Annotated in this window: 202 protein-coding genes, 4 tRNA genes, 15 pseudogenes and 1 riboswitch (2 of these 222 only partly in view); of the genes and pseudogenes, 100 read left to right on the top strand and 121 right to left on the bottom strand. The window is 65.1% G+C overall.

The window, feature by feature from the left end:
• From RGU41_RS14255 to RGU41_RS14270, 4 genes and pseudogenes are all read left to right on the top strand, one after another.
• Positions 1-437, top strand: partial view of a hypothetical protein gene (locus tag RGU41_RS14255; protein WP_322136634.1) — the 3' portion only. It extends 166 nt beyond the left edge of the window; the window shows 437 of its 603 coding nt (coding positions 167-603); the start codon falls outside the window, past its left edge; the stop codon is at positions 435-437.
• Between the two features lie 28 nt (positions 438-465).
• Positions 466-675, top strand: a pseudogene (locus RGU41_RS14260) (M1 family aminopeptidase); the annotation flags it as partial.
• Between the two features lie 63 nt (positions 676-738).
• A pseudogene (locus RGU41_RS14265) lies at positions 739-1,518 on the top strand (transposase); the annotation flags it as partial.
• Between the two features lie 209 nt (positions 1,519-1,727).
• Positions 1,728-2,429, top strand: coding sequence for a GntR family transcriptional regulator (locus tag RGU41_RS14270; protein WP_322136635.1), 702 nt, complete (start codon positions 1,728-1,730; stop codon positions 2,427-2,429).
• Between the two features lie 210 nt (positions 2,430-2,639).
• On the opposite strand, the gene RGU41_RS14275 is transcribed toward RGU41_RS14270, so the two are convergent.
• The 3 genes from RGU41_RS14275 to RGU41_RS14285 all read right to left on the bottom strand — a co-directional run bounded on the left by RGU41_RS14275 (position 2,640) and on the right by RGU41_RS14285 (position 5,136).
• Entirely contained in the window at positions 2,640-3,002 is a 363-nt protein-coding gene (locus RGU41_RS14275) for a hypothetical protein (protein WP_322136636.1), read from the bottom strand.
• 131 nt (positions 3,003-3,133) lie between these two features.
• Positions 3,134-3,898, bottom strand: a complete 765-nt coding sequence (gene istB / locus RGU41_RS14280) for an IS21-like element helper ATPase IstB (RefSeq protein WP_322135186.1) — start codon at positions 3,896-3,898, stop codon at positions 3,134-3,136.
• On the bottom strand, positions 3,895-5,136 hold the full coding sequence (locus tag RGU41_RS14285; protein WP_322135187.1) for a Mu transposase domain-containing protein: 1,242 nt from the start codon (positions 5,134-5,136) through the stop codon (positions 3,895-3,897). Before RGU41_RS14285 ends, istB (RGU41_RS14280) begins: the two co-directional genes overlap by 4 nt.
• A 137-nt stretch (positions 5,137-5,273) precedes the next feature.
• On the opposite strand from RGU41_RS14285, the gene RGU41_RS14290 reads away from it, so the two are divergent.
• Positions 5,274-5,747 (top strand): hypothetical protein, encoded by a 474-nt coding sequence (locus tag RGU41_RS14290; protein ID WP_322136637.1) that lies wholly within the window; start codon positions 5,274-5,276, stop codon positions 5,745-5,747.
• A 556-nt stretch (positions 5,748-6,303) separates the two neighbouring features.
• Here the strand turns inward: RGU41_RS14290 and RGU41_RS14295 are convergent.
• Entirely contained in the window at positions 6,304-6,540 is a 237-nt protein-coding gene (locus tag RGU41_RS14295) for a DUF1003 domain-containing protein (RefSeq protein WP_322136638.1), read from the bottom strand.
• Between the two features lie 115 nt (positions 6,541-6,655).
• On the opposite strand from RGU41_RS14295, the pseudogene RGU41_RS20995 reads away from it, so the two are divergent.
• Positions 6,656-6,869, top strand: a pseudogene (locus tag RGU41_RS20995) (hypothetical protein); the annotation flags it as partial.
• A gap of 383 nt (positions 6,870-7,252) precedes the next feature.
• On the opposite strand, the gene RGU41_RS14300 reads toward RGU41_RS20995, so the two are convergent.
• Complete coding sequence (locus RGU41_RS14300) at positions 7,253-8,215, bottom strand: ferritin-like domain-containing protein (protein WP_322136639.1); 963 nt, start codon at positions 8,213-8,215, stop codon at positions 7,253-7,255.
• Positions 8,216-8,510: 295 nt separating this feature from the next.
• Here RGU41_RS14300 and RGU41_RS14305 point away from each other — a divergent pair, with 295 nt between their 5' ends.
• Together RGU41_RS14305 and tatC are read left to right on the top strand one after the other, a co-directional pair.
• Positions 8,511-8,768 (top strand): twin-arginine translocase TatA/TatE family subunit, encoded by a 258-nt coding sequence (locus RGU41_RS14305; RefSeq protein WP_322136640.1) that lies wholly within the window; start codon positions 8,511-8,513, stop codon positions 8,766-8,768.
• Between the two features lie 47 nt (positions 8,769-8,815).
• Positions 8,816-9,568, top strand: coding sequence for a twin-arginine translocase subunit TatC (gene tatC, locus RGU41_RS14310; protein WP_322136641.1), 753 nt, complete (start codon positions 8,816-8,818; stop codon positions 9,566-9,568).
• A gap of 640 nt (positions 9,569-10,208) precedes the next feature.
• Here the strand turns inward: tatC and RGU41_RS14320 are convergent.
• Both RGU41_RS14320 and RGU41_RS14325 read right to left on the bottom strand, forming a co-directional pair.
• A complete protein-coding gene (locus RGU41_RS14320; RefSeq protein ID WP_322136642.1) occupies positions 10,209-10,928 on the bottom strand; it encodes a CocE/NonD family hydrolase C-terminal non-catalytic domain-containing protein in 720 nt (239 codons plus the stop codon).
• The gene (locus RGU41_RS14325; RefSeq protein ID WP_322136643.1) at positions 10,903-11,946 is read right to left on the bottom strand and encodes a CocE/NonD family hydrolase; all 1,044 of its coding nucleotides are present in this window, start codon (positions 11,944-11,946) and stop codon (positions 10,903-10,905) included. The genes RGU41_RS14320 and RGU41_RS14325 overlap by 26 nt, the downstream gene beginning before the upstream one ends.
• Before the next feature lie 123 nt (positions 11,947-12,069).
• Here RGU41_RS14325 and RGU41_RS14330 point away from each other — a divergent pair, with 123 nt between their 5' ends.
• The 3 genes from RGU41_RS14330 (at position 12,070) to RGU41_RS14340 (ending at position 15,996) form a co-directional block, all read left to right on the top strand.
• On the top strand, positions 12,070-12,741 hold the full coding sequence (locus RGU41_RS14330; protein ID WP_322136644.1) for a TetR family transcriptional regulator: 672 nt from the start codon (positions 12,070-12,072) through the stop codon (positions 12,739-12,741).
• Between the two features lie 201 nt (positions 12,742-12,942).
• Positions 12,943-13,248 carry a hypothetical protein gene (locus RGU41_RS14335; RefSeq protein ID WP_322136645.1) on the top strand — a complete coding sequence of 102 codons (306 nt, stop codon included), beginning with the start codon at positions 12,943-12,945 and terminating at the stop codon, positions 13,246-13,248.
• Between the two features lie 1,446 nt (positions 13,249-14,694).
• Positions 14,695-15,996: an ISL3 family transposase gene (locus RGU41_RS14340; RefSeq protein ID WP_322136646.1), complete on the top strand. Its 1,302-nt coding sequence runs from the start codon at positions 14,695-14,697 to the stop codon at positions 15,994-15,996.
• Between the two features lie 316 nt (positions 15,997-16,312).
• Here the strand turns inward: RGU41_RS14340 and RGU41_RS14345 are convergent, their stop codons facing one another.
• From RGU41_RS14345 to RGU41_RS14380, 8 genes are all read right to left on the bottom strand, one after another.
• Complete coding sequence (locus RGU41_RS14345) at positions 16,313-16,978, bottom strand: TetR/AcrR family transcriptional regulator (RefSeq protein WP_322136647.1); 666 nt, start codon at positions 16,976-16,978, stop codon at positions 16,313-16,315.
• A 314-nt stretch (positions 16,979-17,292) separates the two neighbouring features.
• On the bottom strand, positions 17,293-18,231 hold the full coding sequence (gene arcC / locus RGU41_RS14350; RefSeq protein ID WP_322136648.1) for a carbamate kinase: 939 nt from the start codon (positions 18,229-18,231) through the stop codon (positions 17,293-17,295).
• A 9-nt stretch (positions 18,232-18,240) separates the two neighbouring features.
• Complete coding sequence (gene argF / locus RGU41_RS14355) at positions 18,241-19,113, bottom strand: ornithine carbamoyltransferase (protein ID WP_322136649.1); 873 nt, start codon at positions 19,111-19,113, stop codon at positions 18,241-18,243.
• Positions 19,110-19,250, bottom strand: coding sequence for a hypothetical protein (locus tag RGU41_RS14360; RefSeq protein WP_322136650.1), 141 nt, complete (start codon positions 19,248-19,250; stop codon positions 19,110-19,112). The genes argF and RGU41_RS14360 overlap by 4 nt, the downstream gene beginning before the upstream one ends.
• Before the next feature lie 158 nt (positions 19,251-19,408).
• Complete coding sequence (gene aguA / locus RGU41_RS14365) at positions 19,409-20,506, bottom strand: agmatine deiminase (protein WP_322136651.1); 1,098 nt, start codon at positions 20,504-20,506, stop codon at positions 19,409-19,411.
• A 13-nt stretch (positions 20,507-20,519) separates the two neighbouring features.
• A complete protein-coding gene (locus RGU41_RS14370; protein ID WP_322136652.1) occupies positions 20,520-21,959 on the bottom strand; it encodes an APC family permease in 1,440 nt (479 codons plus the stop codon).
• Between the two features lie 250 nt (positions 21,960-22,209).
• A complete protein-coding gene (locus tag RGU41_RS14375; RefSeq protein WP_322136653.1) occupies positions 22,210-22,464 on the bottom strand; it encodes a hypothetical protein in 255 nt (84 codons plus the stop codon).
• A 772-nt stretch (positions 22,465-23,236) separates the two neighbouring features.
• Positions 23,237-23,812, bottom strand: a complete 576-nt coding sequence (locus tag RGU41_RS14380; protein ID WP_322136654.1) for a TetR/AcrR family transcriptional regulator — start codon at positions 23,810-23,812, stop codon at positions 23,237-23,239.
• Between the two features lie 335 nt (positions 23,813-24,147).
• Here RGU41_RS14380 and RGU41_RS14385 point away from each other — a divergent pair, with 335 nt between their 5' ends.
• A complete protein-coding gene (locus RGU41_RS14385; RefSeq protein ID WP_322136655.1) occupies positions 24,148-24,576 on the top strand; it encodes an SDR family oxidoreductase in 429 nt (142 codons plus the stop codon).
• Positions 24,577-24,657: 81 nt separating this feature from the next.
• On the opposite strand, the gene RGU41_RS14390 is transcribed toward RGU41_RS14385, so the two are convergent.
• On the bottom strand, positions 24,658-25,665 hold the full coding sequence (locus RGU41_RS14390; protein ID WP_322136656.1) for a LacI family DNA-binding transcriptional regulator: 1,008 nt from the start codon (positions 25,663-25,665) through the stop codon (positions 24,658-24,660).
• Between the two features lie 175 nt (positions 25,666-25,840).
• Between RGU41_RS14390 and RGU41_RS14395 the strand changes: the two genes are divergently transcribed.
• From RGU41_RS14395 to RGU41_RS14415, 5 genes are all read left to right on the top strand, one after another.
• Positions 25,841-27,265, top strand: coding sequence for an ABC transporter substrate-binding protein (locus tag RGU41_RS14395; RefSeq protein ID WP_322136657.1), 1,425 nt, complete (start codon positions 25,841-25,843; stop codon positions 27,263-27,265).
• 31 nt (positions 27,266-27,296) lie between these two features.
• The gene (locus RGU41_RS14400) at positions 27,297-28,226 is read left to right on the top strand and encodes a sugar ABC transporter permease (RefSeq protein ID WP_322136658.1); all 930 of its coding nucleotides are present in this window, start codon (positions 27,297-27,299) and stop codon (positions 28,224-28,226) included.
• 64 nt (positions 28,227-28,290) lie between these two features.
• Positions 28,291-29,100, top strand: coding sequence for a carbohydrate ABC transporter permease (locus RGU41_RS14405; RefSeq protein ID WP_322136659.1), 810 nt, complete (start codon positions 28,291-28,293; stop codon positions 29,098-29,100).
• Positions 29,101-29,135: 35 nt separating this feature from the next.
• Positions 29,136-31,142: a glycoside hydrolase family 2 protein gene (locus RGU41_RS14410; protein WP_322136660.1), complete on the top strand. Its 2,007-nt coding sequence runs from the start codon at positions 29,136-29,138 to the stop codon at positions 31,140-31,142.
• 136 nt (positions 31,143-31,278) lie between these two features.
• Positions 31,279-32,904: a ricin-type beta-trefoil lectin domain protein gene (locus tag RGU41_RS14415; RefSeq protein ID WP_322136661.1), complete on the top strand. Its 1,626-nt coding sequence runs from the start codon at positions 31,279-31,281 to the stop codon at positions 32,902-32,904.
• Positions 32,905-33,721: 817 nt separating this feature from the next.
• Here the strand turns inward: RGU41_RS14415 and RGU41_RS14425 are convergent.
• The 3 genes from RGU41_RS14425 to RGU41_RS14435 form a co-directional block, all read right to left on the bottom strand.
• Complete coding sequence (locus RGU41_RS14425; protein WP_322136663.1) at positions 33,722-33,991, bottom strand: hypothetical protein; 270 nt, start codon at positions 33,989-33,991, stop codon at positions 33,722-33,724.
• 119 nt (positions 33,992-34,110) lie between these two features.
• Entirely contained in the window at positions 34,111-34,719 is a 609-nt protein-coding gene (locus tag RGU41_RS14430; protein ID WP_322136664.1) for a class I SAM-dependent methyltransferase, read from the bottom strand.
• A gap of 234 nt (positions 34,720-34,953) precedes the next feature.
• A complete protein-coding gene (locus RGU41_RS14435; RefSeq protein WP_322136665.1) occupies positions 34,954-35,349 on the bottom strand; it encodes a hypothetical protein in 396 nt (131 codons plus the stop codon).
• 138 nt (positions 35,350-35,487) lie between these two features.
• On the opposite strand from RGU41_RS14435, the gene RGU41_RS21000 reads away from it, so the two are divergent.
• From RGU41_RS21000 to RGU41_RS21010, 3 genes are read left to right on the top strand one after another with little or no spacing between them, the layout of a single operon-like run.
• Positions 35,488-35,802 carry a transposase gene (locus RGU41_RS21000; RefSeq protein WP_323504957.1) on the top strand — a complete coding sequence of 105 codons (315 nt, stop codon included), beginning with the start codon at positions 35,488-35,490 and terminating at the stop codon, positions 35,800-35,802.
• Positions 35,772-36,494, top strand: a complete 723-nt coding sequence (locus tag RGU41_RS21005; RefSeq protein WP_322189903.1) for an IS3 family transposase — start codon at positions 35,772-35,774, stop codon at positions 36,492-36,494. The genes RGU41_RS21000 and RGU41_RS21005 overlap by 31 nt, the downstream gene beginning before the upstream one ends.
• Positions 36,467-36,676: an IS3 family transposase gene (locus tag RGU41_RS21010; protein WP_416172926.1), complete on the top strand. Its 210-nt coding sequence runs from the start codon at positions 36,467-36,469 to the stop codon at positions 36,674-36,676. The genes RGU41_RS21005 and RGU41_RS21010 overlap by 28 nt, the downstream gene beginning before the upstream one ends.
• Before the next feature lie 92 nt (positions 36,677-36,768).
• Here the strand turns inward: RGU41_RS21010 and RGU41_RS14445 are convergent, their stop codons facing one another.
• The 4 genes from RGU41_RS14445 to RGU41_RS14460 form a co-directional block, all read right to left on the bottom strand.
• Positions 36,769-37,167, bottom strand: coding sequence for a MerR family transcriptional regulator (locus tag RGU41_RS14445; protein ID WP_322136666.1), 399 nt, complete (start codon positions 37,165-37,167; stop codon positions 36,769-36,771).
• Between the two features lie 9 nt (positions 37,168-37,176).
• Positions 37,177-37,593 carry a hypothetical protein gene (locus tag RGU41_RS14450; protein WP_322136667.1) on the bottom strand — a complete coding sequence of 139 codons (417 nt, stop codon included), beginning with the start codon at positions 37,591-37,593 and terminating at the stop codon, positions 37,177-37,179.
• A gap of 615 nt (positions 37,594-38,208) precedes the next feature.
• Positions 38,209-38,700 carry a GNAT family N-acetyltransferase gene (locus RGU41_RS14455; protein WP_322136668.1) on the bottom strand — a complete coding sequence of 164 codons (492 nt, stop codon included), beginning with the start codon at positions 38,698-38,700 and terminating at the stop codon, positions 38,209-38,211.
• 526 nt (positions 38,701-39,226) lie between these two features.
• A complete protein-coding gene (locus RGU41_RS14460) occupies positions 39,227-40,636 on the bottom strand; it encodes a PLP-dependent aminotransferase family protein (RefSeq protein ID WP_322136669.1) in 1,410 nt (469 codons plus the stop codon).
• Positions 40,637-40,664: 28 nt separating this feature from the next.
• On the opposite strand from RGU41_RS14460, the pseudogene RGU41_RS14465 reads away from it, so the two are divergent.
• Both RGU41_RS14465 and RGU41_RS14470 read left to right on the top strand, forming a co-directional pair.
• Positions 40,665-41,629 (top strand): annotated as a pseudogene (locus RGU41_RS14465) (DMT family transporter).
• Positions 41,630-41,820: 191 nt separating this feature from the next.
• Positions 41,821-43,085: pseudogene (locus RGU41_RS14470) on the top strand (IS256 family transposase).
• 50 nt (positions 43,086-43,135) lie between these two features.
• On the opposite strand, the gene RGU41_RS14475 reads toward RGU41_RS14470, so the two are convergent.
• Positions 43,136-43,555 carry a hypothetical protein gene (locus tag RGU41_RS14475; RefSeq protein ID WP_322136670.1) on the bottom strand — a complete coding sequence of 140 codons (420 nt, stop codon included), beginning with the start codon at positions 43,553-43,555 and terminating at the stop codon, positions 43,136-43,138.
• A gap of 208 nt (positions 43,556-43,763) precedes the next feature.
• On the opposite strand from RGU41_RS14475, the gene RGU41_RS14480 reads away from it, so the two are divergent.
• Positions 43,764-45,203: an IS1182 family transposase gene (locus tag RGU41_RS14480; RefSeq protein ID WP_322135178.1), complete on the top strand. Its 1,440-nt coding sequence runs from the start codon at positions 43,764-43,766 to the stop codon at positions 45,201-45,203.
• A 203-nt stretch (positions 45,204-45,406) separates the two neighbouring features.
• Here the strand turns inward: RGU41_RS14480 and RGU41_RS14485 are convergent, their stop codons facing one another.
• Positions 45,407-46,258: a hypothetical protein gene (locus tag RGU41_RS14485; protein WP_322136671.1), complete on the bottom strand. Its 852-nt coding sequence runs from the start codon at positions 46,256-46,258 to the stop codon at positions 45,407-45,409.
• 8 nt (positions 46,259-46,266) lie between these two features.
• Positions 46,267-46,587 carry a hypothetical protein gene (locus RGU41_RS14490; RefSeq protein WP_322136672.1) on the bottom strand — a complete coding sequence of 107 codons (321 nt, stop codon included), beginning with the start codon at positions 46,585-46,587 and terminating at the stop codon, positions 46,267-46,269.
• Between the two features lie 403 nt (positions 46,588-46,990).
• Between RGU41_RS14490 and RGU41_RS14495 the strand changes: the two genes are divergently transcribed.
• A complete protein-coding gene (locus tag RGU41_RS14495) occupies positions 46,991-47,632 on the top strand; it encodes an alpha/beta hydrolase (RefSeq protein ID WP_322136673.1) in 642 nt (213 codons plus the stop codon).
• 257 nt (positions 47,633-47,889) lie between these two features.
• On the opposite strand, the gene RGU41_RS14500 is transcribed toward RGU41_RS14495, so the two are convergent.
• The 7 genes from RGU41_RS14500 to RGU41_RS14530 all read right to left on the bottom strand — a co-directional run bounded on the left by RGU41_RS14500 (position 47,890) and on the right by RGU41_RS14530 (position 53,599).
• Positions 47,890-48,594, bottom strand: coding sequence for a TIGR04282 family arsenosugar biosynthesis glycosyltransferase (locus RGU41_RS14500; RefSeq protein ID WP_322136674.1), 705 nt, complete (start codon positions 48,592-48,594; stop codon positions 47,890-47,892).
• Between the two features lie 417 nt (positions 48,595-49,011).
• Positions 49,012-49,464: a hypothetical protein gene (locus tag RGU41_RS14505; protein WP_322136675.1), complete on the bottom strand. Its 453-nt coding sequence runs from the start codon at positions 49,462-49,464 to the stop codon at positions 49,012-49,014.
• A gap of 228 nt (positions 49,465-49,692) precedes the next feature.
• On the bottom strand, positions 49,693-50,085 hold the full coding sequence (locus RGU41_RS14510) for a hypothetical protein (protein WP_322136676.1): 393 nt from the start codon (positions 50,083-50,085) through the stop codon (positions 49,693-49,695).
• A complete protein-coding gene (locus RGU41_RS14515) occupies positions 50,082-50,627 on the bottom strand; it encodes a DoxX family protein (protein WP_322136677.1) in 546 nt (181 codons plus the stop codon). Before RGU41_RS14515 ends, RGU41_RS14510 begins: the two co-directional genes overlap by 4 nt.
• Before the next feature lie 197 nt (positions 50,628-50,824).
• On the bottom strand, positions 50,825-51,622 hold the full coding sequence (locus RGU41_RS14520) for a radical SAM protein (RefSeq protein ID WP_322136678.1): 798 nt from the start codon (positions 51,620-51,622) through the stop codon (positions 50,825-50,827).
• 11 nt (positions 51,623-51,633) lie between these two features.
• Entirely contained in the window at positions 51,634-52,458 is an 825-nt protein-coding gene (locus tag RGU41_RS14525; protein WP_322136679.1) for a phosphate/phosphite/phosphonate ABC transporter substrate-binding protein, read from the bottom strand.
• Between the two features lie 7 nt (positions 52,459-52,465).
• Entirely contained in the window at positions 52,466-53,599 is a 1,134-nt protein-coding gene (locus RGU41_RS14530) for an acyl-CoA dehydrogenase family protein (protein ID WP_322136680.1), read from the bottom strand.
• Positions 53,600-54,053: 454 nt separating this feature from the next.
• Here RGU41_RS14530 and RGU41_RS14535 point away from each other — a divergent pair, with 454 nt between their 5' ends.
• Positions 54,054-54,659 (top strand): hypothetical protein, encoded by a 606-nt coding sequence (locus tag RGU41_RS14535; RefSeq protein WP_322136681.1) that lies wholly within the window; start codon positions 54,054-54,056, stop codon positions 54,657-54,659.
• 566 nt (positions 54,660-55,225) lie between these two features.
• Here RGU41_RS14535 and RGU41_RS14540 read toward each other — a convergent pair.
• Both RGU41_RS14540 and RGU41_RS14545 read right to left on the bottom strand, forming a co-directional pair.
• Entirely contained in the window at positions 55,226-55,864 is a 639-nt protein-coding gene (locus tag RGU41_RS14540; protein ID WP_322136682.1) for a flavin reductase family protein, read from the bottom strand.
• Between the two features lie 331 nt (positions 55,865-56,195).
• A complete protein-coding gene (locus RGU41_RS14545; protein ID WP_322136683.1) occupies positions 56,196-57,596 on the bottom strand; it encodes a helix-turn-helix domain-containing protein in 1,401 nt (466 codons plus the stop codon).
• Positions 57,597-57,628: 32 nt separating this feature from the next.
• Here RGU41_RS14545 and RGU41_RS14550 point away from each other — a divergent pair, with 32 nt between their 5' ends.
• Positions 57,629-57,787, top strand: coding sequence for a hypothetical protein (locus RGU41_RS14550; RefSeq protein ID WP_322136684.1), 159 nt, complete (start codon positions 57,629-57,631; stop codon positions 57,785-57,787).
• Positions 57,788-58,002: 215 nt separating this feature from the next.
• Here the strand turns inward: RGU41_RS14550 and RGU41_RS14555 are convergent, their stop codons facing one another.
• The 6 genes from RGU41_RS14555 to RGU41_RS14580 form a co-directional block, all read right to left on the bottom strand.
• Positions 58,003-58,215, bottom strand: coding sequence for an NAD-dependent epimerase/dehydratase family protein (locus RGU41_RS14555; protein ID WP_322136685.1), 213 nt, complete (start codon positions 58,213-58,215; stop codon positions 58,003-58,005).
• A gap of 483 nt (positions 58,216-58,698) precedes the next feature.
• Positions 58,699-58,962 carry a divalent metal cation transporter gene (locus RGU41_RS14560; protein ID WP_322136686.1) on the bottom strand — a complete coding sequence of 88 codons (264 nt, stop codon included), beginning with the start codon at positions 58,960-58,962 and terminating at the stop codon, positions 58,699-58,701.
• Positions 58,959-60,050: an NRAMP family divalent metal transporter gene (locus tag RGU41_RS14565; RefSeq protein WP_322136687.1), complete on the bottom strand. Its 1,092-nt coding sequence runs from the start codon at positions 60,048-60,050 to the stop codon at positions 58,959-58,961. Before RGU41_RS14565 ends, RGU41_RS14560 begins: the two co-directional genes overlap by 4 nt.
• A gap of 285 nt (positions 60,051-60,335) precedes the next feature.
• Positions 60,336-61,637: an FtsW/RodA/SpoVE family cell cycle protein gene (locus tag RGU41_RS14570; RefSeq protein ID WP_322136688.1), complete on the bottom strand. Its 1,302-nt coding sequence runs from the start codon at positions 61,635-61,637 to the stop codon at positions 60,336-60,338.
• A gap of 86 nt (positions 61,638-61,723) precedes the next feature.
• On the bottom strand, positions 61,724-61,903 hold the full coding sequence (locus tag RGU41_RS14575; RefSeq protein ID WP_322136689.1) for a hypothetical protein: 180 nt from the start codon (positions 61,901-61,903) through the stop codon (positions 61,724-61,726).
• An 838-nt stretch (positions 61,904-62,741) separates the two neighbouring features.
• Positions 62,742-64,019 (bottom strand): hypothetical protein, encoded by a 1,278-nt coding sequence (locus tag RGU41_RS14580; protein WP_322136690.1) that lies wholly within the window; start codon positions 64,017-64,019, stop codon positions 62,742-62,744.
• A 123-nt stretch (positions 64,020-64,142) separates the two neighbouring features.
• Here RGU41_RS14580 and RGU41_RS14585 point away from each other — a divergent pair, with 123 nt between their 5' ends.
• Positions 64,143-65,444 (top strand): ISL3 family transposase, encoded by a 1,302-nt coding sequence (locus RGU41_RS14585; protein WP_322135197.1) that lies wholly within the window; start codon positions 64,143-64,145, stop codon positions 65,442-65,444.
• On the opposite strand, the gene RGU41_RS14590 is transcribed toward RGU41_RS14585, so the two are convergent.
• Positions 65,441-66,625 (bottom strand): hypothetical protein, encoded by a 1,185-nt coding sequence (locus tag RGU41_RS14590; protein WP_322136691.1) that lies wholly within the window; start codon positions 66,623-66,625, stop codon positions 65,441-65,443. The two genes, RGU41_RS14585 and RGU41_RS14590, sit on opposite strands and share 4 nt — an antisense overlap.
• A 280-nt stretch (positions 66,626-66,905) precedes the next feature.
• Between RGU41_RS14590 and RGU41_RS14595 the strand changes: the two genes are divergently transcribed.
• Positions 66,906-67,805 carry a DUF1003 domain-containing protein gene (locus tag RGU41_RS14595; protein ID WP_322136692.1) on the top strand — a complete coding sequence of 300 codons (900 nt, stop codon included), beginning with the start codon at positions 66,906-66,908 and terminating at the stop codon, positions 67,803-67,805.
• A gap of 21 nt (positions 67,806-67,826) precedes the next feature.
• Entirely contained in the window at positions 67,827-68,612 is a 786-nt protein-coding gene (locus RGU41_RS14600; RefSeq protein ID WP_322136693.1) for an MgtC/SapB family protein, read from the top strand.
• Positions 68,613-68,845: 233 nt separating this feature from the next.
• Here RGU41_RS14600 and RGU41_RS14605 read toward each other — a convergent pair whose 3' ends face one another.
• Together RGU41_RS14605 and RGU41_RS14610 are read right to left on the bottom strand one after the other, a co-directional pair.
• On the bottom strand, positions 68,846-69,016 hold the full coding sequence (locus RGU41_RS14605) for a hypothetical protein (protein WP_322136694.1): 171 nt from the start codon (positions 69,014-69,016) through the stop codon (positions 68,846-68,848).
• A 181-nt stretch (positions 69,017-69,197) separates the two neighbouring features.
• A complete protein-coding gene (locus tag RGU41_RS14610; RefSeq protein WP_322136695.1) occupies positions 69,198-69,635 on the bottom strand; it encodes a low affinity iron permease family protein in 438 nt (145 codons plus the stop codon).
• Positions 69,636-69,685: 50 nt separating this feature from the next.
• On the opposite strand from RGU41_RS14610, the gene RGU41_RS14615 reads away from it, so the two are divergent.
• The 4 genes from RGU41_RS14615 to RGU41_RS14625 all read left to right on the top strand — a co-directional run bounded on the left by RGU41_RS14615 (position 69,686) and on the right by RGU41_RS14625 (position 73,043).
• Positions 69,686-70,165, top strand: a complete 480-nt coding sequence (locus RGU41_RS14615) for a hypothetical protein (RefSeq protein WP_322136696.1) — start codon at positions 69,686-69,688, stop codon at positions 70,163-70,165.
• Positions 70,089-71,003 carry an MIP/aquaporin family protein gene (locus RGU41_RS21015; protein ID WP_369125156.1) on the top strand — a complete coding sequence of 305 codons (915 nt, stop codon included), beginning with the start codon at positions 70,089-70,091 and terminating at the stop codon, positions 71,001-71,003. The genes RGU41_RS14615 and RGU41_RS21015 overlap by 77 nt, the downstream gene beginning before the upstream one ends.
• A 76-nt stretch (positions 71,004-71,079) precedes the next feature.
• The gene (locus RGU41_RS14620; protein ID WP_322136697.1) at positions 71,080-71,454 is read left to right on the top strand and encodes a hypothetical protein; all 375 of its coding nucleotides are present in this window, start codon (positions 71,080-71,082) and stop codon (positions 71,452-71,454) included.
• 404 nt (positions 71,455-71,858) lie between these two features.
• Positions 71,859-73,043: an FtsW/RodA/SpoVE family cell cycle protein gene (locus RGU41_RS14625; protein WP_327014470.1), complete on the top strand. Its 1,185-nt coding sequence runs from the start codon at positions 71,859-71,861 to the stop codon at positions 73,041-73,043.
• A 426-nt stretch (positions 73,044-73,469) separates the two neighbouring features.
• On the opposite strand, the gene RGU41_RS14630 is transcribed toward RGU41_RS14625, so the two are convergent.
• Both RGU41_RS14630 and RGU41_RS14635 read right to left on the bottom strand, forming a co-directional pair.
• Positions 73,470-74,768 (bottom strand): magnesium transporter MgtE N-terminal domain-containing protein, encoded by a 1,299-nt coding sequence (locus RGU41_RS14630; RefSeq protein ID WP_322136699.1) that lies wholly within the window; start codon positions 74,766-74,768, stop codon positions 73,470-73,472.
• A gap of 61 nt (positions 74,769-74,829) precedes the next feature.
• Positions 74,830-76,413, bottom strand: a complete 1,584-nt coding sequence (locus RGU41_RS14635) for an Nramp family divalent metal transporter (RefSeq protein ID WP_322135568.1) — start codon at positions 76,411-76,413, stop codon at positions 74,830-74,832.
• Between the two features lie 354 nt (positions 76,414-76,767).
• Positions 76,768-76,937, bottom strand: a riboswitch (M-box (ykoK) riboswitch).
• A gap of 267 nt (positions 76,938-77,204) precedes the next feature.
• Between RGU41_RS14635 and RGU41_RS14640 the strand changes: the two genes are divergently transcribed.
• A complete protein-coding gene (locus RGU41_RS14640) occupies positions 77,205-77,894 on the top strand; it encodes a hypothetical protein (RefSeq protein ID WP_322135567.1) in 690 nt (229 codons plus the stop codon).
• 441 nt (positions 77,895-78,335) lie between these two features.
• On the opposite strand, the gene RGU41_RS14645 is transcribed toward RGU41_RS14640, so the two are convergent.
• Together RGU41_RS14645 and RGU41_RS14650 are read right to left on the bottom strand one after the other, a co-directional pair.
• Positions 78,336-79,808, bottom strand: coding sequence for an LCP family protein (locus tag RGU41_RS14645; RefSeq protein WP_322135566.1), 1,473 nt, complete (start codon positions 79,806-79,808; stop codon positions 78,336-78,338).
• 688 nt (positions 79,809-80,496) lie between these two features.
• On the bottom strand, positions 80,497-81,894 hold the full coding sequence (locus tag RGU41_RS14650) for a glutamate decarboxylase (RefSeq protein ID WP_322137292.1): 1,398 nt from the start codon (positions 81,892-81,894) through the stop codon (positions 80,497-80,499).
• Positions 81,895-82,443: 549 nt separating this feature from the next.
• Here RGU41_RS14650 and RGU41_RS14655 point away from each other — a divergent pair.
• On the top strand, positions 82,444-84,354 hold the full coding sequence (locus RGU41_RS14655) for a KUP/HAK/KT family potassium transporter (protein WP_322135565.1): 1,911 nt from the start codon (positions 82,444-82,446) through the stop codon (positions 84,352-84,354).
• 396 nt (positions 84,355-84,750) lie between these two features.
• On the opposite strand, the gene RGU41_RS14660 is transcribed toward RGU41_RS14655, so the two are convergent.
• Entirely contained in the window at positions 84,751-85,407 is a 657-nt protein-coding gene (locus RGU41_RS14660) for a DUF1345 domain-containing protein (protein WP_322135564.1), read from the bottom strand.
• Positions 85,408-85,670: 263 nt separating this feature from the next.
• Between RGU41_RS14660 and RGU41_RS14665 the strand changes: the two genes are divergently transcribed.
• Both RGU41_RS14665 and RGU41_RS14670 read left to right on the top strand, forming a co-directional pair.
• The gene (locus tag RGU41_RS14665; RefSeq protein ID WP_322136700.1) at positions 85,671-85,850 is read left to right on the top strand and encodes a hypothetical protein; all 180 of its coding nucleotides are present in this window, start codon (positions 85,671-85,673) and stop codon (positions 85,848-85,850) included.
• 181 nt (positions 85,851-86,031) lie between these two features.
• Positions 86,032-86,505 (top strand): hypothetical protein, encoded by a 474-nt coding sequence (locus RGU41_RS14670; protein WP_322136701.1) that lies wholly within the window; start codon positions 86,032-86,034, stop codon positions 86,503-86,505.
• A 136-nt stretch (positions 86,506-86,641) separates the two neighbouring features.
• Here RGU41_RS14670 and RGU41_RS14675 read toward each other — a convergent pair whose 3' ends face one another.
• A complete protein-coding gene (locus RGU41_RS14675) occupies positions 86,642-88,009 on the bottom strand; it encodes an Nramp family divalent metal transporter (RefSeq protein ID WP_322136702.1) in 1,368 nt (455 codons plus the stop codon).
• 285 nt (positions 88,010-88,294) lie between these two features.
• Here RGU41_RS14675 and RGU41_RS14680 point away from each other — a divergent pair, with 285 nt between their 5' ends.
• Entirely contained in the window at positions 88,295-89,035 is a 741-nt protein-coding gene (locus RGU41_RS14680; RefSeq protein ID WP_322136703.1) for a VIT family protein, read from the top strand.
• Positions 89,036-89,631: 596 nt separating this feature from the next.
• Here RGU41_RS14680 and RGU41_RS14685 read toward each other — a convergent pair.
• Positions 89,632-90,675: a sensor domain-containing diguanylate cyclase gene (locus tag RGU41_RS14685; protein ID WP_322136704.1), complete on the bottom strand. Its 1,044-nt coding sequence runs from the start codon at positions 90,673-90,675 to the stop codon at positions 89,632-89,634.
• Between the two features lie 217 nt (positions 90,676-90,892).
• Here RGU41_RS14685 and RGU41_RS14690 point away from each other — a divergent pair, with 217 nt between their 5' ends.
• Positions 90,893-92,377 (top strand): cytosine permease, encoded by a 1,485-nt coding sequence (locus RGU41_RS14690; protein WP_322136705.1) that lies wholly within the window; start codon positions 90,893-90,895, stop codon positions 92,375-92,377.
• 130 nt (positions 92,378-92,507) lie between these two features.
• Positions 92,508-93,328 (top strand): annotated as a pseudogene (locus tag RGU41_RS14695) (nitrilase-related carbon-nitrogen hydrolase).
• Between the two features lie 277 nt (positions 93,329-93,605).
• Here the strand turns inward: RGU41_RS14695 and lgt are convergent.
• Entirely contained in the window at positions 93,606-94,562 is a 957-nt protein-coding gene (gene lgt, locus RGU41_RS14700) for a prolipoprotein diacylglyceryl transferase (RefSeq protein WP_322136706.1), read from the bottom strand.
• A gap of 583 nt (positions 94,563-95,145) precedes the next feature.
• Between lgt and RGU41_RS21020 the strand changes: the two genes are divergently transcribed.
• The 6 genes from RGU41_RS21020 (at position 95,146) to RGU41_RS14730 (ending at position 98,108) form a co-directional block, all read left to right on the top strand.
• On the top strand, positions 95,146-95,454 hold the full coding sequence (locus tag RGU41_RS21020) for an HAD family hydrolase (RefSeq protein WP_369125154.1): 309 nt from the start codon (positions 95,146-95,148) through the stop codon (positions 95,452-95,454).
• Between the two features lie 181 nt (positions 95,455-95,635).
• On the top strand, positions 95,636-95,743 hold the full coding sequence (fliW, locus tag RGU41_RS14710; RefSeq protein WP_322136707.1) for a flagellar assembly protein FliW: 108 nt from the start codon (positions 95,636-95,638) through the stop codon (positions 95,741-95,743).
• A 198-nt stretch (positions 95,744-95,941) separates the two neighbouring features.
• On the top strand, positions 95,942-96,109 hold the full coding sequence (locus RGU41_RS14715; RefSeq protein ID WP_322136708.1) for a hypothetical protein: 168 nt from the start codon (positions 95,942-95,944) through the stop codon (positions 96,107-96,109).
• Positions 96,106-96,852, top strand: a complete 747-nt coding sequence (locus tag RGU41_RS14720; RefSeq protein ID WP_322136709.1) for a cytochrome b N-terminal domain-containing protein — start codon at positions 96,106-96,108, stop codon at positions 96,850-96,852. The genes RGU41_RS14715 and RGU41_RS14720 overlap by 4 nt, the downstream gene beginning before the upstream one ends.
• The gene (locus RGU41_RS14725; protein WP_322136710.1) at positions 96,849-97,814 is read left to right on the top strand and encodes a hypothetical protein; all 966 of its coding nucleotides are present in this window, start codon (positions 96,849-96,851) and stop codon (positions 97,812-97,814) included. The genes RGU41_RS14720 and RGU41_RS14725 overlap by 4 nt, the downstream gene beginning before the upstream one ends.
• A 174-nt stretch (positions 97,815-97,988) precedes the next feature.
• A complete protein-coding gene (locus RGU41_RS14730) occupies positions 97,989-98,108 on the top strand; it encodes an acetylxylan esterase (RefSeq protein ID WP_322137366.1) in 120 nt (39 codons plus the stop codon).
• Here the strand turns inward: RGU41_RS14730 and RGU41_RS14735 are convergent.
• A pseudogene (locus tag RGU41_RS14735) lies at positions 98,074-98,472 on the bottom strand (transposase); the annotation flags it as partial. The gene RGU41_RS14730 and the pseudogene RGU41_RS14735 overlap by 35 nt on opposite strands.
• A gap of 523 nt (positions 98,473-98,995) precedes the next feature.
• Between RGU41_RS14735 and RGU41_RS14740 the strand changes: the two are divergent.
• Positions 98,996-99,415, top strand: coding sequence for a YkvA family protein (locus RGU41_RS14740; protein ID WP_322136711.1), 420 nt, complete (start codon positions 98,996-98,998; stop codon positions 99,413-99,415).
• Between the two features lie 96 nt (positions 99,416-99,511).
• Here RGU41_RS14740 and istB (RGU41_RS14745) read toward each other — a convergent pair whose 3' ends face one another.
• Positions 99,512-100,330 (bottom strand): IS21-like element helper ATPase IstB, encoded by an 819-nt coding sequence (gene istB, locus RGU41_RS14745; RefSeq protein WP_322136712.1) that lies wholly within the window; start codon positions 100,328-100,330, stop codon positions 99,512-99,514.
• Complete coding sequence (istA, locus tag RGU41_RS14750; RefSeq protein WP_322136713.1) at positions 100,327-102,000, bottom strand: IS21 family transposase; 1,674 nt, start codon at positions 101,998-102,000, stop codon at positions 100,327-100,329. Before istA ends, istB (RGU41_RS14745) begins: the two co-directional genes overlap by 4 nt.
• A gap of 141 nt (positions 102,001-102,141) precedes the next feature.
• On the opposite strand from istA, the pseudogene RGU41_RS14755 reads away from it, so the two are divergent.
• Both RGU41_RS14755 and RGU41_RS14760 read left to right on the top strand, forming a co-directional pair.
• Positions 102,142-103,131: pseudogene (locus tag RGU41_RS14755) on the top strand (IS110 family transposase); the annotation flags it as partial.
• A gap of 452 nt (positions 103,132-103,583) precedes the next feature.
• Positions 103,584-104,144 carry a cysteine hydrolase family protein gene (locus tag RGU41_RS14760; RefSeq protein WP_322136714.1) on the top strand — a complete coding sequence of 187 codons (561 nt, stop codon included), beginning with the start codon at positions 103,584-103,586 and terminating at the stop codon, positions 104,142-104,144.
• A gap of 134 nt (positions 104,145-104,278) precedes the next feature.
• On the opposite strand, the gene RGU41_RS14765 is transcribed toward RGU41_RS14760, so the two are convergent.
• The 3 genes from RGU41_RS14765 to RGU41_RS14775 form a co-directional block, all read right to left on the bottom strand.
• A complete protein-coding gene (locus RGU41_RS14765; protein ID WP_322136715.1) occupies positions 104,279-105,172 on the bottom strand; it encodes a carbohydrate ABC transporter permease in 894 nt (297 codons plus the stop codon).
• Positions 105,169-105,981: a sugar ABC transporter permease gene (locus RGU41_RS14770; RefSeq protein WP_322136716.1), complete on the bottom strand. Its 813-nt coding sequence runs from the start codon at positions 105,979-105,981 to the stop codon at positions 105,169-105,171. Before RGU41_RS14770 ends, RGU41_RS14765 begins: the two co-directional genes overlap by 4 nt.
• Before the next feature lie 210 nt (positions 105,982-106,191).
• Positions 106,192-107,490, bottom strand: coding sequence for an ABC transporter substrate-binding protein (locus RGU41_RS14775; protein ID WP_322136717.1), 1,299 nt, complete (start codon positions 107,488-107,490; stop codon positions 106,192-106,194).
• A gap of 250 nt (positions 107,491-107,740) precedes the next feature.
• On the opposite strand from RGU41_RS14775, the gene RGU41_RS14780 reads away from it, so the two are divergent.
• From RGU41_RS14780 to RGU41_RS14805, 6 genes are all read left to right on the top strand, one after another.
• Positions 107,741-107,944: a hypothetical protein gene (locus RGU41_RS14780; RefSeq protein ID WP_322136718.1), complete on the top strand. Its 204-nt coding sequence runs from the start codon at positions 107,741-107,743 to the stop codon at positions 107,942-107,944.
• A 28-nt stretch (positions 107,945-107,972) separates the two neighbouring features.
• Positions 107,973-109,088 carry a LacI family DNA-binding transcriptional regulator gene (locus RGU41_RS14785; RefSeq protein WP_322136719.1) on the top strand — a complete coding sequence of 372 codons (1,116 nt, stop codon included), beginning with the start codon at positions 107,973-107,975 and terminating at the stop codon, positions 109,086-109,088.
• A 77-nt stretch (positions 109,089-109,165) separates the two neighbouring features.
• Positions 109,166-110,872, top strand: coding sequence for a glycoside hydrolase family 2 protein (locus RGU41_RS14790; protein WP_416173188.1), 1,707 nt, complete (start codon positions 109,166-109,168; stop codon positions 110,870-110,872).
• Entirely contained in the window at positions 110,761-111,621 is an 861-nt protein-coding gene (locus RGU41_RS14795; RefSeq protein ID WP_322136721.1) for a hypothetical protein, read from the top strand. The genes RGU41_RS14790 and RGU41_RS14795 overlap by 112 nt, the downstream gene beginning before the upstream one ends.
• Complete coding sequence (locus RGU41_RS14800; protein ID WP_322136722.1) at positions 111,618-114,056, top strand: TIM-barrel domain-containing protein; 2,439 nt, start codon at positions 111,618-111,620, stop codon at positions 114,054-114,056. Before RGU41_RS14795 ends, RGU41_RS14800 begins: the two co-directional genes overlap by 4 nt.
• 519 nt (positions 114,057-114,575) lie before the next feature.
• The gene (locus RGU41_RS14805; RefSeq protein ID WP_322136723.1) at positions 114,576-116,468 is read left to right on the top strand and encodes an ABC transporter ATP-binding protein; all 1,893 of its coding nucleotides are present in this window, start codon (positions 114,576-114,578) and stop codon (positions 116,466-116,468) included.
• Positions 116,469-116,510: 42 nt separating this feature from the next.
• Here RGU41_RS14805 and RGU41_RS14810 read toward each other — a convergent pair whose 3' ends face one another.
• Entirely contained in the window at positions 116,511-117,518 is a 1,008-nt protein-coding gene (locus RGU41_RS14810) for a LacI family DNA-binding transcriptional regulator (RefSeq protein ID WP_322136724.1), read from the bottom strand.
• A gap of 221 nt (positions 117,519-117,739) precedes the next feature.
• Here RGU41_RS14810 and RGU41_RS14815 point away from each other — a divergent pair, with 221 nt between their 5' ends.
• From RGU41_RS14815 to RGU41_RS14830, 4 genes are read left to right on the top strand one after another with little or no spacing between them, the layout of a single operon-like run.
• Positions 117,740-119,434: a glycoside hydrolase family 2 protein gene (locus RGU41_RS14815; protein WP_322136725.1), complete on the top strand. Its 1,695-nt coding sequence runs from the start codon at positions 117,740-117,742 to the stop codon at positions 119,432-119,434.
• A complete protein-coding gene (locus tag RGU41_RS14820) occupies positions 119,323-120,357 on the top strand; it encodes a hypothetical protein (protein ID WP_322136726.1) in 1,035 nt (344 codons plus the stop codon). The genes RGU41_RS14815 and RGU41_RS14820 overlap by 112 nt, the downstream gene beginning before the upstream one ends.
• A 17-nt stretch (positions 120,358-120,374) precedes the next feature.
• Complete coding sequence (locus RGU41_RS14825; protein WP_416173157.1) at positions 120,375-121,376, top strand: glycoside hydrolase family 113; 1,002 nt, start codon at positions 120,375-120,377, stop codon at positions 121,374-121,376.
• Positions 121,373-122,302, top strand: a complete 930-nt coding sequence (locus RGU41_RS14830; protein WP_322136727.1) for an N-acetylglucosamine kinase — start codon at positions 121,373-121,375, stop codon at positions 122,300-122,302. The genes RGU41_RS14825 and RGU41_RS14830 overlap by 4 nt, the downstream gene beginning before the upstream one ends.
• A gap of 196 nt (positions 122,303-122,498) precedes the next feature.
• Here the strand turns inward: RGU41_RS14830 and RGU41_RS14835 are convergent, their stop codons facing one another.
• Positions 122,499-123,059, bottom strand: coding sequence for a recombinase family protein (locus RGU41_RS14835; protein WP_322136728.1), 561 nt, complete (start codon positions 123,057-123,059; stop codon positions 122,499-122,501).
• 1,782 nt (positions 123,060-124,841) lie between these two features.
• On the opposite strand from RGU41_RS14835, the gene RGU41_RS14840 reads away from it, so the two are divergent.
• From RGU41_RS14840 to RGU41_RS14860, 5 genes are all read left to right on the top strand, one after another.
• A complete protein-coding gene (locus tag RGU41_RS14840; protein ID WP_322136729.1) occupies positions 124,842-125,237 on the top strand; it encodes a hypothetical protein in 396 nt (131 codons plus the stop codon).
• A 224-nt stretch (positions 125,238-125,461) separates the two neighbouring features.
• The gene (locus RGU41_RS14845) at positions 125,462-125,899 is read left to right on the top strand and encodes a hypothetical protein (protein WP_322136730.1); all 438 of its coding nucleotides are present in this window, start codon (positions 125,462-125,464) and stop codon (positions 125,897-125,899) included.
• A gap of 1,193 nt (positions 125,900-127,092) precedes the next feature.
• The gene (locus tag RGU41_RS14850) at positions 127,093-127,218 is read left to right on the top strand and encodes a hypothetical protein (protein ID WP_322136731.1); all 126 of its coding nucleotides are present in this window, start codon (positions 127,093-127,095) and stop codon (positions 127,216-127,218) included.
• Between the two features lie 640 nt (positions 127,219-127,858).
• Positions 127,859-128,791, top strand: coding sequence for a hypothetical protein (locus tag RGU41_RS14855; RefSeq protein WP_322136732.1), 933 nt, complete (start codon positions 127,859-127,861; stop codon positions 128,789-128,791).
• Between the two features lie 56 nt (positions 128,792-128,847).
• Entirely contained in the window at positions 128,848-129,177 is a 330-nt protein-coding gene (locus RGU41_RS14860; protein WP_322136733.1) for a hypothetical protein, read from the top strand.
• 518 nt (positions 129,178-129,695) lie between these two features.
• Here RGU41_RS14860 and RGU41_RS14865 read toward each other — a convergent pair.
• A complete protein-coding gene (locus RGU41_RS14865) occupies positions 129,696-130,364 on the bottom strand; it encodes a hypothetical protein (protein ID WP_134558631.1) in 669 nt (222 codons plus the stop codon).
• Positions 130,365-130,523: 159 nt separating this feature from the next.
• Between RGU41_RS14865 and RGU41_RS14870 the strand changes: the two genes are divergently transcribed.
• The 4 genes from RGU41_RS14870 (at position 130,524) to RGU41_RS14885 (ending at position 133,842) form a co-directional block, all read left to right on the top strand.
• Complete coding sequence (locus RGU41_RS14870; RefSeq protein ID WP_322136734.1) at positions 130,524-131,039, top strand: hypothetical protein; 516 nt, start codon at positions 130,524-130,526, stop codon at positions 131,037-131,039.
• A 14-nt stretch (positions 131,040-131,053) separates the two neighbouring features.
• Positions 131,054-131,434: a hypothetical protein gene (locus RGU41_RS14875; protein WP_322136735.1), complete on the top strand. Its 381-nt coding sequence runs from the start codon at positions 131,054-131,056 to the stop codon at positions 131,432-131,434.
• Positions 131,435-132,021: 587 nt separating this feature from the next.
• Complete coding sequence (locus RGU41_RS14880; protein ID WP_322136736.1) at positions 132,022-133,263, top strand: IS256 family transposase; 1,242 nt, start codon at positions 132,022-132,024, stop codon at positions 133,261-133,263.
• A 255-nt stretch (positions 133,264-133,518) separates the two neighbouring features.
• The gene (locus RGU41_RS14885; RefSeq protein WP_166790624.1) at positions 133,519-133,842 is read left to right on the top strand and encodes a helix-turn-helix domain-containing protein; all 324 of its coding nucleotides are present in this window, start codon (positions 133,519-133,521) and stop codon (positions 133,840-133,842) included.
• Positions 133,843-134,013: 171 nt separating this feature from the next.
• Here RGU41_RS14885 and RGU41_RS14890 read toward each other — a convergent pair whose 3' ends face one another.
• Both RGU41_RS14890 and RGU41_RS14895 read right to left on the bottom strand, forming a co-directional pair.
• Positions 134,014-135,288 carry a type II toxin-antitoxin system HipA family toxin gene (locus RGU41_RS14890; protein WP_322136737.1) on the bottom strand — a complete coding sequence of 425 codons (1,275 nt, stop codon included), beginning with the start codon at positions 135,286-135,288 and terminating at the stop codon, positions 134,014-134,016.
• The gene (locus tag RGU41_RS14895) at positions 135,245-135,517 is read right to left on the bottom strand and encodes a helix-turn-helix domain-containing protein (RefSeq protein WP_134558626.1); all 273 of its coding nucleotides are present in this window, start codon (positions 135,515-135,517) and stop codon (positions 135,245-135,247) included. The genes RGU41_RS14890 and RGU41_RS14895 overlap by 44 nt, the downstream gene beginning before the upstream one ends.
• Positions 135,518-137,284: 1,767 nt before the next feature.
• On the opposite strand from RGU41_RS14895, the gene RGU41_RS14900 reads away from it, so the two are divergent.
• Together RGU41_RS14900 and istB (RGU41_RS14905) are read left to right on the top strand one after the other, a co-directional pair.
• Positions 137,285-138,610 carry a Mu transposase domain-containing protein gene (locus tag RGU41_RS14900; protein WP_322136738.1) on the top strand — a complete coding sequence of 442 codons (1,326 nt, stop codon included), beginning with the start codon at positions 137,285-137,287 and terminating at the stop codon, positions 138,608-138,610.
• A complete protein-coding gene (gene istB, locus RGU41_RS14905) occupies positions 138,607-139,449 on the top strand; it encodes an IS21-like element helper ATPase IstB (RefSeq protein WP_322135512.1) in 843 nt (280 codons plus the stop codon). The genes RGU41_RS14900 and istB (RGU41_RS14905) overlap by 4 nt, the downstream gene beginning before the upstream one ends.
• Before the next feature lie 347 nt (positions 139,450-139,796).
• Here the strand turns inward: istB (RGU41_RS14905) and RGU41_RS14910 are convergent, their stop codons facing one another.
• The gene (locus tag RGU41_RS14910) at positions 139,797-139,949 is read right to left on the bottom strand and encodes a hypothetical protein (RefSeq protein ID WP_241975362.1); all 153 of its coding nucleotides are present in this window, start codon (positions 139,947-139,949) and stop codon (positions 139,797-139,799) included.
• Positions 139,950-140,080: 131 nt separating this feature from the next.
• Here RGU41_RS14910 and RGU41_RS14915 point away from each other — a divergent pair, with 131 nt between their 5' ends.
• Both RGU41_RS14915 and RGU41_RS14920 read left to right on the top strand, forming a co-directional pair.
• Entirely contained in the window at positions 140,081-140,716 is a 636-nt protein-coding gene (locus RGU41_RS14915) for a helix-turn-helix domain-containing protein (protein WP_134559191.1), read from the top strand.
• 2 nt (positions 140,717-140,718) lie between these two features.
• Complete coding sequence (locus RGU41_RS14920; RefSeq protein ID WP_134559193.1) at positions 140,719-141,837, top strand: tyrosine-type recombinase/integrase; 1,119 nt, start codon at positions 140,719-140,721, stop codon at positions 141,835-141,837.
• A 52-nt stretch (positions 141,838-141,889) separates the two neighbouring features.
• Here the strand turns inward: RGU41_RS14920 and RGU41_RS14925 are convergent.
• Positions 141,890-141,979 (bottom strand) — tRNA-Ser (locus tag RGU41_RS14925).
• 147 nt (positions 141,980-142,126) lie between these two features.
• Between RGU41_RS14925 and RGU41_RS14930 the strand changes: the two genes are divergently transcribed.
• Together RGU41_RS14930 and radA are read left to right on the top strand one after the other, a co-directional pair.
• Entirely contained in the window at positions 142,127-143,101 is a 975-nt protein-coding gene (locus RGU41_RS14930) for an SGNH/GDSL hydrolase family protein (protein WP_322136739.1), read from the top strand.
• Positions 143,047-144,414 carry a DNA repair protein RadA gene (gene radA / locus RGU41_RS14935; RefSeq protein ID WP_134446306.1) on the top strand — a complete coding sequence of 456 codons (1,368 nt, stop codon included), beginning with the start codon at positions 143,047-143,049 and terminating at the stop codon, positions 144,412-144,414. Before RGU41_RS14930 ends, radA begins: the two co-directional genes overlap by 55 nt.
• 18 nt (positions 144,415-144,432) lie before the next feature.
• Here radA and RGU41_RS14940 read toward each other — a convergent pair whose 3' ends face one another.
• From RGU41_RS14940 to RGU41_RS14960, 5 genes and pseudogenes are all read right to left on the bottom strand, one after another.
• The gene (locus tag RGU41_RS14940; protein ID WP_322136740.1) at positions 144,433-146,064 is read right to left on the bottom strand and encodes a diguanylate cyclase; all 1,632 of its coding nucleotides are present in this window, start codon (positions 146,062-146,064) and stop codon (positions 144,433-144,435) included.
• Between the two features lie 158 nt (positions 146,065-146,222).
• Positions 146,223-146,654, bottom strand: a complete 432-nt coding sequence (locus tag RGU41_RS14945; RefSeq protein WP_322136741.1) for a dehydrogenase — start codon at positions 146,652-146,654, stop codon at positions 146,223-146,225.
• A complete protein-coding gene (locus RGU41_RS14950; RefSeq protein WP_322136742.1) occupies positions 146,651-147,370 on the bottom strand; it encodes a hypothetical protein in 720 nt (239 codons plus the stop codon). Before RGU41_RS14950 ends, RGU41_RS14945 begins: the two co-directional genes overlap by 4 nt.
• Before the next feature lie 69 nt (positions 147,371-147,439).
• Positions 147,440-147,952: an amino-acid N-acetyltransferase gene (locus RGU41_RS14955; RefSeq protein ID WP_134446389.1), complete on the bottom strand. Its 513-nt coding sequence runs from the start codon at positions 147,950-147,952 to the stop codon at positions 147,440-147,442.
• Positions 147,953-148,069: 117 nt separating this feature from the next.
• Positions 148,070-150,593: pseudogene (locus RGU41_RS14960) on the bottom strand (ATP-dependent Clp protease ATP-binding subunit).
• 207 nt (positions 150,594-150,800) lie between these two features.
• On the opposite strand from RGU41_RS14960, the gene RGU41_RS14965 reads away from it, so the two are divergent.
• A complete protein-coding gene (locus tag RGU41_RS14965; RefSeq protein ID WP_322136743.1) occupies positions 150,801-152,021 on the top strand; it encodes an AI-2E family transporter in 1,221 nt (406 codons plus the stop codon).
• Positions 152,022-152,044: 23 nt separating this feature from the next.
• On the opposite strand, the gene RGU41_RS14970 is transcribed toward RGU41_RS14965, so the two are convergent.
• Positions 152,045-152,575 (bottom strand): hypothetical protein, encoded by a 531-nt coding sequence (locus RGU41_RS14970; protein ID WP_322136744.1) that lies wholly within the window; start codon positions 152,573-152,575, stop codon positions 152,045-152,047.
• The gene (locus tag RGU41_RS14975) at positions 152,572-153,300 is read right to left on the bottom strand and encodes a M20/M25/M40 family metallo-hydrolase (RefSeq protein WP_322136745.1); all 729 of its coding nucleotides are present in this window, start codon (positions 153,298-153,300) and stop codon (positions 152,572-152,574) included. The genes RGU41_RS14970 and RGU41_RS14975 overlap by 4 nt, the downstream gene beginning before the upstream one ends.
• A 124-nt stretch (positions 153,301-153,424) precedes the next feature.
• Here RGU41_RS14975 and RGU41_RS14980 point away from each other — a divergent pair, with 124 nt between their 5' ends.
• Positions 153,425-154,579: a pirin family protein gene (locus RGU41_RS14980; protein WP_416172968.1), complete on the top strand. Its 1,155-nt coding sequence runs from the start codon at positions 153,425-153,427 to the stop codon at positions 154,577-154,579.
• Between the two features lie 41 nt (positions 154,580-154,620).
• Here the strand turns inward: RGU41_RS14980 and cls are convergent, their stop codons facing one another.
• The 17 genes and pseudogenes from cls to tilS form a co-directional block, all read right to left on the bottom strand.
• The gene (gene cls, locus RGU41_RS14985; RefSeq protein WP_134446300.1) at positions 154,621-156,084 is read right to left on the bottom strand and encodes a cardiolipin synthase; all 1,464 of its coding nucleotides are present in this window, start codon (positions 156,082-156,084) and stop codon (positions 154,621-154,623) included.
• Between the two features lie 6 nt (positions 156,085-156,090).
• Positions 156,091-156,264, bottom strand: coding sequence for a hypothetical protein (locus tag RGU41_RS14990; RefSeq protein ID WP_166787248.1), 174 nt, complete (start codon positions 156,262-156,264; stop codon positions 156,091-156,093).
• A gap of 12 nt (positions 156,265-156,276) precedes the next feature.
• On the bottom strand, positions 156,277-156,489 hold the full coding sequence (locus RGU41_RS14995) for a hypothetical protein (RefSeq protein ID WP_134446299.1): 213 nt from the start codon (positions 156,487-156,489) through the stop codon (positions 156,277-156,279).
• A gap of 5 nt (positions 156,490-156,494) precedes the next feature.
• Positions 156,495-158,059 (bottom strand): annotated as a pseudogene (gene lysS / locus RGU41_RS15000) (lysine--tRNA ligase).
• A gap of 107 nt (positions 158,060-158,166) precedes the next feature.
• Positions 158,167-159,057, bottom strand: a complete 891-nt coding sequence (gene panC / locus RGU41_RS15005; RefSeq protein ID WP_241975451.1) for a pantoate--beta-alanine ligase — start codon at positions 159,055-159,057, stop codon at positions 158,167-158,169.
• Entirely contained in the window at positions 159,054-159,857 is an 804-nt protein-coding gene (locus RGU41_RS15010; RefSeq protein WP_134560058.1) for a Rossmann-like and DUF2520 domain-containing protein, read from the bottom strand. The genes panC and RGU41_RS15010 overlap by 4 nt, the downstream gene beginning before the upstream one ends.
• Positions 159,858-159,915: 58 nt before the next feature.
• The gene (locus tag RGU41_RS15015; RefSeq protein ID WP_322136746.1) at positions 159,916-160,773 is read right to left on the bottom strand and encodes a PH domain-containing protein; all 858 of its coding nucleotides are present in this window, start codon (positions 160,771-160,773) and stop codon (positions 159,916-159,918) included.
• Positions 160,774-160,781: 8 nt separating this feature from the next.
• Complete coding sequence (locus RGU41_RS15020) at positions 160,782-161,555, bottom strand: PH domain-containing protein (RefSeq protein ID WP_322136747.1); 774 nt, start codon at positions 161,553-161,555, stop codon at positions 160,782-160,784.
• Complete coding sequence (locus tag RGU41_RS15025) at positions 161,552-162,091, bottom strand: PH domain-containing protein (RefSeq protein ID WP_322137369.1); 540 nt, start codon at positions 162,089-162,091, stop codon at positions 161,552-161,554. Before RGU41_RS15025 ends, RGU41_RS15020 begins: the two co-directional genes overlap by 4 nt.
• A 47-nt stretch (positions 162,092-162,138) precedes the next feature.
• Positions 162,139-162,624, bottom strand: a complete 486-nt coding sequence (locus tag RGU41_RS15030) for a DUF3180 domain-containing protein (protein WP_134446295.1) — start codon at positions 162,622-162,624, stop codon at positions 162,139-162,141.
• A gap of 169 nt (positions 162,625-162,793) precedes the next feature.
• Positions 162,794-163,222, bottom strand: a pseudogene (gene folK, locus RGU41_RS15035) (2-amino-4-hydroxy-6-hydroxymethyldihydropteridine diphosphokinase); the annotation flags it as partial.
• The gene (folB, locus tag RGU41_RS15040; protein WP_134446294.1) at positions 163,219-163,584 is read right to left on the bottom strand and encodes a dihydroneopterin aldolase; all 366 of its coding nucleotides are present in this window, start codon (positions 163,582-163,584) and stop codon (positions 163,219-163,221) included. The gene folB and the pseudogene folK, both read right to left, overlap by 4 nt.
• Entirely contained in the window at positions 163,581-164,387 is an 807-nt protein-coding gene (gene folP, locus RGU41_RS15045; RefSeq protein ID WP_134446293.1) for a dihydropteroate synthase, read from the bottom strand. The genes folB and folP overlap by 4 nt, the downstream gene beginning before the upstream one ends.
• Positions 164,384-166,309, bottom strand: coding sequence for a GTP cyclohydrolase I FolE (gene folE, locus RGU41_RS21025; RefSeq protein ID WP_416173158.1), 1,926 nt, complete (start codon positions 166,307-166,309; stop codon positions 164,384-164,386). The genes folP and folE overlap by 4 nt, the downstream gene beginning before the upstream one ends.
• Before the next feature lie 415 nt (positions 166,310-166,724).
• Positions 166,725-166,976 (bottom strand): annotated as a pseudogene (locus tag RGU41_RS21030) (ATP-dependent metallopeptidase FtsH/Yme1/Tma family protein); the annotation flags it as partial.
• A gap of 87 nt (positions 166,977-167,063) precedes the next feature.
• Positions 167,064-167,615, bottom strand: a complete 552-nt coding sequence (gene hpt / locus RGU41_RS15060; protein ID WP_134446290.1) for a hypoxanthine phosphoribosyltransferase — start codon at positions 167,613-167,615, stop codon at positions 167,064-167,066.
• Complete coding sequence (gene tilS / locus RGU41_RS15065) at positions 167,596-168,834, bottom strand: tRNA lysidine(34) synthetase TilS (protein ID WP_322136749.1); 1,239 nt, start codon at positions 168,832-168,834, stop codon at positions 167,596-167,598. The genes hpt and tilS overlap by 20 nt, the downstream gene beginning before the upstream one ends.
• A gap of 45 nt (positions 168,835-168,879) precedes the next feature.
• Here tilS and RGU41_RS15070 point away from each other — a divergent pair, with 45 nt between their 5' ends.
• Complete coding sequence (locus RGU41_RS15070; protein WP_134446288.1) at positions 168,880-169,371, top strand: inorganic diphosphatase; 492 nt, start codon at positions 168,880-168,882, stop codon at positions 169,369-169,371.
• A gap of 211 nt (positions 169,372-169,582) precedes the next feature.
• Here the strand turns inward: RGU41_RS15070 and RGU41_RS15075 are convergent, their stop codons facing one another.
• The 3 genes from RGU41_RS15075 to RGU41_RS15085 are packed head-to-tail and all read right to left on the bottom strand — an operon-like array spanning position 169,583 to position 172,387.
• Positions 169,583-169,954: a C40 family peptidase gene (locus RGU41_RS15075; protein WP_322136750.1), complete on the bottom strand. Its 372-nt coding sequence runs from the start codon at positions 169,952-169,954 to the stop codon at positions 169,583-169,585.
• Positions 169,861-170,997 (bottom strand): NlpC/P60 family protein, encoded by a 1,137-nt coding sequence (locus RGU41_RS15080; protein ID WP_322136751.1) that lies wholly within the window; start codon positions 170,995-170,997, stop codon positions 169,861-169,863. Before RGU41_RS15080 ends, RGU41_RS15075 begins: the two co-directional genes overlap by 94 nt.
• Positions 170,990-172,387 (bottom strand): M23 family metallopeptidase, encoded by a 1,398-nt coding sequence (locus RGU41_RS15085; protein ID WP_134446286.1) that lies wholly within the window; start codon positions 172,385-172,387, stop codon positions 170,990-170,992. The genes RGU41_RS15080 and RGU41_RS15085 overlap by 8 nt, the downstream gene beginning before the upstream one ends.
• A gap of 251 nt (positions 172,388-172,638) precedes the next feature.
• Here RGU41_RS15085 and RGU41_RS15090 point away from each other — a divergent pair.
• The 3 genes from RGU41_RS15090 (at position 172,639) to RGU41_RS15100 (ending at position 173,024) form a co-directional block, all read left to right on the top strand.
• Positions 172,639-172,711, top strand: a tRNA-Glu gene (locus RGU41_RS15090).
• A gap of 97 nt (positions 172,712-172,808) precedes the next feature.
• A tRNA-Asp gene (locus RGU41_RS15095) sits at positions 172,809-172,883 on the top strand.
• A gap of 68 nt (positions 172,884-172,951) precedes the next feature.
• Positions 172,952-173,024: transfer RNA gene (locus RGU41_RS15100), tRNA-Phe, on the top strand.
• A 1,048-nt stretch (positions 173,025-174,072) separates the two neighbouring features.
• Here the strand turns inward: RGU41_RS15100 and RGU41_RS15105 are convergent.
• Positions 174,073-174,378, bottom strand: a complete 306-nt coding sequence (locus RGU41_RS15105) for a hypothetical protein (protein ID WP_134559232.1) — start codon at positions 174,376-174,378, stop codon at positions 174,073-174,075.
• Between the two features lie 770 nt (positions 174,379-175,148).
• Between RGU41_RS15105 and RGU41_RS21035 the strand changes: the two genes are divergently transcribed.
• The gene (locus tag RGU41_RS21035; RefSeq protein ID WP_416173159.1) at positions 175,149-175,679 is read left to right on the top strand and encodes a GNAT family N-acetyltransferase; all 531 of its coding nucleotides are present in this window, start codon (positions 175,149-175,151) and stop codon (positions 175,677-175,679) included.
• Between the two features lie 70 nt (positions 175,680-175,749).
• On the opposite strand, the pseudogene RGU41_RS15110 reads toward RGU41_RS21035, so the two are convergent.
• Positions 175,750-176,655, bottom strand: a pseudogene (locus tag RGU41_RS15110) (DMT family transporter); the annotation flags it as partial.
• Positions 176,656-176,667: 12 nt separating this feature from the next.
• Between RGU41_RS15110 and RGU41_RS15115 the strand changes: the two are divergent.
• The 3 genes from RGU41_RS15115 (at position 176,668) to RGU41_RS15125 (ending at position 178,820) form a co-directional block, all read left to right on the top strand.
• Positions 176,668-177,570, top strand: a complete 903-nt coding sequence (locus RGU41_RS15115; protein ID WP_134446279.1) for a LysR family transcriptional regulator — start codon at positions 176,668-176,670, stop codon at positions 177,568-177,570.
• A gap of 65 nt (positions 177,571-177,635) precedes the next feature.
• Positions 177,636-178,478 carry a sigma-70 family RNA polymerase sigma factor gene (locus RGU41_RS15120; RefSeq protein ID WP_241984974.1) on the top strand — a complete coding sequence of 281 codons (843 nt, stop codon included), beginning with the start codon at positions 177,636-177,638 and terminating at the stop codon, positions 178,476-178,478.
• A gap of 105 nt (positions 178,479-178,583) precedes the next feature.
• Positions 178,584-178,820 carry a hypothetical protein gene (locus tag RGU41_RS15125; protein WP_134559224.1) on the top strand — a complete coding sequence of 79 codons (237 nt, stop codon included), beginning with the start codon at positions 178,584-178,586 and terminating at the stop codon, positions 178,818-178,820.
• 139 nt (positions 178,821-178,959) lie between these two features.
• Here RGU41_RS15125 and RGU41_RS15130 read toward each other — a convergent pair whose 3' ends face one another.
• Positions 178,960-179,640, bottom strand: a complete 681-nt coding sequence (locus RGU41_RS15130; RefSeq protein WP_134446277.1) for an NUDIX domain-containing protein — start codon at positions 179,638-179,640, stop codon at positions 178,960-178,962.
• Between the two features lie 143 nt (positions 179,641-179,783).
• Here RGU41_RS15130 and RGU41_RS15135 point away from each other — a divergent pair, with 143 nt between their 5' ends.
• The gene (locus tag RGU41_RS15135) at positions 179,784-180,770 is read left to right on the top strand and encodes a DUF389 domain-containing protein (RefSeq protein ID WP_322136753.1); all 987 of its coding nucleotides are present in this window, start codon (positions 179,784-179,786) and stop codon (positions 180,768-180,770) included.
• A gap of 300 nt (positions 180,771-181,070) precedes the next feature.
• Positions 181,071-181,655, top strand: a complete 585-nt coding sequence (locus RGU41_RS15140) for an acyltransferase (RefSeq protein WP_134559218.1) — start codon at positions 181,071-181,073, stop codon at positions 181,653-181,655.
• 15 nt (positions 181,656-181,670) lie between these two features.
• Here RGU41_RS15140 and pip read toward each other — a convergent pair whose 3' ends face one another.
• The 11 genes from pip to RGU41_RS15195 form a co-directional block, all read right to left on the bottom strand.
• Positions 181,671-182,627: a prolyl aminopeptidase gene (gene pip / locus RGU41_RS15145; RefSeq protein WP_134559216.1), complete on the bottom strand. Its 957-nt coding sequence runs from the start codon at positions 182,625-182,627 to the stop codon at positions 181,671-181,673.
• Positions 182,628-182,645: 18 nt separating this feature from the next.
• Complete coding sequence (locus tag RGU41_RS15150; protein ID WP_134559214.1) at positions 182,646-183,374, bottom strand: response regulator; 729 nt, start codon at positions 183,372-183,374, stop codon at positions 182,646-182,648.
• Between the two features lie 25 nt (positions 183,375-183,399).
• Entirely contained in the window at positions 183,400-184,560 is a 1,161-nt protein-coding gene (locus tag RGU41_RS15155) for a sensor histidine kinase (RefSeq protein WP_322136754.1), read from the bottom strand.
• A gap of 255 nt (positions 184,561-184,815) precedes the next feature.
• Positions 184,816-185,694 (bottom strand): ABC transporter permease subunit, encoded by an 879-nt coding sequence (locus RGU41_RS15160; RefSeq protein ID WP_322136755.1) that lies wholly within the window; start codon positions 185,692-185,694, stop codon positions 184,816-184,818.
• Positions 185,691-186,710 (bottom strand): ABC transporter ATP-binding protein, encoded by a 1,020-nt coding sequence (locus tag RGU41_RS15165; RefSeq protein ID WP_134559208.1) that lies wholly within the window; start codon positions 186,708-186,710, stop codon positions 185,691-185,693. The genes RGU41_RS15160 and RGU41_RS15165 overlap by 4 nt, the downstream gene beginning before the upstream one ends.
• A gap of 173 nt (positions 186,711-186,883) precedes the next feature.
• The gene (locus tag RGU41_RS15170; RefSeq protein WP_134446381.1) at positions 186,884-188,974 is read right to left on the bottom strand and encodes an acyl-CoA dehydrogenase; all 2,091 of its coding nucleotides are present in this window, start codon (positions 188,972-188,974) and stop codon (positions 186,884-186,886) included.
• 225 nt (positions 188,975-189,199) lie between these two features.
• The gene (gene recQ / locus RGU41_RS15175) at positions 189,200-191,257 is read right to left on the bottom strand and encodes a DNA helicase RecQ (RefSeq protein ID WP_416172967.1); all 2,058 of its coding nucleotides are present in this window, start codon (positions 191,255-191,257) and stop codon (positions 189,200-189,202) included.
• Positions 191,258-191,393: 136 nt separating this feature from the next.
• Positions 191,394-192,023, bottom strand: a complete 630-nt coding sequence (locus tag RGU41_RS15180) for a copper resistance protein CopC (RefSeq protein ID WP_322136756.1) — start codon at positions 192,021-192,023, stop codon at positions 191,394-191,396.
• A 9-nt stretch (positions 192,024-192,032) separates the two neighbouring features.
• Positions 192,033-192,749, bottom strand: coding sequence for a YcnI family protein (locus tag RGU41_RS15185; RefSeq protein WP_322136757.1), 717 nt, complete (start codon positions 192,747-192,749; stop codon positions 192,033-192,035).
• 100 nt (positions 192,750-192,849) lie between these two features.
• Entirely contained in the window at positions 192,850-193,104 is a 255-nt protein-coding gene (locus RGU41_RS15190; RefSeq protein WP_322136758.1) for a hypothetical protein, read from the bottom strand.
• Positions 193,104-193,571: a hypothetical protein gene (locus tag RGU41_RS15195; protein ID WP_322136759.1), complete on the bottom strand. Its 468-nt coding sequence runs from the start codon at positions 193,569-193,571 to the stop codon at positions 193,104-193,106. The genes RGU41_RS15190 and RGU41_RS15195 overlap by 1 nt, the downstream gene beginning before the upstream one ends.
• Positions 193,572-193,733: 162 nt before the next feature.
• Here RGU41_RS15195 and RGU41_RS15200 point away from each other — a divergent pair, with 162 nt between their 5' ends.
• Positions 193,734-194,708 (top strand): EamA family transporter, encoded by a 975-nt coding sequence (locus tag RGU41_RS15200; RefSeq protein WP_241984972.1) that lies wholly within the window; start codon positions 193,734-193,736, stop codon positions 194,706-194,708.
• Between the two features lie 177 nt (positions 194,709-194,885).
• On the opposite strand, the pseudogene RGU41_RS15205 reads toward RGU41_RS15200, so the two are convergent.
• Positions 194,886-197,125: pseudogene (locus RGU41_RS15205) on the bottom strand (DEAD/DEAH box helicase).
• A gap of 318 nt (positions 197,126-197,443) precedes the next feature.
• Here RGU41_RS15205 and RGU41_RS15210 point away from each other — a divergent pair.
• The 4 genes from RGU41_RS15210 to RGU41_RS15225 all read left to right on the top strand — a co-directional run bounded on the left by RGU41_RS15210 (position 197,444) and on the right by RGU41_RS15225 (position 200,489).
• The gene (locus RGU41_RS15210; protein WP_322136760.1) at positions 197,444-198,352 is read left to right on the top strand and encodes an FUSC family protein; all 909 of its coding nucleotides are present in this window, start codon (positions 197,444-197,446) and stop codon (positions 198,350-198,352) included.
• Positions 198,346-198,567: a hypothetical protein gene (locus tag RGU41_RS15215; RefSeq protein ID WP_322136761.1), complete on the top strand. Its 222-nt coding sequence runs from the start codon at positions 198,346-198,348 to the stop codon at positions 198,565-198,567. Before RGU41_RS15210 ends, RGU41_RS15215 begins: the two co-directional genes overlap by 7 nt.
• Positions 198,568-198,724: 157 nt before the next feature.
• Entirely contained in the window at positions 198,725-199,936 is a 1,212-nt protein-coding gene (locus RGU41_RS15220; RefSeq protein WP_134446265.1) for a lytic transglycosylase domain-containing protein, read from the top strand.
• Positions 199,937-200,114: 178 nt separating this feature from the next.
• Positions 200,115-200,489: a hypothetical protein gene (locus RGU41_RS15225; protein ID WP_134446264.1), complete on the top strand. Its 375-nt coding sequence runs from the start codon at positions 200,115-200,117 to the stop codon at positions 200,487-200,489.
• Positions 200,490-200,497: 8 nt separating this feature from the next.
• Here the strand turns inward: RGU41_RS15225 and RGU41_RS15230 are convergent, their stop codons facing one another.
• Positions 200,498-201,280, bottom strand: coding sequence for an IclR family transcriptional regulator (locus tag RGU41_RS15230; protein ID WP_134560431.1), 783 nt, complete (start codon positions 201,278-201,280; stop codon positions 200,498-200,500).
• Between the two features lie 107 nt (positions 201,281-201,387).
• On the opposite strand from RGU41_RS15230, the pseudogene hutH reads away from it, so the two are divergent.
• The 4 genes and pseudogenes from hutH (at position 201,388) to RGU41_RS15250 (ending at position 205,157) form a co-directional block, all read left to right on the top strand.
• Positions 201,388-203,011 (top strand): annotated as a pseudogene (gene hutH / locus RGU41_RS15235) (histidine ammonia-lyase).
• 138 nt (positions 203,012-203,149) lie between these two features.
• On the top strand, positions 203,150-203,797 hold the full coding sequence (locus RGU41_RS15240; RefSeq protein ID WP_134560427.1) for a response regulator: 648 nt from the start codon (positions 203,150-203,152) through the stop codon (positions 203,795-203,797).
• A 14-nt stretch (positions 203,798-203,811) separates the two neighbouring features.
• Positions 203,812-204,300 carry a hypothetical protein gene (locus RGU41_RS15245; RefSeq protein WP_322136762.1) on the top strand — a complete coding sequence of 163 codons (489 nt, stop codon included), beginning with the start codon at positions 203,812-203,814 and terminating at the stop codon, positions 204,298-204,300.
• On the top strand, positions 204,228-205,157 hold the full coding sequence (locus RGU41_RS15250) for a sensor histidine kinase (protein ID WP_322136763.1): 930 nt from the start codon (positions 204,228-204,230) through the stop codon (positions 205,155-205,157). Before RGU41_RS15245 ends, RGU41_RS15250 begins: the two co-directional genes overlap by 73 nt.
• Positions 205,158-205,186: 29 nt before the next feature.
• Here the strand turns inward: RGU41_RS15250 and RGU41_RS15255 are convergent, their stop codons facing one another.
• From RGU41_RS15255 to RGU41_RS15275, 5 genes are read right to left on the bottom strand one after another with little or no spacing between them, the layout of a single operon-like run.
• Complete coding sequence (locus RGU41_RS15255; RefSeq protein WP_322136764.1) at positions 205,187-208,159, bottom strand: multicopper oxidase family protein; 2,973 nt, start codon at positions 208,157-208,159, stop codon at positions 205,187-205,189.
• Positions 208,160-208,196: 37 nt separating this feature from the next.
• Positions 208,197-209,543 carry a multicopper oxidase domain-containing protein gene (locus RGU41_RS15260; protein ID WP_322136765.1) on the bottom strand — a complete coding sequence of 449 codons (1,347 nt, stop codon included), beginning with the start codon at positions 209,541-209,543 and terminating at the stop codon, positions 208,197-208,199.
• 23 nt (positions 209,544-209,566) lie between these two features.
• On the bottom strand, positions 209,567-210,901 hold the full coding sequence (locus RGU41_RS15265; RefSeq protein ID WP_322136766.1) for a multicopper oxidase domain-containing protein: 1,335 nt from the start codon (positions 210,899-210,901) through the stop codon (positions 209,567-209,569).
• 55 nt (positions 210,902-210,956) lie between these two features.
• On the bottom strand, positions 210,957-213,881 hold the full coding sequence (locus RGU41_RS15270; protein WP_322136767.1) for a hypothetical protein: 2,925 nt from the start codon (positions 213,879-213,881) through the stop codon (positions 210,957-210,959).
• A 20-nt stretch (positions 213,882-213,901) separates the two neighbouring features.
• Positions 213,902-217,537, bottom strand: a complete 3,636-nt coding sequence (locus RGU41_RS15275) for an SdrD B-like domain-containing protein (protein ID WP_322136768.1) — start codon at positions 217,535-217,537, stop codon at positions 213,902-213,904.
• Here RGU41_RS15275 and RGU41_RS15280 point away from each other — a divergent pair.
• Positions 217,536-217,691, top strand: a complete 156-nt coding sequence (locus RGU41_RS15280) for a hypothetical protein (RefSeq protein ID WP_322136769.1) — start codon at positions 217,536-217,538, stop codon at positions 217,689-217,691. The genes RGU41_RS15275 and RGU41_RS15280 overlap by 2 nt on opposite strands.
• A gap of 295 nt (positions 217,692-217,986) precedes the next feature.
• Here RGU41_RS15280 and RGU41_RS15285 read toward each other — a convergent pair whose 3' ends face one another.
• Positions 217,987-218,424 carry a hypothetical protein gene (locus RGU41_RS15285; protein ID WP_322136770.1) on the bottom strand — a complete coding sequence of 146 codons (438 nt, stop codon included), beginning with the start codon at positions 218,422-218,424 and terminating at the stop codon, positions 217,987-217,989.
• A gap of 94 nt (positions 218,425-218,518) precedes the next feature.
• Between RGU41_RS15285 and RGU41_RS15290 the strand changes: the two genes are divergently transcribed.
• The 3 genes from RGU41_RS15290 to RGU41_RS15300 all read left to right on the top strand — a co-directional run bounded on the left by RGU41_RS15290 (position 218,519) and on the right by RGU41_RS15300 (position 220,882).
• Positions 218,519-219,451 carry a M23 family metallopeptidase gene (locus RGU41_RS15290; RefSeq protein ID WP_322136771.1) on the top strand — a complete coding sequence of 311 codons (933 nt, stop codon included), beginning with the start codon at positions 218,519-218,521 and terminating at the stop codon, positions 219,449-219,451.
• Positions 219,408-219,599, top strand: coding sequence for a M23 family metallopeptidase (locus RGU41_RS15295; protein ID WP_322136772.1), 192 nt, complete (start codon positions 219,408-219,410; stop codon positions 219,597-219,599). The genes RGU41_RS15290 and RGU41_RS15295 overlap by 44 nt, the downstream gene beginning before the upstream one ends.
• Positions 219,600-219,853: 254 nt before the next feature.
• Positions 219,854-220,882, top strand: a complete 1,029-nt coding sequence (locus tag RGU41_RS15300; RefSeq protein ID WP_134446253.1) for an ice-binding family protein — start codon at positions 219,854-219,856, stop codon at positions 220,880-220,882.
• A gap of 96 nt (positions 220,883-220,978) precedes the next feature.
• Here the strand turns inward: RGU41_RS15300 and RGU41_RS15305 are convergent, their stop codons facing one another.
• From RGU41_RS15305 to RGU41_RS15320, 4 genes are all read right to left on the bottom strand, one after another.
• Positions 220,979-221,917 carry a 5'-3' exonuclease gene (locus RGU41_RS15305; protein WP_322137371.1) on the bottom strand — a complete coding sequence of 313 codons (939 nt, stop codon included), beginning with the start codon at positions 221,915-221,917 and terminating at the stop codon, positions 220,979-220,981.
• A gap of 112 nt (positions 221,918-222,029) precedes the next feature.
• Positions 222,030-223,133: an acyl-CoA dehydrogenase family protein gene (locus RGU41_RS15310; RefSeq protein WP_322136773.1), complete on the bottom strand. Its 1,104-nt coding sequence runs from the start codon at positions 223,131-223,133 to the stop codon at positions 222,030-222,032.
• A gap of 168 nt (positions 223,134-223,301) precedes the next feature.
• Positions 223,302-223,916 carry a Dps family protein gene (locus RGU41_RS15315; RefSeq protein ID WP_416172983.1) on the bottom strand — a complete coding sequence of 205 codons (615 nt, stop codon included), beginning with the start codon at positions 223,914-223,916 and terminating at the stop codon, positions 223,302-223,304.
• Between the two features lie 40 nt (positions 223,917-223,956).
• On the bottom strand, positions 223,957-224,451 hold the full coding sequence (locus RGU41_RS15320; protein WP_322136775.1) for an NUDIX domain-containing protein: 495 nt from the start codon (positions 224,449-224,451) through the stop codon (positions 223,957-223,959).
• Between the two features lie 149 nt (positions 224,452-224,600).
• Here RGU41_RS15320 and RGU41_RS15325 point away from each other — a divergent pair, with 149 nt between their 5' ends.
• Positions 224,601-225,317 carry a DUF4232 domain-containing protein gene (locus RGU41_RS15325; RefSeq protein WP_322136776.1) on the top strand — a complete coding sequence of 239 codons (717 nt, stop codon included), beginning with the start codon at positions 224,601-224,603 and terminating at the stop codon, positions 225,315-225,317.
• A 47-nt stretch (positions 225,318-225,364) separates the two neighbouring features.
• On the opposite strand, the gene RGU41_RS15330 is transcribed toward RGU41_RS15325, so the two are convergent.
• The 3 genes from RGU41_RS15330 to RGU41_RS15340 form a co-directional block, all read right to left on the bottom strand.
• Complete coding sequence (locus RGU41_RS15330; protein WP_134561971.1) at positions 225,365-227,005, bottom strand: NAD-dependent malic enzyme; 1,641 nt, start codon at positions 227,003-227,005, stop codon at positions 225,365-225,367.
• A 96-nt stretch (positions 227,006-227,101) separates the two neighbouring features.
• Entirely contained in the window at positions 227,102-230,515 is a 3,414-nt protein-coding gene (locus RGU41_RS15335; protein WP_322136777.1) for an efflux RND transporter permease subunit, read from the bottom strand.
• A 77-nt stretch (positions 230,516-230,592) separates the two neighbouring features.
• On the bottom strand, positions 230,593-230,686 hold the 3' end of the coding sequence (locus RGU41_RS15340) for a PLP-dependent aminotransferase family protein (RefSeq protein ID WP_322136778.1). 1,445 nt of this gene lie beyond the right edge of the window; only the last 94 of its 1,539 coding nucleotides appear in the window; its start codon lies beyond the right edge, outside the window; it ends in the stop codon at positions 230,593-230,595.

Below are 230,686 nucleotides of genomic sequence, written 5' to 3' on the forward strand. Positions count from 1 at the left end.
GCAAGGCGGCGGCGCACGGGCTCACCGTCGGTCTGCTGCCGAAGCTCACGGAGGGACAGTCCACAACGATCATCGTCGAGTACGGGGGAAGCACCGGGCGGCCGCTCGACACGACCGGCGCCCTCTATGGATGGGTCACGACTGCGGATGGCGCGATCGTGGTCAACGAACCCGATGGCGCCTCGACCTGGTATCCCGTGAACGACGACCCGCACGATAAGGCCACGTATTCGTTCCACATCACGGTGCCGGCTGGAAAGGCGGCCGTTGCGAACGGTCTGGCGGCCGGCCCGCCACGGACCAAAGCCGGGTGGACCACCTGGTCATCGCAGGCGACGGACCCGATGTCCAGTTACCTGTCGACGGCGACGGTCGGTGACTTCACCCTGGCCACCCATACGGGCCCGCGCGGTCTCCCGATAGTCAGTGGTCCCTGAACTCGGGCACCAATGGTTCGGCGATTCGGTGACGCCATCTGACTGGAAGGACATCTGGCTGAACGAAGGCTGGGCCACCTACGTCGAATGGCTGCGGGCCGAGCATCAAGGCACTGCGACGATGCCTGCGCAGTTTGCCGACGCGGTGTCATACCTGGACGCGAACAACGGCTGGACGCTCAACATCGCAGACCCAGGTCGCGATGATCTCTTCGCGGCTCCGGTCTACCTGCGGGGAGCGGCCGACCTGCACGCGTTGCGCGCGAAGGTCGGCGACAAGGCGTTCTTCGCGGGCGCCGCTTATATGCCGCCGTCGAAGTCGGCTATTTTCCAGGCGCGTCGACGGCTCGGATTTGAATCGGTGCGGGATCTGTTTGCCCGAGTCGCGCGGCCCCTGGCCGGGCCGGACACGCCGGGTTCGTGGTTGGCTGGGCGGCGTTTGATGTCCATCGACGGAACGATTCTGGATCTGGCCGACAGCGTGGTGAATGCAGAGTTCTTTGGCCGGCCGCCAGTCAGCCGTGGCGAGCAATCTGCCTTCCCACAGGCGCGCCTGGTGGCGTTGGCCGAGTGCGGGACGCATACGATTCTGGATGCGGCGATAGGCCCATGCAGGACGTCGGAAATTGAACTCTCACGGGAGCTCGCCGGGCGCTTCGGGCCGGGCATGCTGGTCCTGGCCGACCGTGGCTTCCCGGGGCGGCAGTCGACAGCACCGTTGACCGTGCGGGTCGTGGACTACACGATCGACGACGGCCGCGACAATCCCGATGGCTACCGGTTGCTGACAACGATCCTTGATCCGGGTGAGGCATCTGCGGAAGAGCTCGCGACCGTGTACTCAGAACGGTGGGAGATCGAGTCTGTGTTCGATGAGTTGAAAGCGCATCAGCGCGCCCAGCGCATGGTGATGCGGTCCAAGGCCCCGGACCTGGTCAAGCAGGAAATCTGGGGCCACCTCTGCTGCCACTACGCGATCCGAACCCTGATGATCGAGGCCGCACAACACGCTCACCGCGACCCCGACCGGGTCTCCTTCGTCGCCGAACTCCGCATCGCCCGCTGCCCCGTAGCCCCGTAGCCCCGTAGCCCCGTAGCCCCGTAGCCCCGTAGCCCCGTAGCCCAGGGCGATTTTCCCCCCTCCGCGACCTGACCAAGGGAGGCACACCCGCTTTCGTTTTCTCGGCCGTCGTTGCCTCCGCGGGGCTAGTGGGCAATAATCGAGCTCACCTGAAAGTATCGTGCGTGTTCAGATTGTTGGCGCGCAGGTGAGTATGAAATGGATACGCCATGGTGTCAGTGCAGACAACCGGAGTCACACGCGGTGCGGAGCCAGTTACAGGCGGACAGGCCGCGTTCGTTTATCTTCGGCGCCGCATACTGTCGGGTGAGATTCCCGCCCGAGCGGTGCTCCGGGAGCAGTCCTTGGCCGAAGAATTGGGTCTGAGCCGGACCCCGGTTCGCGAGGCCTTGCGTCGCTTGGACGAAGCCGGTTTCGTTGACTTCACACCCAATCGTGGTGCGACGGTTGCCTCGTGGACTCAGGAACAGGTGCGGGAGACGTATTACCTGCGCGCAGGCCTGGAGAGTAGAGCTGCCGGTTTGGCTGCCACCCGGATCGGCGATGAAATTCTCGGACAACTAGCTGATCTCATCGTGTCGATGGACGAATTCGTACTCGCCACTGACGATGAAGGGGTTACCCGGCTTGGCGAGCTCAACGCCGAATTCCATCACATCAGCGTGGCGGCGTCGGGGAATCAGCAGCTGATCCATCTGACCGATTCTGTTGGCCGTATCCCGATGATGGCGCAGGTTTTTCGCCGCGATGGTGGGAGATTTCGGGCAGGCAGCAATCATCATCACCGCGACATACTCACGGCGCTTCGGACACACGACGCCGTCTGGGCCGAAGCAATGATGCGCGCTCACATTCTCGGCGCTCGGAACGCAATCCTGGATGGGGACAGCACGGATCTCGACACTGCGTAGTCACACGCGGGCAGGTGTCTGGGGGCGTAGGGCGGCCCGTTGCAGCGGAGATTCCTGCGTCAGTCCTGTCGTTGTTCAGACATGTAGAAGGATGCCGCTGGTCTCGCCGCGCCTGAGGGTTCAGGGCTGGTCTCGCTCAGTCAGGACCTCAGATGATGAGCTGCGGCAGTGTGATCGTCGGGCATGACTGGTAGATGATGTTGGCCGGGTTTAGTAGACGTCGTCCCAGTGGTCCTCGGTCGACCAGTCTTCGGACGCTGATGCCACTGCACGTGTGACGATGCTTTCAGTACTGGACACCGAAGCGAGAGAGTTGATGTCGTAGCGAAGGACGGACACGGCGTGGTGCGTCACCGGTTCGTCACCCACAGTATTCTCGGGAATGCTGATGAGTTCGCTGCCGGAGGCAAGGAGAAGGCGAATGAGTATTTCGCTACCGTCTGCTGTGTAGGACGGCACCTCTACTACTTCGGATTTGTGCCACTCGCTGAGCGTTGCGGCGAACTCCAGGAGCGCATCCGCAACGGTATTTGTGGTTAGGAACGTCGTTCCGCAGTAAGACATTCTCTTCACAGTTGCCCCGGTTTCTGCGCTGCAGCAGCTCGAAAACATTCGTAATCTTGCCGGGCCCCTTCCATCTGTTAACGCCAACCGAAAATAGGGCCACTTCTGCCAACTGAAAACAGGGCCACTCTCGTGTGGTTCTAGTGTGCCGTAGTCGCGGTGGGTTGGTGTTGCTTGAGCCGGTAGCTGTTGCCTTTGAGGCTGATCACGTCGGCGTGGTGAACGATGCGGTCGATCATCGCGGAGGCGATGGTGAGGTCGCCGAACACGTCGCCCCAGCGGGCGAAGGGCAGGTTGCTCGTCATGATCAGTGAGGCGTGTTCGTAGCGAGATGACACGAGTTGGAAGAACAGGTTCGCGGCGTCCTGGTCGAAGGGGATGTAGCCGACCTCATCGACGATCAGCAGGCTGTAACGGCGCAGCCTGATGAGTTCGGCGGCGAGTTTGCCTCGTGAGTGGGCTTCTTGGAGTCGAGTCACCCAGCCCGTCGCGGTGTCGAAGAGGACCCGGTGGCCGGCTTTGGCGGCCTTGATTCCAATGCCGACGGCGAGGTGTGTTTTCCCGGTTCCGGGAGGCCCGAGGAGGACGACGTTCTTCGCTTCGGTGAGGAACACGCTCGTGCCCAGGTGCGCGATCAGGTTCCGGTCTGCGGAGGGCTGGTGGTCGAAGTTGAAGTCCTCGAGGGTTTTGTGACCCGGGAACCGGGCGGCCTTGATGCGGAGCGCTGCCCCGGAGGCTTCGCGTTCGGAGACCTCTTTGGAGAGCACTGCGGCGAGGTATTCCTCGTGGGACCAGCCCGCGTCGCGGGCCTGGTCGCCCAGGCGCCGGAAGGCTTCGCTGATCCGTGGGGCCCGCAGCGCGCGGGCGTAGTACTCGATCTGCGAGGCCGCTTCCGACCCGGTCATGACGCGACCGCCAACACGGTCGGGGTGGTGTCTAGGTCAACGCTGAAGAGTTCGTCGTAGCGGGCCAGTGAGGCCATCTCGACGACGGCAGTGACCGCGGGCCGGCGGGCGCGTTGGGCTTGGAACTGCGCGCGCAGCTCGGCCGCGCGGAGGACGTGCGCCGGATCGGTCACGGTCAGTTGCCGAGCCCATTTCCGGCGGTGCGCGGCGATGAGGACCCCGTCGTGGTGGACGGTGACGCGTTCCAGGCCCGCTGTCACGTCCACGACCCGGCCGATCATGGTCGGGTCGACGGAGTAGTCGTTGCTGAAAGCGCGAACGTAGTAATCCCGTGGGAGCCGGACGCTATTTCGGAACATCACTTCCGGCGCCAGCGGCGGCAGCCCGCGCATCGCCGCCCGGTCGATGCTGATCAGGTCCTGCGGGCGGCCTCTGCGTGACCGGGAGAGACGGTTGTTCGCGATGGGCAGCCACCCGGCCAACTGCTCATTGAAGTCGTCGGGCGAGGTGAACGCCCGGCCCGACATGAAGCGGCTGCGGAAGAACCGATTCATCCGCTCGACCATGCCCTTGGACTCGGGGTCACGGGCCTTGAGTAGCTTGATCTGGGTGCCGAGCGTACCGGCGAACGCGGCGGCGGGCTCGGTGAGTTTCCCGCGCCCGATGCCGGTCTCGTTGTCCCAGGTCAGCCGGGCGGGAACGGCCTCGGCCTCCTGCAGCAACGACCACATCCCGCCGAGCAGATCCGGCGTCGTCCGAGACGGCAACATGCGGGCCTGGATGAATCCGGAGAACGTCGAAGTCATCACCAGCACCGGCGGCGCAGCAGCCTGGTCATGGCCCAGCGGCAGGTCTTCGTGCGGGAACCAGAGATCACACTGGACCTGGAACCCGGGCGGGTGCACCAGCCGGTCCGCGGGGTCCGGCACCGCGTACTCCGGGCGCAGCTCGGCGATTTTGGCCCGGAACAGCGACGGAGACCCCGACCAGCCCACCCGTTCGGCCGCGGTCGCGGCCGGCATCGTCGGCGTTGCCGCAAGCAACACCCGCACCTGCGACGCAAACGCGTCGAAACTCGACCCGGTCGGCTCGCGCTTATACGTAGGCGACCTATCCACAGCCAACGCCCGATCCACCGTTCCCCGGGACACCCCGGCCAGCCGGGCTATCTCCCGTTTCGAATGCTTGCCCGTCGAATGCAGGTGGCGAATCTCTGCCCAATCATCCAATTTGATCACCTTCCATAATGGTTGGTGGCCCTATTTTCAGTTGGCGTTTCTGGCCCTGTTTTCGGTCGGCGTTAACACCATCCCTGTATCCGGCCGACGTGAGTCAGAAGTACACGTTGCCTTGAAATGCGCGCGAATAGATGTGCATGGTGTTCGGCGAAGTTGCGGAGATCGAAGGAGGCGTTGTTGTGAGCCTGCTATCTCATCGATATGCACATCATGTCAACCTGGTTGCGCATGGACAGATACGAGTTCAGGGTGTACGCATGAGACGAATTACGTTCGGCGGTGCCTCGTTCCTGACGGCAGATCGAATCGCAGACTCCCTCGTCAGTCTCTTGGTGGTGCTCAACGCCAAACATAAGTCTGCAGTCGCGTTAATCCCAGTGGTGTTGATCGGGGGCGCAGTGGTGACGGCAACACTTCTCCTCGGGCCGACAAGCGCTTTCGTCGCTATCCCGGAAGAATCCTTCTGGCCTGAACCCGATGCCGCAGACGCCGTTATGCACCTTGAGTTTCTCGGCCAGGCGGCGTCCACTCCTGGAGAGACCGGGTATTCAGAGACGGTTGCTGTCCCTAGCTACGAATGGGGTGACCCGGACTTGCATGAATTCTGGTGAAGCTGGACGTCAGTAGGGAGAAGATTCACCCCCAAAATGGTCACTCCCAGGAGGCCGGGCGAAGTTCCGGGAGCCGCCGGAGTGATGAACCGCTCGACGAAGCGGAGGGGAGCCGGGCTCGGTACTGCCAAGGCAGGCGATGCGTCAACAAACGAGCACCACATGCGAGAATCACGGGCAGATTGAGATGAGGAAGCACAATGATCGCCGTCCGATTGCAGACGCGAACGGGAGAGGATATCGAAGTCCGCGCTTTGTCCGGTTGCGATGGAGGATCATTGACCGCCGCATTGCCACAGACATCGCTCTTTGCCTGGTTGGCTTCATCGCCAAGAACCACGGCAGTTTTGAAGTGATGGTATTCCTTGACCCGGTGGAGCGCGCCGTCTTCCCGACTCTCGCGGGAGCAATGTCGTATTTCGTGAATTCGTCGTCCAACATTCTTGACTGCAACATTTTGCGCTAGCGAACTACTTTGGACTTTGAGGCGTGGTGCGCCCAGAAGCCACAACCTGCAGCTCCCGCAATATCTGCAGTTGCTGAGTGTTGATCGCCATCAACAGCTCGATCTCTTTTTCGATTCCACATTCGTGTCGAGATCGTGTTGGGCCATCACTCCTGCAATAGCGTCCTGACGCTTAGCGGCTATGAGCAAGATTGCACCCTGCAGCCCGGCGAGCATCGACAAAAATAGATTCAGCAGGATATACGGGTACGGATCCCACGCCTTCTCCGACAAAGCTGCCCACAAAAGGCCAACTCCCCATTCCGTTCCGCACCACGTCCGCCGCACGCTGGCCTCTGGTCAGGGAATCCCGATGTTTCTCATGCCACGTCTGGGGTTTGTTGTTCATGACCCACAGCCTAACTTCAGTCGATATTGGGCTCCGCGTGGTTCCACTGACCGCGTGCGGCCAACGCCCTTTAAAGCAACTCACGAAGGACACCACACGAGGGCTCTTGGCCAGTCTGCCGTGCTCGCCCTGCTGGGAGACCTCAAATTCACCGATGTCACCGATCGCATCCGCGTAGCGACCGAAACCCTCCACCAAGAACTCATCGACGCGGAAGCGGTCGCTTCATCGACGCCGCCTGTTCGGGCGCATCGGCGACCGCAGCAGCTTCATTGTGTCCATTGCGAAACTATCGAGCACAAGGCCCACTTTGTCCCGGGGTCCGTTGTCACGGGCGCCCGGTGACGAAGTCTCGGTGTGCCACGCTCAGTCTGGCGCCCTGCGCGGGCACCGAAGGACGCCTTCAAGCGTCTTCCAAAGAATTCTCTCAGTCCGTCGCAGCGTGCGAGCGTTGCACGTATTGAGGCATTGCCAGGTCTTCTATCAGGAACCATGGACTCCGCCACCGTTCGATTTCGTCCCGATCGTGCGCACGCCGTTGGCGCTACGACAACCCGCATTCGTGCCGCTTGTCCGGCGCTGGCGGCACGGACGACGAGCGGAATGGCCCCTTCTGCCCGCTGTGGACTACCGGGCAAAAGGGGCCGGTTCTTAGTTGGCGCCGCTCGTGTTGATCTTGCCGTTGACGCCCGCCGGGTAGAAACCGCCCGAGCGTACCTTCTTCGGGTTGAGGTAGGCGATGTTGAGCACTTGTCCGGTGGTGCGGCTGAAGGCCAGCCCGTTGTTGTCCGTTGGAACGAGATTCGCCTTGTCGGCCGTGCCGATGCCCTGGTCGAGATCGGTGGACCCGTCGAGGCTGTCCCTCGCATCCGAGATCTTCTGCACGCTGGAGTAGATGGCCGGCGTGTTGACGCCGAGGGCATAAAGCGTTGTACGGATGATCCCGGCGTGATATGCCTCCACCGCCAGCAGGCCGGCCGCCGCGTCCAGGTAGGTTTTATTGCTGATCAGCGGTGCGGCGCCCTTGTAGGAGGTCACGCCGACGTCCTCAAAGATGAAGGCGCCAAACAAGAAGTTGACCTCGTTGGCGTACACGTCGAACTGCTCGGTGCTCCCGATCAGACCGGCGGCGCGGGCCGCTGCGGTGAAGCTGGAGTCGAGGCTCAGCTTCGGCCGGGACACGGCAGCATTCCCCAGTGCGCTGCGAAGGAAGGCCACGTGGGACTTCTCGTCGGCCGCGATCTCTTCGGCGTACTTGCGAATCAGCGGGGTGTCGAAGGAGACGGCACGCCCGCCGGAGACGCTGCCGCGATCGCCGCGACCAGTCGTCATATCGTCGGGCAATCCGGAGCCGGTAACCGCCCGCAGGTAGAACTCCGCCTCGAGGTACTCAAGGTTCAAGGCGAAGTTGAGGATGGACGAGTCGCTGGGCCCGTCTCCGTTGTCGCCGTCGTCGTGGCCGCTTTCGCCAGCGAAAGCTGGTTGACCGGCCAGGAGCACCGCCGAACCGACACCGAACCCGGCAACGCCGGCGGCCTGGAAGAAACGCCTCCGATCGAGGGGCGATTCTGCGCTCCTGCCGATCGCATGAGTGATGAATTTTTGGTCGAACATCGACTTCTCCTGCCATTGTGGGTCAATGGCGCGGCCGGGACCCCCAGTTCGCACCCGTGTCGCGTCGGTGCATCCGTCCTCGCATCACAGTCAGGTAACGGTGACTTCAAAAGGCTAACTGGCGCCCAACGCGTACGGAAGATGAGACAACCTCATGATTTCAGAAGATGAAAACTTCATGCTCTTGGGAATCGACTTTGCCTTTTGCTGCAATATAACGCTCCTTCCCCTGACCCGAACGCGCCTTGACGGTGTAGGTTGCTGAGACATTCTCAGAACTGAGAGGACACACCATATGTTGGGGAATTTGACTGGATGGCATTTCCTGATCATCCTCGCGATCATTTTGCTGCTTTTTGGCGCACCCAAACTTCCCGGGCTGGCGCGCAGTGTGGGGCAGTCGATGAAGATCCTCAAGGCTGAGATCAAAACGGAACCAGACGTCTACGACACGCCCGTCCCAGACACCTCCGTCCCGGCGCCCGCCCCGCCAGGGCGCAGCGCGCAGAGCGCGACACCGTCGGGCCCGGCCGGGCCGCCTCCGGCGCCGTAGGCATCATGTTCGTTGGCGCTCGCTCGCGTGCGGACCCGAACGGGCAGATGACCCTGGGCCAGCATCTTCTGGAACTGCGAAAGCGCCTGTTCTTCGCGGCGGCCGGGATCCTGATCGGCGCCCTGGCAGGCTGGTTTCTTTCTGGATTCGTGTGGGACGCGCTCCGAGAGCCGATCTACGCGATCGTGCATGCGCAGCATCGGAACGCCCAGATCAACTACCCCGATATCACGTCCGCGTTCGACCTGAAACTGAAAATCTCCCTCTACGTGGGCCTGGTCGTGTCGAGCCCGGTGTGGCTGTACCAGGTCTTCGCGTTCTTGATGCCGGGCTTGACACGCACCGAGAAGCGCTACACCTTCGGGTTTTTCTTCACCGCCGTTCCCCTTTTCCTGGCCGGCTGTGCTGCAGGCTGGTACGTCCTCCCCCACGTCGTGGAACTCATGACCGGATTTGCCCCCACCCAGGACGCCGCGTTCATCAACGCCCAAAACTACTTCGACTTCGTCCTGAAACTCGTCGTCGCGATCGGAGTCGCGTTCGTCCTTCCGGTCTTCCTCGTTTTGCTGAACTTCGCCGGCGTTATCAGCGCCCACTCCATCATCAAGTCCTGGCGAATCGCGTGCCTGATCATTATCCTGTTCACCGCTATCGCCACCCCCGCCGCGGACGTCGTCTCTATGTTCCTTCTGGCCATCCCGATGGTGCTGCTCTACTTCGCCGCCTACGGCATCGCCTCTCTCCACGACCGCCGACTCGCCAAACGCACCCGCGACGCGGAGGCAGGTATGACCGCGTAGCCTGATGAAGTTCGCAACATCAACGAGCGTCGTCAGACCCCGGCGGGACTGACTGGGGGGTCCGGACTCCGGCGGTGCCGCCGCTGGTACCGGCGAGATCGTGTCTGCCGCGCCGCTGGACGGGGAAAGCGGGTCGGCGCTCGGTCGCCGGGGTGGGCTCGGAACATGGGGCGCTACGTCGCCAGCATCCAGGAGGACATCCCTGATGATCCGGCGGGGGTCGTACTTGCGTGGGTCGTACTTCTTCCAGTCGACGTCGTCAAAGTCTGGGCCCATTTCATCTCGCAACCGATCCGACGCCCCCGACGCCAACATCCGCAACTGCCGCACCACACGACCCAACACTGCTGCGTAATGCGGGAGCCTGTCCGGGCCCAGCAAAAAGACCGCCACCACTCCGATCAACACCAGCTTCTCAAACGTCAAACCAAACATGCGCACACAATAGCCCGACTCCGTTCTCAGGGCTGCCGCACCATACCGTCGGCGGGGTCTGTCAAGTCTTTGGCGCTGACCCCGGGGAGTGAACATTCTCTCTTGTGAGGTGTCCACTCTCCGGGGTCAAGGCCTGTGTCAGGAGTTACACCGAAAATCGCATAGGGAACGCTCGGTGAGCGCTCCCTATCGGTACTCGGACCGGCTATCGCGATTGCAGGGGCAGCTGCAGGTATGAGGCGTGCTCGCCTCCGGTGTGAACAACGTGCTGGCCGCTGTTCGCGCCGACGTACTCGCGGATACCGGGCATCATCGTGCCGAGCAGGTTGCGGGAGCTGACTACGAAGCGCAGCTGCTCGCCCGGGTGGAACACCAGCCCGACCGGCAACAGGTCGATTTCTATCTCGACGATCTCGCCGGGTGCGAGCTTCTCGACCCGGTCGAAGGTGTGTGTGGGCACTTCATCCGTCGACAGCGTCTCGTCGAGGTGACGCAGCGAGACCCGCAGTCGACCGTCTGAGCCTTTGTATTTCAGAATCGTCGCACCACGGTCGGTGAGGTCGTGTGCGATTGCGCTCTGATTCGGAACCGTGAACGCTTCCAATGGTGTGCCGTAGGCGTCGAGCTTCTGCACGAGCACAAAAATGTCCATGTCGTCGCAGTCACGGGCTTCGACGAAGAGGCGCGCCTTCGGGTAGCCCGCCAGCACCGTTTCGTCGGCAAAGCGCGTGAGAAAAGACACGGCGTCCGGGTTAGCCGCCACGGTGTACGCCACCGGCACCTCGGCGCCGGGCGCCGTGATGGTCAGCGCGCGAGAGCGGCCGTCGAGGTAGAACTTCGTCGGCACGGAGTCGGCCGGTGGAAACTGGTCGGCGGGGATATCGATCCGGTCGCCACCCTCAAGGTCGAGCAGTGAATAGCGCACGGGGGGTCTGCTCCCAGCCATTGTCGTGGTCTTTGAGGAAGTGGTCGAAGAAGCGGCGCAGCTCGTCCTGGTGCTGTTCGTCGTAATAGTCGGGCCATTCCTGGGTGTTGTGGATGCGCAGCCATTTCTCCTCCGACGCCATCCGGCGCCACGCGCGGAAGGTTCCGGCGGTGTGGAGAGTGTTCGAATAGCTGGCCACCACGTATGCCGGCACCGTAATCTTGTCGAACGCGGGGATTTTGTTCTCCCACAGGTCGTTGACGAGCGGATACTTTTCGACCTCGCCGATGATGTCTTCTTTTTGGTTCTTGCCGAAGAAACTGCCTTCCTGGAGCTGGCGGGCGAAGCCGGTATCGGGCATGCCGCCGCGCATCACCAGGTCGCGGTAAACGTCGCTGACGCCCTCCCACGGGTTGATCGCCGCCAGGTGAGGCGGCTGCTCGGCGGCGGCGAACCACTGCGAAACCGCGAGGTAGGAGGTTCCGCTCATACCGACCTTGCCTGTGCACCACTCCTGCTCCGCCAGCCACTCGATGACGTCATAGCAGTCGCGGCCGTCTTGTCGGTCCCAGAGCACGCTGCTGCCCTCGCCGTCGACGATGCCTCGCATGTCCGGGTTGCAGATCGCATAGCCCTGGGCGACCCAATACGCCGGATCGGCGCCTTCGAATTTTTCCAGTCCGGAGACGATCGAGTTGTCCAGACCCACCAAGCCGAACACGCCCATTACGGCGAGTGAGGAGCCCTGGGCCTTACCGTAGGGGCTCCAGGCCATGATGACTGGGACTTTCTCGGATCTGGCGGGCCGGAAGACGTCGGCGTAGATGGTGACACCGTCGCGCATCTGCACGGGCACGTCCTTCTCGAACAGGATATCGACTGGCAGCGGCTTGAACTGCGGGGCGATCTGAAAGCCCGCCTGGAGGGTTCGGGTTCCGGGATCGAACGCGGTTAGCGCTCCGGTGCGCGCCGGGGGCAGCGGGGTGGAAGGGACGTACATTCTCTGTTCTTCGCTCATCGCGGAGCTCCTCTGGTTTCGTGATCCTGGGATCGACTCTCGGGCCGGTGCGAGCGTACGCCCAAAAACTCAGAAACTCAACAAGCGTTGAGAAAATAAGCGCGAAAGAGCTATATTGAGTTGATGACGATACAGAAGCAGCCAACACCGACCGTGCGGCGCGGGCGTCGACCTGGTGGCGTGAACACCCGGGCAGTGGTGCTCAAGGCCGCCCGGGCTCGTTTCGCCCGGGAAGGATTCGCCGCCACCACGATCCGGCTTGTTGCTCTGGACGCTGGGGTGGATGCATCCCAGGTGATGCAGTATTTCCGGTCGAAGGATGAATTGTTCGCTGGGGTGATGGCCATCACCCCAGCGGCGCTGGAGCGTTTCAGTACCGCATTTGAGGGGCCGGACAAGCACCTCGGTGAACGGGTCGTCCGCGCCTACCTGAGCGCGTGGGAAGGCGTGGCCGAGGAGTCGGAGCCGCTGATGGCGATGCTCCGCGGCGCGATCGTCAACGACACCGCGAGCGGGCAGCTGCGCGACTTCATCCAGTCCCGCCTGCTCGTCGGCACCCGCGACCGCCTCGACCCCGACGCCGTCCTCCGAGCTGGCCTCGCCTCCTCGATGCTCGTCGGCATCGTCACCGGACGTCGCATCATCGGAGTACCCACGCTCGTCGCAGCGGACACCGAAACGCTCGTCGCCGTCGTCGGACCAGCGATCCAACAGATCCTCGTTCCCACAGCAGCAGCCACGCACCTCAGCACAGGCCCACGCAGAAGCCAGGATTCGGAAGGGCGGCAGCTATGAATCCCTGGCGGAGCCGTCGGGCGATCGCGAGTTCGGCGGAACATGCCGGACGACGAAGCGCCGCACCGCCCACCCCCGGGACCGGCCGAGGCGTCGTTCCTGACCCGCTATGTGAACCGAGGACTGCCAACAGCGGCCCCGTCTGGCGCGACGGCCTCCGACGCACTGGAATTTGCTCGCACCTGTACGGACAGGATGCCCATGCGCTTATACCCCGCCCCGACGCTCGGGAACGTCGCCGAGCTCGCCGATGCATGGGATCTGTACCCCCTCCTCCAAGAGGACTTGCTCGCCGGCCACCAGCACCCCAAACTCGAACACTACAGCGACGTGCTCTCCCTCTTCATCCGCTCCGCACGCTATGACGACACACGGGAGGAAGTCGACTTCGCCGAATTCCACGTCCCGCTCCGCCCGCACGCGGTAGCACTGCGGTGCGAGAGCGGGAAATGGATAGACGGCAGCGCCCGTCGAGACTCGTCCTCTCTTTTTTGGGGCGAGACCTAATCGCCTGTTGGCTAATTTTGTCTCAATTTGTCCCGATCGAGTGCCAAATTATGGCCCCTGAATCGGCGTGAGCGGGGGCTTCTGTCCCGTCATACGGTCCAAGCGTGTCACACGGGGTATGCCTGTTCGATTCGTTTGCGGTGAGCATTCACGCTTGCCATTTGGGTGAAATCACAATGAAGCGGTCATTTTCCACGTGACCGGAAGGACGGAGAACGTGAACCTGCCCAAGTGCAGCACCGACAGCACCGCGGGTGGTAGCGGCGACCCTCGACTCCTACGACGACTTCTTCGACGACGACCTCGACCTCGTGGCCGACGCCCTCGACGACGCGCGCTCGCTCAGCATCGACTGATTACCCCTAACGCATCCTTAGATCGCCTCGTCTCCCATTGCGCCTTGGAACGCTAAGAGACTGAGTGCTGTAGATCCCGCTTCTCGTTCTCTCAACCTTTGGGACGGTCATAGTCCGGATTCGAGCGGAGTCGAAGGACGACTCCCGCAGCTATCGAGCCAAACAAAAACTCGAACACAAGTCCATGAGACAACGGGGTCGAGAAGCCGGCCGTACCAATGACCAGGAGCGTGAAGCCCAAGGTGAAACCGAAGGCGACGTTGGACAAGATGCGGAAGCGCTTATGGCGTTCAGTACGTGGCGGGCTCAACTTCAGCTCCTCCTGACCGTCCGGTCACGGTTCGACGGCCCCTGCTCTGTGACGGCCAGGTCACAGCCGCTCAGAAGCTGGCAGAATCAGGCCGCACTTCTGACGGTGGTTGCCAAAGTGTTGCCCTGCGGGGTTTTGCGGGAAAAGAAAACCCCCACATCCCAGTGTTTTCAAGGGATGCAGGGGGTGATTCGTGGCGGGTTGTTCCTATAACTCACAGGCTGGTGAATCACTGGGCAGATTTTCGGCACTTTCGCGCACATCCTCTACGCTCTGCCAAATAATCCTCTGGGCGCTCCCGTCGACGAACTTGAGAGCCTCGTGGCGGAGACTTTGGATGGCCTCCATCTCGTCCTGCTCGAAATCGTGAAATGCAGGCCCGACGCCACCCTGTGACTGGCCGGCGCGCTGGCACACCACGGTCTCATCGACGCGATTCCGCCGCGCGCGGAGATCGCAGTTCCACGAGGTCAATCGGTGCCAACGACGACGGCAGCGGTTCTATGGCACAGCTTCGACCGCGATACTTTCCCGATCGGACGCGAGGAGATCTATATCACAGGTACTGAAGAAATCATGGGCGTGTACTCACGCGGAGCGCTCCTTAGTCGATGTCTTCCGACTGTGAGGCTCCGGAGGGTATGAGGTAGGGATTGAGGCGTTTAAAGGGCTCTCCTGACGTTACCGTGGGTGGTTTCCGAGCGCCTTAACGAGTGCACGCCGCTCTCCGTCTAGGTTTCTAACTGACAAAGGCAAGAAACACAGGGACGAGAAAACGGCGTGCAAAACTCAACACTATGGCGGACTCTGCTCGGAGTCGACAAAACCATCGTCGAAGCGGTCGATCTCGACGCGGATACGGGCATGCTGGTCGCGTCGGTGCGCCCAACGGCATCGATGCGGAACCGGTGCGGGGCCTGCCGGAAGCGCTGCCCGCGCTACGACGCCGGTGACGGGCGGCGCCGCTGGCGATCCCTGGACGCCGGCTCGGTGCAAATCCACTTAGAAGCTGCGGCGCCGCGGGTGAGCTGCCGGGTGCATGGCGTGACGGTCGCCGCCGTGCCGTGGGCCCGGCATCAGAGCGGGCACACTTTGTTCTTCGATGACCAGGTCGCGTGGCTGGCCACGCAAACATCCAAGTCCGCCATCACCGTGCTGATGCGCATCGCGTGGCGCACCGTGGGCGCGATCATCACCCGGGTTTGGGCAGATACGGAGAAGCAGTTCGACCAGTTCGCGGGCCTCACCCGGATCGGGATTGACGAGATCAGTTACAAGCGCGGCCACAAGTACTTGACCTGCGTCGTGGACCACGATTCTGGCCGTCTCGTCTGGGCGGCACCAGGCCAGGACAAGGCCACCCTCGAGACGTTTTTTGATGCGTTGGGGCCGGAGCGTTCGGCACTGATCACGCATGTTTCCGCGGACGGTGCGGCCTGGATCGCCAGTGTTGTCGCGGAACGAGCGCCGAACGCTGTTCGCTGCGCTGATCCGTTCCACGTCGTGAAATGGGCCACCGAGGCCCTCGATGAAGTCCGCCGGGGCGCGTGGAACGAGGCCCGCAAAGCCGCCCGGCACAACGATGCCCGACGCACTCGCGGCCGGCCCCCAGCCGACGCCCCGGCACGCCCAGACAGCGCCCGGGCGACGGGCATCAAGAACTGCCGATACGCGCTTTGGAAGAACCCGGAAAACCTGACCGAGAAGCAACAAACGAAGCTCGCCTGGATCGTGCAGACCGACCCCCGGCTGGTTCGGGCGTACTACCTGAAGGAAGGCCTCCGTGTGATCTTCAAACTGCCTCTCGAGGAAGCGACCGAAGCTCTCGACAAATGGGTTGGTTGGGCTCGCCGCTGCCGCATCCCGTCCTTCGTGAAACTGCAGAAGAGCATCGTGAAACACCGCACCGCGATCCTGGCCTCCATCGAGCACAGCCTCTCCAACGGCCGCGTCGAATCCATGAACACCAAGATCCGCCTCATGACCCGCATCGCGTTCGGCTTCAAATCACCCGAGGCCCTCATCGCCCTCGCAATGCTCAGCCTCGGCGGGCACAAACCCGTGCTTCCCGGCCGGGACTAACCCACGGAAGAGTCAGGAGAGCCGTATTCACCGTTAGTTATGAGGCAGCCAAGAGGATGGTGATGAAGCTGATCGGTTACGCCCGCGTATCGACGCGCCATCAATTCACCGACCGGTAAGTGGTGGACCTTCTGGCCGCTGGTTTCCGGCGTGATGACCCTCACGTCGACAGCGACGTTTCCGGCGATGGAGCCTCGCAGCCGAACTGCGATCGCGCCCTCGACGCCCTCGACGCAAGCGACAGTGTCGTCATCACGGACCTGCTAAGGCCCCGTCTCTATGCGCTGGCGTAGCCCACAGCCGCGACGTCGAGCTACTAGTGCGACGTGCCCTTCAGAGGGCGCCCACGGTCAATAAGGTACGCCGGCGCTAGTGTTCCTGTGGGCAGGCCGAGCTCGTGTTCGGCGATCGTGCGCACGAGGTCGCGCTGGTCGCGCGCGTCGCCGTGGTGCATCACGGCGTGGGCGTCGAGGCCGTCGATGATCGCGAGCAGCTGCCAGGCCAGGGCACCGGGGTCGGCGACGGCGAACTCACCGCGCGCGCAGCCGCGGTTCAGCACGCTGACCAAGAACTCCTGCCAGGCGTCCATCTGCACCGCGACCTCGCGGGCTAGGGCCGCGTTTCGTCGCGCGACGCTCCACGCGTCCAACCAGAGACTCGTGACCGTGCTGCGCTCGGGTCCGAGGAGGTCTCGGATCAAGGCGCGCAGGGCCTCGACGGCGCTCGGCATTGCCGCCAGCTCCCGCTGGACCTCGGCGAGCTCGGCGGAAACGATCGAGCCGAATGTCGACGCAACAAGCCCCTCCATGCTGGGCTGATAGTGGCTGACCAGCGCGGACGTCACGCCGATGCGCAGCGCAATCGCCCGGAGCGTGATGGCGTCCAGGCCGTCGTAGCGGGCGATCTCCCGAGCCGTGCGCCCGATCTCGGCGGCGCGCTCGGCGCGGCTCTTTCGCTTGGCCCGACTCGGAAGAGTTGACATGACAGCCCAATGTCTAGTTTTACGTCGGGTTTATTGATCGCTTGGTCAATTGTATGGCTTTTGCGTGATCCTGATTTCGGATCCGGTTCTCCTCAGCTCAAACGGTGGTGGCCGCCGGGCTGGTCCACGATGAGAGAGATCGCCTGCTGGTGTCGCTGATCGCGGCCAGGACGCCGCCCCAACAGCGAGCACCATCTGATCCATGTCAACGCGAGCAGCCCCCTCGCTTGCGATCACGTAGCCGAACACGACTATCCGCGCCGGGCAAACGGTGGGCGGTTGCCGCCCCGGTTACGCGCACTGGCGAAATACTGCTACCTGTGGATCACCGTCCCGCTCTGACCCTTCATAGCGAGCGGGGCGTTCTTGAGCGAGCAGATCACCGCGGTCCGCCCGGGGCCGCTAGCCACGAAATTGATCGCGGCCTGGACCTTAGGAGCCATTGAGCCAGCGCCGAACTGTCCGTCGTCCAGGTAGCGCCGCGCTTCGGCAAGGTCGAGCTTTTCCAGGTCGCGCTGCTGGGGCGTGCCGAAGCCGATTGCGACCCGGTCCACGGCCGTGAGGATGAAGAAAACGTCCGCCCCGACTACTTCGGCGAGCTTCGCCGAGGCGAAGTCCTTGTCGATGACGGCCGGAACACCGTGCAGCTCGCCCGCCTTGTCCCGGGCCACGGGGATGCCACCCCCGCCGCACGCGACCACGATGAACTCGTGATCGAGCAGGTTGAGGATCGAATCACGCTCAACGATGTCTACCGGGCGCGGTGACGCGACGACGGTCCGCCACCCTCGCCCGGAATCCTCGGCCATGACAAGACCTGGCCGCCCGGCCATCAGTGCCCGTGCATCGGCCTCGTCATAGAAGCCGCCGATCGGTTTGGTCGGATGCGCGAATGCGGGGTCGTCGGCGGCCACCTCCACCTGTGTCACGACGGAGGCGACGTGCCAGGGCATGCCGACCCGCCGGAGCTCCTTCGCGATCCCCTGTTGCAGGTGATACCCGATGTACCCCTGGCTCATCGCGGTGCACTCGGCCAGGTCCATAGGGGTCACCCGGTCGGTGTGTTGCGATGCGATCTCGAATGCGAGGCTGATAGCCCCGACCTGCGGGCCGTTGCCGTGAGACACGATGATTTCGTGCCCCTGGGCGATTAGACCGACGAGCGAGGGAGTGGCCTCGTCGATGCAGGCGCGCTGCTCCGTTGCGGTGCTGCCCAGGGCGTTTCCGCCCAGGGCGATCACGATGCGTGACATGTCGGACCTCTACAGAATTTCGGCGAGCAGGGTCCCGAGCTCTGCCTTCGCAGCGTCGACCTTGATCGAGTTCGCAACCTCGGGACGTAGGAAGTACACGAGCAGCGCGCGCTGTGCCGTAAGTCGGTTGCCCGCCTCGTCGAAGGCCAGCGAGACTTCCGAGTCGAGGACCCCATCGGTGACCTCTTCACCGCGGGTGGCGGGCAGGCAGTGCATGAATTTCGCGTCCGGCTCGGCCAAGGCCATGAGCTCGGGGTTCACCTGGTACTTCGGCATGAAGGCGGCCAGGCGCGCCTCCTCGCCCAGCTCGGCCTCGTAGTCGCCGTACCAGACGTCGGTATAGACGAAGTCTGCGCCAGCCAAAGCCTTCGAAGCATCGTCGGTCACGACGATACTGCCACCCGACACGACGGCGTTCTGGCGACCGATCGCCTGCATCTCTTCGCGGAGCTGGAAGGCCTTCGGACCGAACTGAACGAACTGCATGCCCATCTTCGTGGTGATCATCATCAGGGAGGCGCAGACCTGGGTGGCGTCGCCGACGAAGACGACCTTGCAATCCTCGAGGCGCTTGCCCTTCGGCAAGTGCTCGACCATCGTAATGAGATCGCCGATCTCCTGCGTTGGGTGGTTGTAGTCGGACATGCCGTTGAGCACGGGGATCGTCGAGTACTTCGCGAGTTCCACGACCGTCGCGTGCCGCGCGACCCGCGCCATAACGACGTCCACCAATCGGGACAGCACGCGGGCGGTGTCCTCGATCGACTCGTGCCCACCGAGCTGGATCTGGCCAGGCGCTAGGTACTGGGCGTGTCCGCCAAGCTGTGACATCGCGGTCTGGAACGAGACCCGGGTCCGGGTAGAGGACTGCTCGAAGATCATCCCGAGAGTGCGGCCGTGCAACAGCGGGGGAAGTAGCCCACCGCGACACACCGCTTGAGGGCGAGGCCGAGATGGACGATATCGAGCACCTCGTCTTTGGTGAGGTCCTGGGTATCGATGAAGTTACGTGCGGTCATAATGGTCTCCTTTGAAAGGGTCGACGCGGGGCTTGTTGGGCGCGTTTGAGGGCATGGCGAGGCACGGGCGGTCGCCAGCGAATGGGCGAGTCGTACCAAAGATGCGGAAAAAGGGGGAAAGTGGCGGTGCCCCGGTAGGGTCGGCCGCCGTCGGCCGACTAGTCGCCGGAGGGCTGTTGCTGGGTGATGCAATGAACGTTGCCGCCGCCGAGCAGGATCTCCCGGCCTGGTACCGTGACGACCCGGCGCGGCGCGAACAGCTCGGTGTAGGCCGCGACCGCCGCGTCATCATGGGGATCATCAAAGATCGGCAGCACGACGACGTCGTTGCCAATATATGAGTTCACGTAGGAGCCGGCCAGCCGATCACCGGCTCCGCGCGGCAGAGTGCCGGCGATCGAGTCGACTCCGCCGGACTCCTCGGCGGTGATGAAGATCGGACCGGGCTGGTGGAGTTTGACGACCTCGAGCGTGCGACCGCGGGCGTCCACGGCGTTTTCGAGGACCTCCAGCGCGGCCGCCGAACGGGCGTACTGCGGGTCTGTCCGGTCGTCTGTCCACGTCAGCATGACCTTGCCTGGCGCGACGAACCGGCAGAAGTTGTCCACGTGTCCGTTCGTCTCGTCGAGGTAGACCCCAAAAGGCAACCAGATGATGACGTCGACACCGAGATAACTATGCAGCAGCCTCTCGAGGTCTTCCTGGGTCAGGTCGGGGTTGCGCCCGGGCGACAGCAGGCACTCCTCCGTCACCAGGAGCGTTCCCTCGCCGTCGACATCGATCGATCCTCCTTCGAGCACGAACGAGGCCTTGTACCGGACCACACCCTCGATCTCCAGCACCTTGCCCGCGACGGCGTCGTCGGCCGCCCAAGGAAAGTAGAGCCCATCCACGAGGCCGCCCCAAGCGTTGAAGTCCCAGTCAACGCCGCGCACGTCTCCAACATCATTCACGACGAAGGTCGGCCCGCAATCCCGGATCCAGGAGTCATCGTTGGACATTTCGACGATCCGGATATGCTCACCGAGCTCGCTGCGGGCGTTGTCGTACTGCCGGGCGGAGACAGCGACAGTCACGGCCTCCGTACCGGAGATCGCCGTCGCTACCCGGGCGAACGCGGCCTGCGCCGGCTTGCCGCCGAGGCGCCAATTGTCCGGGCGCTCGGGCCAGATCAACCAGCAACCGCTGTGGTGAGCCCACTCCGCCGGCATCCGGTAGCCGTCTGAGCCGGGGGTGGAATCGAGAGTAAGAGTCATAAGAAGCAGCCTTTCAAGATTGAATGAGGTCAGAGTTGGGCGCCTGGGAAGGAGCTGGAAGTGTCGGGTCCTCGCCGCGCTCGATGGCCCGCTGGCGTGTCCACTCGGGCGACTTGGCGCAGAAGTACTCCTGGAAGGCGACCGTCACGACGAGGCCGATCAGGATCGACCCGGTCACCGTGAGCGAATAATCGTAGGGGTTCCAGACGAAGAACACCGCGGCTGCCCCAAGCAGGACCACCGGGATCCACGTCATCAGCCACGTCATAATTGGACCGCCCGGGACTCGGTAGGGCCGCGGCCGGCCCGCGTCGATACGCCGGAGCTTGGCGAACGCCAGCATCATCACGATGTAGGGCAGCAGGAAGATGACTGAAGAGAAGGCGAACAGGTTCCAGAAGAGAGCGTCGATCGCGCCGTCGGTCACGGAGAACAACGCCGCGTACCCGACAGTGAAAACCGTCCCGACGATGGAGCAGAGCATCGCTGCGCCGACCGGAGTGCCACGGGTTGGGTGTGTCCGGGCGAACGCCTTGGGCAGGTCGCCCTGCTGGGCAGCCTCGGCGGCGGCGAGGTTCGCGCCGATAGTCCATGGCACCAGACTGGCAAAGAAGCAGAATAGTGCACCAATGCCGAGGATCGTCACGACCGCGTTGGCAATGGGTGAGTCGCCGAATCCGTGACGGAGGGCGTCGATTAGGCCGGTGGTTTTAGATATTTCATCGGCTGGGAGGATGAGCTGCATGCCAACGGTCGCGAGGAGGTAAAACCCTCCGATGAGGACGCCGGCGATGAAGATCGTCTTGGGTACGTCGCGCTGCGGGTTGGCCATCTGTGTCGAGGCGGACGACATCAGCTCGAAGCCGAGGAAGTTGTAGATCACAATCGGTAGCGCTGCGATAAACGCGGGCAGTGCATCCGTAGGAATAAGCGTGTCCAGTGTCCAGGAGGTTGCCGAGCCGTTCGCCGAAGCGTAGATCCCGCCGGCAATGACGAGCGCTACTATGACGACGATCGTGATGCCGGCTCCGAGGTTTGATACCCAGGTGCCGATCTTCAGGCTATGGGCGTTGACCCAGTAGTTGATCCAGATCAGAGTGACGGTAATTGCTACCTGGATCCAAAAGTTCAGGTGCCCACCGAAGAACATCGACGAGATCGCACCCGAGAACATCAAGTAAACGCTCGGTACCCACAAGCCCACGTTGAGCCAGTACCACCAGGAAACCCGGCTCCCCCAACGGTTGCCGAACGCTCGCACGACCCAGGCGTAGATGCCGCCGGCATCCGGGTAAGCCGAGCCGAGCTCACTCGTGACCAGGCCGTAGGGGACAAAGAACAAGATAATGATCGCGACGGTCCAGAAAATCGCCGTCGGCCCGACGGCGGCCGTTACGGTCAGCTGCGAGAGCAACAGCATCGCGGCCACGGAGAACAGGACCATGTCGAACATTCGGAAGGTCGGACGTCCCTTCGCTGGGTCGGCGGCGCCTGTCGGAGGACTATCTGACTGCATTGTCATTGCTGTTGATCCTTTACTTGACATACCGCTGAACGAAATTGTTCGAAGGCCGAACGCTGCCAAAGACGGGATTTGTCCAACGTGTACAAACGTACAACCTTTGTTCTTTAACGTAACACATCTGTGCGCTGGTGCACCTAGCGATCCTTGGGGTCAGATCTTTGGCGTTTGTCTTGAGTTTTCAGGCGGCGTTCCCCAGTCGCTCCCGGGCGATGTAAGAGTTCACGCGGGTGTCGATGACACGAAGAGCGGTGCGTAGTTCGAGCGGGGCCGGTGGCTGTCTGGACGCGTTGATGACTTCGGGCCGAGCGGCTAATCCGGGCAGCTCCCATGGCCGTTGCCTGGCGGGGTGGGAGGTGGCGAGTCCGAGTTCGAGGAGCCGTTTGAGGCTGATTTCAGCGGCCCGGTTCACCCACCAGGCGTTGTTTTTCGTCACGCCCGGTAGGGGGCACGGCGCGCGGCGAGTCATCCAAGCAAGCGCACCTTTGACCATGGGTCGATGTTGCCGATACGCGGCTTGAAAGGTGGGACGCTGCGCCCGTGTTGACGCCGACCCAAACCAGTCCGGATCTGGGTCGAGACCGGCAACTACAACATGCGCGAGCATGCAGCACTCGTGACCGTCTATTCACGCGACCGAGCGCGTCAGCGGTGCCAAACCACGCAACTGCTGGCGGACTCTCGCACAATCCCCGGCGCTGAACCACCCGATTGTGTGGCGCTCAGGGCTTTAAGATACTCAGCGGATCGTTCGTGAGCTTGAACTTGTCTCAGTGGGCTTCAGCTCAAGTGCCTTCCAGATCCGCCCGATCGACAATCTCGACAATCCACTACGGTCGGCATTCTCCGACGTTGACTCCAATTGCCACAACGGCTGCCTCGACCTGCTCGGCCGCGATCGTTGCCGGGCGTCTCGGGCGCGGCTCATCGACCAACGCATCCAGTCGAGAGTCCAGGAAGCGGGCACGCCACTTACTGACTGCGTTCGGCGAACAGCGCCCGCCCTGCACCCTGTTGCTTATTCAGGCCCTCACGCGACCGAGCACGATCCGTGACCGCAACGCCAAACCCTGCGAGGACTTCGCCGCCTCACCCAGCGCAATAACCGCTGCCGCGCTTCGCCCCTAGGAATCAGCTCGGTCTTCGGACGTCCAGTTCGAAACGCGTTCCGTTCTGCAACACAACCAGAAAATTTCAGGTGCAGGACTCTAGAGCCGTAGGCACAACCGCTCAACAACAATCTGAAGCCGCTCGGCGAGGTCGGCAACGCTCAGCTGTCCGTTGGACACGGCCTCAAGCATCAAGCCGTCAATTAAGCACGCGACGATCTGCACGACGGTCGCACGAGGCACTGTCGGTTCGCTGGCGGGCAGGACGCGGTCGACCAAAGCGCCAATCATGGTCGACCAGCCGCGCGCTTCGTTTCGCACTGTGATGTTCCGGGTCGCTTCCATGAACATCTCGAACAGCGCAAGGTCGTAGAGCGGGTCTGCGACCGTCTTATCGAAGAACATCTCAGTTAACACCTCGACTGAGCGCTCGACGGTCAGCTCCCCATGCAGCGCCTCGACGATCGCGGCGAGCCGGGCCGCCTCGGTCCTCCGGGCGTGGGCCATCGTCTGCAGTAACAAGTCGTTGCGGTCGGTGAAGTAGTAGGTCGTCGAGCCAAGCGGCACACGAGCGACCCTCGCGACCGCACGATGAGTCACAGCGGCTGCGCCACCGGTACCAAAGACCTGTACAGAAGCGTCGAGGATCTGCTCCCGCTTGCGCTCTCCGGTCAACGACCTTGCCTGCCGCCCGCTCGTCGTCGTAGACGCGTGCGTCTCGCCCATAGTTGCTCGCTCTCGTTATCGACGCCTTTTGGTACCCCGGCTCATGCCAGCCACCGGAACCATGCGCCCCTTGCCCACCGGGAAATGCCGGGAAGTGATGTCAGGTTACCGCCGCAGCCGGCCGGGACCCTAGTCTGATACTCCAGCATCCCTCCCCGCCTGCCGTGAAAGCCCTTCCGCGGCACCCTGCGAGCGTGGGCCCTCGGCGTGTGTTCCAACCCAGGAGAACGAGACTCCGCGGACTCGACCCCTCCCCCAGATATAAGCATGGCCACCTCAGCGGAATGTGGGGCATTCAGGCAGCCACGAAGGCGTTCAAAGAGCTCGGCCACGGGGGAAAAATCATTAGTGCCGCCTCCCAGGCCGGCCACGTCGGGAACCCCGGCATTGCGTTGTACTCGGCCACGAAGTTCGCCATTCGTGGCTTGTCTCAGACAGCGGCCAGGGACCTTGCCCAGTTCGGCATCACGGTCAACACCTACGCCCCCGGCATCGTCAAGACCCCCCTCATGGAGGAACTGGCGAAAAAAGTAGCAACCGACGCGGGCAAGCCCGAAGAGTGGGGCTGGGACCAGTTCACCAACGGCATCACTCTCGCCCGCCTCTCCGAAGCCTCCGAGGTCGCCGGCCTCGTCTCCTTCCTGTCCGGTCCCGACTCCAACTACATCACCGGACAGTCGATCCTCGTCGACGGCGGAATGGTCTTCAACTAAGGACCAGCCGAGCCATTGGCCAGGCGTTGGTCAGGCAGCACATGTTCCCCCGTCATCGTGATGAGGATATGAGGTGCCCGGTTAGGCGCTACTTTCTCGAACTTTGAGGGAGTGGGGTGCTACGACTTCTTCAGCCGTTCTCTCGGGATCGTCGATACGAGCGGCCAGAGTGGCAACGGCGTGGTGGGCTATGAACTCGGTGTCCAGGGACACTGTTGAGAGGGTTGGGCGTGAATATTGACCTTCTTCGATGTCGTCGATACCGATGATCGCTATGTCTTTCGGGACGATAAGCCCCGCGTCGAAGACGGCTCGCATCGCTCCCATGGCGAGGATGTCGGAGTAGCAGAAGATTGCGTCGGGCCGATCTGGCAGTTTGAGCAACTGTTGCGTGGCCGCATAGCCGTCGGCCCGGCGGTAGTGCACGGCCGGCTTTATGAGGTCCGCATCTGAAGCGATGCCAGCAGAATCGAGCGCAGCGAGGTATCCCGCTGTGCGAAGGTGCGGGGTCGCGTAGCTCTCGAAGGGTTGCTCTCCGATTGCGGCTATGCGTGATCGTCCTATAGCGAGCAGGTGCATGGTGGCTTCTTGCGCTGCCTTGAAGTTATCGATGGCCACGTGATCGAACCGGCCGTCGAACTCGTGCTCGCCAAGCAGCACGAACGGCAGGGTCACGCGATCCTCCACGGCATCGAGCTGTGCTTTTGTCGCGAGTGGGCTGAAGAGGATGCCGTCGAAGAGCATGTTGCGGTCACCGCCAACGAGCAAGTCGCGTTCGCGTTCATGGTCGTGCCCTGTCTGATCGATCATCACCCGGTACCCGAACGAAGTCGCCGCCCGGATGACATCCCGGGCGAGCTCGCTGAAGTATGGAACGTCGATTTCGGGCACGACGAGCGCAAGCACGCCCGTGCGACCGGTGCGCAGGGTACGTGCTACGAGGTTGGGTCGATAGTCAAGGTCGGCGATCGCAGTCATGACGCGCTCACGCATCTTTTTGCTGACGTGTTCGTAACCGCTGACCACGTTTGACACAGTGCGCATGGAGACCTTCGCGTGATCAGCTACGTCTTTAAGCGTTGCGGGCATCGGACCTCCACTAGCTGAACAACTGTTGTGCCAGCTTATCTTTGCAACGTACGCAATTCCGCGCTATCCTTTTGCATACGTTGGCAAACGTCAGCAGCGTCGCACCGTATTTCACTCTCGGAGACCGTTGGGTGTTCGACTGCGGGAGCGAGGCACCGATCACAAAGGAGTGTTCATGCACAGCACACCCACGCAGCCCAGAAGGCCCGGCGCGAGCGCTTCGGCTCTGCGGCAGCACCGCGCCTTCTCTCGTTTCGGAGCGCTTGGCGTCGCTGTCGCCGTAGCCGTTGGCGTTAGCGCCTGCGGCCCGGCGATTGGAAATGACTCTTCGAGCGTGACCGGCACATCGAATCCGAACGTTCTTACGGCACCGACTGATAAGGACGCCACAGGGGAGATCACCATTTGGGACCGCTCTGGCGATCTCTTCAACGTCTTCGATGCGACGATCGCCAAATTCAACGAGAAGTACCCGAACGTCAAGGTCAATCACCAGGCCGTTGACATCGACGCAAAGCTGCAAAATACCCTCATCTCCTCAACTGACGTACCTGACGGCGTCTTCCTCGACGACGCGAAGGTCCCGGGCTTTGCCAATGACCTGTGGGATCTCAGCGACGTTCTCAAGCCATACGTTCAGGACATCGCGAAACAAAAGGTCGACGTCAACTCGCTCAATGGCGGAATCTACGGCATCCCGTTCGATCTGGACCCCGGTCTTCTCTTCTACAACGCGAGCGTGCTCGAAAAGGATGGAATCGATCCGGCAGGCATCAAGACCTACGACGACCTGCTCACCGCTGCCAAGAAAGTTAAAGCCGCCGATCCGTCGTCGGGTCCAATACACCTCGAACAGAGCGCCTTCCTGGGGCAATTGTGGCTTGAGATGTTCGCGAGCCAGCAAGGCACGAGCATGACCGACGCATCGGGAAAGTTGCGCCTTGATTCGCCCGAGTATAAGCAAATCCTCACGTGGCTCGATACCGTTCAGAAAGAGAAGCTCGGCACGCGTGCGGAGTACCTCGGGCCCACGGACGTGCAGACGCTCGATTCCGGCCAGCAGGTGTTCTACCCATGGTCGATTTGGTTCGACTTTGCCCCGCAGCAACTACTCCCAAAGACTTCGGGCAATTGGCGGGCCATGCCGCTACCGTCCTGGACGGCAGATGGAGCCCACTCGGGCGCGATGGGTGGCTCGTCGTTCGTCATCCCCAAGGCCGCGAAGAACCCGAAAGCTGCGGCCTTGTTCTACAACTTCCTGATGTACGACAAGAACGGATACACGGCTGTCTACGGGCCGAACTCCGTCTACCCGAAGGGTCTGAATACGTCGGTACCCAGCTACAAGGCGGCCGCTGATCCGAACACACCGCTGTTCGGCACCATCGACGCCATGGGCGGACAAGACCTCTGGAAGACCGCTATCGAGGCGGGCAACCAGATCCCAGGTGGCACCCCCACCCCCACCTGGTGGGCGAGCGCCGTCAACTATCTCGGTAACAACTTGCAGAAGATGCTCGACGGGCAGATGACACCCGACGAGGTGATCCAGCAATCGACCGATCAGATCCAAACGAACCTGGTCGACCGCAACAAGTAACACCTCTTCACCCACGCGAGAAAGCAGCTCCATGACCGTCACGACCGCCTTGAAGGCGTCAAGTACGGCTCCGCGATCGTCGCAGCGGGGACCGCGTTGGTCCCTGCTGCGACGGAAGTCGGCGCCCTACCTCTTCATTTTTCCGTTCGTCGCGATCTTTGCCGCGTTCTCGATCTACCCGCTGGTGTTCACGTTCCGGCTGAGCTTAACCAACTGGCGCGGGTCGGGTACCGCGGACTGGGTGGGCTGGGGCAATTACACCTACCTGCTTTCGAACCCGGACTTCTGGGCGTCGCTGGCCAACTCGGGTGTGCTCTGGCTCTTGATCATCCCGGCGCAACTGGGCGTGGGCGTGCTCGCAGCGGTCCTCCTCAACAGCACTCGCATCCGTGCTCGCGGTTTCTACCGCACGGCGTTCATCGTGCCCTTCGTCACACCCCTCGTTGCGATCGCCCAGATCTGGATCGTACTGTTCGACCAGCGCTACGGGGTCATCAACGGGCTGCTGAACCTAGTCGGGCTTCCAGACGTCGGTTGGTTAACAACGAGCGAGTGGTCGAAACCAACGCTCGCGCTCCTATTCCTCTGGAAGACGACCGGATTTGTGGTCATCATCGTGATATCCGGCCTGCAGTCCATCGACACGACGGTATACGAGGCCGCGGAGCTTGACGGGGCATCGCCGTTCCGGCAGCTCTGGAGCATCACTGTCCCCCTGATCCGACGGACGATCATGTTCATCGTCGTGTTGCAGACTCTCGCGGTATTCCAAATGTTTGCCGAACCGTACGTCGTTACCAAGGGTGGCCCGTATGGCTCAACCACGACGGCCGGCCTCTACCTGTACAACCACATCACCGTCGCAGATCTCGGCACGGGAGCGGCCAACTCGTTCCTGCTCGTGATCATCGTGATGGCGCTGTCGCTCGGGTTCGTGCGGCTGCTGAGAGCGAAGGACTGACATGAGGACGGCATCCGTTTTCCGGACACGGCGGTTCCAGCCGCAGATCGTATCCCAGGTCTTCTTGATCCTCCTTACCGCGGGCTTTCTGGCACCGGTGGCTTGGGCCCTCGTCTCGGCATTCAAACCGGCCAACGACATCATCGCCGACCCACTGGGATTCAACCCAGGCACGTTCACGCTCGACAACTACACGCAGATGTTCACCGACGTGCCGATCCTCTCCGGCTTTTTCAACACCGCCATAGTGCTCTTCTCCAAGGGCCTGATCACACTGTTCTTCGCACCACTGGCAGGGTATGCGTTCGCCAAATACGAGTTCCGGTTCAAGAACTTTTTCTTCGGGGCCGTACTGCTGACACTTATGCTCCCAACAATCGTGCTCATCATCCCGCTACTGCTCGAAATGAAAGAGCTCGGCTGGGTCAACACCTACCAGGCCCTCGTGCTGCCCGGCTCCGTGGACGCGTTCGCGATCTTCTGGATGCGGCAGGTGATCAGCGCCGTGCCCGACGAACTACTCGATGCGGCCCGCGTCGACGGGTGCGGGGAGTTCGGTATCTTCTGGCGCATCGTGCTTCCGGTGATCCGACCCGGGATCGCTGGCCTCGCCGTGCTGACTGTGATGAACATCTACAACGACTTCGTCTGGCCCGTCGTTATCACCACGGGCGACCGGATGCAGACGCTCCAGGTGGTCCTATCGACCCTCGCCCAAAACATCAGCGGCAACAAGATCGGCGCCGACTATGCGCACGTAACGGGCGAACTCCTCGCCGCGTCCTCCGTCGCACTCATCCCCCTACTCATCATCTTCGTGCTTCTGCAGAAGCACTTCATCAACGGCATCCTCGCCGGAAGCGTCAAAGGCTGACCATGACCATCATCACCCCGAAAGGCTCCATTCGCATGTCTTCAGAACTGCCGTCGGTACCCAAACCTGAGTACCCTCGACCCGACTTCGACCGGTCGAATCGCTGGGAATCACTCAACGGCCAGTGGGCGTTCTCAAGCCTCGACGGCGAGGAGAGCATCACCGTGCCGTTCGCCTGGGAGACCGAGGCGTCGGGCATCGCCCGCACCTGGCTCGAACAAGCCAGCTACTCACGCGAACTAACCATCCCCCACTCCTGGGCCGGCGCCCGGGTGTTCGTCTGCTTCGGCGCCGTGCACCACGAGACGCGGGTGTCCATCGATGGGGCAAAAGTCGGCGAGCACACAGGCGGGTACACCTCGTTCGAGTTCGATATCACGGATTACCTCGCCGCAGGTTCGAGCGCGACGCTGCTCGTGGACGTAACGGCGCCCTCCGATAAGCGCTCGATCCCGCACGGCAAGCAACGATCACTTCCCCGCGACGACTACGACGGCGTCTCGTTCATGGCAAGCTCCGGCATCTGGCAAAGCGTGTGGATCGAAGCACGCGGCCGCACCTACGCTGAATCTGTCTCACTGAGAGGCGACTCACTGACGGGGTTTGAGGTCACCGTGCAGGTCGCGGGCGACGAGGCCGCGCGTGCCCGCGTGAGCATCGGCGATCTCGAAGTGGTTACCGACGAGCACGGTCGCGCCTCCGGCTTTCTACCGATCGACTCACCCCGCTTGTGGTCGCCTATCGACCCGCACCTCTATGCGCTCGACGTGCGAGTCGGCGACGATCTTGTCGTCGTCACAGGCGGGTTGCGCTCGATCGAACGACTCGGCGAGGACCTTTACCTCAACGGCGAGCGATTCTACCTTCGCGGAGTGTTAGACCAGGGCTACTGGTCGACCTCCGGCATTACCGCGCCCGATGACGCTGCACTCGTGCACGACCTCGATCTCGCCCGGCAGGCTGGTTTCAATCTCGTGCGCAAACACCTCAAGTTCGAAGAGCCGCGCTGGCTGCACTGGGCGGACACGCTCGGCATGCTCATCTGGGCGGAACCGGCCAGCACGAGCCGATTCAGCGAGGAAGCCACGGTGAACTTCGAGGCGCAAATACCGGAGATGGTCAAGCGCGACGGCAACCACCCGAGCATCATTATCTGGGGCCTGTACAACGAGGAGTGGGGTCTGGACTGGGACATCCCCGGAGACCCCGCAAAAGCCGACGCGGCCCGCCGCGCATACGATCAGCTCGCAGCCCTCGACCACAGTCGACCCATCGTCGAGAACTCTGGCTGGGAGCACGTCAAGACCGACCTCATGGACTGGCACTACTACGACGAGAACCCGGCGTCGTGGGCGGCCAATGTCGCGGCGATCGCCTCGGGTGAGCGCGAGTCGTTCCCTGTGCCACTGGGACCGGCCCACATCGTTGACAAGTCGATCTATGGCGACAACGAGCAACCCCGTAGCGGCGTACCCCTCCTCAACAGCGAATTCGGGGGCGGATTCACCAGCCTCGAACGAGCCTGGCACGTGAGGTGGCAGACGCAGGAGATCCGACGACACGATAGGTTCGCGGGCTACGTCTATACCGAACTGGCCGATGTCGAGCACGAGTCTGCGGGCCTGTTCACCGCCGACCGTAAAAGCAAGGACCTCGGCGGCCTGGACCCGGCCGACGCAAACGCCGAAACTGTGATCGTGGTTGACCTCGTTCCCAGGGAGGCAGGAACCGACATCGCAACCCCAACAGTGCCACTCATCCTGGATGTGCGCGTGTCCCACCACGGCCGGAAGCCTCTTACTGGACAAGTGCGCGCGGCCTGGGTTCAAAGCGGGACGCCCTTCGGCCCAAATATCTCCCATTCCGTCACCGAAGCTCCCGTCTTCGCTCACCCGTTCCAAATCTCCGATGCAGTCAAGCTTTCGTTACCAGCGCCGGCTATGACCTCTGCGAGGCTCCACCTCTGGATCGTGGACGAGCAGGGTGCCATCAAGGCACGCACGTTCGTCGATGCCGGGCCGCTCGAACGAGACGCTCAGTAACTGCCGAATTCGCCGGCCTCCCCACGGGAGGGTCCATTCATCCCATCACTGCAACGACGCAAACGAGGAGTTCAAAATGAAAAATAGAGTACGGCAATGCCCCAAATGGCGCACAGACGCTCGGACGCTGGTCGCTGTGACCATCACGGCGCTTGCCCTCCTGGCAAGCGGCCTCGCTCTTGGGGGAGGCGCAGCATTCGCTGCCACCACCTCGAGCGGGACCCTCTACACACCCAATTCTTCAGCCAACCCGAGTGAAGACGCGAGCTATCCCCGCGTCATCCGTCTCGCCCACTCCGGCTCGTCGAACGGGACCATGATCGCGACATTCGCGCACTCGGGTGCCGGAACGACGAAAGCAAACTTTCCCCTCTACCGGTCGACCAACAACGGCGTGAGCTGGACGGCTTCGCCGATCGGTACCGTCACGGATACGCTGCACGGCTGGGATCTCGACGGTCCCACCCTCTACGAACTACCAAGCGCGAAAGGCGACCTTCCCGCTGGCACGCTTCTGGCAGCCGGAACCGCTTGGAACCACGGTGACTACACGCAGCAGTCCGTCGAGGTGTTCATCTCAAAAGACCAAGGCGTGACCTGGACCTACCGGAGCTCGTGCACGAGCGAAACCGGCACACCCAACACAATCATGCACGGCATCTGGGAACCGGAATTCAACGTCGCGAGCAACGGTAATCTCGTCTGCTACTTCTCGGACGAGCGACCCTCATCGAACAACTACAACCAGGTACTCGCGCACGTTTCATCCACAGATGGCGGTGCAACGTGGGGAAGCGAGGTCTACGACGTAGCAATCCAGGACGGCGTGCAACGTCCTGGCATGGCTACCGTCGTCAACCTACCAAACGGCAGCTACGCGATGAGCTACGAGGACTGCAAGAACGGTTTCGATCCGGACCAGGCGTGCGACGTCTACATTAAGACATCGACCGACGGTGTGACCTGGAATCCAGGAAGCCTCGGCACGCGCATTCAGACGAGTGATTCTCGCTTCCTGCTGCATACTCCGTACCTGACATGGTCGCCCGCAGGCGGAGCCAACGGCACACTCATCGTCTCAGGACAGCGAGTCGTCGCAGGAAATGACGGGGCCCTCACCGTGCTTCCGGAATCCGGCCACGTTTTGCTCATCAATAAAAACCTTGGGATTGGTACATGGAAGGAGATCACGACGGCAGTGACGGTGGCACCTACCGGCGGATACGACGCCGGAGAAACTGCCTGCGCAGGCTACAGCTCACCGCTCCTGGCCGCGACCACGGGGTCGAGCTTCATCATGCTGGCGGGCACCCATATTGCGAGCGGCAAATGCGAGACGCGGTTCGCCACCGCGAATCTTCCGAGCGCGACCGGACCAATCACCGGCCCAGGAAGTGTAGCTAAGTGCCTCGATGTGAACAACAACACGTCAGCTCAAGGCAACGCGGTTCAGCTCTACGACTGCGGCGTCGCAACTGGGCAACAATGGTCGCTCGAGTCCGACGGCACCATCCGAGCCTTCGATAAATGCCTCGACATCACCGGCAACGGTACCGCTAACTTCGCGAAGGTCGAGCTTTGGGGATGCAACAACGGCGTCGGGGGCCAACAGTGGGTGGCACGAGCCGACGGGTCGCTCTATAACCCGCAGTCTGGACGATGCCTCGACGACCCGGGCGCAGCTACGACCAATGGAACTCAACTGCAGATATACGACTGCAATGGGCTCTCCACACAAGCCTGGCACGTGCCGACAACCTGACGTCTCCGCAACGAGAGGCCCCGCCCGAAAGTCGCGGCGGGGCCTCTTCGCCGAAATGCTCGACGACCAGATTCCAACCTCCACCCGCTTTGACCAAACGAGCAACTACCGCTTCAATCCGTGTTCCTGAGGGACACCGCCCTCCGAACTACGATTGATCCGCAAGCCCTTGATGACCGCTGTTTCATGTTACTTGGGCCAAGAATTGAGAACTCCGGTACTTCGCGTTGGCGGACCCGGAGTTTTTCATTTGCCCCGCGGCTGCATCACCGGCGCCCTGCGCAGCGTTTCGGCTTGGCGTGTCCCGTACCAGGAGACGAGGCAAAGCGAACTCGCCCTCACTCCCCCAGCTGCAGACATGGTGCTTACCTCGGCGGAGAATTGACTATGGCAGTGTTATTCGGACCCACCAGGGCAATCTAAGCGGGACCCACCTCCACCGTTGTTGCAACGTGTTTTCGTTGCTCAAGGTGGAGGTTTCGGATGGAGTTTCGGGTGGAGTTGTTCGCGCGGATCAGACGTGATGCGCGCGTGGAGGGCCTCTCGATCAGGGAGCTGGCCCGAAGACACGGTATCGACCTTGCGGACGCAGTCGCGCCCTGGCAGGACATTGCGAAGGCTGGAGACGAACCCTCTTCGTGGCAGGTCCGCCGGCGGCTGGAGGCCCTTGGAGCGAATGGCCTCGTCGATCCTTCGCGCAAACGCCCCGGGCTGTGGCATCTGACCCTGTTCAGGTGGAATGGTCCGGATGCGCCACGTGTCGCTCTCCAATGACCTGACGAGGTTGCTCATCGCCGCCGAGCGGTAGCCGAACGGCCTATGCAACTCCCGTGGCCACAGCATTGAGCACGTGGGCAACCACGTAGCCCCCTATCACCACCATTATGCCGACAGCCGGCACCCACCAGATACGACTGCCACGGCGGACCAGAAGGACGACGGCGACACCCTCAATGAGCAGCGCGCCGACCGCGGCAAGCGGTGTGACAAAAACTGATCTTGTCAGGAGGCCAAAGTCGCAGTGGCGCGAGAACCCACAGGCGTCGACGTTGAACTGCTCCACGAGAGAAATGAGGGTGAGGATCACCGCGATCAAGACCTGAAGGACGGCCAACGAGACTGCGACGCTGACGTCAGTCCCTGACGTTCTTCGGGGCTGACGCGATGAAAAGGGAAAGCCGAACATTGGCTAGTACCTCCTATCCCTCAGCGGGCATCGCGACGTCGGGCGACGATAGCTGCCACCGGGCGCTGGCCGGCGGTCTTCCGGACGTGCGATTCGACCACGTCGAAACCGGTCGCGTTCAACTCGGCACCGAGGTCATCCACGGGCCAGCGGTAGGCCGGCGTGACGGCGTGGGCGAATTCCTCGACCGTCTGGCTTTCGAAGAATCCGACAAGCAGCGTGCCACCGGATTTGAGCGCGCGGCTGAACTCTTGGAGAGGAATCTGTATCGTCTCGGGCTCGTAGTGAATGAGGGAGTACCAGGAGAGGATCCCGCCAATGGAGCCCGTGTCGGCGTCGAGCGAGTCGAGACTGCCAAGCGTGTAGCTCACGCCAGGAAAGGTATTCGTGGCGTACGTGACGAACTCGGGCACCAAATCGACTCCGCGAGCAACATAGCCTTGCTCCGCGAGGAAGTTGGTCCAATGACCTGGACCACACCCAGCATCGACTATTTCCCCGTCGACATCGCTGGCCCACTGGGAAACGAGTTGGAGATCGGATGGGTGCACGGCAGCCATCGACCCCAAGAGTTCGGTGTACTCCCTTGCTCGGCGTGAGTACGCCGCGGTGCTGACCTTGTTGACCATGCGGTCGAGTCTAGGTAGGGTCGAGCCATGTGCCCGTAAGACGGGACCTCCAGCGCGACGAATTCGCGGCCTCTCCGCGCGATTGCCAAGAGTGCCGATGTTGTGTCACATCGGAACCCCTTGCGGGACGGTTCCACGGTGGTGTGATCCTTCTTTCTCAGAACGGCACAACGTCTTTCGCACCCCTGAGTTGAATCTGAAGGGGCATGGTCTTTCCCGACCGCGAATAACGAACTACCGCAACGATTCAAGGATAGTTTCGTACTTCGTTGCTTCACCCTCCGTCGTTGCTGCGACGAAATAGCCGAGCTGGAGCCCCGTCTTCTCCCATTGTCTCGCAGGCGCTGGTCGTCCCGACTCCGTTGTGCCGTAGGGCTCCTCATCGACCTGTTTCCAGCCGTTGGCCACCAGCTCGCGAGAGTAAAACGCGAGGACCTCGCGTGGTGAGTGCGTCGTTGTCCCGGATATACCAGTCGTGTCCACGTCGCCGCCGTCGAGCCCGAATTGAACCCGTCCTGGGACCTTGTTGGTCCGGACATCGATGCTGCCAGGGTAGGTCAATGCGGCTTCGGGTTGTTTGGCCAGACTGTCGATGGATTGTCCGGGCACGCAGCCCGCCAGCAGCAGCATGCAGATACTGGCGGCGGTCGCCGCGCTCAGGAGCCGAGATGTTCTGTTCACGTTTTTCCCTGTCACTTCGGATCATCGAGGTAAACACTGTGGCCCTGACCCCGGGGAGTGGACACCTCACAAGAGAGAATGTTCACTATGGCAAGATCACGTCGGGAGTTCACTCCTGAGTACAAAGACGAGGCCGTGAAGCTGATTTTGACTACCGGCAGAGCGGTCGCGACCGTCGCGCGAGAGCTCGGGATCAACGAGGCCACGCTGGGCCGCTGGGTGAGCGCGTTCAAGGCCCGCAACGAGACCGGACAAACCGAAGTGACGGAGTCTGAGCGGGCCGAGCTGCTGCGGCTACGGAAAGAGAACGCGGACCTCAAGATGGACAGGGCGTTCTTGAAAAAAGCGTCCATCTTCTTCGCCCAGGAAGCATCGGATACGAACGGCAAGCGTTCGAACTGATGCTGGCGGAGAGGACCAACTTCACCATCACCCGCATGGTCCGTCTCCTCGAGGTGTCCCGGTCGGACTACTACGCCTGGGCCGGCCGGGTGCCGTCGCCGGCGGCGATCCGGCGGGTGCACATCGAGCAGAAAGTCGCTTTCTTTCACGGCGATTCCGACGAGGTCTACGGCGCCCCCAGGATCCTGGCCGATCTCCGAGCGGACGGGGAGGTCATCTCCCGCAAAACCGTCGCCGCGACCATGCGGCGCCTGGGTTTGGTGGGCATTTGCCCGAAGAAGTGGAAGACGACCACCATCATCGATCACGCTGACGCCTACCCGGTCGATGCTGTGGAACGGCAGTGGGATACCGGGGCGCTGAACCAGGTCTGGGTCGGCGATATCACCTATCTGAGGACGTGGGAGGGGTGGGTGTATTTGGCGACCGTCATCGACGCTCACAGCCGCCGTGTGATCGGTTGGGCTATCGCGGACCACATACGCACCGACCTCATCCAGGACGCCCTCACGATGGCCATGGTGCTGCGCGGAGACCGCCCGGCGACGGTGATCTTCCACCGGTTGAATCTGCCCAATACGCGTCGGAACAGATCACTCTGTTCGCGGCCAAGAACGGCATCACCCGGTCGATGGGCTACACCGGGATCTGCTGGGACAACGCCATGGCCGAGAGCTTCTTCGCGACATTGAAAACCGAGTTCTCCTACCGCCGGGTTTGGCCCACCCGGGCCCGCGCGATCCAAGGCGTCGCGGACTGGATCGAGGACCGTTACAACCGCCGCCGGCGCCACTCCTCGATCGGGCAGGTCACCCCAGTGGAGTTCGAGATGCAATACTCGTCACAGGCCGCAGAAATCCAACTCGCCGCTTAACCCGTGTCCACTCTCCGGGGTCAAGACCACGCACGGGGATCGCTCAACGCGCACTGTCACTCTCACTCATGCGCGCTAGTGCGGGAGTCTCCCTATTGGCCGGCGAGGGCGCTGACAATTGGGCAAGGCACTGATGCATCAACGCACTGCACTTCAAGAAGTCCCTTGATGGCGAGGCTCGTGCGCTGGAGGTCAGCGATCTTTTCATCGATCTCGCGGAGCTTTTGCGCAGCAACCTCCGCGACGTCGCCAGCCGTCACGCTCCCGGCACGTACTGTCTGTGAGAAGCGGTCGAATTCGTGCAACTCGGCCAAAGTGAAACCAAGTTCCTGGCCGCGACGAAGAAAGCGCATTCGGCGGACATCGGAGTCGCGATAGTCGCGGTATCCACTGTTTGTCCGCTCTGGCTTCGCGAGGACACCTGTTCGCTCGTAGAACCTAACCGTAGATATTTTAACCCCGGCTCGCAGGGCTAGTTCTGCTATTAGCACAAGCCGACTCTAAGCCACTACTGGAAGGCGGGCGGAGGCCATGACAGCTCCCTGCACGATAGCCCACACCACCTCGAGGATGAGCATGCCAAGCACGAGCGGCGACGCGCCGTGAATCAGGGCTGCCGCCATCCCGAGCGAGAAAAGGAACCTTGCTGCAGTGTCCGCGGCGCCTGCTGCCCTCGATGGGCGCGCAAGCCTGAACACCGACCACACCACCACCAGCGATCCCATCAAGTTGGCGAACATCAGGGTAAACACATCGCCCGCATCGGGCACTGAACCAGGGAGCCCAAGGGCTACCTGAAGCGCTCCGAATCCTTCGAAGAGAGCTGGTGCTGTGAACGGCAATGCGAAGCCAGCAGTGACAATCAGATCGTAGAAAGCGGATATGCGGACAGTGTTTCGAACAGCCGAGGAAGTCATTCCCCCACTGTTGACCCTGCACCATAGTGCAGGGTCAAATCCGTGGACCGAAGGTCGCTCACACATAATCAGACACATCGTGATGTTGGCGTCCCTACAATGCCCGCAAGCCGGACGTTGAACGGGCGCCCAGGCGACTGGATCAGGCATCGGAGCGATGACCAGGTGAGATGCCCGCAAGCGGAACCCCTTACACGACAAGGGCGACAGACCTTCGGCCCAGCGATGCTTGGAATCGGATCAAGTACCCATCCGGGTCCTGCACGAGAAACTGAACTACGCCAGCCCCGGTCTGGCCTGTCCGGTACCACTTCGTCTCCGGCTCCAGAGCACCTACGATCGGGTCAATCGACGCTACGGAGATCTGGAAATTGACGCCGCGACCCAAAGGCAGATCCAACGCAGCTGGCACCCAGTTTCGCCCCCACGCCCCTTTGCTCGAGCATCATGTGTGCCGTGCCACTGGTGATGTAGGAAAACCCCTCCTCGGGGCGGTCATACAGCATCTCACATCCGCAGAGACGGCACCAGAAATCTAAACTCTCCTCAAGAGAGGTGACAAGAAGCTCCGGAACCGGTCCGGGGCCTGGCGTGCTGTCCGCGCCTGTCATGACTTCACAGCAGTTCTTTGCGGAACCAGTGGTTCGCGTAGGGGTCCGTATTGTGCGCTTCCCCCTCGATGAAGCCAAGCGACGCGTACAGGCGTCGCGCCTCGACGAGGTCGGTTCGCGTGTCCAACCGCAACGCATCCAGTCCCAGTTCGCGGGATTCGCGCTCCAGTTCCTCCATGAGCAGGCGTCCCACGCCCTTACCTCGTGCCGTCGGTTCCACGAAGACTCTCGTCACCTCGCCGATCTCGCCGGGGCGAACCCGCAATCCTGCGCAGCCGAGAACCGTGAGCCCTTGACGGGCGAGTAAAAGAATCCCCCGTGGTGCGACAAGGTCATCACTGGAGTACCCGGCCTGGGCATCCAAAATCTCCTGCCGTGATGCAGGTCGCCCATGGTAGCGACCCACAATGTCTTCGTAGTACCGAAACGACACATCCTTGGCTTCAGCGGACGTCGGCGATGTCGCAGAGATGAGGATCGGCAACGCAGGCATCATGCGTTCCAGAGTACTTCTCGAGCGCGGGGCGATCTGCCCAGAATCCAGATACCTCGTTGAAGTCCGCGCCCGTTAGCCGGACGTCGAATACGACGGCGCACTATTCGTCAATCGGAGGCTCGTCACCTTCCACCTCGGCGATCAAAGAATCCCGCTCGCGCGCTCTCGACCCTCCCCAGAAGCCTGAAGCTATGACGGCCGGAGCCAACGCTACGTACCGTGTCACTTGCACAATTCCCTGTGGCCAGGTGAGGAAGAGCTCGACGATTGAGAGGACAAGTATCAGGAGCGCCAGGCCCCACCCGAACTTGGCCATCCGCCAGAGCGCTTGGCTGCTGGCGTGCAATCGCGCAGACCGCTGCGAGGAGGTTTCCACGTCATGGACGATACTCGCCCCTGAGTGAAGCGCCACGGAAGAGGAAGACCAATTGGCCAACCCCCTACGGGGCAGGTGAGACAGTAGTCCCGCGGTCGCCAACTATGCGCGGTGCGTTCGAGCAGACGCGCTCGCGGGTCAGGGGCACCGTCAGTAATTGGACAAAAGTGCTTGGCCGATGATGCGGGCTCCGTCGGGGAATGCCCCGGGGTTGGGTCCGGAGTAGTTGAGCCTCATGAAGGGGCCGGTGGCCTCGGCCGGGAACCAACTCGAGCCGGCACCGATCAGGACCCCCGCGGCTTCGCAGTCTGCGACCAGCCGCTCGAGATTCGTCCCATCCGGCAGGCGCGCCCACAAATTCAGACCGCCCGCCGGAACGGTGGCGATGTGCACGTCGGGTGCGTGTTCGCGCAGACTCGTCAGTAACAGGTCTCGCCGGGCCCGCAGTTGCGGGCGAAGGTTGCGCAGGTGCGTCTGCCACCCCGGTTGGGTGACGACGTCGAGCACTGCGGCTTGAAGGATCCCGCTGACGTACATCGATTCTGCACTGCGGTCGGCGAGAATGCGTTCTTTGGCGGGACCCCGGGCAATGATCGCCGCCACGCGCAGCGACGGCGAGACGCTCTTGGTGAGGGATCGCACATAGACGACATGGCCGGCGTCATCGCGCGCGGCGACCGGTTGCGGGTCGGTATCGATGCCGAAGTCATGGGCCCAATCGTCCTCGACCAGGAAGGCGCCGTGCGCCCGAACGACGTCGAGGATCTGCGTCGTGGTGGACTCTGACCACTGTGCGCCCGTCGGGTTCGCATAGGTCGGCTGTGCATAGAAGACCCGCGAACCAGTTTCCTGGAACGCCCGAGCGAGGTCATCGGGATCGGGCCCCTCGGGTCCTGAGGGAACCGGGACCACGTCAACCCCGGCTTGAGCCGCAGCCTGGATCGCGCCCCAGTACGTGGGCGATTCCATCAGCAGCGGCGCTCCAGCGGTGGCCAGGGCACGAAAGATCGTGGCCAGACCACTTTGACTTCCCGGGAGTACGATGACATCGCTCGGCAGGGGCGGAGTCACGCCGACCGGTGTCGCAGAACCGAGCTCCCCGGCGAACCAGGACTGCAGCTCCGGAAGCCCCGCGACCGGTGAACGCGTCAGAGCCGCCTCGCTTCGGGCCGCGCGAGCCAGCGCCGACCGGAGCAATCGTTCCGGTAACAGCTCCCGGTCGGGATACCCGGAATGCAGAGCAATGCTCCCCTGTGGAGCGGCACGTAGCGCAGGATTCAACGCGCCGAGGTGGCTGTTTGGCGAACGCATCGCGGCGGTCTGCCAGCTAAAGTCGAGCGGCCGAGCGGTACGCACTGCGCGAACGAAGGTGCCGGCGCCGGGCCGGGTTTCGATCAAGCCCTGCCCCACAAGAGTCCGGATGGCTTTCTGCACCGTCACCGGGCTCGCCCCATACTCGACGACGAGCATCCGGCTGGTGGGCAGCCGGGCGCCCGGCGCCCGGCCCGCGATCCACTCATGCAGTGCGGCCACAATCCGAAAACTGCTATCGTTATCCATGTCAGATCATAATAGCGCTATCAATCGGATGTCCGCACCGCTATCACCCTCACGGGCCGGCCTCGCCTGGGGGTTTCTCGGTGTCGCCGCGTTTTCCTTCACCGTGCCCTTCACCCGCGTGGCCGTCGAGAGCATGGCTCCCCTGTTCATCGGATCCGGCCGCGCTGTCGTCGCTGCCGTGCTCGCCACGGCCGCCCTGATCATCACGCGGCAACGCCTTCCGCGCGGCCACCAGTGGTCTCGCCTCGCCGTCGTTGCGGGTGGTGTCGTCATCGGCTTCCCCTCCTGACATCCTTTGCCCTCACGGCGGCGTCAGCCAGTCACAGCGCCGTGGTCATCGCGCTCCTGCCGGCCGCGACGGCCGTCATGGCTGTCATCCGGGGAAAAGAGCGACCACCGCTCTCGTTCTGGATCATGGCCACCGTCGGAGCCATGGTGGCCGTAGCCTTCGCGTCCCTGCAGGGAGGCGAAGGCATCCGCTTGCAATGGTCAGACCTGCTCCTGTTCGGTGCTGTCATGGCCGCGGCCATCGGTTACGCCGAAGGAGGCCTGCTCGCGCGCGAGATCGGAGCGTGGCAAACCGTATCGTGGGCCCTCGTTCTAGCCGCTCCCCTCATGGTCACCCTGACGACAATTGCCATCGTTGACCAGCCACCTACCGGCACGCTCACCCAATGGGCGGCCTTCGCGTACCTCGGAGTGGTGAGCATGTTCCTGGGATTCTTCGCCTGGTATCGCGGACTGGCGATCGGGCCCATGGCCCAGGTCAGCCAGGTACAACTCACCCAACCCGTCCTCAGCATCCTCTGGGCCGCACTCATCCTCCACGAACAACTCACCCGGCAGACCATCATCGGCGGCACCGCCGTCATCCTCTGCGCTGGCATCGCCGTGCGAACACGCCTGAATCGCGTCAAGCCCACACGCTCCGCCGAGGACAGTGCAGATGGACCAGCACCGGTCGAGGCGATGCCCACCATCAACCGCCCGTAAGGGGAACGGCTAGCGCGACAGATCCGCGGCCAGATTTCGTCCATCCCGCCGCAGCGTTGCCTCTTCTCTACTCCGACGCGGAGATCAACGGGCATGGCTTTATAATTAGACCGCGAATCCAGGGACTATACGATTTTCGGTGTAACTCCTAACAATGGAGGTGCCTGATGACTGATGTGATTCTTGACGTGATGGAGGACGAAGCCGTGGCGACGGTGAAGCAGGAGGACGTGGTGGATGGCCGGCTCGTGGACCAGCTGGTCGGACGGGCCCGGGAACAGGGTCTCGCGCTGACGGGCGAGAAAGGGTTGCTGGGCCAGCTGACGAAGATGGTCCTGGAATCCGCACTCGAGGGCGAGATCACCGATCACCTCGGCTACGAGAAGCACGAGAGGTCCGGGTCGGCCTCGAACGCACGGAATGGGTCCCGGACGAAAACGGTCCTGACGGATATCGGCCCGGTCCCGATCGAGGTGCCGCGAGACCGGGACGGTTCGTTCCAGCCGCAGATCGTGCGTAAGCACCAGCGGCGCTTGACCGGGGTGGACGAGCTGGTGTTGTCGCTGTCGGCGCGCGGGCTGACCCACGGCGATATCAGCGCTCACCTGGCTGAGGTGTATGGGGCCGAGGTGTCTAAGACGACGATTTCCACGATCACCGACCGCGTGCTCGAGGGCATGACGGAGTGGCAGAACCGGCCTCTTGACCCGGTGTATCCGGTGATTTTCATCGACGCGATCCACGTCAAAGTCCGCGACGGGCAGGTCGCGAACCGGCCGATCTACGTAGCCCTGGCCGTGACGATCGAGGGCAACCGCGACATCCTCGGGCTCTGGGCCGGGGATGGTGGCGAGGAGCGAAGTACTGGCTGCAGGTGTTGACCGAGATCAAGAACCGGGGTGTCCGGGACGTGTGCATGGTCGTCTGCGACGGACTGAAAGGCCTCCCGGACTCGATCGGGGCCGTGTGGCCTGAAGCGATCACCCAGACCTGTGTCGTGCACTTGCTGCGGGCCAGTTTCCGTTACGCCGCCCGGCAGGACTGGGACAAGATAGCGAAGGCCCTGAAGCCGGTCTATACCGCCGCGACTGTCGACGCGGCCGAGGAACGCTTCCTTGAGTTCGGCGAGGCGTGGGGGAAGAAGTACCCGGCGATCGTGCGGATGTGGGAGTCGAGCTGGGCCGAGTTCGTGCCGTTCCTGCAGTTCGATGCCGAGATCCGCCGGATCGTCTGCACGACGAACGCGATCGAGTCCGTCAACGCGAGGATCCGCAAAGCCGTCCGCGCCCGCGGCCACTTCCCCAACGAGCTAGCCGCCCTGAAATGCGTCTACCTGGCCGTGATGAGTCTGGACCCCACCGGCCAAGGACGAGCCCGCTGGACCCAACGATGGAAGGCAGCCCTCAACGCCTTCGACATCACCTTCAACGGCCGACTCTCCATCCGCGACAACTAAAAATCAAACCCAGTTACACCGAAAACTTGACAGACCCCGAATCCAACGGATCACCGAAACGATCGCAGCTGTGTGTAGTACTTCGTGGTTGCACCCTCGGTCCAAGCCTCAACGAGATAGCCGAGATGAAGCTTCGTCCTGTCCCAACTGATCCAGTGAGATGGCAGTCCCGCTTCCGTATGGGCACCGGGAGTGTCCGTGGTTTGTGTCCAGCCGTTCGCTGCCAGCGCCCGCGAGTAGAAGGCGATGACCTCGCGTTGCTGGTGGGTTGTCGTCCCGGATATGCCGGTGACGGCCACGTCGCCGCCATCGAGGCCGAATTGAACCCGTCCCGGGTCATTGTTGATCCGGACATCGGTGCTGCCGGGGTAGGTCAATGCGGCTTCGGGTTGTTTGGCCAGGCTGTCGATGGATTGTCCCGGCACGCAGCCAGTCAGCAAGAGCAAACACATGCTGGCTGCGGTCACCACGCTCAGAAACCGAGTCGTTCTTCGCACCGTTCTCCCTGCCTGCCGCGTCGCGTTGGTCAATTGGGATACTAGGAGCGTGGGTCAGTAACGGCGAAGTTTAAAACGCCGACGGATTTCCTGGGCTGGGGTTGTTGGTCTGGGAAAATTGCTTATGAGCGATTTTGATGGTTTGTTTCCCGCGACAGAACTCGAACATGTTGACCTGGTCATGGACGACGGAGTCGAGGCTGGCGCCGGCGTGAACAAGCGGTTCCGGGCGTTCGAGCCGGCGGCCGTGATGTTGGTTCCACCGTCTTTGGATGAGTGGCTGCCGCAGAACCACCTCTCTCGTTTCATCGCCGACATCGTCGAAACTCAAATTGACCTGAAGAAGTTCTACGCGTCCTACGCGAAGTCGAAGGGCCAGCCGCCTTATGACCCTCGGCTGATGGTCCGCGTGCTGCTTTACGGGTATTGCGTCGGGGTTCGCTCGTCACGGGAGTTGGAGCGGGTCTGTGTGGACGTGGTCGCTTTTCGTTGGTTGGCCGCGCAGCAGGCACCGGATTTTCGCTCGATCGCCCGGTTCCGGAAACGGCACCTCGCGAGCCTGGGGAACGTGTTTTTGCAGGCGTTGGAACTGTGTCGTGCGGCTGGGATGGTGTCGCTGGGGCAGGTCGCGTTGGACGGCACCAAGGTCCGGGCGAACGCGTCCAGGCGCAAAGCGATGAGTTACGCCCGGTTGACGGAGAAGCAGAAAGTCCTCGCCGATGAAGTCTCCGCCCTCCTGGCGGACGCCGATGCGATCGATGAGGCCGAGGATGCCCGGTTCGGGAAAGACAAACGCGGTGATGAGTTGCCGCCGGAGCTCGCGAGGCGGGAATCACGCCTCGTGAAACTGGCCGAGGCGCGCGCCGCTTTGGAGGCGGACGCGGCCGCCCGGGCGCGGAAAGAGGCCGAGAAGAAAGCCCGGGATAAGGGCGATGACGACGATGCTGTCACGGCGAAGGGTGAGGATGCGGCCGAGAACGCGGTCGTGAATCCGAAGGCTCAACGCAACTTCACCGACCCGGACGCGCGGATCATGAAGACCGCTGACGGGTCCTTCCATTACGCCTACAACGCGCAGGCCATCGTGGATGCGGATCATCAGATCATCGTCGCGACGACGCTGACGAATATTGGCGTGGATGTTGAACAGGTCGTGCCCCTGGTCGAGAAACTCCACACCACGACGGGCGTTCTGCCCCGGCAGGTCCTCGCCGATGCCGGGTATTGTTCAGCCGCGAACCTGGACTACGCCAAGACCATTGAGACGGCCAGCGACGGCGGGACCGAGTTCTTCATCGCGACCGGCCGGGTCAAGCATGGCGAACGTGTTCCCGAGGTTCCTCGGGGCCGGATCCCCGCCGATGCGACGCTCCGGGAACGCATGGCCCGGAAGTTGAAGACGAAGAAAGGCCGCGCCGTTTACGCCAGGCGCAAAGCGATCGTGGAGCCCGTGTTCGGTCAAATCCACACGAGGCAAGGAAAATTCCTGCTGCTGCGCGGGTTGGAGCAAGCAGCCCACGAGTGGGACCTGATCGCCGCCTGCCACAACCTAATGAAACTCCACACCCTGCAAACCAAAGCCCGCCTCGCCACGCAAAGCACTCCCCACCCGGCAACCTAAAGACCAGGCAAGACCGCCCTGACGGGCGACAGCGATCCTGCCCTGCGTCGTCAACACGGCCGTGGCCCTATTTTCGATCGGCACGCGAACGGATACAGAGCCCCAGCCCACGACGATCGCGTCGGCAACGCCCCAACCCAACCCGACGACATCGGAGGCATTCATTGGCATCAAAGCCGAATAGGCGTTACTGACTCACGCTCCTAGGGCACGGTCGGGTCAGGCGTGTTGCTGTCCGAGTTCGAGGGCGCGTTGTCTGGTTGCATGGTCATGTAACGCCACTGGCCTCCGGTGTAGATGAGGCGGAGGTGGGCTGTGACTTCACCGGGAGCACCGTTCTTGACGTAGTCGAAGGTGATCGGGGTGAGCGCGAAGTCCGCCCCGGCACTGGTTGTGACGTACGTCGTGGCGCCTGTGGGAGCCAAACCTGTGACGCTGCCGCCGCCGGTAGCGCCGATGGTGGCGACGAACTGTTCCCGGGTGAGCCCGTTTCGCAGGCTCGGGTCTCCCAGATCGTAGAGCGCACCCAGGTCTGTTGCCTTGAGCGCTGTGATGACCGCGGTCAGGGTGGGGCCGGCGTTGTGCGGGGCGGGCGCAGCTTTCAGGGTGAAGTGCTTGCCGTTGATCCACACTTCCACGTTCGCGGCGCGCGCGGTCGGGTCGTCATGACCAATGATTTTGATAGTTGCGTTGCTGGATGCCCCGCTCGGGACGGGTTGGGCGATGTCGCTGGTCAGCACGGCCGAGGCATACTGGGTGCCGGCACCGTTGAAGCGGAACTGTTCGTCGTGGGCGCTGTGTGGGTCCAGGGTCGCCGGCTTCGCGGGGACGACGAGTCCCACGCCCGGTGCGCTGAAGTAGAACTGGCCCACTCCAGCAGCCGTGGAGTCCAGGTCGATGCGCAGGTATGCGCCGCTGGCTTGGTCACGGAAGCCGACGCTGGGATCGCTGAAATTCACGGCCACTTCCGCGTGACCGGGAAGGTTAGCGACGACCAGTGCTGCCAGGCCGATGGCGGCGAGGCCGGCCAAGCCGAAACGAGTGCGTTTTCTCATGATGGTCCTCACGGTTTGCAGTTGTAGGGGGTGCCGTTGGCACGGCCGTTGAGGAGAAGCACCAACTCGTCATCCGCACTGATCGAAGCATTGGTCTGGCAATCATTGACAAGGGTCTGGCCCAAGGCAAATCTGACGTCCAGGTGCTGCTCCGGGGCATCGAACACGGCCTGACCCAAGGCGATGGATTCACTGGGCGGAAACAAGGGATCCCAGAAGTAGCGGTGCAGTTGAACGAATTCCCAGTTCTGTGCGCCGCGAGGTCCACTCAGAAATTTCTGACCGCCCTCAGCTGACGTATCGGTTGGTTCGTCTGCGCCGCGGAGCACGACATCGTCGCCCAGTGAGGTGTTGTCGCCGTAATTGAGTCGAGTTCGAATTATTTGTCGAGAAGCGTTCCTGATAACTGCTGCGTAGCTGAGCCGATAGAAAGTGCCAGGAAAAATTCGGAGCGCAATGTTTGCGAGAGGACAGCACTGACCCGTAAGGGGAACCGCGAGCGTTTCAGCACCAGAGGCGAGCCAAAGTTCCTCGCCTCCCCAGCCGCGGCCTGGATCGACGCACCAACCTCAACCATCCAGGCAGAACAAGCCAAATGAACTCACGCTTGCCTCATCCAACTGGACGTTACGAGGTGGCGTTCGACTTGACTGTCGGTGGGTCGGGTGAGAATGGATTCATGAAGATCGTCCTGGTTCCGCCGCTGCTCTGCTCCCCCTCGCTTACGCGCCGGTGATCGACACTGTCTGGTCCCACGGTCAGGTCACCATTGCCGATACCCGCCATGACGACACGATCGCGGCAATGGCTGAACGGATTCTCCGCGAGAACGCCGGAGAATTCGCCATTCTTGGTACCAGCATGGGAGGGTACGTCGCCTTGGAAGTCGTCCGGCAAGCACCCGACCGAGTCACCGCCCTCGCCCTCGTGAGCACGTCCGCCCGAGCCGACACCACAGAGCAGGTCAAGGCGCGGTCCAGCCAATCCGCACTCGTCGAGGACGGGCATTTCGACGCCCTCGTCGACGCCGCCTTCCCCGGCGTCGTCGCAGCCAACAACGAGTCTGACCAGGCGCTGCTGGCCACATGGCGGGCCATGACAGCGCCAGTTGGCCCGGGCGCCTTCCTGCGCCAACAGCGTGCTGTCGTTCAGCGCTCTGACCTCCGCTCGATACTGCCGTCGATAACGTGTTCCACGGCGATCATCCACGGGGCTGCAGATCGCCTCATTCCCCTCGCCGCCGCCGAAGAAACAGCCGCCTCAATGCCTGCAGCCACATTCACCATCATCGAGGGCGCCGGCCACTTCCTGTTCCATGAACGGCCCGCCGCCGCACGAGACGCCGTAGACACATGGCTCGAGTCAGCTGAATAGCTGAACCGCAGCCATGTGATGCCGCCAGACAACGTTCAACCACCGGGCCCGCGTGTGTCCGGGACGCCTCGGCAAAACCTTCAAGCCCTCGAATCCGACATCCGCAAATGGGTCAAGGGTTGGAACGAGAACCCGAAGTCATTCATCTGGACCAAGCCCGCCGAACAGATCCTCGAATCCCTCAGCAGACTTCTACAACGAACTAACGGCGCAGGACGCTAGCGAGGTCGGATGCATCACTGGCCCGGCGACAGCTCCTACCCGCTCGGTGTCAGCCCCGCGTCGGGCCTGCCTGGCACCGCGGGCCGCATCGTGGCGAGGCTCGCCGCGAACCGGCCCCCGGGGGCGAGGGCCGCCACCCGGTCGGCATCGGCGACCGTGTCGACGTCGGTGAGGTGTGGGAGCCGCCGCACCCGGAGCCCGGCCTCGTGCAGGCGGGCGAGCTGCCGGGCGCCGGTGTCGTCCTGGGACATCGGGATGCCGCGGATCAGGTCGCCACGCGACAGCACGCCGCTCGACTGCACGTGACGCGACAGCAGGCCGCGCGGGTCGCCGAGCGCGAGCGCCCAGAAGCCGCCGTCGTTCGCTGGGCCGAACCAGGCATCCGTGGTGTCGTCCCAGTCGGTGAAGACCGGCTCGAGCAGCGCCGTGGTGACCTGGGGTGTGTCCATGCCGATGAGGAGGGTGGGTTCGTCGAGGGAGTCGAAGATGGCCGCGAGGCGTGCGTCGAGACGGCCGGACGTCTGGGGCAGGATCTCGAAGGCGTCGGCGGCGACCGGCGGCGTGACACCGTCGAAGGCGAGGATGCGACGCGTCGCCGGGAGAGCCCGAACGGCCGCGAGCGTGTCGTCGAGGCTTGCCGCCGCGAGCAGCGCCGCCTGCTCGAGGCTGAGCGGCGGGTGCAGCCTGGTCTTCACCCGACCGGGCAGGCACTCCTTGGCGATCACCACGACGGCCGTCATCGCCGAGCCCCATGCAGCAGGGCGGACATGTCGCCGATCAGGGTCACGGTGTTCATGTCGCTGCCACACGATGGGCAGGCCGACCGATCTCGGCCTCGATTGCCCGATCCTCTCGCGCGAGAGGGGGCCGGGCGGCGTTGACTACCTCGGGGTGAACGTTCGAGCCCGACGCCGAGGCCGCCACAATCATAAGCAGCACGTCGACCGCGTCGTCGACTCCGCTATTGGTGAGGAGTCCGCCCGCGCTAGCCAGAACCGAGGTCGCCTTGAACCCTGTCGATCTCATCGCCCCCTCGTCTCTAACCACGTACCACCTATTCTGGCCCGACGGTGACTGCCCGACACTGCCTGCCCGACAATGGGCTCTGGGCGCGCCAGCACCTCGTCGAGCGTCGGGTTCGCCGATGGGTCGAGACCCTACTCCTCGCGGCCGGGCACAGAGTCGATGCCGAGCCCCATCGGAGTGAATCGGTCGGTCGACCCGAGACAGCAGCGCCGAAACCACGAGTCGTGGACGAAGACCAGGTGGCGCAGCGTTTGCACAGCCGACCACTCGTCGTTCACGCGCTCGTGCTCGATGCCCGGCGACTGCCGCATGCGCGCCACGGTCGCCGCCCAGCCGGTGCGCAGCTGCCGCCACCCTCGGCGAACGTCGGCCAGGTCGTCCGATCTGATGAGTCGGCGGACCGGGTGAGGACGGTCGAGCTCAGCCTCGACGTTCTCCATGACTTCGACGCCGTTCACAACGAGGTTGGTCACCAGCCCGTCGATCACGGCGCCCTGCATAACCACGCCGATCAGACGGGTGTTCTTCAGGTTGCACTCGCGGAACTCCGCGCCCTTCAGGTCCTCGTCCACGTCCCGTTTCATGCTTGGCAGGCTACGCCCGGCCCCGACGCCTCCGAACGCTGTCGCTTGTGGCTTCTGATCGTGCTGATGCTGCATCGCGTGGCAACCCTGTAGAGGGTTGTTCGGGGCCTGCCCACTCACCGCAAAGGGCTTTCGAGGGGGATGCGTGGCTCGCACCGTTTCAGGTTCGGAGTGCGCTGGTGGTCGTGACGATGGGCCTGTTGGACCTGCCAATCAACCGTGGTGTCTTCAACCACGTTTTGGCATCGGCCGTGAGGTGATCCAAATGGCGGTGAGGGCGGTGCCGAGTCCGGTCATGAGGGCGGCGGCGTTGACAGAGCCGGAGATGATGCCGATAGTCGCAGCGTAGGTGGCGAGGCGCACCAGTCCGACGACGATGAGGATCGCGCCGGCTGTAAGCAGGAGCGCGGGCATTCGCAGTGCACAGCCGAGCGCGGCGAGGGCACCGAGTGCGACCAGGACGAGTGCTTGCACAAGGTTGACCGATGTGAACTGTAGCGGTGTGTAGTCAAGCAGCGAGAACAACGAGCTGAGCGCGGTGAAACCGGCGACGATCAGGCCGCGGGTGCGCCAGATTGCTGAGGTGGACGCTGTACTACCGGTGCGTGTGGTGGCGTTCATGAGAGGGCCATTGCAATCCGAGCCGGCCGGCCTGAGCCGAGCGACCACCGCGGTCTTAGCAGTCCGTCAACGCCGGCGATCCTTCCGGCGGCGGTTGCCAGGATGACGAATTGCGCTGCGAACATCAGGTAGTAGCTCCATTGCCACTCCCCGGGGGTGTTCAGCACCGAGAGAGTGATGGCGATGGTCTGGAGAATGCCGATGGCCGCCCAGAAGCGTGTCAGGAATCCCACGAGCAGGAACGCGCCGAGGCAGAATTCCGCGATCAGCACACCCCAGCCGAAGAGCGCGAAGTTGGGGAAGATGACATTCTGTACCAGCCAGCTGAAAGCTCCGAGCACCGGATGCTCCACGGCGTCAGCGGTGTACTGGTAGAGGCCGTCGTGCGCGGCTTGCCCGAAGTCGGGCGGGCGTTTCCAGTTCACATTCTGTAGCCACATCAACCCCACTGCGATCCGCACGGCCGCGAGCACCGCGCGAGTGAGACGCCCGGTCTCGATCTGGTTGATATGTGTCGGTGCGGTGGTTCGGGTGGTGGTCATGGAGTTCTCCTTCGTTTCAGGCGCAGGCGAACATCGATGTGGCGGACGTTGCCGATGACCACTGTTGGGTGAAGAGTTCGCTGACCCGGTCGAGCGCGGGAGCCAGGGGAGTATCTGGCGACTCACGAGCGCGTTTTCGTCACGGGCGGCGACGGGATGCCAGTAGATACCGTCCGCCGTCACGGTCACCTCGGGGATTAGCGATTCGCGCGTGAATGCGACCCCTCTTCGGCGACGCCTTGCAGCGCGATGGGGCGGATGACCTGGTCGGCTCGCGGGATCCCGAGCCCGTCGAAGAGCGCGTGCAGCTGATCGAGGGCCGGGTCATCGTGCGCCGAGATCGTCGCGGCGACCCGCACAGTGAAGCCCTCGTCGAGGGCTATTCGAATTCCGGCTAGGGCCCGTTTCCAGCTGCCGACACCGCGGTGGGAATCGTGCACCTCGGGGGTGGGTGAGTCCACACTGATTTGGAGCGCGAAGCCTTGGCGTGGCATCGCCTGTAGTTTGCGTAGCCCGTGGCCGCGGAACAGCATCCCGTTGGTCAGTAGTGTGGTCGGCAGCCGGTCGACGCAGGCTCTCACGATGACGTCGATGTCCGGCAGCAGGAACGGTTCGCCGCCGGTGAGGTAGAGCTCTTTCACGCCCCAGTCGGCGGCCTCGGTGACGAGTGCCTGAATGTTGTCGATGCCGAGCAGGCGCGGGTCGGTCTTCGGCGACGACGCGACGCAGCAATAGTCGCAGGCCAAGTTGCAGTGAAAGTTCGTGTAGAGCCAGAGCCTCGCCCCGGGCATCCGGTCGGCGGGGATCATGCTGCCGGGGTTGCGCGGCCGGCCCCGGCAAACGGTCACGTGGCCGGTGTCCTGCTCGACCATCAAAGTGCTGACAAGGGTGTTGCCTGTTTTCTGGCACCATCGGCGCACGAGTTCCAGTTCGCTCGCCGACGCGACCGCAAACTGTGCCGTGTCGCCTTCGGCCATTTGCTCCACGGTGCGCATCAGCTCCATGATTACCATCGGGCGTCGACGCCCTGTTCCTTGATCGCCGCAAACAATCCGTTGTAGCCCTCGAGGTGTGGTTCGACCCATCGGGTCAGACCCTCCAGTTCGAGGATGCGACGGTGCGCCGGCACCTCCCAGTCCATCGCGAGCAGCTTCGCCACCCACGGTGCGTAGACCGACTCGGGCAAGGTGTCGAGGGCGGTGAACATGCAGTGCGAGTAGGTTTCGGTCTGCCAGACCGGCTCCAGCATGCCCGGCATCAGGTCGCCGCGGCCGATGTTCTCCCACACCGTGATACCGATCGCAGCGACATCAGCGTCACCGGCAAGCACCGCATCGATCGCGTCCAGCTCACTGCGACCGGTGTCACCGTGCTTGCCGATGTCACTGTTGAAGCGCTGAATGTGCAGGTGATCGACATCCACTCCGGCTTCGCGCAGATAGTGCAAGGGCAGAATCGCGGCATGCGCTGAGTCTGCCGATCCGAGTGCCAGGCGCCGGGTCGCGATATCGCCGGGGCCGGACCAGCCGCTTCCCGAGGCCGCGACGAACACCGTCGAAAATGTGGCGTCCGTGTCGCGCATGGCCAGTGGCCGCACGTGCCCGTCGGTCTGAAGCACAGCCCGCGCATACGCAAGATTCGTGTTCCAGGCGATGTCGATCATCCCCGCTTGCAGCGCGTCGACCAAGCGGCCATAGTTCGAAAACAACAGGAAATCCATCGCCGTATCCGGTTCATCGAAATATTCGCGAATGCCTTCCCAGATGGGAACAACGTTGGGCGTGTAAGCGACCGCTCCAATGAGCAGGGGCGCTCCGACGAGTTTCGACATCAGGCGCTCAGAACAGCGGAAGGCCGGTGACAGCCTTCCCGTAGAAGTCGTAAAGCACGTCGGCGGTCGGGGCCATGACCGACCCCGCACGCGCATCCCGGAAGGCCCGCTCGATAGGTAGGTGTTTTGAGAACGCCGCTCCGCCACACACCCGCATCGCCGATTCGGTGATCATCAACGCGGCATCGTTCGCGGAGGCCTTCACCCCGAGCACGAACAACGGAGTATCCTCGGCGGGGCTCGCCACTTTCGCGGCCGCCTGTGCAAGGTAGGACTTCTGCGCCATCAACGCGATGCTCATCTTCGCAATTTGTGCCCGAATCGTAGGTAACGCGGACAGAGCCTGGTCCAGGTGCTCCAGCCGGGCACCGGTCACGTGTGCGACCGCGGCATCAACAGCTGCGGTGCAGAGCCCGAGCGACACTGCGGAGTTGCCCAGGTTGAACCAGGGAAGCACGGTGGCCATCATCGTGCCGAACCCGCTGCCCGGCTCACCGAGACGATAACTGGACGGAATAGTGATCGCTACCGTCATCGGGCTCGACGCATTGCCGCGCAGCCCCAGTCCGCTCCACGGACCGGCGATATCCAAACCCGGCGTTATAGCCGGGATCGCATACAGGTCGACGGTCTCCGGGTCGACCGCGCTTTTCGACGACATCACGTACACGTCGGCGTACCCGGCCGAGGTCACCCAGCTTTTATAGGCCGTGAAGCGAAGGCCGGCCCCGTCGACTACCGACTCGGACACGGGAGCCCAAAAGTGCGATCGCGACCCCTTCTCACTGAACGCGAGCGTGCCGAGCACCTCGCCCGAAGCCATCCGCGAGAGAAGTTCCGGCATCGCGGCAGGCGGGGCGGATGCCACCGTCACCGCGGCCGCGACATGCATCAGGTAGATCATCGCGGTAGAGCCGCACGCCACCGCAATTGCGCTCAGCACCTCCGTGAACTCGACCGGCCCGGCCCCCATGCCGCCAGCGTCCTCGCTGATCACCAGGCCGAGCAGCCCGCTCGACCTGAGTGCCGCGACTGAATCAACAGGGTAGCTGCCATCGGCATCAACCTGTTGGGCGTGAGCGGCGGCTACTGCCGTTACCCGCGCTACAGCTTCTTGGATGGTCGACTGCGTCATGGTCATCCGGTCTCCTGGCATCGTTGCTCAATTTTTTCGACACCGCTCAAGCGGGATCGACCAGCTCAGTATCCCCCACAGGAATGTCAGGGCTGCAAGAAAATAGTTACGAGTGTCTAACGGTGCGGGGGGCTCATTGCTGACTGCCATCGCATCGACCGGCGGTTGAACGCGGCAAGCAACCGTTCGGCAGGAGGAAGTGCTCGTTTCTCCGCGTCGGGAAAGCCGTCATAGGTATAGGTCGCGACGGCCATTGGGGATCCTGCACGGCCGAGCGCGTACCGGAGCGTCGAGTCGTTTCGGTGGCCGCAGATCAGGATCCCGACGGTCGGCGTATGAGTGCCGAGCCTCAGCCGGTCGTCGAACCCCGGGGTGGTGCGATCTTCATGCTTCTCCTTTGACCGCAAAGGTAGCCGAGACCATAGTCAAATGATGGAAAGCGCGTCGCTACGCTGTCCGAATGGACATCCTTACAACGGCCCTATCGAAAGCGCCCGCTGCCGGGTCGATCATCGGCGTGCCAGTCTCAGTGTGGCTCCCGCCGTTGGCCGTGCTGGTAGTGGCATTGTTCGGTTTCTGGAATACCAGTCGAGCTACAAAGCGCGCTGGGGAGAATTCGGACGCCTCTCTGAAGCGCACGATCACGGCAGATAGGCAGGCGCGGCTGCTGGAAAAGCAGATGCTCCTCTACGCCGATATTTTGACTTTCATCGCCCAACGGAGCCAGCACAGAAGCGCCGTACTAAACATGGGCAAGATCGAAGGTGTCGATATCCCTCAACAGTACGAATCAACCGATCGATTCGCTTTATCCGGGCGCGCAGAAGCCATCGCTCGACGATCCGTACTGAACGCTTGGAACGCCTGCAACAAAGCCGACGAGGACACGGTAAGAAAACAGATCCTCCAAGCAAAAATCCCCAAAGTGTGCGACGCGGGAATGAAGGCATACGCCGAAATCGACGCTGCGCGAGTCGAGGCTGAGAGGCAAGACGGATTGCTGCGAGATGCCATCCGGATCGCATTGCACAATCGAACGGACGATGACGGACTTGGTGATCTTTGAGCCACGGAAAATGTTCAGGGCTTCGGTGCGAGTCCTTCACCAAGCTCGACTCCAAGATCTCCAAACGCTCCGAGATGCCCGAGCCAAGCCATCGATGTCCACCACATCAAGACGGCGTCGCCGATTGCTCGAACCATCGCGGCTTCTAATCCGTCATCCGTTGCAGTCTCGCCGGAGACCGCCGATGCCGCTTTTCGACGATCATCGGCGCTGAGTCAATGGTTTTCATCGCCGGTGCAGGGAGGTGCCCGCTGACGGGATTCGCAAAGTCGCTGGGCGATGAACGCGGCTCAGCCACCGACGTACCTGCCAGTCTGGTTTGCCAGAAATCTTCCGGCACGCCACATTCCACTCTTCGCCATCACGATCTGGCTCCACGTGCGTAACCTGCACTCACAACAATAGAATGCCCGTCCAGTTCCACGAACGACACCGACGTTCGGCACTTCTCGATCGCGTTTTGCCGTGTTCAGACGGCCCGGTTAGGGCATTTCGTCGCATTCCTGATCACCGATTCGGCAAGGCGCCAGGGCTTCTCGTTGGCGAGATGAGCTGTCAGGGCGCCATTAGCGGTACCACTCCTCGTCCGTCTGAGCCAAACGCGAGGGATGCAACTCGTCGCCGAGTCCGTAAAAACGCTGAAAATTCATGATCAGAGGCCGCCACAAGTTCGGATCGATACGATTCTTCGACCCTTTCACGCGGATCGACTCGTGGACATGCACCCTCGTGATCCTGGCTTCGAAAATGAACGTGTCGCCATCGGCCGGGTCATCTTTCTCGAGGGGACGCGAATGAACGATGCGGGCTTCGAGATTAACCGGGCATTCGTCGATCCGTTCCGCTCGGACGGTGTCACCAGGTCGGGCATGCAAACCGGCACAGGCTATCTTGTCGGGCTCGTATCGATAGCCAACGCCAGCCTTGCCAGGAGGGACGGGCATGCGACCGGTCGTCAACGCTATCCTGTCTACCGCCTCGACTAGTTCGGCAGTGGGGAGGTTAATGACGCACTCGCGGGTGTCGAGAAGGTTCTGTGCAGTCAAGGACCGGGCGCCCATGCCAAGGAGGGCAGTCTGGCCAAGCCAGAAAACGGACGACATCGGGGACGTATTAGTGGCACCGTCGCGGTCGATCGTACTGAGAAGCGCAACGGGTGTTCCGAAGTAGAGGATGGCAGGATCAATCACGGTGTGCGTCGGCATGGGCTTCCTTCGGTGCGGGGGCGAGCGAGGGCTGGTAGGGCTCGTCGGTGCGAGCTTCACTTCGATTCTTTCCGACCCGATATCCCGGTGCTGGCGGATATCCGACGTCACAGAGTCACGCCATCGAGATCGCAAGCAATCGCGCTCCACGGGAGCAGTGAGGCCGATAGCACAGCCGAACACACCAGGCAATGTGAAAATTTGGATCCCGAACTGCGCACCATCGGCTTCCCCAAGGGCTTGTATCACTGCGGGCAGTAGTCGCTGAAGGTGTGCCTTCGATGCGCGCACGTTTGCCCTCGATGCCGGGCGAACGCGTCAGCCGGCGACATTACCGGGTGACGAATCCCTTCCTCACCATGCTCTCGGCGGCGGCCACGATGGCTTTGCGCGGGTCGCGCGGCGTCCAACCCAACACGCGGCGCGCCTTGTCGTTCGAAGTCTTCTTCGAGTAGCCGAGGTCGGGAACACCGGGCATGTCGGCGAGCGACCGGGTGGGCACGTGCCGCGCGTCAACACCGAGATGCGCCTTGATGACGGCTCCGATCTGCTGCATCGGGATGGCGGGACCGTTCGAGAGCAGGAGACGCTGCCCGGCGGCATCCGCCGCCGTCATCGCGAGGATGTGCGCTATCGCCACGTCGCGTACGTCAACGATGGGGATATAGAGATCGGGGAAGCCAGGCATCCGGCCCTCAAGCATAGTCTGGACTATGCGGTTCGCCCCCGAGACGTCGTCGCCCATTACCGGTCCCATCACCGCCACGGGGAGCGTGGCAAGTGTCATGGCACCTCCCTCGTCAGCCATGAATTGCCAGGCGGCGCGCTCGGCGAGTGTTTTGCTCTTACCGTATGCGTCGACGCCCGGGCCGTCAAGGATGGTCCAGTCGTCCTCGGTGAAGACGTGGCCATTGTGTGGGTGTCCCCAGCTCACCGCATGAAACGCGGAGGTGAGCACGACACGCTGCACGCCGGCGTCGCGGGTGTTGTCCGTCACGTTGAATGACGATGAGGCGTCATCCTGATTGACGATGAGAATTGGGGGTGTGGGCGGCACGGTGACGTGGTCGTCGTCAGCGATGACGGCGTCTATCGTGACGGTCGTCACGATGACGGCGGTTTTCGGGCATGCGGAAGCGCCTCGGCGCGGGATCTCAGGTGCGCAAGGGCGGGGGAGGAGCCGGCCGCGGGTGAACATTCCGATCAGCGTCCACACCGGCAGCGGGCAGTCCCAACGCTGCCGGCAGGCCAGCGCCGCGCCGGCGAGGAGGTTCAGCGCGTCCCCGAGCGGAGTCGGCCAGACCAGATCGCGGCTCAGGATGTCAGGATCGGCACGGTACGCGTGCTGCACACCCTGTTCATGCAACCAGTCGGCGTGTGCTTCCCGTGCCCGACGCAGCCAGCGGCGCACCGTGGAGACCGGGCGGCCCAACTGGGCCGCGACCCGGCGGTGCCCGTCGCCGCGGGCCTTCGCAGCCAGGGCAGTGCCGATCACCTCGGCCGTGTCCGCCCGGCGCAGCACCAGCGCTGCGGGCAGCAGCACGTGCGTAGCTGCGCACTCCGGGCAGCGGGCACAGCGGGGTCGCACCGTGACCGGTGCCTCGTCGAGGCTGCGCACCCTGCGGATGCGGCCATACCCGTGCGGGCGCAACGCCCCGGGACAGCCGGGACAGCCCAGCTGCCCCGCGTCGAGCAGGGCCTCGGCCTGCTCCGGCGAGGCGACCACGATCATCGCGTCCAGCTCCGTTCTGCTGCCACAAGGTCATGCCAGTAACTCTTGACTACCACACCTGGCCGGGGAAGGGGCCACCTCGTGTTGAGGGTGCGGCGGTCGCCGTCAACGTGCCGAGCAGCCCGGCCAAGATCATCGTGACGATCACGGCCCGGGCGTTCGTCCGCGACCATCGCCGCTCGTCACGATGATGCTGCCGACGTGGACAACCCCATCGTCAACCCACGTGACGCACAACCCCGGCCTCATCGTCACCCACGGAGACGTACAACACGCGGGCCGCACGCAGGACCCGCAGCGCGCCCTCCCGTGCCGGCACGATAAGGTCGGCCTCGTTCTTGAGATGCCCGGGTAGCACGGGGGATGCCACGTGCAGTACGTGGTCCACTCCGGCGACGGCCTCCGGTCATCCGGCGTTCTTGAGCAGGTCGGCGACGACGAAGCTGAGGTTTTCGCCGTGCACCAAGCCCGCGTCGGCGAGCACGGAACGCACGGATCCCTCCTTGGCGAGTGAGCGGACGGTGGTTCGCACCACATGGCCCTGCTCGAGAAGCTGCAAGATGATGTGGCCGGCGATGAAGCCGGACCCGCCGGTGACGAGTACGTGATGTGTGGTCATAGTGATAACTCTTCCGCGCCAGGCTGTGCCCAGCCAGTGCCCCTTCAATCATGGGAGCGGCAGGACCATGGAACATCCGTGACCGCGGGCCTACGGTAGAGAAATGACCAACGCGCCGAACCTGCTGGGCGAGTACCTGCGCGCGCGCCGCGAGCGTTGACCTTGATCGACGTGCCCCGAAGTTCCTTGGCGTACATGACCGTGTCATGGCGTGCCGAGGGCATCCCCCTGAATTTGGTTACTTAATGATTGGGGCGATGAAGGTGTAGGTGACCAGGATGGCCAGCAGTAAGACGAAAATCCTTAACGCCCACAAGGCTTTCCGAGTGCTGGGGCCCAGCACAGCCGGGGGGACCGGGCGTGATTTTGCTGTGGACAGTTGGCCCGGTTCAAGTACCGCCGCAGGGTCCTCCGTGTCATGGTTGCAGCTTTTCACCTGGGTTCCTTGTCGTTTGCGGAGCACTCGGATTCGTGTTCGTGTGACTAGTTCGGAATGAGGTGGATGGTCTGGAGGAAGGAGATGATTCCGTAGCCCGCCGCGCAGAGCGCGATGAAAGTGATCACTAGGGTTCCTAATATATTGGTCAGGCGTGTGTTGGCCCATTTGCCCATCAGTTCACGGTCGTTGGCTAACATCATCAGGAAGACCAGCGTGACTGGGAGAAGAACAGTGGCCAGCACATTCGCGTTCAGCGCAATGGCAAGCAACGGCGCACCAGGAATCAGGATCACTGCCGCCGAGATCAAGGCCGAGGTGACATTGACACCGTAGAAAAGGCCTGCGCCGCGGGGGAACTGTTGAAGCTGGCCGAGACCCCGATACATTCACCGGCGGCGTACGCGGTGCTGGCTGAGATAGTCAGGATCGCCACGGCCCCGGCTTCGATTAGGCCCAGGGCAAAGACCGCGCCCACCGGCATTCCCGCCACGGCGCTCAGTGCGGCAGGGAAACCAGCGCCCGCGAGACCCTGGATCGCTGAGCCGCCATGAGCGAACAGCGCCGCACCGACGATGAGGGCTGCGCAGCCAAACACCGCGGCCAAACCTGCACCGACCGCCGTGTCCAGACGGCCGTGCCTAATGTCCTGGTGGGTTATTCCCTTATCTGCCGAGGCGCTCTGCTGGAAGAACACCATCCATGGTGTGACGGTCGCACCGATGGTTGCAGTCAGCAGCAGCAGCAGCGGGGTGAGACCATCAAAGGGAAACGGTGACCACGTCGCGAACGCTCCGCCGATGGCACCCGGATCCGGGTGCACCATGATCGCGGCGACCAGGAACAGGCCGTTGAACATGGCCAGTCCCAAAACAATTCTTTCCCACCGCCGGTACCGTCCCCCGGCGAGGGTCAGGAAGACCAACACGATCCCCAGACTGGCAGCGACCGGCGCTCCCAGGCCGAAGAAGGCCAGACCGACCCGGATCGCGACGAACTCGGAGACCAGGGTGACGAGATTTGTGAGCACGAGGTCCACTGCCCCGAACCACCCCCAGAGACGACCGTAGCGTTGCAGGACCAGTTCGCCGTAGCCACGATGGGTCACGGCGCCTACCCGCATGGACATTTCCTGACAGAGGTAAGACATCGCGAAAAGAACAACGATGAAAGGCAGAAAGAACCCCGTGCCATAGTTGGCCCCGTCCGCGGCGTAGGAGACCATGCTTGGCCCGTCATTTTCGCCCAGCATGACCAGCAGTCCCGGGCCGGCCAGCAGCCACGCCAGGTGATACCCCTTACTGGACTGCCGTGCCCGGGAGACCCGGGCACGGTCAGAGGAACGCGCCACGTCCTCCCGCGTCAGAGGCAGCCCATTAGTATCCAAGAGGATCACCACCGGGCCCGGCGGACGAAATCGGACGCGCACAGGGCACACCCTCGCGCTGGGCGGACGCGAACCATTGGATGGGACCTGGCAAAGACGGAATGCCTCATAGAGGAATTCTGGCACGCCTAAAATAGTGGAAACGCACGAGGACTTTTGCGCGGGCCGCGGCCGGTCACGACGCCTTGCTGACCTACGAGAGTGGCAACGCCCCAAGACCGGGAAGTGCACCGCTCCGCGGGACGCAACCGAGGATCTGTCAAGACGTGAACCGGGCTTGGTCACTGGCATCTCGGATCATGAACTTTTAGGTCCCGCCCGCTGGCGTGATGGGCGGCGTTGATTGGAGATTCGTAGGAGGAGGGCCCCGATGACCCAGTTGGAGATGACGGAGGATCCGCCGGCAGAGAGCCAGGGGGTGGTGAGTCCGGTGAGTGGAATGATGCGGGTAAGTCCGCCGATGATGATGAACGTCTGCAGGGCGACGACAAAGGCAAGCCCGACGGCGAGGAGAGTGCTGAAGTCGTCGGCGCTGTCGTGCGCGATTCGCAGGCCGCGCGCGGTGAAGAGAAGGTAGAGGGAGAGAATGGCAAAGATCCCCGCGAGGCCGAGTTCTTCACCGAGGCTTGCGAAGATGTAGTCGCTTTGCGAGACCGGGGTGATCCAAGGCTGCCCTTGGCCAAGGCCAGTGCCAATCAGGCCACCGTGCGCGAAGCCAAATAGACCTTGGACGAGCTGGTAGCTTCCGCCGGTCGCGTTGTAGACCTGGGTGTCGAATGGGGTGAACCAGTTAGTGATCCGAAGGTTCACGTAGCTGAGGCTGGCATTGCCAGCAGCGGTGCCCGCCACGATGAGTAGACCACCGATGATGAGCCAGCTGAGCCGTGCTGTGGCAACGTAGATCAAGACGAGAAAGATCCCGAAGTAAAGCAGGCCAGGGCCGAGATTGTGTTGGGCGATCACCACAAGGATAGAGAGCAGCCAGACCAAAACGATCGGGCCCGTATGGCGAACGCGGGGAAATCGAAATCCGAGATGTTTGTTCCCCAAGAGCGACAGCGCGTCGCGGTGTCGCACAAGGTATCCTGCGAAGAAGACCGCCAAAGCGATCTTCGCGATCTCCCCGGGCTGGAAACTGAGCGAACCGATGCTGATCCAGGCCCGAGCGCCGGAGACGACTCTTCCGATTCCGGGTACCAGGGGAAGCGCGAGTAAGGCCACGGCAATGAGCCCGAAGGTGAACGTGTATCGGTGCAGGAGCTGAATGTTCCGTACAACCAATAGCGTCACCAGTGCACAAATGACCGCGATCGCACACCAGACGATTTGTCGAACGCTCGCACTTGCCCAGCCGGTAGAGCCGTAATGAAGATCGATCCGATAAATTTCCGCGATCCCAAGCCCACTGAGGACGGTCATAATCGGCAGAATGAACGGATCAGATAACGGTGCCGCGAACCGCATCACCACGTGCGTCAAGAGCGACAGGGCTGGAAGTGTCGCGCTCACACCGATGAACGCCGCATCAGTGTGTCCGGTAGCTCCCAGCTGCACGAGCAGCACACTGCCGAGCACAATGACACTGGCCAGCAGCAACAAGAACAGTTCAACATTCCGGGTCCGAACTCCGGGGACCGCGCCGCGCAATCGTGCCGCACGGTCAATGGGTAATGCTGTGACCGGGCCTATTCGACGCACGGGATCGACCCGGATTGCAGCGGAGTGGCCCGGTCGGTGTAGGCGTCCTTCGTCTCGCCGGTATTCTGCGGTACCCCCGGCGTTGCCGACGCGGTCGACATCGTGATCGTCGAACGGTGGATGAGGTTGGACAGATCGTTGTAACTGTAGATCGCGAAGGCCGCCATCCGCCCAACGATCACAACGACCGCGCCCGCGCCCGCGACACCAGGATCCTCCGACGTCGACGCACACGCTTACTCGCCTCGCCACGATGAGCGATCGGACGGGCATCGGGTGTTGAAGAGGTCATCGGAGAGTCCGTTCATCAGCCAGCAGCGAAAGGCCACCGTACGAAAGCGCGCAAGGCGGCGCTCGTCACAACTATGGTGGAGCGCCCTGCAAACTCACTGAGGCCAATTTCCGACACTAATGCTCCCATGCCCCCTGGATGGGGTTGTCCCGCAGGATATGCAATCGTCAGCCGGAGAGATGTCTCTAAGAACGCGAGCCGTTCGCGCGAGCGCGAAGCCGTGTGTAAGAACTTTCAAAATGAAAAGGGCCGTCCGCGGTGTGATCGAAAAAGGGCACGTGCAGTGATGTCTTCAACCCGGCTGTCGAGTCCCGCCGAAGTAGTAGCAGCTGCCGTGCCGACATCCGCACTATTGGGTTCGCAGCGTGCGTACCGTCACCTCCGTCCCGCCCGGCGTGCCCGTAGGTGAATCCAGGAACTCGCCGCGAGCGACAGAAACTGCCTCGATGCTGTGCGCGTTTTTGCCCGGCTTCGTCCGGCTTTCCCCGAGCGAGGTCACGACCACCAGGCCGTGGCGATGACGGTAAGGCCGGCCCCAGCGATACAAATGTCAGCCAAGCTCTCCTACGGACGGCATTTAGAATAACGCGAATGCCTGTTCCCTAGCTCCGTCCAATGACGAGTCCAGGGCGAGGCCACGCACGCGGCGCCCGTTCCCGGCCTCGACCCTGCTACCTGTAACGGTGACCAGGGTACGCCCCGCGTACGGCCGTTTAGACCGTGATCGTAAGGCACCCGACCAGGGTGTTGCCGCCCGCCCCAGTGTTGATCCCATACGCGCAGATCCGATGAGATCCGGGAGCGACCGCGATCTTCTCCGAATAACCATGCGCCCCACCGTAGACCGGGTAAACCGCCCCAACATCCGGACGGTCCTTGTCCGCCATGAACGCCGCACCCACCGCGTCCACGTAAATATGCACCCGGATGGACGCGGTCGTGTCCGGATCGATGGCCCAACCCGACACAGTCACGCCGTCGCTCGCGACAGTTGCCGCATCAAGCGCACCAATCGGCGCCCTGCCCAGATCAGGGATCGTCGCAACAGGCACAACGACGTCCTTGCAGTTCAACTGAGTATTGCCGCCCGCCCCAGTGTTGATCCCATACGCGCAGATCCGATGAGATCCGGGAGCGACCGCGATCTTCTCCGAATAACCATGCGCCCCACCGTAGACCGGGTAAACCGCCCCAACATCCGGACGGTCCTTGTCCGCCATGAACGCCGCACCCACCGCGTCCACGTAAATATGCACCCGGATGGACGCGGTCGTGTCCGGATCGATGGCCCAACCCGACACAGTCACGCCGTCGCTCGCGACAGTTGCCGCATCAAGCGCACCAATCGGCGCCCTGCCCAGATCAGGGATCGTCGCAACAGGCACAACGACGTCCTTGCAGTTCAACTGAGTATTGCCGCCCGCCCCAGTGTTGATCCCATACGCGCAGATCCGATGAGATCCGGGAGCGACCGCGATCTTCTCCGAATAACCATGCGCCCCACCGTAGACCGGGTAAACCGCCCCAACATCCGGACGGTCCTTGTCCGCCATGAACGCCGCACCCACCGCGTCCACGTAAATATGCACCCGGATGGACGCGGTCGTGTCCGGATCGATGGCCCAACCCGACACAGTCACGCCGTCGCTCGCGACAGTTGCCGCATCAAGTGCACCAATCGGCGCCCGGCCCAGATCCTGCACGCCCGACCCGCTATCGGGGACGACCACGTTCTGGCAGCCCAGCACGGTGGTCCCGCCGATACCGGTGTTGATCGCGTACGCACAGACGGAGTGCGGTCCCGGCGACGCCGCGAGGGTATCGCTGTAACCGTGATTCGCGCCGTATGCCGGGTATGCCGCCGCGATATCGGGGCGTGACATCCCCGCCGAGACGGCCTTACCGACCGAGTCAACGTAAAGGTGTACCGCGATCGGGTCCGTAGAATCCGGGTCCAGAGCCCACCCTGAGACGTTGACGCCGCCGGTCACGCCCTTAATCCGGCTCTCCTGACGTTACCGTGGGTGGTTTCCGAGCGCCTTAACGAGTGCACGCCGCTCTCCGTCTAGGTTTCTAACTGACAAAGGCAAGAAACACAGGGACGAGAAAACGGCGTGCAAAACTCAACACTATGGCGGACTCTGCTCGGAGTCGACAAAACCATCGTCGAAGCGGTCGATCTCGACGCGGATACGGGCATGCTGGTCGCGTCGGTGCGCCCAACGGCATCGATGCGGAACCGGTGCGGGGCCTGCCGGAAGCGCTGCCCGCGCTACGACGCCGGTGACGGGCGGCGCCGCTGGCGATCCCTGGACGCCGGCTCGGTGCAAATCCACTTAGAAGCTGCGGCGCCGCGGGTGAGCTGCCGGGTGCATGGCGTGACGGTCGCCGCCGTGCCGTGGGCCCGGCATCAGAGCGGGCACACTTTGTTCTTCGATGACCAGGTCGCGTGGCTGGCCACGCAAACATCCAAGTCCGCCATCACCGTGCTGATGCGCATCGCGTGGCGCACCGTGGGCGCGATCATCACCCGGGTTTGGGCAGATACGGAGAAGCAGTTCGACCAGTTCGCGGGCCTCACCCGGATCGGGATTGACGAGATCAGTTACAAGCGCGGCCACAAGTACTTGACCTGCGTCGTGGACCACGATTCTGGCCGTCTCGTCTGGGCGGCACCAGGCCAGGACAAGGCCACCCTCGAGACGTTTTTTGATGCGTTGGGGCCGGAGCGTTCGGCACTGATCACGCATGTTTCCGCGGACGGTGCGGCCTGGATCGCCAGTGTTGTCGCGGAACGAGCGCCGAACGCTGTTCGCTGCGCTGATCCGTTCCACGTCGTGAAATGGGCCACCGAGGCCCTCGATGAAGTCCGCCGGGGCGCGTGGAACGAGGCCCGCAAAGCCGCCCGGCACAACGATGCCCGACGCACTCGCGGCCGGCCCCCAGCCGACGCCCCGGCACGCCCAGACAGCGCCCGGGCGACGGGCATCAAGAACTGCCGATACGCGCTTTGGAAGAACCCGGAAAACCTGACCGAGAAGCAACAAACGAAGCTCGCCTGGATCGTGCAGACCGACCCCCGGCTGGCTCGGGCGTACTACCTGAAGGAAGGCCTCCGTGTGATCTTCAAACTGCCTCTCGAGGAAGCGACCGAAGCTCTCGACAAATGGGTTGGTTGGGCTCGCCGCTGCCGCATCCCGTCCTTCGTGAAACTGCAGAAGAGCATCGTGAAACACCGCACCGCGATCCTGGCCTCCATCGAGCACAGCCTCTCCAACGGCCGCGTCGAATCCATGAACACCAAGATCCGCCTCATGACCCGCATCGCGTTCGGCTTCAAATCACCCGAGGCCCTCATCGCCCTCGCAATGCTCAGCCTCGGCGGGCACAAACCCGTGCTTCCCGGCCGGGACTAACCCACGGAAGAGTCAGGAGAGCCCTTAATCCCGTCGATTGAGCCGATCGGTGAGCCGCTCATCGCAGTGATGGATCGGCAGCCGAGTTGCACGTTCGAGCCAGGACCGACATTGATCGCGTAGATGCAGACCGTGTTCGGTCCCTCGGACGTCACCGGCACGGTCACGTCGAAGCCGTGGTTGGATCCGAGGCCCGTGTAGACGGCCGCGACGTCGTTACGTACGAGGTCCGCGCTGAAGGCGGTCCCCACGCTCCCCACGTAAACGTGCACGGCCACCGGGGCAGAGGTGTCGGGATCAATGGCCCAGCCGCTGACCCTGAAGTTACCGGGTGAGGCGGTGATGGAGTCGACGACGCCAAAGGGACTGGCGGTCACGCCGGTGGGCGAACCGAACCAGTTCGAGTAGTAGACCCAAAAGTTACGGTTGCCGTAGGACGAGCAACCGTCACCGGTACCGCCGAGGTTGGCAAGTGCCGCACTGTTGGGCTGGTAGGGCGTGTAATTGTAGAGGTCAGCCGTTGCCTGGTTCCGGATGTCCACGTCTGTCGCCCCGCAGGCGGCATTCGGGTGGTATCCGACGGAAACATTGCCGATCTGATAGTGGCGATCCGGGTAGTTGGAGTACTGCCGGAACTGCCACGCAGCCTTGTAAACTTGGTTGTAGAAGCCGTAGAAAGCCGCGTCGCACGAGCTCGTGTCCGGGCATCCGTAGCCCATGGCCTTGCGGTACGTCGAGTCGGTCGGCGACGTGTCCGTGATCAGCCCGGTCTCCTTCTCCAGAAGCACCAGCAGCACCTGGGGGTTGATCCCACAGGCCTGCGCCGTCTTGAAGATGATGCTGGCGGCCGACTCGCTCCCGGAACCGGCGTAGGCGGAGCAGTGCCCTGGTTCGACGGCGGCCCGGTCATAGGTCGCCATCGTGTAGTCCTTCAGACAGACATAACCGCTCGAGCAGGACGAAACCTGCGCATTGAGGAAGTCCTGGACCTGCCCTACCGACATGGTGCTGGTGTCGAAGAAGTTCTGGTCGGAGATGATGTAGCCCGGATCAAACTCGGATCCGGTGAGCGCTTCGGCGGCCTGTGGGGCCGCGGCGAGCGGGATCGCGACCAATGCCCCACCGACGATGGCCAGCGCGGCCACCCAGGCACGGGTTCTCAACCCAGCAGAAATTGGCACTTCGGTCCCCCTCGCAGCCGACTACTACGGGAGACGGTCCGAGTACAGGCTACGGCGCACTCGGAGTGCGTGCCGATCATCTTCGCGGAACGCACCCCCAAACGAGGTTCGCGGTGGAGCCTTTCAGTTCGTCGGGGGTCAGGCGGTTATAAGTCCATGGGCTGTGACCCGGGCGAGGAGGCCGTGGGGAGCGACCGGCCACCAAGCGCCAGTCAAACCGCCGCCCCAACACTGGCAACCCAGGTCTGTGAGGATCTACACGTCGCTTATCATGAGCGTCATGGACCACACCCGCGAATTGAGACCTTCCAAGAGAACGGCGCCCACTGACGCTGCTGCGGCCAGTGAGAATGAACATCTTGGCCTAAATGCTCGACTTGGACTTTTCCTTACCAGCAAGGTCGGATCTATGTGGTCCGTCTATATCACTATCGTTTTCGTATTCGTCTGGATTGTCCTGGCCAGCGTCGGACCGTTACATAAGACTGACCCTTACCCGTTCCCTTTCCTACTGTTCCTGGGTAACTTGGTGCAGCTGGTACTCGTGTTCGTGATCCTCGTAGGCCAGGGTGTACTCGGCCGCAGTTCTGATCATCGTTCCGAACGCACCTTCAGAGACGCTGAAACGATTCTCAGCGAGGTCCTCACACTGCATTCCCACCTGGTGGAACAAGACCGCATCCTCAACAAGGGCGTCGATCTGGTCAAATCGAGTGCGCACCCGCGGGTGAAGGAAAGGGAGACGATAACACCGACTACGGTCGGGGAGCAATATGTGGGACTCAATGGTCGTATCGCTGCCGCAATTACAAGGGCCGTCAGCACAATGTGGGCTTTCTATTTTGCTGTGTTTTTCCAGTTCGGGTGGATCGGATTGGCCTTGACCGGAATCATCACTTTCGACCCCTACCCATTCGCGTTTCTCCTCTTTATTTCCAGCCTCCTCCAACTGGTGTTCATGTTCGTCATCATGGTCGGGCAAGATGTACTCGGCCGGGCCGGTACCCAACGCGCCGAGCAGACTTACCTTGACGCAGAAGCAGTCGTCCATGAATGCCGCAGACTTCAGCGCCACCTCACACAACAAGACAAAGCAATAGTCGCTATCTGCAACTACATCGAATCCGAAGCCCCCCAAGACCACCCCATCAGACAAACACTGCCCACCGTCACATTCTAAAAAACATACAAAGAAGAGTGAGTGGCTGTGAACCCAACGGATTTTGAATTCGCGCTTCGCCTGCTTCTAGCCACCGGGTGTGGCCTGATGATCGGTCTCGAACGTCAATTTCGCTCACGAACGGCTGGGCTGAGGACTCAGGCCCTCGTAGCGGCGGGTGCCGCAGTATTTGTGCTGTTCGGAGAGCAAGCCGGTGTTCCCCAGGCACCGCTGCAAATTGCGGCGTATGTCGTTTCGGGAGTGGGCTTTCTCGGCGGTGGGGTGATTTTGCGGCAGGGCTTTACCGTGCAGGGGCTGAACACCGCGGCAACTCTCTGGTGCTCGGCCGCCGTGGGATGTCAAGCCGCTGCCGGACATCTCATACCCGCCCTGACAACAACGGCGGTCGTGCTGGCGATACACCTGCTACTTCGTCCGCTTGGGCGGTTGGTTGATCGCGCCCCCGCTACGAAGGAAGAGTCAGTCGGCTCCTACACTCTCCTAATCCTTGTTCGCCGCAAACATGAACCGCACCTTCGAGCTCAACTCGTTCAGGCTTTGTCAGGACCGGCATTCGTCTTGCGAAGTGTTGCAAATCATTCCCCGGAAGAGTCCCTCACCGGCACCAGTCTTGTCCAACTCCAGGTTGAGCTCCTGATCGAGGGAAATGCACCTGAGTTACTGGACACACTGGTCACCCGGCTCTCTCTCGAGCAGGGTGTGAGTAGCCTCTCCTGGCACTCCAACAACCCAGAGACCGGCACGGACGACGATCGTGACGACCAACAGCCCCTGACCCGGCGCCGATTCACCCTTCGCGGCAATTAGTGGGCAGCACCATCCACATCGTCAACGAAATACACCGCACGAGGTCACCCCTCGTGAAAGCCTTTCTCGAAAGCGCGAGACGCAGTGGGCAGGACCGAAGCTAACCTCATCGCCGGCGAAACACATACGCAGGTGTCGCCCACCCCGGCCGACACCGATCTGATCTTTGTGGACTGTGCCGCTACCCGGGTGAAATAATTCGTCTTCCACGCCAATGCTGGGCTCTGTCGGATCTATTCTCCGGCGTCAACACGCCTCGCGATGAGGCGAAGCGCCTCCCACGTGCGCGTGCTCTCGGCCGCGACCATTTTCATGAACACGTCCAGAGGCAGACCGTAGTCAACGAGCAACCACTTGGCGCGCACGTCTTCTGCCAAAGCATCGATCTCTTCAGTGAGCGTCATGTCCATCTCCTCTTTCAGGGTTCAAGCGGATTGCCGCTTTACTGCGCCCAGTATAAAGACGCAGCTTGGCTGGCAGCGCGTGTCGAAGACGTGTTCATCTCGAACACCCACTGTTTTGCTCCTGAGATTCCCGGCACAGGCGGCGGGGCCCGGGACCATGCCATAGGCTCCTGGACGATTTTTAGGGCTGTGGCGTGGCATTGTGGACGGCTTGTTCGCGGTGGGTGAGGTTGCGGTCGGCGAGATCATCGAGTTCTTTGTCTGGTGCTGCTTCCACGGCTATGAGGCGATTGTCGGCTGTGGGTAGGGCGCGTAATAGCTCGTCTAGTTTTCGTTGTGTCGCGGCCTGTTGTCGAGCTTGAGTGTGCTGGATGACGAAAACCATGACGAGGGTGATAGTGGCGGTCACGGTCGTGAGGGCCGTCTCCCACCAGGCAGGAAAGCCTAGGAGAAGGCCCGAAAACAACCACAGCAGAGTGATGAACGCGGCAGTGAGACCGAAAGAAGCATGTGCAGTGATATCGCCAACTCGATGGATGAACCGGCTACTCCAGTGGCGTTCACGTCCGCCGGGCGCTTGTCGGGGCGAGTTGGATCGGGGAGGCTCTTGACCGGACATGCGATCCACACTAGCTTCGGAGCCAGCTCGCGTTGGCGTCCGGTCGCGCCGTGCAGCTTTACGACCAAGAAGATGACGTCCCGGCCGCGAGGAAGGGAAAAGAAATCATGATGAGCACGAGTGTGAAACAGGTCCCTGACAAAAAGGCGCCGAAAGCCGGGGTGCTCCGGTGGCGGGTCGATGTGGCGGGACACGATTATGCGGCGGCGAGATCGTATCTGTCGCTGAACGCGAAGCCCAAGGCGATTGACGCGCTTGTGAAACAGTTGAGGGGGACGCGGGTCGTCCATTTCAAGGCCAAGGACCTGTTGCGGGGTTGTGGGTTGCCGCTCTTGCCGCGCAGCAACCCGGATGTTGCCAAGGAATTGGACCGCATAGCCGCAGGCGTCCAGCTGTCGCCGTGTTTGATCATTCGAGGTCAGATCGGCAAGGGTCGCGTCGCGCAGATCGCCGATGGTTATCACCGGATCTGCGCGGCGAATTACGTGGACGAGGACGCCGAGGTCCCCGTGCAGATCATCAGCGCGTAGGCGTGCCGTGATCATTTCTGCGGGCCGTGACGTGGGGCATTTGGGGCTGTCGCCACGGGACCGCGGCTGGGTCCATGAATTCAATAACCGGAATCGAGAATGGACTCGACTTGGCGCTGAAATGTTCGGGACGTACTTTTTGGTTCTGGTCGCGGCTGGAGCAGGAACAGTCGATTCCCTCACCCACGGGGACGTCGGCCGCGGCGCCAGTGTCACGGCGCCAGGGTTAATGGTCGCGGCCATCATATTGTTCATGGGCGCCGTATCCGGTGCTCACCTCAACCCGCTGGTCAGTGTTGCCTTCGCCTTGCGAGGTGACTTTCCTTGGCGCCGAGTGCCGGGATATGTCCTCGCCCAGTTGGCCGGCGCGATCCTGGCATCACTAACCCTGATAGCCGTGTTTGGCCCACACGGAGGTAACGGCGAGACAGTCCCCGGTCCTGCCTTCACGGACTCGCAAGCGCTCGTCGTCGAGGCTTTGTTGACTATGGGGCTGGTGAGCACAATTCTGGGCTCCGCATCCGGGGCGCAGAACGTTGGATCCTTCTCGGCGATTGCGGTGGGCGGGTACATAATTCTGGCGGGGCTATGGGCGAGCCCAGTCAGCGGGGCTTCGATGAATCCCGCCCGGACTGTCGGCCCAGACCTCGTTCGCGGCGACTTCACCCACACCTGGGTATACCTCCTCGGACCCTCAATCGGAACGCTCCTAGCCGTGGGCTCAGCCTATTTTCTACGCGGCCCAGGTGGCGGACCCACGGGGACGAAAGCCGCCCAGGGAAGAACCGACCCCGAGCAACCCAGCCAACGACACCCCCACCCCGATAACCGATTGTGAACGCTCCGCCAAAAGACCAGCACGAAAACACACCAGATTGCGGTTGAGGAACCAGGCTAGCTGGTCATGGTGTCCCGTGTCGGTCTTCGTGACCCGGTGCAGGGCAGGTCTCGGCGCCATGGCTCAGGAAACGCGGACTGAGCATTACGATCGGCTGCTGCCTCCCGGCACCGGTACCGGTACCGGCAGGTGGAACACGATCAAACGCCGCCTCTTCGACCACATGTCAGTGGACTGGCGCGGCACTGGTCACCCACTTTCCATCGACTTCGTCGCGCCGACCACGATCCGAATCCGAAATCACCTGGCGACTTTGTCCGTCAGAGGCTGGCGCCTGGATGTGAAGATGAGGAAAAAAGAGAGGAGAGCACTCAACACCGGGCTCCCAATCACCCATATTTGGCTCGGCACTGACGTCGCTTCAGCGGAGGTCAGTGCCCATTTCCTCTGACGTTGTCTCGCTGAAACCGTGAGGCTGCCTCACCGGGTTGCTCGTGATGTGGCCCGGTTGCCCAGTCCGCATCCAGGTGTATCGGCGCGACGATGAAGGGATCGATGTCACCTGTCCCGGGCCTATGACAGCTGAAGCCAGCCCGTAGATGGCGTCGTGCGACACGCTTCCACCCTGCGATAATTCTTGTGCCGCTGAGGGAGGATAGTCCAACGGGCATGTCACAGGAGGACCGGCCACAATTTTTGATGGTTGGTTGGTTCTTTCCAACAAGTGCCATTTACTGATGGGGCACGCGGGAAATCTGAGACCACATGAAAAATTCACTGCGCACTCGCTCCACTTTGAGGTCCGTTCGCCCTGCCACGGCAGACACCGCGTCGGCGCCGATACCCCAAGTGCGAATGATTCGGGTGAGGCGAATTTTTCATGCTCTGCCAACGAATTACTTCCTGCTGTTGGGCACGACAGTGTTCTTGGTCGTGTTCGGAATGGCCATGGTCTTGTCTTCCTCGTCGGTGGATTCATACCTGAGCGGTGGCGGATTCTTTGGCGTGCTCCTCCACCAGGGCTTCGTGGCCCTGGTCGGCATCCCGTTGATGCTCCTCGTCAGCCGGGCTCCGCTCAAATTTTGGCGACGGATCGCGTGGCCGGCCTTGATCCTCACTTGCTTCGTGCAATGCCTGGTATTCACTCCGCTGGGCGTGACCGTCGCCGGAAACACCAATTGGCTATCAGTGGGCAGTTTCCAATTCCAGCCCTCCGAAGCCATCAAGGTGGCTTTGGCCATCTGGCTCGGCACGATCCTCGCTCACAAGCAAAACCAACTCGACGACTGGCGACACGTCCTCATCCCCGTCCTCGGAGTCGGCGGGACCGCGGTCATGCTTGTCATGATCCGAGGTGACCTCGGTACGACCGTCATAATGGCCGGGATGCTCTTTGGTTCGCTCTTCTTCGCTGGCGTACGGTTGCGCATGCTGGCGATTCCCCTAGGAATTGGCGCTGTGGGCGCTATCGCCGCTGCCGCGGGAAGCGCTAATCGGTTGACGCGTATCCTCAGCTTCTTTGGAACTGGATGCGACACCACGACCGGGACGATCTCGGCTTCATGCTGGCAACCCCTGCACGGCACATGGGCGCTGGCCAATGGCGGAGTCCTCGGCGTTGGCCTTGGCAACTCCAAGGCCAAATGGTCCTGGCTACCGGCCGCCGACAACGACTACATTTTCGCCATCATCGGCGAAGAACTTGGCCTCATCGGCGCCGTCGCCGTTCTCCTCCTGTTCGTACTCCTCGCAGTCGGGTTCATCCGAATCATGAGCGCCACAACACACCTGCAAGCCAAAGTGTCCACCGCAACAGTCATGGTCTGGATCATCGGCCAGGCCCTCGTTAACATTGGTGTGGTTCTGGGGTTCATCCCCGTGCTCGGAGTTCCCCTCCCCTTCATCTCGGCCGGAGGCACAGCCTTGCTCACGACCCTCGTGGCAATCGGCGTCGTGCTCTCCTTCGCCAGGAACGGTCAAAACACAAGAGTTAGCGACAAGCTCCACACGTCCCCCGCCATACGGCCCGCTGGCTCGTAGCCCCCGCGGAGCTCGTCGTTCCATCTCAATGTCAAGATCGCCGTCGGCCTCGCGGTGGAAACACCAGTCAGGGAGAGCCTCGGGGCCACCGCGCCCAGCGGTCACGACGCCCCCATGCCGTTTAGCGTATGGATTACCTCGCGGTAGAGCTTGTACTTGCCTCTGGCGAACATAGCGCCCGTGATGTGATTCTGCTGAGCTCTCGGTCACCCTTACGAATTCGGTGAGAAGAGAGACGGAGGGAAGAGAAGGAAACACTTCACAGCCGGTGTCGCCGAATCGCCTCTACGTAGCGCGGAACTGAGATCGTGTCAGCGGAGATCCGAGCCCATTTCCTCCGCCGCTATCTCAGTGAAATCGTAACGCTGCTCTGGATGAGACGATCCTTCACTGGGAGGAGCCACTGTTCGAAAAGACGGCACGATCTCACACGGCGCCCGGGGTGAGGGAGGCGTGAGTTTGGGGTTCGCGGCGTTGCCAGTCCTGGGGCAGGGCGGCTTCGAGGGCGTCGTCGACGGTGATGATGCCGAGGATGTGGCCGCTTTCGTCGAGGACCGGGAGGGTGAGGAGGTTGAAGTCAGCCATGCGGGTGGTGACGTCGATGATGTCATCTTGTGGTGCGGCGTGAACGGGATCAGGGTCAGCGACTTCGCGAAGGGGACGGTGCGGGTCTGTTTGGAGGGCGCGGATGATACTGATCGCACCACGGAGTGTTCCGTCGTCGGCGGTGCTGTAAATGGTGGTGAGGGCTTCCGGTTGTTGAGTTGTCGAGGTGCGAATGAGATCAAGGGCGTCCTGGATGGTCGCGTGCTCCGCCAGAGCGAGGTATTCCACACCCATGAGGCCCCCTGCCGTTGCGGTGTGGTAGCCCAGCAGGGCCAGAACTTTGGTGTGTTGGGGTTCAGGGAGCAGAGCGAGGACTTCCCGGCGTCGCGCCTGAGGAAGGTCAGTGATGGCGTCGGCCGCGTCATCTGCCCGCATCCGGGTCAGGACAGAAGCGACGTCAGCAGTACTTCGGGATTTGAGGAGATGGGTGAGGCTGTCTTCGTCGAGTTCTTCAAAGACGTCTGCTTCGAATTCCGGGTCGTTGTGGACTTGAGTGAGGAGTTCGCTTTGCTCTTTAGCGTCTGCCGTTTCGATGAGGTCTGCAATTTGGGCTGCTTTGAGACGGCGTAATTTCCCAAACGGGGCGCGAACGAGGACCGACGGTTCGTGGCCGATGAGGGCTTCAAAGGATTTCCAGTCCCGTGCCGGGTCGGTGGCGATGTTCTTCCGGGTGGACCACCAGTGGGTTTGGTGCACGTTCAATCCTGTGACAGCCCACGTGGCGGTGTCGGAGCTGAGATAAATGTCGTGAGCACGGACGAGGGAGGCCATGTGCACGTCGATGAGGCGGTGGCCCAGGACGTCAGCGTTGAGTAGGACCTCGCCCGGGCGGCGCTGGAATGCCCGCACGTTCAAGCGGGCTGTGGTGAGCTCGACTCGATTGGGTTCCAAGGCTCTGACGTCGGCGATCGGGACGTAGATGGTTTCGGAACCCACTTTGACCACGAGCGCGGTCACGAGGGGGTAGTCATCTCCCCTGAGGCGAACAATGACGTCAGCGAGTTTGGCAAGTTGTTTTCCTTGGCTGTCGACCACGGCATGGCGCAGGAGTTGGGAAAGACGGAGAGCGGATTTAGTTGTTGTTGGAACGGGAGAGTTAGACACAGTGGCTTCTTTCACGAACAAGGCTAGGTAGAGGTGGCACGTTGTCGGGGTGGTATTGAGAATATGGTGCTCGCGGCTAGTGGCCCAGTGCGAGCTGGATGACGCGGACCACGACGAGGACCATAGCGAGGATCAGGTAGGCGCGCAGCACGCCCAATCCGATGGTCCGACCGGTGGAGAGCTCCGGGCGGGCGAGGAGGGTGAGGGGTGGCATCCGCCAACGGAGACGTTGACTGTGTTCCATCGGGAGCACCGCATCACCGGCCGGGCGTCGCCGGCGAAGGACCAGGGCGGTCGCTCCGACAAGAATTCCCAAGACGCTGCCCCCGCCGAGGATGGACAAGATTGTCTCTCCCGTGATGTCTGGGAAGAGAACGCTGGCTGTGAGGATGATGGAAAGCATGACCAGCACGGCGACGACAACAGACGTGAACAGGTTCAACCATTTGCCGTTGACCCAGGGGCCCAGCACGTCTTTGTCGTTGCAGAGCAATAAGAGGAAGACCGTGGCTGAAGGTAGCAGCACCCCGGCGAGAGTCTGTACTCCCACGGTCAAGAGTCCCAGCGGCGCACCGGGAATCAGAACAATCGTGGCTGCCAGGGCGAGGAGGGCAGCGAATACGGCGTAGAAGCCCTTCGCTTCCCACGGTTTGCGGTGCAGGGAGTGCTTCAACCCCAACACGTCGCCCAACGCGTATGAAGTAGACAAACCTACTGCGGCCGCACCAATAATGGACGCGTCGATCAACGCGATCGCGAACATCACTCCCACGCCACGTCCGACAAACTTGCCGAGGCCTTCTGCGACCCCGAGTGCGTCAGTGAAATTGCCGAATTCGGGCCGGCCCGTGAAGGTGGCGGACGTGAAGCCGATGATCGCGGCCGCACCGACGATGACCATCAAGATCCCGATCCACAAGTCGACCTTTTCGTAATTCATGAACCGGGGCGTGATGCGCTTGTCAATGACATAGGACTGTTGGAAGAACAACTGCCACGGGGCGACGGTCGTGCCGACGATCCCGATGATGAGCAGCATCACCGTGGAAAGTTGGGACCCGGGTGGCATCCCGGGGAGCACAAAATTGGTCGCCATCTCACCCAGATTCGGACCCGACAGAAAGAAAATGGGGACCAACAAGAGGGACCCGGCAACAAGAACCATGCTGACGCGTTCGAACCGTTTAAAAGACCCGGTGCTGACGGCGCCGAGCACGAGCACGGCTGCAACAATTACGCCGGGAATCTGGGGGATGCCCAGATACTGCAAGCCCAAACTGATACCGATGAATTCGGTCACGATGGTGAGCGCGTTCAGGATGAACAGGTCAATGACGCTGAAGGCTCCCCAGAACTTTCCAAAACGTTCCAAGATGAGCCGGGCATGGCCCACCCCCGTGACCACCCCCAACCGCAACACCATTTCCTGGTTCACGTAGAGGACAGGTACCAGCAGCAGCAACGTCCACAGCAATGTGGTCCCATAATTTTGGCCAGCTTGCGTGTAGGTCCCAAACGCGCCAGCGTCGTTGTCGCCGACCATCACAATCAGTCCAGGACCCAGAATGGCCAAAAGGGTACGCAGTTTTGCCCGCACGCCCCGCCGCGGCGCATCATCGCCGAGTCGAATCGTGCCCATGGCCCCTTCAATATCGCCCACGTGCGCGGAATCCAGGACCGCTGACACGGGCCCGGTCGGAGGAACGAGGTTTGACGTTGTATCCATGGTGAACTTTCTGCAGGAAATGAAAAGACAGGATCCGGGAGCCGATCAAACGCGGCCCCACGAGGGCCGGCGATGTCGGGAACACCGCGGAAACCACAGGGCCGGGCGAGAAAATATGACCTGGCCGGGCTGCGATCACCGCGGGGCACGCCACCAGAAAGGCGTGTGCAGGCAGACTGCTACCTGGTGCGCGTGGTCGGCAGGAGGTAGGGTCTATGGCTCTCGCTCATTGACGTGCTCCCTCCGCTTTGCTCAGCGCACACGAAGAGTCCGACCAGACCGGCCGAGGTAACCTCTCCTCGTAAGACCTTTGGCACTTTGCGGCGTTAACCCGGAAACCGGGAGCCAATCGGGGCAATCCCTTGTTCCGGGAAAACCTGTCCTGACCCGGGGCGTCTCTGGACGTTGGGGGTCGCTGGCTTATATCCACAAAGGAGCCTCAGCTAACGAACGGCGCCCTGCAAAGATGACTGTACGCGGAGACCCCAACAGAAGCAATCGCGGCTGTCAATGTTCCACAAGCGTTCACCTTGCCGCGACGTTAAACGGCCGCCGTCTGGGCGGCGCGGCAACATGGATAGCTTTACCTTGCTAGCGCGCCGCGTTCTAAAGTGCTCAACTCGACTAGATCCCCCGGTCCAACCCTTCATCGGACCCGGAAAGACCAGAACGCCAAGGGCGAGGACCTAAGTCGAGACCAAGACTTGAGGAAGCAGAGGACAGGGATGCACTCATTCGGATCACTCATCCTGCTGCCACTGAACGCGAACCAGGTCGCAGCCGGTTCCCGGTCTGATCCCGGGCCTGACCTTCCTCTCGGCACGATGACGGACCCGACGTTCACCGCCCAGGCGCGTCTGGCCGCTCACCGACTAAATCTCTTCCGGATCGCACCAGACATGGTCCTCACGCCCTGCGAACCGGGCTGGATGCCGCTCACTCAAGGGGTACTGACGGAACTGCGTCACCTACCGCGCGTTGTCCGCTCCGACCGTCGACTGGACGTTGAAGAGGCCTGGGATCGTCACCAAAGCGCACGGCGCCAAGACCCCTCACTCCGGCCCGGCTGGTTGTCGCGGACCGAGTCGTCCCCCGAAGCTGGCGACACCGGTGACGCGACTTCGACCTCGTTCAGCCCGCCGAGCAGACTCGAACTATCAGCAAACATGGACACCAAGAACGTCGTATCCACTTCGAGGCGGTCGTTCGTCACAGATCTGCTCATGCCGCTGCTGTCCGACCGGCAAACCATACTTCTCATGGCAGATCCGCACGTTATTGCTCAACTACGGATCGTTCTCAACGACAGCAATGCTCGGCAGACCCGTGACGCTGAACTCCCGACCGGGCAACTCCTCCGATACGACTTCGACCGCAACCTGCACCCCCTCAACCCCTTGGGAAGCTCCCTCTAACCGGCGATCTCCAGTTCTCCACGCTGGTAGCCGCCACTCCAGCACGACGCTGCCAAGCGTGCCAGCGATGCCAACACCGAGCAAACTGGCAGCTGAGGCGCTGTCGACCGGCGTCTTCGCCGATATCCAAGTGGTGCTTTCCCACGAGTGGTGATGAATGCACAGAAGTCGCTGCTCTGGGTTGCATTCGAGGGCCCTAGAACCCGAGGACCCGAGGACCCGAGGATGAAAGCGTCGAGTTGCGGATATCGACGCCGGGACAAGGCCAACAGGGATGCGGGCGGTATCCGTGGTCCGGGGACTTTCTGCCCAAGAAGCAATCCCTCTCCCCTGCTCCAGCCAGAAAATAGGCTTTCGCGTTAGACAGGTACCGTATCCGCGTGTCTCAAAGCGCTATTTTCGTTGTGACCCAGCGTGGATTTCCGGGATGGGTCGAGCGCCCTAGTTTCCTTTGCTGCAGGTTTGTTGAGCTGCTGTTTGTCCCGTCACGGTCGCCGGGAGGACGGCGCCCCCGGGGCCGGGCGTGGCCGCCTGCACAGGGGTGGGTGTGGTGGCCGGTACAGTCTTGCCCGGCACAGGAGTCGAGAGGGAAGTGGGCGTGGGATTCGGGGCCGCGGGCGCAGATTTGTCCAGAACGGCTGCCCGACCGGGGGCACCGCTGAGCTGAATGGGCTGGTCAGCGGCGAGAGCTGCGTTCACGACAGCAGCACCCTCCTTCTGCGGGATGACACGGTTCACATCCTGAGGGTCGGCCACAGCGGGGTACTGAAGGAAGACCATGTTCGCCAACCCGGTATCTTTGAGCGCGAGCGCAATTTGGACCTGAGTCGTGGGATTGGTCAAGGTATCAGAGAGGACCATGTTGTCTGTCGCCGCCTTGGCCAGGGAGTACAGCATGACAGGGTTACCGAGGACGCCGCCCGTTTCGACTTTCCGGGCCAACGCAGCCATGAACACTTGCTGGTTGCTGATGCGGCCCAGGTCGCTGCCGTCACCGACACCGTGTCTGCTCCGCAGGAACGACAAGGCCATGTCACCGACGATGCTCTGCTGTCCGGCCGCCAAATGCAAGGGCGGATTCGTGTAGAGGTCATCGATCGGGGAGGCCACACACACGGTGACGCCGCCGATGGCGTTGGACATCGCTGAGACCCCGTCGAAACTGATCTGGGCGGCGAAGGGAATCTGAACGCCGGTAAGTTTTTCGATCGTGAGCACCACGCAGGAAAGCCCTCCGCGGGCGAGCGTCGCGTTCAACATCACCCGACTGGACGCCGACGCCGTCGACCCATCAGATTGCGGACACGCAGGAACAGGGATCATGAGATCCCTAGGGAAACTGATCACACTCACGTTCTGATGGTTTTTCGAAATGTGTAATAACAGGGTGACATCGTTATTGCCCGCACCGGAACTTCCCGCCAAACCTGCGCCCGTCGCAAAAGCCCCACCCTGCCCGGACCGGGTATCCGTTCCCGTCAGGAGTAGATCGACCCCGCCGGAAATGGCTGCGACGTCTGCCGCAGGCGCAGCAGTGCTCCCGGGTGTGTCCGCAAGGTGGGCGAGATGCACGCCCGGTTTCACGCTGCTGGCAACATCCCACGTGGCAACAGCTGCAATAGTCCCCCCACTGACCAGGAGAACGCTCACGGAGAACACGAGCGCGACCCTCACGGTTTGCCATGGGCCACGCCGCTGCAACCGTCCGTGCCGAATAGGGGCACCCAAGGAATGCGCTCGCGTCCGAAGCGGTTGCGGCGGCTTTTCCGTCACGTTGACCCCGGCTTTCTCCTGCGGTCCGAAAGCGGCTACCCCGTCAAAAACAACACGCTTGCTCCGCACCTTATACAACGCGAGTAGGCAACTGCTGGGAACCCACCGAGCGGTTCGTGGCTCTGTCAGCAGCCGGAGCATGGGGAATCGAGAGTGTAGCTGGGACCAGGCTGCGTTCTGGCGCGGTGCGGGAGTGTCCTTCGGGCCTTTCCCGGGTCGAGGGCCTTATATAGGGACGTGCTTCATTGTTGCCTCCTCGACTGCCTGCTGTCCTATCGGAAGCACCGTCATGTCCACCGACCGTCCCGCTGACCGTCCGGAGCGCCCCAACACTTCGCGGGCAACGCATGCATTGACTAACCTCTGTCCACGCCCGACCTCGCGAACTGCTGTGAGGAGGCACACCGAACTTCTACACTCGACAAGACCTATTACGCTGAGGGAAACCCGATGTCAACAATGTGGACGGCCGTGACTCTCCGGACGGACGATGTTTTGGGCCAAACTTTTGTTGTCGTGGTCAAACGTGACCAGCACGGCCACGTTCCAACGGTCCTCGTCAACCCAATCGACACCGCCGGCCGCAGGCTGCCGGGTGTTTGGCTGAGCGAGGCTTCTCACCACACTGTCTACCGGCGCCTGCCAGAGAATCCCTCACTCTAGGAGTGCGGTTCAGTTCTCGTTCAGTGCTTCCCCTCCGCGATCCCCCTCATGGTCGACGCCGCCACCACGCCTGTCGTGACCGGGTCTCCTTCATGGCTGCATTTGGCATCGCGGCGCCCAACCGAACATACGGGGAATCTGCTGTGCGGATGACCGCCGCGGGGTGTCAGTGCGTGAATCCGGGTTGCTGCCCTTCGACCGGCATCGGCCCCTCGAGCCTGTCGAGGTAGGCCGTCTCCTGCTCGATGACCGTGAGCAGGCGTGCGGCCAGGTCCATGCTGAGCCCGTTGCGCACAACGATGCGTTGCACCGTCATCTCGGACAGGTCGTCGGGCATCCGGTAGGCGGGAACGAGCCAACCATGGGAACGCAGCCGGTCCGAGAGGTGGAACAGGTTCCAATTCCGGGTGTGGCCGGGGGTGAGCCGCCACGCGAACACCGGGATATCGGAACCGTCATTCCACAGGGTGAAGGCGCCGATCTTCTCGATGCCGCGCGCAAGGAATCGTGCCACGTCCTGGGACACCTGCTGCACGGCACGGTATCCCTCGAACCCGAGCCGGAGGAAGAGGTAATACTGCAGGAGCACCTGCGCGCCGGGACGGGAGAAATTGAGGGCGAACGTGGGCATGCTCCCGCCGAGGTAGCTGACATGGAAGACCAGGTCCTCCGGCAGCAGGTCCTTCGAACGCCAGACGATCCAGCCCAGGCCGGGGTATACGAGACCGTACTTGTGCGCGGACGTGTTGATCGAATGCACCCGTTCCAACCGGAAGTCCCAGGCCAGTTCCGGCTGCAGGAAGGGCGCGATCATGCCCCCGGATGCCGCGTCGACATGGATCGGAATGTCCAGTCCGGTGCGTTCCTGGACCTCGTCGAGGGCTGCGGCGATCGCCGCGACCGGCTCGTAGACCCCGGTGTAAGTCACGCCCATGATCGCGACGACGCCGATCGTGTTCTCATCGACATAGCTTTCGAGGTTGTGGCCGTCGAGGCTCGGATGCTCCTCGCTGATGGGCACGAAGCGCGCCTCGACGTCCCAGTAGTTGCAGAACTTCTCCCAGCACACCTGCACCGCGGAACTCATCACGAGGTTCGGCTGCCCGGTCGGCTTCCCGGCCGCCCGCCTGGCCTGCTGCCAGCGTCGTTTCAGGGCCAGTCCGCCGAGCATGCACGCCTCCGAGGATCCGATCGTCGACGTGCCGATCGTGTCCATCGGCTCAGGCGCATGCCAGAGGCCCGCGATCATCCGCCAGCAATACTCCTCGATCGCCGCGGTCTGGGGGTATTCGTCCTTGTCGACGACGTTCTTGTCAAAGGCCTCCGTGTAGAGCCGGCCGGCGTGATCATCCATCCAGGTGCCCACGAAGGTCGCGAGGTTCAGCCGGGCATTGCCATCGAGCATGATCTCGTCGTGGATGATCTGGTACGCCGTCTCCGGCTCCATCGGGTCCGCGCAGAGGACATAGCGTGGGACAACGCTGTCCTCTCCCGGGCGGGCGAAGAGCGGGTTGATCTTTAAGAACTCCGGCTTGAACTCTGAGTTGGCCTGCATGGGGTCCATGCTGCCGTATCGGGCCGGGAATCGACCACGAACCGCCGTTGCCCGCAGCCCGGTCGGGGTGGCGTATGCAGTCGATCTGCTCTGCCGCAACGACGGGATGGTGTTGGAGATCATGTCGAAAAATGTACGTGTTGCTCGAGCTCGCGGGACGAAACACCGAAGACGAATCCGCGATGACCACCTACCGTGCCCTAACCCGCCACCGCGTCTCGACCCGCATCGCCGCCCTGCTCGTGGTGTTACCGCCTTCGATGACGACCAGGGCTTCACGCACCCCAGCCGCCGGGCCTTCCATCTATTTCCGGAGGTTCACAGAGAGGGGCGGTCCGTGGGAACTTTGGAGTGGGCGCCGGCCAGGTCGACTTGGTGCTCACCGATGGTTGCCGACACGTCGCACGATACCCGTTGCGGCACAGAACGCTCTCCACGCACCCTAGGATTCAGGAGTTAGTTGACGCGGCGCCTTCAAGACCGCTTCGCACGCTAACCGTTAACCGGATCGACAGCGGTCCCAGCTGCCGTGAGCCTGTCTTGGACGTAGAAAGATTCGTGAAGTTGGAAAAATTGAGCGCACGCGGTCCGGCTTTGGTTGTGGGTCCCATGATTGCGGCGATGGGTGTCGTCTTCGGCGATATTGGCACCAGCCCGCTTTACGCGGCGACGACGACGTTTGACGCCGGCAGCTTCGATGCCAGCGGACCGTCGGCCGAATATGTGTATGGGTCGACGGCGACCATCGTCTATGCGCTCACTTTGGTTGTCACGATCCTCTACGTGCGTTTCCTAATCCGGGCTGACAACCGAGGCGAAGGTGGGCTTCTCGCACTATTCGGGCTTCTCCGCCGGAGCGGTCTGAAAGCTCGAACCCTCACGACCTTCACTATTGTTGCCATGCTGGGTGCCGCAATGTTTCTAGGCGATAGCGTGATCACTCCCGCGATCTCGGTCCTGTCCGCAGTAGAAGGTCTAGAAGTGATCCAGCCGACCCTGTCCGCCCTTGTGGTGCCGATCGCAGTCGTGATCTTGCTGGGTGTTTTTGCGATACAAAGATTTGGCACCCGAACAATCGGACGGCTCTTCGGCCCGATAATGTTGCTCTGGTTTCTTGTCCTCGCAGTGACGGGTGGCGCATCGATCCTGGAGGACCCCGCGGTCCTTCAAGCGCTCTCGCCGCACTGGGTTGTACTTTTCTTCATCGACCAGCCCGGGACAGCATTCTTCGCCCTCGGAGCGATCGTTCTGGCCGTTACGGGAGCCGAAGCCCTCTACGCCGACCTCGGCCATTTCGGCCGACAAGCGATCACGCGCGCATGGATGTGGGTCGTCTTTCCCGCCCTGGTCCTCAACTATCTTGGGCAGGCGTCCTTGGCTCTGCGCCACCCGCAGGAGGCGACCGCATCTTTCTTCGGCCTCGTGCCCGCGTGGGGTCAACTCCCCATGGTCATCCTCGCCACGGCCGCCACGATCATCGCTTCCCAGTCTGTGATCTCAGGGACATACTCCGTCATCCATCAAGCGTGGCGTCTGGGGCTCTTCCCTCCACTTCGAGTAGTTCACACATCGGAAAAGAACGAGGGCCAGATCTACGTTCCAGCCATCAACGTCCTACTTGCACTTGCTGTGCTCGCCGTGACAATTGGCTTCCGAGGATCCGCCGCGTTGGCCTCCGCATACGGCATCGCCGTCACCACTACCATCTCCATCACCAGCATCGTCTACCTGGCCTGGAGTTGGGCACACTCCAGACGCCTCACGCCAAGAATTATCGCCGCAGGCGCAATCCTCCTGGTTACTATCGCGTTCCTCGTTGCGAACCTACCCAAAGCGACCTCGGGAGGGTGGCTCCCACTGGCAATTGGCGCAATCATATTCACAGTGATGGGCTCATGGTGGATAGGACAGCAACGCATCCGCGCCGCACGACGCATCGGCGAGCTCCCCATCAGCGACCTGGAGTCCTTTCTCACACGCGCCAAAGGGGACCTGTTCCGGGTTCCCGGAGACGCAGTGTTCATTACCCGGAATCCAAATATTGTGCCCGTTGCCCTGCGCACAATGGTCACTCAAAATCATGCCCTCCAAAAACGCTCCATCCTCTTGAGCTGGTCAACGATCGACGTCCCCTCCACCGTCGGGATGAAACAACGAATCAACGTCGAAACGTTCCCCTCCGGAATCGTTCGCGTCGTCGCGAAAATCGGATTCCTTGAGCAACCCCGGATGACAGAACTGCTGACCGAAGCTCACACCGTTGACAAGACAGCGCTAGTAAATTTCGCTTCCTCACGCGCAACATTCTTCATTTCCACCCCAGTACCCCGCTACAACCGGCGGAGCAAAATGTTTCGCTGGGCCCAAGTCCTCTTCCTAGCCCTCGACAGGCTCGCACCCGACCCCGTCGACGTCATCGAGCTTCCCCGAGACAGAACCATCGTCCTCGCCCGCGAAGCACTCCTCTAAACCTCGGACCAACTCAAAGAAACGGTTGACGATCCCACAACCCCAGGCCGCTAACACTTGCTGAAGTTCACGGCCACATCGTTGGGTCAGAGGACGGGAAAAGCGCGATCGCCAAGGAAGACCATCAACGGTGACCCTTTGGCCGAAGAAGAACGAAAAGGGTTGAGGGAGGCTCGCACGCATCTGGGCTCGGAAGGCCGCCAGGCAACGGCTGTCTAGTTCTGAGTTTTCGAGACGGAGCTCGCGCGCGAATCAAGCCCCGGGACGGGGCCCTGACCGGGATGGAGCAGAACACGAAACCGGGACCCGAGCGCCTTTCTGGCAACACTGGGGATGCTTCGTTCCTTCTCCAGACGTTTTGTCTCGAGCGAGTACGTGGTGCGCTGAAGCAGATGGTTAGTGGGCGAGTCCGGAAACGAGGTTGATCGTTGTCGCTAGGACAACGACTCCCAAGACGTAAGAAAGCAACGAATGGCGCAGCGCGGTGATGCGGATATCGTGATTTTGCAGATTGGTGTCCGAAACTTGGAACGTGGCCCCGATCGTCACGGCCAGGTAAGCGAAGTCGGAGTACCGGGGCGGCTCGCGTTGATTGAAGTCAATGCCCCCGGTTTCGTTGCTGTAGTACAGGTGCGCGTATCGCAAGGTGAACACGGTGGTGACCATCAGCCAAGAAGCCGCGATCGTTGACAACGCCAAGGCGACGAGTCCGGCTTTGGCCAGTCCTTCCACGGTGCCAGCCTCAATGAGGATAAGCGCAATGGCCCAGAAACTGGCGATACTTGCGCACAGAATGAGTACCTCGGCGGCGAACCGGGATGGATCTTCTCGAGTGGCATATCGTGCGGTCTCAGAATGATCCAGTCGACCTACCGCTATCCACGTCCACGACAGGAAGACGACCGCCGCCCCAACCCAACCGATAGCCGGCGCGAATGCCCATTTCACAATCAGACCAGAGGCGACGCCAACGAGCACGCCAACGATGAGAGCCACGCTCGCCCTCGTGCCAGCATGAAAAATTGTTGATCGAAAGTCCTGCACCTGCTCCATCCCCAGATCCTCGCACAAAGCGCACGATTTAGAACCAACCGCCGGTATGTTGTGGATGTCCCCTACTGGAATTCTGTCGCTAGCCTCGCCAATGCGTAGGTCACGGGTTCGCCCACGCCTCCCCAAAGACCAGGATGAAGAACTCTCGTAGAGCATTGGACATGCTGCCGCTCATATCCGCTGAAGCGGGGCGCGCAGAAATCATGAGGGAGCCAACGGTGGGATACTTCACACCTCCAACATGAAATGGGAGCACCGACATAATGAGCGCAGACTTCGACTACACCCAACACCCGAGAGCCGCCGAACGTGCCGCCCAAGGGCCGCCGACCGTGCGCTCAGTTCTCTCGAAGTTGCGCGCTGATTCCGGCCGGGTGAACGGCATCAATCAAAAAATCGGCTTGGGCATCACGAAGAGCGTCGGAACAATTAATACGCTCTAAGTACCCGCCCAGCCGCCGCGAAACGCGAGCTATCGTCATGGCTCCCCAACCAATCCGAGCGCGCGGGCCTCTGCATATTCCTCCGCCGCGAGACAATGACATCAGCGTCGTCCGATCTCACGTCCCCTGAACTGACTTCGGGGGTGGTGCCGGTCAATTCAGCCGAAGTACGGGCGCCGGCGTGATTCGCAAGCCGCTCGTCACGCCAGAGGACACTCAGCGCGTACTGTTCACCGTTCTCGCCCGGTGGAGCACTTCCGCCATCTCGGAAATCGGCGTGCAGCTGTCCTTCGCGGCAGAATCTGCGTTCTTCGCCGAGGCCCTTGCCTGCATACTCGTGGCTCTGCCACTGAATCGCCGTCTTCGCGAAAGCGTCAGCCGGGACCTCGGGCGATTGAGAAAGGTGGGCAAGGTAGTGCTGCGCGGCAAGCACCTAGAGCTCGATCACGACGAGCCGGTCGCTGCGGCCAAAGACGCGGTGCTGATTTCGATGGTCTTTCCCTTCCAACTCGCTTACATCACGCTGCTCTATGCCGGCCTAAGAATCCAGCAGGCACAGTCCCTCGTGTCGGGAACCCGATCGGAGTTTTCGATCGGGCGCGAAGAAACGGCGGCCAGACGAGGGTTTCGTTTCGGATGGGATCTGCGCCTGTGACCATTCCGGCGTGAGGTGCCACTGTTTTATGCCCGCGTGCGCATCAACGTATCCGCCCGCTCGTCGACGAGGATGTGCAGGCCGGTTTCTGCTACCAAAGCCATTGGGTCCAAACTTCAGCTGTCGCTTCGACTGGTTAGTTTCCGATGAGGGTGTACCAGATGCCGTATGCGCCGGCGACGCACATGATTGCGGTGGCGGTCCAGCCCATGGTTGCGGCGAGCTTACCGTTTCGGTATTTACCCATGATGGTTCTGTCGCGGGAGATGAGCATCATCACGATCAGGAACGGGCCGGCGGCGATGCCGTTCACGATCGCGGAGAGCACGAGAAGTCCGATCGGGTCGGTGGAGACGATAGCGAGGATGGTGCCGGCGATGATACCAACGCCGAGGAGGGCGTAGAACAGGGGTGCTCTCCGGGGGGACCGGTCAAGACCCCAGTTCTTGTTCAAAAGCCCTGCCATCCCCGCAGCGCCGGATGCGGCGAGCACGGGCACTGCGAGTACCCCAGAGCCGATGAAACCCAGAGCGAAGAGGATACCGGCGTAGTTGCCGGCAATTGGTTCGAGTGCTTGGGCTGCCTCGGCTGCGCTGGTGACGGGGGTGTTGTGTGCGCCGAGGGTGGCTGCGGAGGAGGCAATGATGGCGAACATGATCAGCACGCTAAAGGCCATCCCGGTGAACACGTCCACTCGTCCATTGCGTAGCCGTCGGGCCGCTTCCGGCCTTGGCCTCTCGTCCAGGGCCGGCGCGTGATCGCCGCCACGTTTTTCGGCGCGGAGTTCCTCGATGCGTTGCGCGGACTGCCAGAAGAACATGTACGGCGAGATGGTGGTACCTAAGACCCCGACGATCAAACCGAAGTACGCCGGGGAGAACTGGATCTGCCCGCCGGTGAGGCCGCGGGCAACGTCGGCCCAATCTACGTTGGAAACGAAGAGGACTCCGACGTAGACCAGAAGAACCATGCACAACCATTTGAAGATCCGGCCGATCATCGCGAAGGACCCCGCCGTCACGGCCACAACAATGGCAATACCGGCGATCGCGGCCCACAGAAACGCGGGTCCCGCGTGCAGCAGGTTCATGCCCTGACCGATCGCATTCAGGTCCGCGGCCAGGTTCAGACAATTCGCAATGATCAGCAAGGCCAAAAGAATCCCGATCGCAACCCGGAATCCGCGGCTGAAGCGTCGACGGATCAGCGCGCCGAGGCTCTGCCCGGTGGCTAGGGCCATCCGGTCACAGATCTCTTGCACAGCCATCATTAACGGAAGCGTTAAAGGGACCGTCCACAACATGCTGTTGCCGTACGTCGCGCCGGCCTGGGAATACGTCGCGATCCCTGATGGGTCGTCATCGGCGGCACCGGTAACTAAACCCGGACCAAGGAGACCGAAAAAACGCGAAACCGGGTTTCTCTTTCCGTTTCCCTGACCGGTCCGTTCCGAGGCAATGTCCGCGCCCGGCAGGACACTTTCAGGCAATTCCTCGACCGTCATAGCGTTCCTCACGTCAGCGATTAAATCCGGGCAGCGCCGAGGTGGCCAAGGCATACCATGGTTACAGTACCTTGTCGGTGAGTCCGGCCACCTTCGTCGGTGTGCATTTCGGAATGCAGGCGCGCTACGGAAAGTGTCGCTGTCCGGTCAGCGTGGGACCGCGGAGGAGATGCAATCGGCTGACGGCCCCGATGATTGCGGCCAAGACAACCGTGGCCAAAGCGATGGCCAAAGCGTGGAGCGCCACGGTGCGTTCGGCGGAGTGAGATGTGGTTTACTCGGCTTATGTCGGATCGGGGCAAACGGGAGCCTCTAGACTCGCACCCTGATGAGCCCCATCAGGGTGGGGGCCTGTCGACCCGGCTGAACTGGTTGCGCGCGGGAGTGCTGGGGGCCAATGACGGCATCGTGTCAGTGGCGGCGATTGTGGTCGGGGTAGCTGGTGCAACCCACGTGGTCGGACCTATTCTGACTGCTGGCGTTGCGGCGCTCATGGGCGGCGCTGTTTCAATGGCTTTAGGCGAATATGTGTCTGTGAGCAGCCAGCGTGACAGTGAACAGGCGTTGATTGCGACGGAGAAACGCGAACTCGCTGAAACGCCGGAGCAAGAACTGGAAGAACTCGCAGGCATGCACCAAGCGCGGGGCTTGTCCCCTGAAACTGCGCGACAAGTGGCGGGAGAGTTGACCGAACATGATGCCTTGGCGGCGCATCTCGCGATTGAGCTAAACATCGACGAAAACGATGTTGCAAGCCCGTGGAACGCTGCATTGGCGTCGGCTGTCGCGTTCATTTGTGGTGGGATCATTCCCCTAGCAGCGATCTTGCTCCCACCTGACGCATGGAGGGTGCCGGTCACATTCCTGGCCGTGCTCCTCGTTCTCGCCATTTCAGGGGCACTTGCAGGTCATCTGGGAGGCAGCTCACGAGGACGGGCCACGTTCAGGATGGTCCTAGGCGGCGCGCTGGCACTGTTGTCCACGTTCGCAATCGGCTTGCTCTTGGGCTCCTCGGGTACCACATAGCCGCCCACCCCTCAAACGTCGCCGCGCTCAGACGTGGCAAGGACCGGGCCGGACCGGACGCACTAAACACCCTCCTGCGGACGACGCGGAACTCTCGCCGCACGACCTCATCCGTGACCGCGGGGAGGACGGGACTCACGACATTTCCGTTGCACATCCCGGCCAGCAAAATTGCGTGGCTCAAAATCGGAGATGCTTTCCACTGTTTTCGGAACGAGCACGGGATACCGGGCTACGATTTTCGTCATGGACGCAAGAGCGGGACGGTTCACGAAGAAAGCCTGGTTCGGGCCCAAGAAATACGTTGGTTGGGGATGGCGGATACTCAGCTGGAAAGGAGCCGTCGCGTCTGCAGCCTTCGTGGCCCTGATTGTGGTCTCCGGGGTTGCTTTCAGAGGCTCTGTGGCAGGGGTGCTCATCGTCGTTGGGTTGATCGGCGCATTCTTGGTCGTCGCTTGGCTAACCGGCACTCCGCCAGGCGCCCCATCATCTGATCAGTCCTCGACGCCCGCGCCACCCACCAACGGCTAAGCCATAGCCCCCTGGTGGGACGGCTCAACGATGAGGCGTTTGCGGCTCTGTCCGCTGGCGGGTGCCTATACCCACATGGAGCCAGGAACCTTCTTCGCCATGTACATAGCGGTGTCGGCGTCATCGAGCAATGCCGCTGGCTCTGTTGTGGCAGAATCCGTCACGGCGAATCCAATGCTCACGTGCACAGGCATAAACCAGCCCTGGACGTCCCATGGCTCGGCGGTAGCGGCCACGACCCGAGCCGCCAACTGTTCGGCATCGCCGACGCCACCGAAGTTCTCGCAAAGGCTCACGAACTCATCCCCACCGAAGCGCGCGACCGTATCGGTGGGGCGCAATACGCTGGCCAGTCTCCTCCCCAGCTCGATAAGGATATCGTCGCCCCCACCGTGCCCGAGAGTGTCGTTGATGATCTTGAAGTCGTCGATGTCGAGGTACATCACGCAGACCATTCCGCCGTTGCGCTCAAGTCTGGCCAGCGCACCTGCGAGGCGGTCCCCGTAAAGGGCACGGTTGGGCAACCCGGTCAGCGCGTCCGTGCGGGCCGAACGGCGCAGTGCGAGGACAGACCCAGCCAGTTTCCCTTGGTGACGAAGAATGTCCAGGACGTCAGCGGAGAACACTCGCGCATGGTGGTCGAAGATGGCCACGCTGCCAAGAACCACGCCGTTATCGATAAGCGGGACGCCCGCGTATGAACCGATGACGCCGCTAAGTACCATCGGGTTCTGCCAGTAGATGGGATGCGCAGCGGCATCGGAGACCATCGTGGCCCGACCCGTGTCAACTACCTCCGCACAAAAGGACAGTGCGTCCGGTACTGAGGTGCATTCTGCCCCGACACCAACTTCCGCCGCGTAAGTTTGCCGGTCGGCACTGACGATGTTCACGACGACCATCGGCGCCGCGCAAGCCAGGCGCAAGGTGGCAACCACCGCGTCCAGATCAGGGTCAGCCAAAGACCCGTGCAGGTCTGCGTCGGCGACAGCCTTGAGCCGGCGAGGATCGCGCACCCCTGTGATCACACCATTGAATCGGTCCGAGTCATCAAGGGGCAATGCCGCTGATACTGTCACGGCGAAATCCTCCGGTTCACCGAGGCTCACCCGGACAGTCTTGGTCGATCTTCACGAACCCCAATTCTACGACTTTGGATGAAACCCGGTGAAATACGACGGATACTCCCGCGAGGCGGTCAATCGGCTGCCAAACTGGCACAAGGAATCTCCAATCTGCCGTTATGGCAACATCGTTTGGGTAAGGCAGCGTGTACTTTTTTCACCTATCAGCGCTGAGCGTCCCGAAATTTCAAAGGAGAGATTTGTGACCGAAGAAAGCCCAACCAAGAACCGTGGTCTGGAAGTCCGTTCCATCGACTACGTGCCCAAAAACGAGCGGCACGGCAAGGTCTGGCACATCGGGCCGCTCTGGTTCATGTGCAACGCACAGATCGCGACCCTCGCGATCGGAGTCGTAAGTTTCGCCGCTGGCGGAAACCTGGTCTGGTCGCTCATCGCGATCACCATCGGGCTGGTCATCGGCACCGTCTTCATGGCGGCACACTCATCGCAGGGCCCGAAGCTCGGTCTGCCGCAAATGATCCAGTCGCGACCGCAGTTCGGCTACGTTGGCGCCCTCCTCGTGTGGCTCTTCGCCTTCCTCCAGTACGCAGGTTTCAACGTGTTCAACACGGTCCTCGCAGGCAACGCGATCAGCGGAGCGCTCCATTCCGACCCGGTCGTCTCTCCATTCTGGTTCTGGGCGGTCACCATCGTCGGCGCCGTCGTCGCCCTCTTCGGCTACGACCTCATCCACAAGATGGAGCGCTACCTCACGTACGTGACGGTCGTCGTCCTGGCACTCCTGACCTTCTCGGCGCTCGTCAATCTGCACCTGCCCACCGGGGCCTTCGATCTCGGCGATTTCAATCCAGTCGCATTCTTCTCCCAGCTGGGCGTCGTCGCCGGGTACCAGATCTCCTGGGCAATCTACGTCTCCGACTACTCGCGCTACCTGCCCGCCGAAACGCCCAGTCGCAGTACCTTCCGCTGGACGTTCTGGGGCAGCGCCATCGGCGGCGCCTGGCTGATCTTCCTCGGCGCGTACCTCGCCGCGGCCGTCACGGACTTCGACGCCGGCGATCCGATCACCGCCATCCAGGGCGTGGCCGATAGCCTCTTTCCCGGCTTCGGCACGATCGCGCTGCTCGTGATCGCTCTTGGCCTGGTCGCGGTCATCGTGCTGAACATGTACGGCGGATCCCTCACCCTCATCTCCTCGATCGACAGCATCCGCAAGGTGAGACCGACCGTAACCGTTCGAATCGTCACCGTCGCGATCACCGCCGGCATCTCCGGCGTCCTTTCGCTCTATGCCTCGAGCAACTTTGCGGTCTTCTTCGCGGACTTCCTCCTGCTCGTCTTGTACTTCTTCATCCCGTGGACGGCGATCAACCTCACCGACTACTTCATCGTGCGGAAGGGCCACTACGCGATCACGGAGATCTTCAAACCCAATGGCATCTACGGCCGTTGGGGCTGGGCGGGCATCACCGCTTACCTGGTCGCGTTTGCGTGCATGACCCCGTTCTTTGACATCTCGGGCTTCTACGTCGGGTTCGTTTCGCAGGCGATGGGCGGCGTCGACGTCGCGCTCTTCGTCGGCCTGCCGATCGGTGCGCTGCTCTACTGGCTGTTCACCAGGAACCTGGACGTCGCGGCCGAACGGCAACTCGCCGACGAGCAGGCCGACGCTCTCGAGCTCGCCTCGCAGGAGCAGGAAGACCTCGCGGGCGCTCTCATCGACTAGGGCCTGACGGGGTGAAACGGCCGGGCCTGTGACCTCCCTGGTCACCGGCCCGGCCCTTTCACGAATGATCACCTCCGGCCGCGATACGGAGCAACACAACGCACGTCGGCCACGAGACAAGGAGTAAGACATGATCCGCATTGCGTGTCGACAGCTGGCACCGGTCATTCCCGACCTGGCCGGCAACGTCGAACGATCCGTGGCCGCCGTGCGCGAATCGGTGGCGGCAGGCGCCCGACTGGTCGTGCTGCCCGAACTGGTCACCACGGGCTACATGTTCTCCTCGCAGGAGGAGGCCCGGTCCGTCGCCGTGACGACGGACCATCCCGTGTTCGCGCAGTGGGCACTAGCGGTGGCCGGCGTCGACGGCGTCGTCGTCGGCGGCTTCGCCGAACTCGGTGCCGACGGCCTCGTCTACAACAGCCTCGCCGTCGTCGACGGCTCCGGCGTCCTGGGGAGCTACCGCAAGACTCACCTGTGGGATCGGGAGAAGCTCGTCTTCACGCCCGGCACGGCCGTCCCCCTGTCGTGGACACCGCGCTCGGCCGGCTTGGCGTCCTCATCTGTTACGACCTGGAGTTCCCCGAGATGACCCGCAGCTTGGCTCTGCGCGGGGCCGAGCTGATCGTCGTGCCCACCAATTGGCCGCGGGAAACCGTACCAGAGGGCGAGCGAGTCCCAGAGGTCACGGTCGCCATGGCTGCCGCATATACCAGCCATGTCGGCGTCGTCTGCTGCGACCGCAGCGGCACCGAGCGCGGCCAGGACTGGAACGAGGCGAGCTCCATCATCAACGAGCACGGCTGGGTCGTCGCCACCGCCGACGCGTCGGGGATCGCGATGGCCGACCTGGATCTGCTCCTGTCCCGGGACAAGACCATCACGCCGTTGTGCGATGCGTTCGGCGACCGGAGGCCGGAGCTGTATAGCGAGGTCGTCGCACCCCGGTAGACCACCGCCCGGTCGGCTCGGCGATGGTGAACGGCGTCGGTCAGCGGCGGTGGTACGCCGCGAGCAACGCCCAGAGCTCCGCCCGCCCGGAGAAGGCATCGAGATCCAATTCCAGGATGGCCGCCAGCCGCTGGACCCGGGGCCGCAGACCATCGGACTTCGCTTACCTCGCAACGACGGCTCGAGCCTTTCGTTTTCTCGCAACACCGTTCACTCGTCTACCCAGAACAGCATGAGGTTCGTCTGACTGGACGCCACTAATCTGCTCCCGACTGTGTCAGGCGTCCCGGCGGCTGTCGCTCACCTGGCCACCCGGCAGATCCACGGCTGTGCCTCCACCCGTGTGTGAACCGGACGGGGCCTCCATCACCGCCAGGTCATCGATCGGGGGTAACTGTGGGTTCCGGTAGATGGATGTTTCCGGGCCGGGGTGTCGTCGGGTCTGGACGATGATGAGCACGATCCCGGCGATGGCGGCGAGGAGCGCGACGTCCACGTTGATCTTGAGGCCGAAGAGGAAATACTCGGTCGGGTCCAGGCGGAGCGACTCGAGGAACGCCCGTCCGGCGCCGTACCAGAGCAGGTAGAAGCCGAGAGCCCTGCCCCAGCGGAGGTTGAAGCGGCGCTCGAGCACGAAGATGATCAGGACGACGCCGATCGTGTTCCAGATCATCTCGTAGAGGAACAACGGCTGGAAGAGGGTCCCGGCCGGCAACCCGGCGGGGAAGGCTGCGTTGGTCGATTCGATCTCGAGGCCCCAGGGGAGGGTCGTCGGGCCGCCGTAGAGCTCGTGGTTGAAGTAGTTCCCGAAGCGGCCGAATGCCTGCGCGAGGAGCAGCCCGGGTGCGAGAGCGTCGGCGAAGGAGAAGAACCGGATCCCGGCCCGGCGGCAGCCGATGTATGCCCCGATGCTGCCGAACAGAATCGAGCCGAAGATGGCGAGTCCGCCTTCCCAGACGAACAGCACCTTCCACAGGTCTGCGCCGGGGAAGAAGTAATCGGTCGGATGCGTGACGACGTGGTACAGGCGGCCTCCGACGATTCCGATCGGGACGGTCCACATGGCGATGTCTATCACCATGCCCGGTTTGCCGCCGCGGGCGGTCAACCGGGCCGAAGACATCCAGACGGCGATAATGATGCCGGTCAAGATGCACAGCGCGTAGAAGTGAACGCGGAGGGGCCCGAGATCGAAATAACTGATAGTCGGGCTCGGAATGCTGGTGTGAAGCACCGCGTTCACCTTTCGGTCGTGTGCACGTGCGCACGTGTGCACGTGCGCAGTTGCCGGACGAGAATCTCCCGGGACGCAAGGAGAAGTCCGATGTCCAGAACCGCCAAAAGTTTATGCGGGCCCGAGTGGTTCAGCGCACCAGTGCGGCCCCATACCGCTTAGCCTCAAGACCGTTCAGTATTAGGGTGTCCGTGTTGCGTTGTGGGCACGGCGCGTAACCGTGAACCTGGTGTGACAACGATCGAGCAGATCGCGAGAGAATTCGGCGCTCACGCGATGACGTTGCAGAAGTGGCTGCAGCGCCCCGCAGTGAGATGACGGAACCAAATCTGGCCAGATACGCACCGAGTCGGCCGGGCATGGGGAGGCGCAGAAGCGGATCCGGTTGCTGAAGGAAGTCGAAATCCTGCGGCGGGCGGCTGCGTATTTGTCGCAGGCGAACCCGCCGGGAAAAGGTTCTACCCTCTCGTGGCTGAGCTCGCCGTTGACGGGATTTCCATCACGGTGACGTGTCGGGTCCTTAAGCTCTCTAGTCAGCCCCACTACCGATGGCTAGCAGCTCCGGTTGTGTTTGTTGGGAGTTGTGGGTTTGGCTGATCCGCCCCGGCCTGACGCGGCCGCGCTGATAGCCCAGTTGACCCGACTCGGCGTGCGCATGCGCATAGCTACCGGCGATGTTGTGAAAACCGCGCGGGCCATCGGCGCGCAGGTCGGTCTTGGCACGCACGTGTGCCAGGCAGCGGCCCGTGGTTGCAAAAGACCCGGAGGGCTGCGACCTCGGCACGAGTTCACCGCCGATGCCGATAACCGGCTCTGGCTCACCGACATCACACCGCGTCCAGTGAGCGCCACTCTGACATTCGTCTCCCACCGCCCGGGCTCGACTCGCTGACCGAGTTCGACCTCACGGAGATCGCCGGCGCGGACGGCCTGTCCACGCTGCCGTCCGCGGACGACCGGCACATCCGGCGTTCGTGCTCGACGCCGTGATCTACCTGCCGGACTAATCCCCCGTCGTCACCGACGACCGCGCCCTCGATCTCGCCGGTCCCGACCAGGCACTCGTTCTCGTCGTGACCAACCCGCGCGAGGGCGGCACGACCGTGAACCTCATGGCGCCGATCGTCGTGAACGCTGCGACGGGGCGATGCGCGCAGATCATCCTCGAAGGCCAGGGCTGATCTCTTCGCGCCAAACTCGGCGCCCACCCGGAGTCCTGACCGCGCCTTCCGCAGCACTCCTTCCTGAACGTAGTCTCAGGTTCTTTCCCCACGGAACGATGAGCAGATTTTCCCGAACGGGAATAACGTGAGTTTCATCGGGACACAGTCGCTCGGATCCACCCGTGGCTGGCCGATATCCCGAGCAATGGAGCCGCAATGAATCCGCTCATCAGTTACTTTGCGACTCAGGACAGTCCAGGCATCTATGTCGGCTGGGGGGCATTCCAGATCCAACTCGGCAATCTCATCGTGATCATCGTGATCATCCTGCTGTTTCTGCTGGCCCTCGTTCTCCCGTTCCCGAGTGGGAAGAAACGCCCATGAGCATCCGCGAGGAGCAGAAGAGTGAACCCGCCGAGGAGTACTACACCTGGACAGGGAAAGCTCGCGGCTGGTTGCTCAAGCACCTGCCCGCCGACAAGCTGCTGCCACAGGACCAGCCCAGCTACGTCGCATCCTGGATCTACGTTTTCGGCATGGGCGCCATCGTCTCGCTCGTGTTCATCGTCGTCTCAGGGGTCGTGCTCAGCCTGAACGGCCCGGCCTGGTACCACATCTCCGACTTCGGCCACTTCGTGAACAGCGTGCACCTCTGGAGCGTCGAGGTCTTCTTCATCACCATGGTCGTGCACCTCTGGGGCAAGTACTGGATGGCCGCCTGGCGAGGCGGGCGAACGCTCACCTGGATCACCGGGATGGCCGCCTTCCTCGTCTCGATCGTCGCGGCATTCACCGGGTACCTGCTCCAGACCAACTTCGACTCGCAGTGGATCGCCTTCGAAGGCAAGGACGCACTCAACGCCTCCGGCATCGGAGCCTGGTTCAACGTGGCCAACCTCGGCCAGATCTTCGGCTTCCACATCGTGCTGCTGCCCCTCGCGGTCGGAGCCGTCGTCGCGCTGCACGTGATCCTGGTGCGGATGCACGGGGTCGTCCCCCCGATCGACGCGGCTGAGAGCGACGCCCAGCTGAGTGGCGAAGTGCTGCTCGGCGACGGTACAGCGCTCGGCCACAGTCCAGCGGCCCGACCGGACGCGAACCCGGAACAGGCGGAGGCGACGCAATGAGCACCGCAACGACGTCCCGCTCCAATCGCGACGCCCTCGCCCGACGCCCCTGGCGCGGAAGGGTGCGCGAATACGACCTCTTCAAGGAACTCACCGTTGCCCTCGTCGTCGTCGGACTCCTGATCGTGGGTCTCTCGGCGATCGTCGGCTCGCCGGACGAACCGAGCGTCACCCTCAAGTCCTGGGCGCAGGCAGAACCGGCGGACTTCGTCGCGACGGCGACCGCCGAGCTCGGCGGAACGAGTGATTCCGCAGGTTACGGGCCGCCCTACAACAACACTCCTGACGCGACCCAGACCATCGGGGCCTTCGACCTGCAGAGCTTCTCCGGAGTGCGACTGCCGATCGACACGGCGCAGGACCTCGTGATCACCCCGCTGACGACCCTCAACGTACCCCCGAGCGCCGCCCTCGACGCGTGGAACACCGCGATCGACACCCAGAAGACCGACTGGACCGCCGCATACACGGATGCCCTCACGAACGCCCCCGACGGCGACCCGGCCCAGGTCGCCACCGGCGACTACGGGCCCGTCCCGGTCCTGACCGGTGCCCTACTCAGGATGGCGAGCCAGGGCGCACTCGACGGCGTCCTGAACGCCCAGCAGTCGTTCTACAACTCCGACTACACCCGCACCATCCTGTTCCTGGGCGACGGCGCGTACTTCGGCGACCTCGCGACCGCCCAGCACCTCACCGGCGACCAGTGGGGCATGATGAACGAAACGGGGAACACACCCGGACAATCGTGGCTGTGGCTCTTCTCCTTCTGGTATCAGGTCGAGCCATTCGCCTCCGCCCCGAACGCCGACCTGCTCGTCGTTCTCCTGATGCTCCTGCTGAGCGTGCTACTGACGCTCGTTCCCTTCATCCCCGGCCTGCGGGACATCCCACGGTGGATCCCGGTCCACCGGCTGATCTGGCGGGACTACTACAAGAAGCGCGCGACGGGCCGGGGCTGACCAGGGATTCTTAGGCGTGTCGGTCCTGCCGTCAAGGTGCAAAGTCCGTCGGGGATTGCGCTCGCATAGGGTCCGTAGTACCGGCGGCATCCGCCCTACCGTTCACGAGCTCGAAGCTGGGCTCGTGCACTGCACGCCTGAAAGGTCCTTTCCCATGCCCGCTACAACCGCAGCCTGCCGGAACTCCGCGAGTACCGCTCGCTCGTTGCCGAACCAGACGACTTCGACGAGTTCTGGGAGGACACCCTCGCCGACGCCCGCCGGTATCCCGATGAGCCGCGCCGAGGGCCTTGACCAGGTCGTCGACTTTCCGGGTCGAGACGCCGTGGAGGCAAGCCTCCATAACGACGACGAACAGGACCTGGTCCACCCGGCGGCGGCGCTCGAGGAGCGCGGGGAAGAATGAACCCTGGCGCCGCTTGGGGATCTTCAGGTGCAGGTCTCGGGCCGTGGTCGTCAACAGACGCGGGCGGGTACCGTTGCGTTGGGTGGTGCGGTCCTCGGAACGTCGGAAACGGCCGGCACCGATGAGGGCGGTGGCCTCCGCATTGATGAGTTCTTGGTAAAGCGTTTCGGTCGCGACGCGGATTCGGTCGGTGACGTCGGTGAGTTTGAGTTCTCCCAACAGGTCGAGCAGGGCAGACTGGTCTAGAGCCATCTCTAATGGTTAGTAGCTGGCCTGGGGCTGGCTGGCAAGCTGGTATCGGCCTTTCCCAACGTGACTCAAGAGCCATCTGTCCCGCGCAAGCGGTGGCTTTCACACGACCTGTCCGCTGGGCTAGGTCGGTGCCGGCCTGACCCGTTTCGATGGCTTCATAGAAGGTCGTCCACCCACGCTCCGGCGGGGGTGTGACTCATTAGAGATCTGCCTCGCGACGATTCTCCCAGGCCCGGATAACGAACCATTTACCGGAAGAAGACACTTCGTGAGCACCGTAGCTGACACATACAAATACGTCATCGGCGTGGATACCCACGCCAAAACGCACACCTATGGCTATGTCAACCCAAGTCGAACCCACCAGGGCAATCTAAGCCGGACCCACTTCGGGCGAAGCGGGGTGTCACGGGCAACCTAACCGGGACCCACCTCCACCTGTTGCGGTCATCCTCTGGGAGAATAGTGTCATGAGGATTTCCACCAATCCGAACGCCGGCGCAGTCCCTGAGGATTCGTAGTCGTGTCGGAGTGGTGGCAGGTTGTTGTCGGCGTCGTCGTCGGGCTGGTCCTGTTCTGGCTGGTGCTTGTCCTTGTGCTGTGGTTCGAGCAACGCAAACACTCGGGTCGTGCGTCGCTGCTGGATCTTCTTCGTCTCGCCCCGGACGTCGTGCGCCTGCTGAAGCGTCTCGCTTCAGACAGGTCCGTGCCGATCGGGGTCCGGATCTGGTTGGGCGTGCTGTTGGTGTATCTGATCTCGCCTATCGACCTCATCCCGGATTTCATCCCGGTGTTGGGATATGCCGACGACGCGTTGGTCGTAGCGATCGCTCTTCGCTTCGCGACCAGGCGCGCGGGCAGCGATTCCATCACGAAGCACTGGCCGGGGACCCCGGCTGGTCTGGCTGCTGTTCTGCGTCTGGCCGGGTTGCCCTCGTCCTGACTTCAGGTGGAACACCGCCCGGTCGGGCTCGTTCTGGTCAGCCCTCTCCGGTGAGCAGCCGTCGAACACGACGACTGCTTCTGTTGGCCAACGCCTTCAGACGGGCATCTGCTCTTGCTGTCTTTGCATGTGGGCGAGGCGGTAGGAGTCGGTGCCAGTTTCGATGATCGTCCCGCCGAAGGTGAGGCGGTCCACGATCGCCGCGCAAAGGCGGGGGTCGGTGAAGGTCTTCGTCCAGCCGGAGAATGACTCGTTCGACGCGATCGCGATCGAGTTGTTCTCTTCCCTTTCGGTGAGGACTTGGAAGAGCAGCTCGGCGCCTCGCCGGTCGAGTTCCATGTAGCCGAGTTCGTCGATCATGAGGAGGTCGACGCGGCCATAGCGGGCGATGGTGCGGGCGAGGTTCTTCTCGTCTGCGGCCTCGACCAGTTCGTTCACGAGCCGGGTCGCGAGGGTGTATTTCACTCGGAACCCTTTCTCTGCCGCCGCGGTTCCGAGGCCGATCAGCAGGTGTGATTTTCCGGTCCCGGAGTCCCCGATTAGGCAAAGAGGTTGGCCTTTCCGCACCCATTCTCCGGTGGCGAGGGTGTTGATCGTCGCGGGGTTGATGTTCGGGTTGGCGTCGAAATCGAAGTCGCCCAACCACTTGTCTCTGGGGAACCCGGCGGCCTTCACGCGGCGGACAGAGGAGCGTCGGTCGCGGTCATCACATTCGGCCAGCAGCAGTTCCGCGAGGAACCCTTGATAGGAGAGCTGTTCTTTCTCGGCTGCGGTCGTGGCCTCGTCGACGACGGCGCGAATCGTCGGCAGTCGAAGCTTTCGGCAGGCGCCGTCGATGGCAGCGTTCGCGGCTTCTTCAGTCAACCCTCGGCGGCGTCGGAGGGTGGTAGTGATGCTGGTGGTAGCCGAGGTCATGAGCCTGTTCCTTTCTGTCCAGCCGGGACGGCTGTGGGTGGGGTCGTGCGATCGGGTAAGCGCAGCAACTGGTCGTAGGCGAAAACGCTCGGCAACGGCCTGGTGTCAGCGGGAAGGCCAGCGATCACCGCGGCCGGGTCCGCGAGGCGGCGCTGGGTCAGACTGACGACCCGCCGCTCAGGGCCTCGAACTTCCTCGACCGGAGGACGACCTGTTCCAGCCAAGGCTTCGTGGCGACGGGCCTCGACCGCGACAACGTCCGCAGTGACAGCCCCGACCGTGAGCGCGGCCATGATCCCGCCGACGACGTCGTTCGTTGCCATTGTCCGGTGCAGCAGGAGAACATCGATCAGGGCCTTGGTGCCTCCCGCGTCACCGTCTGTTTTCCGGGCGGCAGCCCAGAATGCTTCATGCGCCGAGGTGAATGCGCCCGACGCCCGGGCGTGAGCCAGCGCTGTCGACCCGGGAAGGGCGCCGGGCTTGCGCTGGAGAACTTCGAGATAGTGGTCAAGGTTCACGCTCTGACCATGCAGAGCCACCACCCGCGGGTGCCGTGCGATCTCCGTGCGGCCGTCGAAGACGATCACCTCCGATGCCCGCAGCGCGACACGGACGGGCCGTCCGATGAACCGGGCCGGCACCGAGTAACTCGCCATCCGCACCCGGATCAGGCTCGACCGGTTCACCCGCGGAGTCAACGACAAACCAGGCTCGAACCGATCCGCGGTCACCGGAGCGAGCAGCGGTCGTTCGAGAGCGAAGTCCTGAGCGACAGTGCGGATTCGGTCGCTGATGCGCCGGTTCTCGTCGTCGAGATCCCAGCCACGGATCCGCTCATTCAACTGTTCAAGACAATCCACGACCGGCATCGGGGACAGGTGTGTGCGCCGGAACCGGCCGACTTCACCTTCGACGCCTCCTTTCTCATGGGCGCCTTCGATTCCGGGGTGGCAATAGAACGCGTCGAAACCGTAGTGCGACCGAAACAGCACCCAGCGGTCGTTCTCGGTGCGCTGCCGGCCCGTGCCGTAAATGACTTTCACGACCGCGTCCGTCAAGTTGTCGTAACGAATGTGCCGGGTCGGGATCCCGCCGATGTCCTCGAACGCATCAATGTGCCCCTCGAGGAACGCCTCCTGCGCCTGCGTTGGATAGACCCGGTGAATCGCTTTCCCCGAGTGGGATAGGCGGAAGGTGAACATGTGGCACTTCGTCTTCACTCCGGCCAAGATCACCCAGACCTCCCCGAAATCAACCTCCGCCTCGGCCCCTGGCGCGTGCTCCTGCGGGACGAACACCTCCTGCAGCCGGCCCGCGGCCGCATCGATCTCAGGGCGGCGCCGGCGGACATAGTTCCGGACCGTCGAATACGACAGATCCGTCGCACCATGCTCGTCCGCGAGGCGGGCGAAGACACGCCGTGCCGTGTGCTTCTGCTTCCTCGGTGCCTCCGTGTCCAGGCGGAGCATCTCGTCGATCACTCTCTTGAACGCGTCCAGCCGCGGTGCGGACCGGACCCGCGGTTTCCGTGGCAGCGGCTCCGCCTGCAGCAGGGCTTGCCGCACCGTTGGCCGCCCGACGCCATAACGTCGGGCCAACTCCCGGATCGAGACGCCCTCCACCCGTGCGTCACGCCGGATCTGCGCGAAAATTTCCACCCGAGACTCCATCCGAACCTCCACCCTGAGCAACCAGAAAACACGTTGCAACAACGGTGGAGGTGGGTCCCGGTTAGGTTGCCCGCGACACCCCGCTTCGCCCGAAGTGGGTCCGGCTTAGATTGCCCTGGTGGGTCCCAGTAACGCTGCCATAGTCACACCTACGCAGTCGTTACTGCCGCTACTGGCGCAGTCATTGACACCGCTTCATTTCCCACCACCGACGCTGGCACCGCCCGCGCGATCGCATGGATTGAGCGACGCTCGGATGGGCAGCAGCTTGCCGCTGTCGAGGGCACCGGCTCCTACGGAGCCACCGTGACTCGCGCTCTCACCACCGCGGGGATCCGCGTCTGCGAGGTCAAACCACCCAAACGGCAGGCCCGGGATGGTCACGGCAAAACCGACCAAATCGATGCCGTGGCTGCCGCCCGCACCGCGCTTGGCACCGATGCGACCGCGCTGATTCTGCCGCGCGCCGACGGGCTTCGCAGCGCCCTTCGAGTTCTGCTCGTCGCGAGACACAGTATCGATTCCCAACGCACCAGCGACCGCAACGACCGCAACGCGCTCCTGCGGATAATCAACCTGGGCCTCGACGTCCGCGCACCCCTGACCAACACTCAAGTCGACATCATCGCCGCATGGCGCGATCGCTCCAGCGATGACACTGCCGCTGCCGTCGCCCGATCTGAAGCCCGCAGGCTCGCCTCCGCGATCCACCAGCGCACTCGCGAGTTGGAAACGAATCACGCGGCCCTGTCAAAGCACGTCGACGAACTCGCTCCAGGCATCCAGGACATCCCCGGTGTCGGACCGTTCACGGCCGCTATCATCCTGACCGCTTATTCCCACCAAGGCAGAGTGCGCTCGGAAGCCGCCTTCGCGGCGTTGGCGGGCGTTAGCCCAATTCCGGCATCATCGGGAAATACGACCCGGCATCGCCTCAACCGCCACGGCGACCGTCAACTGAACCGAGCGCTCCACATCATTGCCCGCTGCCGCATGATCACCGACCCCACGACGAAAAGCTACGTTGACAGAAGAACCGCCGAAGGCAAGACCCGGCGAGAGATCCACCGCTGCCTCAAACGATTCATCGCCCGCAGCATCTATCGCTCACTGGCGACCCTTACTGCTTGACTTCAACCATAGAAGGGTCGTGTGATGTGTCTTTCTGTGAGGAACTTTGAACGGTTCTCACTGACCATCGCGCGATGGTTTCCGACGTTGTTAATCCAACGCCCCAAGAACCGGGAACTACACCCCTCCACGGGACGCAACCGGTTGTGGTGGCCTAATCTGCCCAGATGACTTCCCAGTGGGTGACCTGGGCCGCGGAGCACAGCGATCCCGGCCTGATGGTCGGTTGTGCGCGCAGCGAGCACTGCGGGACTCTCGGGCGCGTGGGGTGTGGCGAACCCTCCCCCAGTCAAGATCCCTTCGCAGGTCCGGATCGAGCGTGTTCGTGCAGACGGGTGTACAAAACGACAGGCCGACGCCGGCGCGTCGACCTGGTTCTCGTCGATCAGTTCCTGCCCGTGACGATAAGAGTCATGTGGGAAGATGGCACAAAAAAACGAAGCGGAGCAAATGTGAGCACTGGAATTGTGGTCATTGACATTCAGAACGACTACTTCCCCGGGGGTGCATATCCCCTCACCGGGAGTGAGTCCGCCGCGGTCATCGCCCGGGGCGTCCTCGACACGGCCCGTGCCACCGGCACCCCCATCATCCACTTCCAGCACCTCGCCACCGAACCGGATGCGACGTTCTTCGTCCCCGGGACCGCAGGGGCCGAGATCTACCCACTCCTGGCGCCGGTGGCGACCGAACACCACTTGACCAAAGGCTCCCCGAACGCCTTCATCGGCACCGGACTCGAACAGCTGCTCCGGGACGAGGACATCGAACACCTCGTCATCATGGGCATGATGAGCAGCATGTGCATCGACGCGACCGCCCGGGCCGCCCTCGACCTCGGGTTAGTCGTTACGGTCGTGCACGACGCCTGCGCCGCACCCGACTTCGAGTTCGAAGGCACCGAGGTTCCGGGGGCATCCGTCCAGGCCGCCTTCATGGCCACCCTCCGCGACGCGGGTGCCGACGTGCTCGCCGCCGCCGACCTCCACCTCGCTCCGATCTCGGCTCACTAGCGGCATCCTGCCCGGCCGGGTCGACAACGCGACACTACTCCGAGGCCAGCCCACCGCACGCGAGGCGCAACCAGCAGGCGGATCTTGCGAGCGTATATCTTGAACGACCTGGGCTATCCGCCGCACCGATCGTTTTACTTGGTGGCGCCCTGCGTGAAGCCGTTGTAGATGAATCGTTGCAGCACCAGGAAGACGATGACCGTGGGGATGATGACGAGCATTGTGCCCGCGGAGATGACTTCCCATTGGGCGCCGAAGGGCCCTTTGAACCGGAAGAGTGAGGTTGAGATGACACCCAGTTGTTGCGAGGGCATGTAGAGGAACGGGATGTAGAACTCGTTGTAGATCGCGATGCCCTTAATGATGACGACAGTGGCGATCGCGGGCTTGAGGAGCGGAAGGATGATCCGCCAGTAGATTACGAAACGGTTTGCGCCGTCTAGCATCGCGGCTTCGTCGAGTTCGCGGGGAATGGATTGCATGAATTGAACAAAAATGTAGATGGAGATGATGTCGGTCCCGAGGAAGAGCGCGATCGCCGCCCAATAGGTATTGAAAAGTCCAAGGTTATTGACCACCTGGAACGTTGCCACCTGGGTTGTCACTGCGGGAACGAGCGTCGCTAGCAGGAACATCATCAGGACGACCTTCTTGAATCGGAAGTCGAACCTATCGATTGCATACGCGGTCATGGTGCCGATGACGAGGGTTCCCAGCACGGAGATCACCAGGATGAAACCCGTGTTCGCGAAGCCTTGGAGCATGTGCCCCTTGTCTAGCGCAGTGGCGAAGTTGGCGAAGTTGAACCAGTTTTGGGGCAGGTCGGCCGGCCCCGAGTTTAGGTACTCGTTCTTCGTTTTGAACGCGGTCATGAACACGACGCCTAGCGGCAGCAGGGTGACGATTGCAGCGACGACGAGGGTGAGGTACTTCAGTGTCGTCATGACTGCCGCCCGAAGGCGGTGGTTGGGGAGCACCGGAGTAGCGCCGTGCTTCTGCGCTACTGGCGTGGTTTTCAGTTCGGTCATGAGATGTTTACCTCATCGTCTGGTACCAGCTTGCGCTGGACGTAGGTGACTATCAGCACAATCAGGAGCAGGATGACTGCCATCGCCGACGCAAGCCCGACGTGCCGGAAGGTGAAGGCTTGCTGAATGGTCGTGATCACGAAGGTCGCGGTGCCGTTGGCACCGCCCGTCATGATGAACGGGATCTCGAAGACTGCGAGGCTTCCCGAAATGGCGAGGATGAATGACAGGCTGATGATGCGCTTGATCCCCGGCATGATGATGAATCGGAACTGCTGCCATTTGTTGGCGCCGTCGAGGTCAGCCGCCTCATACAGTTGCGCGGGAATCGACTGGATCGCTCCCAGGAAGAGAACGAAGTTCAGTCCCGTGTACCGCCAGACGGATGTCCCCGCGAGCGAGAAGTTCGCGACGTCGGGGTTGCCGAGCCACTGGGTGGTCAGCTGCGCCAATCCGAAGTTTTTCAGGATTAGGTCGAGCGTTCCGCCGGGCTGGAAGAAATACAAGAAGACGAGGCCGATTGCGACTCCGTTGATCAGGTAGGGAAAGAACAGCACTCCTTTGAAGAAGTTCCGGAATCGCGTCTTGAAGCTGAGGATTGTCGCGAAGTAGAGGGCAAGGCCCATCTGCAGGATAGAAGCGCCGACATAGAACAGGCTGACGTAGAAGACGTTGAAGATGGTCGGATCACTGAAGATTTGACCGTAGTTGTCGAGTCCGACCACCTGCTGGACCTTTGAGATGCCATTCCACGAGGTGAAGCTGTACCAGATCATGTTCACGACGGGGATGTAGGTGAACGTGATCAACAGCCCGAGTGGTGCGAGCAGGAAAAGCCACGGTGTGACCCATTTCGGTCGCTGGCGCCAAGGGGCATTCCTGCCGACGCCCGCGGCCGGGATGGTCGCCGTTAAGGGGGAACACCCCCGGTAGTGCCGGCTAAGCCGGTCAATTGAGACATTGTTGTCTGCTTTCCGGAGGTGTTGCCCCCTGCGGTGCGATCGTGCGATGAGGGAGTGTTACTTGCCGGCCTTGGCCTTGGCGGCCGCCCACCGCTGGTTGAGCTCGTCGAAGTACGAGTTCATGTCGCCCTTCGCTGCCCCGCGGGCAATGTCTACGAGCTTCTGGCGATAGACCTGACCGAAGAGGTCGATGTTCGCGCCGTTGTAGATGTCGGAATCGACCGTGGCTTGGTCCGTCGGTGCCGGCGTCAATTCGAGGTATTGCACATCAGCCTTCGTGAAGTCCGCCAGTGTTGACGGGTTCTCGCTGCCGACCTTCGGAGTGATTGCACCCTGGCTGGCGGCAAATCCGGAATCGTTGGTGAACCAGTCGATCCAGGCCCGCGCGGCGGCCTTGTGCGTGGAATTGATGTTGATGGCGTTCTTGAAGTCCCCCGCGATGACAGAGTGGAACTTACCGTCGACCTGGTGCGGGAACGGCATGTAGCCGATGTCCGCAGGATCGGCTCCGGCATCCTTTGCGGCCTTCTGGAACTGGACGATGGCCCAGGACCCGAGTGCCATCGTGCCAACCTTTCCGGTTGCCAGCAGACCTTTCGAGCCTTCCCAGCTTGTGGTTAGCGGGTCCGGTTCGGTGAGCTTGTTACTCACCGCATTGAAGAGCAGGGAATCAATGAGGTACTGGTCGCTCCCTGCGGACCAGGGTGCGTCCGACTTGTCCATCGTCTGTACGATTTCCTTATCGCCCGACGTGCCGCGGAACCCCTGCCACTGGCCGAGGGGCCAGCCGTCTTTATAGTTCGTGTAGAGCGGAATCGCTGCACCCTTGGCCTGGATAGCCTTGAGGTCGGTGATGAACTCTTCGGGAGTCTTGGGGTTGGTCGTGACTCCGGCATCCGCCCAGGTCTTCTTGTTGTACACGAAACCGTTGGCCCCACCGAAGGTGGGCAGACCGTACACAGTCCCGTCGAACGCCTGCTCGGCGATAAAGCGATAGTCCTTCGCCATGTCGGTGACCTTGCCGAGAGGTTCGAAGAAGTTCGCGAGCTGATCCTTGGTGACCGACGCCGGGATACCGAGGACGTCGCCATAGTCCTTCGTTCCAAGCCGGGTGGTCACTTCGCTCTCGTAGTCAGTGATGGCCTCGAAGGTCACTTTGACGTCGGGGTACTTCTTCTCGAATGTGGCCTTGTAGTCTGCGAACACGGTATCGACAAGGTCGGTACGATTCGTCAGGACCGTGATATCGCCGGTCGGATTGCCCGAGGAATCCGTTGCCGTGGTGCCGCCGGAACTACAACCGGCGAGCATCATCGCGGCTACGACTACGCCCGCAACGCCTGTGATGTGCTTCATTGCCATCTCTGGATCTCCAATGTTGGTGCGTCAATGGACGAGCGTGACCGGTGAACGCTGTCGTCAGCTTCATCCAACCAACCGCGCTCTCGGCGCGAACGGATTAGTCCCGGCCTGACGCGATCAGTGAGCACAGCATATCAGCGTTGACACAAGAGTCAATGTAATTTTCGGAGCCAGCGGCGGGACCGTTATAGCGTGTTTAAACCGCCGCTCGCATACCGCTCGATCCCGGTACCCTCCAATAGATTTGACAACCCAGGTCGGTTTAAATTTATCGCTTGATCAGCAATTTGCAGTGTTCAGTATTGAGCTAAATTTGCGCGCTTGGAGTGCACTGTCGGATTACGCAACCGCGCAAGTGCCTATTCGTCTGCCATTTTTCAATGAAAAACACCCCGCGGAATTAGTGCTCTATGGCCTGTCGCGGGAAAATTTGTCAGCGCTGACATGAAGTAGTGACGCCGTGCTACGGTTGCGTCATGATCGAGCCGGAGTCGTCATCAGTCGCGCGTGCACCGTCGGTACCCCTGAGGCACGATCCCGGCTCCGTGTTGCGGGATCTTGCCGCCCTCCCCCAGTCGCGAGCGACACTCGCCGATGTGGGTCGCCTCGCCGGCGTGAGCGCAAAGACCGTTTCACGCGTCGTGACGGACAGTGGCAGTGTCTCCGTCGCGACCAGGGACCGGGTCCTCTCCGCCGCGCAAACACTCCGATTCCGCCCCAACCATCTGGCCAGAAGCTTGCGTCACGGAAGCGTCACGGATACCGTCGCCTTCGTCATCGGCGATCTCGCGAACCCCTTTTATGTCAAGGTCGCTGCGGGTGTCGAGGAGGAGCTTGCACAGCACGAGCTCATGATGATCTTGGCGGCCACTCACGACGACCCCCAGAGCGAGCGGAAGGTTGTCGAGAATCTGCTCAAGCACCGAGTTCGCGGGCTTCTGATGGTGCCGATCGCCGATGATCAGGCCTACCTCGAAAACGAACGCCAGCTCGGCACGCCGGTTGTCTGTATCGACCGTCCCGCCCGCAACCTCATCGCCGATGCCGTGGTCCTAGACAACTTCCGGGGCACAGTGGATGCCACGCGAAGTCTGCTGCAGGCAGGTCACCGGCGGATCGGATTCGTGTGCAGTCCCGCCGAGCTCTACACCCACCAGGAACGCCTGCGCGGTTTTCGCTCGGCCATGAGAGAAGGCGGCGTCTCCGACTCCGTCCACTGGGAGCGCCTTGAACCCGTCACGGGACGAAGCGAAGAGGAATCGGTGCGGGAACTGCTCGCACTGCCAGACCCGCCAACGGCCATCATCGCGGGGAACAACCGGGCGAGCGCTGGCGTGATTCGGGAGCTAGGACGACGGTTCCAAGAGTTCGCGTTCATCGGCTTCGACGACTTCGATCTCGCTGATGCCTGGGGCATCAGCGTCGTGACCTACGACCCGGCCGAGCTTGGCCGCCAAGCCGTGAGGCTCATGATGCAGCGGCTCCAGGATCGACTCGGGCCCCCGGTGCGGGTCGATATCCCCACACACGTCGTCCAGCGCGGGTCGGGGGAGTATCCGCCGCGGGCCGCCGCGCACGTTCCGCACTTGTAAGAGAACTACCTGTACGAGCAATAGGGAGAGACACTGTGCACCGCACACCGCTAAACGACAATTGGACCCTGAACCTGATGGCTGGCCCTGTCCCCGAAGGTCTTCCGCGGGACATTCCGGCGACCGTTCCAGGGACCGTGCACACTGACCTGCTAGCGCGGGGCTTGATCCCGGACCCGTATCTCAACACCAACGAGAACGCGGTGAAGTGGATCGGAGAAACCGACGTACGCTACCAAACCTCGTTCGCCTTCACCGACGAGGGCCACGAACGCGTCGACCTCGTTGCCGAGGGCCTGGACACGGTTGCAACCGTAACGTTCAACGGCGCGCTCGTTGGAGAGACCAAGAACCAGCATCGGTCCTATCGCTTCGACGTGCGTTCATTGATCCGCGCGAGCAGCAACGAACTGACGGTCGATCTCGCTTCACCCCTCCGCTCTGCGCGCGAATCGGAGCTACGGATCGGTGCCAAACCGCTGGTCGCCGATGCGCTGCCCTATAACGCCCTGCGCAAGATGGCGTGCAACTTCGGCTGGGACTGGGGGCCCACACTCACGACCTCAGGGATCTGGCGGCCCCTCTACCTGCACCAATGGTCCGTCGCCCGACTGGCACAGGTCATTCCTCGAGTCAGCGTGGATTCCGACGGTGGCGGTCTCGTCGAAGTCCACGTCGAGCTCGAACGTACCGACCTCGAATCTGCTGCGCATACCGAGCTGCTCCTCGAGGCCATTCTCACGGCCCCCGACGGAACCGCGGTGCACACGAGCGGGACAGTTGAACGGTCCTCCTCCGTCCTCAGCCTCAAGATTGATAATGCGGAACTATGGTGGCCGAGGGGCTACGGCGACCAACCGCTCTACCACCTGGACGTGCGAGTGTCCCGGGACGCCGAGGAACTCGACACCTGGACGCACGATGTCGGGTTCCGCACGGTCGAGGTGCGGATGAATCCCGACGACTTCGGCACCGGTTTCGAATTCCACGTCAACGGGCAATTCGTCTACATCAAGGGCGCGAACTGGATCCCTGACGATTGTTTCCTGCCCCGCGTGACCCGGGACGACTATGAACGCGGGGTTCGCGACGCCGTCGAGGCCAATATGAACATGCTCCGCATCTGGGGTGGCGGTATCTACGAGAGCAACGACCTTTACGACATCTGCAACCGGGAGGGGATTCTGTTGTGGCAGGACTTCCTGTTTGCTTGCGCGATCTACTCGGAGGCCCCGGAGATGTGGGCCGAAGTCGAAGCGGAGGCTCGTGAGAATGTCGCCCGTCTTGCCCCAAACCCCTCCCTTGTCTTCTGGAACGGCAGCAACGAAAACATCGAGGGTTACTTCCACTGGGGTTTCAAGGAGCGGATGCAGGAGGGCGAGACCTGGGGACGCGGCTACTACGACGACCTACTCCCGAGTATTTTGGCCGAACTCGACCCCGGGCGTGGCTACCTCCCGTCGACTCCATTCTCCCCCGCCGATTACGCCGATCCTCGCGATCCAAACCACGGCCCTGTGCACAGCTGGAAGGTCTGGTTCAGCGAGGACTACCTGACCTACCGCAACTCGGTGCCGCGTTTCGTCGCCGAATTTGGTTTCCAAGGTCCCGCCGACTACTCAACCCTCACGAGCGCCATTGACGACGACCCTATGCTGCCGGATTCCCCGGCATGGCCGCCCACCAGAAGGCGGTCGACGGCAATGGCAAGCTCGACCGCGGCTATGCACTGCACCTGCCTGCACCCACGACCTTCGACGACTGGCACTTCGCGACCCAGCTGAACCAGGCCCGCGCAATCTCCTGCGGCGTCAAGCACTTCCGTTCGCATTCCCCGCGCACTTCCGGCTCGCTGGTCTGGCAACTCAACGATTGCTGGCCCGCTATCAGCTGGGCGGCCGTCGACAAGGCTGGCAGACGCAAGCCGCTGTGGTACGCACTGCGGGCACTCAACGCGCCCCGCCTGCTCCTAGTCCAGCCCCGAGGCGCCGGCCTCGCCCTCATCGTGAGCAACGACAGTCCCCATGCTTGGACGGGTACCGTCGCCGTCCGGCGCCTGAGCCTCACCGGAACAGAGCTCGCCGCCGAGCACCTTCGGTTCAACGTGGCTTCACGTACCAACCAGACCATCCTCCTCTCCGAGTCCCTGACGGTGCCTGCAGACGCACGGAACGAGCTCATTGTCGCCGAGGCGGATGCTTCCGCCCGTGCATTCTCCTACTTCGTCGAAGACGTCGAGTTGAGCCTGCCCCAGGCGGAGTTCAGCACCACGGTCGAGCGTGAGGACGTCGGATATTCCCTCACCGTCACCGCCAACAATTTCGTGAAGGACATCGTGCTAAATCCGGATCGCCTCGACCCGATGGCCACGGTGGACGAGATGCTCGTGACCCTGCTACCCGGCGAGAGTCACCGATTCCTCGTCCTCAGCGGCGAAGAACTGCCCGTCGATGATCTCACCACCCGACCGGTTCTCCAGAGCGCGAACAACCTCCGGCACCCCGCCGCCCTCACCCAGAAAGGGACCGTATGAAGATTCAGGCTCATCACAGTGAAGCGGATGGCGTGGTCATTGTCACATCAACCGGGCGGCTGAAAGTGCAGCGCCTCGGTGAGCAAGTAATGCGGGTCGTCTTCACGGGTCGACCGGTCTTCGGCTCCGATGAGAGCCTCATGGTGGTCGGCGGTAACGAGCGATCGGCTCCGGACGTCGCCGATTCCGCCGATCAGCTGGTGCTCTCCATTCCCCGGCTGCGGCTCGTCATCGACAAACAGTTCGGCGCGTTCACCTGGACCGACGAGACCGGGCGACTCCTGTTCCGTGAGCCGCACGATCGCGCGGACACGAAAGTGCTTGAGGAGATCGACGTCCTGCGTTCCGTCTTCTCCGAAGACACCGTGATCACCACCGCACTCGGCGCCGACGGCGAGAAGTCCGTCGTGGGCCAGACGAAGCAACTGGTCGACCGCCAGGCGTACTCGACGAAGCTCCGACTTGAGTTCAGCGACGGCGAGGCCCTCTACGGGCTCGGCCAGCATGACGAGGGCGTCTTCAACTATCGCGGTCACCACGAGGACCTGTACCAGCAGAACATGAAGATCGTGGCGCCCGTGCTCGTCTCGACGCGGGGCTACGCCATCATGTGGGACAGCCAGGCTCTCGCCTCTTTCCACGATGACCAGGCCGGGAGCTACTTCTGGACTGAAGTCGATGACGAGATGGACTTTTACGTCATTGCAGGCCCCGAACTGGATGACATCGTCCACCACATCCGCACCCTGACCGGAGGGGCTCCGATGCTTCCTCGCTGGTCCCTTGGCTACATCCAGTCCAAGGACCGGTACGAGAACGCCGACGAGCTCCTCGACATCGTCCGCGAGTACCGGCGGCGGGATATCCCCCTCGACTGCATCGTGCAGGACTGGAAGCACTGGCCGGAGGGACTCTGGGGACAGAAGTCGCTGGACCCTGACCGGTACCCCGACCCGACACGGCTGATCGAAGAGCTGCACGATCTCGGCGCGAAGCTGATGGTCTCCATCTGGCCGAACATGCAAAACGACGGACCCAACCAGGCCGAGTTCCGTGCCCACGGGGAGCTCCTCGGCGACGGCTCCACCTACGATGCGTTCGACGCGGATGCCAGGGCCCGGTATTGGAAGCAGGTGAACGAGGGCTACTTCAGCCACGGCGTCGACGCGTTCTGGGCAGACTGCACCGAACCGTTCGAGGGCGACTGGAAGGGGATCGTTAAACCGGAGCCCTGGCAGCGCCTGCTCATCAATGCCGGCGAGCTGAAGAAGTACCTCGACCCGGAGCACATCAACGCCTATTCACTCCTGCACTCCGAAGGACTCTACGAGGGCCAGCGAGCCGCCGGCAACGACAAACGTGTGTTCTTGCTCACACGCTCGGGCTTCGTCGGCCAGCAACGCTACAGCGCGGTCACCTGGTCCGGCGACACCTCGGCGACTTGGTTAGCCTTGCGACGGCAGATCTCCGCCGGGCTCAACCTGTGCGTCACAGGCACCCCATACTGGACATTCGATATCGGCGCTTACTTCGTCACCCCGGGCCCGCTGTGGTTCTGGGAGGGTGACTTCGCGGAGGGCAGCGCCGACCTAGGCTACCGGGAACTCTACGTCCGGTGGCTGCAGATGGGCACCTTCCTGCCCATCTTCCGCTCCCACGGCCGGGACACGCCCCGCGAACCGTGGCGGTTCGGTGACGTGGGAGACGCCAGCTACGACACCATCTGCGCCTTCATCCGCTTGCGCTATCGACTACTCCCCTACCTGTACTCGCTCAGCGGCTGGACAACCCAGCGCGACTACACCCCGATGCGTTCGCTCGTCTTCGACTTCCGCCACGACCCGCGGGTGTACGACGTCGACGATGAGTTCATGCTCGGCCCGTCGCTCCTGATCTGCCCCATCACTGAGCCGATGTATTTCGGCCCTGATTCGGAGCCCGTACAGGGACGCCCCACCACCCGGTCGGTCTATCTCCCGTCCGGCTGCAACTGGTACGACTTCTGGACCTCCGAGCGCTTCGAGGGCGGCCAGACCATCGAAGTCGCCGCGTCACTGGAGACGATCCCCGTCTTCGTGCGGGCCGGCAGCCTACTGCCCCTTGGACCCGCGGTCCAGCACACCGGCGAGAATGTCTTCGGCCCCCTGGAGGTGCGGATCTACCCCGGCGCCGACGTAACCTTCGATCTCTACGAGGATGCCGGTGATGGCTACGGCTACGAGAACGGCGAGTTCAGCACCATGACTCTGCGATGGTCGGAATTGGAGCGGACGCTCATCGTCGACGCCAGAACCGGCAGCTTCCCCGGCATGCCCGCCACCCGCGCGATCATCCCCATCTTCATCGGCGAACCGACCAACAACGCGCCAACATCGACGGACATCGCCCTCCAGATCGCCTATGTCGGCCAGGAGCTACGCACGATCCTGCGCTGAAAGACCGGCACGCGCGCCCCCGCGGGCGCGCGTGCCTTCAGTATGACAACAATGTAAGCCAAACCGCAATCAATGACTACGCTGTCATTTTGTAGAAAGCCCATGAAAGACCGTAAAAAACTCTCACAATGTTCTATGAGACAAAACAAGTGTCCACCTTGACATGTAGGATTCGGTGGCCTCAAATAGGAGGTAGCCGCAACGAGGCGGCTCCAAGGAGGTCCACCCCGGGCCGCGACGTGAGCCAAGTCACCTCGGTCCGCGACGTGGTCCTCTTTGTCAATGCCGGCACCACCGTGATGGATCGACTCGCCGTGATCTAACCGGGCGCGGGACTCCGTTCCAAACGCGGGCGCTAGGCTTAACCTGATCACCCGCCGAGGCCGGACGCCGTGGCCGGACGCCGGGGTGTGGCGGTACCCCGGCGAAGCCGGTTTTCTCCAAGAACCTCATCGACAGACGCTCGGATCACCGGGCGACTGTCCCGTAGGCCGCCCGCGCGGCCCTGAAAGCTGCGCCATGAGTGCCACCAATCCCCGCCCGACTGCGATCGAACTCGAGGTCGTGAAGTCCGAACCGCTGCGGTCGTTCCTGAGGCTACTGCGGCCCTACCGCATCCGGCTGTGGTTCGCCGCGCTTGCGTTTCTTATCAAGGACTCTCCGATGTGGGTGCTTCCGCCGCTCACTGCGGCGATCATCGATCTCGTCGTGCGCCGCGGATCGCTGGATTCCCTGTGGGTCTTCGCGGCATTCATCATTGCGTTACTGGCGCTCAACTATCCGTTCCACATGATCTTCGTGCGTGGTTCCAGCCTTGCCACCCGATCGATGGCCGCCGACCAGCGCAATGCACTTACCGAACAGATGCAGCGCCTCTCCATTGGCTTTCACAACCGCCACAGCGCCTCGATCGTGCAAAGCAAAGTCGTACGCGACGTCGAAAATCTTGAACTAATGATGCAACAAGCCTTACCAACCGTACTGTCGACCGTGTTCACCCTGGCCGGCGCCGTAATCGTCACAGCGATCTCAGTTCCCGCCTTCGTCGGGGTGTTCGCCGTGACCGTGCCCGTGGCGGCCATACTCGTACGCTGGATCCGCTCCCGAGCGGCCATCCGCAACGAGACCTTCCGCCACGAGGTCGAACGATTCTCGACCGGCATCGGCGAAATGGCCGCCCTCATCCCGATCACCCGGGGCCACGGGCTCGAGGCCGTCGCCGCCGAACGGGTCGCCGGGCAGGCCGAGAGCGTGAGCATCGCCGGGCAACAGCTCGACACCCTCAACGGCCGGTTTGGAGCCTTTTCTTGGGTCTCTTACCAGGTACTCGGGGTCGCGTGCCTGGTCGGAGCCGCCGCGGCGTCAATAACCCAGGTCATCTCCATCACGCCGGGACAGGTCGTACTGCTCAGCACGTACTTCACCATCCTGACCGGTGGAATCGTTGCCCTCCTCAATGTGGCTCCGGTGCTCACTCGCGGGCTCGAATCAATGCGTTCCATCGCCGAGGTCATGCAGGACCCTGACGTCGAAGTCAACGAGGGCCGTACCCGCGTCGACAAGGTTGAGGGCACGATCAAGCTCGACCACGTGAGCTTCAGCTATCCCGGTGGCCGGCCTGCGCTCACCGATATCTCCCTGTCTATCCGGGCCGGCGAGACAATCGCGCTCGTCGGACCCTCGGGCTCGGGAAAGTCGACGCTGCTTAATCTCATCCTCGGGTTCGTGCGGGCCGGAAGCGGACAGGTGCTGCTGGACGGCGTCGACATGAACAGCCTCGACATGCGCAGTGCACGCTCGTTCGTTTCAGTCGTGCCGCAGGAGTCGGTGTTGTTCGAGGGCAGCATCCGCGACAATGTCGCCTATGGGCTCACGGGCATCACCGACGACGGCATCCTCAAAGCCCTGCGCGGCGCGAATGCTCTCGATTTCCTGAACCTCGGCCCAACGGGAGCGAATGTTACGGACGCCGTGGGCGGGTCGTCGAACCAAGAATCCCCGCATCCGCCCACCGGAATTATCCATGGTCTCGGGCTTGTGACCGGGCGCATCACCGTCCCGATGCCCACCGGCCTCGATCGGATCATCGGCGACCGCGGCTCCGGACTCTCCGGCGGCCAGCGCCAACGGTTGGCGATCGCTCGCGCCCTCGTCCGCGATCCGCGCATCCTCATTCTGGACGAGCCGACGAGCGCCCTGGATGCCGATTCCGAAACAATGGTCAAGGACGCCCTCGCCACTCTCTTCCGCGACCGCACGACCATCATCGCTGCCCACCGACTGTCGACCATCCGCACGGCCGATCGGATTGCGTACCTCGAGAACGGTCGCATCGTCGAACTTGGAACCCACGACGAGCTCATGAACCTCGGCAACCGGTACGCCCACATCGTCTCGCGTCAGACGACCTGAGAACGTATCCCCGTCCGTTTGGGACGAGTGCGTGGCGGCGGGTCAGGTCGGCGGGCTGATCTCGCCTGAACCGCGGTGAATGAGGCGGGTCGGAATTTCGATCTGCCGGATGAAGCTGGTCGGGTCCTCGAGACGGTCGAGTGCGAGACGCGCGGCCGCTCTCCCGATCTCCCTGGTGTCGTAGGCGACGACGGTGATGTCCAGCGCATCGGCAAGGTCAAAATCGTCAAAACCAATGAACGCGACCCGCGGCTCTCGACCGCGGAGCACGCGAAGCGCTCCCGAGCTTGCCCGGTTATTCCCCGTCACAAGCGCAGTGGGCGGGTCGGCCTGATCAAACAAACTCGCGACGGCACTCTCTGCAGATACGGCCGGGTCGTCGTTGCACCTTTCGTATCGCGCGTTGTCGGCGATCCCGGCTTCGGCAAGGGCTTCACGATAGCCCGCGAGCCGCTCGCGCAAGGTGTAGATGGCGGAGGGGTTGCTCACGAATCCGATCTTTCGGTGACCGAGCTTAATGAGGGAACGCACGGCTTCCCGCATTCCCTCTCGGTTCTGGAGCACGACGGAGTCGGCCAGCAGATTGCTGGCAGGTCGGTCGACACTCACGATCGGGGTGCCCAATTGGCGTTCCCCATCGAGGTAGGACTGGTCAGCCGCGATCGGAATCAGCAGAAGCGCACGCACGCGCTGGGCGAGCAGGGAATCAACGACACCCTCCTCACTCTCGGCCGAGTCATCTGTCGAAGAGAGCACCATAGTTAACCCGTTGTCGGCCAGTTCGCGCTCAATCCCGGCCGCAACGTGGAAATAAAACGGGTTTGTGATGTCGCCGATCACGAAGGCTACCGTGTTGGACACCCCACCGTGGCGGAGACTGCGCGCGAGGACATTCGGCCGGAACCGCAATCGCTTCGCCGCGCTCAACACCCGCTCCCGGGTGACCGCACTCACGATGCCGTCTCCGGAGAAAACCCGCGACACTGTCTTCGAACTCACATCGGCCAACCGGGCAACATCGGCCAGGGTCGCTCTCGCTTGCGTCGTCATACTATCTCCCCAGTCGGCCACGAGTAGTCTAGCAAGTGCTCTATGTCAAGGTGAGACACAGGCCTCGGAACCTACGTGAACGCAAGCGGCTCTTAAGCCACATTTTACGAGAGATATCATGCCCGGATTTCCGCCAATGCTACACTCGAAAAACCAGAGACAGCGTTGACATTTCGAGGTTGGTTGCTGTCCCTCACCAACAAGTCTGGAGTCACCGCTCAATGTCCGCCACCGCACAGACCATCGCCGCTCCGATTCTCCGCCATCCGTTTCGCCGCCCCCTCGGCGTCGATTGGACCGTGACTGCCCAGGGCGGGCCGGTGCCCCCGAACATTGGCCTACGTGCGATCCCGGCGACCGTTCCGGGATCGGTGCACACCGACCTCCTTGCGGCCGGGCTCATCCCCGACCCCTACCTCGACGGCAACGAAAAACTGCTCGGCTGGATCGGCCTCACCGATTGGCGTTACACGACCACCTTCGTTTGGCAGCCGGGCTCCACGACCCAGTCCGAGATCGTCTTCGACGGCCTCGACACGATCGCGTCCATCTTTGTCAATGGAAACCGGGTCGGAACCACCCGCAACATGCACCGCAGCTACCGGTTCAACCTGCGCCCGTACGTCAGGGCAGGGCTCAACGAAATCGACGTGTTCTTCGCGTCGCCGATCCGGGCCGCCGACGCAGCGAGCCTCCAGCTCGGATACCGTCCGCACGTTAACCACCACCCCTACAATGCAATCCGCAAGATGGCGTGCAGCTTCGGCTGGGACTGGGGAATCGACACCTCGACCTCGGGGATCTGGCGCCCAGTCTCCCTCGAAGAATGGTCGACTGCCCGGATCGAGAGCATTCGGCCGATCGCGACCGTCGACACGGTCGATCCAGCGGATACCGTAGCCGGCACCGTCCGCGCAGCCGGCACAGTCGCCGTGAACGTCGAGGTTGCACGGGCGAGCGATGTCCGGCTCCTCATTACGGCATCCGTCGACGGCATGTCGGGCACCGCAATCCTCGAGGCCGGCGACACCACTGCCCTCGTGACCCTGCACGTCACGGACGTGGCTCTGTGGTGGCCGCGCGGCTACGGCGAACAACCGCTCTACGACGTCGACGTCACCCTCAACACCCATCACGGCGATGATGACGGATACGACGAGGTGATCGAGCTCGACGCTGCGACGAAGCGCGTGGGATTCCGCACGGTGGCGTTTGAGACGACCCCCGATACCACGGGCACCCCGTTCACGATCGTCGTCAACGGGCAGCCCATTTTCGTGCGCGGCGCGAACTGGATCCCCGACGACGCCTTTCCGCACCGCGTCGACCGGACCCGTTACCTCGCCAGGATCGAACAGGCCGAGTTCGCGAACCTGAACCTGCTGCGAGTCTGGGGCGGCGGAATCTTCGAGGCTGACGACTTCTACGAGCTGTGCGACGAGCGCGGCATGCTGACCTGGCAGGACTTCCTGCTCGCCTGCGCTGCCTATGCGGAAGAGGAGCCGTTCTTCAGCGAAATGGAGGCGGAGGCGCGCGACAACGTCGCGAGGCTCGCCGCGCATCCCTCGCTCGTCGTGTTCAACGGGAATAATGAGAACCTCTGGGGCCACGAAGAGTGGAACTGGAAGAAACGCCTCGACGGTAAAACCTGGGGCGAGACGTACTACTACGAGCTGTTCCCGGCGATCGTCGCCGAGCTAGCCCCCACGTGGGTTACACGCCAGGTAGCCCCTTTTCCCCCGGTGACGCCGACGGTCTCGGCCGCTCCGGTGCCCACTCCCCGAACGACCCCGATCTCGGCACCATGCATATCTGGGACCTCTGGAACCTGCGCGACTACCCCGACTACCGCGCGTACACCCCGCGGTTCGTCTCCGAGTTCGGCTGGCAGGGCCCGCCGACCTGGTCGACGATGACCGAGTCGATCAGCGACGCGCCGCTCACCCCCGAGTCCCCCGGCATGCTCGTGCACCAGAAGGCAATGGACGGCAACGTCAAGCTCACCGATGGCCTCCTCGCGCACTTTCCGCTGCCGGAGGACATCGACGATTGGCACTGGGCGATGTCGCTCAACCAGGCGCTTGCGGTCCAGACGGCGATCGAGTACTTCCGGTCGCTGCAGCCGCACTGTATGGGCTCCATCGTCTGGCAGCTCAATGACTGCTGGCCGGTGACAAGCTGGGCCGCCGTCGACGGGTACGGGCGGGCCAAACCGCTGCTCTATGCGCTCCGCCACGCCTACACCGACCGGCTCGTAACCGTGCAGCCGCAGCGCTCCAGCGCGGACGTCGACGGTCTTACGGACCGCAGCGTCGACGGGGGCATGGGCCTTTCGACCGTCCTCGTCAACGACTCGAGCGAGCCCTGGTCGGGCGAGCTCAGGGTGCGTCGACTCACGTACGCGGGGATCCTGCTGGCCGAACACACCGAACAGATCACCCTGCCCCCGCGGTCCACAGTGTCCGTGCCGCTACCAGCATCCATTTCCGCGGCGACGGATGCGGCGGCGGAGCTCATCCGCGCCGACCTCGGCGGAGTGCGCGGCCACTGGTTCTTCGCGGAGGCCCGCGACACCCGGCTCGACGCGCCTGCGCTCGGGACTGCCCTCGAGCAGGTCCCCGGCGGGTACCAGCTCACCGTCACCGCGGCAAGCCTCACCCGCGACCTCGCACTTCTCGTCGACAAGGTCGACCCGGCCGGAACGGTCGACGACATGCTCGTAACCCTCCTTCCAGGCGAGAGTGTCGTGTTCGCCGTCACGTCGACTCTCGATCTCGACATCGCAGGGCTCTCAGCTCCGGCCGTGCTCCGCAGCGCGAACCAGCTGGTTCTGCCGTGACTGGTAACGAGGGCGGAATGGGCGTTCCCGGGGCCGCGCCCGCAGCTGCCGGGCGCTCTCCGGCATCCGCTCTCACCGGACCCATCTGCGGAATGACCTGGGGCTGGACCGGCGTGCGCGGCACCTGGGCGACCCCTGAAGCGCGCTCGTCGATGCGGCTCATGAGCGAGCATGGCATCAACTGGACGGCGATCGCCTATGCGGCCATACAGCAGAATGCCCAATCGACGCACATCTCGTACGACGAAGAACCAACCGTGACCGAGCCGGAAATTCGCGAGGCGATCCGGGAGGCGAAGGCACTCAACCTCAAGGTGTGCCTCAAGCCCGTCGTCAACTGCGCCGACGGCACCTGGCGGGCGTTCATCGGCTTCTTCGACTGGGACGTTCCCGGTGAACCCACCTGGACCGAGTGGTTCGAGTCCTACACGGCGTTCATCCTGCACGCTGCTGTGATCGCCGAGGAGGAAGGCTGTGACCTCTTCTGCATCGGCTGCGAGATGGTGCGCGCCGACGGGCAGGTACGGCACTGGCGTGACCTCATCGCCCGGGTGCGCTCGGTATATTCGGGGCTCGTGACCTACAACTGCGACAAATACCAGGAAGACCGCGTCACGTGGTGGGATGCCGTGGACGTGATCGGGTCGAGTGGATACTACCCGATCGGAGCGTTCCCGGCCGAGCTCGACCGGATCGAGCGCGTCGTGGAAAAGTTCGACAAGCCATTCATCTTTCTCGAGGCGGGATGCCCAAGCCGCACCGGATCACCGGACAAGCCCAACGACTGGGCGCTGCCGGGCACGCCCTCCGGCGCCGAGCAGCTGCGCTACTACGAGCACATCTTCAACGCTACGGCCAGCCGCGACTGGATGATCGGTTTCATGTTCTGGGATTGGCCGGCCGTCCTGTACCCGGTCGCATCCGCGCCGGATAACGATGACTACTGTGTGTACGGCAAACCCGCCGGGACGTTCCTCACCCACCGATACAAAACTCTCCAAGGACACCGCACCACATGAATTACGCATCCCGTCACCTCGCCATCGATGCCGGACAGACCGGCATCCGTGCCGTGCTGCAGAGCGGTGAGACCCGCCAGGAGACGTTTGACTTCGACGGCATCCGCACCGACCGGGACCTGATCCCGCAACTGGCTGACGTCTTAGCCCAGGTAGCCGGTGCCGCCGACGTCACCATCGGCATCGTGAGCGCTGGCATTTCCGGCTTCACCCAATCAGACGCCGACGCCGCGGAACTGCGTCGGCTCGGCCGCGAAATCGGGGTGCGGGAGGTATTCCTCGCCCATGACTCGGTTACCTCCTACCTCGGGTCCCTCGGCAACACCCTCGGCGCTGTGATCGCAGTCGGCACCGGCGTCGTTACCCTCGCGGTCGGCGCCCACAACGTGGCCAGAATCGACGGCTGGGGCTACCTGATCGCGGACGCGGGCAGCGGCTACTGGATCGGCCGCGCCGCCCTCGACGCCGTCATGCGCAACTATGACGGACGAGGCCCGGCGACGGCACTCACCGCGGCCGTCCGCGCGGAATTCCCAAACCTGGAGACCCTTTACCTAGAGCTGCAGGGCGACCCACTACGGGTCAGCCGTATCGCGTCCTGGTCGCGCGCGGTCACCGGACTTGCCCCAACGGATGCCGTCGCGGCGGAAATCTGCGACGCCACCGCCGCCGAGCTAGTGCACTCGGTGCGCACGGGACTCCAGCGCGTCGGACAGGCCGATGGTGCCGCACCGGTCGTCGGCGGACTCGGCGGGGTGCTGCGCGCGCCCGAGATCGCGAGTCGCTTCGAACGGGACCTGCGCGCGTTCTGGCCCGCAGTCGACCTGCGCTTCCCGACCGCGAACGGCCTCGACGGCGCCGCCCTGCTGCCCCACCTCGGCGCGGAGAGTGCGTTGCGCGGCCTTGTCGCGATCGCACGCGACTGATACGCGCGAGTTATCAAGAAAGAAATCTGAGTCGCCGGAAGCACGCAGCCCCATAACGAGATCGCGAAAGGCTTCGGGATCTCCAAACCCTGCCTGGCGAACTGGCTAAAGAAAGCCCACCTCGAAGAAGGCGTTAGCCCGGCGTGACCGATGAGGAATCGGCGGAGCTGTGTTCCGGCAGCAACCAGCCAGCTCTTCAGACCTCGGCTCGGAGGTAGGCGTACACGGTTTCGCGGCTGATCCCAAAGTCTCGAGCGAGAGCGGCCTTCGGCACGCCAGCAGCAGCCTTCTCGCGCAGCTCGGCGGCCCGGAGCGCGTCAAGTGACGGGGTGCGGCCACGGTACACGCCGCGCTTCTTCGCCAGGGCAATACCCTCTCGCTGACGTTCACGGATCAGAGACCGCTCGAACTCAGCAAAGGCCCCCATCACATTGAGGAGCAAGTTTGCCATCGCATTGTCCTCCCCGGTAAAGGAGAGCTGCTCTTTCACGAACTCGACCCGGACCTTCTTCGCCGTGAGCTGGCGCACGATCGAGCGGAGATCCTCCAAATTGCGGGCAAGGCGGTCCATCGAGTGAACGAGAACAGTATCGCCATCCCGGACGAACTTGATCAGCTCCTCCAACTCAGGCCGGTTTAGATCTTTCCCCGACGCCTTGTCCTCGAACACCCGGTCGACGTCAACGCCATCCAGTTGGCGGACGGTGTTCTGATCGAGGGTACTGACTCGCACGTATCCAACTCGTTGACCCGTCATGAAGCCTCCGGCCCTTTCTGTCAGGTTGAACTCTAAGACCCGACAGTGAGGGCTGTCAACTAACAGGAATTGGACCCTATTCGGACGAAACTGCGTACCTGCACCTGATGTCTAGTTGGGGTGTACCCCAAAAAGACACACAGCAGTCTGTACAGGTGGGATTTGAACCCTATTGTTATGCCCGCTAGGGCTCCCATCCATGCTAAAAACCGCGTAAATTCAACGTTTTCGATCACTCCGGCACCAGCAGAATCAGGCCGATTTCCGACAACTGTGGGCAAAAAGTGGGCACGGCCCAGCTTGCCGAAGGTCGCATTTGGCGACCGAATCGTCGAATCCCTCGTGAACGGTGATCTCATCCCGCCCGGCTCGACCAGTTGCCCCACCCCGCCGCCCAGGCAGAGCGTCGCCTCGGAGACGCGCCGAATCGCCATTCGGCGGAAGAGCCTCACGGAGTGATCGTGGGGTTACCGTGTCCCTCAGAGCCCAGGGGGACGCACATTCCTTGCGAGGAGAATCTTCCCTCTAAGTGGCTACACCGCAAGGGTCGAGTCAGGCTTCGCACGGCTCGACCTTCCTGCGGGATGGATCAAGTCGATCTCAGGTGCCCTGCAACCGGAGATGCCCACCGCTCGTGTCGTCACCAATAGCAGGGTAGCGGGCGAATGCCTGTCCTCCCACCTCCCACTTCCAACCGAACTTGCCGAGTATCTTCGGCAACACCGCTCCTCTCCCGAAAAAGGTAGATACGCAGGCAGGCAGGTAGCTAGCTAGCTAGCTAGCTAGCTAGCTAGCTAGCTAGCATCGATCTTGGCCTCGTGCCCCGTTAGAAACTACCAATATGAACTTTCGCATTCACACAGAGGTCGCTACCCGCCCGCGCAACCCGAACCTACGGAGATAGCTCGGCCTTACGATTTCAGTGAGATGACCAAATCTGAATTGCCCCTGAACCCAAGCTGTTCGGCCATGATCGAACGATTCCTATCTCACTGGAATCGTAAGGCCGAGATAGCTACCAACGGCCTGTGTCAGCGCTTCGCACTCCGGCTCGGCGCTAAGCCCCTCACCGATCCGCAGCTCACCTCGCGGCCGCTCCATGAAGCCCCCGGCGAACCCACGCGGACATCGCCGGGTTCTAATGTGCCGGTCCCCCTCATACCCCATCAACACGCGACCAGCCACACCCCCGAGCCTGACCGCCGCACACCCAGCCCCCAAACCCCCGCCTGTTTCAACGACGGCTGAGAACTAGGCCGTTGGCGTTACCTGTCCACCTATCAAAGAGCGCGGACACCGTCGATCCCCACCTTGTGCCGCCGCCCGGGCTCACGATCGCGTTGTCGATCCGCTGAAGGTTCGCGCTCGCCTGGGTGAAAACCTCGACCCACCTCTGTGAAGTCTCAAACGGATTTCCCAACAGTGAGAGATACCGCCAAATGACGGCGTGCCGGCACTCGGTCACCCCGAAGACGTATTGGAGCACGTTCGCTGAGGACATTCGCAATGCGTGACCGTGGGTTTCCGTGTCCCCTGTGGGGCACGCGTCTGGATGCTCATCCCTCCGAGCGAGGAGCCTTCGCCGTGCGCCACGGCCGACAGTGCCGAGTTCAGCTCGCGCGGACTCTCCAAGCGAGCGGCCGTCATCAGGTCGACGGCGAGCCCGGTATACCGAGGGGCCTGCGGGATCTCCTTGAGGTCCAACGAGCTTCGTTATCTCACTGGCGTGTGTCTCCTGCGCTGGGACGGATTGGCGACTGCCGTCCACGTTGACGTGAACGAATGTGGAACCGACTCCTTCGGGCCCACGCGATCCCCGAAAAGCGCAACGACATCCGGCGCCGGGCGAACTCCCCCGCAGTAGCCACGCCCATGAGGTACCAGGCCCGTCCCCACGCTTCGATGGAGCTCCGCGCGGTGCTCGCCAGTGGCGCGGCGACCGCCTCCTCGTTGCGGAGGAGAATCGCGCCCTTCCGCCTGCTGCACGCCGGTGCCGATCGCGAGCGTGATCGTGGCCCGCGTCGCCCGTGCCTGCTCCGCAAGCTCGGGAGTCAGGTCGTACTGGCGGACCGGACTGTCGTCCATGGGCGGATGCTGGTTCAGACGGTGGGTCACGAGGTACGCGCCGCGACAGAGGCCGAGGAGCGAGTTGGAGACGCCAAGGCGGGAAAGTTCTGAGAGGGGCTCGGTGGGCACGGGGTCACTCTAGCGACCGCGTGCAACGCCTCCGCGCAGGTCCCCCCGGCGAACACGAGTCGGCCCCACCGGGGAGTGAAGCGCGGCCACTGACCCTACGCACGGCGCTCGCGCCGGCCTCTCCCGCGAGCAACCCGCCGCCGGGCTGGTGCTACACGAGTAGCGAGAACCCGATATCTGATGTTTATCTGATATAGCTGACCAGCATGATTACCGCCACATTCACCGACCTGCTCCGTAAGCCCAAGGAAGTCCTGTCCCGCATTGACGAGGGTCAGGTGCGCATCACCCGCCGGGACGGTGACGACCTCGTGATCCTGCGCGGCCGCGACCTCGACGCCCTGGAGAACGGCGTCGCGCTGTCCAGCCGACTGATCCGCGCGATCGGCAGGAACCGCGGCGACGTGCAGGCAGCCCTCTCGGACCTGTTCGCCTGGACGGCAGAGTTCACCCCCGCAGAGCTGGCCACATACGCAACCGAGATCGAGCACCTGGTGTACGCCGCGAGCGAGCTGGGCGCGTTCGAGCGGTTGCTGCGAGCACAGCGGGAGTGGCAGGAGACAGCCACCGCGTATGCGATGGGCATGCGCCCCGTTGAGCCCATCGAGCTGCCCGCAGTTTCCGTTCGCGTCGACCGGCCGTAGAAGGAAAGCCGGAGAGTCAGGGATGGGAGGACGAGGGGAAAAGTTGAGCGACGGGACAGGGAGAAGGTGAATCAGAGTGCAGGGGGCGATCAGCCCCCTGCCACCTCAGGGCGTGGAGCCCTGCCACCCACCGTGGGAAGGTGTCAGCTCCAGCGCTCATCCGCTCAGGCTCCACCATTCCGGTGCACGGGTGACGGCGCGAGCGCCCACCTGAGAGTGGCCCCTCCCGCCCTCATCCTGCTGCCGTGCTGATCCTGCGCCCATCAGGTGTCCGGTGGCTGGCCTTGTCCCTTCCGCCGCCGGCACCGAGCAACTCGCCAGATCGCCGGGGGCCCCTGGTGTCCCGGTCGGAGCCATGCTCATTGCTCGCCGCACCCGAGATCCCACCTCACGTTGCTCACGCCTGCCGTCCACCACACGGCCGCCGCCGGATAATCCCACGACTCCTACTCTGTTCTGCCGGCTCACCATTGGCGGGACCATTCAACGGTGGTCACCTTCCTGGAATGGCGCCTCCCGAACTCGTTCTCGTGTGTCGCCGCTTGGGGTTCCCGCTGCTTGCCCAGCGTTCACTCGTTGTCTTGCGTCTTGACGGGAGGGCACTCGCGTGCGCTTCTCTGCTCTGGTGTTCCTGGTCTTCTGACTGTGCGTTTGCCCTCGCTTGGCCATGCACGTCTGGCTTTTTGACGACGTGTTCGCTTCGCGACCTTTCCGACTTGGATGGGGCCTCCCGAACTGTAGCGAGCACGTCTCCCATCCCAGACCCTCCGGGCCCGCGCACTCACGTTCCCATCTCCGGGCCGCTCCGCGACCCCCGCGCTCCGCGCTCCCACCACGCGTCCCGCCGCACCCGCAGCCACGTTCACCGACCAGGCCACAGTCCAGCACGGAGAACCAGGCGCCCCCGGACGACCATGCGCGCTCCGCGACGCACCCAACCAGGTGACCGCCTCCACAACCCCGCCAAAGTCCGCAAATCCGGCAGACCCGAAAACCGGCCTGAGCCCGGGAGGACCCTCACGCCCCACACCACGACGCCCACGAGCCAGCCACCCCATCAGGGCGAGAAGCTGCCACGTTCTACACACCGGCACCTGCCAGATCAGCTTGACCACCGCAACCGAAGACACATATCTGGCTCCCACGAAACCCACGACGTCGACACCGCCAGGGTCAGTCTTGAACCCAAGAAGGTGACCACCCTGTCCTTCAGCCTCGAGCAGATGCCCGCAGCGCTGCACCAGCTGAAGAAGACTTCGGAGACGAACTACGACAGCGTTGTACCCATGCCCTCCTCGAAAAGGACACCTACCTTCTAGACCCCCCAGCCATCTCGAGAACGCGCCCCGACCTCTCCTGCGCACCACCCTCCCGCTGCTCTACGAAGTAGCTCGCTACAAAGCTCGAGCCAGCGAATGAACCGTCACCTTCTAAGCCTTCAGGTACCCCGCCCGGAAACCGGATGCTGCCTCATCAGCGCGACCTACCGAGCAACCGGTCGAGCAACCGGCCGAGCGAAGCTCACGCCGAAAACGAGAGGACCGAGTCAATCCTCGACGCAAGGCCAGGCTGGTACTGGCCGACAGGCCAGAGCGCATGGGCGCTCCCAGAGCAGGCCTCAGCCAACCTGCGCGACGCTCACGAGACGAGCCGAGCGGATTCGCTTCAAATGAATGAGTGATGGAGCCCTCCCAGCCATCACTCTGGCCACGAAGGCTACGTAGTCTTCCCGCTCTACGACGCACCATTGCAGGCTCTGCCCTGAATTTGCCCTAACGAAACCCGACCGCCTATCGGACAAGTGAATGAACGCACTACCGGCTGTCGACGCTCGTTGAATAGTAGGTCGTTGGCGTAACTGGCCTACGTTTCAAAAAGCGCTGATATCGCCTCGCATTGGTCCACCTGTGCTCACCTCTTCCGCCCTAGCGTGAAGTAGAACCGAAGGAGCAAAAGAGAATGGGTAGATCACCCGCACCGACCCGCATGAGCCGCCCCACCCGAACCGGCGAACGACGCGAGGCTGGCATCGACATCACCGACGGCGACCTCGACCGCGTCCGGATGCTCGCCCGCTGGTACTGCATGACGAGCGTCCAGATCGCGGCGATGGAGAACCCCGTGCGCTCCTGGCATCCGGACGTGGCTCGCGGCAATGAGGATACGGCAGCCGGCTTGCAGGCGTTTCTCGAGGCGAAGGCTGGTAGAGTCTACCGACGCCTTCTCAAAGTTGCAGCGATCAAGAACGGCGTCAGCGATGGACCTTTGGTCGTCCAGACGCCCATTGAGTACCGTCAGAGGGTTTGGTCAGCCACCGCGTTCGGTGCGCGCATCGCGGACACCCCGTGGCGTTCCATCGGACCGGTCTCCTGGTTCAACGCCCACCATGCACTCCTGGCCGCCGACATAGCCATCCAGTTCTCCGGCATCGTCCCACTCCCGCTCCTCTCCCAGCGAGAACTGACCACCGGGCACTTCGCAAACGGTGACGACCTACCCCTCTACTTCAACTCCAAGTACGACGGGAAAGAAGGTCAGGTCTCCAAGGTGCCAGACCTCGCCATCCTCGCCAAAGACGGCCGCAGCTACATCGCAATCGAGATCGAGTGCGACCTGAACCGGGCCCTCGGCACCTACCGCTCCAAGCTCGAAGCCTACGGACGCGACGAGAAGGTCTCCGCCGTCTGGTACGTCTGCGAGAAACCACGTACCGCGAACCGAGTCCTCACCGCCGCAGCTGACTACCCCGGATCCAACGTCCGCGTGATGGGGGTACGCGACCTCGACCTCGGGCTCCGCGAAGCGGACATGCGCTACCTCAACGAAACCGACCGCGACCTTGCCAAAGCCAAAACCGCACTCCTCCGCACCGACGTTCAGAAAGCGATCTAACGAGCAGCACGCCCGAGTTCCTGTGGCAAAACGCCCAGCTTGCTGAAGCTCGCAGCATGTTCTTTGAGGACCTTCCTCCCTTCACGGACGACATCTTGCTGGCAGACATTGACTTGAAAGGGATCGTTCGTCTTGGCTTTGGCCGGAGCAAAATCGTCGACGTCGACTTTGACCGACGCCTCTTCCGCAATCAACAGACGGGACCGACCCTGTGGCCCTTTGATGGAGAGTGGCAAGCCTTCTTCGGCTCGGGAGCCGTGTCACGATTCCAGTTCTTCGAGAAGGAAAACCCTTTCAACAACGGACTCGCCTGGGCTCACTCAACGGAGCGACTCTCTGCCGAAGAAACCATTGAATGCCGCGCTACACAACCCGAAGAACGCTGACCCCCGGAGCAGCGTCGCCCAGGCGCCAATGAAATACCCCACCCCTCCAGCCCCGCAAAGACGACCAGTCGACCGTGGGTAATCGGTGACGCACCGTGGGTAATCGGTGACGCACCGCGGGTAATCGGTGACGCACCGTGGGTATCTAGTGACACTTAAAGCCTCACCTAAGACCTTCGCCAGCTCGACACTGCCAAAACGCCGCCCGGCGCCACCAAAACACCCCACTTTCCGCCCACGCTCGATCAGTGGCGCCAGCGAAATCCCCCACCCTCCAACCCCGCAAAGACGACTACTCGACCGTGGGTAATCGGTGACGCACCGTGGGTATCTAGTGACACTTAAAAGCCTCACCTGAGACCTTCGCCGGCTCGGCACTGCCAAAACACCGCCCAGGCGCCACCAAAACACCCCACTTTCCGCCCACGCTCGATCAGTGGCGCCAGTAAAATCCCCCACCCTCCAAACCCGCAAAGACGACTACTCGACATCTTCGCTTCAGCTAGGACGCAACCTTCTCACAACCATTCGGAAGCTTCGACGATGTCTCTCACGTCGTTGACGCTGCCTCCGTCACGGAGCCATTCAACCGGGGTTTGACGTCCCTCGGCGACGAGTTCTGATTGCGGCGTGGCCATAAATCCCGCGGCGCTCTGCCAGCTCCATCGCGGGGCAATGACTTCGATGATTTCGGTGAGCCCCGGAAGAAGCTTCACGGGGGATCCGACGTTAAATTGCCAGGTGGGAAAGCGGAGCCGACCGGATATCTCGAACGCATACAGGTGCCCGTCTATAACGGCCGCCCGGACTCTTCCCTCATCCCATCCCAGAAATCCTGTCACGCTCTCCAGCGACATGGTTGAGAAAAGGTCCAGCAGCCATCCCTCAGTTCTGCGGAGTTGCCAATCTCCTCTGTCCACGGATGCCGACGGTGCGGCCCACGCCTCAGCGGTGAATGCGCCCGATTCGATCAGAAAACGCACTTCGTTCTCAGTCGGCTCCTCCCGTGATATTGGCTCCATCGCCAGGAGCATGTCCGTGAGGGCCTGCAAGAAGTAGTCGGGATCGACCGCCAATCGAGCCACGGCTTCCGCTAGACGCCTGACAGTATCGCCGGAGACCCGAAGCGCCTCAGCCTCTGAGACGGGTCCGTCAGCGGCATCGTCGGGTACGTGATTGTCAGTCATGGTTCGTATGCTTCCATCACGTGTGAGCTGAGGCAAGGTTGCGATGTAGCGTCGAAGAACCCGCAAGAGAGGACCCCGAGATGCCTGAACCGATTGCGCCGCGACTGTACCTGGATGTGGACGGGTGTGTCTGCCCATTGCGCGGCGCCCAGACGCAGCTTGGCGTCTGCGGCCACGACTGCTTCAGTCTTCGTCGACTACGACGACAGGGCCGCGACTTATGAGGTGGTCTGGGCACCTGCTCTGATCGAGGCCCTCGACGGGCTGCGGGCCGAGTTCGCTCTGGAACTGGTCTGGCTGACCACTTGGGTGGAAGTCGATGCCGTCAGGCGACTGCTGGTCCCCAAACTGGGCGGTCTGGCGAATGGTCGGATCCTGCCTCTGCCTCCGGGGCCTCGCAGTTCAGGCGAAGCCCGGGGCTGGTGGAAGGCTCAACGTCTCCTCGAAGATCAAGCCGCCAAGGCGGGGCCGTTCATCTGGACGGACGACAGCGAGGTTGAACTGCACGGCTGGAAAGTGCTCGGTGCCACGGCCGGCACACCCAGCCTGATGATTCCCCCGCACCCCATGGTCGGCCTCCGCCCGGATGACATCCACGCGATGCGAGCCTGGCTAAACGCGCTGAAATCGGGACCAGAAGCGTCAACGATCAGTGGCTTCCAACATGACCGCTGAGTAGAGTTCCGACCATGGACGGAGAAGAAGCGACGCGGCTCCTCGTTGACGCAGTCGGGCCGCTCTACGACCGTGCAGGGCTGCAGGAATGGCTCGACCTCACGGAAGACTCCGTCCTTGGCTTGGCCCGAGACGGGAAACTCCTAACAGTCAGGACCCTCGAGGGTGACTTGCTCTTCCCAAGCTTTCAATTCGGCCCGGATGGCGAATTCCTCCCCAGCTTGGACAGAGTACTGAAAGCCCTGGGCGACACCCTTGACGATTGGAGCATCGCCCTTTGGATCGTCTACAGAGACCCCCAAGACGGCATTAGCAATTTTGAAAGGTTGCGGTCGGGCGACGCCGAGACTGTAGTCCAACGCGCCACACGCCGAGCAGAAATCTTGCGTCACTGAAAAACACAGAGCCGCAGGGATACAGACAGACGTTCGGCCATCTCTCGGCAGGACTAGCCGGCGCAACAACTGGACCATAGCCGCCGGTGCTCGCTCGCGCTGCGGCCTTGCTACCCGTCTTCCTCGATGCCGCGGAAACTACGTGGTTGTTTCGGGTTCGTCTCTCGTTACGTCGATGACCGGAAATCCGGCCCGCCCGAGGGCCTCGGTGACGCTACGCACCGCGGAATCATTGTCCCGTGCCTCCTGCGACGATATGACAAGTCCTCTCCCGTTCTCGGTGCCTAGCGTGCAGTCGGCAAACCCCAGGTCGAAGTGTCGGTCGGAGTCGACGTCAGTCAGCCCTTTCCGATCTCACGCAGGGTCCGGAGTATGCATTTGCCCAGCTCTCGATGCGTGACTTGTCGGACTATGAAGAAAGGCCATCAGAGCGGCGCCATCCTAAATAGCCGGGCTCCACGTCATCGGGGTTGCGTCCAATAGCGTGGTGTAACCCCGGCCCTGATGGGCGTGTTGCACCGACGTGAGGCGGCCACCGCGTGATTCTTGGAAAGACCGATCAAGTCTTTTCCGAAGGAGTACACGCGATGACCGCACCCCATTTTATTGACCCTGCCCGTTTCCTGTCCGAACAACTCGAGCAAGCCTCGCCGGACCTGATGCGGCAGATGCTGACCACGTTCATCAACGCGCTGATGAGCGCCGAGGCCGAAGCCGTCTGCGGCGCCGAATACGGCCAGATCTCCGCCGACCGGACCAACTCCCGCAACGGCTACCGGCACCGTGATTTCGATACCCGCACCGGCACCCTCGACGTCGCGATCCCGAAGCTGCGCACCGGCACCTACTTCCCGGACTGGCTCCTCGAGCGCCGCCGCCGGGCCGAAGCCGCCCTGACCAGCGTCGTGGCGACCTGCTACCTCCTCGGGGTGTCGACCAGACGGATGGAGAAACTCGTCGAGTCCCTCGGCATCACCCGCCTCTCCAAGTCGCAGGTGTCGATCATGGCCAACGACCTCGACGAGCAGGTCGAGCAGTTCCGCACCCGCCCCCTCGACGCCGGCCCCTACACGTTCGTCGCCGCCGATGCCCTGGTGCTGAAGGTCCGCGAGGGCGGCCGTGTCGCCAACGTCCACGCGCTCCTCGCGACGGGCGTGAACAAGGACGGGCACCGCGAGATCCTGGGCTTGCAGGTCACCAGCGCCGAAGACGGCGCCGGCTGGCTCGGCTTCTTCCGCGACCTGACCGCCCGCGGCCTCACCGGTGTGAAACTCGTCACCAGCGACGCGCATGCCGGCCTCGTGGCCGCCATCGGGGCCACCTTGCCCGGTGCGACCTGGCAGCGCTGTCGCACCCACTACGCCGCGAATCTCATGTCCGCGACCCCGAAGTCCAGCTGGCCGTGGGTGAAGACCCTGCTCCACTCCGTCTACGACCAGCCCGACGCGGACGCCGTCCACGCCCAGTTCGACCGAGTCCTGAACGCCCTCGAGGAGAAGCTCCCCGCGGTCGCCACCCACCTTGAGGGAGCCCGGGCGGACGTGCTCGCTTTCACCGGTTTCCCGAAGGAAATCTGGCGTCAGCTCTGGTCCAACAACCCACAGGAACGCCTCAACCGCGAGATCCGCCGCCGCACCGACGTCGTGGGTATCTTCCCCGATCGCGGCTCCCTGATCCGACTCGTCGGCGCGGTCCTGGCCGAACAACACGACGAATGGATCGAAGGCCGCCGCTACCTCGGCCTCGACGTCCTCAGCCGCTCACGCCTCACCCTCATCCCGACCGACAAGGAGGAACCCACAACCGAACTCGGCGCCCTCAGCGCCTAGAAATCCAAGAATCACGCGGAAAACCCGTTACACCACACATTTGGACTTGACCGTCATCGGCGTCAGGAGAGAGAAATCAACCTTGACGCTTAACTCCCGCCCGAACCCTGCAGCTCCGCATATTCTTCATGCCCACCAGGCGCACATCCATTCGGTTCGCTGAGACCCGGCTTGCAGCGAACTCAGCCTCAAACCACAATGTATTGCTGCCAAAGTACTCTTAGCACCAATACATTGCACTTTATGGAGATGGCCATGGCAAGAAAAGCCCGCACTTACTCACCCTGGACCGTTGAAGCCATCACGATCCTTGGGCAGCAAATCACCGCCGAGCGCCGACTAATTCACTGGCGGCAACGCGACATAGCGGAGCGTGCAGGCATCTCCGCGGGGACTCTTATCGCCATTGAGAAAGGTTCCACCGCCACATCGATCGGCACGGTATTCGAGGTTGCGGCCCTGCTCGGCATCCCCCTTGTTGGCGCCACCGAGGAGGGCCCACGAGAGCTAATCAACACTCGCCTGGCCCTGCTCCCCACGAGAATGAGACTGCCCACGGAATACGACGATGATTTCTGACACCGACTTCGAGTGCGCCCGGCGCCCGCCATCAGTGGATAGAGTCACAATGCCGATGTACGCCTCAATCCTCCGGAACGACTACTCCGCCATCGTCGACAGAGTCCCCTCTGCCCGCCGTGAACGGTGACTCTTCTCGGACGATCGTCGCTTGGCTGCGAACAGGACGATCTACCGAGTCTCCCCGGTCGGGCGTCCCTCGAGCAGGTTTCGGGTGAACCTGCGGACATCATCCTGCAGCCCGACATAGGCGTTGTCGACCGGACTCTCCGAATGGGCGAAACTCTCCACGGCTTCAAGCGCTGAGATGATGACCGCGCGCGGTGAACGAATGTTCCACGAGAGACCCTCCGCGATGAGGTCGTCAATGGTGATCGCCGCGTGCAAGTACTTCCGGTTGACGGCCAACGCCATCTTGCCGTCGCTATCGAGGTGAGTTTGGGGCACGACATCGTAGGCCGGTGTAATTTCCGTGCTGCCGTCCCGCATGTGGAGCATGCTGATGTTCTTGCCGTGCATGTCAAGGTTTCCCAGGGCCTGCGAGACGGTCAGCAACCCGAGGAGCTGGTCTACGGAGCGCCGGTCACCATTGCGCCCAAGGACGTGCGCCACTCGCTTGAGCGTCACTTTCCCGCCGAACTCCTGGTACTTCTCATTCTTCGATGCCCCCAGGGCCTGGTTCATGTCTTCCTGATGTATTCGTCCCTGTGGTGCATCCGGTGACCTGTCGTAGCGTTCGATAACGAGGCCGAGAACCCCACCGAAATCTTCTATCCATGCGTCGAATGTGGTCAGGCCAGCAGCTTTGGCCGCGCGGAAGCCGTATTCCTCATCAAACGTGATGCTCGGGTAACGAGCGGACGGCGGCTTGACGATGTGGGTGGACGGGTAGCCCTCAAGCACTTGGAACCACTGATCACCTTTGAGCGCCAGAACGATCTTGTCCTGCACACCGGCCAGCGACGTCCGACCGGACTTCGGTCGGTTTCCCAGCGGGGCAGCCTGCGCGTTGGTGAGCATCTTTCCGACTTCGACCCCGTCGACCAAGGCCACATCTGGCGTACGAGGCTCGCCCGCCGCCTCAGGGTCGTAAATCTGAACAGCCCCGGCGACATCTCGGCCAAATTGAGCCAATAGCGAGATGATGTCGTCGGTAGAGGCCCTGATCTCGGCGGCGAGATTATCCAGCGCAGTTCCCTCGGGAAGTAGCTCTGCGAAAAAGTTGCGGCGGCGTGCGGCTCTGCTGCGGTTGACAACGAGGTCGAAAGGAACAGACTCGGAGAGGATCGTGCTACCAAGCCCAAAGACATCGATGGCGTTCTTGTCCGCGTTGAAATCGAAGGCACGACGATCGGCGCCGACTAGACAACCGACTAGCTCGCCATATATTTCCACCCGCAAGTCAGCCATCAGAGTCGCGCGCAATGTCGTTGCCAAGTGGCGCATCTGGCGAGTCGTCGATCTCCATATACATTCGGACCCCGGTCTCCCGCATTGCCGCGAAGATACGCTCCAAAACGATCGTGCTCTTACCAGATTCCAAAGCCCAGATGTATTTCTGATCGGTCTGGAGCCTTTCGGCAAGATCACGCTGCGTCAGCCCGCTGACCAGGCGGCCTTGCTGCAGCATCCGGCCGAGCGCCTCAATGCTTCTCACTTCACCGCGTGATGCCATAGGTGCCCCTCTTGACGGTCATATCACCTTCATATTACTTGACGGTCTTATCACCGTCAATCGGCACGACGGCTTTATCGTAGTCAAACGCAACTGCGTGAAGACTAACGAAGGCGCCTAGACCGCGCCGCCCTCTCGCGCTGTCGGCGTACTAGAGCGCAAGCATCACGCAGGCCGATGAGTCAACCATCGGACTACAGCCAGGAATGTCCCGCTAACGCGTAGCAACGTGATCTCTCAACACGGGGCAGAGCGCACCGAAGGGACTCCGCGCGGCGCTCGTCAAGCCGTCGTCGACATGCTGTCCCTCGGTATCCCCAAAGCCCACGTCACGCGTCCCGCATCGAGTAGCGCCCAACGACCAAGCGGCCGGCGAAGTTGCCATGGGTCGACAGGCGTGACTCCCGAGAGCCAGACACTCGCCCGCCCCTCCCCATCCTTTTCCATTTCCATTTCCATTTCCCCTTCCAGCATCGAGGGCTCGTGTACGCCTCGTCGAGTTCTCGTCGAACGCTGTTCCACGGAATCCAAAGCATCCACACGCACTGTCTCGACCTTGGGGCGAGGAAGAGCAAAGACCAACAACCAGAACGGCCGGCAAGCTATTCGCAGACCCAGGAGCGGATCTCTCGAAGACCAGGGGTGCGCCCTCCCCTTCCATTTTCCCCTTCCACTGGTCCTTCTCCTTCTCGCATCGAGGGCTCGTGTGGACATCCGCGAGCCCTCAGTGGACCCTCACCGAGTCCTCGTCGAATGCGAACGACAGACCCGCGAGGTCTGCGCTTGTGGGCAGGCTTCACGCGCAAGGAAGGGGCACAAGGGGAGACTGATGAGCAACGCACCTCTGGCAACCGGACAACTCACCCGAGCGGACCTGTGCGTGCGCTAGGCAGCAGCTGCCGCTTCGGCTCCGATCCTCATGCATTGGTCGCACGGAGTCGGATACTCGTTGTGCAATGCACAGAAGCCGGACCGGTCGCCGGCCCGCGGCGGCAGTGGCAGTGTTGCTACCGGGGCGACTTGCGAGGCGGTAGCCATGAGCGCCAACCTGAGATTTCCGCAATCCTTGCACGGAAGGTCTGTTCCATTGGGATGGCGGCTGCAGGATGGTGGGCGAACTCGCCCCGTATGACTCACTGGGCCCATAGCTCGGTTGAGGCTCTCCCGCGTCCCACTCTTCGCTGATGCCGCACTTTCTGCGGCGTTTGGACCCCAGGGTGGGATCGGATGTGCCACCTTCGAAGGACGATCGATCTTCTGGTGAACAAGCCAGTTCACGACCTCGAAGTACGTCTTTCTTCCGGAGTCGTAGGTGCGAATACGACCGGCGTCCACAAGTTCGTCGAGGTCCTCCTCGATCATTTTGCGCGTCACGTTGTCCTCAAAACGCCAGAGGTCGCCCTTCACAACTCGCGCGTCGAAGATATTGCGTCCATTGTCATCAGCAAATAGCCACAGTCCAATCCACGTGAGACGCGCTCGCAAGCTCAGAGCGACCACATCATCGCTCTGGAAAAAGGCCGGCTTAATGGTTCGAATGCGGGCCACTAGGACTCAACCCTTCCGAATCGGGACCGGAAGTGGCCGGTTGGTGTCGCGGCATCCGACCTGGGCCGAACGACTCGACGAGCTGACGGCGCTCACTGAAATTCCCCAGTTCTGCTCACTGAAATTCCCCACTCCGGGTCGCTTCCGCTCATAGAAGCGGGCCTTCCTCGATGCTGGTGGTCTTCGACCACACACCAGTACGAGGAAGGCCCTACTCCTATGCTTTCAGAGGAGGACGACGTGGACATCCACGCGCTCAAACGGCAAGGGATGACGATCAGTGAGATCGCCCGCCGCACCGACCACGACCGTAAGACAATCCGCGCCTACCTGGCCGGCCAACGCACCCCGGGAGTGCGTCAACGCGCCGCCCCGGACCCGTTCGACGCGTTCATCGACTACGTCACCGCCCGCCTGGGCGAGGACCCGCATTTGTGGGCGGCGACGCTGCGGGACGAGCTCGTCCCGCTGGGCTTCTCGGGGTCGTATCAAACCCTGACTCGCCAGATCCGGGACCGGAACCTCCGGCCCGCCTGCACGGCCTGCGCGCACGTGACGAAGCGGCCCAACGCGATCATTGAGCACCCGCCGGGCGAGGAGACCCAGTTCGACTGGGTCGAGCTGCCCGACGCCCCAGCCGCCTGGGCGTTCCCGACCAAACGCGCCTACGTCCTCGTCGGGTCCCTCGCGCACTCCGGGGTTTGGCGGGCGGTGATCTCCCCATCGATGGACCTGCCCCACCTGCTCGCGGCAATGACGGTGCTGCTGGGGCTGCTGGGCGGGGTGACGAAAACGTGGCGGTTCGACCGGATGAGCACCGTGCTGAAGGCCGGGACGAGTGATCTGACGCCGATGTTCGCCGCGTTCTCCAAGCACCACGCCGTCAGCGTCGTCGCGTGCCGGCCCCGGTCGGGCAACCGCAAGGGCGTGGTCGAGAAGAACAACCACACCGCCGCGCAGCGCTGGTGGCGCAACCTCCCCGACGACGTCACCCTCGAGCAAGCACAGCAACGCCTCACCGCATTCGCGACCGGGCAAGACGGCCGGCGGCGCGAGGGCCGCGACGGGTCGACGACGGCCGCGGTCATGTTCGCCGCAGAGCGCCTCCAACCGTTGCCGCCGACCGTGTTCCCGGTCGTGGTGACCGAGGAACGCACCGCGACACGGCAGGCCCTGATCGATTGGCGCGGGAACCGGTACTCGGTGCCGCCAGAGCTGGCCGCGGCCCGCGTCGTCGTCCACCAACGCCTCGGCGCGGCAACCATCGACATCGCCACGGTCTCGGGCGTCGTCCTTGCCCGACACACGCTCGCGGAGGCTGGCCTCGGAGTCACGATCCGCGACAGCGGACACGTCACCGCCCTGGAGACCATCGCGATGGCCTCAGCGCCTCCCGGCCGGCCGCACCGGAAGAAGGAACGCATCCCGCCCGGCATCGCGGCCCGCCGCGCCGCCCTGGCGCTGACCGGCACCGCCGAACCCACCACCGTGATCAGCCTGGCCGCTTACGAGACGGCCGCGAAGAACAGGAACACCCTCCGATGAACACACCCCTGACCACCACCGAAACGACCGCTGCGCCTGTCTCGACGGCGACGGCGGCGAGCGTCTATCAGCAGTTGCGCGGCCACCTCACCGAGCTCAAACTCGCCGACGCCGCCGACGCTCTGCCCCGCGTCCTGGACCAGGCCCAAGCCGAGGGTTGGAGCCTCACCCACGCCCTCGAGCGCCTGCTCGCCATCGAGGTCACCGCGACCGACGCCCGACGTCTCTCGGGCCGGTTCCGCTTCGCGAACCTCCCCACCGGCGCCACCCTGGACGACTTCGACCTCGACGCCGCCTCCGGTATCGACCGCAACCTCCTCGCCGAGCTCGGCACCTGCCGCTACCTCGAGACCGCGACCAACGTGCTCCTGATCGGACCGCCCGGAGTCGGGAAAACCCACATCGCGACCGGCCTCGGCCACGCCGCAGTCCAGGCCGGCTACCGCACCTACTTCACCTCTGCCGCTGACCTCGCGGCCCGCTGCCACCGCGCCGCGATCGAGGGCAAGTGGGGCACGATGATGCGGTTCTTCGCAGGCCCCACCCTGCTCATAATCGACGAACTCGGCTACCTTCCGCTGCCCGCCGAGGCCGCGTCAGCACTGTTCCAAGTCATCAACCAGCGCTACCTGAAAACATCGATCGTGATCACCACGAACCGCCCCGTCGGCGCCTGGGGCGAGATCCTCGGCGACACCACCGTCGCCGCCGCGATGCTCGACCGGCTCCTACACCGATCCGTCGTCGTCACCCTCGACGGCGGCTCCTACCGACTCCGCAACCACGCCGCCCAATCCAACGAGCTCCGCCGCGTGACAACGGGCACGAACTTCCACTAACCTAACCCCGCGACCTGGGGAGCTCCGATGAGCAAGACTGGGGAAATTCGCTGAGCGCCGTCAGAGCTGTGAAAGGACTATCGGCGCCGCACTCTAGTGCTGAAAAGGAGACGAAGAACTTGGAAGCCTCCTCGAGGTGGCAACGAGATCGGAGCTGTTCACGCCCCGGATTATCTGCATTGCACATGTCGAAGATCGTGTCCTTAGTGCGCCCTGCAGTCGAGTTCCGCGGCAAAAGGGCCTTCGCGGATTTCTTGGTATTGTTCATGAACCATTCTCCTAGCGGTGGTGATTTGTCGAAGCCGTCACCGAGTTACAGGTCGGTGACGGCACCCTCGTTGCCCTTTTCACGCGTCCTCCAGAGCTGTGCCTCTCCGCGCGCTGACTTCAATCCAGTCGATGACCTCCGACTCGACGTAGATGACCGTCTTGGGAGTTGGCTTGCGGTACCGAGGGCCCTTCCCGGTGAAACGCAACTGGGCAAGGGATCCCTTCGTCATGCCGGGGATAATCTCGCAGACTTGCTGCGGTGAGAGATACCTAGTCAATTCAGCTCCATCTCGCATACACAAAACCGAAGCGTTCTGTGTACGGGCTATACACTACACATAATCCACGATATTGTGTCTACATGTTTGAAACGGTTGAATATGAGCTTGGGAAGCAAATCGCCCACTTCCGAAAACTACTCAAGATGAGCGCCGATGAACTTGCCGAAAAGGCTGGATTCGGACTGACTAGATCGATAGTCGCCAATCTAGAGAATGGTCGAAAAGAGGATGTGACCGTGAGGCAACTCCTTGCGATGGCATTCGTGCTGGAAGTACAGCCAGCTGACTTGATCTTCCCCTTGAAGCAACCGTATAAGCGGATAGAAATCGCGAACGGAGAGAACAATGTCGTGCTCACGCCAATGTGGCTCGCTCGCGATTGGTTCACCGGAACAGGCAGCAGAAAGACGACCAGTTCTCTATTGAACGGTGAACCCATGCTGAACCCGCCGGGATTCGGTTATTCAGAGAACGAGATCATATTGATCGACCTCCGCAAACGAAGCGAACTACTTGAACAACTCGACCGACCAGAGAGCGGTTACCGCTTCGCGCCCCAGCGGAAGGGTTTCACAGTCAACCAGACAGCGAAATTCTTGTATCAGCGTGATCAGGAATCCAACCACGCTAACCTCTATCGGGTCGAGAATCGGCTGCGCGCCGCGGGCGTGAACCTGGAAAATCCGATCGGCCCGTCTCCCGAGACCCCCTTCTAGACATGGGTAGCATCACTCCTTACGAGACCGTAGCCGGCAAGCGCTATCGGGCTCGCTACCGCAAACCCGACCACTCCTCCACTGAGCGGCGCGGCTTCTCAACGAAGAAAGCTGCCGAGCTCTTCTTGGCTTCAATCGAAGTATCCAAGGCCAGAGGCGAGTTTGTGGATGCAACCGCATCTAGGTCAGTCATCGATATCCTCGGAGACGAGTGGTTGAACAATCAATCACACCTAAAACCCTCAAGCTTGCGCCCAATCGAGTCCGCTTGGAGACTGCACGTCCAGCCATTCTGGGGAAAGCGCTCGGTTGGCTCCATCCGTCACAGCGAGGTTCAAGGTTGGGTCACCGAACTATCCAAACGCAAGGGTGCAACGTTGGTGATTCGAGCATTCGGGATTCTCGCGTCGATCTTGGATGTCGCTGTGAAGGATCGCCGCATTAGTTCGAATGCCGCACGCGGGGTGAATCTTCCGAGAAAACCTCACAACAAGCATGTCTATCTTTCCCACCAGCAGGTTCAACTCCTCGCCGACAACGCTGGTCGGCATTCGACTCTGCTCCTATTCCTGTCATACACGGGTCTCCGGTGGGGCGAAGCAACAGCCCTAAGAGTTAGAAGTCTAGACACCACGAGGCGCCGTGCGAACGTCACTGAAAACGCCGTGAGCGTTGGCGGACCGATCATCGTTGGCACGCCGAAGTCGCACGAATTCCGCAGCGTTCCGTACCCTGAGTTTCTAACCGATCTGCTGGCCAAAGCATGCGCGGGAAAGGATCAAGATGAGCTTGTCTTCGGTGCCGGACTCGTCCATGTGCCGCTTCCCGACTCAAGAAGAGGTTGGCGAGTTTCGGCAGTAAGAAAGGCCCAAGCCATTGACGCGACACTTCAGCGAGTCACCGTCCATGATTTGCGCCATACAGCCGCCAGCCTGGCGATCTCCGCCGGCGCAAACGTGAAAGCCGTCCAGAAGATGCTTGGACACGCTTCAGCCGCCATGACGCTGGACACATACGCGGATCTATTCGACGACGATCTTGACGCTGTCGGAATCGCGCTCAATCAGGCAAAGAAGGTTTCAGATGTGGGCAAACCGTGGGCAAACCCCGAATCTCTGTAATGAAAAACCCCCTGCTTCCCAGTGTTTACAAGGGATTCAGGGGGTTTGACTGTGGCGGTACCGGTGGGATTTGAACCCACGGTGGAGTCTCCCCCACACAACTTTTCGAGAGTTGCACCTTCGGCCGCTCGGACACGGTACCGAGGGAGATTGTACGTGAGAAACAGGGGTCTGCGCGAATCAAGCCGATATTCGGGGCTCGAGGGCGGCATCCGCTTCACTGGAAACGGCGACACGCGGACACAGGAAGCAGAAAGCCGGCACCCAGAAACCGGCGGTACGCTCCCCCGTGTCTAACGTCAAACCGAACCTTCGCGCGCTCCTGGTCACCCTCGGCGCCGTCACCACAGCTACCGGAATGACCGCTGCCGCCGTCGTTCGGGCACGCGGATTCCGGGAATGGCGCCAAGGCAACGCCCGGGTACTCAACGAGACCCTCCCCGCGCACGCCCAGTGGTGGCGGGAGCATGGCCGGGAGCCGGGCGAGCTACTCTACGTGGCCATCGGCGACAGCGCCGCGCAGGGGATCGGGGCAAGCGAACCGCGGCGCAGCTACGTCGGGTTGCTCGCCGATCACGTCCGCCTGGCCACCGGTCGCACGGTGCGCGTCGCCAACCTGAGCGTCTCGGGAGCGACCGTCGAGCTTGCCGTTCGCGACCAGCTGCCGCTCCTCTCGGAACTCTCCCCCGACATCGTCACGGTCGCGATCGGTGCGAACAACGTGGCGGTGTGGGATGCGGCGGTGTTCGAATCAGGGATCCGCACGATCTTCGCCGCGTTGCCACCACACGCCCTCGTGGCCGACCTGCCGTGCTTCCACCTGCCGCACAACGAACGGATCGTGGCCGTAGGGAACCGGATACTGCGGACGGTCGCCACCGAGTACGGGCTCACCGTTGTGCCCCTGCACGCGACGACGAAGCGGCCGGGGCTGCGCAGCGTCGCCACCCACGTGGCCAACGACCTGTTCCACCCGAACGACCGCGGCTACCGGGTCTGGGCCGAAGCATTCCTCCCGGCGTTGAGCGAGGACATCGCGCTGCTCGTTCCCGAGGACGCCGAGGAGTTCGCCGACCTGCGCGAGGGTAGGCGCGCCCGACCGGACGGGTGGGCGCGCGGACTTCGGCCAGGGCGTGCGCTCGAGCTTCAACCGGCGTGGGCACGCGGCCGATTGCCCGGGTGTCGGTGGCCGAAGCTAGGCTCGCAAGCATGGCCAGACCCGTTTCCTCCTTCCGCTGCACCGAGTGTGGCTGGACCACCCTGAAGTGGGCCGGGCGCTGCGGCGAGTGCCAGCAGTGGGGCACCGTGGTCGACATGACGGAGAAGGCGAGCCTCACCCGCGCCGTCAAGCCTGTCGCCGTGATCGGGTCCGGCATTGCGCGTCCGATCACGCACGTGGACACCACCGCGGTCTCGCACTGGCCGACCGGCATCGGCGAGTTCGACCGGGTGCTCGGCGGCGGCATCGTTCCCGGTTCGGTCATCCTGCTGAGCGGCGAGCCCGGCGTGGGTAAGTCCACCCTGCTGCTCGAGGTCGCCTCGAAGGCAGCGGCAGCCAAGTCCCGGGTGCTCTACGTGAGCGCCGAGGAATCGGTGAGCCAGGTGCGCCTGCGCGCCGAGCGCACCGGGGCCTTGCAGCGCGAGCTGTTCATCGCCGCCGAAACCGACCTCGCGACCATCCTCGGCCAGATCGACGCGGTGCAGCCGAGCCTCGTCATCATCGACTCCGTGCAGACCGTCGCGAGCGGTCTCTCCGACGGGCTTCCCGGCCAGCCGAGCCAGGTGCGCGAGGTCGCATCCACTCTCATCCGGGTCGCCAAGGACCGCAACCTGCCGATCCTCCTGGTCGGGCACGTCACCAAGGACGGGTCGATCGCCGGCCCCCGCCTGCTCGAGCACCTCGTGGACGTCGTCTGCCAGTTCGAGGGCGATCGGCAGACCGCGTTGCGCTTCGTGCGAGCGCTCAAGAACCGTTTCGGGCCGACCGACGAGGTCGGCTGCTTCGAGATGACCGGCGAGGGCATCTCCGAGGTTCCCGATCCGAGCGGCCTGTTCCTCACCCGCGGCGGCGTCCTGGTGCCCGGCACCTGCGTCACGGTCGCCCTCGAGGGACGGAGGGCGATGCCGGTCGAGGTGCAGGCACTCGTCATGCCGAGCTCGGCCCCTAACCCGCGCCGGGTGACCAACGGCGTGGACTCATCGCGTGTCGCCATGATCATCGCCGTGCTCGAGCAGAGGGCTGAGGTGAAGGGCCTCGGGGCGTCGGATGTCTACGTGTCGACCGTAGGCGGCATCCGTCTGACCGAACCCGGCGCCGATCTCGCCATCGCGCTCGCGATCGCCTCCGCGTCGCGGAACAAGCCGATCGGGCATGACGTCGTGGCGTTCGGCGAGATCAGCCTCGCCGGCGAGGTGCGGCCGGTGTCGTCGGCCAAACAGCGTGCGAGTGAGGCGGCTCGGCTCGGGTTCGTGACCCGGATCGACTCCGGTGCCGGGCGGCTCGACTCTGCGATCATCCTCGCGCTGCGGGAGCCTGTCTCGGCACGGGACGCGGAGCTCGACGCGGCGTTCCGGTAGGCACGGGCGCCGGGCGGGCTAGCGCGACACCGAGGCCTGAACGGTTGCGGTGTGCACGACCCGGTTGCGGCCGTCGCGTTTGGCGACGTACAGCCGCACGTCCGCGGCTCGGAGGAGGTCGGAAGCCTGGACGCCGTCCTCGGGGGCGAGAGCAACCCCGATGCTCGCGGTGACGGGCAGCCCGGCGGTGATCGGGGTCCAGTCGTAGTCGGCGATGTCGCTGCGGGCCTCCTCGAAGCGTTCCCGGGCCTCTGCCGCGTCAGCGCCGGGCAGGATCAGCAGGAATTCCTCTCCGCCGAGGCGGGCGGCGATCCCGCCGGCGACCCGGTTGGCTGCGCGCTTCAGGATCTCGCCGAGCATGCGCAACACCTCGTCGCCGACCGCGTGGGACAGGGCGTCGTTGATGCGCTTGAAGTGATCGATGTCGATCAGGGCGATGGCGAAGCACGGCCCGCCCTCGCCGGACCGGATCGCCGCGACGCTCAGGTGTTCGTCCACGAAGCGGCGATTGTGCAGGCTCGTGAGCGGGTCGCGCTCGGCGAGTTCACGGTAGCGTTCGCTCTCGCGCCGCGATTCCGCGGTCTGGAACATGGCCTCGAGGATCCGCCCGCGGGATTCGTTCTCGCTCGCGCCGAGCGCGACCGACTGGGCGTGATAGCTCCGGTAGGCCTCGAAGGCCCGGCGGTAGTCGAGGTTCGCGGCGTAGGCCTCGGCCTGTTCGCGGGCGACTTCGGTGAGCCAGCGGACGAGGCCGTGACCGGCGGCGAGGGTGGCGCACTGGTCGATCACCCGCTGCGCCGCGTCGAGCCGTCCCTGGATCCGGTAGACCTCGGCGAGGGTGACCAGTGCTGCCGAGACCGCATCGGGGTTGGGGTCGTCGTTCGCGGTTTCGATGGCCGGAAGCAGCATCCGCTCGGCTTCGTCGAGCCGCCCCGCGGTCAGGTAGACCCTGGCGATCGTGTCGCGCGCGTACATGCCGATCGGGCGGGAGTTCGCCGTGGACAGTGCGAGCAGCTGCTCGACGGTCTCGAGCGCGGCCACGTGGTTGTGGGCGAGATACTCGGTGTACGCGAGGTTGTTCAGGATCATGTAGCGGATGTTGGTGTCGGTGTCGTCGATGACGAGCCGCAGGGCCTCGTTGTAGCGGCGCCGCGACTCGTCGAAGGATCCGGCCGATCCAAGGGCGTCGGCCAGGCAGAGTCGGGCTGCGGCCCGCATCAGCGGCACCTCGCTCTCGTCGATCAGATCGTTGACGAGAACGGCGTGCTCGAGGGCGAGGGCGGGGTCACCGACCATCTCGAACACCGAGCCGAGCACGTCGTGACAGCGGGACTGCAGGGCGACTTCGCCGTGCCGCTCGGCCCAGGCAAGGATCTGTTGCACCTCGGCCGCGCTGCGGCTCGGATCTCCGCGGGTGCGGCTGATGTTGGCCAGGAGCACGCGGAGGCGCCGCGCGACGGCTCCCCTGCCGAGGCCGGTCTCGACGCTGCTGTAGTCGACGAACTCACCGTTCGCGCCATCGATGTCGACGACGCGCAGCTCAATCAGCCAGTCCCTGGCGGCCTGGTTGGCCTCGTCGCGGTCGATCCAGAAGAGGCGCTCGACGCGCGCGAGTCTCGCCTCGATCGATTCATTCGGCGGTGCGTTCATCGTGGCCTGCTCCCCGACAGGCGTGTGTTCCCGGCCTTCAATCTCCCCACCGGGAACCCTCTCCGAGAGAGGGAGGAACACTGTCGAGGCTCAGCCTAGCGCCCAGCCCGGACACCGGCGAATGGACGCCGCAGGATGCCGCCGATGGGGGTGCCGACTCAGGCGTCGTCGCTGGAATCGGTTTCCGGGAGGGTGCCGAGCGCCGCCATCAGGTCGTCAGGGGCCGCCTGCATCACGTGCGGGCCGGCGATGTCGAAGAAGACCATCTCAAGCACGTTCCGATGCACGGTGAGGAAGTCGCGCAGCCACTGGGCGTCGCCGACCATGACCTGGGGGTCCACTTCATCGGGCACCATGCGGACGTAATTCTCGGCGGAGGAGAAGAGCAGCAGCATCCGCTTGTCGGTGCCTTCGCGGCCGAAGACGCGAACCTGCTCGCCCTGCCCGTTGACGACGAGCTGCGGCACGATCACGACGTCGTTGCGGAGGGCGTATGCGACGGCTGCTACGTCCTGGGCGGCGAGGGCGGTAGCAAGGGCCACGGAGCGGGTCGGCGGGGTCGGCGGCGTCATGTCAGTCGGGTCAGTCACGCCACCCATTCAATCATTCCGTCCGCACCGGCTGGGCACCGGAGCGGACTATTCCGCTCTGGGCTGACGTGCGGTACGGGCAATCGTTCAGTCGAGGATGAACTGCTTGGGTGTCGCCGATGCGATGCCGTCGACGGAGACGGCGAGATGATAGGAGGCTCCCCGGCCGGCGCGGCGGTGCGGGTGGACTCGTCGCAGGTGGCGGCGTTGGAGCGGACCCGGTCCCAGGCGATCGGTGTTGTCGAGCTCACCGGAACGCCCGGTTGCAGGGTGACGTCGGCGTCGGCGGCCGCACTCTGGCAGTCCGTCGAGGTCCAGTAGATGTCCTGGCCGCTCGAGATCGTGAAGACCTGTTTCGAGGTGCCGGCGTTGATCACGCAGGGGACGGTGCCCGTGTTCGTGATGCTGAGGGAGAGTTCGGGCTTCTGGCCGGGCTGGTACGTGACGGCGTCGGTCAGCGCTTCGACGGTGACGGCGGCCGGGTCGCAGGCGGCGGGGGCGGCGTCCGCAGCAGCGGCGGCGGGAGCGGGGGCGTCAGCGCCGGCGGTCGTGGTCGGCGTGGGGGTCGGGGCCGGCTGGCCACCGCCGGATCCCGGGCGCACCACGATCAGCACGATGATGACTATCACGAAGAGCAGGCCAAGACCCACGATGAGGCGGCGGCGCCAGTAGACCTTGCTTGACTGGGGGCCGACCGGATGTTTGATCGTCGACATGCCCCAAGGCTAACGAGCTTTGCCCGGCAGCCGCGGGAAGGCGCTGCGTGTCGGCGCGGATTCCCGGCCTCAGCCGAGCCGCTTCACCATTCTGGTGTTGCCGAGCGTGTTGGGCTTCACCCTGGCCAGGTCGAGGAATTCGGCGACGCCCTCATCGTGGGAGCGGACGAGTTCGGCGTAGACGAGCGGGTCGACGGTCTCCGAGCCCATGTCGGTGAATCCGTGCCGGGTGAAGAAGGGCACCTCGAACGTGAGGCAGAACAGTCGGGAGAGGCCGAGCTCGCGGGCATCCGCTTCGAGGCGGGCGAGCAGAGCGTGGCCGACGCCGCGGCCGAGCCAGTCGGCAGTAACAGCGAGGGTGCGCACCTCGCCGAGGTCCTCCCACATCACATGCAGGGCACCGACGCCGATGAGTTCGCCTGCGGTGTCTTCGACCACGCGGAACTCCTGGACGGCCTCGTAGAAGACGACGCTTTCCTTGCCGAGCAGGATGCGCTCCTGGACGAGCGGCGCCACCAGGGTCTGGATGCGCGGGACGTCGCTCGTGCGCGCCCGGCGTACCGAATACTCCTGCTCCTGCATGCCAGCCCTCTCGCCCGTGCTCGTGTGCGTCACACCCAGTCTATTGAGCACGGGCACGCAGGAGGGGCCAGGCGGATGTCTCCGCCTGGCCCCTCCAGGTTGTCGTGCGTCGGGTGCTTAGTCCGTTGCGACCGCGAGGTCGGGCGTGCCCGACCCGGTGCCGAGCGCGGCCGAGGCGTTCACGCCGATGGACACGGGCGTGGCACGCGCCGTCGTGGTGAACACGTACTCGCCGGCGAGGAAGTCGACGTGCACGTGGTCACCCGCGTTGAGCTCGCCCTGCAGGATCTTCTCGGAGAGACGGTCCTCCACCTCGCGCTGGATCGCACGGCGCAGCGGCCGGGCGCCGAGAGCGGGGTCGAAGCCGACCTCGATCAGGTGCTCCTTCGCGGGGATCGTCAGTTCGACGGTCATGTCGCGGTCGAGCAGGCGGTCGCTGAGGCGCTTGATGAACAGGTCCACGATCTGGAGCAGTTCCGGCTTGGTCAGCTGCGGGAAGACGATGACCTCGTCGACGCGGTTGAGGAACTCGGGCTTGAAGTGCTTCTTGAGCTCCTCCTTCACCTTGCCGCTCATCCGCTCGTAGCCGGTCGTCGTGTCGCCCGAGAGCTGGAAGCCGACGGGCGAGCTGCTGATGTCCTTGGTGCCAAGGTTCGTGGTCATGATGATCACGGTGTTCTTGAAGTCGATCACGCGACCCTGGCCATCCGTCAACCGGCCCTCTTCCAGAATCTGGAGGAGGGAGTTGAAGATGTCCGGGTGGGCCTTCTCGATCTCGTCGAACAGCACAACGGAGAACGGCTTGCGGCGCACCTTCTCGGTGAGCTGGCCGCCCTCTTCGAAGCCGACGAACCCGGGAGGCGCACCGAACAGGCGCGACACGGTGTGCTTCTCGCCGTACTCGCTCATGTCGAGCGAGATCATGGCGGCCTCGTCGTCGAAGAGGAACTCGGCGAGCGCCTTGGCGAGCTCGGTCTTGCCGACGCCGGTGGGGCCGGCGAAGATGAACGAACCGCTCGGGCGCTTCGGGTCCTTGAGTCCGGCACGGGTGCGTCGAATGGTCTTGGCGAGCGCCGAGATGGCCTCTTCCTGGCCGATGACACGCTGGCAGGGCCTTCTCCATGAAGACGAGCCGCGAGGACTCCTCCTCGGTGAGCTTGAACACCGGGATGCCGGTCGCCTGGGCGAGCACCTCGGCGATCAGGCCCTCGTCGACGACGGCGGTCGTCTTGACGTCGCCGGACTTCCACTTCTTCTCGAGGCGCAGTCGCTCGCCGAGGAGGTTCTTCTCCTCGTCGCGCAGGCCGGCGGCCTTCTCGAAGTCCTGGTCCTCGATCGCGGTCTCCTTCGCGGCGCGGACGACGGCGATCTTCTCGTCGAATTCGCGCAGCTCGGGCGGGCTCGACAGGATCGAGAGGCGGAGGCGCGCGCCGGCCTCGTCGATCAGGTCGATGGCCTTGTCCGGGAGGAACCGGTCGGACACGTAGCGGTCGGCGAGGTTCGCCGCGGCCACGAGGGCGCCGTCGGTGATGGACACCTTGTGGTGCGCCTCGTACCGGTCGCGCAGTCCCTTGAGGATGTTGATGGTGTGGGGAAGGGACGGCTCCGCGACCTGGATCGGCTGGAAGCGGCGCTCGAGCGCGGCATCCTTCTCGAAGTGCTTGCGGTACTCGTCGATCGTCGTCGCACCGATCGTCTGCAGCTCACCGCGGGCGAGGAGCGGCTTGAGGATCGACGCCGCGTCGATGGCGCCCTCAGCGGCACCGGCACCGACGAGGGTGTGGATCTCGTCGATGAAGATGATGATGTCGCCGCGGGTGCGGATCTCCTTGGTGACCTTCTTCAGGCGCTCCTCGAAGTCACCGCGGTAGCGGCTTCCGGCGATGAGCGAGCCGAGGTCGAGCGAGTAGAGCTGCTTGTCCTTGAGCGTCTCGGGCACATCACCCTTGACGATGGCCTGGGCGAGGCCCTCGACGACAGCGGTCTTGCCGACGCCGGGCTCACCGATCAGGACCGGGTTGTTCTTCGATCGCCGGGACAGGATCTGCATGACCCGTTCGATCTCTTTCTCACGACCGATCACGGGGTCGAGCTTGTTCTCGCGCGCGGCCTGGGTGAGGTTACGGCCGAACTGGTCGAGAATCTGGCTGCCCGCCGGTCCGCTCGCCGTCTCGTTGGCACCGACCTGGACCTGCTCCTTGCCCTGGTAGCCGGACAGGAGCTGGATGACCTGCTGGCGCACCCGGTTGAGGTCAGCGCCGAGCTTGACGAGCACCTGGGCGGCGACGCCTTCACCCTCGCGGATGAGGCCGAGCAGGATGTGCTCGGTGCCGATGTAGTTGTGGCCGAGCTGCAGGGCCTCACGGAGGCTCAGCTCGAGCACCTTCTTGGCGCGCGGCGTGAACGGGATGTGCCCGGTCGGCTGCTGCTGGCCCTGGCCGATGATGTCCTGGACCTGCTCGCGCACGGCGTCGAGCGAAATGCCCAGGCTCTCGAGGGCCTTGGCGGCGACGCCTTCACCCTCGTGGATCAGCCCGAGCAGGATGTGCTCGGTGCCGATGTAGTTGTGGTTGAGCATCTTGGCCTCTTCCTGGGCCAAAACGACGACACGACGAGCTCGGTCGGTAAATCTCTCAAACATGTGATCACTCCCTTGGCACCAGGGGCAGGTGTGGCGCCGATACATCGAGAGTAACGAGGGAAGCAACCAAAGCGCGCCTCTGTTCGCCGCAGGCGTGACGGATGTCTGCGCCCGGCGATCCTTGCGGCGTCGCTTGAGTGGGTAATACCCTCAACATCGGGTCCGTGCGGCAGCCGCACCGGGTCGACGGCGGCGAGAGGCAGCAGCATGGACGGCGTGGACAATCCGCAGGTCACGGCCCGGGCGAAAAACGGTCTCACGAAGAACCGGCCGCATGAGGCGGATGCCCGGAGCCGGGCGTCCCGGCCGCGCGTGACGCCGGGGGTGCGCTGGGGCCGCGTGGCGGCATCCGCTCGGCAGGACGAGCCGCTCGCGGTCGCCACGACGCTGCGATCGCCCTTCATCGCCGGATTCGTCGGGGCGCTCGGGGTGCTCTCTGCCGTGGTGCTCGGGGTCGCGCTTGCGTCGCTCTCGACGATCCTGATCTCGATCGGCGCCGCCCTGTTCATCGCCCTCGGCCTCGATCCCGTGGTGCGGCTGCTCATCGGCAGGGGCCTGCGCCGCCCGCTCGCCATCGGGCTCGTGTTCGTGACCCTCACCGTCATCGCCGTGCTGCTCGTACTGCTCGTCGTTCCCGTGGTCGTGCGGCAGGTCGTGACCTTCGCCCAACTGGCGCCCGGCTACCTGGTCGGCCTGGAGCACCAGGACTGGTTCATCCTGTTGTCGGACCAGCTCGGGATCATCGACCTGCCCGCTCTCTTCGAGGGACTCATCGCCCTCGCGACCGACCCGGCGAGCTGGTTGTTCGTGGGCTCCGGCCTGGTCAAGGTCGGCGTCGGCCTCATCAACGGGATCACCGGCGGGATGATCGTGCTCATCCTGAGCCTGTACTTCCTCGCGTCGCTCGACCCGATGAAGAAGGCGTTGTACGCGCTCGTGCCACGCCCGCGCCGGCCGGGCTTCATCGACATCTCCGAGCAGATCACCGGCTCGATCGGCGGCTATGTGAACGGGATGCTGCTGCTCTCGTGCCTGAATTCGGGCCTCGGCCTCGTGGCGATGCTGATCATCGGCGTGCCGTTCGCGGGGGTGCTCGCGGTCGTGGTCTTCGCGCTCGCGCTCGTGCTGCTGATCGGCTCGGTGTTCGCCGCGGCGATCGTGGTCGCGGTCGCCCTGCTCGCCTCCCCCGCGACGGCACTCTGGATCGGCCTCTACTACCTCGTGTACCTGCAGATCGAGGCCTACGTGCTCACCCCGCGGGTGATGAACAAGGCGATCGCCGTGCCCGGCTCACTCGTGGTGATCGGGGCGATCGCCGGCGGGGCACTGCTCGGGATGCTCGGGGCGCTCATCGCGATCCCGGTCACGGCCTCGATCCTGCTGATCATCAAGACCGTCGTCGTGCCCCGGCAGGACCGCGCCCGCTGACCCTCCCCGACCGACCCTGAGGGTCAGCGGGCGAGGGCGTGGCGGGCCGCGGCCACCATGGCCTCTACGCCGGTCTGGATCGTGGGGTCCTGTACCGGAGCGTAGAACGGCGAGTGGTTGAAGTGCACGTCCTGCATGCGGCCGGCGGCGATCGCGGCACGGAACGCGGCGGGGTCGCCGCCACCGGTGAACCAGAAGAAGGACGGGCAGCCTGCGCGGGTGCCCCAGAGGCCGAAGTCCTCGCTCGGCGCCGCCTGCGGGCCGACGCCCACCCGGCCGGCGCCGAAGCGTTCGGTGAACAGTGCAGCGAACTCGGCCGTCACGGCCGGCTCGTTGACCAGGGCCGGCACCGAGAAGGTGACCTCGATCTCCGGCGGGCGCGGCGAACCGGCCGCCTCGCACTCGCCGGTGACGATCCGGGTGATGGCGGCGAGCATCCGCTCACGCACGAGCGGTTCGTAGGTGCGCATGCTGATGCCGAGCTCGGCAGAGTCGGGGATGATGTTCTGCTTGGTGCCGGCGTGCAGGGTGCCGATCGAATCGGCCGCGGTCATGACGCTCCCTGCCCGGTAGAGCAGCTCGCCGGCCGGCCACGGGGTGACGTGCTGGCCGAGGGTGATGTCGGGCGTTCCGAAGCGGTCGAAGAAGCCGCTGCGATCATCGCGGCGGCGCCGGCGCCGAGCTCCTCGGCGGGCTGGAACACGAGCTGAAGGGTGCCGGACCAGTCGGCGCGCTGCCCGGCGAGGATGGCGGCGGCGCCGATCAGCCAGGTGGCGTGCATGTCGTGGCCGCAGGCGTGCATGACCGGCGACTCCACGCCGTCGACGCCGACCTGGGTGACCGTGCTCGCATAGGGCAGCCCGGTGGCCTCAGCGACGGGCAGGGCGTCGATGTCGGCGCGCAGCAGCACGGTCGGCCCGGCGCCGTTGCGCAGGATACCGACGACGCCGGTACGGCCGACGCCTTCGGTCACCGCGTAGCCGAGGGAGCGCAACCGCCCGGCGAGCAGGGCAGCGGTGCGGTGCTCGGCGAAGGAGAGCTCGGGGTTCCGGTGCAGGTCCTCGTAGAGCGCGCCGAGCCCGGGGAGCAGATCCTCGACGGCGGCGGGCGTCTCCCCTGTGCCGGGCGCTGCCGGAGGGGCCGTCGCGGGAGCGGGGGCGGGAGCGGGGGCGGGAGCGGGAGCGGGGGCGGGAGCGGGGGCGGGAGCGGGGGCGGGAGCGGGAGCGGGGGCGGGGGCGGGCGAAGCGTGGGCGGGCGCGGCTGGGGTCTGATCAGACATTGCGGCTCCTGGAGAGAGGCGTTTACGGACGCGACGATGACTCGACAGGTCCATCGTGACCGTTCGGGGGGTGTGGCGCCAGTGCTTCGTGCGCCGGCGCCGCAGTTGCGCCTAGGCTGCGAGCGTGAGCAACCTCGAACGTGACCCCTCCGAGCTCGTGATCGCCGGCGCCGAAGGACCCGTGGCGACCACGGCTCCCTCCGGTTCGGTGGATGCGAGCACTGGCCCCGCTGGTGCGCGAACCGCCCCCGGCCACACGGCGGATGCCGGCGGCCCGGTGCTCCTGCTGCTCCCGCGGGACGTGCCGCTCGGCGGCCCCCGCGCCATGAACGTGCGCCGCACCCTGCCCCAACGCGGTCGGTCCACGATCGGGGCCTGGTGTTTCATCGACCACTACGGGCCAGACGAGATCGCACCCCCGATCGCCCTCGAAACTGCACAGGCGACCACAACCGGCACCGGCGCTCGCGAGGAGGCATCGGGAGACGTCGCGGACGGCGCCCGTCGCGGCATGGTCGTGCCGCCGCATCCGCACACCGGTCTGCAGACCGTCAGCTGGCTCTTCGAAGGGGAGATCGAGCACCGCGACAGCGCCGGCAGCCACGCGCCGGTGCTCCCCGGCGAGCTCAACCTGATGACCGCAGGGCGCGGCATCAGCCACTCCGAGGTGTCGACGCCGGAGACCCGCGTACTGCACGGCGTTCAGCTCTGGCTCGCGCTGCCCGAGGAGCACCGGCACCAGGCGCCGCACTTCGAGCACCACGAGGTTCCGCAGACGCCCCTCGGTGGCGGGGCGACCGCGCGGGTGTTCATCGGCACGCTCGGCCCCGTCGTCTCGGCGGCCCGGGTCTACAGCCCGGTGCTCGGCGCCCAGGTCGACCTCCCCTCCGGCGCGACGCTCGAACTGGACCTCGACCCCGCGTTCGAACACGGGGTGCTCGTCGATCGCGGCCCGGTGCTCCTCGAGGGCGTCACGCTCGCGCGCAGCGAGCTGGGCCACCTCGGGGCAGGGCGCGGCGGCATCCGCCTGGAGAATCACTCCAGGCACCCGGCCAGGGTGCTGTTGCTCGGCGGCGAACCGTTCCAGGAGCAGCTCGTGATGTGGTGGAACTTCATCGGCCGCAGCCACGAGGAGATCGCCGGGTGGCGGGCCGAGTGGCAGTCCGACGTCATCGAGGGGGCGGATGCCGTCGGTCGTTTCGGCACGGTCGCCGGCTACCCGGGGCCCGCACTCCCCGCCCCCGAGCTCCCGACCGTGCGCCTCAAGCCCCGCGCCTGAGCCGCGCCCAGCAACTCAGCTCGCGAAAGCGGGGGCGGGGGCTACTGGACGGCGGAGGTGAGGCGGGCGAGGTTGTCGAGGATGGTGGAGCGCAGCGGCTGCTTCATCCAGTCATCGAGGGTGAGCAACTTGCTGTCGGCCCGGTAGCCGTCCTCGACCGCGCGCAGGTCGCGCACGAAGCTGCGGCCGCGCACCATCAGGGACACCTCGAAGTTGAGGCTGAACGAGCGCATGTCCATATTGCTCGACCCGATCACCGCGACCTCGTCGTCGATCGTGAAGTGCTTGGCGTGCAGCACGTACGGGGCCTTATACATGTAGATGATCACACCGGCCCGGAGCAGTTCCTCGTAGTACGACCGCTGGGCGTGGTAGACGAGGGCCTGGTCGCCGATCTCGGAGACGAAGAGCTCGACGTGCAGCCCGCGCTGGGTCGCGGTCGTGATCGCGTACATGATCGACTCGTCGGGCACGAAGTACGGGCTCGTGATCACGATGCGTTCCTGCGCGTAGTAGAGCAGCGCGAGGAAGAGCCGCAGGTTGTTCTCGCCCTCGAACCCCGGCCCGCTCGGCACGACCTGGCAGTCCAGGGTGTGCGGCGCCGTCGTGGGCTGCACCGCCTGGATGTCGCGGGTGAGGAGCTCGTTCGTCTCGCCGTACCAGTCGGTGATGAAGATCGCGTTGAGCCCGGCGACGATCGGGCCCTCGAGCCGGGTCATCAGGTCTTTCCACTTGAGCCCGCGCCGGATGTTCGACTTCATGTTGTAGGTGCGGTCGATGATGTTCTGCGAGCCCATGTAGCCGACGACGCCGTCGACGGTCACGAGCTTGCGATGGTTGCGGAGGTCCGGCCGTTGCCACTTGCCCTTGAACGGCTGCAACGGGAGCATGAGCTCCCACTTGACCCCGGATTCGGTGAGCCGGCGGAGGGTCTTGCGGTAGCCGGGCTTACGCATCGACTGGATGTGGTCCATCAGCACCCGCACGGTCACGCCGCGCTGCACCGCGCGCTCCATCGCGTCGAAGAACGGTGCGGTGGTCTTGTCGAGGGAGAGGATGTAGAACTCGACGTGCACCCATCTCTCGGCCTTGTCGATGTCGACGATCATCTCGGCGAAGGTCGCCTCGTAGTCGCCGAGCAGGCGCGCGGTGTTGCCGCCGACGAGCGGCATCGCCCCGAGGTTGCGGTTGAGCTCGACCACGGATTCGAGCCAGCCGGGCCAGGGGTGGTCGCGACGCACCTGCTCGATCCCGTCGGTGCTCTCGAGGATGAACTGGTTGATCTCCTCCTGCATCTCCAGCCGCTTCTTCGGCAGGGTGCGGTAGCCGATCATCAGGAAGAGGAGGGCACCGATGTAGGGAATGAAGAAGATCGCGAGCAACCAGGCCATACCCGACGTCGGGCGACGGTTGCGGGGTACGACGATGATGGCGACGACGCGGATGGTGAAATCGACGACCAAGGCCACAATGAGGATGAAGGTCGAGATGTCGATGCCGAACATGCGAGGTTAGGTGACGGGCTTTTCGAGCCCGAGCTTCGCGCGCTCTTCGGCCTCGATCTCCGAATACACCTTCCGCTCGGTGCGGTCGGCCCTGAGGATCGAGCGCATGATGACCCAGAAGATCAATCCGAGCGCGACCGTCGGCAGGATCGAGAAGAACGCACCCCAGAAGAAGTCCATAGTTCCCTCAGACTACTTGACGAGGATGCCGTAGAGGCCGGTGCCGACAAAGTAGATCCCGATCGCGGCGACGATCACCCACAGCACGATGCGGTTGGTCGTGATCGGCTGGCGCTCCTTGGGCGCTTTGGGCTCGGAGGCCGAGTCCGTCGGAGCCTTGTCGATGGCATCCGCTGCCTGGGAAGGCTCGTCCGGGGTGGTGTCGTCCTGCGGCTGGGTGTTCATGGCCTTCACTTTACCAACGGGAAGAGGATGGTCTCGCGGATGCCGAGGCCGGAGAGGGCCATCAGCAGCCGGTCGATGCCCATGCCCATGCCACCGGTCGGCGGCATGCCGTACTCGAGGGCGCGCAGGAACTCTTCGTCGAGGCGCATCGCCTCCGGGTCGCCGCCGGCCGCGAGGCGGGCCTGCTCGACGAAACGCTCCCGCTGGATGACCGGGTCGACGAGCTCGGAGTACCCGGTCGCGAGTTCGAAGCCGCGCACGTAGAGGTCCCACTTCTCGACGACGCCGGCCACCGAACGGTGCCCGCGCACGAGCGGGCTCGTGTCGACGGGGAAGTCCATCACGAAGGTGGGCCGGGTGAGGCCGCCCTTGACGAAGTGCTCCCAGAGTTCCTCGACGTACTTGCCGTGGATGGGGTGCTCGACCGCGACGTCCTCCCTGGCCGCGAGCTCCTGCAGCTCGGCGAGGGGGTCTCCGGGGAGATCGTGCGGCCGACCGCGGCGGACAGGCTGTCGTACATGCCGATCCGGTCCCAGTCGCCGCCGAGGTCGAACTCGGTGCCGTCCGCCCAGGTCACGACGTGCGAGCCCGAGACCGCCGTCGCCGCGTTCTGGATCAGCGTCTGGGTGAGGTCGGCGATCGAGTTGTAGTCTCCGTATGCCTCGTAGGCCTCGAGCATCGCGAATTCGGGAGAGTGCGTCGAGTCTGCACCCTCGTTGCGGAAGTTGCGGTTGATCTCGTAGACCCGGTCGATGCCGCCGACGACCGCGCGCTTGAGGAACAGCTCCGGCGCGATGCGCAGGAAGAGTTCGGTGTCGAAGGCGTTGCTGTGGGTCGAGAACGGGCGAGCGGATGCTCCGCCGTGCATCACCTGGAGCATCGGCGTCTCGATCTCCAGGAAGTTCCGGTCCGTGAAGGTCTTCCGCAGGCTCGCGACGGTCTGCGAGCGCTGGATGACGCTGCGGCGGGCCTGCTCGCGACTGATCAGGTCGAGGTAGCGGCTCCGCACCCGGGTCTCCTCGCTCAGCTCGGAGTGCAGGTTCGGCAGCGGCAGCAAGGCCTTCGCGGCGACCTGCCATTCGGTGACCATGATGGAGAGCTCGCCACGGCGGGAGGAGATGACCTCTCCGGCGACGAAGAGGTGGTCGCCGAGGTCGACGAGGTCCTTCCAGGCGGCGAGGGAGTCGACGCCGACGGCGGCGAGGGAGACCATGGCCTGGATCCGGCTGCCGTCGCCGGCCTGGAGACTCGCGAAGCACAGCTTGCCGGTGTTGCGGAGGAACACCACGCGGCCGGCGACGCCGACGGTGACGCCCGTGACGGCATCCGCTTCGAGGTCGCCGAAGCGGGCACGAACGGCGGGGATCGTGTCGGTGACGGGAACGCCGACCGGGTATGCCCCACCGCCGGGCGTGGTTGCCGCCTGGATGAGGCGGTCGCGCTTGGCGAGGCGCACGAGCTTCTGCTCGCTGTTCTCCTGCTCGACCCTGACCTGCTCGGCCTGCTCGGCCTGCACCGCCTGCTCGGCGGTCGGCTCGGTCGGCTCGGTCGTTTCGGTGTGCTGGCTCATGCGGATCTCCGTTGGCGATTCAGGTTCGTGCAGGTGCGAGGTCGTGCTCGTGCGGTCGTGCGCGTCGTGCGGTCATGCGGGTCGTGCGGATGCTTCGGGCGAGCGCTTCAGGCGGGTGCGCTTCCGAGGTCGATGGCCTCGTTGTCGATCAGCCGGATGCTGCCGACATGCGCGGCGACGAGCATCCGTGCCGGGCCGGTGAAGCCCGCCGCGACCGGCTGGAAGTCCTGCGGGCTCACGACCACGAGATAGTCCAGCTTAACCAGTGGCTGGGCGGCGAGGATCGTGTGCGCGGCGACCTGGGCCGCCTGCAGCCCGTCGGGGGCGGCTGCGACCGCGGCCGTGAGCGCCGCGGAGAGGGCCAGGGCCGCCTCTTTGTCCGCGGGTTCGAGCCGGCGGTTGCGGCTGGAGAGGGCCAGCCCGCTTGCCTCGCGCACGATCGGGACGACATCGATCTCGGTGCGCACGTTGAGGTCGGCGAACGCCTGCTGCACGAGGAAGACCTGCTGGGCGTCCTTCTGTCCGAAGACGACGACGTCGGGGCCGACGATGTTGATCAGCTTGGTCACGACCGTGAGCATGCCGTCGAAGTGGCCAGGGCGCACGGCGCCCTCGAGGAGGGCGGCGACCGGGCCGGCGGTGACGCGGGTGTCCGCGGCGCCGTCCGGGTACATCGTGGACACCTCGGGCGCGAACACGAACGCGACACCCTCAGCGGCGAGCGCCGCGACGTCGGCGTCGAGGGTGCGCGGGTAGGACGCGAGGTCCTCGGTGGGCCCGAACTGGAGCGGGTTGACGAAGATCGAGACCACGACGATGCCGCCGCGGGCGTGGGCGCGACGCACGAGCGACAGGTGCCCCGCGTGCAGGGCTCCCATGGTGGGGACGAGGACGACCCGCGCTGCCGGGCCGGGCTCTGCACGCCTCTTCGCGGCGGCGATGCGCTCGCGCAGCCCGTCGATGGTGCCGATGACTTCTGGTTTGATGAGCACGTTCACTCGTCCTCCGTTGTGGTGCGGTCGGTGCGGTCGTTCTGGCCGGTGGGGTCTTCGGGGTCGACGGCATCGTCGAGGTCGTCGAGGTCGTCGTCGAGTGCCGACAGGTCGAGGCGGTCCGGCGCGGTGCGGGAGAGGGCGTTCTCCATCGCGGAGCGCATCAGCGGGCCGATCACGCCGCCCGGCCGGTCGATGCCGATCGAGGTCAGCAGGGCTGCGGCCTGGTCGACGATGGACGTCGAGAACGCGGTGGCGATCTCGACGGCCTCGGCGTAGCGGGCCCGATCCCCCTCGGCGACGACGACGGGCTCCCCGCCCATCTCGACGACGAGCGCCTGCCCGATCGGGAGCACGGGGGTCGGCGCGGTGACGGCGAAATAGCTGTCGGCGAGGCGGGCGAGGTCGATGCTCGTGCCGGTGAAGCTCATCGCGGGGTGGATGGCGAGCGGGATCGCGCCCTGGGCGAGCGCCGGCGCGAGCACCCCGATGCCGAACCTCGCCGAGGTGTGCAGCACGAGCTGCCCGGCCTGCCACGTGTTCGTCGCGGCGAGCCCGGCGACGAGGCTCGCGAGCTGGGCGTCCGGCACGGCGAGGATCACGAGTTCGCTGCGTTCGACGATCTCGGGCACGGTCAGGATCGGCACGAACGGCAGGATCGCCTCCGCCCGGTCGCGGCTGGACTGCGAGATCGCCGAGATGCCGACGATCGCGTGGCCGGCTCCGGCGAGGGCGGCTCCGAGGATCGGGCCGACCCTGCCGGCACCGACGATGCCGATGCCGAGACGCCCGGGGCGGGCGCTCACAGCGCCGCCTCCGCTGCCGGTGCGAGGGTCTGCGCCGGCCGGTCTGGCATCGCCCGGTTCAGCGGATGCCCGGGGTCGGCCCAGTGATGACTGGTGTCGGCGCGAGCGGACGAGATCGCTCCCGCGGAGAGGCGCTCGAACAGGCGCTCCCCTCTCGGACGTCGATGACCGGGAGGGTGGCGACGACCGGGCCGGCGACGGTGTGCACCCGGAGCTTCGCGAGGCGCAGCATCCGCTGGATCGGGCCCTGTTCGATCGCGATGCTCTGCAGCCGGGCGAGCGGCACGAGCGTGAGTTCCCGGCTGACGAAACCCCGGCGCAGGAGCACCGTGTCGGCTGCGACGGTGAAGCCCGTGCGCCGCCAGGAGAACGGACGGAGCCACGCGGCCCGGCGCGGCGCGTTGGTGTAGCCGTCGTCACCGCCGGGTGAGCGCACGCCGTGGTCGACGAGCAGCTTCTCCCGGCCGTTCTCGGAGCCGGAGTCGCTGTCGAAACCGGGCAGGATCAGTTCGAGCACCCTGGCGACGTCGGCGAGTGTGCCGACCGGGAGGGTGGTGGTGTGCGCCTCGCCGGCGGCGCCCTTGTTCGTGGAGTGGCCAGCGGTGTTGATGCGCACCTGCCACCAGCCGAACGGGCGCCAGATCAACGGCTGCGAGACCCGCACGGCATGGATGCGGCCGGGCGGGAGCGTCTCGTTGCTCACCGAGAGCAGGCCGAAGCCCACGCGCACCCCGTCCGGCGTGCCCGCGATGCTGTAGCGCAGGGACTTCGTGAAGCGGTTGACGTAGAAGCTGAGGCTCCCGATCAGTCCGGGGAAGATCGCGATGAGCAGCCAGCCGCTGCCGCCGGCGGAGACGCTCCAGATCAGCACCGCGATCGCGATCAGCACGAACACGGTGAAGCCGCTGAAGATCACGGAGCCGATCAGGCGACCCGGGGGATCCGCACAACGGATTCGGGCGGCGCGGCGTCCGGGTCGAGCTCGGGGGCGAAGAACTCGTGGGCCCGGTCGGTCGCGAAGCCGCCGATCCCGCCGGCGATGCCGCCGGCCGCGGTGCCGATGGCACTGCCGAGGGACGGGCCGAGGGCACTGCCCGCCGCCCGGGTGCCCGCGTGCTCGACCCAGTCCTCGCCCTCCGCCGCGGCGTCGGGCGCGGCATCGGAGGGAAGTGCCGCGGCCGCGCGGGCTCCGGAGGCGAGGTGCAGGATGTCGCGGCGGAGGGCATCCGCTGCCGCGGAGCCGAGGTAGGCGAGGTGCACGTTGGCGTCCTGGCCGGCGACGCTGACTTCGAGTTTCGCTGCACCGAAGAGCCGCGGGATGAACGGGCGCACGATGTTGACGCCCTGGATGCGGTCGAGGCGGGCGCGGCGGTTGCTGCGGAAGACGAGCCCGCTGCGCACCTCGACGACCTCGCCGCTGACGCGGAAGGTGTGCATCCGCCACGACAGGTAGAAGGCGACCAGGATCACGACGAGGATAACGACGACCCCGAGCAGCGCCCAGCCGACCGCGCCACGGCGGAAGAGCTCGTCGATCGGGTCGTCGCCGTAGGTCGGCACGTGGAAGAAGAAGTCGATCAGGCGCTCACGGAGGTTGCTGATGATGAAACCGAGGATAGCCACGATGAAGAGTCCGCCGCGCAGCAGCGGGCTCGCCGGGTGCAGCCGGTGCCACTCCCCGTCGGCGAGGGTGGTCACAGTCCCGCCCGGCGACTCTCGGCGAGTTCGATGAGCCGGTCACGGAGCGCCTCGGCGTCATCGAAGGCGAGGCCGGGAACGAGCACGCCGGAGGATGCGGCGGCGGTGACGAACTTGAGGTCGGCGAGGCCGAGCCAGCGGGCGACCGGGCCGCGGGTGACGTCGATGAGCTGCATCCGGCCGTACGGCACCGAGACGAAACGCTGGAACATGATGCCGCGGCGGAAGAGGAGGTCGTCCTGCCGGAGCTGGTAGCCGATCGAGCGCACCCGGCGGGGCTCGAACGATACGACGACCAGGGTCACGACGACGATCAGGGCGAGCACGATCGGCGCCCAGGAGACCTCGGCGAGGAGCCAGAGGGCGGTCGCGCCGGCGCAGAGGACGAGTCCGAAGATCACCGTCCCGACGATTTCGACGACGACGTAACGCGGAGAGACCCGTTTCCACTCGCCGGCGACGGGCAGTTCGAGGCGACCGGCCGGGTCGAGGGTCTGCGGCGAGTTCGGGTGCCGGTTCGGAAACCGACACGGCAACGGGTGCGGGGGCAGGGGGTACCGGGGCGGCGAATCCCTCAGTGGTGTCAGGCACGCACTTCTCCTCGTTTGCTGTTCTCGTCGTCGTCCGGAGGGAGAGTACAGAAATGCTCGGCAACCAAACCACTCACCAGGAGGACCGCTGCGCCGAACGCCATCCCAATGGTGAGCCATACCGATGCTACCGCCGGAGTCACCGAACGGGTCAGCAGATAGAGGCCGAGGCCGCCGGCGGCTCCGAGCAGCAAGGCCCCGCTGTACGCGGATGCCTTTGCGAGCGCGGCGACGCGAACCGCCATGAACGGGTTGACCGGCTTGCGCGGCTTGCCGTCCAGGGCGCCTCTCGTGGACTTCCGGATCGGCCAGGCCAGGCCGAAGACCACGATCGCGCAGAGCACGAGGGCGAGGGCGAGGCTCGCCGGCGGCAGCAGGATCGAACGGCCGGCGGCCGCGAGCGCAAGCTCGAGCAGCAGCCCGCCGACGAGGGCGCCGAGCACCCAGGCGACGATCACGGAAGCACGCGTGCGCTTCATCGGCTCGCCTCCTGGGCCGGATAGCGGCGCACGGTCGAACCGATCGCGGCGAGGAGACCGGACACGGGTCCGCGGCCCGGCAGCACCGCGTCCGGGTCGAGGTCGAGCCAGGGGCGAGGACGAAGTCGCGGTCTGCCGCACGCGGGTGCGGGAGGGTGAGCCGTGCATCCGCCTGTTCGAGCGCCCCGAAGACGACGACGTCGATATCGAGGGTGCGGTCGCCCCAGCGCTCGGAGCGCACCCGGCCGTGCTCGTTTTCGATGGTGTTGACCGCGTCGAGCAGGGTGAGGGCGTCTCCGGTGAAGCGGATGCCGACGGCCAGGTTCAAGTACCGGGGAGCGTCCTCGTCGACCCCGTCCGGTTTCACGGCAGCGGACTCGTAGAGCGGAGATACCCCGGTGACGGAGAGCCCGGGCACCTTCCCGAGGTCTCGGACGGCGGCTTCGAGGGTCGCCTCCCGGTCACCCAGGTTGCTCCCGAGCGACAACACCGCGTCCACAGCCTCGTGAGGTGTCGCAAATCGACCTTCGCGAGCCTCGTGAACGTCGATTTGCGACACCTCAGGGGCGGGGTTCGGCGTCACGGGGGCGGGGTTCACGGCCGGGACCTCGTGATCTGCACGGAGACGTCGGTGAAGGGGACACTGATCGGCGCCTGCGGCTTGTGCACGGTGACCTGCACGGTCTCGGCGGCGGGGTGGGCGAGCACGACGCCCGCGATCCGCTCCGCGACCGTCTCGATCAGGTCGACCGGGTTGACCGCCGCCGCCTCCGTCACCTCGATCGCGAGTTCGCCGTAGTGGATGGTGCGGCTGACGTCGTCGCTCGACGCCGCGGCGTGCAGGTCGAGCCAGACGGTGACGTCGATCACGAAATCCTGGCCGTTCTCACGCTCGAAGTCGTAGACGCCGTGGTGAGCGGTGACCCGCAGCCCGGTGAGAGTGATGCAATCGCGGATCATGGCTCTATTCTGGCCGACTCCACGAGCGCAAGCACCTTCAGGGCCGCGCGGGTTGCCGCCACGTCATGCACGCGCACGGCCCAGGCGCCGGCCTGGGCGGCGAGCACGCTCACCACGGCGCTCGGCAGGTCACGGGCGGCGATCGGGGCGTCGTCCGGGAGCGCGGTCGCGAGGAAGCGTTTGCGGGAGGCGCCGATCATGACGGGAAGGCCGAGCATGTCGAAGGCCGCGAGGTTGGCGAGCAGGGCCCAGTTGTGGGCGGGGAGCTTGGAGAACCCCAGGCCGGGGTCGAGCACGATCCGCTCCCGTGGCACCCCTGCGGCGACGAGGGCCTCGACGCGCCAGGCGAGTTCGGCCCGGACGTCGGCGACGACGTCGCCGTAGACCGCGAGGTCGTCCATGGTGCGGGCGTGGCCGCGCCAGTGCATCGCGATGAAGGTGAGGCCGCTCTCGGCGGCGACGCTGGCCATCAGCGGGTCGGCGAGGCCACCGGAGACGTCGTTGATGATGCTCGCCCCCGCGGCCGCGGCCGCGCGGGCGGTCGAGGCGTTGAGGGTGTCGACGCTCAGCACGAGGCCCTGCCGGGCGAGCTCGGTGATCACGGGGATAACCCGGGCCTGTTCGACGGCGGGGGCGACGCGGCCGGCGCCCGGCCTCGTCGATTCGCCGCCGACGTCGATGACGTCCGCGCCTTCGGACCGGAGCAGGAGACCGTGCCGGATCGCGGCATCCGTCGACGCCCACTTGCCGCCGTCGCTGAAGGAATCGGGCGTGACATTGAGCACGCCCATGATGCGGGTCATGAGCCTGCGCCGATCAGGGCCATCACTTCGGCGCGGCGGGCCGGTTCGGCGAGTTCGCCGCGTACGGCGAGTGTGACGGTCGAGCTGTTGACCTGGCGGGCGCCGCGCGTCGTGACGCACCCGTGCACGGCGTCGAGCACAACGAGGATGCCGCGGGGCTCCAGACCGGTCTGGAGCGCCTCCGCGATCTCCTCGGTCAGGCGTTCCTGTACCTGGGGGCGGGCGGCGAGGCAATCGACAAGGGCGGGCAGCCGGCCGAGGCCGACGACCTTCTCGCCGGGCAGGTAGGCGATGTGGGCGCGGCCGAGGAACGGGAGCAGGTGATGCTCGCAGACCGACCGGAAGTCGAGGTCGCGCACGAGCACGAGCTCGCCCGTCGTCGGGCCGACCGGGATGGTGTCGCGCAGCAGGTCGAGCGGGTCCGTTCCGAGCCCGGCGAAGAACTCCCCGTAGGACTCGGCGACGCGGCGCGGCGTGTCGGCGAGTCCCGGCCGGTTCGGATCGTCGCCGATCGCCGCGAGGAGCTCCGAGACGAGACCCTCGATTCGGGCCCTGTCGACTGCCACCCGGGGCCTAGGCGGTGGCGGGCCGCGGGGTGCGGGCGGGCGCGCGCTTGGGCTTGGTCTCTGCGGCGTCTCCACTGGACACTCCGCCGTCAACGATGCCCTCTTCGATGGGCGCCTTGGGCAGCGGCATCTCGATGGGGGAACGTCCGAGACCGGGCGCTTGTCGCTCGAGAGCCACTGCGGGCGCGGCGGGAGCTTTTCGATGCCGGCGAAGATCGGCGCGAGTTCGGTCTGGCCGAGGGTCTCGTGCTCGAGCAGTTCCGCGGCGAGCGTGTCGAGAATGGCGCGGTTCTTGCCGAGCACCTCGTATGCCTCGTCGTGGGCGGCCTCGAGCAGCAGGCGCACCTCGGTGTCGACGCTCTCGGCGAGGCGCTCGGAGTAGTCGCGCTGGTGGCCCATGTCGCGACCCAGGAACATCTCACCGGACGCCTGGCCCAGCTTGAGCGGGCCGACGGCGGCGCTCATGCCGAACTCCGTGACCATCTTGCGGGCGGTCGCCGTGGCCTTCTCGATGTCGTTGCTCGCGCCGGTGGTCGGGTCGTGGAAGATCATCTCTTCCGCGACACGGCCGCCCATCGCGTAGGCGAGCTGGTCGAGGAGTTCGTTGCGGGAGACGGAGTAGCGGTCTTCGAGCGGCATGACCATCGTGTAACCGAGGGCACGGCCGCGGGGAAGGATGGTGATTTTCGTGACAGGGTCCGTGTTGTTCATTGCGCTCGCGACGAGGGCGTGGCCGCCCTCGTGATAGGCGGTGATCAGCTTTTCCTTGTCGCGCATGATGCGGGTGCGGCGCTGCGGGCCGGCCATCACCCGGTCGACGGCCTCATCGAGGGCGCGGTTGTCGATCAACTGCGCGTTCGAGCGTGCGGTCAGCAGGGCGGCCTCGTTGAGGACGTTGGCGAGGTCAGCGCCGGTGAAGCCGGGGGTCTTGCGGGCGAGGACCTCGAGGTCGACTCCCTGCGCCATCGGCTTGCCCTTGGCGTGCACCTCGAGGATCTTCTTGCGGCCGAGCATGTCGGGGGCGTCGACGCCGATCTGGCGGTCGAAGCGGCCGGGGCGGAGCAGCGCGGGGTCGAGGATGTCTGGGCGGTTGGTCGCGGCGATCAGGATGACGTTCGCCTTGACGTCGAAGCCGTCCATCTCGACGAGCAACTGGTTGAGGGTCTGCTCGCGTTCGTCGTGCCCGCCGCCCATGCCGGCGCCGCGGTGGCGGCCGACGGCGTCGATCTCGTCGATGAAGATGATCGCACGGGGCGTTCTCCTTGAGCCTGCTCGAACAGGTCGCGCACCCTGGCTCGCGCCGACGCCGACGAACATCTCGACGAATTCGGAGCCTGAGATGGAGAAAAATGGCACCCCGGCTTCGCCTGCGACGGCGCGTGGCGAGCAGGGTCTTACCGGTTCCGGGAGGGCCGTAGAGCAGCACACCCTTGGGGATGCGCGCTCCGACGGCCTGGAACTTCGCGGGCTCCTTGAGGAAGTCCTTGATTTCTTCGAGCTCTTCGATGGCCTCGTCTGCGCCGGCGACGTCCGCGAAGGTGACCTGCGGGCTCTCCTTCGAGACGAGCTTGGCCTTCGACTTGCCGAACTGCATGACCTTGTTGCCGCCGCCCTGCATGCCCGAAAGCATCAGCCAGGCGAACCCGCCGATCAGGATCACGGGGAGCAGGTAGCCGAGCAGGGTCACGAACCAGTTGGTCTGCGGCACCTCATCGGTGAAGCCGCCGGACAGGTCGGCGCTCGTGACGGCGTTGACGACCTCGGTGCCACGCGGAGCGACGTAGTAGAACTGCACCTTGGTGCCGAGCTTGTCGTCGGCCTGGGACAGTGTGAGGTCGACGCGCTGCTCGCCGTCGACGATCTTGGCCTCCGAGACCTTTCCGTCCTTGAGGAACTGGAGTCCCTGTGCGGTCGGAATCTCTCGGAACCCGGACATGGTGATCAGACTCGACCCTATCCAGACGGCGATAATCGCCAGAATGATGTAGAGGAGTGGCCCGCGGAGTAGCTTCTTGACGTTCATCGTGTTGTCAGGCTACCGTGCCCGCACTGAGCGGTCACCGTGTGTTCGCCCTGAGCGCGATGCGAGGCCGGGGCAGGCATCCGCTTCTCAGGAGTAGATGTGCGGGGCGAGCACGGCAACGGAACGGAGGTTGCGGTACTTCTCGGCATAATCGAGGCCGTAACCGACGACGAACTGGTTCGGGATGTCGAAGCCGAGGTACTTGACGTCGATGTCGACCCGGGCGGCGTCCGGCTTGCGGAGCAGCGCGCAGATCTCGACGGATTCCGGCTGGCGGGACTTGAGGTTCGCGATCAGCCAGGAAAGGGTCAGGCCGGAGTCGATGATGTCCTCGACGATGAGCACGTTGCGGCCGTGCAGGTCGGTGTCGAGGTCCTTGAGGATCCGGACGACGCCGCTCGACTGGGTTCCGGAGCCGTATGAGCTCACCGCCATCCAGTCCATCGCGATCGGATGCTTGAGTTCGCGGGCCAGGTCGGCCATCACCATCACTGCGCCTTTGAGGACACCGACGAGCAGGAGATCCTTGCCCGCGTAGTCGGCTTCGATCCGGCGGCAGAGTTCGGCGAGGCGGCCGTGGATCTGCTCTTCTTCGATCAGGATTTCGGTGAGGTCGCCATCAATGTCGCGGGGTTCCATGGGGGAGGGAGGGTCCTTTGCTTTGTGCGTATTCAGTTGGCCGTGCGTGCCGTGCGAGGCCGGGCCCGGTGAAGACGAGCCAGCCATCGTGCCGTACAACTCTAACGCCTGGCAGGTCGAGCGGGCCCTGGCCGTGCCAATCGGTCACAAGCCGGCCGACGGCCAGGGTCGCCCCGCGGGGCAGGGCCATCACGACGGTGCCAGCGCCGGCACCGGCGGCGCGCAGGACTGTGCGTGCCGCCGCGAGCCGGATCAGCCGGTTCCGGAGCGCGGCGGGCTGTTCGGCGAGCACCTCGACGGGCACACGGATACCGCCTGCGACGATCTCGAAGGATCCGCCAGCGAGCTCCGCCGCGCGTTCGTCGAGGGCTGCGGCGTCTTCCCGCAACAGGTCCGCGGTGCGGGCGAGTGCCTCGGCGACACCGGGTCCGAGCTCGCGCTCGAGCGCCGGCAGGACCGTGTCGCGTACCCTGACGCGGGCGAACCGGTGTTCCGCGTTGTGCGGGTCCGTCCAGGGGGTGAGGCCGGCATCTGTGCAGGCGGCGACGGTCTGGGCGCGGCGGATCCCGAGCAGGGGGCGGAGGTAGGCGCCGCTGACCCGCAGCATGCCGTGCAGGCTGACCGGGCCGGAGCCGCGGGCGAGGCCGAGCAGCACGGTCTCGGCCTGGTCGTCGAGCGTGTGACCGAGCAGCACGTGGCTCGCGCCGGTGTCGGCGAGTGCACGGACGAAGGCGGCATAACGGCCGCTGCGGGCCGCGGCCTCCGGGCCGCTGTAGGTCTCGGCGGGGTCGGTGTCTGCGGCACTCCCCCGGTGGTTCTCGCCGTGGTCGACGGTGATGCGCACGACGAGCACGGGGTCGAGGCCGAGGGCCGTTGCCTGCCGGGCGGCCTCGGCGGCGACGTCCGCGGACCCGGGCTGCAGGGCGTGGTCGACGATCACGGCCCCGGCGCGGAGTCCCGCCCGCGCTGCCTCGAAGGCAGTCCCGGCCGCGAGCGCGAGCGAATCCGGGCCGCCGCTGAGGCCGACGAGGACGAGGCCGCGCGTTTCGGCGTCTGGTGCGGATGCACCGGGGACGGAGGCGCCCGGGGCGGAGGGTTCGGACCCGGAAGCCTGCGGCGTCACTGAGGAGCCGAGCCCGGCGTCCGCCAGCACGGCGCGGATCGCCCGGCGGATGTCGGCGATCTCCGGTGTCAGTCTCGGGCGGCGCGTGGACTCCATCCAGTAACGTTATCCGGAGACTGTGAACAAGGGAGAGACCAGGCCATGGCCGCATATGACGCAGTAATCGAAATTCCCCGGGGAAGCCGCAACAAGTACGAGGTCGACCACGAGACCGGACGGGTCTACCTCGACCGTGTGCTCTACACGAGCTTCGTGTACCCGACGGACTACGGGTTCTTCGAGAACACCCTCGGCCTCGACGGCGATCCCGTCGACGTTCTCGTGCTGCTCGACTTCCCGCTGTTCCCCGGCGTCGGCGTCTCGGTGCGTCCGGTCGGTGTCTTCAACATGACGGATGACGGCGGCTCGGACGCCAAGGTCATCGCCGTTCCCGCGGGCGACCCCCGCTGGGACCACATCCAGGACGTCCTCGACATCCCGGAGTACACCCGCAAGGAGATCGAGCACTTCTTCGAGCACTACAAGGACCTCGAACCGAACAAGTGGGTCAAGACGGAGGGCTGGGGCGACGCCGCCGAAGCCAACCAGATCGTCGAAGACGGCATCAAGAAGCTCGCCGCCGAGGGCCACTGACCCTAGCGCGCTTCGTGCATCGCGCTCGCGCGCTGCCGCACCACGAAGGCCCCCGGATCGCTCCGGGGGCCTTCGTGGTGCGGACCCCCGGCATCCGCTCTCGCGCGCCACGTGCGCCACTGCGCGCCAGGCATGCCGGCAGCGTAGCGGCGGAAATGGCGCGCGGGAGGGTGCGAGCGCTGCGGGACGGGACGGGCGAGGGGCGGTCGGGTCAGCCGGTGGGGCGGCCCACGTAGGACGCGACGTCGCCGGGCGACCAGATTGAGTGGATGCGCACGGGCTTGCCGACGTCGGGGGCCTCGAGAACCTGGCCACCGCCGACGTAGATGGCCACGTGGTAGTAGTCGCCGCCGCTGCCCCAGAAGACGAGGTCCCCGACCTGCACGTTACTGAAGGAGACGAGCCGGCCCTGGCTGGCCATGGTGTTGTACTGGTTCGTGGCGGAATGGGTGCCGATGTAGACCCCGGCCGCGGCATAGGCGGCCTTGGTCAGACCGGAGCAGTCCCACGCGTCGGGGCCCGAGCCGCCGAGGAGGTAGCGGTCGCCGAGCTGAGCGCGGGCGAAGGCGATTGCGGTCTGCACGGCGCTCGCGTTCGGAGCGGGCGCGGTCGCCGCGCCGCCGCCCGAGGACGAGCCGGATCCCGAGCTGCCGGAGCCGGAGCTGCTGCCGGATCCCGAACTGCCGGACCCGGAGCTGCCGGATCCCGAATTGCTCCCGCCCCCGCGGCCGGAGCCTGGGCTTGAGCCGCAGCAGCAGCAGACGCGGCTGCAGCCCGCGCGGCCGACGCCGCCTGGTCTGCGGCAGCCCTGGCCGCTGCCGCGGACTGCGCCGCAGCGAGCGCGGCCGCCGCAGCCGCGGCATCCACACCGGCCTGGTAGGAACGCTCGGTGTCTGCCGTGGTGTCCTTGAGGAGGGCGAGCTGCCCGTAGAGATCGTTCGACTTCTGCTGCTCGGCCTCGAGGGCGGCTTCCGCGGCCTGGGCCGCGCCACTTGCCGCATCGAACTTCGTCATGGACTCGCCCGTGATCTGGGTGCGCTCGACGGTCGCCGCGGCGGCCTGCCCGCCGAGGGACTCTGCCGAGTTCTTGTCCTGGACGGCCTCCCGGTAGATGGTCTCGGACTGCTCGCTGAGCTTGCTCGCGGTTCCGAGCTGCTCGAGGAGGTCGTCGGCGCTGCTGCCGTTCAGGAACAGGTTGAGCGAGAGGTCCTGCGCGCCGGTCTTGGCCAGGTGCGCGGCGATCAGGCCGGCCCGCATCTTCGAGGTGTCCGCCTTCTTCGACGCGGTCGCGGCCTGTTCGGTCAAGCTCGTCTCACGCAGGGTGGCGGCGTCGAGCTCGTCCTGGGAGACCCGGTACGCCTCGGCGGCGACCTGCGAGGCCTTGGACGCGGCATCCGCCGCCGTTTGCAGGCCCGTCAGCAGCGCCGTGATCTTCTCGATCTCGGCCTGCTTCGTCGCCTCATTGGCTTTCGCGTTCTGTACGTCGTCCCAGCTAGGGTAACCCTGGTCGCCGTAGGCGGCGGGAGCGATGATGCCGACGGATGCCGAGACCGCGCCGATCGCGACGGCCGCGGCGAAGAGGCGCACGGGCTTCCGTTTCGTGAAGGACGTGCCGTCGTTAGCCAAGTGGTGCTCCCTTGCTTGCCATGAAGGGCACGGCGTTGGACTTGACGCCGTTGATCCGCACTTCGAAGTGGAGATGGCAGCCATCTGCGGCCCCGGTCATCCCGACGCTGCCGATGTTCTGTCCAGCGCTGACGCTCTGGCCGTTCGACACGAAGATGCCGCCGGGACGGATGTGCGCGTACCCGGTCGAAATTCCGCCGCCGTTGTTGATCTGGATGTAGTTGCCGTACGTACCATTGGGGCCGGCGTATTCAACGACACCGTCGTGGGCTGCGTAAATCGGAGCGCCACAGCTGGCGCCGAGGTCGGTACCGTAGTGGAATGTTCCGCTGCAGCCGGTCGAGCCGCAGATGGATGCGCGCGGGCCGAATCCATCGGTGATGCGCCCGCTGGCCGGAACGGCCCAGCCCTGGGAGCTGATGTACCCGCCGCCGAGGCCGGCTCCGGCGCTGCCGGTTGCCCCGCCGCTCGAGTTGCCGCGGTTGGCTGCGGCGGCCGCGGCAGCAGCCGCCGCCGCCCGGGCGGCTTCGATCGCCGCGAGACGGGCGCGCTCGGCGACGCCGGCCTCATAGCCCGCGGTGGTGGACGCCTGCGCGTCCTGCATGAAGGCGAGCTGGGCGGCGAGTTCGACACTCTTGGACTCTGACTCGGCGAGAGCGCTCGCGGCGGCCTCTGCGGCCGCCTGCGCGGCGACCATCGCGGCCTGCGCAGCGACATTCAGGGTCTCGCGTTCGGTCTGGGCAATCTTGGCCTGGTCTCCGAGCGCCTGGGCGGAGTTCGTGGCGGCCTGGGCCTCCTCGTAGACGCCGGTGCTGCGCTCGACCATCTTGCTCATGCTGCCGAGCTTGGCGAGCAGGGCGTCGGCGCCCTGGCCGCTCGCATCACCGTCGAGGAAGAGGTTGACGGTGAGGTCGGTGCCTCCCGTGCGGTAGAGCTGGGCCGCGAGCTGACCGGCCTGCTTCGTCGCGGCGTCCGCTGTCGCCTTGCTCGTATCGGCCTGCGCCTGGAGGTCGGATGCGCGCCGGGTGGCGTCGTCGTAGTTCTGCTGGGCGACCTGGAGTTCGGCGCCGCGCTTCTCGGACTCGGCCTGGGTCTGGGCGACCTGGGTCTGAAGATTCGAGATCAGATTCTGGATTTCGGTGACCTTGGCGGACGCGGCGGCCGTGTTCGACTTCGCGTTCTGCACGTCCTGCCAGCTCGGGTAGTCGACCGCCTGGGCGCCGCCGGCGGGAATCACGAGCGTCACGATGAGGGCGAGGGCCGTGGCGAGGGCCGTTGCGGCGGTGCCTCTGAACAGGCCCCGATGACTGTGAACGCGGCGTCCGCCGGCCGGCCGGAGTGGACCCGACTGTTCGCTGGCCCCGCGGTCACTCGTCACTGCCTTGCGCATAGAACTCCCTGATTGGGCACCGCGTGAACACACTGGTCACGATGCCACTCTTTTCACAGTAACAAGTTCGCGCCAGTATCGCCCGCTATCGGACCCGAATCTAACCCCCAACCGGGCGGATCGGCCGCCATTCGCGGGCGCGCCGGGGCGCGGGCGACACGCCACGGGCATCGGTCCACGTGCCGATTTGGGGTTTTCACCCAAGAGACCGTATGCTTACTCGTCGGTAGCCATGATGTTTATGGCGTCTCGGCCCCATCGTTTAGAGGCCTAGGACGGCGCCCTTTCACGGCGTTAACACGGGTTCGAATCCCGTTGGGGCTACGCAACCTGCCTAACTGAATGTGCAACAATAAGCAGGTAGTAAATCAGTACAAGTAACACCGAATAAATGAAAACGTACGTTTGGTTCTCATTGTGAGGCCCTGTAGCGCAGTTGGTTAGCGCGCCGCCCTGTCACGGCGGAGGTCTGCCGGTTCAAGTCCGGTCAGGGTCGCAAAGGTAAAACGCCCTTTCGCGAGAGAGGGTTTTTTCCTTGGAAAGCGACTTCTCGAGTTACTTTCTGGCCCTGTAGCTCAGTTGGTAGAGCGTTCGACTGAAAATCGAGAGGTCACGGGATCGACGCCCGTCGGGGCCACCCGCTGAAACCCCGGTTATCCGGGGTTTTTCTCGTTAACGGATGTCTTTTCTCCGGACTCGAATTCGGCCTTTGGCCAGATTCTGCCCACACTTCAAATAGTCGCGTGGTCATCGAAGGCCGGTGAAACGGTCCCCAATTGGCTTCGCGGGCCGACGCGACCGAGGCATGGATGAGGGCGATCGAGCTCACTTCAGTGCCGCCCCACTGCGCAGCCTGGACACTACGACCCACGATCTCCATGGCCCCAACGACCAGAGCCGTGGCTGCCGTTGCGACCCCGGCTTGCGTGACCGTATCCTCTACCCTTCCCCGCACCCGGACTTGGCTGGACAGCCTATGATCCGCCGCAGATCTTCGGCAATCCTCGCGATTTCCGCATCAGGCACGGCGCGCAACCAGTTGCCTCGACGGCGCATCGGTATCACCGGGAGCGACACGGACCCTTCGATGGTGGCGACCTCGATGGTGATCGAAGTCATCGTCCGCATTCCAACAAGTGCCGATCCAAGGACGACACTCCTCACCCGATCCGAGGGGAAGACTGCGGCAGGAGCCCCAGAAACCCGGCCCGCCAGGACGTGCACGTCTTGCCCATCCGCGACCAGCGTCGCGTATGTAGTCGGCTTCACTCGAGAGCGTGCCAGCTCTAAAGCAGTCGTAAGCACATTAAGGCGTTCGGCGAGAAGCGGTGCAACGACCATCGGAACGACGACGGCGGAAGGGAAGGTCTGTTCTGCTCGCGCCAAACGGCGTGCGTTCTGGAAGCCGAAGACGGCGAACACTCCGAAAACAAACAGAAGAGGGGTGCCTACCGCAAGAACACTCATTCCACCAAGGCCGCCGTTGGAAGCACGAATGACGCGGTACACCAACAACACGGCGCACGCACTCACGCCGCAGACTCCCAACCAGAAGCTCGGTCGCTGTCGTCGCCGCGTCAATTCCGGCTCATTTGAGTGCGTCGCGAACGACTCATCCTCAACATGGCGCCTCTTTCCCCGGGCTGAACGAGTTGAGCCTAGCGGCACCCGAGTGTCGCAAAGACTCAGAGTCCACCCATGAGGCTGCAGGTGTAGACGCCGTCGCTTGTCTTTACCCGGATGGTCGTTGTCGCCTCGGCGCTCGAAGAGTAGATCTCACCGCCGCCGGCGGTGAGCCCACGCAAGCTGAGCCCGTCGACCGTTTCGCCCCACAACGTCTGCTCAGGCATGCAGTCGAAGTGGCGTCCGGCGAATGAGACCTTCGAGGGGACGGCGTGGGGCCAGAAGTCCCAGTCGCCTGTCGCGTCATGCACGGACCAGCGTTGGATTCCGGCGCCAATGACGGCGAGCATTGCCAGTGCGAGAATCACATTCCCCCACTCGGCTCTCCGAACGCTCATCCGATGCACTCCCCCGTGTACTTGAGCCTCGATGGGCGGCGGACGGACACACTCCGCGCATCAGATCGCCCCGGTCACTCCTCCGGTTCCACAGAGCATTCGGCCGGGCCTTTGGCTTGAGACTATTCTGCCCACCTGCAAGGCCCGATCGGCGCCCGAGAGTGCGACACTACGGATATGTGCGCAACGGATAGGGTCATCGTCTCGACTCTCGACGGGCAACTATTCGTCGAGGTCGGCTCGTCGAGGACGATGAATTCAATCGCGCCAAGGAATTCTTCGAGGCAGCACTGCGTGACGGACGGTTCGAAGATCAGGCGGCAAGTCTGCGAATGTCAGACTGGTCGGTCCAGGCCACCAATACAGGCGGAGCCAAGCTGTCTATCATGCGTAAGACATCGGGCGGCACGGGCACGGACGCCGAGATGGAATGGACCCTATGGCCTCTCTCGGGGCCACTCGTTGACCTCACAATCCGCAACCGAGGCGAAGTCGTGTGGTCGGTTCTGGCATGCGCACCAGCAGTGAACGAGCACAAGCAGCCACTATCGGCCGGGTCTTTGGAAAGCCTTCGACCGATGCCTGACTGACTCACCCGGGCCCAGCGGTACTCAATAACAGTTCAAGCGCTCAGGCCGGCGGGAAGGCCGACGCGAGCGCTCGGTGGATCTGCCGCAACATCGGCTCGTCGAGAGGCCCCGTCACCGGATGGCAGGGCGGGCCGTCGCTAGGCTCGATTCATGAGTATCCGGCTTCGAGGGGCGAGCGCCCGCCAGTCCCCCGCGTTCCGCACCGGTAGTGCTGCTGACACCGCGGAGTGCGTCGCGCTGTGGGTCCGGGCCTGCGCCACGCGCGATGGGGCGGCCGTCGCAGGAGTGGCCGAACGGGCTCGACCGAAGTTCGACCACGCCGAGAGTTGGATCGTGGCTGAGGAAACCGGTGCCGGAATCCGGGGCTTCGTTCTCGCAACAACGCCGAAGAGAGGGCTACCGACCGATCCACCCGACGCTGCGGTGGTGAGCCTGCTCGCCGTTGCACCAGACGCGCAGAGACGTGGGCTCGGGAGAGCGCTTCTGGTCAGTGTTGCCGAGGAACTCAAGCACCACGGTCACAAGCACGCTGTCCTGCACGTCCTCACGGACAACCACCCTGCTGTCGATCTCTATCGGCATGAGGGATGGCGGCCGTTGGGAGAGCCGTTCCAACACTCACTTCTGAAGAGGCCTGCGCAAACCTATGCGCTCGACCTGGATTCACGCGCGAAGGGCTGATCCGTTGACGCGAGAACGATGACGCCAGGCGGTGCCGTTGCTCGACGGACCGGCCCCAGGCGGTTCCGGCGAGGATGAGGGCGATACCGACGTATCCGGCGACGGCCACCGGGTCATGGGCGACGGCGATTCCGACAAGTGCAGCCCAGACCGGCTCAGTTCCGAGGAGGAGGCTCACTCTGGAGGGCGAGGTGCGTCGGACGGCCCAGGTTTGGATCAGGAACGCGAAGACGGTACACGCGACGACGAGGTAGAGGAACAGGACCGTACGTCCGGGGTCGAGACGAGCCAGAAAGTGCGGGATCGAGTCGCCGTAGAACAGTGACGCCGCCGAGAAGATCATCGCGCAGGTCGAGAGTTGCACCGTGGTGAGGTGGAGCGAGTTCATCGGAGTGTTGCCCGTGAGCCTGGACATCGACGTGACGTGGATGGCACGGATGATGGCCGCGGCGAGCACGAGCAGGTCGCCGAGGCTCGGCGCCTGGAAGACACCGCCGCTGGCGAGCAGGGCGACTCCACCGATGGCGATCAGCGCGGCCAGGAAGAACCTGCCGGGCAGCCGGCGACCCGAGACGGCGGAATCCAGAATCGGCGTGAATACGATCGTCAGGCTGATGATGACTCCGGCATTCGTGGCCGATGTGTGGGCGATCCCGAAGGTTTCGAAGGCGAACACGGCAGCCAGCACAATCCCGAGCAGTATCCCGGATCGCAATTCCGCTTGCGTGATCCGGTGCCGCCGTGCGGCGACGAGGGCCGCCATGATGACCGCAGCGAGCAGCATCCGTGTTGCGAGCAGGGCGACGACGGATTGGGGCGTGACCAGTTCTTTGGCGACGAGGTACGTGGATCCCCACGCGGCGGCCACCAGGAGCAGGAGCAGGTCGACGCGGAATCGACTGAGGAGGGCGGGCATTCCTCCATCGTCCGGCCTGACTTCACGTAATACAAGAAAGCACTTTAGTGTCGAATGCATTAGTTTCAACTTATGGAACTCGGTCAGCTTCGCGCGTTGCGAGAGCTGGGTGACCGGGGCAGCATTGCTGCCGTCGCGGCGGCGATGCACGTCACGCCGTCGTCGGTGTCCCAGCAGATCAGTGCCCTGCAACGTCAGTCGCCCGCTCCCTTGACCTTCAGGGACGGCAGAAGGACGGCACTCACGGATGCCGGGCGCGCCCTCGCGCTGGCGGCGATCGACGTCGAGGTGGCACTCGAACGCGCCGCGCAGGCGGTGGCGCGTTTCCAGGGCGATCACCTGGGCACCGTTTCCGTGACCGCCTTCCATAGCGTGGGCCTGGCCGTCTTCGGATCGTTGATCGCGGCCTGCCGGAGGCCCGACCTGCCCGGCGTTCGGCTGAGCGATTTTGATGTGGCCCAGGAGGACTTCCCCCTCCTCACCATCGATCATGATCTTGTGCTCGCCCATCGGCTGGTCGGCAGCCCCGCATGGCCGGGGTCGGTTCGGGTGGAACCCCTCCTGTACGAGCCCCTGGATATCGCGGTCCGACACGATCACCGACTCGCAGCGAAAGCCGCAATCGAGCCGGCGGATCTTCGCGACGAGGAATGGGTCGCGGTGCACGAAGGCTTTCCGCTCACGCAGGCTCTCGCCCTGATCGCGGGAATCGGAGGGAACGAGGCGCGGATCCTGCACCGGATCAACGAATTCTCGGTAGCCGCGTCCATCGTCGACGCGAGCGGATGCGTCGCCCTGATGCCTCGTTACACAACCGACCTGCGCGACCACCCGGGGTTGGTCCTTCGTCCGCTGGCCTACCCCGGACTCGGACGGCACATCGATTGCCTTGCCCGGCCGGAGACCCTCGAGCGCGCCAACGCGCAGGCGGTACTGGCGCAGATCAAGGCGATAACCGAGACTCTCACCCAGTGATCTTTCCGTTTCACGGCCCGACGCCCACAGGTCAGCCATAACATGAGACCTCCACTGAAAGCGTGATGATCATGGACGAGACAGCAGTTTTCGAGCGAGAGCGTCCCCGGCTGTTGCGTATTGCCGGACGCATCCTGCGCGATGGCGCGGAAGCCGAAGACATCGTCCAGCAGGCCTGGCTGCGGCTTCACGCCACAGAGGCCGTGATCGACAATCTGCCGGCCTGGCTGACCACGGTCACGACACGGCTGTGCCTGGACAGACTGCGCGTCGAGAAACCCATTCTCGTTGACGACCTCGAGTCCCCGTCGCGAACCGCCGATCCAGCGGATGAGCTCGCCCTCGCCGACACGGTCGGGATCGCCCTCCAGGTGGTGTTGGACCGCCTCACGCCTACGGAGCGTGTCGCGTTCGTCCTTCACGACAGCTTCAGCATTGACTTTCCCACGATCGCCGCAATCCTCGGGAGCACTCCAGCCGCTGCACGCAAGCTCGCTTCGAGGGCGCGAAGCAAGATCCGCCCGCAGGGCCAGGAGCACGGCCGCGCCGACTGGAAAGTCGTGGACGCATTCCTCGCCGCCTCGCGGCAAGGCGATTTCGAGCAACTCCTCAAGCTGCTGGCACCGAACGTAGTGGTCGTCGGCGATGACGCGGCCATAGCGGCGGGGACCCCGTCGCGGATCGAAGGGCGGACAGCGGTGGCAACGATGTTCAACGGCGCAGCCAAGGCCGCTCTCCCCGTCTTTGTTGACGGGCGCGCCGGGGCCGCATGGTTTCATCGCGGTTCCCCCCGTGTTGCGTTTGACTTCACGGTCCTCGACGGCGTCGTGTCTCGAATCGACTTCCGCGCAGACCCGGAGGTCCTGGAACACATCATCCGGCGTGAAGCGGGAGCGAGCCGAGATTGACCTGCGACCGTCCACCACGGCAGCGGTCACACTTGGAGCCGATCGATCGTCATATAGATAGCGGGCCTCAAACGGGGACCGCCTTTACAGTGAGGACCCGAATCGATGAAGACCATGACCTGCCGCCAGCTGGGTGGACCGTGCGATCAACCGCTGCACGGCGAGACCGCCGATGACGTCATCAAGGCCCAGAACCGCCATCTCAAGGACGCGGTCAAAGCCGGAGACGCCACTCATGAGCAAGCCCACAATGAGATGAAAGCTCGTTGGAGGCATCCGAAGCAGTCGATGGATTGGTACACCTCAGCGAAGAAGGAGTTTGCCGAAATCCCAGGGGCGTGACCGTTGGATAGCGTTCGAACCTGACTCCAGAACGCGGACGACGGACTGCTGGAACGGACGCCCGCGGATGATGAACGGACGACGCTCGGCGGCATGCGCCCCTGCTGCAACCGGCATCCGCCCAGAGTCGCCGAGCGAGTCAGAGAAGGCCGGCCAGGGCGGCCCACTGCAGGAGGAGCACGGTCTTGCCGTCGACGATGCGGCCGTCGGCGACCATGGCCAGGGCTTCACCGGAGGGGATCTCGAGGACTTCGATCTCCTCGCCCTCCTCGGGGAGGCCGCCTCCTGCCGACACCCGGTCGGAAGGGCCGTAGGCGGCGACGTAGAAGTGCACGCGCTCGGTGACCGAACCCGGGCTCATGTAGAGATCGAACACGTGCCGCAGCTCCCCGACCGTCACGCCGAGCTCCTCGCTCGTCTCCCTCCGGATCGCGACCTCGGGCGAGTCCTCGTCGAGAAGGCCGGCCGCGGTTTCGATGAGCATGCCGTCGGGGTGATCGTTGACGTAGGCGGGATACCGGAACTGGCGCGTCAGCAGGACCGTCCTGCGATCCGGGTCGTAGAGCAGGATCGTGGCACCGTTGCCGCGATCGTAGGTTTCGCGCTGCTGGCTGGTCTGCTTCCCGTTGCGTCCGCGGTACCGGAAGGTGGTGCGGCGCAGAACGTGCCAGCCGTCGGAGGTCACCTCCACGCGGTCCACGGTGACGTCAGGGTTCCCGTGCAGGTCGGCTCCGACCCGATCCAGGCCGGTTCTGCCCCGGCCGTCCGGGGTGTCCTCGCCGGGCCGGCCGGGCAGGGGAAGGGTCGGAAGAGAAGTCATGACTACAAACGTACGGTGATGCGCCCAGGCGACACCATCGAGCGAAGTGCCCCTGCCGCTGACCCGGGATTCTCCCTAGGATCACTGCATGCCCCCACCGACGTCCCGCATGCCAGGCCTCGCGACAGCGGGAGGGCGGCACCGTGCTGGATGAGGCCCGCTTCAACACCGTCGCGAACATGCGCGCGTCGGTGTTCTTCGACGGCCCGGACGTGCGCACCCGCTACAGCCGCTTCTGGATGCTGCTCGTTCTGTCCGCGGTCATTGCCTCGGCCGGGATCGTCGGCGACTCCACGGCGACCGTGATCGGGGCGATGATCGTCGCCCCACTGATGACGCCGATCATGGGCACCATGCTCGCGACGGTGATCGGAGACCGGGCGAACCTGCTCCGATCGCTGCTCCTGGTCGTCACAGGCGCCGCGACGGCGGTCGCGATCGGGTACCTGGTCGGCTTCCTCGTCGTCAACGACGTGCTCGCGGAGACGAACGCACAGGTCTCCGCCCGGGTCACGCCCGGCCTCATCGACCTGCTCGCGGCGCTCGGCACCGGCCTTGTCGGGTCGGTCGCACTCGTGCGCAAGGACATCTCGGACACCCTGCCCGGCGTTGCGATCGCGATCTCGCTCGTCCCGCCGCTCACCGTTGCGGGCCTCGCCCTCGAGTCCGGCTCCGTCGCCCAGTCGCTCGGCGCCCTGCTGCTCTTCGTGACCAATGTCGTGGCCATCATCGGGACGGGCGTTGTCGTGATGTCGGTCTACGGGGTGACCCGGCTCGCGCGCGACCCCCTGGCGGGTGAACCGCACCGGGGAATGGGCCGCACCATCGCCCTGCTCACCGTCATGTTCCTCGTGATCGGCGTGCCGCTCGCGATCACCAGCATCGGCATCAGTGCGCGCGCCATCGTCGAGCAGGGCGTCCATCGGGTCGCGGAGACCTGGGCGCAGTCGGTCGGCTGGGAGGTCGACACCGTGAGCACACGGGACGCCGACGTCTACATCCGCCTCGAAGGCCCGCTCCCGGTGCCCGATACGGCGACCCTCAAGGCGCTGCTGGATGCCGCGGGCGTGGACACGAGGAAGGTCACGGTCAACCTCGTCCCCATTTACTCGGTGAAGCTCGCAAATTAACGGATGTCCCCCCCGAGGGGTACTAGCGTGTCGCGGCAGTTGCGGGGTACGTTCCGTTCGTGACCGCCGGGAACGGCGGCCACGACGCATCCGTTCCTCGTACCGTCCGCTTCCTCCTGTACACCCGAGCACAGGGACTGCCGTGAATACGACCTCATCGCATCGACTACCCCGTCGACCCCGATCCACCGCCTCACACGCGGCCATGCGCCCGCGCGGCACGACCAGCGCACGCGATTCGCGTCGCGGCACACCGGGCGCCACCGCTCCGGGCGCCACCGCAGTGACGACGGGCCCGCGATGAACGTCACCGATCCCGCTGAAGTCGACCCGAGCGCGGTCATCGGCGCGGGCGCACTCATCGCCGACCTGGTGCGGGTGCGCGAGTACGCCCGGATCGGACCGGGCAGCATTCTCGGCCGCGGCGCGTACGTCGGACCCGGCGTTGTGGTGGGCCGCAACTGCATCGTGCAGGAATACGCGGTCGTCTACGAACCCGCGCTGCTCGAGGACGGGGTCTTCGTCGGGGCGGCGGCCGTGTTCACGAACGACCCGCACCCCCGTGCGATCAATGCCGACGGCTCGGCCAGGCCGGTCAGTGAGCGGTCGACGCTGGGCGTCACCGTGCGGACAGGGGCCTCTGTCGGGGCACACGCTGTGTGCCTCGCCCCGCTGACGATCGGGCGCTGGGCGATGGTGGCCGCCGGCGCGATCGTGACCGCGAATGTGCCCGACTTCGCGCTCATGGTCGGGGTCCCCGCCGAGCGGGTGGGCTGGGTCGGCCGTAGCGGCGCGACCCTCGAGCACGTCGGCGACGGCGTATGGGTTTGCCCCGTCACCGGTGAGCGCTACCGGCAGCACGACGGGCAGCTCACGCTCGAGTGAGCCGCCCCGCGCGGTTCAGGCGGCGAAGCGGTCGGTCGCCTCGATGATCGCGTCGAGGTTGCCGGGTTCCTCGAAGGAGTGCCCGGCGTCTGGAATCATGCGGAAGTCGGCCTCCGGCCAGTTCTTGTGCAGTTCCCAGGCGGTGAACGCCGGAGTGCACATGTCGTAGCGGCCCTGCACGATGACGCCGGGGATCTCGCTCAGCCGGCCGGCGTCACGGATCAGCTGCCCGGGCTCGAACCAGCCGAGGTTGCGGAAGTAGTGGTTCTCGATGCGCGCGAACGCGACCGCGAAGTCGGGCTCGGTGAACCGGGCGATCGTCGCGGGCTGCTGCAGCAGCGTGATCGTCGACGATTCCCACGTCGACCAGGCAACGCCGGCGCGCTCCCGCACGTAGCGGTCGGGGTCGTGCAGCAGGCGGCCGTAGGCCTCGATGAGCTTGCCGCGCTCGTCGACGGGGACCGGCGCGAGGAAACCCTCCCACAGGTCGGGGTAGATCGCCGCGGCACCGCCCTCGTAGAACCAGTCGAGCTCGACGGGCCGCAGGGTGAAGATGCCGCGCAGGATGAGCTCGGTCACCCGCTCCGGGTGGGTTTCGGCGTAGGCGAGGCCGAGGGAACTGCCCCAGGATCCACCGCAGACCTGCCAGCGGTCGATGCCGAGGTGCTCGCGCAGTCGTTCGATGTCGGCGACCAGGTGCCACGTCGTGTTCGCGCTGAGGTCGGCATCCGCTGTGCTCGCGTGCGGGGTGCTCTTGCCGCAGCCGCGCTGGTCGAAGAGGATGATGCGGTACTTCTCCGGGTCGAACACGCGGCGCTGCTGGGGGCTCGATCCGCCGCCGGGACCGCCGTGCAGGTAGACCGCCGGCTTGCCGTCCGGGTTGCCGGATGCCTCCCAGTAGATGGACTGGCCGTCACCGACCTCGAGCATCCCGGTTTCGTAGGGTTCCAGGTCGGGGTAGAAGGTGCGCATCTCCCGAGCCTACGGCGTTCAGGGACGGGTCAGGCCCTGCTCGTAGGCGAGGATGACGATGTGCACCCGGTCGCGGAGGCCGAGTTTCTGCAGAATCCGGCCGACGTGGGTCTTCACCGTGGACTCGGAGAGGAAGAAGCGCTCGGCGAGCTCGGTGTTGGAGAGGCCCTCGGCGATGGCGAAGAAGACCTCTCGTTCCCGGTCGGTCAGCACGTCGATGCGCGCGGCATCCGCTTCGGGGTCCTCGCCGGTCTCGGAGCCGCCCGTCCCCTCGGCGGGGAGCCTGGACCCGAACAACTCGAGCATCCGGCGCGTGACCCGGGGCGACACGGATGCCTCCCCCGAGGCGACCGCCCGGATCGCGGCGGTCAGTTCGCTCGGTTGGGCGTCTTTGAGCAGGAAGCCGCGGGCGCCGGCCTTGAGACCGCCGAACGCATACTCGTCGAGGTCGAACGTCGTGAGGATGATGATCCGGATCCCGGGGTGCGCCGCGGTGATCAGCCGGGTAGCCTCGATCCCGTCGACGCCGGGCATCCGCACGTCCATCAGGATGACGTCGGGCAGCATGCTCGCGGCGAGCCGCACGGCCGCGGCGCCGTCGCCGGCCTCGGCGACGACGGTGAAGTCATCCTCGGCCTCGAGCACCATCCGGAACCCCATCCGGAGCAGGGCCTGGTCGTCGACGAGCATGATCCGGGTCGGAGCCAGCGTGTGGTCGTGGGGAGCCGGGTCGTGGAGACCGGTCATGCGGAGGCCTGCCCCTCGTCGAGACTCATCGTCGCGCGCACCCGCCAGCCGCCGCCGCGGATCGGGCCGGCCTCGAGGGTACCGCCGTAGAGCGCGACCCGCTCGCCGAGGCCGATGATGCCGCGCCGGCCGCCCACGCTCGGCTGGGGGCCCGCGCGTGGCCGTCGTCGTCGATGACGACCTCGACCCGGTCGGGCGACGAGGAGAGCCGCACCGAGACGATGCTCGGTTGCGACGCGTAGCGCAGGGCATTGGTCAGGGATTCCTGCACGACCCGGTAGATCGTGAGCTGCACGCCGGGGCTGCCGGGCACGCGCCCGCTCAGCTCGAGCCGGGCCGGGAGCCCCGCGGAACGGAAGGAGTCCACGAGGTCGACGAGCTGGTCGGCGCCGGGCTGCGGGGCGAGCGGGGCGGTGGTCGCGGTGGTCGTTGCCGTGGCCGTCGTGGTGCCGGCCCCTGGCCCTGGTGCGGCCTGCCCGGGGGCGGATGCCGCGGCATCCGCCGTCTCGTCGTCGTCGCCGAGCACGCCGAGGAGCCTGCGCATCTCGGCCATCGAGCCGCGGCCGGTGGAGGCGACCTCACGCATCGCGGCGCGGGAGCGTTCGGGGTCGCGGACCGCGAGGGCGTCCGCGCCGTCGGCGAGCGCGACCATGACCGAGAGGCTGTGGGCGACGATGTCGTGCAGTTCGCGGGCGATCCGGGCGCGTTCGGAGCTGCGGGCGAGCTGGGCCTGCCGGTCGCGGTCGTGGGCGAGCTGGGCGGCGAGGCTGACGAGGGAGGCGACGTAGCGCATCCGGTCGCCCACGCTCACGCCGATCACGGTCGCCACGATGAGCAGGACCGCGTCCTGCGAGGCGACGCTCACCCAGGAGATGAAGGGGTTGCCCGAGCCGAAATAGGCACCGAGGGTGGAGATGCCGACCGCGGCCGCGAGGCCGATCCAGGCGCTGCGCACGTTGCGGTACACGGCGACCGCATAGAGGGCGATCATCACGGGCAGGGTGTCGCCCTGGCCGTGGTTCGGGAACGACGGGAGCAGCGCCGTGCAGGAGATGGCGAGGGCGAGCAGCGGGGCGTGCCTGCGGAAGAGCAACGCTCCGGCAATCAGTGCGGTGAGGAGCAGCGCCGAGACGATGGCGACCGGGGCGGGTCCGCCGCCCGGGCGGGTCGCGTCGACCAGGAGCACGATCGCGGTCGGGACGAGGTAGACGGCCGCGACGAGGGAATCGACGAACCAGGGGTGCCGCGCCCAGAACCGGCGGGTGACCCCCGGAGGCGTCGGTAAACGCAGGCCAGCCCCGTCCGCGAGGGGGTCGCGGCGGGGCTGGGACTGGTGGAGGTCATGCTTGGGACTCTACTTGCTGCGAACTGGGCGGATGCCGGTCACCGGTCGGTGCCGGCAGCCGGCCCTGCCTGCTCGGTCCTGTTCATTGCCGCCCGGTTACGCGTCGCGGCGCTTCAGCAGCACCGCGGCGGTGCCGAGGCTCACGACAACCCAGACGAGGACGATGATCAGGTCGACCGACCAGTCGAGTGGCACCTTGGCGAACTGCATGAGGCCGAACATGCTGATACCCGCTGACGAGATCAGGTACGGGAGCACGTCGCTCGCCCACGTGGCCGGGATCATCTGGAGTACGACCGGGAGGAGCAGGATCACGCCGAGCGCGACGGCAATGCTGCCGGCCCCGCTCCGCACGATCGTGCCGATGCCGAGTGCGAAGACCGCGACGAGGGCCAGGTACAGCGAACCGCCGAGCACGGGGAGGATGACCTCCGGGGCGAAGAGGCTCGCGTGCAGGCCCTGGCCGGAGACGATCGAGGCCGTGACGACGTAAGCCGCGATGTTACTGACGAGGCCGGCGACGAAGGTCGCGACGAACAGCACGAGGGCCTTGGCCCACAGGGCCGGCAGGCGCTTCGGCACCGCGGTCAGGGTCGAGCGGATCATGCCCGTCGTGAACTCGCCGGTGACGGCGAGCGCGCCGAGTACGGCGACGATGAGCTGGCCGAAGAACACGCCGAAGGTCGAGGCCTGCGCCACGAACCGGGCCTGGTCGGTGCCCGGAACCGTCGTGATGTCGGTCCCGGTGAGGTCGAGCGCGAGCGACATGATCGCGGCGAGCCCCATCGACACGACGAGGAGCACCGCGAAGCACCAGATCGTCGAGCGAACGGTGCTGAGCTTGATCCACTCCGAGCGGATGATGCCGAGCGCGCTGAGGTGCGGACCGGCCGGTGTCGTCGCGGGCACGAATTCCGTGCCGATGTCGGCGAGGGCTTCCGGGGTACCGGCAACCAGGATCGTGGGGGTGCTCATCGTGCTGCCTCCTGCAGTTCGGTCTCGCGCGGGTCCGGATCGTCGTTCGCGGCGGCATCCGTTGCGGCGTCTGTCGTGTCGGAATCGTCGTCGTCGAATTCCTCGTCGCCGGTGCCGCCGGTGCGGTACTCGACCTCGTTCCGGGTGAGGGACATGTACGCGTCCTCGAGGGAGGCGCTGACGCTCGTGAGTTCGTGCAGCACGATGCCGGCGGCTGCGGCCTGGTCGCCGATCTCGGCGGCCGTGATCCCGGTGATCTGGAGCACGTCCTGTTCGAGGTTCACGACGGTGACCTCGGCCTGCGCGAGCAGGGTGGCGAGTCGGGTCGCGTGCGGGCTGCGCACGCGGACGGTCGCTCCGCCGGCCTGGCCGATGATCTCGGCGACGGGGGCGTCGGCGATGACCCGGCCTCGGCCGAGCATGATGATGTGGTCGGCGGTGAGCGCCATCTCACTCATCAGGTGTGAGGAGAGCAGCACGGTGCGGCCTTCGCCGGCGAGGTGCCGCATCAGCTTGCGCACCCACTGCACGCCCTCGGGGTCGAGCCCGTTGACGGGTTCGTCGAGGATCAGGATGCCCGGGTCTCCGAGGAGGGCCGCGGCGATGCCGAGGCGCTGTCCCATGCCGAGGGAGTAGCCTCCGACGCGCTTGCGGGCGACGGAGGTGAGTCCGGTGAGCTCGATCACGTCGTCGACGCGGCTCTTCGGGATGTTGTGGGTCGCGGCCATCGCGAGCAGGTGGTTGCGCGCCGAGCGGCCCGTGTGGATCGCCTTCGCGTCGAGCAGCACCCCGACCTCGCGGAGCGGGGCACGGAGGTCCTGGTAGCGCTGGCCGTTGACGAGGACCGAGCCGGAGTCCGGCCGGTCGAGGCCGACGATCATCCGCATCGTCGTGGTCTTGCCTGCGCCGTTCGGGCCCAGCAGGCCGGTCACGGTTCCGGGCTGGATGGTGAAGTCGATCGCGTCGACCGCGACCTTGCTTCCGTAGCGTTTGGTCAGGGACTGTGCCTGAATCATCCGTCTCCTCATTCGCATCGTTGGCGGGGCCAGGCGTCGGTGGACGTCGGCCCCGCATTCACGATACGCAGGGCGCCTCACGGGGCACATCGGTCGAACGGATGCTTACCGGCCGCGGCGCGTAGTACCCCGGTACGACGGATGCCCGCCCTCGCGCCGGTTTGCGCAGGCCGCTACTTCTTGCGCGGCGCCTTCTCGTCTGCCGGGGCGTTGCCGGAGGCGCGCAGCGCGGTGTAGTAGTCGCGGGCCTCGTCCTGGCGTTCCTGCTCCGCTCCGGAGGCGATCTTCGCGCGCAGGTGCTCGGGGCTGTACCCGAAGGAGTCCACGAGGTCCTGGGCGAAGGGGCGCAGGCGGGCGATGATCCGGTCGATGTACGCCGTGACCGACTGGGCGCGCTGGGCGGACAGGCGTCCGTTGATCAGGTACCAGGCGAGGTGCTTCTCGACGAGTCCGAGCCCGAACAGGTCGCGCAGCCAGGTCAGGACCTGCTTGTTGCCGGCATCCGTCGTGTGCTCGACGGCCCGGGTGAATGCCTCCCACTGGAGGAGCTCGCCGTGCGCGCGGGCCGCCTCGATGAGTTCGTCCTGGTGCGCGTTGAACACGTCGGCGGACTGCTGCGGAGAGAGCTTGCTCGCCGGGCGGAGCTTGCCGGCGATGTCGCGGATCATGGTCTCGACCCGGTCGGTGAGCAGCTCCCGCTGCACGTTCGTCTCCCGGAGCTGGCCGACAGAGCGCGCTGTCGAACCGAAGTCGGCGACGGCCTGGCCGAGAGTGCGGAGGCCGGTGTTGTGCAGGGCACGGTCGGTGGCCTGCTGCACGACATAGCGGGCGAGGACCCCGCTGCCGGCGTCGGCGAACTTGCGGCTGAAGTCGGTGAGGAGCCGCTTGGCGACGAGCTGGAGCAGGACGGTGTTGTCGCCCTCGAACGTCGCGTAGACGTCGAGGTCGGCGCGGAGGCCGACGAGGCGGTTCTCGGCGAGGAAGCCGGCGCCGCCGCAGGCCTCCCTGGCCTCCTGGATGGTGTCCAGTGCTGCCCAGGTCGACAGCGGCTTGAGGGCTGCGGCGAGGGTTTCCAGGTCCTGGCGGTCGGCATCCGTGTCTGCGATGCCGCTGAAGACCTTGTCGAACGCGACCAGGAACTCGTCGTGGGCGAAGGTCTGCGCGTACGTCGTCGCGATGCGCGGCAGCAGCCGGCGCTGGTGGCGCTGGTAGTCGAGGATGACCTGTTCGGCCTCGCCGCCGGCCGTGAACTGGCGGCGCTGGCTGCCGTAGGTGACGGCGATGGTGAGGGCCATGGCGGATGCCTGGGTCGCGGCCCCGTCGAGGGACACCCGGCCCTGCACAAGGGTTCCGAGCATCGTGAAGAACCGGCGGCCGGGGCTGGAAATGGCGCTCGAGTACGTGCCGTCTTCGGCGACATCGCCGTAGCGGTTGAGCAGGTTCTCGCGGGGGATGCGGACGTTGTCGAAGGCGAGCCGACCGTTGTCGATGCCGTTGAGGCCGCCCTTGAGGCCGTCGTCCTCGCCGCTGACGCCGGGCAGGAACGCACCGGTCTCGTCGCGGAGGGGCATCCAGAAGGCGTGCACGCCGTGGTTCACGCCGCCCGTGATGAGCTGGGCGAAGAGCACGGCCGCGATGCCGTCGTTCGCGGCGTTGCCGAGGTAGTCCTTCCAGGCCGCGCGGAACGGGGTGTGCACGACGAATTCCTGGGTCTCGGCGTCGTAGGTCGCCGTGGTGGCGATGCTCGCGACGTCGGAGCCGTGGCCGGTTTCGGTCATCGCGAAGACGCCGGGGGTGGCGAGGCTCATGATGCCGGGCAGGTAGGCGTCGTGGTGCTTGCGGGTGCCGAGGTGCATCACGGCGGAGCCGAAGAGGCCCCACTGCACGCCGGCCTTGATCTGCAGGCTCGGGTCGGCGGTGACGAGCTCTTCGAACCCGGCGATGTTGCCGCCGTGGTTGTCTTCGCCGCCGAGGTGCACCGGGAAGGCACGGTGCACGTGGCCTTCGACGGCGAGCAGTCTCAACTGCTCGAGCACGCGCAGCCGGTGCTCGGCCATCGACAGGCCGGGGACGCCCTGGAGCTCGGGGCGTGCGGTGAGCTTGCGGGCCTCGATCCGGATCTCCGGCCAGCTGCCGAGCAGCTGGCGGCTGAGCGCCGGGACGTTGATCGTGGGGATGGGGGTGAAGGTGCCGGTGGGCTTGGGGGCGGCCGGGGAGGGCGTCGCCGGTGCGGAGGGTGCGGAGCGCTGGGCAGTGTCAACCATCATTGGTCCTTTGTTCTCGCTCGAACTCGAAGTTTCCTGCATGGAAGCTTCCTGCGCGGAAGATCGTGTAGGCAGAATTTTTCTACACACTAGGGCGGCTCGGCGACGGCCGGAAATAGTGCATGACGAGGCTACAAAGGCGGGTGCCGCGCCCGGCATCCGTCTTGTAGCTTTCCACAGGCGCCGCGCTCGAACGAGTGCCCTTAGGCACAAGAACGAGTAATCCTAAGCGCCCGCCGCCGCGACGACCTCGAGCACGCCGGCTCCGTAGGCCTCGAGTTTCTTGGCGCCGACGCCGAAGATGCCGTCGAGGTCGCCGATACCGCCGGGGTTCGCGACCGCGATCGCGATCAGGGTCGCGTCGCCGAAGACGATGTACGCGGGCACGCCCTGCTCCTTGGACACGCTCGAGCGCCAGGCCCGGAGCGCCTGGAACAACGCCTCCTGCTGCGGGGTGAGGTCGGCGGCAGCGGCCTTCGCGGCGCCGGTGCGGGCGGAGGAGGTGGACCGTGCCGCGCGCTCGGGCTCGCTGCGGAGCTCGACGGTGCGATGGCCGGCGAGGACCTCTGTGGCGATCGGGGTGAGCACGAGGGTGCCGTATTCCCCGGAGGTGGCGAGGATGCCCTGGGCGAGCAGCTGACGGACGACGCCGCGCCACTGTTGGTCGGAAAGGTCGGCGCCGATGCCCCAGGTCGCGAGCTGTTCGTGGTGGTGCTGAGTCGTGCGCGGTGTGGTCTTGCCGCGCAGGATGTCGACGATCTGGCCGGCGCCGAAACGCTGGTTGCGCTCGCGCAGCAGGCGCACGATGGTGGAGAGCAGCTTCTGGGCCGGCACGGTGCCATCCCAGCCGACGGGCGGTTCGAGGCACGTGTCGCAGTTGCCGCACGGCTCGCTCGCCTGGCCGAAGTAGCGCAGCAGGTTGACCCTGCGGCAGTGCACCGTCTCGCAGAGGGCCAGCATGGCGTCGAGGTGCGCGGAGAGCTTGCGGCGGTGGGCGAGGTCGCCGGGCGACTCGTCGATCATGCGGCGCTGCTGCACGACGTCCTGCAGGCCGTAGGCGAGCCAGCCGATCGAGGGCAGGCCGTCACGTCCGGCCCGGCCCGTCTCCTGGTAGTAGCCCTCGACGGACTTGGGCAGGTCGATGTGGGCGACGAAGCGCACATCAGGCTTGTCGATGCCCATGCCGAACGCGATGGTCGCGACGATGATCACGCCCTCCTCGCGGAGGAACCGGGACTGGTTGCGGGCGCGCACCGCCTGGTCGAGGCCGGCGTGGTACGGCAGCGCGTTGAGGCCGTTGGCGCGCAGGAATTCGGCGGTCGCCTCGACGCTCTTGCGGCTGAGCGCGTAGACGATGCCGGCGTCGTGCGGGTGCTCCGTCTTGATGAAGGAGAGCAGCTGCTTGCGCGGTTCGGCCTTCGCGACGATCCGGTACTGGATGTTCGGACGGTCGAAGCTCGCGACGAAGTGACGCGCCCCCTCGAGCTGCAGGCGCTGCGTGAGTTCCTGGTGCGTCGCATCCGTCGCCGTGGCCGTGAGCGCGATGCGCGGCACGTCGGGCCAGCGGCCGGCGAGTTCGGACAGGGCGAGATAGTCGGGGCGGAAGTCGTGGCCCCACTGCGAGACACAGTGGGCCTCGTCGATCGCGAAGAGCGCGATGGTGCCGCGCTCGAGGAAGCGCTTGGTGGCCTCGGAGGAGAGCCGCTCGGGGGCGACGTAGAGCAGGTCGAGGTTGCCGGCGAGGTAGTCGCGTTCGACGCGGGAGCGTTCGGCGGAGTCCTGGCTCGAGTTGAGGAATTCGGCGCGGACACCCACCGCGGTGAGGGCGTCGACCTGGTCCTGCATGAGCGCGATCAGCGGGGAGATGACGATGCCGGTGCCCTCGCGCACGAGGGACGGGATCTGGTAGCAGAGGCTCTTGCCGCCGCCGGTGGGCATCAGCACGACGGCGTCGCCGCCCCCGATGACCTGGTCGATGATGGCGGCCTGCTCGCCGCGGAACGAGTCGTAGCCGAACACCGTGCGCAGCGCCTCGGCGGCGGTCGCGAACTTCGCGGTGGCGCGCCGGGGCGGGGCGGATGCCTGCGCGAACGACGTGCGGATGGGTCCGGATCCGCCGGCACCGGCGCCCGGGGCGACTCGGGAGCCGTAGTCGGAGCTGTTTCCCTGGCCGTCGCCCGCTCCGTAGTCCGGGGGCGGCGGAGCGTCGTAGTCCTCCGGCGCATCGCGGTCGTCGGGCACCCACTCGTCCGGTTCACGGGGCAGTTCGGCAGTCCAACTCACCCAGCGAGTCTACCGGCGACCCCGGACACCCTCACCGGCTTTCCCCACCCCGCCCGTCTCGCGAGAGTACGAAATGTGCCCCTTCCCGTAGCGGGAAGGGGCACTTCTCCGCTTTCGCGAGCCGGGGTGGGGCGGGTTAGGGGGTGGGGCGGCGGCGGGTGAGGAGGAGGGTTGCGGCTACGGCGAGGATGACGGCAGCGGCGGCGCCGGCGATCCAGAGCAGGTCGGTGGGGGCGACCGCGCTTTGCGCGGCGCCGGGGGCGGCGGACGCGTGGGCGGCGGCACCTGGGGTGTCCGTGGGGGTGGCGGCGCCGCAGGTCGGGGCGGCGGCGAGGCCCTGCGCGAGCACCTGACCGGTGGCGGGCTGCCAGGTGAAGGTGTAGCTGCCCGAGACCGGGTGGCCGTCGGTCGAGACGACCTGCCAGGTCACCGTGTACTCCCCCGGCTGGCCGAGCTGGGCCGTGGTCTCGAGCTTCGGGCCGAAGAGGGTGACGCATCCGTCGCCGTAATAGAGAGGTGCGGAGGTCGGACCGCTGATGCGCATGGCGTTGCCGGTTCCGGTGCCGTCTAGGTTCAGCAGGGCGTCGTTGGTGGTGATGGTGAAGTGGCCTGGCTGCTCGGTCACGACCGAGTTCTCCGCGGGCGCGTACCCGACCGGATAGTTGTGCGCGGACGCCGGGGCGGCGGAGAACCCCAGCGTCGCGGCAACCACGGCCGCGACACCGAGCGCGCGCAGGGACCAGTCGCGGACGTGGTTGCTTCGCATGGTTCTCTCCTAAGCCGAGTGCTTGCGACGGGCGGTGATCGCGAGCACGAGGCCCACGACGCCGACGACGAGGCCGCCGACTCCGAGCACCCGGGCGAGCACGTCGGGGGCGGTTGCCGCGGCATCGGCCGATTCGGAGCTCGCTTCGGTGGTGGTGTCGGTGTGGGCAGCGCCGTGCTCATCGGAGGCGACGGCCGCGGTGACGGCGATCGACGGCGCCGGGTGCTCCGGTTCGGCCTCACCCTCGACGGTGTGGGCGTCCCAGTTCGTCGAACCGGTGACACAGGTCTGCACGACGGGGAACTCGAGGGTCGTGCCGGCCGCATCCGTGGGGATCTGCAGGCTGAGGTCGAACGTCGTGCGCAGGCCGTCGGCCATCGGGGTGATCGCCGTGTAGACGACGGCGCCGATCCTGTCGGTGATCGAGGTGCCGTCCTCGTCCGTCAGCGGGGTCGCGAGCGGAGTGGAGGTCTTCTCGACGGTCCAGTTGGGGTTGACCGTCGGCGTGACACTGACGACGCTCTCCGGGATGGCGATGCTGATGGAGGTCGTGGGTGATCCGGCGCAGCCGTGCGGGAGCGCGAAGCTCAGCACGGAGTACGAGCCGGCCGCGGCCGAGGACGGGTCGATGTCGATGTGGGCGCTCGCGGAGAGCGGCGCGGCAAGGGCGAGAATGCCGCCGGCGAGCAGGGCGGATGCCGCGAGGGCGGTGGTCTTGAACGTCACTGTGGTTCCTTAGATAGTTGGCGGCACCGAACAACCGGGGCATCGGGCTGCAGCGCACGCGACTGCCCCTGGTTCGGAGCGAAAAGCAAAACGGTCTGGTCTAGGCGAAACGCAGGGTCTCCGGCGGGCCGCGGTGCCGCATCACGGACAGGAGCACCCCGAGGTCTCGGGGCAGGAAGACGAGCGTCGGCGCCGGGACGCGGTGCGCCGTGCGAGCGCGGACCGGCAGGCTGCTGGCGACCAGGACCCTGCGGACGACGAGTCGCGCCGCCGCGACGAGGATGCCGAACGCACGTTCGCCATGCCGGAGGGCGACGATCGTCACGACGGCCGCCAGCAGGTGCGCGAGCGACATCAGGGCCGCGTCGAGGGGGCTGCGGACATGCCGGTCATGCTGGCCATCGGCAGGGCTGCGTGGGCGCCGGACAGTCCGGGGACGCCGGACAGTCCGGAGACGCCGGACAGTCCGGGCGCGGTCGTCGCGCCCGACTGCACCGAGAGCAGGGCGGAACCCGCCGCGTGACTGTGGGCGGGCAGGGTGCCGGCCGGGGCATCCGTTCGCAGGGAACCGCCGGATGCGCCGAGGGAGAACAGGCCGTGGAAGATCAGCTGGCTCGTGAGCACGGCCGCCGTGGTACGCCAGAGGGAGGCAGCGCGGCCGGCGAGGCCGATGCAGACGATGCCGGCGAACGCGAGGGAGATGACGACGGGAAGGAGACCGGGGGCTGCGCCGCCACCGAGGGTGTGCGACAGTGCCGCGACGAAGGTCGCGAAACCTGCGATATACCAGCCGCGAGCGAACCGTGCCCAGCGTGCGGTCATCGTTCCTCCTCCGGCCGTGTCGCTCCCACCATACCTGTGCCGGAATCGCCGGCGTGTGCCCGGTGCATGCGCCCGGTGCATGAGCCCGGTGCATGCGCCCGGTGCGTGAGCGTGAGCCCGGTGCGTGAGCCTGGGCCTGGCGGCGCGGCTCGCCTAGGCTGGATGCCTATGCTCACCGCCCTGGTCGGACTCGCCGGCGCCCTCATCTACGGGAGCGCCGACTTTCTCGGCGGCCTCGCGGCCAAGCGGCTCAGTTCGGTGCTCGTCACCGCGGTCGCCGCGAGCTCCGGGCTGCTGGTCCTGCTCGTCGCCCTGCCGTTCGTGGGAGGCGTCTGGTCGCCGGACGCCGTGCTCTGGGGCGCGCTCTCGGGGGTGACCGGTGCGATCGCGATCTCCCTCCTGTATGCGTGCCTCGCGATCGGTCCGATGAGCATCCTCTCGCCCCTGACCGCCGTGGTCTCGGCGGTCGTGCCGATGACCGCCGGCCTCGTCGGCGGCGAACGGCTCGCGCCGGTCGGATACGCCGCCCTCGGTCTCGCGCTCGTCGCGGTCGTGCTCGTGGGCTTCGTGCCGGAGAAGGGCGCGGTGCGGCCGACGACTCTCGGGGTGCTGATGGCGATCGGGTCCGGCGTCATGATCGGCGCGTTCCTGATCCTGATCGACCTGACCCCCGACGACAGCGGCCTCGTACCGCTCGTGCTCAACCGGGCGGTCAACGCCGCGATCATGTTCTCGATCGTGGGTGTGCTCGCCGTCGTCGCCGCGCGCCGGCGGCGGGTGCTCGCGGGGGCCGGCGGTACGGGCGTTGCCGTCGCCGGTTTCGGGGCGACGGATGCCGTGGCTCGCGCAGCAGACCCGGCCGCGGTTCCCGCTCACACCGGTCGGCGCTCCCGGTCCACCCTCACGATCGGCCTGACGCTCGCCGCGGTCTGCGGTCTCGTCGACGTCGCCGCGAACTTCCTGCTGCTCATCGGGATCCGCATCGGCGACCTCAGCGTGATCAGCGTGCTGACGGCGATGTACCCGGCCGGGACGATCCTGCTCGCAGCCGTCGTGCTCAGGGAGCGGATCGCGCCGGTGCAGTGGGTCGGCCTCGGTCTTGCGCTCGCGGCGGCCGCGATGCTCGCACTCGCCTGACCCGCGGCATCCGCTCACCCCTCGCCCCGAACCGTCTCGCGAGAGTACATTTTTGGCCCCTAAAACCGCGTTTTAGGGGCCAAAATGTACTCTCGCGGGACACGGGGGCGGGGTTAACGGCCGCAGGGCACCCACCGGATGGTGAGTGCCCTGCGGGTGGTGCGAGTGGAGCGGGTGTTACAGGCCGGCGAGCTCGCGGACGGCTGCGTCGCCGGGGGCGGCGTTCATGAAGCTGGCTTCGATGTCGGCGCGCTCGAGGAGCTCGTCCATGCGGCGACGACGCTGCTTCGGGATCAGCGTGACGACGGTGCCGGACTTGCCTGCACGGCCGGTACGACCGGAGCGGTGCAGGTAGGTCTTGTACTCGTCGGGGGCGTCGGCCTGGATGACCAGGTCGATGTCGTCCACGTGGATGCCGCGGGCCGCGACATCCGTCGCCACCAGCACGTTGACGCGACCGCTGGTCAGCATCTGCAGGTTGCGGGTACGGCGGGCCTGGTTCAGGTCGCCGTGCAGGCTCGTCGCCTTCACGCCGGCGTCTTCGAGCTGCTCGGCGAGCTGCTCGGCGTACGCACGGGTGCGGGAGAAGATCAGCGTCTTGCCCTGGCGGTCGACGAGCTGGCCGATGATGGCGCTCTTGTCGCGGTGCTCGATGACGAGGACCTTGTGGTCGATCGTGGAGGAGGCCTGGTCTTCACCGGCGACCTCGTGGACGGCCGGGTTCGTCAGGAACTCCTTGACGAGCGAGGCGACGCCCTTGTCGAGGGTTGCCGAGAAGAGCAGCTTCTGGCCGCCCTTCTTGGTCTGGCGCAGGATGCGCTGGACGGGCTCGAGGAAGCCCAGGTCGCACATGTAGTCGGCTTCGTCGAGGACGGTGACGACGACCTCGCTGAGGTCGAGGCGACCCTGTTCGATGAGGTCCTCGATGCGGCCGGCGGTGCCGATGATGATGTCCACGCCGCGCTGGAGGGCGCTGACCTGGCGGTACTGCGGAACGCCGCCGTAGATCTGGGTGGTGAAGAGGCCGACGCTGCGGGCGATGGGCTGCACGGTACGGTCGATCTGCAGCGCGAGCTCGCGGGTCGGGGCCAGGATGAGCGCGCGGGGCTTGCGGGCCATCTTGCGGTCCTTGGCGCCGTTGTTCTCCATCAGCTTCTCCACGAGGGAGCGCCGAAGGCGATCGTCTTGCCGGAGCCGGTCTTGCCACGGCCGAGCACGTCGCGCCCGGCGAGCACGTCCGGGATGGTCGCGGCCTGGATCGGGAACGGGCTGGCGGCACCGAGGGCGCCGAGCTCGCGGACGATGTTCTCGCCCAGGCCCAGGTCGCCGAAGGTCACGCCGACAACTTCGGCAGCCGTCGTCGCGATGGCTTCGAGGCGCTCGAGGACGACGTCGTCACCGGCGGCGAAGTGCGCCTTGGTGTCGCGGCTCGGGTAGAAGTTGCTGGAGTGGCCGCCGTCGTCGTGCGCGGAACGGTTGCTGCGGTCGGAGTGCGAACGGTCCGGGCGGTCGCCGTACGAGGGACGCTCGGTGCGAGCCGCACGGTCGGGGCGGTCGCCGTAGGAGGGACGCTCAGTGCGGGCCGGACGGTCGCCGTAGGACGGGCGGTCGGAGTGCGAACGCTCGGGACGGTCGCCGTACGAGGGACGCTCAGTGCGGGCCGGACGGTCACCGTAGGAGGGACGCTCGGTGCGGGCTGCACGGTCGCCGTAGGACGGGCGGTCGTTGTTGTAGGCCGGACGGTCGGTACGGGGACGGTCGTTGTTGTAGGCCGGACGGTCCGTGCGGGCCGGACGGTCACCGTAGGACGGGCGGTCGTTGTTATAGGTCGGACGGTCCGTGCGGGGACGGTCGTTGTTGTACGCCGGACGATCCGTGCGGGCCGGACGGTCACCGTAGGAGGGACGGTCCTTGTTATACGCCGGACGGTCGGTGCGCGGGGCGCGGTCGCCGTAGGACGGACGGTCGTTGTTGTACGACGGACGGTCGGTGCGGGGACGGTCGCTGTTGTACGACGGACGCTCAGAGCGGGCGTTGTACGTGGGGCGATCGGTATTGCTGTGCGTCGGGCGATCGGTGCGCGAGGCGCCGTTGTACGACGGACGGTCGTTGTTGTACGACGGGCGGTCGTTGCCGCGGGCGGGACGGTCGCCATAGGCGGGACGGTCATTGCTGCGGGCCGGACGGTCACCATAGGCCGGGCGGTCGTTGGTGGGGCGTCCTGCGGCGCGGTCGGCGCGTTCGCCGGCGTTCCAGCGGGCCTTCTTGGGGGCGCCCGCATCGGCCTGATAGCCGCGGTGGCCCGGGCTCTTGCTGCCGTTGTTGGATCCTCCGCGGGAGGGTCCGCCCTTGGCGGCGTACTTCGGGTCGAAGTTCTTGTTGGATCGGCTGACAGCCGGATTGTTGCTCGTAGGCATAGAAAATTCCTGGGTTGTATTGGGTACATGGCAGAACAACGACGCACATGCATCGCAACCTGAGAACCCGGGCAGTCTATGGCCGGGGCCGTTCACATACAGTGATTTTTCACCAGCGGATTACTGGGAAACCGGCCCATCCTGACTTACAAACCCATCCGCGCATACAAATGCACACGGTGTCAAGAGCCGACCTGTCAACGTTACCGGATAGTCCCCCAAAAGTCACGGACCAGTTTCGGGGCACCCCGGGTTCGGTCGCCTACCGGCAGAAGAACCGGTTCGGGAGGTACCGTGTCGTGACAGAAGGAGACGGAGATGACGCGATCGGGCGTACGGCGGACCGTGCGGCACGCGCCCCGGTGGGTGGGATCGCAGCTGACCGCGGCTCGGCTGCTGGCCGCGGCGAAGGCCGCCCTCGCCGTGGCCATCGCGTGGACGGTCGCCGGATACCTGCCGGGGGTCGCAAACGAGTATCCCTATTACGCGCCGCTCGGAGCGCTCGTCAGCATGTACCCGACGCTGATGAGTTCGGTTCGAAACTCACTGCAGACCCTCGGCGGCCTCTTCGTCGCGATCGTGCTCGCGGGTGCGGTGCTGCTCGTGAGCGGTCCGAACGTGCTGACCATATCGCTGGCCGTCGGTGTGGGCGCGCTCGTCGCCGCGACAGGGGTGTTCGGCGCGAACCGGGAGTACATCCCGGTGACGGCCCTGTTCGTGCTCATCATCGGGGGACCGAATGCGGACGGGTACTCGATCGGTTACCTCGAGCAGGTGTCCCTGGGCATCGTGATCGGCCTTGCCGTGAACCTCCTGATCCTGCCGCCCCTGACCCTCGACGCGGTCGGCCGCCAGTTGTCGCACTACCGCGGCAGGCTCGCCGGCCACCTCTCCGACCTGGCCGAGGCCCTCACCGAGAACTGGCCGCCCGAACGCGACGACTGGGCGAGCCGCGGCGACGAACTCATCAGACTCGTGCGCGACGTTCACGATGCCCTGTTCCACGCGGAAGACAGCCGCAAGGGCAACCCTCGGGCCCGCATCCACCGGCGCGACCTGGCCAGTGACCGGGACGACCTCGCCGCGCTCGAGACCGTCACGTTCCACGTGCGCGACCTCACCGATGTACTCGCCGGGGTCGCCTGGGGGCTCCGATCGCCCTCGAACTGCATCCAGAGCTCAGGCCGCCACTCGCCCGGGCCCTGCTCGCGGTCGCCGCAGTGCTGACCGAGTGGGAGTCCGGCCGGGACGGAGACGCCGTCCTGACGGACTCTGGCGCATTCGAGACGGCCGAGACCGCCGTGGCCCAGCTGACGGCCGAGTTGGACACCCGGCACGACGCCACTCCCGCGACGGCGATGGGCGCCGCGACCGCGATTTCGCTGGACCTGACCCGGATCCTCGCCGCCCTCCGCCCTCGACTGGCCCGGACCGCGACCTGATGCGGGCTGTTCCGGCGGATGCCCGGACCCGGCCTCCCGATGTCGCCGCCCGGGAATCCGCCCGGGAATCCGGCCGGGACAGTCCAAGGACCGCGAACTACACTCGGTAGACGGCGGGCGGAGACAGGTGCGATCACGAGTGCGGGCATGGAGCGTGATGGCGGCCGTCATCGCGCTGCTCGGTGCGTCCGTGACCGTCGCCATTCCCGCCCAGGCCGACGACTATCCGAGCTGGGCCGACGTCGAGGCCGCCCGCGCCTCGACCGCTGCGACCGAGGCGGAGGTGACCCGGATCGGCACCCTGCTGACCGGGCTCGAAACCCAGGCCGCGACGCTCGGAGACGCGGCGATCACCGCGAGCGCGGCATCCGCCACCGCCGACACAGAATCACGCGCGGCCGCTGCGCACGCCGGGGACCTCGCGCGCCAGCTCGCGACCGCGACCGAGAAGGCCCAGACAGCGGATGTCCAGCTCGGGCTTCTGGGTGCGCAGCTGTACCGCTCCGGGGCGAGCGACGCCGTCGCCACCCTGCTCCTGGTTCCGGGCCAGGCGAGCGACCTGCTGTCGGCCCTCAGCACCTCGACCCGGCTGAGCGAACTGACCTCCGGCATCCGCGACCGGGCGCTCGCGCAACGCAATCTCGTGCAGAGCCTCGAGGAACAAGCCGCCGTGGCGTCGACGGAACGCGACCGCCTCGCCGTCGAGGCGAAGGATCGTGCGGCGGCCGCGGCCGAGGCCCAGCGCGCCGCCGATGCGCAGCTCGCCGAGCAGCGCACACGCTCGGACGTGCTCGACGCCCAGCTCGCGAGCCTGAAGAACACGACGGCCGAGACGGAGCGCTCCTACCGGGCCGGCGTCGCCGCGGCCGCGGCATACCAGAAGCAACAGGAAGAGGCCGCGCGGGCGGCTGCGGCGAGCGCGGCGGCCCAGGCCGCTGCGGCAGCGGCGGCCGCTCAACCGGCGGCGGCGAGCGGGTCGGGCGGCTCAGGGTCGAGCGGATCCTCCGGTTCCGGCTCCTCAGGCGCGGGCTCGACCACGGCTCCCCCGACCGCAACCGTGTCGTCTCCGGCTGCGGCCCGGGCGTACGCGGCGGGCGCGGTCAGCACGCGCGGCTGGGGCGGCAACGAGTACACCTGCCTGGTGTCGCTCTGGAACAAGGAGTCCGGCTGGCGGGCCGACGCCTACAACGCGAGCTCCGGGGCGTACGGCATCCCCCAGTCGCTACCGGGAAGCAAGATGGCGTCCGCCGGCTCCGACTGGCGCACGAACGCCGCGACCCAGGTCGACTGGGGCCTCGGCTACATCGCCGCCGTCTACGGAACGCCCTGCGGCGCCTGGGCGCATTCGGTCAGCGTCGGCTGGTACTGAGCCGGGCATCCGCTGCGCTACGGGCTCCCTGGAGTGACCGATGCGGACAACTGGTGCCCGTGCACCGGCCACAGTTGTCGGCAGCGGCCGCAGTTGCGACCGATGGGCCCGCGGGTGCATGCGCCGCGCGAGAATGGACGCAGGTCGCCCGTCCGCGGCGACCGGAGTGGAGCCCCGCATGACCGAATCCGAGCTCGTCAACCTCTGGATCAAGACCCGCTGGCACGTCATCGTGTCCCAGGTCGCCCCGACCTTCCTGCTCACGGCACTGGTGGGTTTCCTGTCCCTGGGCCTGGCCGAAGCCGCACCGAGCGTGCGGGTCGCGGCGGCCGGTGTGCTCCTGGCCTCCGGGATCCTCGGTGCCCTCGTGCAGATCAACGCAGCCAATGAGGCCCTCGCTGTCATCGCCGACCTGCGAGCCGTGGGAAGCACGTCAGCCGTGACCCTGCGCATCCTGTCGGCGGCGCCGTGGGTGAACGTGGTGCGGTTCGTGACACCGGCCGTCTTCGTCGTCGTCTACGTTGCCCTGCTGATCGCCCTGTTCGCGCACTGAGGCGGATGTCACGGACGGCCGTGGATGCGGCGGGAGAGTTCCGCGGCGGTGCCGGCGAGCTCGGCGGCCAGCGCGGGCCACAGGTCTTCGGCGATCCGCTCGCGGGGGAAGGTCACGGCGATCCCGGCGGCGGGCCAGCCCGCGTGGTCCCGCACTGCGACGGCGACGGATGCCATCCCCGGCGTGATCTCCCCGTCCTCGCGGGCGAAGCCGTCGGCACGCACCGTCGCCAGCAGCGCACGCAGCTCGGACGAGCTCCGCGGCCCCTGCCCCGGCCCCTCCCCCTGCCGACGCGCGAAGGCCGCCTTGTCCGGATACAGCGCACGCAGCTGGGCCGCGGGCAGCGCGGCGAGGAGCGCGCGCCCGCTCGCGGTGAGGTGGCTCGGGAGGCGGACGCCGACATCCGTGACGAGGGAGGGCCGCCGCGGCGCGCGCTCCTCGACGAGGTAGACCACGTCCCGGCCGTGCAGCACGACGAGGTGCGCGCTCTCGCCGAGCCGGTCGACGAGCTGCGCGACGAGGGGGCGGCCGAGGTGGGACAGCGGCTGCTGGCGGGAGAATCCGGTGCTGAGCTCGAAGGCCGCGACGCCGAGGCCGTAGCGGCGTTCCTCGGGGAGGTGCACGACGAAACCCTGCTCGACGAGCACGGCGAGCAGCTGGTACACCGTCGACCGCGGCAGGTCGAGGGCCGTCGCGATCGCGCTCGCCCGGGCCGGACCTCGCTGGGCGGCAAGGTGGGAGAGCAGCCGCAGGGTGTTCCGGGCGGCAGGGACCTTCGGTGTGACCACCATCCGGTTGCCCCTTTCCTGCCGGCCTCGTGCGCCAGATGTCCGGTATACCGGACAGATTCGAGTGTATCCGTGTCCCCTGGCGGCCGCGCAGGGTGTGCAATCGAAACATGAGCCACACCGAAGAATCCGTCACCGCGGGCATCCACCCGGCCGCAGCATCCACCGCCACACGCATCACAGCCGCAGCCACAGCCACAGCCACGGTCACCGTCGGAGCTGGCGCGGTCTCGTTCGCCGACGTCGTCGCCGTCGCCCGCCTCGACGCGCGCATCGTGCTCGATCCGGCCGCGCTCGCCGGCGTTGCGGAAACCCGTGCCATCATCGACGGGCTTGCGAGCGACGTGAATCCGCACTACGGCATCTCCACCGGCTTCGGCGCGCTCGCGTCGACGTTCATCACGAGCGACCGCCGCGCCCAGCTGCAGGCGAGCCTCGTGCGCTCCCACGCCGCCGGCAGCGGGCCGGAGGTCGAACGCGAGGTCGTGCGCTCGCTCATGCTGCTGCGGCTCTCGACCCTGATGACCGGACGCACCGGAGTGCGCCCCGCGACGGCCGAGGCCTATGCCGCCGTGCTCAACGCCGGCATCACCCCGGTCGTGCACGAATACGGGTCGCTCGGTTGCTCGGGCGACCTCGCCCCGCTCGCCCACTGCGCCCTCGCGGTGATGGGCGAGGGCCGGGTGCGCGACGCCAGCGGCACACTGATGGGCGGCGGGGAGGCCCTCGCCGCGGCCGGAATCACCCCGGTCGTGCTCGCCGAGAAGGAGGGCCTCGCCCTGATCAACGGCACCGACGGCATGCTCGGCATGCTCGTCCTCGCCCTGACCGACCTGAGCCGACTCCTCACGACCGCCGATATCGCCGCGGCGATGAGCGTCGAGGCGCTGCTCGGCACGGATGCGACCTTCGCCGCCGACCTGCAGGCACTGCGGCCCCAGCTCGGCCAGGCCGCGAGCGCCGGCAACCTCCGCGCGATCCTCGCGGGCTCCCCCTGCTCGCCTTCCACGCCGGCCCGGAGGACCCCACCGTCCAGGACGCCTACTCGCTGCGCTGCTCCCCGCAGGTGCACGGCGCAGCCCGCGACACCGCAGACCACGCCGCCCTGATCGCCGGGCGCGAACTCGCGAGCGCGGTCGACAACCCGGTGGTCACCCTCGACGGCCGGGTGATGTCCAACGGCAACTTCCACGGCGCCCCGGTCGGCTACGTGCTCGACTTCCTCGCGATCGCCGCCGCGGACGTCGCGAGCATGAGCGAGCGCCGCACCGACCGTCACCTCGACGCGCACCGTAACAAGGGCCTGCCGCCGTTCCTCGCGCACGAGGTCGGCGTCGACTCCGGCCTGATGATCGCGCAGTACACCGCCGCCGGGATCGTCTCGGAGCTCAAGCGCCTCGCCGTGCCGGCCTCTGTCGACTCGATCCCGTCCTCTGCGATGCAGGAGGACCACGTCTCGATGGGGTGGGCCGCAGCCCGCAAGCTCCGCCGCTCCCTCGACGGTCTCGAGCGGGTGCTCGCGATCGAGATCATGACTGCCGCCCGGTCGCTCGACCTGCGCGCGCCGCTCATGCCGGGGGCCGCGACCGGCGCCGTGCGCGACCTCGTCCGCACCGTTGTCGAGGGTCCGGGGCACGACCGCTTCCTCTCCCCGAGATCGAAGCCGTCGTTCAGATCGTCGCGACGGGCGCGGTCGCGGATGCCGCGGCATCCGTCACGGGGCCGCTGGCCTGAGTGCTCGACGGGCGCCCGGTTCGTCCCGAACGGGGGTATCGCGACGCATGGACGAACCGGCCAGGTGAGGCCATGATGATCACCTGATCACGCAGGTAGTCCAGTTCCCGACAGGGCAGCGACCGACCCGGGGGAACAATGATTCGCATCCTGCTCGCCGACGACCACACCACGTTCACCGAGCTGCTCGCAGGCGCGCTCAACCGGGAACCGGATCTCTGCACGGTTGGGACAGCCCAGAGCGCACGAAGAGCCGTCGAGTTGAGCCGGGAGCTCCAGCCCGATCTCATCGTCCTCGATTACCACCTGACGGACGGCAGCGGACTCGCCGCCGTCGCACTCATCCTCGCCCAGCGGCCGTCGACCCGGATTGTGATGCTCACCGGCGATCCCAGCCCGGAGGTGATCGAGCAGGCGGCGGCGCTCGGCGTGTGCGCCTTCCTCCCCAAGGATGGGTCCCTCGCCGGGCTCGTCGACACGATCCGTCACGCGCGGATCGGCTCCTTCTCGCTACACCCCTCCCTCATGGTTCAGCTCAGCACCCAACGGCAGTCCCGGATCCTGGAACAGCCGTCAACGTCGCTCACACGTCGCGAGCTGGACGTACTCGCCCTGATGGCCGAGGGCACTGAGGTTCGGGTCAACGCCCAGATCCTCGGAATCTCCGAAAACACCTGCCGCGGCTATGTGAAGTCGATTCTCGCCAAGCTCGACGCGCACTCGCAGCTTCAGGCCGTGGTCAACGCGACGAAACTGGGCCTCCTGGAGGTGCGGGAGCATGCGTAGTCCAGCATGCGACGATGGCTAAGATCCGTCATCGCCGCGACGCACGCGACCGGGGATGGCTCCGCGACCGGGGTGGGGCCGCTGATTCATCGGAGGTGCGGAGCGCCGTCCTGCGTTTCCTCGCCATCGGTGTGATCACACTCGTTGCCGTCCTGATTCCGGTGTACGCCTGGATCCACGGCCAGGCCGAGCAGCGTGCCCTCGCCGAAGCCATACTGCGCACTCATCAACTCGCCGATTTCACGGTGGGCCCGCTCCTGGACAGAGACGTCCGGGCCGGAGACGCATCGGCGATCAGTCGTGTGGATTCCGGGGTCAGGCCGTGGATGGCAGACGGCTCCCTGGTGCGGGTCAAGATCTGGAGCGGCGACGGGAAGATCCTGTATTCGGACAGCGCGGACCTGATCGGCGACACGTATCCCCTCCCGGCGTGGAGCCCCGACCTCCTCTCCGGGGGCGGGAACACGCCTGGCTCGGCCAGCCGAACGGCCTGGACACCGTGAACGAGGCGGCGGCAGGCGAGCTGGTCGAGATCAACGTCCGCGCAACGGATGCCGCGGGATGGCCGGTCATCTTCGAGGCGTATTTTGACGATGAGGCCGTTCAGAACGCCCAATCCCGGCTGATGCTGGACGTGCTCCCGGTGCTCGTGGTCTCGCTCGTCCTGCTGCAGATGGCGCAGCTCCTTCCTGCGATCGGACTTGCCCGCCGGATCCAGGCCGGCCAGACATCCCGAAGGCGCCTGGTACAACACGCCATCGTCGCGTCCGACTTCGAAAGAAGAAGAATCGCCCGGGAGCTCCACGACGAGGTGATCCAGGACCTCGCCGGCCTGTCGTACGCCCTGGAAGCGGAGGAGAGGCATGGTGCGAGTGAGCGGCGCGCGCTCACCGGGCAGGCCCGTGGGATCCTCCTGCGGAATCTGCGTACCCTGCGCGCCATCACCACCGAACTGTATCCGCCGGACCTGGAGCGCCTCGGTCTCAACGAGGCGCTCCGGCGCCTTCTTGACCACGTGGCCGATACCGGCATTGTCGTGCACTCCGAGTTGTCGCCGGATGTCCCGTCAGACAAGGACCGGATCGCCGTGCTGTACCGCGTCGCCAGGGAGGCCCTCGCCAACGTCGTCAAGCATTCCCGCGCCTCCGTCGTCGACCTCGTCATCACCGGGGACGCTGTGACGACGAGCCTGTCGATCCGGGACAACGGTCGTGGCTTCGACCCGGCGGCGGCGGCCCCCGGTGGGCACCTGGGACTGCGGATCATGCGCGACACGGTGCAGATGACGGAAGGGTCCCTCTCCATCACGTCCGCCGTCGGAGAGGGAACCACCGTCCTGGTGCGGATTCGCCGGGCCTGACCAGAACCGGCCCCCGCACGGCCTCTCCGCTACGGGACATCGAAGGCGTCCAGGTCCTGGTTGGCGGTGGTGAGGCCGTGGGCGGTGCCATCGAAGTAGACCGACCAGGTGCCCGCGTTGTAGTAGATGACGTCCTCGTCCTGGACCGCCCCCAGAACCGGCACGGTCGTCGTGTCAGCGCTGAAGGACAGGTAGAAGTGGGTGGCATCCACGCGCACGAACCCGTCCACGTTCGCGGCGGCCGGCAGGCCGTACGGTGCGGCGCTCGCATCGATCACCCGGCTGTACGCGGTCCCGTTCCAGGAATAGATATCGGCATCATCGGCGGTACCACCCACACCGGGCGGGTTCGAGTTACCCAGTGTGGAGAAGTACAGCGTGGAACCGACGACGCTGATCGCGTCCACGTCCAGGTTGTTGTTACCGCCCAGGCCATGCGCACTGCCCGCGAAGAACAGCGACCAGGAAGTGCCGTTGAAGAAGACGACGTCCTCGTCCTGCACAACGCCGATCCCCGGCACGTTCACCGGGTCCGCGAACGACACATAGAACTGGGTAGGACTGACCCGGTCGAAACCATCAACGTTGGCAGCGCCCGGCAGGTTGTACGGCGCGATACTCGCGTCGATCACCCTGCTGAACGCGGTACCGCTCCAGGAATAGATGTCCGCGTCATCGGCCGTGCCGCCCACCCCGGCCGGGTTCGTGTTGCCCAGCGTGGAGAACGACAGTGCCGCCTGCACCTGGAGCACCGCCGACGCGGTCACACTCCAGTTCCCGGCAGCATCCCGCACCCGCACCGTCAGGGTGCGGGCACCCTCGCTGAACCCTCGCGCATCGATGGTCGAAGACACGGTCCACGGGCCCGTCCCGGTGACCGTCATCGCTGTCGCGTTGCCGACACCAGGATCGGCACCGGTGAACCACTCGGCACGCGTGACACCCGTGCCGGCATCCGTCGCCTGCGCCGTCAGGGTCACCGAAGCGGCACCCCCGGTCGGGTTCGGTGTCACCGTGACCGCACTCACCGCAGGCTTGACCTTATCGATCACCAGGGTCGTCGTCGCCACCGCACCCCAGTTACCCGCCGCATCCTTCGCATGCACCGAAATGGTGTGGTTGCCGTCTGCGAGCAGGGCGATGGTTGCCAGTGGGATCTCGAAGTAGCCGGCCTCGGAAGGACTGTTGTACACGGCGTCCGTTGCCCTGACCACGATGCCTGAGCCATTGGCGGTGACCGTGTCGAGGAATGCCTCGGCTGAGCTGATGGTGCTGTTCACGGTGGCCGCGATCGGATCGGCCATGGTCGCCACGGTCACCCGGATGGCCGAAGGGCTGCCGTTGAACGCGAGCGTGCCGTTGTTGGGTGTCGGCGCTACCGAGACGCCCGAGGTGGTGGGCGCGGTCTTGTCGACCACCAGGCTGATGGTGACCGGCGCGCCCCAGTTGCCCGCTGCGTCCTGGCTGTGGACCGAGACGACATGGGTGCCTTCGGCGAGCGCGTTCACGGTCGCCGCAGGGATGGTGGCGTCCAGGCTGGCGGTCGGTGCGGCAGTGTTGACCGCCAGCGCCGGTCCCGAACCATTGGGTCCGACGGCATCGATGAAGTACTCGGCCGCAGTGATGTTCGAGCCGCCTGTCGCGGTGTCGTCCCCGGTGGCGTGGACGGCGATGACGGCAGCCCCTGCCCCGTTCGTGAGACTGGGTGCCAGTGACGGGGACTTCGTGGTCGGTCCGGTGGCGTCGCCGCCGGTGACCAGCACAGAGCTGAAGAACCCCCGGTTGCCGACGGAGTCCTGGCCTCTCACGTAGACGATGTGCTGGCCGGAGGGAATGGACACCGAGGCGGTGACGTTCACGCTGCCGGCCCCACTGCCCGTCATCGGGAGGCCCGTGCCGGTCACGGTGTCGATGAAGTATTCGGCCCCCGCGATGCTCGACCCACCGGTGGTGGTGTCATTGACGGTGGCGCTCAGGGTGCCTGCCGCGAAAGCGACAGAGCTGGTGGCCGGTCCGCTGGTGTCCGGCCCCGCCACACCGCTCGCGGGGACCGTCACAAAGGTGAGCATCCCGCCGGCGCCGGCCGCGTTGCTGTTGTGCAGCAGCAGGCTGCCGTCGTAGATCGGCAACCGGTTCAGCGAGGCAGTCGCGGCAGGGGTCGTGACGACGGCGTCCGCCGTCTGGCCGGGACCGAAGGTCTCCGCAATGTAGTGACGCGAGTACTTCAGGGGACTGCCGTCCAGGGCGATGACCTTCTGGTCTGTGCCCAGTGAGGCCAGTGAGTGGTACAGGCTGCCCGCATTGACGTACCGGAGCAGGACTTTGTTGCCCGCGGCTGTCGCCGGGATCGGGTCGGTGTTCGGGTAGGCCTTCCCGTTGATCAGGGAGTACCGGGGAGCGTACTTGCGCATGTCGAAGGCCGCCGGGTTGGCGGCGTTGTTGAGTGCCGGGTCGATCTCACTGAGGACCAGGACTGCCTCGTCGTCGAACGCGGTGGTCGCGTCGTATGCCTGACCCGATATCGCGGGACGGACGATCAGCGCGCCATAGAGACCCATCGCCACCTGGTGCTGGCCGTTCGGAACCAGTCCGGCCTCATAGAGGTACGTGCCAGGACGGCTGGCCGTGAAGGTGTACGAGGTGGATGCTCCTGGTGCGGCACCAACGCGGTCCGGCACCATTTGCTGCCCTTGGAAGAGCAGGGCCGTGCTTTCCGTCAGCTGGTTGTGCAGCGTGACGGTGACCGTGTCGCCGGCGTTGACGCACAGTGTCGGCCCGCCGGGCCGGCTCACGCTGGAACCGGCGGTGGCGCTGTAGCCCCAGACAGCGACGCTCTGGGTCCCCAGGGTCGTGGATCCCGAGGCCGCGTACAGGTCACCCGGCGCGGTGCAGGGCGCGGCTGCGGCCTGTGCCGCCGTTGCCGGCGCGAGGAGCGCCACCAGTACGGCCAGCCCTCCTCCCGCCACCAGCCCGGTCACGAGGGCGGAGACGGTTTTCTTCATGCTCTTCCGGTGAGACATGGTTCTTCACCCTTCCTGGTCAACCGCAGCTGTTGGGCGTCGGCGGATCGATGCGCATGTAAGTGATCGGTCCGGTCATGTTCGTGCCCCACGACGTGATCTGGAACAGGGCGTGGTTGTGGGAGATGATGTAGTACTCGCCGCACTGGTTCACGCTCTGGATGCCGGGTGGCAGGGCCTCCTTGGTCCCGAGGTAGGGACTTCCGCTGTAGAAGACGCCGATCGATTGGTCGGCCAGCGACGGAACCGTCACGGGGACCGGGTTGGACGGGGAGTAATTCTCGGCGTCGTACCACTTGAAGATCACGTCCCAGGTCTGCCCAGGGCCGATGTTGATGGCGAACTTCTCGAAGGCGAGGTCCTCCCCCGTCGGGCCCTCCAGCGGGCGGCCATCCCTGGCCACGACGAGGCCGTTGTTGCCGTGCGGGTGGAACGGATAGTCTTCGGTGCCCACGTTCAGGTAGCGGGCCATCCCGGGCTGGTCGACCGGGACTGCCGTGCGGTCGAATTCACCCACCTGCGCGAGCGCACCGTACGGTTGCGCCGGAAGCCAGCTGGCCCCGTTGTCGGCGATGCTGTCCGGGTAACCGCGCCCATTGATCAGCCAATACCGCGGGTGGTAGTTGTTCATGTTGAAGCTCTTGCCGTTCTCGACCGCCTGGTGCTGGTAGGGGTCGATCTCGCTCAGGAGCACCATGAATTCCTCGGCGGGATTGAAGCGGCTGTCCGCCCGGTTGTTGGCGTACTCGCTCGCGACCGAGCCGGCCGCTCCACCCGATGGAACGGCCGACGGGCGCACGATCAGGGCCCCGAACAGGCCCATCCGGACCTGTTTCTCGGGGTTGGTCCCCGACTCGTACACGAAGGTGCCCGGGTTGGCGGCCACGAAGCTGTATGTGACGGTCCCGCCTCCGGCCGCGGCCGTGGTGGTCAGCGAGGTGATCGCGCTTGAGCCTGTGGACTCCGGTTGCGCCGGGGTCCCGTTGGCCAGGACATTCGTCTGGCCCGGAAAGGCGATCGAGGCGGCCTCCGGCAGGGTGTTGCGCAAGATCACGGTGACCGTGTCGCCGGCGTTGACGCACAGCACAGGACCCGGGTGTTGGAACGCGCCGAACCCACTGGAGTACCCCCACATGAAGGCGGTGTTTCCGTCGGGCAGGCTGATGTATCCGGTCCTGGTCGTCAGGTTGAAGATCGGGGTGGTGGCACCTCCCCCGACCCCGGTGGTGCAGGCGATACCGACCCGTGGTGGGGTCACGGCGATCGCCGGCTGGGTGAACGTGGCCATCGTGGCCCCGACCAGGGTCAGGGCGAGCAGCAGCGCCGCCCGGCGCACACTGCGGGCGCGAATCTTCGCAGGCAGCACGGCATTCCCTTTCATCATGGCTCTCAGACTCCCAAGTCGTTCGGATAGGCCTGCGCGCGGAGGCCGCCGGGAGCGTACACGCGGATCTCGGTGGCCTGGCCACCCATTCCGCCCGGGGCCAGGTTGTTCGTCGCGGGGTAGTTGCGGTTGTAGAGCATGTACGTGTCGAAACCCGGCCCCGTGTGCCCCGGTGCGATGAAGACCACATCGAAGCTCTCACCGGGGCCGATGTTGATCGTCTCGGTCTCATAGGACGTGTCGGTGCCGTCGCGTCCACGCATCGGGGTGGCATCGCGGCCGACCACGCGCATCCGGATCCCGGCCAGGGTCATCGCTTGCTCCCGGAATCCGAGGTTCGCGAACCGGAGCGCGACCGTCTCTCCGGCATTGCAGTTCACCAGCGAAGACTGCGGCTGGTATTGCAGCTCGGGATGCCCGACGGGGGCGACCAGGTCGCCGGAAACGGGGTCGGTCTGCACTGCAAGAGCGTGAATGGATGCCGCCGCATCGATCGGGGCATTGGGGGCGATGGTGTCCGGGTAGACTCGCCCGTTGAGGAGGCCGAAGTCGGCCCGGTAATCGCTCCACTGCGGCAGCTGGATATGAGCATCCGCCCAGTGCGCCTCGGCCCACACCTCCGACAGGAACATCGCAAACTCGCGGTCGAAGCCGGTCGAGCCGTCACCGTCGTTGTAGATGAACTGGGTGTGGCCACCGATGTTCTGGCCGTCCTGCAGGGGACGGACGAACACCAGACCGGTCATGCCCATCTGGACGTGCTCGACATCCTCGACGTGGCAGTGGAACATGTAGGTCCCCGGCTCGCGGGGCCGGTACACGTAGGAGAAGACACGTCCGGTCCTCACGGCCACCGACCCGGACGGTTCACCGTCGAAGAATGGGATCACGTTGCGGAACCCGTGCCAGTGCAGGGTGTGGGCGTCGAACAGGTCCGGCCGCAACGCCAGGCCCAGGTTGGTCAGTTGCACGGTGAAATCGACCGGGTGGGCAGGGTCGAATTGCTTCGTCCAGAACATCGGAGCGGAGTGCTGGGCCTTGTTCTTCTGGTTCGTCAACTGGGTGTCGCCCAGGCCCGTGACGTTGCGGAACCCGAAAATGTAGGTCGTGAACGGATCCGGCGCGAGCACGTCGGGGTGGAACGGTGGGATGGCCGGGGTCTTCGGGAGGAAGATCCACCCGTCCGTCCCGGCCAGGTAGAGATCGGGATCCCCGATGGCCGCACTCGCGGCCTCGGGAAGCAGGATATTGCCCGCCCAGACGCCGGTCCCGACGATGGCCACCGCGCCGCCGGCGAACTTGAGGAGGTCGCGTCGGCTGAAAGGCTGTTTGAAGATCATTCCCGTGTCTCCCTTGGGATCGGAGGTGCCATTGCGGTGTGCGTTGTCGATCGGGTCAGGGGACATCGAAGGCATCCACATTGAAGTCGCCGTTGCCGCCGAGGCCCTGCGCGGTGCCGTCGAAGTAGACCGACCAGACTCCGTTGTTGTAATACACGACGTCTTCGTCCTGAACCGCCCCCAGCGTCGGGACGGTCGTGTTGCCGGCGCTGAACGACATGTAGAAGTGGGTGGCGTCGACCCGCACGAAGCCATCGATGTCGGCGTTGGTCGGCAGGTTGTATGGCGCCGTGCTCCTGTCGATCACCCTGCTGTATGCGGTGCCGGTCCAGCTGTAGATGTCGCCGTTGTCTGCAGAACCTCCCACACCGGGCGGGTTCGAGTTGCCCACCGTGGAGAAGTACAGGATTCCGCCGACGACGCTGATCGCGTCGAGGTCCAGGTTGTCGTTGCCGCCCAGACCGTGGACACTTCCGTCGAAGTAGAGCGACCAGGTGCCCGCGTTGAAGTAGACGACGTCCTCGTCCTGCACGTTCCCGATGCCGGGCACGGTGACCTGGCCGGTGAAGGAGAGATAGAAGTGGGTGTCGTCGACCCGGTCGTAGCCGTCGACATTGGCACCGGTCGGCAAGCCGTATGGTGCGGTCGTCACGTCATGGACCCGACCGAAGGTGCTGCCGGTCCAGCGGTAGATGTCCGCGTCGTCCGCGGTGCCACCGACGCCGGGCGGGTTGCTGTTCCCTTGCGTCGAGAAGAACAGCGACTGGCCGGCCGGCGGTGCTGCCGGCGGCAGCGCGCCGCCGGCGAACGAGATCGCGTCCAGATCGAGGTTGGCCGACGTGTCCAGACCGTGTGCGCCGCCGTTGAAGTAGATCGACCAGGCGCCGTCGAAGTAGACCACGTCCTCGTCGTCCACCGCGCCGACACCCGGAACCGTGGTGGTCGTGTTACTGAACGACAGGTAGAAGTGGGTGGCGTCCCGCCAGATGAGGCCGTCGACGTTGGGGTTGGTCGCGCCGGTGGCCGACCCGCTGTTCGGCAGGTTGGTCGGCACCGCCGTGGCATCCAGGACACGCACGAAGGAGCTGCCACCGTTCCAGCGGTAGACGTCGGCATTGTCGCCGGTGCCGCCCGCGCCCGGAGGCACGGCCGCGTTGTTCGTCGTGAAGTACAGCGTGTTCCCGACGACACTGATCGCGCCCATGTCGATGCCGCCCACGAGCCCGTGCGCGCTGCCGTCGAACCACAACGACCATGAGGTGCCGTCGAAGTACACGACGTCTTCGTCGGATACGCTTCCGATCCCGGGCAGGGTGACATTCCCGGAGAACGAGGCATAGAAGTGGGTGGCATCCACTCGGGAGAAACCATCCGTGTCAGCACTGCTCGGGACGTTGTACGGCGCTGCAGACAGATCAATCGACCGGCTGAACGCGGTGCCGTTCCAGACGTGGATGTCGGCATCGTCTGCGGTCCCGGACACGCCGGGCGGGTTGGTGTTTCCTGCTGTCGAGAAGTACAGGTCCGAGGCGGGCGGAGGCGTAGTCGTCGCGCCGAACTCGTCCGCGCCGCTGTCGAAGCCGCCCAGTGCCGGCCGGGCCTGGTTGTCGAAGTCCGTGGCCGGCGCGTTCACGCCTGCTGTGCTTGCCGCGCCGAGGTTGCAGGCGGGTGAACCGGGGCAGGCGCCCAGGTGGTAGTTGCCGAGCAGGTTCGGGGGCGCTTCCAGGGTGACGAGAGTGGCGTCCACGAACGCAGGGTTCTGACGCCAGGTGGCGAAGGAAACCGAGACGTCATAGGTCGACGCCACGGCCGGATCGACAGAGCTGTTGCTCGAGCTGGTCGTGTACGCGTGGGACGCCGCGCTCTGCTGGACGACCGAGTTGGTCGGCGCAAGCACCCCGGTACCGTCGGCCACACCGAGATCCCAGTTGTTGATGTCGGCTGCGCCGGCCAGGCCGATGCCGGTGACCGTTGTGCCTGCCCGGGTGCCGGCCCGGTTGTCCCAGAAGATGTTGTTGAACGACACCGGGTTGCTGAAGGTCGGCGAGCCGGCCGGCAGTGTGGCCTGCAGCTGATCGCTGTTGGCCGAGGTCGCCAGGCCGGCAGGGGCCGGTTGGCCGTCCGAGGTCACCGCTGTGGCCGTCGTCAGGTTCTTCATGATCGTGTTGTTGTAGACCCGCACGTTCGGGGCGTCGTTGATGCCGACGCCGCCGCCCTCGTGGGTGGACACGTTGTTGACGATCATGTTGTTGTAGACATTCATCGGGAAGTTGCCGGCCATCAGGAAACGGATGCCGCCACCGTCGTCATTGGCCATATTGGCCTGGATCTGGTTGGCGTAGATGTCCACGGGACCGGAACCGGGCGAGAGCGCACCGACTGTCGCCGGCAGTTGCCCGGCGATCATGATCGCTCCACCCTCGTCGTTGGACGAGTTGAAGTAGATGCGGTTGTGGTGGATCTTGCCGCCGGGGCTCAGGCCGTATGCGCTCAGCCCGCCGCCGTACTCCAGCGAGAAGTTGCCGCAGATGTCGTTGCCGGAGACCTCATAGCCGTCGGACCCTGCGAAGAGGCCGATGCCGCCCGCCAGGTTGGTGCCCGCGTTGGCAATGACGCGGTTGTTGGCGATCCGCACGTTCTCGTTGTGGTTGCTCGTGTTCGGCGCGGCCAGGTCCGGCGTTCCGATCCGGATGGTCCCGTAACCGCCGCCATTGTTCTGCACGACGTTGTTGGTGATCTGGAGGGAGCGCACGTACGCGTTGGCGAAGATGGCTCCGCCCTGCGTCGTGATGTTCGGCGGCAGGCCGGTCGGCCCGCCGGTGAGGGCGTCGATGTTGCCGGGGAAGCCCACCTGGTCGCCGCCGCGGATGTCGAAGCCATCGATGGCTGCCGTGAATCCGCTGGTGAACTGGCGTGCTGCACCGGGTGCCGTTGTGGCGTTCGCCGACGCCAGCACGTAGATCGCTTCGCCGTCGTTCACCGCCTGGTTGCCGTCCCAGGTCAGGCCGCCGACCTTGGTGAACCAGGCCGTTGCGAGGGCGGTGTCTCCGCCGAACGCGCCGGCGTCGATGATCGATCCCGGTACGAAGGTGGTGCCCTGGAAGCCGCCGGACCCGACGCCCTGCAGCTTGACCGGAGAGGCGACGACCAGGTTCTCGTAGTATGCGCCGCGGGGTTGGCCGCTGTGGGCGTTGCCGGGTACACGATGACCAGGTCATCGCCGTTGTTGGCGAACGCGGCGTCCAGTGCGGCCTGGATCGTTGCGTGGGTGCGGCCGGGGCCGACCTCTCGAACGGCAGGGTTGTAGCCCGTTCCGAGCACATGGAAGCTGAGCCCGTTGATGGTGTTTTGCCCGTTGCCCGATGTGATCGTGAGCTGCTGCGCCCCGACCGGGGCCGCGACCGGCACGCTGGCTGTGATCGACGTGTCGCTCCACGCGGTGATGTCGAGCGTTGTCGTGCCCAGATTGACGTGGCCCGTGCCCTGGGCCGCGCCGAAGCCGGTCCCGGCGATGGTGAAGGAGCGGCTGCCTGTTGCGGCCACGTACGGTTGCGACACGCTCAGCAGCTGTGGTGTGGCGGCGTCGAGGGCGCAGGTCACCGCCGTGTTGACCCCGGTGGTCGGTGACCCGACATACACGCCGACCTGGGTCGGGGCGAGGTCAGTCGGAATGGTCACGCCCGGGAATGCCTCGAACTCGGTCGCGATCGAGCGATATCGGGGGTTGTAGTTTGCGTTCAGATGCCCGGGGATACCGGGGTCGTTGCCTACGAAGCGGTACATGTTGGCGCAGACACCCGAGGGGGTCGGGCAGCTGATGTGGTTCGTCGAGGGCAGCAGCACATCGTACGCGCCGTTGAAATCGGATTCGACGGTCGTGACCAGCCGGTTGGCGAAGTCATAGATCCCGACCGGTGCGAAGGCCACGCCCGTCTTCTCCCCGAAGAGCGTGGACCGCGGGTCGGTGGAGAAGTTGATGTCGTCCACGATCAGGCCGCGCAGACGGGCCGGGACGGGGACATCCGTGAAGATGTTGAACATGGGCACGACCGACTTGCCGTTGTTGACCCGCACCAGTTTGGTGTCGCAGGTCGGCTTGGCCGCGCCTTCGTAGGGTGACCCGCCGATCCCCAGGAATGTGGGGTTCGAGACTGCTGTCGAGGCCGGCACCGTGACCCCGACGGGGACCCCGTTGGTGCCGTCGCCGACCACTGCGGGGTAGTTGTCCGTCTTGCTGCCCGCGAGGTCGACGGTGTGGAGCGTTCCTGCGCATGCCGGCGGCGGCACCTGCGGAACGATCTGATCGCCGTTGCCGATGTTGATGTCCGTCTCACTGGTCACCTTGTACAGGGGGTCGCCGGTGGCATCCTGCGGGATCGCGATCTTGACCAGGTAATCGCCGCTTCCGAGCGGCTGGAAGGTTCCGCCGTCGCACACGGGGTTGGCCGGATCTGTGGCGATCAACGTGCCTGTGCAGGCGTCGGCGAAGCCGTAGTTGCCGTCAACGGCCGCACCGAAGTTGGCCGCCGATGTGCCCTGGTCGGTCGGGTACGGCCCGAACTGAACGCCCTGGATGAAGCTTGAGATGCACTCTCCCGATGTCTCCTGGTTCGGTGCGAGCACGTTCTCGTCGAAGGCCACGGAGTTGTCTGCGGCGTGAACGAGAGGCTTGCCGTCGACATCCCGGGCTACGCATCCGGTCGGGCGGCTCCAGTGTTCGGAGAGGTAGGTGTTCAGCAGCTTCCCCTTGGCCAACGACCCGTCCGGCGCGAGCTCGAACGCGTCGTTCGTGCCACCACACGGTGCGGTCGTCGTGCCGCAGTCGACCGTGGACCAGAGCTCAACGGGCACGTCGGAGACACCCGGCTGCCAGTCCTCTGATGCGGCATATTGCGGGTCGAGCTCATTGCGGGTCGTGTCGTAGCTGACCGAGCCGACGATGCCGCCGTTGCGGGGGTCGATGCCGTTGGCGCCTGTCGAATCGTAGGAGTGAACGCCCCAGTCCATCGTGCCGCTGAGGCCGATGATACTGAGCACGCTGACGTCGACGCCGGCGCCCTTCACCGTGGTCGGGGTCGGCTGGTTGTCTGACTGGTAGGTGACACCGGTCGTGTAGAAGGAGTTGTTGAAGTTCTCCATGACGGTCCACTCGCTGAGGGGGTATGCGCTCTCGAAGTGGTAGTAGCCGGTGCTGTCGGTGGTGACGAGGTTCGTCCCTCTGTCCATCAGCGAGTTGTCCTGCTTGCGCATGGTCAGCGTGAAGTTGGGCATGCCGGTCTCGCCCGGGTCTTTCACGCCGTTGCGGTTGGTGTCGTTGAAGACGTACCCGTCGTATTCGGTCCACCAGCCGCTGTCCGGCAGATTGCCCATCTTCACCGTCTCGCCGTTCTTCACGGTCACATTGACCGAGTCGAGGAAGTGGTTCTGCGGCTCGTCCCACCAGCTCAGGCTGTAGTTGCCGTCGGGCACGCCCGAGATGTCGAAGGTGCCGTCCGTGCCGCCGTGACCCACCCAGACTGCCTGGTCGCCGGCCTGCAGGTCGCTGAGCGAGAGCCACGGGTTGACGATCGGCTTGCCCATCTTGCTCCCGGTCAGACCGAGCCAGTGGTTGAAGTCGCCGCCCTTGGGCGGGCTGTACTGCTTGACGTTGACGACCGCGCCAGTGATGTGGCCCGAGCCGGCGGTCAGGGTGTTCGTGGGCTTCACGAATCCGAAGATCGGCCCGGGTACGGGTTCGCCGGCCAGCAGGGCCTCGGTGTCGTATCCGGTGCTGCCCTCCATCACCCAGGCGTCGAAGTCGTGGTTTCCTTCAAGGGTCGTGGTCTGGATCCAGGTCTGGTTGGGCGGGGCCGAGGCAGTGAGCGCGTAGCGGTTGCTTCCCAGGTGAGGCATGGTCAGGATGCCGTCGGCATCGCTGACGCAGTGGCCGCCTGACCCCGCGATCGGCACGGGGAGCATGCCCGCGTCGAGGCTGGCCAAGGGGATCACGTGGCTGATCGGGTCCTCACCCTGGTACACGGTGCACAGGGGGTTGCCATAGACGTCGGTCTGCACCTCGCCGAGGGTGTCGGCGATGTGGCCGGTGAAGCCGGCCAGGCCCGGCTCGCCCTGGTCGAGGGTCCCGTTGGTCGTCGCGCTGTCCTGGAAGATCTGCGCCCGGAGCGTCGAGTCGGGAAGGGGCGTCGGCTGCAGTTCGACGGTGACGAGACCCGGGTCGGCAAGCGGCACGGTGAAGTGCGCGCCGTCGATCTTGTAGCCGTCGGAGAGCACAGAGATCAGGTAACGCCCGTTCGGCAGGGCCAGGCCGCTGGCGAAGTCGGCCTGGTCGCCCTGGCGCACGATCGGGCTCGTGGTGTGCGGAGTCTCCCTGATCGACGTCCACTCGCAGGAGCCCGGATACCCGGCGTCGAGGGTGTTGCAGCCGGAACCGAGCGCCGGCGTCCGCTGGACGGTCGAACCGGTGTTGTCCTCGTTGATCATGTAGGTGAAGTTCGGGATGGCGGCACCCTTGGCGACTCCCGCACCCGAGAAGGCGCGAGGCTCCGTGCGTGCGCTGATCACGTTCAACGTCAGGCTGCTCGTCGTCGCGGCCTCGGCGGGCAGCGCGGGCGGAGCCGAGAGCATCGCTATCGGCATGACCACGGCAGTGGCGGCGATCACAATCCGCTGCCACAGAGGCCGCCTCGACGGCGTGAACCCGGACAAGTCTCTCGTCGATTCCATGGTGACCTCCAACGTCTGGAAGGCTCCATGCTGGTCGGACGCGACCTGGCGACCAAGCCGCACCTGAGGGATGCTCGTCTCCCCAAAATTGGGGGGCGAGCCTCGCCGCCCCCCGAATTGGGTGGTCCTGCACCCCCCGCGTGAGGCTTGTCCGCCCAGGGTGCGGTGGTCACGATGGGAGCCCATCCTCCCCGGAGGCCGGCGTGGCAAACCCCCGTGCCGCGCTTGTTGCCCGGGCCGGTCCGTGTCACGATGGCCGGGCATCGACCCGGTCGATCTGCCCGTCCATCACCCGAAGCTGGATTGCGGAGGCTCATGAGTGCACCACGAGGTGTCCGTCGGATCAGCCGCCGTGCGGAAACTCACCCGGCCTCCCGACTGGCGCCTTCGCTCGCGACGATCGCGATCGTCGTGCTCGTGATCACGGGGATGCCGACGCCGGCACGGGCGGACGCCGCGCAGCCCGTGGACCAGCCGGTTCCGGTTGCAACGACCGCCCTCACGCCGGATCCGATACCCACGCCCTCGCCGTCGCCCGATCCAACACCCGCGACGGCGACGGCACCACCGACGGCGACGCCGGAACCCATGCCCACTCTGGCACCGTCGCCAGAGCCCGCGCCGACGGCGACGCCGGAACCCTCGCCCGCTTCTACGCCGGCACCGACGCCGACGCCGACGCCGACGCCCGAACCAACGCCCGCTCCTCTTCCGACGTCGACACCGACACCGACACCGACGGAGACCCCGGAACCAACGCCCAGTCCTCTCCCGACGGCGACGGCGACCCCGGAACCCACGCCGACACTGTCGTCTACCCCGCCGGCGTCCCCGTCGGCCCCGGCGCTGGTCGCGCCGGAACCCCAGCAGGCTTTCGGCCCGCCGGCACCCTCCGTGACGGCGGCCGCACGACAGGCAGTCGCTGCCGCCCGCGCCGCCGACGCCGCGAGGGCACTGACGGAACAAGCCTCCGCCCGCCGCGCCGCCGCAGTCGCGGCCGCCCAGTCCCGCCTGCGCGCTGCGGAAACCAGGCTGGGTGCGGCGAAGCTTGCCGACGCCTCAGCCCACGCCGACTACGAGGCCGCTGTCAGTCGGGCCGACCTCGTGCATGCGCTCAGGGAACGCGCAGGAGCCACCGCCGACGCGTCCCGCCGGGTGCTGGCTACGCTCGTTCGCGGCCTGATGCAACAATCCGGCAACAGCACCCTCGACGTGCTGCTCGACGACAGGGCAGACCATGACCTGCTGTTTCAGCTCGGCACACTGGATACCCTGTCCAGGCTGACCGCGAATCTCGACGACGTGCGCAGTCGCGTCGCCGCGGACGTCGAACGGGAGCAGGCGCTCGAGAAGCAGGATGCCGCCGCTCAGGCCGTCATCGCCGCGGTCCCCGTTTCCGCCACCCGCGCGGCGGTCGGGGCGGCGCAGGACGACGTCACCGCTGCTTCCGCCGCCCTCGCCGACCTTGCCCGGTCAGCTCCGGCAGCCACGGCGGCGAGCGAGGTCCAGCCGTTCCCGGCAACTGTGCCCGTCGCGGACACCGGGCGCCTCAGCGAACAGGGCTGGACCAGACCAGCCGCAGGGCGCATCACCGATGCGTTCGGCCCGCGTCTCGTGCACCCGGTTGCCGGGGTCGGTGACTTCCACCGGGGGACGGACATCGGCGCCGGGTGCGACGCGGCCATCTATGCGGCGACCGACGGAGTCGTCGAGGCCGCCGGCGTACTGGGCACCTACGGCAACTGGATCCTGATCGACCACGGGAATGGCATCTCGACCGGCTATGCGCACATCGCCCCAGGGGAAGACCCTGGTCAGCGTCGGTGAGCACGTCGTTGCCGGCCAGGTGATCGCCGGGGTCGGGAGCACAGGCGCCTCGACCGGCTGCCACCTGCACTTCGAGGTCAGGATCGACGGGACCGCCGTCGACGCCGTCCCGTTCCTGGCCCTCCGTGGCGTGAACCTCGGCACCTGAATCGCTCGCAATCACGACCGCCGCCAGACCACTCGACCTCTGCGCGCCTGGCCGGGAATCACCTGACCTTAAAGAAAAGTTGTATACAACATCTGGGGGTTTCCCTTAGGGTGAAACCGGAAGTAGACGGGAGGGAATGGCCCTCCCGCCCTCCCGCGCACCTGCACACCTGCACACCTGCACACCTGCACACCTGCACACCTGCACACCTGCACAGCAGGATAGGGCAGTGGCTTCCTTTTCCTGGGGGCCCCATGCACCTGCGCAACCTGAAATCATCTCCCCGGCGGGTGCTCGTGACGGGTGCCGCCTTCACCCTCGGCCTTCTGCTCGCGGCCGGCGGGGCCGGGGCAGCGCACGCTGCCGGCTCGGTCCAGGCCGTCATCGGCCTCGGCACCCTGGACAGCTTCGGAGTGCTCGGACACACGACGGTCACCAACACGGGCGCGACCACGATCACGAACGGTGACCTCGGCCTCAGCCCGGGAACCTCCGTCACGGGGATCGCCCCGGTCACGATCGACAACGGCGTGGTCCACGCCACCGACGCCCAGTCCGAGCTCGCCCAGGCCGACCTGACCACTGCCTTCAACGATGCGGCCAGTCGGGTGCCCGACGTCTCCAACCTCATCGACCTCGCCGGCCAGACCCTCGCCCCCGGCGTCTACGCCGGCGGCGCGCTCTCCCTCAGCGGCACAGTCACCCTGGCCGGAAGTGCAAGCTCGGTCTTCATCTTCCAGGCCGCGAGCACGCTGATCACTGCGTCATCGAGCACCGTCGCCTTCTCCGGCGGCGCGAACGCGTGCAACGTTTTCTGGCAGGTCGGCAGCTCGGCGACGCTCGGCAGCGGATCCGTCTTCGCCGGCACGATTCTCGCCCAGACGTCGATCACCGCCGAGACCGGCGCCACGGTCGCAGGCCGACTTCTCGCGAGCACCGGCGCCGTCACCCTGGATTCCAACGTGATCACCCGGCCCAGCGACTGCGCGGCGCGGACCGCGATCGTCGCGAGCACGCCGACGGCGGCGCAGACCGCGGCGGCCGCCGCAGCGGCGCAGGCCGCCGCCGAGGCCGCCGCCGCCCAGGCCGCAGCAGACGCCGCCGCCACGGCCACGCCGACACCCTCGGCCACCACTCAACCCAGCACGACCGGGCCCGTCACGGAGCTTGCCGCGACCGGAATCGACATCGCCCCCGCTCTGATCGGAACCGGCGCGTTGCTCGGCGTCGGACTCGTGCTCATATTGGCCGGGCGGTCACGGCGAGCGCGCCGACTCCGCTGACCGCAACATCGCGCCCAACGGCACGCGGCCCTTCCGCCAGACTGGGCAGCGGTTACACCGGCATCCGATTCTGGCCTGCGTATCGGGGAGTGCCGCTCATCGCCGCTCGGTGAGAGCGAACAGGGCGGTTCGCACGCGCTTCATCGCGGTCGTGAGGCCCCATTCGGCGGAGAGACGGTCGAGCTCGGCATCCTGCTCCGGGGTGCTCGGGCGGATCCGGGCGTCGAATGCCGGGAGCTTCAGGTCGCGCACGACGTTGACGACGGTCGGTGCGACTGTGAGGTAGTCGGCGGCGGCGATGATCTTGCCACGCACACCCGCTGCCAGCGCCGAGGCCGGATCGGCGGCCGCTGCGACGATCCCGTCGAGGTCGCCGAAATCGGCAAGCAACGTAGCCGCGGTCTTCTCACCCACCCCGGCGACCCCGGGAAGCCCGTCGGAGGCGTCGCCGCGGAGGGCCGCGAAGTCGGCGTACTGCGCCGGGGTGACCCCGGTCTTGGCAAGCAGCGCGGCATCGGTGAGCGTCTCCAGCCTGGCCATGCCGCGGCCGGTGTAGATCACCCGCACGTCGCGGGAGTCGTCGACGAGCTGGAAGAGGTCGCGGTCGCCGGTGATGACATCGACGGGCACGTCCGCGTGCGAGGCGAGGGTGCCGATCACGTCGTCTGCTTCGTGCCGCGGGGCACCGATCACCGGGATTCCGAGCGCGGCGAGCAGCTCGCGGATGATCGGAACCTGCGCGCTGAGGAGGTCGGGGACGTCCTCGGTCGCGGTGGGGGCATCCGCTGCGGGAGACTCGACAGCCGCGGCGACCCGATGGGTCTTGAAGGTCGGGATCAGGTCGACGCGCCACTGCGGCCGCCAGTCGTCGTCCCAGCAGGCCACGATCTCAGTAGGCGGGAACTCGGTGACGAGCCGGGTGATGATGTCGAGCAGCCCGCGCACGGCGTTGACCGGCTGGCCGTTCGGCGCGCGCACGGTGTCGGGCACCCCGTAGAAGGCGCGGAAGTACAGGGCAGCGGTGTCGAGCAGCATCCGGCGCTCCGGTGGAGTGGTCACGGCGGAATCCTGACATATCGGACCCCTGTGCGTCCACCGGGGTGGGATCCCTGTCGTGGCGGGCTGCTGTGCCGGCCGAAACGCCCCCTCACCAGGGCGAGGGGCCGCCGCCGGGAACCGGGCCGCCGTCGAGGAGCAGGGCGCCGAGCGCGGCCTCGTCGCGTTCGGCGTGGTGCTGGCGCACGTAGAGCTCGAGGTCGGCGACCCGCTGCGAGTGACGGGCCTCGAAGGCGAGCGGCCAGGGGCCGAGCGCATGCCCGGCCCGTGCAATGACCTCCTCGACCGAGCGCGCGACGAGACCCCGCACCCTCGCCGCGAGGAGCGCCCCGGCCTGGCCGGTCGCGGTGCCGTCGTCGATCGACGCTGCCGCTGCCGCGAGGACGCCTCCGCACGCGCTCAGGGTCACGTCCATCGCACCGAGGTGCGCGAGTGCGATCTGGTCCGCCGGCCAGTCCTGCGCGCCGCGGAACACCCGACGGGCGATCCCGACCGCGCCGCCGAACCAGCACGCGGCGACGCCGATCCCGCCCCAGGCGTAGCCCGGCCGGTTGAAATACCAGTCGTCCTCGCGGATCGCGACCGCGGGCACGCCGCGGAAGTCAACGGGACCGCTCGTGATCGAGGGCAGTCCCCTGCCGACCCAGGTGTCCTCGAGCACGGTGATGCCCGGCGCGGCGAGGTCGACCGAGAAGAGCCGCAGCGCATCACTCGAGGTGTGCGCCGTGACGAGGGCATTGCTCAGCGAGCCCGCGAGCGAGCACCACGGCTTGAGCCCGTCGAGTCGCCAGCCCTGCTCCGACTCGGTCGCGTCGAGGCGGGTGCCGCGCGCTTCGGCCGCGAAGACACCCCAGCTGCGGGTCCGGCCCGTCTCACCGCCGGGCAGCTGCGCCGGTTCGACGGATGCCTGGCCCAGGACCGAGAGGGCGGCGAGATGACCGTCGGTGACGCGCGCCGCCGACAGGTCGGCCGCCGAGACCGTCGCGAGCATCTCGAAGAGGTGCCGGGTATTGCCCTCCCCGATGGCCGGAAGACGGGAACCGTGGTGCGTTGCGAGGCGGAGCGCCCGCCCGGTGTCGCCGGTCACGAGGAGGGCCTCGTCGGCGACCACCCGGAGTTGCTCACTCGACTCGCGATCACCGGGCGCACCGAGCCAGACCGGGGCACTCTCACTGTCGAAGTTCCGCTGGTTCATCTGCGGCCTCGCCTTCTTTCGCTTGTCATTCTTGACCCGCGTGCACTGTTTCGGCGTCCTCCTCTCGCCGAGCCCACTGTGCCGCATCCCCGGTTCCGCTGTGTTCGTGGTTTCGCCTTCGCGGCCGGACCCGCGTTCGGATCCGAGCGTGCCCGTCCGGCCCCTGGCTCAGTCGGTGATGTCCGTGAGGGCCCGGCCGGAGGGGCGGGTCGGCGACTTGGCGGTCGCCTTCCGCGGCAGGCGGTTCTCGGCGCTGACCATCCAGGCGTACTGCTCGAGCTTCTCGATGAAGCCGTGCAGGATATCGGCGCTTGTCGGGTCCTCTTCGTCAACGGCGTCGTGCACCTTGCAGATGTTCTTCACCGTCGCGTCGAGCCGTTCCGTGATCATGACGACGGTTTCCGCGGTGTCGACCTCGCCCGCCGGGAACTTCGGCAGGTGGGTGTCCTTGGCGACCGTCTCGGTGCGTCCGTCGGGGAGGGCGTCGAGTGCGCGCATCCGCTCGGCCAGCTCGTCGGAGAAGATGCGTGCATCGTCGATGATCTCGTCGAGCTGCAGGTGCAGGTCGCGGAAGTTGTGGCCGACGACACTCCAGTGCGCCTGCTTGCCCTGAACGTGGAGTTCGATCAGGTCGACGAGGACGGACTGGAGGTTGCCGCCGAGTTCAGCCGATGCCTTCATGGGTGTGCCCCTCTCACGCGGGACGTCGGCTCCGACGGATGCCGGGCGAGGGTCCCGCTCGTTTCGAACAGCACGATAGCAGGGGTGTCGCCGCCGTGTCAGGTCGAGCGGATGCCCCTGTTCGGGTGTGCCTCGACCGGCGCTAGGCCGGGGTGTCGGCCGGGGTGTCGCGGCGGCGGAAGAGCGCGGGCCCGGACTGGGCGACGGCGAGCTGAAGCCGCTCGTCGTGCGTGCCCGGCAGGGGCGGGAGCGCGTCGAGCGGCCACCAGGCAGCCGCCGTATTCTCGCCGTCGGCCGGGTGCGGCTCACCGCTCACCCACCGGCAGCGGAAGAGCACGTCGAGATATTGGGCGTGATCGCCGTTGGCGTACTGGAGGGGCTCGCGGGCGAAGACACCGACGAGAGCGTCGACCTCGGCGACGATGCCGGACTCCTCGAGGATTTCGCGGGCCGCGGCATCCGCGGGCTCTTCACCGGGGTCGACGACGCCGGCGACGTTCGACCAGTTGCCGTTGTCGGCGCGGCGGACGAGGAGCGCTTCGTCGCCGCGCACGACGACCGCGGTGACGCCGATGAGCCAGAGCGGGGCGTGTCCGATGCTCTTGCGCAGTTCGAGGATGAAATCGGGGGTGGCCATCCTTCGAGCCTAGCCAGCGGATCTCCTGAGTTGGCCACCGCGGCACCGGTTGCCGGGATGCGCAACCCCCTCGCGCTCGAACTCACCACACAAGCCGGGTGCGAGACTGGTGACGCGGCCTCTCAGACGGACCGCGACAGGGGGGCGACATGACCGGATCACGGGTCGAGGGAGCGCGGCGGGGGACTTCGCGCGGCACCGGGCGCCGAATGGCGGCGGCGCTCGGCGCAGCGGCACTGCTCTGCACAACGCTCTCCGCGTGCGGGACGGCGGCACCGTCGCCGACGGCCAGTGCGACGGCAACGGCATCGGCATCGACCTCGGCCTCGGCCTCGGCCGTCCCAACGGCGACAGGTGCCCCGACCGGCACCCCCTCCGGATCACCCACAGCGGTCCCCACGCCCACGCCCGGCGATGACGTTCCCGCAGCCTGCTCCGCCGACGCGCTCGGCGCCACCCTGGCCTCGCGGCCGATGGACAGCGGGATGAGCAGCTTCTACTGGGACCTCACTTTGACCAACACCGGATCCCAGGCCTGCACCGTGCAGGGGTACCCCGGTGTCCGGCTGGTGAATGCGGTCACCGGGGCACTGCTCGGCCCGGCCGCGGCACACGAACGCTACCCGACGGTGACGGAGGCTGCCGTCGAACTCGCTCCCGGGGCATCCGCCTACAGCCTGCTGCACCTGAATCAGGCGGGCGCATACACCTGCACGCTCGTGGCCGTCACCGAGCTCGACGTGACACCGCCCGGCACGGATGTCCCTCGCCGGGTGACGACGCCCAATCCGATCCAGGGTTGCGACGACCCGCTCATCGGCCTCGTGAAGGTCGGTCCGTTCGCCCCGGCTTCTCTCGTCTACTAGTCACAAACCGGGCCGGCCCCGTTGGCAGCCGGTCCGAGCGGGATCGGCTAGTAGCCGGGGCGCCAGGTCGCGGCGGCGACCGCGGCCTCTGGGTCGGCGATGGCGACGCCGTTGACGCCGTCGCGCACCGCTTGGGTGACCACGGCGACGGCGACGCGGCGCGACACCTCGGGCAGGTCCCGGAACGAGGGCAGCACGGCCGCGCCGGGCCGGGTCACGTCGACCATGCCGGCGATCGCGTGGGCGGCGGCGAGGAGCATGGCCCGGTTCAGCACGGTCGCCCGGGCGACGATCGCTCCGAAGCAGATCCCCGGATACATCAGCGCGTTGTTGCCCTGGCCGATCTCGTAGTCGACCCCGTCGAACCGCACGGGGGCTGACGGGCAGCCGGTGCTCACGAGGGCCGCGCCGGCCGTCCACTCGATCACGTCGGCCGCGGTCGCCTCGGCGAGCTCGGCCGGGTTGGAGATCGGGCAGATCAGCGGGCGTTCGACGTGGGCGGCCATCTCACGCACGGCAGCCTCGGTGAAGGCGCCGAACTGGGTCGACGTGCCGATGAGCGCGGTCGGGTGCACAGCGGCGATCGCGCTGTGCAGCGAGCGCGGGTCGGCGAGCGCGGGCGCGAACGCATCGCCGGCCAGTTCCCGTGCGGGCCGGGCGTACCGGCGCTGGCCGGCGGTGAGGTCGGGCAGGGTGTCGACGATGAGCCCCTGCCGGTCCATCAGGTAGATCCGGGCCTCGGCCTCGGCGAGGGACTGTCCCCCGGTCACGACGAGCTCGTCGACGATCTGGTCGGCGATGCCGATCCCGGCGGTCCCCGCGCCGAAGATCAACACGCGCTGGTCGCCCAGGGTCAACCCGGAGATCAGGATGCTCGTGTTCAGGGCGGCGAGGATCGTGACGCCGGTGCCCTGGATGTCGTCGTTGAGGGTGCAGATGCTGTCGCGATACCGCTCGAGGATCGGCGCCGCCGTCGCGCGGCCGAAGTCCTCCCAGTGCAGCAGCGCGCCCGGGAACAGCCCGAGCGCCGTCTGAACGAAGTCGTCGATGAACCGGTCGTAGTCGGCGCCACGGATGCGCGGAAACCGATTCCCGAGGTACCGCGAGTCGTCGAGCAGCCCGGCATTGTCGGTGCCGACGTCGATGAACACCGGCAGGATCTGGGCGGGGTCGATGCCCGCTGCCGCGGTGTAGACGGCGACCTTGCCGGTGAGGATCTCGGCCCCGTTGACGCCCCAGTCGCCGATGCCGAGGATTCCCTCGCCGTCGGTCGCGACGATCAGGCGGATGTCCCGGCCGTTGGCGTAGATCTGGAGCGCCTCCCCGATGCTCTCGGGATCGAGTGCGGAGATGTAGGCGACATCGCTGCCCGCGTAGCAGTCGCTGTACTGCTGGATCGCCTGGGCGACGGTCGGCGCGTACACGATCGGCAGGAATTCGACGAGGTGCCGGGACATCGCATAGTAGAACAGCCGGCGGTTGCGCGCGCAGACGTCCATCAGGAACAGGCGCTTCTCGAGGTCGTTCGGCCGGGCCAGGAACCGCCGGTAGAGCTGACCCGATTGCTGCTCGATGGTCTGCACGACGTGCGGCAGCTGCCCGGTGATGCCGCCGCGCATCCGCTCGGCCCGGGTGAACGCGGTGCCCTTGTTGCGGTACGGGTCGGAGAGCAGGGAACGCCCGGTCATGAAGTGCCTCTCGCGAGTTGGAGGCCGCGACGGTGTGACCGGTGTGCCGGGCCTGAGGCTGCTGCCTACCCCGCTTCACCCAGTTTAACCCCGCGTTTACCCGAGGTTCGTCCCTGCATCGGCCGCCGAGGCGGCGCGCGCCGCATTCTTCTCCTCGCGACGGACAGCCCTGCGTTCCCTGCCGCCCTCGACGAGGAAGTACAGCACCGGGAGCACGATGAGGGTGAGCAGGGTCGAGGAGACCAGGCCGCCGATCACGACCAGGGCGAGCGGCTGGGAGATGAACCCGCCGGTGCCGGTGAGGCCGACCGCCATCGGGAGCAGGGCGAAGATCGTGGCGAGGGCGGTCATCAGGATCGGGCGCAGCCGCCGGGAGGCCCCGTTGACGAGCGCCTCGCGCACGTCGAGCCCCCGCCGCCGGTACTGGTTGACGAGGTCGATCAGCACGATCGCGTTCGTCACGACGATCCCGATCAGCATCAGCACGCCGATCAGCGAGGGCACTCCGAGGGGGATGCCGGTGATCACCTGCAGCGCGATGGCCCCCGTCGCCGCGAACGGGATGGACACGAGCAGCAGCAGCGGCTGCAGCAGCGACCGGAACGTCGCGACCATCACGATGTAGACGATCAGGATCGCGGCGAGCAGCGCGATGCCGAGCTGCTGGAACGCGTCGGTCTGGTCCTTCGTGACACCGCCGAGGGTCGCGGTCGCGCCGGTCGGCAGGGTCGTGTCGGCGAGCACGGTCGCCATCTGGGCGTTGGCGGTGCCGAGGTCGTTGTTGTTCGGCGTCGCCGAGACCGTCGCGGTGCGCAGGCCCTTCGTCGTCGTGAGGGTGGCCGGGCCGTCGACCTGTGCGACGGTCGCGAGGGTGCTGAGCGCGACCGGCCCGGCGAGGGTCGGGATCGGCAGGGCGGCGAGCTCGGCCGTCGTGGCCGGCGAGCTGGCCCCGGTGAGATACACGGACAGGTTCGCCTCGTTGATCACGATCGACCCGACGACGCTCGGCTGCATCGCCTGGGAGACGAGGGTGCCGAGCGCGAGCTCGCTCAGGCCGGCGGAGGCGGCCTTCGTGCGGTCGATCGTCACGGCGAGGTAGGGCCGGGAGGCGGCGAGGTTGCTCGAGCTCTCCTTGATCGCGGCGAGCTTCTTCACGGCGGCGAGGATGCTGTCGCTCGCTGTCTGCAGGTCGGCGCCGTTGGCCGCGGTGATGTCGACGGCGATGTCCGAGGTGCCGCCGAAGCCGCCGCCGGCCGTGACCGAGAAGTCGCCGACGCCGGTGAGTGCGGCGAGCTTGCCGCGGACGGCGTCCTGCACGGCGTCGGGCTTGGCCACGCCGTCGGTCGTGATCGAGTAGGTCACGGTGCTCGTGGTCGGCGCTCCCCCGGCGAACGCGGCGAGGGCGCTGCCGCCGCCGATCGACACCTGGACGATCTTCACGCCCGGCGTGCCGCGCACGGCCGATTCGACCGTCGTCGAGGCGGTGTCCTGGGCGGCGAGGCTCGTGCCGACCGGGAGAGCCTGGGCGACCCGGAACGTGGTCTGGCCGGTCGAGCCGAGGAAGTTGACCTTCATGAACGGGATGATCGCGACCGTTCCGCCGAGCACGAGCACGGAGAGCAGCAGGGTGGCGACGGCGTGCCGGAGCGTCCAGCGGATGATCGGCAGGTACCCGGTCTGCAGGCGGCTCGGCTCCTCGACGATCGCGTCCGCGGGGGCGGATGCCGCGCGCCGGGTCCGCCGGGACGCGGCGGCCGCAGCGGTAGGAGTAGCGGGGGCCGCCGCGGGTGCGGACCCGCCAGGGTGGTCCGCGGCCGCGTCGGCGACGGTCGTTGTTTGCGCGGACTCGGCCGCGAGCGCGCCGGGGCCGGTCGGGTCGGCGACCGCGAACGCGGCGGCATCCGTTGTCACGAGGACCGGGGCGGTCTCGGGAGCCTTACCCGGCTGAGCAGAATTCGGCGCCTTGGCGGGCTTGGTGGGCTTCGCGGGCTTCGGCGTCCTGGCGGGCCTCGGGCTCGGGGCGCGCAGGAACCAGTAGGCGAGTACGGGCACGATCGTGAGCGAGACGAGCAGGGAGGCGAGCAGCGCGATCGTGACGGTGAGGGCGAAGGGGCGGAAGAGTTCGCCGGTGGACCCGCCGACGAAGGCGATCGGCAGGAAGACCGTGACGGTCGTGATCGTCGACGCGGTGATCGCGCCGGCGACCTCGCGCACGGCCGCGACGATGGTCTCGGAACGGTCCACCCCGGGCACGAGGTGGCGCTTGATGTTCTCGATCACGACGATCGAGTCGTCCACGACACGGCCGATCGCGATGGTCAGCGCGCCGAGCGTGAGGATGTTGAGCGAGTACCCGACGCCCTGCAGGCCGATGAAGGTGATCAGCACGGAGGTCGGGATCGAGATCGCCGTGACGAGCGTGGCACGCACCGAGAGCAGGAAGACGAGGATCACGAGCACGGCGAAGACGAGCCCGAGGATGCCCTCCTGGGTGAGCGAGTTGATCGACTCCTGGATGAACGGGGCCTGGTCGAAGACGACGGTGAAGGTCGTGCCGGGGACGGCATCCTGAAGCCTCGGCAGGATCGCGCGCACGGCCGTCGATACGTCGACCGTGTTGGCGGCGGGCACCTTCGTGACCGCGATCGTGAGGGCCGGCTGGCCGTTGACGCGGGAGATGCTCGCGACGGGGTTCTCACCGAGCACGACGGTGGCGACGTCGCCGATCGTGGGCGGGGTGGCCGGAGCGGCGCCAGGGGCGGTGCCGGCGCCGGTCGCGAGCAGGGGCAGGGCGGCGATGTCCGCGGCGGAGGTGAGCTTGCCGCCGGCCTGGACCGACAGGGTCTTGTCGCCCTCGGTGAGCGAGCCGGCGGGGACGAGCGCGCCGTTCTGCTGCAGGGCCGAACGGATGGCCTGCGTGCTGAGGCCGCGGGCGGCCAGGGCCGCGGCATCCGCTGTGATGGTCACCCGGCGGCCGACATCGCCGACGAGCGCGGCCTCGCGCACCCCGGACACGTCACGGATGTCGCCGAGCACGCTGCGCTTGAGGTCGTCGGCGAGGGTGGCCTGGTCGCCGCCGGAGACAGCGAGGGAGATGACCGGGAAGTCGTCGATGCTGCCGCTGATCACCTGCGGGTCGAGGTTGTCGGGCAGCCGGGTCTTGATGCGGTTGATCGCCTGGCCGATGCGGGATTCTGCCTTGACGAGGTCTGTGCCGTACGTGAACGTCGCGCTCACGAGCGAGGAGTTCGTGCTGCTCGTCGTCGAGGTGGATTCGAGGCCCGCGATGCCCTGGATGGCGGTCTCGATCGGCGTCGAGACGTCGTCGTTGACGACCTCGGGCGAGGCGCCGGGGTAGCTCGTGGAGACGAGCAACTGCGGCAGCTGCAGGGAGGGGATGAGTTCCTGCTTGAGGCTCGTGAGGGCGAGGCTGCCGAAGATGGCGGCGACGATCGTGATCAGGGCGATCAGGGCCCTGTTCTTCATGCTCAGCACGGCGAGAAAATGCATGGCTCAGTATCGCATCGCCGTGTGACGCCCGTGTTGCGTTTCGCACCCCCGGTTCGGCGCGGAATGGCGCCTCGGAGTCAGACGACGTCGGCGAGGTACCCGGTGTCGGGCAGCGGATGCCGCAGCAGCGTCCCCCAGGCCAGGCCCAGTGCGTCCACAGCGCGTTCCATC

Source organism: Cryobacterium sp. 10C3 (assembly GCF_034314285.1).
In the GTDB taxonomy this organism is placed as follows: domain Bacteria; phylum Actinomycetota; class Actinomycetes; order Actinomycetales; family Microbacteriaceae; genus Cryobacterium; species Cryobacterium glucosi.

Bases quoted from the DNA above. Each gene is read 5' to 3' on its own strand.
- RGU41_RS14270 (WP_322136635.1), top strand. From the start codon at position 1,728: ATGGTGTCAGTGCAGACAACCGGAGTCACACGCGGTGCGGAGCCAGTT.
- istB (WP_322135186.1), bottom strand. From the start codon at position 3,898: ATGACCGGGTCGGAAGCGGCCTCGCAGATCGAGTACTACGCCCGCGCG.
- RGU41_RS14290 (WP_322136637.1), top strand. From the start codon at position 5,274: ATGGTGTTCGGCGAAGTTGCGGAGATCGAAGGAGGCGTTGTTGTGAGC.
- RGU41_RS14300 (WP_322136639.1), bottom strand. From the start codon at position 8,215: ATGTTCGACCAAAAATTCATCACTCATGCGATCGGCAGGAGCGCAGAA.
- RGU41_RS14305 (WP_322136640.1), top strand. From the start codon at position 8,511: ATGTTGGGGAATTTGACTGGATGGCATTTCCTGATCATCCTCGCGATC.
- tatC (WP_322136641.1), top strand. From the start codon at position 8,816: ATGACCCTGGGCCAGCATCTTCTGGAACTGCGAAAGCGCCTGTTCTTC.
- RGU41_RS14325 (WP_322136643.1), bottom strand. From the start codon at position 11,946: ATGAGCGAAGAACAGAGAATGTACGTCCCTTCCACCCCGCTGCCCCCG.
- RGU41_RS14330 (WP_322136644.1), top strand. From the start codon at position 12,070: ATGACGATACAGAAGCAGCCAACACCGACCGTGCGGCGCGGGCGTCGA.
- RGU41_RS14335 (WP_322136645.1), top strand. From the start codon at position 12,943: ATGCGCTTATACCCCGCCCCGACGCTCGGGAACGTCGCCGAGCTCGCC.
- RGU41_RS14345 (WP_322136647.1), bottom strand. From the start codon at position 16,978: ATGTCAACTCTTCCGAGTCGGGCCAAGCGAAAGAGCCGCGCCGAGCGC.
- arcC (WP_322136648.1), bottom strand. From the start codon at position 18,231: ATGTCACGCATCGTGATCGCCCTGGGCGGAAACGCCCTGGGCAGCACC.
- argF (WP_322136649.1), bottom strand. From the start codon at position 19,113: ATGATCTTCGAGCAGTCCTCTACCCGGACCCGGGTCTCGTTCCAGACC.
- RGU41_RS14360 (WP_322136650.1), bottom strand. From the start codon at position 19,250: ATGACCGCACGTAACTTCATCGATACCCAGGACCTCACCAAAGACGAG.
- aguA (WP_322136651.1), bottom strand. From the start codon at position 20,506: ATGACTCTTACTCTCGATTCCACCCCCGGCTCAGACGGCTACCGGATG.
- RGU41_RS14370 (WP_322136652.1), bottom strand. From the start codon at position 21,959: ATGTTCGACATGGTCCTGTTCTCCGTGGCCGCGATGCTGTTGCTCTCG.
- RGU41_RS14385 (WP_322136655.1), top strand. From the start codon at position 24,148: ATGTGGGGCATTCAGGCAGCCACGAAGGCGTTCAAAGAGCTCGGCCAC.
- RGU41_RS14390 (WP_322136656.1), bottom strand. From the start codon at position 25,665: ATGCCCGCAACGCTTAAAGACGTAGCTGATCACGCGAAGGTCTCCATG.
- RGU41_RS14395 (WP_322136657.1), top strand. From the start codon at position 25,841: ATGCACAGCACACCCACGCAGCCCAGAAGGCCCGGCGCGAGCGCTTCG.
- RGU41_RS14400 (WP_322136658.1), top strand. From the start codon at position 27,297: ATGACCGTCACGACCGCCTTGAAGGCGTCAAGTACGGCTCCGCGATCG.
- RGU41_RS14410 (WP_322136660.1), top strand. From the start codon at position 29,136: ATGTCTTCAGAACTGCCGTCGGTACCCAAACCTGAGTACCCTCGACCC.
- RGU41_RS14430 (WP_322136664.1), bottom strand. From the start codon at position 34,719: ATGGTCAACAAGGTCAGCACCGCGGCGTACTCACGCCGAGCAAGGGAG.
- RGU41_RS14435 (WP_322136665.1), bottom strand. From the start codon at position 35,349: ATGCTGCTGCTGGCGGGCTGCGTGCCCGGACAATCCATCGACAGTCTG.
- RGU41_RS21000 (WP_323504957.1), top strand. From the start codon at position 35,488: ATGGCAAGATCACGTCGGGAGTTCACTCCTGAGTACAAAGACGAGGCC.
- RGU41_RS21010 (WP_416172926.1), top strand. From the start codon at position 36,467: ATGGCCGAGAGCTTCTTCGCGACATTGAAAACCGAGTTCTCCTACCGC.
- RGU41_RS14450 (WP_322136667.1), bottom strand. From the start codon at position 37,593: ATGACTTCCTCGGCTGTTCGAAACACTGTCCGCATATCCGCTTTCTAC.
- RGU41_RS14455 (WP_322136668.1), bottom strand. From the start codon at position 38,700: ATGATGCCTGCGTTGCCGATCCTCATCTCTGCGACATCGCCGACGTCC.
- RGU41_RS14460 (WP_322136669.1), bottom strand. From the start codon at position 40,636: ATGGATAACGATAGCAGTTTTCGGATTGTGGCCGCACTGCATGAGTGG.
- RGU41_RS14480 (WP_322135178.1), top strand. From the start codon at position 43,764: ATGGACGACGGAGTCGAGGCTGGCGCCGGCGTGAACAAGCGGTTCCGG.
- RGU41_RS14485 (WP_322136671.1), bottom strand. From the start codon at position 46,258: ATGAGAAAACGCACTCGTTTCGGCTTGGCCGGCCTCGCCGCCATCGGC.
- RGU41_RS14500 (WP_322136674.1), bottom strand. From the start codon at position 48,594: ATGACGGCCGTCGTGGTGATCGCCAAGGAGTGCCTGCCCGGTCGGGTG.
- RGU41_RS14505 (WP_322136675.1), bottom strand. From the start codon at position 49,464: ATGAAACGGGACGTGGACGAGGACCTGAAGGGCGCGGAGTTCCGCGAG.
- RGU41_RS14510 (WP_322136676.1), bottom strand. From the start codon at position 50,085: ATGAACGCCACCACACGCACCGGTAGTACAGCGTCCACCTCAGCAATC.
- RGU41_RS14515 (WP_322136677.1), bottom strand. From the start codon at position 50,627: ATGACCACCACCCGAACCACCGCACCGACACATATCAACCAGATCGAG.
- RGU41_RS14520 (WP_322136678.1), bottom strand. From the start codon at position 51,622: ATGCGCACCGTGGAGCAAATGGCCGAAGGCGACACGGCACAGTTTGCG.
- RGU41_RS14525 (WP_322136679.1), bottom strand. From the start codon at position 52,458: ATGTCGAAACTCGTCGGAGCGCCCCTGCTCATTGGAGCGGTCGCTTAC.
- RGU41_RS14530 (WP_322136680.1), bottom strand. From the start codon at position 53,599: ATGACCATGACGCAGTCGACCATCCAAGAAGCTGTAGCGCGGGTAACG.
- RGU41_RS14535 (WP_322136681.1), top strand. From the start codon at position 54,054: ATGGACATCCTTACAACGGCCCTATCGAAAGCGCCCGCTGCCGGGTCG.
- RGU41_RS14540 (WP_322136682.1), bottom strand. From the start codon at position 55,864: ATGCCGACGCACACCGTGATTGATCCTGCCATCCTCTACTTCGGAACA.
- RGU41_RS14545 (WP_322136683.1), bottom strand. From the start codon at position 57,596: ATGATCGTGGTCGCCTCGCCGGAGCAGGCCGAGGCCCTGCTCGACGCG.
- RGU41_RS14550 (WP_322136684.1), top strand. From the start codon at position 57,629: ATGCCAGTAACTCTTGACTACCACACCTGGCCGGGGAAGGGGCCACCT.
- RGU41_RS14555 (WP_322136685.1), bottom strand. From the start codon at position 58,215: ATGACCACACATCACGTACTCGTCACCGGCGGGTCCGGCTTCATCGCC.
- RGU41_RS14575 (WP_322136689.1), bottom strand. From the start codon at position 61,903: ATGGCGGCCTTCGCGATCTACAGTTACAACGATCTGTCCAACCTCATC.
- RGU41_RS14595 (WP_322136692.1), top strand. From the start codon at position 66,906: ATGGACCACACCCGCGAATTGAGACCTTCCAAGAGAACGGCGCCCACT.
- RGU41_RS14605 (WP_322136694.1), bottom strand. From the start codon at position 69,016: ATGACGCTCACTGAAGAGATCGATGCTTTGGCAGAAGACGTGCGCGCC.
- RGU41_RS14610 (WP_322136695.1), bottom strand. From the start codon at position 69,635: ATGTCCGGTCAAGAGCCTCCCCGATCCAACTCGCCCCGACAAGCGCCC.
- RGU41_RS21015 (WP_369125156.1), top strand. From the start codon at position 70,089: ATGGTTATCACCGGATCTGCGCGGCGAATTACGTGGACGAGGACGCCG.
- RGU41_RS14625 (WP_327014470.1), top strand. From the start codon at position 71,859: ATGATTCGGGTGAGGCGAATTTTTCATGCTCTGCCAACGAATTACTTC.
- RGU41_RS14640 (WP_322135567.1), top strand. From the start codon at position 77,205: ATGCACTCATTCGGATCACTCATCCTGCTGCCACTGAACGCGAACCAG.
- RGU41_RS14645 (WP_322135566.1), bottom strand. From the start codon at position 79,808: ATGCTCCGGCTGCTGACAGAGCCACGAACCGCTCGGTGGGTTCCCAGC.
- RGU41_RS14650 (WP_322137292.1), bottom strand. From the start codon at position 81,894: ATGGACCCCATGCAGGCCAACTCAGAGTTCAAGCCGGAGTTCTTAAAG.
- RGU41_RS14660 (WP_322135564.1), bottom strand. From the start codon at position 85,407: ATGGAGCAGGTGCAGGACTTTCGATCAACAATTTTTCATGCTGGCACG.
- RGU41_RS14665 (WP_322136700.1), top strand. From the start codon at position 85,671: ATGAGCGCAGACTTCGACTACACCCAACACCCGAGAGCCGCCGAACGT.
- RGU41_RS14675 (WP_322136702.1), bottom strand. From the start codon at position 88,009: ATGACGGTCGAGGAATTGCCTGAAAGTGTCCTGCCGGGCGCGGACATT.
- RGU41_RS14680 (WP_322136703.1), top strand. From the start codon at position 88,295: ATGTCGGATCGGGGCAAACGGGAGCCTCTAGACTCGCACCCTGATGAG.
- RGU41_RS14715 (WP_322136708.1), top strand. From the start codon at position 95,942: ATGAATCCGCTCATCAGTTACTTTGCGACTCAGGACAGTCCAGGCATC.
- RGU41_RS14720 (WP_322136709.1), top strand. From the start codon at position 96,106: ATGAGCATCCGCGAGGAGCAGAAGAGTGAACCCGCCGAGGAGTACTAC.
- RGU41_RS14725 (WP_322136710.1), top strand. From the start codon at position 96,849: ATGAGCACCGCAACGACGTCCCGCTCCAATCGCGACGCCCTCGCCCGA.
- istB (WP_322136712.1), bottom strand. From the start codon at position 100,330: ATGACCTCGGCTACCACCAGCATCACTACCACCCTCCGACGCCGCCGA.
- istA (WP_322136713.1), bottom strand. From the start codon at position 102,000: ATGGAGTCTCGGGTGGAAATTTTCGCGCAGATCCGGCGTGACGCACGG.
- RGU41_RS14765 (WP_322136715.1), bottom strand. From the start codon at position 105,172: ATGACCGAACTGAAAACCACGCCAGTAGCGCAGAAGCACGGCGCTACT.
- RGU41_RS14775 (WP_322136717.1), bottom strand. From the start codon at position 107,490: ATGAAGCACATCACAGGCGTTGCGGGCGTAGTCGTAGCCGCGATGATG.
- RGU41_RS14785 (WP_322136719.1), top strand. From the start codon at position 107,973: ATGATCGAGCCGGAGTCGTCATCAGTCGCGCGTGCACCGTCGGTACCC.
- RGU41_RS14790 (WP_416173188.1), top strand. From the start codon at position 109,166: ATGGCTGGCCCTGTCCCCGAAGGTCTTCCGCGGGACATTCCGGCGACC.
- RGU41_RS14795 (WP_322136721.1), top strand. From the start codon at position 110,761: ATGGCCGCCCACCAGAAGGCGGTCGACGGCAATGGCAAGCTCGACCGC.
- RGU41_RS14800 (WP_322136722.1), top strand. From the start codon at position 111,618: ATGAAGATTCAGGCTCATCACAGTGAAGCGGATGGCGTGGTCATTGTC.
- RGU41_RS14805 (WP_322136723.1), top strand. From the start codon at position 114,576: ATGAGTGCCACCAATCCCCGCCCGACTGCGATCGAACTCGAGGTCGTG.
- RGU41_RS14810 (WP_322136724.1), bottom strand. From the start codon at position 117,518: ATGACGACGCAAGCGAGAGCGACCCTGGCCGATGTTGCCCGGTTGGCC.
- RGU41_RS14815 (WP_322136725.1), top strand. From the start codon at position 117,740: ATGTCCGCCACCGCACAGACCATCGCCGCTCCGATTCTCCGCCATCCG.
- RGU41_RS14820 (WP_322136726.1), top strand. From the start codon at position 119,323: ATGCATATCTGGGACCTCTGGAACCTGCGCGACTACCCCGACTACCGC.
- RGU41_RS14825 (WP_416173157.1), top strand. From the start codon at position 120,375: ATGGGCGTTCCCGGGGCCGCGCCCGCAGCTGCCGGGCGCTCTCCGGCA.
- RGU41_RS14830 (WP_322136727.1), top strand. From the start codon at position 121,373: ATGAATTACGCATCCCGTCACCTCGCCATCGATGCCGGACAGACCGGC.
- RGU41_RS14835 (WP_322136728.1), bottom strand. From the start codon at position 123,059: ATGACGGGTCAACGAGTTGGATACGTGCGAGTCAGTACCCTCGATCAG.
- RGU41_RS14840 (WP_322136729.1), top strand. From the start codon at position 124,842: ATGTGGAACCGACTCCTTCGGGCCCACGCGATCCCCGAAAAGCGCAAC.
- RGU41_RS14845 (WP_322136730.1), top strand. From the start codon at position 125,462: ATGATTACCGCCACATTCACCGACCTGCTCCGTAAGCCCAAGGAAGTC.
- RGU41_RS14855 (WP_322136732.1), top strand. From the start codon at position 127,859: ATGGGTAGATCACCCGCACCGACCCGCATGAGCCGCCCCACCCGAACC.
- RGU41_RS14860 (WP_322136733.1), top strand. From the start codon at position 128,848: ATGTTCTTTGAGGACCTTCCTCCCTTCACGGACGACATCTTGCTGGCA.
- RGU41_RS14865 (WP_134558631.1), bottom strand. From the start codon at position 130,364: ATGACTGACAATCACGTACCCGACGATGCCGCTGACGGACCCGTCTCA.
- RGU41_RS14875 (WP_322136735.1), top strand. From the start codon at position 131,054: ATGGACGGAGAAGAAGCGACGCGGCTCCTCGTTGACGCAGTCGGGCCG.
- RGU41_RS14880 (WP_322136736.1), top strand. From the start codon at position 132,022: ATGACCGCACCCCATTTTATTGACCCTGCCCGTTTCCTGTCCGAACAA.
- RGU41_RS14885 (WP_166790624.1), top strand. From the start codon at position 133,519: ATGGCAAGAAAAGCCCGCACTTACTCACCCTGGACCGTTGAAGCCATC.
- RGU41_RS14890 (WP_322136737.1), bottom strand. From the start codon at position 135,288: ATGCGCCACTTGGCAACGACATTGCGCGCGACTCTGATGGCTGACTTG.
- RGU41_RS14895 (WP_134558626.1), bottom strand. From the start codon at position 135,517: ATGGCATCACGCGGTGAAGTGAGAAGCATTGAGGCGCTCGGCCGGATG.
- RGU41_RS14900 (WP_322136738.1), top strand. From the start codon at position 137,285: ATGCTTTCAGAGGAGGACGACGTGGACATCCACGCGCTCAAACGGCAA.
- istB (WP_322135512.1), top strand. From the start codon at position 138,607: ATGAACACACCCCTGACCACCACCGAAACGACCGCTGCGCCTGTCTCG.
- RGU41_RS14910 (WP_241975362.1), bottom strand. From the start codon at position 139,949: ATGACGAAGGGATCCCTTGCCCAGTTGCGTTTCACCGGGAAGGGCCCT.
- RGU41_RS14915 (WP_134559191.1), top strand. From the start codon at position 140,081: ATGTTTGAAACGGTTGAATATGAGCTTGGGAAGCAAATCGCCCACTTC.
- RGU41_RS14920 (WP_134559193.1), top strand. From the start codon at position 140,719: ATGGGTAGCATCACTCCTTACGAGACCGTAGCCGGCAAGCGCTATCGG.
- radA (WP_134446306.1), top strand. From the start codon at position 143,047: ATGGCCAGACCCGTTTCCTCCTTCCGCTGCACCGAGTGTGGCTGGACC.
- RGU41_RS14940 (WP_322136740.1), bottom strand. From the start codon at position 146,064: ATGAACGCACCGCCGAATGAATCGATCGAGGCGAGACTCGCGCGCGTC.
- RGU41_RS14950 (WP_322136742.1), bottom strand. From the start codon at position 147,370: ATGTCGACGATCAAACATCCGGTCGGCCCCCAGTCAAGCAAGGTCTAC.
- RGU41_RS14955 (WP_134446389.1), bottom strand. From the start codon at position 147,952: ATGCAGGAGCAGGAGTATTCGGTACGCCGGGCGCGCACGAGCGACGTC.
- RGU41_RS14965 (WP_322136743.1), top strand. From the start codon at position 150,801: ATGGACGGCGTGGACAATCCGCAGGTCACGGCCCGGGCGAAAAACGGT.
- RGU41_RS14970 (WP_322136744.1), bottom strand. From the start codon at position 152,575: ATGACCGCGGCCGATTCGATCGGCACCCTGCACGCCGGCACCAAGCAG.
- RGU41_RS14975 (WP_322136745.1), bottom strand. From the start codon at position 153,300: ATGTCTGATCAGACCCCAGCCGCGCCCGCCCACGCTTCGCCCGCCCCC.
- cls (WP_134446300.1), bottom strand. From the start codon at position 156,084: ATGTTCGGCATCGACATCTCGACCTTCATCCTCATTGTGGCCTTGGTC.
- RGU41_RS14990 (WP_166787248.1), bottom strand. From the start codon at position 156,264: ATGGACTTCTTCTGGGGTGCGTTCTTCTCGATCCTGCCGACGGTCGCG.
- RGU41_RS14995 (WP_134446299.1), bottom strand. From the start codon at position 156,489: ATGAACACCCAGCCGCAGGACGACACCACCCCGGACGAGCCTTCCCAG.
- RGU41_RS15030 (WP_134446295.1), bottom strand. From the start codon at position 162,624: ATGAAGCGCACGCGTGCTTCCGTGATCGTCGCCTGGGTGCTCGGCGCC.
- folB (WP_134446294.1), bottom strand. From the start codon at position 163,584: ATGATCCGCGATTGCATCACTCTCACCGGGCTGCGGGTCACCGCTCAC.
- folP (WP_134446293.1), bottom strand. From the start codon at position 164,387: ATGACCCGCATCATGGGCGTGCTCAATGTCACGCCCGATTCCTTCAGC.
- hpt (WP_134446290.1), bottom strand. From the start codon at position 167,615: ATGGAACCCCGCGACATTGATGGCGACCTCACCGAAATCCTGATCGAA.
- tilS (WP_322136749.1), bottom strand. From the start codon at position 168,834: ATGGAGTCCACGCGCCGCCCGAGACTGACACCGGAGATCGCCGACATC.
- RGU41_RS15070 (WP_134446288.1), top strand. From the start codon at position 168,880: ATGGCCGCATATGACGCAGTAATCGAAATTCCCCGGGGAAGCCGCAAC.
- RGU41_RS15085 (WP_134446286.1), bottom strand. From the start codon at position 172,387: ATGCGCAAGGCAGTGACGAGTGACCGCGGGGCCAGCGAACAGTCGGGT.
- RGU41_RS21035 (WP_416173159.1), top strand. From the start codon at position 175,149: ATGAGTATCCGGCTTCGAGGGGCGAGCGCCCGCCAGTCCCCCGCGTTC.
- RGU41_RS15115 (WP_134446279.1), top strand. From the start codon at position 176,668: ATGGAACTCGGTCAGCTTCGCGCGTTGCGAGAGCTGGGTGACCGGGGC.
- RGU41_RS15120 (WP_241984974.1), top strand. From the start codon at position 177,636: ATGATCATGGACGAGACAGCAGTTTTCGAGCGAGAGCGTCCCCGGCTG.
- RGU41_RS15125 (WP_134559224.1), top strand. From the start codon at position 178,584: ATGAAGACCATGACCTGCCGCCAGCTGGGTGGACCGTGCGATCAACCG.
- RGU41_RS15130 (WP_134446277.1), bottom strand. From the start codon at position 179,640: ATGACTTCTCTTCCGACCCTTCCCCTGCCCGGCCGGCCCGGCGAGGAC.
- RGU41_RS15140 (WP_134559218.1), top strand. From the start codon at position 181,071: ATGAACGTCACCGATCCCGCTGAAGTCGACCCGAGCGCGGTCATCGGC.
- pip (WP_134559216.1), bottom strand. From the start codon at position 182,627: ATGCGCACCTTCTACCCCGACCTGGAACCCTACGAAACCGGGATGCTC.
- RGU41_RS15150 (WP_134559214.1), bottom strand. From the start codon at position 183,374: ATGACCGGTCTCCACGACCCGGCTCCCCACGACCACACGCTGGCTCCG.
- RGU41_RS15160 (WP_322136755.1), bottom strand. From the start codon at position 185,694: ATGAGCACCCCCACGATCCTGGTTGCCGGTACCCCGGAAGCCCTCGCC.
- RGU41_RS15165 (WP_134559208.1), bottom strand. From the start codon at position 186,710: ATGATTCAGGCACAGTCCCTGACCAAACGCTACGGAAGCAAGGTCGCG.
- RGU41_RS15170 (WP_134446381.1), bottom strand. From the start codon at position 188,974: ATGGTTGACACTGCCCAGCGCTCCGCACCCTCCGCACCGGCGACGCCC.
- RGU41_RS15180 (WP_322136756.1), bottom strand. From the start codon at position 192,023: ATGCGAAGCAACCACGTCCGCGACTGGTCCCTGCGCGCGCTCGGTGTC.
- RGU41_RS15190 (WP_322136758.1), bottom strand. From the start codon at position 193,104: ATGTCGCTCGCGCACCTGCTGGCGGCCGTCGTGACGATCGTCGCCCTC.
- RGU41_RS15195 (WP_322136759.1), bottom strand. From the start codon at position 193,571: ATGACCGCACGCTGGGCACGGTTCGCTCGCGGCTGGTATATCGCAGGT.
- RGU41_RS15200 (WP_241984972.1), top strand. From the start codon at position 193,734: ATGCCTATGCTCACCGCCCTGGTCGGACTCGCCGGCGCCCTCATCTAC.
- RGU41_RS15210 (WP_322136760.1), top strand. From the start codon at position 197,444: ATGACGCGATCGGGCGTACGGCGGACCGTGCGGCACGCGCCCCGGTGG.
- RGU41_RS15220 (WP_134446265.1), top strand. From the start codon at position 198,725: ATGGCGGCCGTCATCGCGCTGCTCGGTGCGTCCGTGACCGTCGCCATT.
- RGU41_RS15225 (WP_134446264.1), top strand. From the start codon at position 200,115: ATGACCGAATCCGAGCTCGTCAACCTCTGGATCAAGACCCGCTGGCAC.
- RGU41_RS15230 (WP_134560431.1), bottom strand. From the start codon at position 201,280: ATGGTGGTCACACCGAAGGTCCCTGCCGCCCGGAACACCCTGCGGCTG.
- RGU41_RS15240 (WP_134560427.1), top strand. From the start codon at position 203,150: ATGATTCGCATCCTGCTCGCCGACGACCACACCACGTTCACCGAGCTG.
- RGU41_RS15245 (WP_322136762.1), top strand. From the start codon at position 203,812: ATGGCTAAGATCCGTCATCGCCGCGACGCACGCGACCGGGGATGGCTC.
- RGU41_RS15255 (WP_322136764.1), bottom strand. From the start codon at position 208,159: ATGAAGAAAACCGTCTCCGCCCTCGTGACCGGGCTGGTGGCGGGAGGA.
- RGU41_RS15265 (WP_322136766.1), bottom strand. From the start codon at position 210,901: ATGATCTTCAAACAGCCTTTCAGCCGACGCGACCTCCTCAAGTTCGCC.
- RGU41_RS15280 (WP_322136769.1), top strand. From the start codon at position 217,536: ATGACCACGGCAGTGGCGGCGATCACAATCCGCTGCCACAGAGGCCGC.
- RGU41_RS15275 (WP_322136768.1), bottom strand. From the start codon at position 217,537: ATGCCGATAGCGATGCTCTCGGCTCCGCCCGCGCTGCCCGCCGAGGCC.
- RGU41_RS15295 (WP_322136772.1), top strand. From the start codon at position 219,408: ATGCGCACATCGCCCCAGGGGAAGACCCTGGTCAGCGTCGGTGAGCAC.
- RGU41_RS15300 (WP_134446253.1), top strand. From the start codon at position 219,854: ATGCACCTGCGCAACCTGAAATCATCTCCCCGGCGGGTGCTCGTGACG.
- RGU41_RS15305 (WP_322137371.1), bottom strand. From the start codon at position 221,917: ATGCTGCTCGACACCGCTGCCCTGTACTTCCGCGCCTTCTACGGGGTG.
- RGU41_RS15310 (WP_322136773.1), bottom strand. From the start codon at position 223,133: ATGAACCAGCGGAACTTCGACAGTGAGAGTGCCCCGGTCTGGCTCGGT.
- RGU41_RS15320 (WP_322136775.1), bottom strand. From the start codon at position 224,451: ATGGCCACCCCCGATTTCATCCTCGAACTGCGCAAGAGCATCGGACAC.
- RGU41_RS15325 (WP_322136776.1), top strand. From the start codon at position 224,601: ATGACCGGATCACGGGTCGAGGGAGCGCGGCGGGGGACTTCGCGCGGC.
- RGU41_RS15330 (WP_134561971.1), bottom strand. From the start codon at position 227,005: ATGACCGGGCGTTCCCTGCTCTCCGACCCGTACCGCAACAAGGGCACC.
- RGU41_RS15335 (WP_322136777.1), bottom strand. From the start codon at position 230,515: ATGCATTTTCTCGCCGTGCTGAGCATGAAGAACAGGGCCCTGATCGCC.